The organism is Pseudomonas sp. B21-017, from assembly GCF_024749245.1.
In the GTDB taxonomy this organism is placed as follows: Bacteria; Pseudomonadota; Gammaproteobacteria; order Pseudomonadales; family Pseudomonadaceae; genus Aquipseudomonas.
The window spans coordinates 5,411,765-5,642,450 of sequence record NZ_CP087194.1; the positions used below are offsets into that span (position 1 = coordinate 5,411,765).

A 230,686-nucleotide genomic window follows, 5' to 3' on the forward strand; every position below is an offset into this window, starting at 1 on the left:
GGCTGCGAAGCAGACCCAAACCGACAAATACTTTCTCTGGATAAATCCATGCGCCTGTATTGCGACCGCTTCGCGCTCAAGCGGGAGCAAGCTCCCTCGCCACAGGATCGCCTTCTGCCACAAAACCTGGCGACACCACCGATCACCTATGACACCCATAGCTGGAGTCAACACAGACAACCCCCTAGAATCGCCCCCACGATTAAAGGAGCCGACTTCATGCTGATGGTGATTTCCCCCGCCAAGACCCTCGATTACGAAACACCGCCGGCGACCCAGCGCTTCACTCAGCCGCAATACCTCGACCACTCCCAGGAACTGATCCTGCAACTGCGCGACCTGACACCGGCGCAGATCAGCGAGCTGATGCACGTCTCCGATAAGATTGGCGGCCTCAATGCCGCACGTTTCGGCAGCTGGACCCCGGCCTTCACTCCGGAGAATGCCAAGCAGGCGTTGCTGGCATTCAAGGGCGACGTGTACACCGGCCTGAATGCACAAACCTTCAGCGAAGCCGACTTCGATTACGCCCAGCAGCACTTGCGCATGCTCTCCGGCCTGTACGGCCTGCTTCGCCCTCTGGACCTGATGCAGCCCTATCGGCTGGAGATGGGCACCAAGCTGGCCAATGCCCGTGGCAAGGATCTGTATGCCTTCTGGGGCACGCGGATCAGCGAATGGCTGAACGAAGCGCTGGCCGATCAGGGCGACGATGTACTGCTGAACCTGGCCTCCAACGAATACTTCTCGGCGGTCAAACGCAGCGCCTTGAACGCGCGCATCATCAATACCGAGTTCAAGGATTTGAAGAACGGCCAGTACAAAATCATCAGCTTCTACGCGAAAAAGGCCCGCGGGATGATGAGCCGCTTCGTCATCGAAGAACGCATCAATGACCCGGTCGCCCTCAAGCAGTTCGATGTTCAGGGTTATCGCTACAGCAACGAACAGTCTAAACCGGACAATCTGGTATTCCTGCGCGATCACGCACCGGAGTAACCAGACCCGCACTCAATTCGCGCACGACACCAACAACTTCGTCGTGCGCTACCCCTTCGATCCTCGAACAATCCCCGCCCTTTTCGCCGACTTATTGGCGCCAAAAAACAAGCACTCGATTTTCTAACTTTTGTTTCACTCGACTTTGCTGATTTTTTTCAGTAGTGGCACTGAAAATTTTTGTGAGTAGTGGCAAAAAAGTACCCAAGGCAATAATCACCCTATATATAAAGGGCGAAACGGCAAGTGCTATCAATATGAAAGCAGTGCCATCTTTTTCAATATTTCAAGAAATTCCAGAAATCGCGATGGGTGGACTGGAACTATGTCCAAATGCGTCGCTCATACCACCCGTAACGATTCTCTCGGCGAACGTACGAGATAACTTACACAGAGAAGCGGTCCCGATAGCGAAGTTGTCATATTAACTTGAACTTATGGATCACTTGTTTGGGCAACACATGAAGGACAGGAGATAACGCATCATTAATATCCCCTACAAGGCCACGGCTGCGCCCCTATAAACGTGCTCACCCGAGCACCCAACCGCTTGATTTACGGGCTTCTGGCCTGGCATTGAGCGCGCAAGACCTTTGCACGAACGTCCTCTGATTAGAGGGTCGGCTGCATAACAGGGCACGTCATAACAATAAGGCCTGGTTGCGCACTTCTTGAGTGCACTTATTTAGACACTCGGAACTTAGTATGCCTGCACCCGGCATTGTGACGCCTTTAAGGCCGCACTTGCGAGTGCATTATGACCGCTGAACACCATTAACTCCGGCCATGTAATGGCTTGTTGAACACAGTCTTGATTAACTGAGAGGTAAATGCGATGCGCATCAGCATATTTGGTTTGGGTTACGTCGGTGCAGTCTGTGCCGGTTGCCTGTCTGCACGGGGCCATGACGTCGTTGGCGTCGATGTTGCCAAAGACAAGATCGATATGATCAACGCCGGTCGTTCGCCGATCGTTGAACCCGGTCTGGGCGAACTTCTGAAACAGGGCATCGAGACTGGCCGTCTGCGCGGCACGACCAACTTCGCCGAGGCGATTCGCGACACCGACCTGTCGATGATCTGCGTCGGCACGCCGAGCAAAAAGAACGGCGACCTGGAACTGAACTACATCGAGGCCGTGTGCCGCGAAATCGGTTTTGTTCTGCGTGACAAAACCACCCGCCACACCATCGTCGTGCGCAGCACCGTATTGCCGGGCACCGTGGCAAACGTGGTCATCCCGATTCTCGAAGACTGCTCCGGCAAGAAAGCCGGCGTCGACTTCGGTGTTGCCGTGAACCCTGAGTTCCTGCGCGAAAGCACCGCAATCGCCGACTACGACCAGCCGCCAATGACCGTCATCGGCGAGTTCGACAAGGCTTCGGGCGACGTCCTGCAATCGCTGTACGAAGAACTCGACGCACCGATCATCCGCAAGGACATCGCCGTTGCCGAGATGATCAAGTACACCTGCAACGTGTGGCACGCCACCAAGGTGACCTTCGCCAACGAGATCGGCAACATCGCCAAGGCTGTCGGCGTCGATGGTCGTGAAGTGATGGAAGTGGTCTGCCAGGACAAGACACTGAACCTGTCCCAGTACTACATGCGTCCTGGCTTCGCGTTCGGCGGCTCCTGCCTGCCGAAAGATGTGCGCGCCCTGACCTACCGCGCCGGTTCCCTGGACGTCGAAGCACCGCTGCTCAACTCGCTGATGCGCAGTAACGAGTCCCAGGTACAGAACGCGTTCGACATCGTCTCCAGCCACGACAAACGCAAAGTCGCCCTGCTGGGCCTGAGCTTCAAGGCCGGCACCGACGACCTGCGCGAAAGCCCGCTGGTCGATCTGGCGGAAATGCTGATCGGCAAGGGCTACGACCTGAGCATCTACGACAGCAACGTCGAGTACGCCCGTGTCCACGGTGCGAACAAGGATTACATCGAGTCGAAGATCCCTCACGTCTCCTCCTTGCTCAACTCGAACTTCGAGGACGTGATCAACAACTCCGACGTGATCATCCTCGGTAACCGTGACGAGAAATTCCGCGCCCTGGCGCAGGAAGCACCGCACGGCAAGCAAGTGGTCGACCTGGTCGGCTTCATGTCTCAAGCCACCAGCGTCAGCAAGCGCACCGAAGGTATCTGCTGGTAACACGCCTGTAGGAGCTGTCGAGTGAAACGAGGCTGCGATCTTTCCCAGCTCACTTGAATCCCAAGCGAAAGATCAAAAGATCGCAGGCTTCGCCAGCTCCTACAGGGATTCTGGCGTTATCCAAACCGGGTGGCGCCAGTTTTCACAAGCCTGCCTTAACCCAATCGGGCTCCGCCCGAGATCGAGACGGATGCAGATTATGCACAGGCTAAAGCACGGCCTACTTCAGGCCGCCGGTTGGCTGTTTTACCTAAGTTTATTAATGGGCATCGCCCTGGCGTTGCCTCCGTCCACATTCGACTCCGAGTCGAAGGACTTCATCTTCCTGATCGGTATCGTCGGTATCTGGCGCTACTCGATGGGTGCCACGCACTTTTTGCGCGGCATGCTGTTTCTGTACGTGGTCTACCCGCACCTGCGGCGCAAAGTGCGCAAGCTGGGCAAAGAGGCAGACCCGTCCCACGTGTTCCTGATGGTCACCAGCTTCCGTATCGATGCACTGACCACCGCGCAGGTCTACAGCTCGGTGATCCGCGAGGCCATCGACTGCGGCCTGCCGACTACCGTGGTGTGCTCCATCGTCGAAATGTCCGATGAGCTGCTGGTCAAGAGCCTCTGGAAACGCATGAACCCACCGACACGGGTCAAGCTCGACTTCGTGCGCATTCCCGGCACCGGCAAGCGCGATGGCCTGGCCTATGGTTTCCGCGCCATCTCCCGCCACCTGCCGGACGACCGTGCCGTGGTTGCAGTGATCGATGGCGACACCGTGCTGGCCGAAGGCGTCGTGCTCAAGACCGTGCCGTGGTTCCAGCTGTTCGGCAATGTCGGCGGCCTGACCACCAACGAGTTCTGCGAAGTGCGCGGCGGCTACATCATGAGCGAATGGCACAAACTGCGATTCGCCCAGCGCCACATCAACATGTGCTCCATGGCCCTGTCCAAGCGCGTGCTGACCATGACTGGCCGGATGTCGGTGTTCCGCGCCACCGTGGTCACCAACCCGGACTTCATCGCCGACGTGGAAAGCGACTCGCTGCAACACTGGCGCCTGGGCCGCTTCAAGTTCCTGACCGGTGACGACAAGTCGAGCTGGTTCAGCCTGATGCGCCTGGGTTACGACACGTTCTACGTGCCCGACGCCGCGATCCATACCGTGGAACACCCGCCGGAAAAGAGCTTCATCAAGGCCAGTCGCAAACTGATGTTCCGTTGGTACGGCAACAACCTGCGGCAGAACTCCCGCGCCCTGGGCCTGGGGATGAAACGCCTCGGCCTGTTCACGTCAGTGGTGCTGTTCGATCAGCGCGTGTCGATGTGGACGTCCCTGCTGGGCCTGACGGTGGCGCTCATCGCCACCTTCAAGTACGGCACCGCGTTCATCCTGGTTTACCTGCTGTGGATCGGCATCACCCGCCTGATCCTGACCCTGTTGCTGTCCTGTTCCGGTCACCGGATCGGCCCGGCATACCCGGCCATTCTCTATTACAACCAGATCGTCGGCGCGCTGGTGAAGATCTACGTGTTCTTCCGCCTCGATCAACAATCCTGGACTCGCCAGCCCACTTCTCTGACCCGTGATCTCGCCAGCTTTCAACGTTGGTTCAACACCTGGTCGTCTCGGACCATGACCTTCTCCGCCGGCAGCATCTTTGTCGCCGTGCTGCTGATGATGGTCTGACCGAACTCGCCTGAATTAACTAGGAAATCGCCCATATGAATACCGCCGTCAACAGCAACGTAGTGCACGAATCCGAAGCCCAGCGCCAACACGCCCGTGTGAAAATTCCGGCCAAGCTGCGTTTCTTCGGCCCTGACCGGACCCCGGTCGAAGCCCGGGTCATCGACCTTTCCGCCGGCGGCCTGGCGTTCAACGCCGGTCAGTTGCCGCTGAAGGTCGGCGATGTGCACAAGGCCCGCCTGCAATTCGTCATCGACAACCTCGGTCTGGCCATGGACGTGGAGTTGCAGATCCGCTCCGTCGACCGCCAGACCGGCCGCGTAGGTTGCCAGTTCCAGAACCTGGAACCCCGGGACATTTCCACCCTGCGCCACCTGATTACTTCGCACCTGGCCGGTGACATCGTCAGCGTGGGTGAAATGCTCGCAACCCTGCAACGCGACAACTTCACCAAGGCGCGCAAGGTCAAGGACGGCGGTCATGGCATGACCGCGCTCGGCCGTCTGAAAGCGGTGACCTTCAGCGCCGGTATCTTCGTGGTCGGCCTGGTGGCGTTCGGTTTTATCTTCAAATCGGTGTACGGCATGTACTTCGTCAGCCACGCCCAGGCTGGCCTGGTCAGCGTGCAAGGCATGAACATCACCATGCCGCGCGACGGCACCGTGCAGAGCCTGATCAAGGCTGACGGCGTTGCCGCCAAAGGCGCCCCGCTGGCGACCTTCAGCACCAGCATGCTCGACGTACTCAAAGGCCATCTGGACGAAAACCAACTGCAACCGTCCAAGGTTGAAGAGCTCTTCGGCAAGCAAATGACCGGCACCCTGACCTCTCCGTGCGATTGCACCGTGGCCCAGCAACTGGTGGCTAACGGTCAATACGCCAACAAAGGTGACGTGATCTTCCAACTGGTGCCACGCAATACCGAAGCCAACGTTGAAGCACGCTTCTCCTATCGCCAGTTCGGCGACGTGCGCCCAGGCACCACGGTCAGCTTCCAGATCGCCGGCGAAGACCAGACCCGTACCGGCAAGATCGTCAGCAGCACCAGCCTGAAAAGCGAAGACCTGTCATCCGATATCCGCGTGCAGATCAAACCTGACGAGCCGCTGGACAGCGCACTCGCCGGTCGCCCGGCGGAAGTGAACAGCACCCGTGGCCCGAACCTGAACTGGCTGATCAACAAAGCCATGGCCGCCGGTCTTTAAACAGAGGACATGCCCGTGACGACTCCACAAATCCTCAGAACACCGCGCACCCACATAGGATCACTGTGTGCAGTTGCACTGGCCGTAAGCCTGGCCGGTTGCGCCGGCCTGCCCGACCAGCGCCTGGCCAATGAAGCCCTCAAGCGCGGTGATACCACGCTGGCGGCGCAGAACTATCAGCAACTGGCCGACCTGGGCTACAGCGAAGCCCAGGTTGGGCTGGCCGACATTCAGGTCGACAGCCGCGACCCGGCGCAGATCAAAAAGGCCGAGGCGACTTACCGCGCCGCAGCCAGCGTCTCGCCGCGGGCTCAGGCTCGCCTGGGTCGCCTGCTGGTGGCCAAACCTGGCGCCACCGAAGCCGAACACCACGAAGCCGAGGCACTGTTGAAGAAAGCCGCGACCAATGGCGAAGGCAACACCCTGATCCCGTTGGCGATGCTGTATCTGCAATTCCCGCACAGCTTCCCCAACGTCAACGCACAGCAGCAGATCAGCCAATGGCGCGCCGAAGGCAAACCGGAAGCAGGTCTGGCCCAGGTGCTGCTCTATCGCACCCAGGGCACTTACGACCAACACCTGAATGACGTGGAAAAGATCTGCAAAGCGGCGTTGAACACCACCGACATCTGCTACGTCGAACTGGCCACGGTCTATCAGAAACGTGGCCAGCCCGAGCAACAGGCCGAGCTGATCAAGCAGATGCAGGCCGCTCACAGCCGTGGCACCGTCTCCGCGCAACGGGTCGACAGCGTGGCCCGCGTGCTGGGCGATGCGAGCCTGGGCAAGACCGACGAAAAAACCGCTCAGTCGCTGCTCGAAGGCATCGCCCCGGGCTACCCGGCGTCCTGGGTCAGCCTGGCGCAGTTGCTCTACGACTTCCCTGAACTGGGCGACGTCGACACGATGATGAAGTACCTGGACAACGGCCGCGCCGCCGACCAGCCGCGCGCCGAACTGTTGCTGGGCAAGCTCTACTACGAAGGCAAGATGGTGCCGGCCGACGCCAAGGTCGCCGAAGAGCACTTCAAGAAAGCCCTCGGCCGGGAAGTCGCCGCCGATTACTACCTCGGCCAGATTTACCGTCGCGGTTACCTGGGCAAGGTCTATCCGCAGAAAGCCCTGGATCACCTGCTGACCGCTGCGCGCAACGGCCAGAACAGCGCCGATTTCGCCATCGCCCAACTGTTCTCCCAAGGCAAGGGCACCCGGCCCGACCCGGTCAACGCTTACGTCTTCAGCCAATTGGCCAAGGCTCAAGACACCCCGCAAGCCACTGAGCTTGCGCAAACACTCGAAGCGCAACTGCCGCCTGACCGGCTGGCCGAGGCCCAACGCCTGCTCAAACAAGAGCAAGCCATTCGTAGCACCGTGAGTCCGGACACGCTGGAACTGCACGCTTTGCAAGAAGAAGACGGCGAGGAATCCCTATGAAACTCAATCCATTCGTGCAGGCCGGTATTGGCCTGACATTCGCCCTGCTGTGGTCGTGCCCGACCCTGGCGGCCCTGACCGAAGACAAGAACTTCGGTCTCGAAGTCAAAGTTACCGGCCAGTCCGAGAACGACAGTGACCTGGGCACCGCCGGTGGCGGCGACGTTAACGGCGTCGGCCTCGACCTGCGCCCATGGGTCTATGGCGAAAGCGGCGCGTGGAGCGCCTACGCGATGGGTCAGGCCGTGACGTCCACCGACATCATCGAAACCGACACCCTGCAGCAGTCCGACAACAGCGGCACCCAGACCACCGACAGCGGCGATCGCAAGACCAGGAAAAACTACCTGGCGATGCGCGAGTTCTGGGTCGGTTACCAGGGCCTCACGCCTTACCCTGGCGAGATCCTCAAGTTCGGTCGCCAACGCCTGCGAAACGACGACGGCCAATGGCGCGACACCAACATCGAAGCCCTGAACTGGACCTTCGACACCACCCTGTTGCGCGCCAACGTCGGTATCGCCGAACGCTTCAGCGAATACCGCACCGACCTGAAAGAACTGTCCCCCAAAGACAAGGATCGCCTGCACGCCTACGCCGATGCGGCGTATCAGTGGACACCCGGTAACTGGGTCGGCATTCGCGGTCATCACACCCACGATAACGGCAAGCTCGACTATCCGGAGCCGGGCGTGGCTGGCGATACCCTGGACAAGAAACAGAACGGCGACATCAGCTGGCTCGGCCTCACCGCCGACAGTGATGCCTACAACTGGCGCAACACCAACACCGTCAATTACTGGGGCAGCATCACCGGCATGAACGGCGACCGTGACACGGTCAACCCGTTGAATGCCGACGGCACTCGCCCGGCAGAAGCCAAGCGTGGTGAAGACCTGAACGGCTGGGCTACCGACCTGGGTGTTCGTCTGCGTCTCGATCCGCAGTGGCAAGTCGGTGCAGCCTATGCCCGCGCCAGCGCCGAGTACCAACAGAACGGCCTGGAAAGCAACCGCTCGAACTACACCGGTACTCGCTCGCGGGTTCACCGTTTCGGCGAAGCCTTCCGTGGCGAAATGAACAACATGCAGACCGCTACGCTGTTCGGCTCCTGGATGCTCAACGACGAATACGACGCCAGCCTGATCTACCACAAGTTCTGGCGTGTGGACGGCAACAAGCCGGTGGGCAACAACGGCATCAACGCTGTTGAAAACAACACCGACGACGCGACCGGCGCGATCCTCTCCAGCACCTCCTTGCCGCTGGAAGATGGCAACAAGGACCTCGGTCAGGAAATGGATCTGGTGGTCACCAAGTACTTCAAGCAAGGCCTGTTGCCGGCAGCGTTGAGCCAGTCGATCGATGAGCCTTCGGCCCTGGTGCGGTTCCGTGGCGGTGTGTTCAAGCCCGGCGATGCCTATGGCAAAGAAGTCGACTCGTACATGCACCGTGCGTTTATCGACGTGATCTGGCGCTTCTGATGCAAACCGCGAAGGGAGTGCCCGACATGAACAGCGCCAAGAAAGGCTCGATCAGCCTGCTGGCCGGCGCGCTGCTGCTGGCCAGCGCAGCCGCCTTCGCCACCGTCGAACCGGCCAAGTCTGTGCAACAGGGCAAATCGACGACCATAGCCAAGGGGCTGCAACAGGCCAAGACCTACACCGTCAGCAGCGCGCCAACTGCGCCGCTGGAGCTGGCCAAGCCGAAACTGCCGGACACTTCTGGCTACACCGCCGAAGCCATTGCCGCGAAAATCGTGCGCACCAAGCCCGGCAAGATCAGCATACGCCGGATGATGCAGGAAGACGCCTTGAAGGACTTCATCGGCGGCGACAACAAGATGGCCGAGTGGGTGGTGCGTCAGCACGGCATCCCGCAGGCGATCTTCGTCGACGACGGCTACATGAACCTCAAGGACCTGACCAAGAAGCTGCCCAAGCAGTACCTCAGCGAAACGTCGCCAGGTGTGTTCCTGGCGAAGTTGCCGATCGTGGTGGGCAGACACGGCATTCTGGAAATCGACAAACAGACCCAGGAACTGCGCCTGTCCCAGGAGGCCGGCTCGTTCCTGGTCAACGACGGTCAGCTGTTTGTGCGTGATACCAAGATCACCGGTTGGAGCGAGAAGGCCAACGGCCCGGCGGCCTTCTCGTCGCCCAAGGAATTCCGGCCGTTCCTGTTGTCCTGGGGCGGCACCGAGACCTACATCGCCAACAGCAAGATCGCCAGTTTCGGTTACGCCAACAGTAAGTCCTACGGCGTGAGTATTTCCCAGTACACGCCGAACATGGCCAAGGTGCTCAAGCGCCCTGAACCGACCGGCTGGATCGTCGGCTCCGAGTTCTCGGACATGTGGTACGGCTTCTACTGCTACGAAACCCGCGACTTCGTGGTCAAGGGCAACACCTACAAAGACAACATCGTCTACGGCATCGACCCCCATGACCGTTCCCACGGTCTGATCATCGCCGACAACACGGTGTACGGTACCAAGAAGAAGCACGGGATCATTATTTCCCGTGAGGTCAACGACAGCTTCATCTTCAACAACCGCAGCTACGACAACCACCTGTCAGGCCTGGTGATCGACCGTAACAGCGTGAACAACCTGATCGCCTACAACGAGATCTACAAGAACCACACCGACGGCATCACCCTCTACGAGAGTGCCGACAACCTGTTGTGGGGCAACAAGGTGATCAGCAATAAGCGTCACGGCATCCGGATTCGTAACAGCGTGAACATTCGCCTGTACGAAAACGTCTCGATGGCCAACGGCCTGACCGGTGTCTACGGGCACATCAAAGACCTGAGCGACACCGACCGGGACATCAAGCTCGACCCGTTCGATGCCGAAGTGTCGCTGATCGTGGTCGGTGGTGAACTGGCTGCCAACGGCAGCGGACCGCTGTCGATCGACTCGCCGCTGAGCGTGGAGTTGTATCGCGTGTCGATGCTCGCACCGACCAAAACCAGCGGCATCAGCTTCTCGGGAATTCTCGGCGAGCGTCAGGATGAAATTCTCGACCTGCTGGTGCGCCAGCAGAAAGCCGTGCTGATCGACCCTGTCGAACGCCAGACCGAAATGCGGGACTGAGGATAATTTTATGCACCCACACTTGATCAAATTACTCAGCCTGTCGGCCCTGACCGCGGGTATTCTCGCGGCCAGCACTGGCGTGCGTGCCGAAGACGCCAAGGCACCGAGCTTCAGCGCCGAGCCGTGCTGCAGCCTGTGCCCGGCAGCCCACGACCCGAAGAACTACACCACCCGCTATCAGCAGAACTTCACCACGCTGGTGCAGGCCCAGGGCGACTGGCTGTTCCGTACCCAAGAAGACCTGCGCACCGAATTCGATACCACACCCGCCGGCTACAAACGCCTGAAACAACTGCACGATGCGTTCAAGAGCAAAGGCGTGGAGCTGGTCATCGTTTACCAGCCGACCCGTGGCCTGGTGAACCGCAACAAGCTGAACCCGGAAGAAAAAGCCAAATACGATTTCGACAAGGCCCTGACCAACTACAAGACCATGCTCGGGCGCTTCGCGCAGATGGGCTACGTGGTCCCCGACCTGTCACCACTGACCAACGAATCGCTGCCCGACACCCTGCCCGCCCACGATTTCTACTTCCGCGGCGACCAGCACTGGACCCCGTATGGCGCCCAGCGCACCGCGAAGATCGTCGCCGAGAAGGTCAAGCAGTTGCCGGCCTTCGCCGACATTCCCAAGCGTGAATTCGAGACCCATAAGTCGGGTCGCATGGGCAAGACCGGAACGTTACACAACATGGCGGGTCAACTCTGTGGCACCAGCTACGCGATCCAGTACATGGATCAGTTCACCACCGAGCCCAAGGGCGAAGCAGCGGATGGCGATCTGTTCGGTGAATCCGGCAACCCGGAAATCACCCTGGTCGGCACCAGCCACAGTGGCAAGAACTACAACTTCGCCGGTTTCCTCGAAGAGGCCATCGGCGCCGACATCCTCAACGTGGCATTCCCCGGCGGTGGCCTGGAAGGTTCGATGCTGCAGTACCTGGGCAGCCAGGAGTTCCAGACCAAGCCTCCGAAAATTCTCATCTGGGAATTCTCGCCGCTTTATCGCCTCGACCAGGAAACCATCTACCGCCAGATGATGGCGCTGCTCGACAACGGTTGCGAAGGCAAGGATGCACAGATGAGCAGCAGCGCCATGGTGAAGCCGGGCAAAAACGAACTGTTGGTCAACAGCAAGAACCTGGACCTGCGCAACAGCGACCACCAGGTCGACATCCGCTTCGCCGATACGTCGGTGAAAACCTTGCATGCCACCCTCTGGTACATGAATGGGCGTCATGAGGACATCAAGATCGAGAAACCGGAAACCTCCGAAACCGACGGGCGTTTCGCCTTCGAGTTGCGCACGGACGAAGACTGGGCCTCGCAGAATCTGCTGGCCGTTGAAGTCCAGGGGCCTGAAACACCAGGTGCCGCGCCGCAGAAAGTCGAAGCGAAAATCTGCAAACGTAACGTGTTCTCCGGCACCGGGCAGCGTACTGCTCAAGCCGGGCAATGAGGCTACCTCTTATGAACTGCATGCAAACCCGAGCTTTGAAACAGTTACTCGCGCCTTCCCTGCTGGCTCTGGCGATGTTCGCTGGCGCCACCCAGGCCGCCGCGCCACTGCGCCCGCCTCAGGGGTATTTTGCGCCAGTGGATAAATTCAAGACCGGCGACAAGAGCGAAGGCTGCGACGCAATGCCGACGCCCTACACCGGCGCCCTGCAGTTTCGCAGCAAATACGAAGGCTCCGACAAGGCCCGTTCGACTCTGAACGAGGAGTCGGAAAAGGCCTTCCGCGATACCACCGCCGACATCACCAAGATCGAGCGCGGCACCAGCAAGCGAGTGATGCAGTTCATGCGTGACGGTCGCCCGGAACAACTGGAATGCACCCTCGACTGGTTGACCGCCTGGGCCAAGGCCGATGCATTGATGTCCAAGGACTTCAACCACACCGGCAAGTCCATGCGCAAATGGGCATTGGGCAGCATGGCTTCGTCCTATATCCGCCTGAAATTCTCTGACTCGCATCCCCTGGCCACCCACCAGGAACAAGCGCAGGTGATTGAAGCCTGGTTCAGCAAAATGGCCGATCAGGTGGTCAGCGATTGGGACAACCTGCCGCTTGAACAGACCAACAACCACTCGTATTGGGCCGCCTGGTCGGTGATGGCCACGTCGGTCGCCATCAACCGCCGCGACCTGTTCGACTGGGCCGTGAAGGAATTCAAGGTCGGCGCCAATCAGATCGATGCCCAAGGCTTCCTGCCTAACGAACTCAAGCGCCAGCAACGCGCCCTCGCCTACCACAACTATGCCCTGCCGCCGCTGGCGATGATCGCCAGTTTCGCCCAGGCCAACGGTGTGGATTTGCGTCAGGAAAACAACGGTGCCTTGAAACGCCTGGGTGATCGCGTGCTGGCCGGCGTGGACGACCCGGATCAATTCGAGAAGAAAAACGGTAAAGGCCAGGACATGACCGATCTCAAGATCGACTCGAAATTCGCCTGGCTCGAACCGTTCTGCTCGCTCTACACCTGCGCGCCGAATGTGCTGGAACTCAAGCACAAGATGCAGCCGTTCAAGTCTTTCCGCCTCGGCGGGGACTTGACCAAGGTCTACGACCCGGCCAACGAGAAAGGCAAAGGTTCTTAAAGCTGACTGTATTCCCCTGTGGCGAGGGAGCTTGCTCCCGCTCGGCTGCGAAGCAGTCGTAACCCAGTGAACGCGGATTGATTGAGACACCGCGTCATCAGGTTTCAGGGGCGCTTCGCACCCCAGCGGGAGCAAGCTCCCTCGCCACAGGTAAGCGCACAGCATGCAATACAACCACCCCGGTTTTCAGTGGGGGGTTTGGGGGGGCCGTTGGCCCTTGACTGTTGGTTAAACATGGAGAGATCAGGATGGTATTTTCATCCAACGTGTTCCTGTTTCTGTTCTTGCCGATCTTTCTCGGCTTGTACTACTTGAGCGGGCAACGCTATCGCAACTTGCTGCTGCTGATCGCCAGCTACGTGTTCTACGCCTGGTGGCGTGTGGACTTCCTTGCGTTGTTCGCAGCCGTCACGCTGTGGAACTACTGGATCGGCCTGAAAGTTGGCGCCGCTGGTGTCCGGACCAAACCGGCCCAGCGCTGGCTGCTGCTCGGCGTCGCGGTGGACTTGTGCATCCTGGGCTACTTCAAGTACGCCAACTTCGGCGTGGAGAGCATCAACGCGATGATGACCTCGGTCGGTCTGTCGCCGTTCATCCTGACCCACGTACTGTTGCCGATCGGGATCTCGTTCTACATCTTCGAGTCCATCAGCTACATCATCGACGTTTACCGCGGCGATACCCCGGCCACCCGCAACCTGATCGACTTTGCCGCATTCGTAGCGATCTTCCCGCACTTGATCGCGGGCCCCGTGCTGCGTTTCCGCGACCTGGCCGACCAGTTCAACAACCGCACCCACACCCTCGACAAGTTCTCCGAAGGTGCCACGCGGTTCATGCAGGGTTTCATCAAGAAGGTGTTCATCGCCGACACCCTGGCGGTGGTCGCCGACCATTGCTTCGCCTTGCAGAACCCGACCACGGGCGATGCCTGGCTCGGCGCCCTGGCCTACACCGCACAGCTGTACTTCGACTTCTCCGGCTACAGCGACATGGCGATTGGCCTGGGCTTGATGATGGGTTTCCGCTTCATGGAAAACTTCAAACAGCCGTACGTCAGCCAGTCGATCACCGAGTTCTGGCGGCGCTGGCACATCAGCCTCTCCACCTGGCTGCGTGACTACCTGTACATCACCCTCGGCGGTAACCGTAAAGGCACGCTGATGACCTATCGCAACCTGTTCCTGACCATGCTGCTCGGTGGTCTGTGGCACGGCGCGAACATCACCTACATCGTCTGGGGCGCCTGGCACGGCATGTGGCTGGCAATCGAAAAAGCCATCGGCCTGAACACTTCGCCGCGCAGCTTCAACCCGATCCGCTGGGTCCTGACCTTCCTGCTGGTGGTCATGGGCTGGGTGATCTTCCGCGCAGAGAACCTGCACGTCGCCGGTCGCATGTACGGCGCAATGTTCAGCTTCGGCGAATGGTCGCTGTCGGAACTCAACCAGGCCAGCCTCACCGGTCTGCAAGTGGCAACCCTGGTGGTGGCTTACGTGACCCTGGCGTTCTTCGGCCTGCGTGATTTCTACACCAACCAGCCGCCGGTCAAGACCAAACCTGCGGTGAACATCGAAACCGACGGCCCGGCCGCGGCGACGCCTGGAATGATCAAAGCCGTACCGGGCGACAACCCGGCCAGCATCCACGAGCCGGGTTACACCGTCGGCGTTGAAGCGACTGTGCAACCGGCCTATTGGACCGCCGATTGGTCCCGTTACGTGATGCGCGCCCTGGTACTGCTGCTGTTCATTGCCTCGATTCTCAAACTCTCGGCGCAAAGCTTTTCGCCGTTCCTTTACTTCCAGTTCTGAGGGATCTGACCATGACCCGCTCATTACGCATCTTCTACATCGCGCTGTTCCTGGTGACCTTGCTGGTCCTGGGCGTGTGGTCGGTACGCAGCTTCTTCGGCTTCAGTACCAACGCCGATGCCACCGTGCTCAACGGGCGCTGGACCAAAGCCGTCGAGACGCACTATGACGACGAGTTCCCGATCAAGCGCCTGGGCACCAACCTTTGGGCCGCGCTGGATTTCAAACTGTTCAACGAAGGTCGTCCGGGCGTGGTGCTCGGTCGCGATCAGTGGCTCTACAGCGATGAAGAGTTCCACCCGATCGTCAACGAAGAGTTGAACCTGCAAGGCAACTACGCGCTGGTCGAAGGCGTGCGCCAGGAACTGAAAAAGCGAGGCGTGCAACTGGTGATGGCGATTGTTCCGGCCAAGACGCGTCTGTACCCGGAACACCTGGGTGAAGTGAAGCCAGCGAGTATCCACGCCAATCTGTATAAGGACTTCCACGCTCGCGTGGCGGCCGACAAGATCCTCGCCCCTGACCTGCTCGGCCCGCTGCAACAAGCCAAGCACGACGGTCAGCAAGTGTTCCTGCGCACCGACACCCACTGGACCCCGGAAGGCGCACAAGTCGCTGCCCAGACCCTGGCCAAAACCATTGCCGACAAGGCACCGCTCAGCGGCGAACCGCAAAACTTCGTCACCGAACCGGCGGAGAAGGTGACGCACAAGGGTGACCTGCGGTTGTTCCTGCCGCTGGACCCGTTGTTCGAGAACCTGATGCCGGCGCCAGAACCTTTGCAGAAGCGCAACACCGTGGCGGCCCAGGATCAACCGGCCGGTGATGACGCGCTGTTTGCCAACACGGAAGTGCCGGTGGCCCTGATCGGCACCAGCTACAGCGCCAACCCTAACTGGAACTTCGTCGGTGCGCTGAAAGAAGCGCTGCACAGCGACGTGGTCAATTACGCCGAAGACGGCCACGGCCCGATTCTGCCGATGCTCAGCTACCTGAAAAGCGATGCCTTCAAGAACAGCCCGCCACAAGTGCTGATCTGGGAGTTCCCTGAACGATATCTGCCTGTGAACAACGAAATCGGTGACGCCGACCCACAGTGGGTCGCAGAGCTTAAACAAGCCGGCGCGCGCCAACAAAACGTAGCTGTAAACACCAAATCCGAGACGCCCGACCGGGCGCAAAACTGAAAGAGAGGTACACCCATGACTTTCACTACTACTCCTCGCCGTCTCGCCAAGACCTTTGCTCTCGTTGCCGGCATGAGCGTGCTCTCGATGCAAGCCTTCGCCGGTGGCGACGCTGCCCTCTACGGCCCGACCGCACCGAAAGGCTCCACCTTCGTGCGGGTCTACAACGCCGGTAACGCTGAAGTCAGTGCTACCGTCGGCACCACCAACCTGAACGAAGTCGCGCCACTTTCCAGCACTGACTTCAGCTTCATGCCGGGCGGCGACTACAGCGCCAAGGTCGGTAGCCAGACCCTGCCGGTGAAACTGGCCGGTGATCACTATTACACCCTGGTCAACAACGCCAGCGGCGCACCGCAACTGATCGAAGAACCGCCGTTCAAGAACAAGCAGAAATCCCTGGTACGCGTGCAGAACCTCAGCGACAAGGCCCTGACCCTGAAAACCGCCGACGGCAAGACCGATGTGGTGCCGAACGTGGCCGCCAAGGGCCGTGGCGAGCGTGAAATCAACCCGGTGAAAGTCAGCCTGGCGCTGTACGAAGGCGACAAGAAAGTCGGCGACGTAAAGCCGGTTGCCCTGGAGCGCGGTGAAGCGGCGGTGCTGTACGTCACCGGCAACGGCAGCAGCCTGTCGCCAGTCTGGGTCAAGCGCCCAGTGTCGACGCGCTGATTAATTCATCAGGACGGTGATCACCCTGTAGCAGCTGGCGAAGCCTGCGTCCGACTGCGAAGCAGTCGCAATCCAAGCAACTCGGTCTTTCTGAATGACCGCATTGACGGGATTCACGACGACTACGTCGCCGAACGCAGCCTCGCAGGCTCGGCAGCTGCTACAGAATCGGTGAGCCGATCTGATTACGGAACAAAAACAAGAGTGAAACGACAGAACGTTCGTGGCTCTAACCAATCGATTTTAAAGGAGTAACAACATGATTCCGGTGATCTTGTCAGGTGGTAGCGGTTCACGTCTTTGGCCGCTTTCCCGTAAGCAATTCCCCAAGCAATTCCTCGCCCTGACCGGCGAACACACGCTGTTCCAGCAAACCCTGGAACGCCTGGTGTTCGAAGGCATGGATACCCCGATCGTGGTCTGCAACAAGGATCACCGCTTCATCGTCAACGAGCAGCTGAGCGCCCGTAAACTGGAAACCCAGCGCATCCTGATGGAACCGTTCGGCCGTAACACCGCGCCGGCCGTGGCCCTGACCGCGATGATGCTGGTCAATGAAGGTCGCGACGAGTTGATGCTGGTGCTGCCGGCCGACCACGTCCTGGAAGACCAGAAAGCCCTGCAACGCGCCCTGGCCCTGGCCACTGTGGCGGCCGAGCGTGGCGAAATGGTGCTGTTCGGCGTGCCGGCGACCAAACCGGAAACCGGTTACGGCTACATCAAATCCACCAACGATGCCCTGCTGCCGGAAGGCGTCAGCCGTGTCTCGCACTTCGTCGAAAAACCCGACGTGAAACGCGCCACCGAGTTCGTCCAGTCCGGCGGTTATTTCTGGAACAGCGGCATGTTCCTGTTCCGCGCCAGCCGCTTCCTCGAAGAGCTGAAAAAGCACGATCCGGACATCTACGACACCTGCGTACTGACCCTGGAACGTAGCGTGCAGGATGCCGACACCATCGACATCGACTCCGCCACCTTTGCCTGCTGCCCGGACAATTCCATTGACTATTCGGTGATGGAAAAAACCCAGCGCGCCTGCGTCGTACCGCTGACCGCGGGCTGGAGCGATGTCGGTTGCTGGTCGTCGCTGTGGGAAGTCAATGAAAAGGACGCCAACGGCAACGTCACCAAAGGCGACGTGGTCATCCAGGACAGCAAAAACTGCATGATCCACGGCAACGGCAAACTGGTGTCGGTGATCGGCCTGGAAAACATCGTGGTGGTCGAAACCAAGGACGCCATGATGATCGTCCACAAGGACAAGGTCCAAGGCGTCAAACAGATGGTCAACACCCTCAACGAACAGGGCCGCAGCGAAACCCAGAACCACTGCGAAGTCTATCGTCCGTGGGGTTCCTACGACTCGGTGGATATGGGCGGTCGTTTCCAGGTCAAGCACATCTCGGTCAAGCCGGGCGCGTGCCTGTCGCTGCAGATGCACCATCACCGCGCCGAACACTGGATCGTGGTCAGCGGCACCGCTGAAGTGACCTGCGACGAAAACGTGTTCCTGCTCTGTGAAAACCAGTCGACCTACATCCCGATCGCCTCGGTTCACCGTCTGCGCAACCCGGGCAAGATTCCACTCGAGATCATCGAAGTGCAATCGGGCAGCTACCTGGGCGAAGACGATATCGAGCGGTTTGAAGATATCTACGGTCGCTCCACCCCGATCGAGCGCGGCGTGTCGGTGAAAACCATCGCGCAGTAATCAATCAGCAAATCAAAAAGCCCTCGTCCAGCCCGCTGCGTTCCCTATCCGCAGCGGGTTGGGCGGGGGCTTTTTTACACATTCATGCAGCCTTACGGGTTGTGGCTGGTTTTCTATGCCAGCCACTGACCTTTATTGATCCTGGTATTTTGATCTCAAGTGTTCCATGAAACGCACTATCGATACTGTCAAGTAATGCTCGTGAACTCATTCTTCCCACCTGAACCGGACTGATTCCCGAGTTGCCTAACAGCAGCGCCTTCAATTCTTTCAGTGGGCCTTTAACCATTGGCACCGCGCTCAGGTCCGAAGAGTGTTTGGGATCGAGTACATCGGGAGAAGCAAAAAACTCTACCTTATCGAAATCTTTACCCAAGGCTGCCTCCAGCACCTTGTCATCCTCAAGATCGTATTCGGCAAAGTGTGTCATCGAGCCGAGAAACTTGCGTTCATTCACTTCTCCATTTATCGCCAGAAGAAAGAAGGTGAAGCCCATGTTCCCGGCCTTGGTCCAATCCTTTTCATTGGTATTGCCGCCCTTTCCGCCCAACGTCTTCAAGTTCTGGTGAACCAAAGAAAAGTTAGACGCGATTTCCATAAAGGGAGGTGTTTCGCCGCTGCTCCCGTAGACCGTGTAATGGCGCAAGGTAAAGTTCTGGGGCTTGGTCTTTTCAAGCACCGCAGGTGTTGCCTTTGCTGTTTTGAACTTCAGTTTGCCCTGAGTGATTGTGTTCATCATGTTGTAAGGAGTCACTCTGTCCGTATCGCTGTAATTGTCCTTATACGATTCAAAAATCTCGATCGCGGTACGCACTGCCGAGTTGGATTTTGAGTTTTCACCCTGCTCGTCAAAGAACGTTAACGGGTTGTTTCGAACCATCCGATACAGGTTCAAGCCATCCACAGCGCCTGCCGGATCGGTACTCGCCCATCGCCGCAACCACGGTATGTAGTACCGGAAGCCATAGCAATAAAGCCCCGTGGCATCCTGTTCCTTGCCCGAATAACGAATGGTTTTATAGTCCACTTCAATCGCGTCGTACCACGCGGTCTCGCCAAAGGGATAAAAAATTTCCCGGCTGATGATTTGCGCGTCATCGGCCAGTTCCACGGTGCAGGAGCTCAGGTGATCGACCAGGGTGTAGCGGTACTGATCGTTGACACCGGACGGTGGCTCGCTGTCCCAATGCAACACCCGCACGGTGTTGAGGCCAGCCTGCGCGGTGATGACCTGCAACACCACCCCGGTGCCACTGTCGGTACGAAGTTCCAAACCCTGCAAGTAACGCACTTCAGCTATCACGGTGCGAGCCCTGGTCTGCAACGCGCGGATTTTGCGCACCCGCTGGCCAGCGCCATCGTAAAAATAGCACTCACCGTCATTGCGTCGGGAGGCGCGTTCCACCGGGCTGACCGAGCGCAATTGATTGCGCAGATCCCAGGTCAACAACCGTCCCTGGTCCAACTCCAGCAAATTACCTTTGGCGTCGAATGCGGCGGCGATGTCCTCTTCCGTGGGCGGCACGCCGTTGCGCCAGGGCAGGCAGCGATTGCTGTAGCGGGCAGCTTTCAAATCGCGCCCATGTTTTTGCGCGCCGATGTGGGTCAGCTTCAGCAGATTGCTGCCCTCGTCATAGTGGTAAATCTGCCGATAGTTGCTAACCGCCGCCGGATCGGTGCGACCAACCGACTCGGGTCCTTGATCGGGACCGCCCGCCTCCCAGCCAAAGGCTTCGATCAACTGGTACAGGCTGTTGTAGATGAAGCGACTGATCGGGTCGATGCGCTGGTTGGCGAAGTAGCGCACGGGCAGGGCCTTGTCCTCGATGCTCAAGACATTGCCCATCCGGTCATAGTCGTAGATCAGATGCTGCAACATTCGGGCACTGGCATCCTGTGCCCGACGCTCCATCAACAAACCGTCTTCGGGTCGATAGGCCAGCGTCGTCCGCACCCCGTTACCCGCGACCTCCTCTTCGACTTGCCCTTGGGCGCTGTAGCGGATCTCGCTGACCAACGTTTGCCAAATGGATTGATCCTTCAATTGCAGTCGGCTTTCGCGCAATCGGCCATCGACGGTCAGACCGAAAGTCTGACGATTACCCTTGGCATCGGTCTGTTCCAGCACATCACCCAACGGGCCGAAACGCCACCTGGACGTCGCCCCAGTCCCCGGTTCGAGCAGCCGTCGGCGATCATCAATCGATTCCGGCCAATCGGGGGTTACCGGCTCAAGGGTGAAGTGGCGGGTGTTTTCGATGCCTTCACCGCTGATCGCAAACGAGTCGAACAGTACGCTGCCCGCCGGGTCGTCATGGCGAATCAGTTTGCCGTACTGGTTAAGGTCCTGATGACCCTGGCCCGGGTAGCCATAAGCAAAGCGCTCGACACAGCGACGGGGCTCCACGGCGCCCTGTTCGAACACCGCCACGGGCCGCAGCAAATCGTCATATTCGACCTCGCGACGTGTTTGGCGGCTGTCCCAGTCCGACAACACTTCGTCGGCCAGACCGCGCAGGGTGATCTGCGTTCCGGCATCAACGCTGTCCGTGCGCAACGCGTTCCCGGACAGCGAATACACCGTGATCAGATTGGGAGGGGTCAGGGGATCGTCTTCTTGCAGCGCCCATAACCGCGGATCCCACTGTTTGACTGCACGTCCTGCGCCATTGTGAGCAGTGCGATTGATGCGGACCTCAGCGGGCAGGTTTTCGATGGCGCGCCAGTAATCTACCAAGCGAATCGACAGGCCGCGCGGATCGAAGATCCTCAGTGTGGGCGTCTTGTGGTGCATTTCCATCGCCTCTGTCCATCGAATAACAGCCCCGTCGGCCAATGTCTTCTAACGTTTCAAGAACATGGCTGGCTACTGTCAGAAATTACAGTACCGACCAACGGTACAACCCCTTGCTCACCGAATATCCATTCTCGTGCCCCTTCGGTAGGATGTCGGTTATCCGTTCATGGAGCGTTCAAACATGTTCATCGGCGTCCTGCTGGTCATCACCTGGCTGATCCTGCTGCTGCGCTACCCGGCCAAGGCCGTGCCGGTTTCCGTGGCGGCCGCTGTCGGATTGGGCCTGGTGGCGACGTGGGTGTTCTGGATGGACAACCGCGAAATCAAGCAACTGGCACGCCTTGAGCTGCGCATCACTTACGCACCCGAGCACTGCCCGGCAGATCGGCCATTGAAGCTCACGATGAAAAACGGCAACGACGTGCCACTGATCGAATTGCGCTGGCGCATCGCGGCGTATGCGCCGGGCGATACGGTGAACCTGGCCGACAATCAATACGCCGCGCCACGTTATCGCGGCCCCGGCGAATTGCAGGCCGGCGGCAGTTGGGAAGACTGCTTGCCGCTACCGCCCTTGCGCCCCGGCTACCGCCCGCAAACCCTGGAATTTCGCGCTGAACGGTTGCAGGGTAGTTTCTCCGACTGATCCCCCTTTTTCTTTTGCACAAGGACCGCGCCATGCCTGTTGCGTTGATTACCGGTTGCTCCAGCGGCATTGGCCGCGCACTTGCCGACACCTTCAAAAATGCCGGTTACGAAGTCTGGGCCAGTGCTCGCAAGGCTGAAGACGTCGCGGCTCTGACTGCTGCCGGTTTCACCGCCGTGCAGCTGGACGTTAACGATGGCCCGGCCCTCGAACAGTTGAGCGAGCGGATCAACCAGCAACGCGGCGGCCTCGACGTGCTGATCAACAATGCCGGTTATGGCGCCATGGGGCCGCTGCTCGATGGCGGCGTGCCGGCCATGCAGCGCCAGTTCGAAACTAACGTGTTTGCGATTGTCGGCGTCACTCGCGCGATGTTCCCGGTACTGCGTCGCGCCCGGGGGCTGGTGGTGAACATCGGCAGCGTTTCCGGGGTTCTGGTCACGCCGTTTGCCGGTGCCTACTGCGCCTCGAAAGCCGCCGTGCATGCCTTGAGCGATGCGCTGCGCATGGAGCTGGCGCCGTTCGGCGTGCGGGTCATGGAAGTTCAGCCCGGTGCTATCGCGTCCAGCTTCGCGAAGAATGCCGGCCACGAAGCCGAGCAACTGATCACCGAACAATCACCGTGGTTTCCGCTGCGTGAAGGTATTCGTGCACGGGCCAAGGCCTCTCAAGATAAACCAACGCCGGCCAGTGAATTTGCCGCCGGTTTGCTCAAGGCTGTGCAGCAGAGCAAACCACCGCGTCTGGTGCGTTTGGGTAACGGCAGCCGGGCGTTGCCGTTAATGGCGGGGTTATTGCCAAAAGGGTTGCTGGAGTCGGGGTTGATGAAGCGGTTCGGGTTGCGCGGGCAGCTCTGAGACCGCGAAGGCGTCAAAACACACTTTCAGACTTTCAGGAAACAGCATGACCGACTACACCGAATACTTTGACGAAGTGATCCAGGCCCACGTAGCCATCGAGCAATGGTTGGCCGAGGAACGGGACGAGGCCGAGCTTGAGCAATTGCTGACGCGTTTTTCGCCGCAGTTTTCCATGGTCTCGCCGTTGGGCCGGGTGCTGGATTTCGAGGCGTTGAATGAATTGTTTCTGTTGGCGGGCGGGAAGAAGCTCGGGTTCAGGATCGAGCTCAGCGAGTTGCGAGGTGTCGCGCTGTATGACGGTGGCGCAGTGGTCAGTTACCGCGAGCAACAGACCGATGCGACGGGGCTGCATTCTGATCGGCGGTCCTCGGCGGTGTTTGAGAAACAGGCCGATGGCAAGGTGGTTTGGCGGCATTTGCATGAGACGTTTTGCCAAGGCTGACACGGCCACTTTTTGTGGCGAGGGGGCTTGCCCCCTCGCCACAGGTTATTCGCCAGCCGGGGGGTTCACCACCACCGTACACGTAATCCCCGCCGCCAACAGCACGCCCTCCGGCACTTCATCAATGTGAATCCTTACTGGCACCCGCTGCGCCAGACGCACCCAGTTAAAGGTCGGGTTCACATCAGCGATCAGCTCGCGACTTTCCGGATTATCGCGGTCGTAGATGCCGCGAGAAATACTTTCCACGTGGCCCTTGAGCACTTCGCCACTCATCAATTGCATGTCGGCTTTATCGCCCACGCGAACATGCGGCAGTTTGGTTTCTTCGAAGAAGCCATAAACCCAGAACGAATTCATGTCGACCACCGCCATTTTCGCTTCGCCGATGCGCGCATAGTCACCGCGATGGACGTTGAGGTTGGTGACGTAGCCGTCCACCGCCGCCCGCACTTCGGTGCGTTGGAGGTTCAGTTCGGCGGCTTCCAGTTGCGCTTGTGCGTTCTGGTAATCGGCCAGGGCCGAGTCGGCGATGTTGGTGGCGTCGTCGCGGTTTTCCCTGGAGATCACCAGGTTGTCGAGGTCGGCGCGGCGATGGGCGTTGACCTTGCGCATCTCCCACGTGGCCTTGCGCGAGGCCACCAGGCTCTGCGCCTGTTTCACCGCGAGGCGGTAATGCTCGGGGTCGATGCGCATCAGCAAGTCGCCCTTTTTCACCAACTGGTTGTCGCGTACCGGCACCTCCACCACCTCACCGGTCACGTCGGCGGCGACGTTGATGATGTCGGCGCGCACCCGGCCGTCACGGGTCCAGGGCGTGTTCATGTAATGCACCCACAGGGTCCGGCCGATCCACAGGGCAAGGGCCAGCACCAGCAGGGTCGCGAGCAGGCTGAAAAGCTTTTTCATCAAGGCCTTCTTCAGTGATAGAGAGTCAACGGTAGACAGTCAGCGCCAAGGCGCCGAACAGACAGGTAAACAGGCTCAGGCGCAGCAGCGCCGGGTGCCAGAAGAAACGGTACAGATCGAACCCGGACAAGAATCGGTCAAGGGCCCAGGCCAGCGCCGCCGCAATGAAAAACATCAGGGTCATGGTCGGCATGTACACGCCGTGGAAGGCGATTTCACGAGGCATGTTCAAGTCCTTGGGGCTTGGCAGTGGTGTATGAAGCCAGCGGCGATTGCGGGTCGAGCAACGAGGTGCGGATGAAGTGCAGGTAACTCTTCACCCGGCGTAATGCGGAGGTATCAAAGTGCGGCGCAAAGGGTTCGTCGGTGGCCTGCACGCGACCGATCGCGTGGTCGACGGCGACCAGCGCCCGCTCCAGATTGCTCTGGCCCGGTTGCAGAAACAGCCGTACCAGCGAACGCCCCATTACCCGGATGGACTGGCGCCACGGCTGGGATTCGGCATACGCCGGGTGCACCGGCAGAATCGCTTGTTCCTTACGCAGTTCGATAATCGCGTGGCCGACTTCCAGCACCACCAACATCCAGCGCAACAAGTCCCGCTGCACCTGCGGCTGTCCTGCGGCGAGGCCATAGGCCTGATGCAGCAAGTCCCGCGTACGGCTTTCGAAACTCGACGCCAGCCCTTTGAGTTTGCCGCTGATGGCGTACACCACTTGCCCGCGCAAGTCCTGCTCCAGCCGCCGCCACAGCCAGCGGCTGTTGGGCGGCAGAATGATTGCCCCGGCCGCCGCGCACACCAGCATGCCCATGACCATGGCGATGTAGTCGTTGATAAAGGCGTAAGGGTTGTAGACCGTAAGGTTGTCCGGCACCGAACCGGTGCTGAAGAAGATCAGCAACCCCAGGCCGACACCGGCGTATTGCGGCCGAGAAGTGAGGAACGAGCCGAGCACGATCACCGGCGCGAGCATCACGCAAAGCAATGGAAAACCGTCGATCCAGGGGAAGATGAAAAACATCTCGACGAAGCCGATCAGCGCCCCGAGCAAGGTCCCGCAGGCCATCTGAAACGCCATGCGCTTGGGGTTTGGCGTCGCGGCTGACAGGCCGACGGTGGCGGCGGCGATCAGGGTCATGGTCGCCCCGCTCGGCCACGCGGTGGCCACCCAATAGCTGCCGAGCACCACAAGGATGAACGCGGCGCGAATCCCCGACGCGGCCGAGGCCAGCCAATTGGTTTGCGGGGTGAAGGGTTCGTCCCAACGCTCCCGTTCGTGGCTGTGATCGGCCAGGGACGCGTGGGTCTGTGCATAACTGTGCAAGTCGTCGACGAAGCGATAAAGCAGTTCGTAGGCGGTGTGAAAATCCAACTGCTCGGCGTCGCTCGGATCGTTCTCCTGAAAGCTCGCCCGCAGCTTGCGCACCCGCGCCGGCAAGTTGTCCTTATAGGTCGCCAAGGCGCTGGTCAGGCGAGCGGCATCAGGGCTGGTCAGCGCACGGCCGCTGAAACCGTCGAGCACTTCGGCCAAGTCCTGCAACCCTGGTTTGATCGCCGCGACAACATGATCGGCGCCACTGCCGCGCAGGCGCTCGAGCAACTGATGCAGGGCATTGAAGCGCGTGGTGACGCCCATGAATTCGCTGTTCAAGCGACTGAGCCGCCCATTGCGCCGACGCATGTGCGGGTCTTCGAACACCGTGACACTGCGCAGTCCTTCCAGGCCCACCGCTTCGGCGATGAACCGAACGTTGCTTGCTTCAAACGCTTCGCGCCGACTGCGACCGCGCAAGCCATCAGTGACGAACAACGCAAACACACCGAAGCGCTGATACAACGCATTGCGCATCGCCGCACTGGCGGTTTGCGGCAGGATCGCGGCGCTGACCAGCGTCGAGCAGAGAATCCCCAGAGAGATTTCCAGCACTCGCCAGACCGCAGCCATGAATGCGCCGTCCGGGTGAGCCAGAGCGGGCAGCCCAACCATCGCCGCCGTATAACCGGCGAGCACAAATCCATAGGCGCGAAAGTTGCGACAACGCGCTGCGCCAGCCGTGCACAGGCCGACCCAGATCGCCAGCGAGCCGAGGAACAGTTCGGTGTTCTGCGCGAACAAGGCAATCAGCGCGACCATCACCGCCGACCCGGCCAACGTGCCGAGAAAGCGATAGAAACTCTTGGCGAACACCTGGCCGCTTTGCGGTTGCATGACGATGAACACGGTGATCATCGCGGTGCGTGGTTGCGGCAATTCAAGACGCATGGCCAGCCACAACGTGAGGAATGCGGCGAACAGCACCTTGAAAATGTAGACCCAGGTCACGCCGTCGCTGCGCGCCCAGTCGAAGAACCCCCGGCGCCATTCAAGGGAATACAGCCAGCGCAAAGGTGCGGGCAAGGGAGTCATGAAATCGTGCTCAATGGTCTAGGGCTTGAGGAACTGTGGGTGTGCCTGAAACGTCGTGCTCACTTCAAAAGGCTCGGGGTTTTCGGGGGCAGGGTTTTCTCGGCACTCGGGACGTCGTTGCCAGCGCCAAGGCCTCCGCCCAAAGCAGTCACCAGCTCAGCATGAGCACTCAACCGCGCAGCCTGAACCTGCTGCTGCACTTGCTGTTGCTTGAACAGCAAAGTCTGCGCATTGAGTACGTTGAGGTAATCGGTGAGCCCACGTTGATAGGCGATCATCGCGATGTCGTAGGTCTTCTGCGCCGTGGCCACCGATTCGGCGGCGAACGTTTGCTGCTTGTCCATCGACTCGCGGCGGATCAACTGGTCGGAGATGTTCTTCAGCGCATTGACCAGCGTCTGGTTGTATTTGGCCACGGCGATGTCATAACCGGCCGAGGCTTCACCCAGCTCGGAACGCAAGCGGCCGCCGTCAAAAATCGGCAATGTAATCGCAGGTCCCACGCTGTAGTTGAGCTTCTTGCCGGTCAGGAACTCCAGCGCACCGCCGCCAGTGGCCATGTAACCGAGGCTGCCGACCAGATCGACGTTGGGGTAGAAGCCTGCGTGAGCGACATCGATGCCCCGCGCCTGGGCCGCCACTTGCCAGCGACTGGCAACCACGTCCGGGCGTTGACCGAGCAATTGCGCCGGCAGCGACGACGGTAACTTCAGCGCCGTCCCCAACGACAGCGTCGGCCGTTGCAACTGCGCGCCCTCCCCCGGTCCCTTGCCGGCCAAGGCCGCGAGCTGGTTACGGCTGAGGGCGATTTCTTCATCCAGCGCATCAAGCTGGCGATGGGTTTCCGGTAGCGGCGTTTCGGCCTGGCTGACTTCGAAGTGCGTGCCGATGCCACCGTCCAGGCGTTTTTGCGCCAGGTCGAGGATTTGTTGTTGCTGCTTCAGGGTCGCCGCGACGATGTCCCGTTGCGCGTAATGCAACGAGAGCTCGATGTAGGCGCGCACGATGTTGTTCTGCAATTCAAGCTGGGCCTGCCGTGCTTCGGCAGCGCTCATGTGCGCCATGTCCACCGCTCGCTCGGTGGCGTTGCTTTCGCGCCCCCAGAGGTCGAGGGCATAGCTGAAGCCCAGCGCGGCGTTGTTGTCCCAAGTGGTGGTGTTGGCCAACTCACCGGGCCCGTAGAACTGATCGGTGGGCCAGTTGTGGCGTTTGAGGGTCGACTGGCCATTGATCTGCAGCGACTCGGCGGACTCGGCAATACCCGCCATGGACCGGGCCTGACGCACCCGTGCGGCGGCCATGGCCATGTTCGGACTGTCTTGCAGGGCGAGGGAGATCCAGCGGTTCAGTTGCGGGTCGCCGTAGGCCTGCCACCATTGGGCGGTGGGCCAGTGAGCGTCCCGGGCGGCGCTCTGGATGGCTTCGTCGGTGGCCAGTGAATTGGCCTCCAGTGCCTTGCCTTCTGGGGCAATACCGCCGGTTCCGATGCAGCCGCTGATTGCCAGGGTTAAAGCCAAAACACTGAGCGTCTTGAGCGCTCTGTTGATGCGACGCGGCACTGCTGCAAATTCCTGAAAGGGGGGAGAGTCACGAGATCCTGTAGGAGCCGGCTTGCTGGCGATGGGAACGCCGCGGTCTATCTGAAGACCGCAGTGATGCCATCGCCAGCAAGCCGGCTCCTACAGTCGGCGCAATTCTAGGGGTGGGCCTTGTTGGCGATAAGCCGGGATTCTTGTGAATCTTTGTTACCGTTAACGAGATAATCCCTTGGTCGGGGTCTCAGTCTCTGAAACTTCGTGTCACAATTTGCCATCCGCCAAGAGAGCACCCCATGGACACTTTGCAAAACATGCGCGCCTTCAGTTACGTGGCCGAGGCCGGCAGCTTCACCGCCGCCGCCGTACAACTGGACACCACCACGGCCAACGTCTCGCGCGCGGTCTCCAACCTGGAGGCCCACCTGCAAACCCGCCTGCTCAACCGCACCACCCGGCGCATTGCCTTGACCGAAGCGGGCAAGCGCTATCTGTTGCGCTGCGAGCAGATCCTGGCCTATGTCGAAGAAGCCGAAGCCGAGGCCAGCGACGCCCACGCGCGCCCGGCCGGGCAACTCAAGGTGCACACCATGACCGGCATCGGCCAGCACTTCGTGATCGACGCCATCGCTCGCTACCGCAAGACCCACCCCGACGTGACCTTCGACCTGACCATGGCCAACCGTGTGCCGGACTTGCTCGACGAGGGCTACGACGTGTCCATCGTGCTCGCCAGCGAACTGCCCGACTCGGGCTTCGTCTCCCAGCGTTTGGGCATCACCTACAGCATCGTTTGCGCATCCCCCGCCTATGTAAAAGCCAATGGCTGCGCGCAGAAGCCCAGCGACTTGCTCAATCACATGTGCTTGCGCCTGGTGAGCCCGGTGATCCCGCTGGAAAAGTGGGCTTTCGATGGCCCCGAAGGCCAGGAAATGGTCACCATCAACAGCTCACCGTTCTTGGTGAACTCCGCTGACGCGATGAAGACAGCGATCACCAGCGGCATGGGGGTTGGGGTGTTGCCGGTGTATGCGGCGATTGAAGGGCTGCGCAACGGTACGCTGGTGCGGGTGATGCCAAAGTACCGCTCGCAGGAATTGAATCTGTATGCGATTTACCCGTCGCGGCAGTATCTGGACGCGAAGATCAAGACCTGGGTCGAATACTTGCGTGGATCGTTGCCGGAGATTCTGGCGGCGCATCAGGCGGAATTGGCGGCGTATGAATTGAGCGGCAGCTTGGGCGGGGCTCGGCTGGCGAACTGATTTCACGGTCCTACAGACGCGGTGATTTTGGGGGATGTTTCCGACGAGTTCTGTCGGTTGTTGGGTCGGAAGCGAAGTGGGTAGGCTTTGTGGGTCGCTGCAAAATCAGCGATCAGGTCTGGAAAACCTGGCGAACACTGACCACACCCCATGGCATACTGCGGCGCTTTTTACTGCACGCAATCCTTGTTATGGCGGCTGTGCGCGGGAGACCTTCGGGTCTGCCGGGTTTTGGTGGGTGTTCCGGTTTTTCCAGTCCGCGCACAGCTGCCACCCTTTCGTCTGGAAAACGAAAGATGGCAGTTCCACTTCATCTGCCAATGAGTAACTTCCGCATGATTAAAGAAACACCGAACCCTCCGGAAACCGACGACGTTTCCCCCTACGAATCTCTCGATTCGAAAAAACTCAACGAAGCCGCCGAACGAGCGCTCGATCACTACCTCAAGCCCACTCCGAAAAAACCAGAAGGCCGCAAGCCAAGCAGGATGTTTCAGGTCGCGCCGGACATGGACAACGAGAGCCTGCTGGCCCATGTCTGCGAATCCCTGGCCTCGGCCAGCGTCATGACCAGCGACATTGCAGCCTATGTCGACGCCCCGCAGCGGCATACGATCCTGGCGATCCAGCAGGTCATCATGCTGGCCGAACTGGCGGTGAACCGGGTGCTGGATAACGTCGACGTACCGAAGCCCGCGCCACATAGCTGACGCATTGTAGGAATGACCTGTGGCGAGGGGGCTTGCCCCCGTTTGAGTGCGTAGCACTCACAATATCTTTGGACCACCAGAGATTTTGGGGCTGCTTCGCAGCCCAACGGGGGCAAGCCCCCTCGCCACAGGTCGCTCCTACAGTTTTGGATGGCGTACACCCTCGCATAATGTCCGCGAAGAATGTTAGCTTGCTTGGCAATCTCCACGCCCGACGAGCCCCTCTCCAATGAAAAAAACCGTCCTCGCCTTCAGCCGCATCACTCCGCCCATGATCGAACGCCTGCAACAGGATTTCGACGTGATCGTGCCGAATCCGAAAAACGGCGACATCGCCGCCCAGTTCAACGAAGCCCTGCCCCACGCCCACGGCCTGATCGGCGTTGGTCGCAAACTCGGCCGGGCGCAACTGGAGAACGCCAGCAAACTGGAAGTGGTGTCCAGTGTCTCCGTCGGCTACGACAACTATGACCTCGCCTACTTCAACGAACGCGGGATCATGCTCACCAACACCCCCGACGTGCTCACCGAAAGCACCGCCGACCTGGCCTTCGCCCTGCTCATGAGCAGTGCCCGCCGCGTCGCCGAGCTGGACGCCTGGACCAAGGCAGGCCAATGGCAAGCCACCGTCGGTGCACCGTTGTTCGGCAGCGATGTGCATGGCAAAACCTTAGGCATCGTCGGCATGGGCAACATCGGCGCGGCCATCGCCCGTCGTGGTCGACTGGGCTTCAACATGCCGGTTATCTACAGCGGCAACAGCCGCAAGACCGCACTGGAACAGGAACTCGGCGCACAGTTCCGTAGCCTGGATCAACTGCTGGCCGAAGCCGATTTCGTCTGCCTGGTGGTGCCGCTTAGCGAAAAAACCAGGCACCTGATCAGCCACCGCGAACTGGCGTTGATGAAACCGAGCGCCATTCTGGTGAACATCGCCCGTGGCCCGGTGGTAGACGAGCCGGCGCTGGTCGAAGCGCTGCAAAACAACCGGATTCGTGGCGCCGGGCTGGACGTTTACGAGAAAGAACCACTGGCTGAATCACCGCTGTTCCAACTGAAAAACGCCGTGACCCTGCCGCATATCGGCTCGGCCACGCACGAAACCCGCGAAGCCATGGCCAACCGTGCGTTGGCTAACTTGCGCAGTGCCTTGTTGGGTGAAAGACCGCAGGATCTGGTGAACCCACAAGTGTGGAAAGGCTGATCAAAAAGGGCGGGTGTTTTAAACACCTGCCCGTTCTCGGCATATTGTCGACTTCATATTGCCGTTGCTGATTTATATCGCTATCAGAATCGAGCGCTGAGTTGTTCAGCGCTCGGTCAAAGCATCAGGCCAATTTGCCGCTTCCCTGCACCATCGGTGCCTTGGGCTTACGAAACACCAGTACATTGCCCAACATCACCAGCACCAACCCCACCAATGCCGGCGCCGTCCATTGATAGCCCTCGGCAAACGCCGACACATTCAGCGCCACCACCGGGAATAACACGGTGCAATACGCCGCCCGCTCCGGCCCCATGCGCCCGACCAGCGTCAGGTAGGCAGTGAAGCCGATCACCGAGCCCGGAATCACCAGGTACAGCAACGAGCCGATGTAACGGGCGTTCCATTCCATGTCGAACGGGATGCCTTTGACCAGGCACCACACCGACAACATCGCTGCGCCATAAGCCATGCCCCAGGCATTGGTGGTCAGGGGTTTCAGGCCGGCCCTCTGCTGCAGACTCGACAGCATGTTGCCCGCCGAGAAGCACAAGGTTCCGAGCAACGCCAGAGCCAACCCGAGCAAGGTTTCCGGGCTGGCGGTATGACCGGCCAGCTCCGGCCAGAACAACAGGCCCAAGCCGAGCAAGCCCAACGCGCCGCCCATCAACACGTTGCGGGCGATTTTCTGGCCGAAGAACACCCGCGCATTGAAGGCGTTCCACAACGTGGCGGTGGAAAACACCACGGCGACCAGACCGCTGGGAATCCACTGGCTGGCGGTGAGGAAGCACATGAAATTGATACAGAACAGGCACAGCCCCTGCGCCAGGCAAATCAGATGCCCGCGACGGTTCATCACTTGCAGACGCCGGCTAAGCAACAACATCACGAACAGCACCAGCGCGGCGAGGCCGAAGCGATAGACGATCGACACCGGAATCGCCACCACGCCCAATTGCCATTTCAAGGCAATCCAGGTGGTGCCCCAGATCAATACGGTCAGCAGGTATAGCGAGAGGTTCATGGTGAAGACTCCTGAATAGGCCTTCAGTGTCCGGCGCGCCCCCCTTTTTCACTTGCATAAACTTGCGCTTTTGTCGGCCCGCAGGCTGGCAGGCCAGCGTCTACGGAGTAGGATGCAAGGCGTTGGAGAGAACCGATCATGGCCGCACTGGAAACGTTGCAAGTCTTTCAAGCCCTCAACCGCTCGCCCAATGCTCGCCTGGAGCACAGCGCCGAGCTCGGTGACGGCATGGCTGCGGCTTTGTGGAGCAACCACCATGACGCCCAGGACTACGAAGCGCCGAGCCATCACACTTTGTCGTGCTACATCGCCGGCGGCACCGGCACCTTTCGCCGCGACCAGCCCGGCACCAAGGGCGGCCCGGACAAGCTGTGCATTCTGCCGGCCGACCATCAGTCAGGCTGGGTGATCAACGGCGACATTCGCCTGGCCCACCTGTATTTCAGCCCCGAACAATTTGCCCTTGGTTGCGTCACGTTGCTGGATCGCGAGCCACGGGAATTGCAGTTGCGCGAGCGCACGTTCCTCGAAGACCCGCAGCAAGTACGGCACTTTCGGCAGTTGATCAGCCTCAACTGGGACGAACCCGGCGAACGCCTGCTCACCAGCAGCCTGGCCCACGAGATGCTCAGCCACGCCTTGCTCAGCCAGGTCGGTGTGCGTCAGGGCCTGCGCCTCAAGGGTGGATTGGCGGCGCATCAGCGGCGGCAACTGGTGGAGTTCATCGACAGTCAGTTGGCGGAGGCGATCAGCCTTGGGCAATTGGCGAGCTTGTGCGCGCTGTCGGAATATCACTTTGCGCGGATGTTTCGTGTGAGCTTCGGCTTGCCGCCGCATCAGTATGTGTTGGCGCGGCGTCTGAGCCGCGCGCGGGAGTTGTTGCGCGCATCGTCGCAGCCGTTGGGGGAGATTGCGCTGGCGTGCGGTTTTGCCAGTGCGAGCCATTTCACCAACCGGTTTCGACAGGCATTGGGTGGGACGCCTGGGGAGTATCGGCAGGCGTTTTTACGCTAGAACAAAGAGTAAAAGATCACAGCCTTCGGCAGCTCTCGCGCCAGAAACAAAACGGGCCTGCAATCGCAGGCCCGTTTTAATCAGGAAGGTAAAAGGTGAATCAGGCCTCAGCCATTGAGCGCAGCCTGTTCGTTCTCGAGAAACTCATCCTCAAGCAGCGCATCGGCATGAGCGCCCCTATCGAACGGCACCACAGCGGCGCGTGGTTTGCCGCGTAATTTGCCAAACATATGCTCCAGCGCATGTTCAAGTTTTTCGGCTGCCCCGTCGATCGCCTGTTCCAGGGAGTCAGCTTTATGGGTAACGGAAATTGGTTGGTGGCCTTTTGGCCGCGCTTCCAGCTGGCAGCGCATGTCATGGGGACCAGGCTTGTCGCCGTTCTCGTCCCGCAGATGGACCTCGACGCGGGTCAGGTCCTCTTCATAACGTTCGAGCGTGCTCTCAATGGTAGTACGTACCCACTCCTCCAGTCGTTTACTGCTTTGAATATGGTTATCGCTATTGACTTGGATTTGCATAGTTCTTCCCTTATTTCAGCTAGCTCGCAAGAGGCGCATCGGCTGGCCCTTGGGCGTCATCACCGCAACCTCTTGGTTACACAATCGGTGTGTGCGCGGAACATTTCAACCCCTAAAAAAAGATAAATATTCATACGCAAAAAAAGCCGGACAACGAGCAAAAGCGCTGTTAATGTCGGGAGTTGGGTCGGCCCTGTCTTCAGTCACAAATGGTCACATCTGCCGCTCCCCCCAACGGATGCAGGTCACGAAAAATCCCCGCCTCTTCCACCAGCCAGTCATGCACCGCGCGTACGCCCGGATGGCTCAGCGCACCCGGCGCGTAGAGCAGCACGTAGCGCTTGTGATTAGGCACCGCCAGGCCAAACGGCACGATCAGCGTGCCCCGTTCCAGCTCATCGTTAAGCAGCGTTCGCCGCGCAATCGCCACGCCCATCCCGGCAATCGCCGCTTCGATGGTCAGGTGATTGCGGTTGAAGGTGTGCCCGCGCCGCACGTCCGCGCCTTCGAAACCGATGGCATTGAGGTAAAACTCCCATTCCGCGTATTCGTAACTGCCGCGCCAGGCGGTGATGTCGTGCAACAACGGAAAGTGCATCAAGTCTGCCGGGCCGTGCAGCGGCGGCCGCCCTCGCAACAGGCTCGGGGCGCACACCGGAAATATCTGCTCGTCGAGCAAGGCTGTGGATAACAATCCGGGATAGCTGCCGTCATTCAGATCGATCGCCAGGTCGAAATCTCCCTCGTGCAACGGCACGCTGCTGTCCTCCGCCACCAGGCGCAATTGAATGTCCGGAAAACGCTGCTGCAAACGCGGCAAACGCGGGGTCAGCCATTTGCTCAGGAACGAGGGAATCGAACGCACCCGCAAAATCCCGCTGATCATTCCAGCATCCAGTCGTCGCAATTCTGCGTCGATGCTGCCGTAAGCCTCGTTGACCGTAATGGCCAGGCGCTGGCCTTGCGCACTCAATTCCACGCCACGAGCGCGACGGTGGAACAGGCGAAAACCCAGCCGCTCTTCCAGTTGCCGAATTTGCTGACTGACCGCACCCGGCGTGATGTGCAGTTCTTCGGCACAACGGGTAAACGACAGGTGCCGCGCGGCACAGGAAAACACGTGCAGCCAGACATAAGTCTGGGCGTGCAATTGACGACTCATCGTTTAGTCCTGCTAAAGGCTATCTTAGGAAGTTTCGTTGGTCACGTAGGACCGAGGTAGGCAGTATCGCCGACATTGCGCTTGGCCTACAAAAATGGCGGCGATTTCTCTTCCATTGCTTGTATAGGCTTTAGCATGGCTATCAGTGTTTTCGATCTCTTCAAAGTCGGCATCGGTCCGTCCAGTTCCCACACCGTCGGCCCGATGCGCGCTGCAGCGACCTTTGCCCAAGCACTGATTGAGCAGAATTTGCTGGCCGCCGTCCGTCGGGTCGAAATCCGCCTTTACGGTTCGCTTTCAGCCACCGGCGTCGGCCATGCCACCGACCGCGCCTGTGTCATGGGCCTGATGGGCGAATGGCCGGATAGCATCGACCCGACCACCATCGATTCGCGTATCCAGCACATGCGGGAAACCGGCAAGCTGTCCCTGGCCGGCAAAGCGACCATCGCCTTCAACTGGCAGCACGATCTCCTGCTGCTCGACGAGAGCCTGCCCTACCACCCTAACGCCATGTCCCTGACAGCCTTCGGCGAAACCGGTGAGCTGTTCGAGCAGACGTACTACTCGGTGGGCGGCGGTTTCATCATCGACGCGGCCGAAGCCGAGTCCGGCATTGCGCCGGCCAGCGACGTTGTGCTGCCGTACGATTTCTGCAGCGCCGCCGAATTGCTCAAGCTCTGCAAACAGCACGGTCTACGGGTGTCCGAATTGATGATGGCCAATGAATTGGCCTGGCGCAGCGAAGCCGAAGTCCGTCAGGGCCTGTTGCACATCTGGTCGGTAATGCGCGAGTGCGTCGAGCAAGGCTTGCGTCACGAAGGCATCCTTCCCGGCGGTCTGAATGTTCCCCGCCGCGCCGCGAAATTGCATCGCAGCCTGTTGGAAATCGGCAAACCGAACGTCATCAGCTCCACCCTGTCGGCCATGGAGTGGGTGAACCTGTTCGCCCTCGCCGTGAACGAAGAAAACGCCGCGGGCGGACGGATGGTCACCGCGCCTACAAACGGGGCGGCGGGGATCATTCCGGCCGTGCTGCACTACTACATGAAATTCAACCCGGACGCGTCGGACGATGACGTCGTGGCGTTCTTTTTGGGCGCGGCTGCCGTAGGCATTCTTTGTAAGAAAAACGCCTCGATTTCTGGCGCCGAAGTCGGCTGCCAAGGCGAGGTCGGCTCCGCCTGTGCCATGGCCGCCGCCGGTTTGGCCGACGTGCTCGGCGCCACCCCGGAACAACTGGAAAACGCCGCTGAAATCGGCCTGGAACACAACCTCGGCCTGACCTGCGATCCGGTCGGTGGTCTGGTGCAAGTGCCGTGCATCGAGCGCAACGCGATTGCCGCGGTGAAGGCGATCAACGCCACGCAAATGGCCCTGCGCGGTGACGGCAAACACTTCATTTCCCTGGACCGGGTGATCCGCACCATGCGCGATACCGGCGCCGACATGCACGACAAATACAAAGAAACTTCACGGGGCGGCCTGGCGGTTAGCTGGGTGGAGTGCTGAGGAGCATTTCCTGACCGTTCGCAACACGTGAGCCCGAGTAATAATAATAACGAGGCGAAAACGATGACCGATGTACGTACACCTGCTGCCGATAATCCCGCTGTAGACCTCACACGCAATAACGAAATAACCCACAAAGGCTGGAGTAAACACGACACCACCTGGATGCTTGGTCTCTATGGCACAGCGATTGGCGCCGGCACGCTGTTTTTGCCGATCAACGCCGGCGTGGGTGGTTTCTGGCCGCTGCTGATCCTGGCAGTGCTGGCGTTTCCGATGACATTCTTTGCACACCGCGGTCTGACTCGTTTCGTGTTGTCCGGCCGTTCCGGGGACATCACTGAAGTGGTGGAAGAACACTTCGGCATCGGTGCCGGCAAGCTGATCACGTTGCTGTATTTCTTCGCGATTTTCCCGATTCTGCTGGTGTACAGCGTAGCGCTGACCAATACCCTGAGCAGCCTCATGGAGCACCAGTTGCACATGACGCCACCGCCTCGGGCGATCCTGTCACTGGGGTTGATTCTCGGCCTGATGGCCATCGTCCGTTGTGGTCAGGGCGTCATCGTCAAATGCATGAGTGTGCTGGTTTACCCGTTCGTCGCGGCATTGCTGCTACTGGGCATCAGCCTGATCCCGAACTGGAACGGCGCGTTCTTCGCCACCGCCAGTGAAGGCATGCCGCTGCCGCTGTTCTTCAAGACCTTGTGGCTGGCGATCCCGGTGATGGTGTTCTCGTTCAACCATTCGCCGATCATTTCCGCCTTCGCCGTCGATCAGAAGCAGCGTTACGGCAAGCAAGCCGAACGCAAAAGCAGCGGCATTCTGGCGATTGCTCACGCCATGATGGTCGTCACGGTGATGTTCTTTTGCTTCAGCTGCGTGCTGGCGTTGTCCCCGGCTGATTTGGCCGCAGCGAAGGCGCAGAACATTTCGATCCTGTCGTACCTGGCCAACCACTTCCAGACGCCGGTCATCGCTTACGCCGCGCCGCTGATTGCGCTGGTGGCAATCACCAAATCCTTCCTGGGCCATTACATCGGCGCCAGCGAAGGCTTTCAGGGCCTGATCGTGAAAAGCCTGCGTGGCCGTGGTCGAGTCGTCTCCGCCGGCTGGCTGAACCGCCTCACTGCGCTGTTCATGATCCTCAGTTGCTGGGCCGTGGCGACCTTCAACCCGAGCATCCTGGGCATGATCGAAACCCTCGGCGGGCCGATCATCGCCTGCCTGTTGTTCCTGATGCCGATGTACGCCATCCGCCGTGTACCGGCCTTGCGCCAGTACTCGGGCCAGGCCTCGAACGTGTTCGTGGTGTTGGTCGGTCTGATTGCACTGTCTGCGATCATCTATTCATTTATGCCCTGAAACGGGCAGGCAAAAAGCAGGCGGGCCAGAGTGCCCGCCGTTTTTTTGCCGTAAACATTGTCCGACAGTTTTTCCGGCATGCCCCTTGCTATCTCCCTTGTGCGGCACGGAAGAAAGCGCATGAACATGGAAGGCCGGTGGTCTGGTATTGCGAACTAATCCCGATCACAGCCGTCAACAACTGCACGTTCAATCAGGCGGTGACGCATTATGGACAACCCTTTTCAGCTCATTACCGATGCTTTTGCAGCGGATTATCAAATCAACCTGAGCATCCAGGGCCTGGACGGCAGCATCATGCTGACCCTCTCCAACGCTGGCCGCGTGGTGGCTAAACGGATGATCAGCGCCGAACAACGCAATGACCCCAAGCGCCTCAAACGCCTGGTGCAAAGCATTCAATTCGGCATCGCCATCGAACAGGGTCAATGCGCCGTGGCCATCCTCGAAGCCATGACCGACGGCGACAACCGTAAGCTACCGCCGCCACAGGCCAAAGCCCGGCCCCGACCTGAAATCGGGTATTAAAGTTCGCCCTTCTCCACTTCGGGATGTTCACCGGAACCCGCACCGATCTTGCGTTGCGGGTGTTCGATCTTCACCGAAGGAAATTGCGACGAGGCATAACGCACCACCAGAATCGAAAACGCCAGCAGCAGGATCCCGCCGCACAGGTAGATGATCCCCAGGTCCGGCGGATTGTGGTGCGAGACGTTGGAGATCAGTAGCCGTGTCAGCGCGGTGATCGCCACGTAGATCAGGAACCGCACCGGCATGTGATTGGTTTTGAAGTAAATCCCGACCATCGCCCCCAGTTCCAGGTAGATGAACAGCAACAGGATGTCATCGATCTTGATGTGCCCCTGCTCCAGCATCCCGATGAACTCCATGACCGCCGCCCAGGCAGTCACCGCACCGATGGCGAACAGCGCCAGGTAGTGGAAGGTCTCGACGAACAGGTTGCCCAGGGACTCGGCCAGTTGGTGCACGTTCTGCCGCAGGTTCTCGGCCCAGTTGATTTTCACGATGATTGTTCCTTAGCTCGGTTCGAGCGGATGATGCGGGTTGGACGTGACGGTTGTTCTGCATGCAGAAAAAAGGCCAGGGGTTGCCTGCCACATGATGGCGAGGTGCTTTAAAACACGCTCCGTGGCGTTTGGTCGCAGGTCAACACCAAACCTGTAGCCGCGAATGGAGCGCCATCGTTCACCTGACAAACCCCGAATCCGGTCTACATTAAAAAGCCACTACCCAAAGCTCAGGGATTCGCTTATCCTTTTCGCTGTATATAGATACAGTAGTCGCAAAGACAACTAAATGTGAAGGCATGTGAGGTGGTGAATGGCCGTCGAAGTGGTATACCGCAGCAGCCGAGATCTGGAGCGCTTGTTCATGGATAAAGCCGAAGCTGACCGTCATGACAAAATGCTCGAACTGGCCGAATTGCTGGCTGAAGTGTTGCAAAAAGCCGTTCCGTCCCTGACCGAGCAGCAAGTGGAAGAAGCCGGGATCTACATGGCGAAGAACCGCGACGTGTTCGCCAAGGCGTTCAAGAGCCAGCCGGACGCACTGTCCGAATTGCTCAACGTGCCGGCTGAAGTCGCTAAACCTGTTGAAGTGGCTGCACCTGTTGAAGTGGAGCAAGCTGAGCCGACCAAGCCAGCCAAAGCCGCCAAGACGCCGAAGTAAGCAATGCCCGAATTGAATAGGCCCTGAGTCCAATGGCTCAGGGCCTTTTTCATGCTCGCAGAAAATCAGGCGTCAGGCTGCTCCAGTGCGTCGACCAACGCCTTGAAGAACCGCGCCGCCTCGCCGCCGGTGACCACGCGGTGATCGAAGGTCAGGGACAGCGGCAGGATCGGATGCACCGCCACCGCCCCCTCGACCGCCACCGGTTCATCGCGGATCGCCCCGGCGGCGAGGATCGCCACTTGTGGCGGCACCACCACCGGGTTGGCGTAGCGACCGAACAAGGTGCCGAAATTCGACAGAGTCAGGGTCGCACCCATCATTTCCTTGGGCGGAATCGAACGCGCCTGCACATCGGCGCGCAGGCGCATCACACCTTCTTTCAAATCCGCCGACGTGCGATTGCCGACATCGCGCAGCACCGGCACGAACAAACCGTCCGGTGTATCCACGGCAATGCCCAGGTCGAGCCGTTCGTGTTGTTTGAGCGACAGGGTTTTGCCATCGAAGCCGCTATTGAGCACTGGCTCCACCGCGCAGGCCGCCGCCATGGCTTTGGCCAGACGAATCAGTGGTTCTCGCGCCTGCCCCCAGCGATGCAGATCGGCATCGCCGAAAATCGTCACCGGCACCACTTCGGCATGGGACCTGGCCATGTTCAGCGCCATGCTGCGCCGCACACCGCGCAGCTTCTCACCGCCGAAACGCTCACGCTCCGTCTGGGCCGCATTTTCCACATCGCTGCGGGTGATCTGACCGTCCTGGCCGGAGCCGACCAAGGCGCTCAGTTCAACGCCCAGTTGTCGCGCCAATTGACGCACTGCTGGCGTGGCGCGGTTCGCCAGGTATTCGCGGGTCGAAGGTGCGGTGCCGATAAAAAAGGCATCCTCCTGATTCGTGCCGCCGCCCTCAAGCCGTCCGACCACGGTGCCCGCATCCGCTTCGCCTTCGTAACCGAGCAACGGCTCCCCCACATGCAGGATGTCGCCCTCGCCGCCGAAGGTTTTCGCCACCACGCCGTCGTAAGGCGCGGGAATGTCCACCAGCGCCTTGGCGGTTTCCACCGACACCAGCAATTGGTCAGCCTTGACGGTATCGCCGACCTTGACGTGCCAGCGGACGATTTCCGCCTCCTGCAAGCCTTCGCCCAGATCCGGCAGTTTGAAATATTTCATCGCAATCTCCTCGGCCTCTGGCGTTTCTTCAAGGGCTTCTTCAGGCGTGGCGCAGCACGGTGTCACAGGCGTGAAGAATGTCCTCGACGCCGGGCATGTACAGCGATTCCAGTCGATACAGCGGTGGCGGGATGTCCGGCGCGGTGACTCGCTGGATCGGTGCCTGCAACTGCAGAAACACCCGTTCGTAGAGACTGGCGGCGATTTCCGCGCCGACCCCGCAGGAGCGCGGCGCCTCATGCACGATCACGCAGCGACCGGTCTTGCGCACCGAGGCCTCCATCGTGTCGAGGTCCAACGGTTTGATACTGGCGACATCGATCACTTCCGCCGAGATGCCCTGCTCGGCCAACGCCGTGGCAGCTTGCAGGGTTTCCATCACACTGGCGCCCCAACTGATCAAGGTGATGTCGCTGCCTTCGCGCAGGGTGAAGCAGCTGTCCAGCGGCAAGCGTTTACCGTCATCCAACAACGGTTGCGGGTTCATGCGATAGAGTCGGGTCGGTTCGAGAAAGATCACCGGGTCCGGGTCGTCGATGGCCGCGAGCAACAAACCATAGGCCCGAGCCGGCGAGGACGGGATCACCACCCGCAACCCCGGAATGTGCGCGAACAGTGCTTCGGTGCTTTCGCTGTGATGTTCCGGCGCACGAATCCCTGCGCCCATCGGCGAGCGCAGCACCATCGGGCAGGTGAGCCGCCCGCGCGTGCGGTTGCGCATGCGACTGGCGTGGGACACCAGGTGCTCCATGGTGGCGTAGATAAACCCCATGAACTGGATTTCCACCACCGGTTTCAAGCCTTGGGCCGCCATGCCCACTGCCAGCCCGCCGATCATGGTTTCGGCCAGCGGTGAATCGATTACCCGCTTGAAACCAAAGCTGTCGCGCAGGCCCAGCGTGGCGCGAAACACGCCACCGTTCACCCCGACGTCTTCACCGAGGACGATAACGTTCTCGTCCTCGCGCATGGCCCGATGCAACGCCAGATTCACCGCCTCCAGCAGCGTTACCTTGCCGTTACTCATGGCCCGAACCTCCCGTCCGGCGCGCCACTCGTTCGAGAAAGTCTTCACGCTGCTCGGCCAGGGCTGGCGGCCACTGGGCGTACACATGATCGATCACTGATGCCGGCGCCTGCACGCCCGCCGCTTCGAAGTTATCCACAGCAACCTGCACCAACCCCTGGCATTCGCTGATCAGCGCCTGCTCGCGACTTTCATCCCACACGCCCTGCCCGACCATAAAACGCTGCAGACGTTTGATCGGTTCTTCGAGCCAGGCTTGCTTGACTTCGTCCGCCGACCGGTAGCGTGTGGCATCGTCGGCCGTGGTGTGATCGCCGAGGCGATAACTCAGGCATTCGAGCAACACCGGGCCTTTGCCGTGGCGCGCCCGTTCGAGGGCCGCTTGCACGCGGTCATACACGGCGAGTATGTCGTTGCCGTCGACCTGCTCACCGTGGAACCCGGCGCCAATGGCTTTCTGCGCCAACGTGGGAGCGCCGCACTGAATTCGTCGCGGTACCGAAATCGCCCATTGGTTGTTGTTGACCATGAACACCACCGGCAACTGCCAGGCGCCAGCGACATTGAGGGCCTCGAGAAAATCACCTTTGCTGGTGCCGCCATCGCCGCAGGTGGTGACGGCAACCCGATGCTCGCCACGGATCTTGAATGCGCTGGCGACGCCGCAGGCATGCAGGGCCTGGGTGGCAATCGGCACACAGATCGGGAAATCCTGCGCCACCGCCGGGTCGACAAAGTCGCTGCCACGCTCATCGCCGCCCCAATACAACAGGATTTCTTCCATGCGCACGCCACGCATCAGTTGCACGGCGGTGTCGCGGTAATACGGGATCAGCACGTCTTCGGCGTGCATCAGGCTGCCGACCGCAACGCCAATGGCTTCCTGGCCCAGGGTCGGCGCGTAGGTACCGATGCGCCCGGTGCGTTGCAGGGCGACCGCTTTCTGGTCAAAAAGGCGGGTCAGGACCATCTGCCGATACAAGCGCGTCAACAGATTGAAGTCGTCGGCCCAGGGAGGGAGATCGCAGAGCACCTGGCCGTCAGGGGATAAAAAACGGGTGTAGGGCAGCTCAACCTTGTGAAGCATCACAGGGCTCCTGGCACGCGGGGTCGGCGTGCGATTGTCAGGCCCGACGTTTGTGGCGCAGGGCTTGGGGAGCAAGTTGGCCGGATAGGCACTCACTCCTTTATCGATTCAAACGTTTACCGGTACAGCACTTTCTCTGCCAACTCATCCGCTACCCTGGCCGGAGAACGTTTTTCCGCCTGGGCATGGGCAAAGACTTCGGTCAGCCGTAAACTGATTTTCGACAGGTGCGCGGTGATGGTCGTCAGCTCTTCCCCACGGTGTTTGAGCGACACGTAGATCAGCCCGCCGGCGTTGATCACGTAATCCGGCGCATACAGAATGCCCCGGCGTTCCAGCTGATCGGCGACTTCCAGATGGGTCAGTTGGTTGTTGGCCGAACCTGCGACCGCCGAGCAGCGCAGCTGCGTCACGCTGGTCCTGTTAAGCACACCGCCCAAGCCACAAGGCGCGAGAATGTCGCAAGGGGTGCTGAGCAGCGCTTCGTTGGCGATCGGATGAGCGCCCAACTGCTCCATGGCCAGTTGTACTTTGCCGTGATCGATGTCGCTGACCAGCAGCTCGGCGCCGGCAGCGTGCAGCTGTTCGGCCAAGGCATAACCAACATTGCCCAGGCCTTGAACGGCAATGCGCAGCCCTTCCAGATTATCGCTGCCCAAGCGGGCCATGGCGGTGCTGCGGATGCCGGCGAATACGCCCATGGCGGCATGCGGTGCTGGGTCCCCCGCAGCGGTGGTGCTGGTGACGAATTGCGTATGTTGGGCGATGCAGTCCATGTCCGCCACCGAGGTGCCGGCGTCGATGGCGGTGATGTAGCGACCGTCGAGCTGATTGATCCAGCGCCCGAACGCTTCGAATACTGCGGCGCGGTTTTCCACATGGGCCGGGCGAATAATCACCGCAACGCCACCGCCCTGAGCCAGGCCAGCCAGGGCCGCCTTGTAACTCATGCCTTGGGCGAGGCGCACGGCATCCTCGATCGCGGATTCATCGCTGGGGTAGGCAAGGTAACGACACCCGCCCAAGGCAGGTCCCAGGCGGCTGTTATGGATGGCAATCACCGCCTTCAACCCGGTGACCGGATCGACGCTCAGGTGCAGCGATTCAAGGCGAGTGCTTTGCATGAGAGCGAACATCGTAGGGCTCCCGAATCACTTCTTGTAGTCGCCAGTATAGGCTTGCGCACAAAAATTGCAGAAGCGCACAGGAATAAGCAGCGCGGCTTTAAAGGTTTTCGGACATAACCTGTTACGGCCTGTGTTCAGCACTGGACGAAAGCCTGCGACGGGGCTAAAACGAGGCATTCCCCGGAGATTTTGATGACCCCGCGCCAACGCTTTTTCGACTGTCTGCAACGATCACCGCCCGCGCTGTTCGAGGCGGCGTTGTGGATCGCCGCCGAACACGATAAAGAGCTGAATCCCGAAGCTGTGCTGGCGGACTTCAAGGACCTGCAACAGCGGGTCAGCTACGGATTACCGATGCTGCCGGTAAATGAGTTGGCGCAACCGTTGTTGCGGCGCATGAATGACCTGGGGTTCGCCCAGGACGACTTCACGCCCTTGCGCCCGCAAGTGGCGTTGCTCCATAAAGTGCTGGAACGCCGGCGCGGTCAGCCATTGGCGCTGGGCCTGATTGCCCTGGAGCTGGCCAGAAGACTGGAAATCCCCATGGTCGGGGTCAACTTCCCCGGGCATTTCCTGCTGCGGGTGCAAGGCGCCGATCACCTGCTCGACCCGTGCGGCGGGCGCCGGCTGTACCCCAACGATTGCCGTGAACTGCTGCAACGCCAGTACGGCCCGAACATACCGCTCAGCGCCGAGCATTTGCAGACCGCCGAACCTGCGCAGATGCTGCAACGGCTGTCACGCAACCTGCGCCAGTTGTACCTCACGAACGATGACTACATCGACGCCCTGATCGACGCCGAGCGCGTGCTGGAGCTGGGCAACGCCAACGCCTCCGACTACCTGGCCCGGGCCAGCCTCTATCAACGGCTGGATTGCCCGAATGCCGAGCGTTTTGACCTGGAACATGCGCTACTGCTCTGCGACGACCCGATCCAGCGGATTCGCCTGACCGAACGGTTGGGGCACTTGCCGCCCAACGCCATCGTCCACTGATCCCACAGGGGTCAATGTGAAGCCATCAAGGGGTATCGGGCTGGTTCGCCGGATGCGCCTTGATGAACGCCGGATGTTGCGCCGCCAACGCTGCCACTCGACGAATACGCGGGTAGGCGTCCAGTGAAATATTGAAACGCTCGGCCGCATACAGCTGCGGGATCAGGTAAACGTCCGCCAGCCCCGGTTGATCGCCGAAGCAATAACCGGCGTCACCGATCAACTGCTCCACCGTCGCCAACCCTTGACTGATCCAGTGACCGATCCACTCGACCACTTGCGGCTCATCGTGCCCCAACTGCCGCAGCTTATTGAGCACGCTGACGTTGTGCAGTGGGTGAACGTCGCAGCCGATCACCGCCGCCACTCCACGCTCGTGGGCGCGGGCGGCGAGGTCTTTGGACAGCAGCGGCACCTGTGGATAACGTTCCTCCAGGTACTCGATGATCGCCGGTGACTGGATCAGCAATTCGCCTTCATCGGTGCGCAAGGCCGGCACCCGGCCTTGCGGGTTGATGCCCAGATACGCCGGCTGGCGATGTTCGCCCCCCTGCGGCGCGATCAGGTTGACCGGCAGTGCCTGGTAATCCAGCCCCTTCAACGCCAGCGCAATGCGTACCCGGAAAGACGAGGTCGAACGGTAATAGGTATAGAGTTCCATGGGCCGATCCTCTTAGCGCGCCGGCAGCACTTTGCCGCGGCACTCGCCGAAACCGATGGAAGCAAAACCCTCACGGCTGCAACGTCCCCGCAGGATGATTTCGTCGCCATCCTCGAGGAATTTACGCACCTCACCCGAGGCCAGTTCGATCGGCTTTTTACCGCCCTCGGTGATTTCCAGCAGGCTGCCGAACTGACCGCTTTCAGGGCCGGACAACGTGCCCGAACCGAACAGGTCGCCGGCCTGCAACTGGCAGCCGTTGACGCTGTGATGCGCCACCATCTGCGCCACGGTCCAGTACATGTGTTGGGTGTTGCTGAGGGTCAGGCGATGGGCCGGCAGATTCTGTTCGCGCATCGATTCGGTCAGCAGCAGCACTTCGAGTTCGATGTCGAAGGCACCGGCCGCCTGATCACGTTTGTCGAACAGGTAAGGCAGCGGCTGCGGGTCGCCTTCCGGGCGCGCCGGCTGCGCACGACGGAACGGTTCCAGCGCTTCGGCCGTCACCACCCACGGCGAAATGCTGGTAATGAAACTCTTGGACAGGAACGGCCCCAGCGGCTGGTATTCCCAGGCCTGGATGTCGCGCGCCGACCAGTCGTTGAGCAGGCAGAAACCGGCGATGTGATCGGCGGCGTCACCGATGGCGATCGAGTCACCCATGGCATTGCCCGGACCGATCCAGATACCCAGTTCCAGTTCGTAATCCAGGCGTGCGCACGGGCCAAACGTCGGCTCGATCTGGCCGGCCGGCAGGGTCTGGCCTTTCGGACGCCGCACGTCGGTGCCGGACGGGCGAATGGTCGAGGCGCGGCCGTGATAACCAATCGGCACGTACTTGTAGTTCGGCAGCAACGGGTTATCCGGGCGAAACAGTTTGCCGACATTCTGCGCGTGCTCGATGCCGACGTAGAAGTCGGTGTAGTCGTTGATCTTCGCCGGCAGGTGCATCTGGCAATCCGCCGCCAGCGGCAGCAGTTTTGCGCCTTGGGCTTCGATCTTGCCGTGCAGGGTGCTGCCTTCCTTGAACAACTCGATCAAGCGTTCACGCAGGGCGACGCGAGCCTCGCGACCCAGCTCGAAAAATGCATTCAACTGGCCGCCACGGGTGGCTTCGACGGCGGTCCGCGCGGCACCGTCGTCGAACAGCCCGGCATCGAGTGCCGCTCCCAGATCAAAGATATGGTCGCCGATCGCCACGCCACTGCGCGGCGCTCCGCCCTTCACGCTGAACACACCCAACGGCAGGTTTTGCAGCGGGAAATCCGCGTGGCCGTTGGCGGAGGCAACCCAGCTACGAGTGATGGAAGTCTGAGTCATGGATTATCTCCGTGTCGGGTCGAAAGTGGCGGGCAACGAAGCCCAGCAGGCGTCGTAATCGTTTTGCAGCTGTGGACAATCCAGGGCGAACCGGCTCGGGCGCAGCACCTGGCTGGTCTCGAACATGAAAGCCATGGTGTTGTCGATTTTAGCCGGCGCCAGTTCAGCGTTGATCGCCTTGGTGCAGGTCTCGCCATCGGGGCCGTGAGCACTCATGCAGCTGTGCAATGAGGCGCCGCCCGGCACGAAACCTTCGGCTTTGGCATCGTACTCGCCCTTGATCAGGCCCATGTATTCGTTCATCAGGTTGCGGTGGAACCACGGCGGACGGAAGGTTTTCTCGGCCACCATCCAGCGTGGCGGGAAGATCACGAAGTCGAGGTTGGCCAGACCGTGCACGCTGGTCGGCGAGGTCAGAACGGTGAAAATCGACGGATCCGGGTGATCGAAACTCACCGTGCCAATGGTGTTGAAGCGACGCAGGTCATATTTGTAGGGCACGTTATTGCCGTGCCAGGCGACCACGTTCAGCGGCGAATGATCGAGCTCGCAGCCCCACAACTGGCCGAGGAATTTCTGCACCAGGGTGGTCGGTTGCTTGAGGTTTTCGTAATGCGCCACCGGGGTCAGGAAGTCGCGAGGGTTGGCCAGACCGTTGCTGCCGATCGGCCCCAGGTCCGGCAGCCGCAGTGGCGCGCCGTGGTTTTCGGCCACGTAGCCCCGCGCTTGCGGGTCGAGCAGTTCGATGCGGAATTTCAGCCCGCGAGGCAGCACGGCGATTTCCAGCGGCTCCAGTTCCAGCACGCCCAGTTCGGTGGCGATACGCAGGCGGCCCAGTTCCGGTACCAGCAGCAGTTCGCCGTCGGCGTTGAAGAACACTCGCTCCATGGAACGGTTGGCGCGGTAGTTGTAGATGCTGATCCCGGCCGGTTTATCCGCGCCCGAATTGGCGGCCATGCTCACCAGCCCGTCGATGAAATCGGTGGGCTCGGTCGGAATGTCCAAGGGGTTCCAGCGCAGGCGATTGGGGGTCACTTCACCCAATGGACCACCGGCCAGTTGCCGATCCAGTTTGACGAATGCCGGGTGATTGGCCGACGGCTGAATGCGGTACATCCAGGTCCGGCGTGCTTCGCTGCGGGCCATGGTGAACGCAGTGCCGGAGAACAGCTCGGTGTACAGGCCGTAAGGGGCTTTTTGCGGGGAGTTCTGGCCGATGGGCAGTGCGCCGGGCAACGCTTCGCTGCTGAATTCGTTGCCAAAGCCTGACTGATAAGCCAGCGCTGGCGCCGTTGAATCGAGGTTCATGGAGCCTCCTGAACGGGAAGTTATTTTTATCGTAATTCAATTACGCATAACGTAATTTGATTGGTATTGACCGTCAAGCTATAAAGACGCCCATTCGTCCCGGGATCACACCGCCTCCATGACCAGCGAAAGCAACGGTAAACAGAAAGTCCGCTCGGCCGAAGTCGGCACCGACATCCTCAAGGCCCTCGCCGAGCTGTCGCCCTCGACCTCGCTGTCGCGTCTGGCCGAACACGTGCAGATGCCGGCGAGCAAGGTTCACCGTTATCTACAAGCGCTGATCGCCAGCGGTTTTGCCGAACAGAACCCCGCCACCAACCATTACGGCCTGGGCCGTGAAGCGCTGCGAGTCGGCCTGGCTGCCCTGAACAGTATGGACGTGCTGAAAGTCGCCGCTCTGCCTCTGGCCGAGTTGCGTGATGACTTGAATGAAACCTGTTTTTTAGCGGTGTGGGGCAATCAGGGCGCGACGGTGGTGCACATCGAGCCGGCGGTGCGAGCGGTGACGGTGGTCACGCAATTGGGCTCGGTATTGCCGTTACTCAGTTCATCCACTGGCCTGGTATTTGGCGCTTACCTACCAAAGCGGGAAACCGTGGACTTGCGCGATCAGGAACTTCACAACGCCACTGACCACATCTTGGCGGACGATCAGACCTATGCAGCCTTATGCGAACAGATCCGCGAACGCGGCCTGCATCATGTGCATGGGTTGCTGATGCCGGGAGTGGATGCGTTGTCGGCACCGGTGTTCAACGCTGTCGGCCAGGTGGCGGCGGTGATGACCATCGTCGGCCCGACCTCGTTGTTCCATGCCGACGAAAACGGCCCGGCGGCGCAGCGATTGCTGGCAGCGACGCGGGCCGTGAGTTGGCGGATGGGTTACCAGGTTGAAACGTGACGTAATAAAGCGGAAATATCACCGCCCGCTATTAATCCACTCTTCTCCCTGCTCAGCGAACAGAGGTTGTTACCGAACCGGTTGTATTCGCGAGAGACCGACCCGCCACATAGGTCAGATAATTTACGCCGACCTCAACACCGGTAACGGTTGAAACGATTCCGGCAAAATCGTTGATTCTGGAAAGGAGACTCAGGCCGGCATTTGCACCGCCAATGCCCGCAACGGTACCCACATAGAGAGAAATCAACCCGACCCATGCAGCTGAAAAATGCCCGTTTGCCTGTTTTTCATACCCGTTGTGGTGAGCGATTACCCCTAGCACAATTGATCGCGTTGCCTTCAATAACGTGGCTGCGACCCCGACCGGTGGAATGAAGAGCGAAACAATGTCCACCGCAAATTCGGCAACAATTAGCGTGTCGCGCCAGAATGCTTCGGAAAGACTGGTCGTCTGGTCATCCGTCTCGGCGATGAAAAGCTCGATCATCGGCGCGTAGTCATCCGATAAGCGGATAGGCCGTCCGGGTGTTAGCGTGAAATCATGGTATCCCTTCAGAACCTCGAACAAATAAGCGCGCACAACCTCTTGATCTCTACTTCGGACACTTTTAACAATATCCCATCGCGCGTGCATCTTCAGTTCCGCGGCATAAGATTCCAGTGAAACAAAGTTCTTGCCATCGTAAGCCGCTGGCAGATAAATAATCTTTTCAGTTGTGCCTTTGCGAGCAAAGACGTACCCACCTTCAACGCGCTTGCCGTTGACGACAAACCTGTAGACTTCGCCATTGGCAGTATTTGCAGTTATGTGCAACTCTTCGAGCACCGCATTCAGCCAGGTATATTGCTCCACGCTCAAATTGCCTTGCATTCTCTGAGTCAGAGCATCGAACTGGAGTTTGTTTTGCTTGAGCTTGCCATACACCTCAGGTCTTGTTGACAGATCTCCGACCCCGGGATTGAGGAAAGTGCGCTTCAAATAATCGATGTATTGATCCCCTGGCAACACTCCAATCAAGTCGTTGATCACTGTTGCACTCAGCCTTCCCACCGAGGTGCCGTCTCTTGACCTGAACGTAGCCGTTCTCAATTGATCACGAACATTGACCAGACTTTTGACCACCGTGTCAAACCACGCAAGAGCCTTTACAAAAGAACTGGTGTCGCTGCGCCAGATTTCCCAATTAATAAACAGTTGAGTCAGGGTCATTGGCTGATGACCTGCAATTGTGATCTCAACCTGGTCCGGATCGATTTCCGGGTGTGGCCCCGAGCGACGTAAATAGTCATTAACTCGCTTTTTCACCAATTCCCGAGCAAACACCTGAAACGGCTGTACATTCACCTTATCTTTCGCCAGTTCATAAATGGCGCTTTGTTCAGTAGTCAGTCGAGCCAGGCATTGCCGTTCAGACAGCTTCGCTTGCCTGAACCAACCAGGCGTAACAAATTCGACCTCGTACTGCGCCCATGCCAGTAACTGCCTGACACTGTCTTCGAAGCGTCTTTGGGGAAGAGACAGCCATGTAACAGTATTGATTCTTGACCCTTGACCAGCTATGGCCGCTGCTCCAGATTTATCTATTTCGTCAACCAGCTTGCTGCGATCCTTCAAATGGCATTGATCGATCAAGTAATCCTTACCGCCCGGAACAAGCACCCATTTCGCAACGTGCTCCTTGAGCAACCAAACATTATCGAACTCAAACCAGTCTTTACCTCCCGGCGCGCCTGGCGCATATAACACACAAGGAACAAGCGCACCATTGCTTTTAGACGTATAAACGGTGAGTTCCTTGAATGCCTGATAATCATCACGAAAAGAAAGACCATGAGTGGTCAATGATGTATCGCCGAGATTGCAACGTTTCACCATATCCAGACTTTGCGCCTTCAAATGACCTTGCAGCCCGGCGGCGAATACCGACAAGGCCGTCACTCTTGCCAGGTTTTCATGGATAGCGTCTTGTACTTCTGGCTCTTTATAGGCAGCGTTCCGCAGCGCTGCGTACTTCATCCGCACATCGAGCGTTTCGATGGCCGACTCGATGAATGAAGGGGTCAAATCCCGCGCATGTTCGCCGTTGATCTTGAGCTGATAGCGGGCGGCTTTATCATGCAAACCGTACATAAAAAGTTCGGTTAACGTTTTCGTTTCTTGATGCCTGATTTCCTTCACGCCCATACGGAAATTGTAGTTCAAGGTCACGAGGACAAAATCAGGATCGACATGCAGTGCAGCACGCCGAAAAATAAAGTCTTGAACACTGTTTCGTGTATAGGCTTTCAGCGACGCGACATGACCCACTCGTTGATGCAGATCTACTTCACTTTGAAGCAGGGTGCGCTCCAGATCGACATAAATCTTCTGGTCCCTTTCGCTACTGCGCTTCAACCATTCAGGCCACGCATTTTTACTGATCAACTTGATCAGCGCGGCGGTGCGATGTTTCGCATTTTCAAGCAGCTCCTTCAAGGGCAGGAGGGCGTTAACTTCTCGGATCACATTCTCCTTGTCCGTGCGCGAGCCACTCAACCCCTTGAGTTGACGACTGATGTCAGCACGTTTTTTTGCCAACAGCGCGTCTGTGCCAAAACCGAATATATCCGTATCAATTCGTGGATAACGAATCTCTGGATCAGCCTCGACCTTCTGCGCGTCTTCAACTGCCAAGTCCTTCAGCAATTCGCCACGACTCGCTGGCGTACTCAGGCGTTTCCGGACTTCTTGATGCAGCGCTGCCGACGTAGCGAACTTTTCCACCCCTGCATTTGCCGTATATAAAATCATGGCACTGTCCGCCGCAGGAACAATCGCCCCTGACGACTGACCATCCAGACGCATGACAAAAGCCGAAGCCAATGTTTTGAAGACGCCATCGTGCAGTTGGACAGCAACGCCATAAAATGCGCTGGGAACCAGAGGACCGGTCAACGCGAAAATCTTTTTTTCGTCTTCCGGTGTGACACCGCCCTCTTGCGTTACGCTATTCAATTCCTGCCAGAAGAGTTTGACTGCATAACTTCGCAGAAGGCCTTTACGCATCACGTTGTTGCCCATATTACGTGCCCAGTACTGATCCAGCGCCACGACAAACTTTGCAGGCAACGTCCGGAGCAATTCGGCGATAAATTGACTCACTGTCCCAATATCCAGATCAGCGTGTCGGGCGCTTTCGTCCGTATCGTTCAGCCAATCGTACACACCATATTGGTCTGGATTATAATTCGGTGCACTTCCGCGCAGCAGACACTCCATCAATACATTATTCAGTGAGCCTGTCGGCTCTTGGGCAGTCGCAGCACCGCGATAATTGATAAACACCCTGGAAACATAGAGTTCCGGCACCAACCGCCACATGTCCTCCGCCAGACAATCTTGTAGCAAAGACGCAAATGACGGGATGAGGCTCAATTGCTCGGACAATTGTTCAACGGCCTCGTTTACGCCGATAAATTTATTTGAAACCGATTCGAGTTTATTACCTTCCATAAATACACAATCCTGATTTAGTCAATTGAAAGCGGCGCACTTTGCACACACCAACTTTCAGCGAAACTAAATCAAAAAAAACCAACATCACAGTCGAATTTCTTTTCGACTTATGTTGCAGCGACAACAATGTCGTGCCACAAACAGCCAATCAATTGTTACATCACGCCAACAACCCAAGCAATCGTGCTTGGGCAACTGCGTGAGTTCTGCGCTCAACGCCCAACTTACCGTGAATGCGTCGAGCATGCGTTTTGACCGTATGTAACGAGATGAATAATTGCTCGGCAATCTGTTGATTCGAATTACCCAACGCAATCAACTTTAGTACTTCGACCTCGCGCTGACTAAGCGGATTATTACCTCCTGTATATGCCACGCCTTCAATGTTCGGCTCCGTCATTCCCAGTGCCAACAGCAGGTCAGGCTGGCGTAATTGAAGTTCGCGCAGCGCCTGCCGCAAACCACATCGCTCCACCAGATTTAATCCACTGCGTAAAAACTCGTTGGCACTGACCAGGTCACTATTCAACCAGGCGACTTCGGCCCTGGCGAACAACAGTTCCACCTCCAGCGTCAACTGAGCGGAGCGCTTCGACTGATCAAGCAGGCGAGCGAGGATGTTCAATGGGGCCTCGCTCCGGTGCAAATAGACTTGGGCCAACACCAGTAGGTACTCAATCCGGGCAATCAGCAGCAAAGTTGCCGGAGGTGCTTGCCGCGCCTGGCCCAGATAGTGGCGCAAGACGCGACTCAGCGCCTCACAGGCGAGTTCTGGCCGGCCCTGCTGCAGCCAGAAATGGCTGCTGACTTGCAGCAGTACGCCACGATAAACGGTGTCAGGACTCTGCCGCTGCTGCATCAACCGTTCAGCATCGCGCAGATGAGCAAATGCCAAGTCATAGTCACGTTGATTGGCCGCCAATTGCGCAAGCCCCAGAAAACCGTACAGCACCCGCTTGTCGTGATTGCGCAGGCAGATCCGCAAGCCACTTTCAAACAACTCGCTCGCCTGTGCATCGCGTCCCAGGGACAGATTCAAACGGCCACGCTGCAACGCCAGTCGTCCGAGCAAAGGTTCGGCATCGCGTTGCTGCCTGGTGAACATGGCGTGAACATTGGCAAGCAAGTCCTCGGCACGTTGGAGAGCACCACGCTGCTCCAGCAATTGCGCATGGTCCAGTTCCAGCAGTCCTTCGAAAACCAGTGAACCTTGCGCACGCGCCAGGCACAACGCTTCACGATTCATTGCCTGGGCGACTTCCAGCTCCCCACGCAGCAATGCTTGCTGGGTCAGCCCCGACAAGCACATCACACGTACAGTCCAGAGTTCGGGACCAAGGTCCTTCAGCGCATCGAGAAAATGCGCACGCGAGCCCTCCATCCGCCCCTGCAAATGCAACAGCCAACCCTGCTGGGCCTGCCACCGTGCGATCAGCTGCCGTTGCAGAATCGCCGACGGCTGCGGGACGAATCGCGACAACTGCTCGATACAGGCTCCGGCTTGCTCAAACCGCCCCGCAAACAGCGATGCCGCCGTGATCAGCCCGATCAGTTGCGGCGAGCCGAGCATCAGCTCCTCGCCTTGTTGCTCATGCAGACGCAACAACAGCACCACTGTCTGCTCCTCGAACAGATGCTCGAAACTGAAGTGCTGCAACAGGCTGACCGCCACTTCGTATTCCTCGGCGAGCAATGCCTGTTCGAAGGCTGATTTCCAGTCCTGCTCGGCGCAGAACCACTGGCAGGCCCGCCGATGCCAGGAGCGTCCGGCCGGCCATTGCTCATCGCGCAGCAATTGGGTGAACGGGGTGAAAACCTGCAGCCAGTCGGTGGAGTCGCGCCAGGGTTCGATAAAACAACCCAGTGCTTGCAAGGTCCTCAGGTACTGCGCGCCCTCCCCGGCCCCAAACAGGTGATCGCACAGTCGGGCATTGAAGCGTGGCAAGTGGGCCAGCACGCGCCAGGCCTCGCTCAACTCAGGCGTCAGCGAGCTGAACAACTCGTGCTCCAGATAATCGAGCAAAGTGTCCGCCCGTCCCTGGGGAGTGTCCTGACGCGACCAGTCGCACTTCTGCAACAGTGCGATCCGCACACCGGCACACCAGCCGCCGGTGCGCTGGATGACCCGACTGACCACCTTGTTGGCCTGATCCGGCACCCAGGGACGCAACAGCTGCTCCACTTCACCTGAAGTAAAAGCCAGCGAAGCGCTCTCGCACTCGTACAATTCATCATCAAGCAACAGCCGTGGCCAGTTGCATTGCGGCCGGCGGCGAGTGCCGAGCCACCAGGTCAGCATCGGGCTGCCGATCGCCAACATGCGATCCAGCAACGAGTCCAGCTCCGGGTTCGGCAGACGGCAGTAGTCATCGAGGAACAGCCAGGTCGGCGCCTGCAATCGCGCCAGATTGCTCAGCAATTCGGTTTCACCCGACGAGGCCAACCCCAGCGCCTCAGCCAGACGATGACGAAAATCAGCCGCGCTCGACACCCCGCCAGACAAGGGCAGCCAATGCACCCGGCACTGGGATGGCGCCCGCAACAGGCACTCGGCGAGCAGCGCACTCTTGCCGCTGCCGGCGGGGGCGCAGAGTAATTTCACCCGGGCCGTTGAGGTCAGTAGCGGCTCGGTCAAGCGAGCCCGCGACAGGTGATGAGAGGACAGGCGGGGCAGGAATCCAGAACGGTCCAGACACGGGGTCATGGCGGTCATTGCAGCGTGCCTTTTTATAATTGTCCGACAACCCTAACCCTCTCCAACCCGCTTGTTGAGAGGTATTCAGCGCGCTGATTGGCGCCCATAAAAAAGGCGACCCACCGGTCGCCTTTTGTGATGCCAATGTATCAAAACCCTTACCGAACGCCCTCGGCGCGCAGAGCCGACGGTGTGTAGTCGGCAGCCTTGGCGTCAAAGCCAAATATGAAACTGTGCTTCTCTTCGTTCTTCATTCCCAGGGCAATGTATCGGCCAGCGATGATGTCGTAGAGCGCCTCGAGGGTGTAGGCCGGAGTCTGGTGATCGTAGTAGTACTGGGCGTGACCTTCGGCCACTCGCCACAGTTGGCCGCGACCGTCGTAGTGGTCCACCAGCGCCACTTGCCAGCTGTCTTCGTCGAGGTACATGTGGCGTTTGGCGTAGATGTGCCGCTCACTCGGCTTGACCGTGCCGACCACTTCCCAGACCCGGTGCAACTCGTAGCGGGTCAGGTCCTGGTTGATGTGCCCGGCTTTCACCACGTCATCGTACTTGAGGCTCGGCGAATCGAGTTTGTAGCTGTTGTAGGGAATGTACATTTCCTTTTTGCCGATCAGTTTCCAGTCGTAGCGATCTGGCGCACCGGAGAACATATCGAAGTTATCCGAAGTCCGCAGGCCGTCAGCGGCGGTGCCTGGTCCGTCGTAGGCCACTTGCGGTGCACGGCGCACTCGACGTTGACCGGCGTTGTAGATCCACGCCAGTCGCGGCTCTTTCACCTGGTCGAGGGTTTCATGCACCAGCAATACGTTACCCGCCAGCCGCGCCGGCGCGGTTACCGACTGTTTGAAGAAGGTCAGCACATTGGCGGCTTTGTCCGGGTCCAGGTCCTTCATCAGTTGCGGTACGGCGATCTCTTCCTCGAAGCGAATCGGCGTGTAGCTGCCGTTGGTCTGCGGGGTCACCTGGGTGATGATCCGTCGCAGATTACCGCCGTGGTAACGGGTGATGTGGTTCCACAGCACTTCGACGCCATTCTTCGGAATCGGGAACGCGTAATAGCGATTGCCGGTGAAATTGGCCAGGCCGTTACCGTCGTTGATGCTGGTTACGTTCAGCGCGCTGCGCTTGGCCGACTCGTAGATTTCCGGCGGCACTGCCACGGTGCGATGGGTTGGGTAGACCGGAATCTTGTAGGTTTCCGGGTAGCGCTTGAACATCGCCACCTGACCGTCCGAAAGCTTGTCCTTGTACTTGTCGACCGTTGCGGCGGTGATGGTGAACAGCGGCTTTTCACTGGCGAACGGGTCAGCCAGGAAGCCTTTGTTGTCGACCGCACCAGCGTTTTTCGGGATGCCACCGGTCCAGGCCGGGATCGACCCATCGGCGTTGCCGGCCTTCTCGGCGCCCAGCGGCGTGAGGGTGGTGCCGAGCTTATTGGCCTCTTCCGGCGAGACCGCTGCCATCACGTTGGCGGCCAACAGACTCAGTGCCAGAGCGCCGCATTGCAGAATCATCTTGCGCATTAACATCATCCTTCTCAGCCAGATCAGAAGTTCACGCCGAAGCTCAGCGCCAGGAAGTCGCGGTCGGTCAGGGTGTTGTAATTCCCGCCGAAAAAGTCGGTGTAACTCAAGCTTGCGGTATAGGTGTTGCGGTAGTCGGCATCGACACCGACGCTGATCGCCTTGGCGCCTTCGTTGAACAGCCCGTTGGGGCCGTAGCCGGCGACGTCATGGGACCAGGACAGGTTGGGTTTGAGGTTGATCCCGCCAATCACGTTGGCGTAATCGAGGATCGCCCGGGCGCGATAGCCCCAGGAGGTCGAGGTGACGAAGCCGTCGGTATCGCCACCGAAACCGTACTGGCCGTAGACCGAATCACGGCCGTAACGCAGCTTGCTCCGCGGTTCCAGACCACCGACATGGACCATCGCCGCTTCACCGACCAGGGTCAGCCGCTGGGCGCCCAGCACTTGATCGAAGAAGTGCGTCAGGGTGCTTTGCACCTGGGTCACTTCCTTGCGGCGGTAACCGGTATTGTCGGCGCCAGGCCGGGTCGCAACAGGCGATGCCGCGCCGCCGGCGATCGGGTTGAGCAACGCCAGGGTCAGGTCGTTGGTGTTGACCTGCACCGGAGCGTTAGGCCGGTAGCTGATTTCGCCGGTCCAGGCAGTGCCGGTGGGCAACGTGGTGGAAAAACTCGCACCGTACAGGCGAATGTCTTCCGGGTATTCGAGGTAGTACTGGCCGCGCCCGAGCATTACGCTTTGCGCCAGGCCCGAACCGCTGCCCGGGGCCAGACGGTTGGCAGTGCTGACCATACCCGGCAGGCTGGCCAATGTGGACAGCCCGGCGGTGGTGGTGCCGACGGTCGGTGTGCGACTGTGGTAGTTCATGAAGTAGAGGCCGTATTCGGTGTCGTCACCGAGCCAGCGCAAAGCCGCGCCCCACTGCCCCGAATCCCGTGCATCGCGGTCACCGCCACGGGGCACGATCACGCCCTCACGGGTGACCTGGATAGGTTGGCCAAAGGCTGCCGCCAGTGGTGCAAGCGGTGCAATCGCCGGGCTGCCGACGGTGTAGTTGTTGTTGCAACCGTCCGCCACCACGTCGTTACCGAAGAAGGTGCCGCAGTTGTCTACGACGGTCTGGTCCCACTCCAGTTGGTAGAAACCTTCCACCGTGAGTTGATCGGTCAAGCCCTGGGAAGCGAACAACATGTTGACCGGAATCAGGCCTTCCTTGATCTCAGCGCCGGGACGCCGGAACGCCGAAACGTCGACCGGGTTGATGCTGTTGATCGAGTTACCGATGAAGGTGCTTTCACCCCAGCTGACCACCTGTTTACCGGCACGCACGGTGCCCGGCAGATCGGCGATGGAATAGTTGTGATAAACGAAGGCATCGAGAAGCTCCGCCCCGGAAGACTTGGCGCCTTCCTTGCGACCGCTGTCGCTGATCTGCTTGAACTCGCGGTCTTCGTCTTTGAGCTCGAAGTCGTACCAGTACTTGCCACGGACGAACACGCCCGTGTCGCCGTACTTCAATTCGAGGTCGTGGATGCCCTTGAAGATCTTGGAGAAGGTTTCGCCTTTCTTGAAGTTCAGGCGTCCGTCATCACCGGTCGAAGACTGGCCTGTCCCGCCATTGACGGTACCCACCAGCGACTTGTCGGCATCGCGCATGCCCCAGCTCGCGCCGACGGACAACGAGGAATCGAACTGCCCCTCGATTTCGCCGATGTTGAATGAAACAGCCTGCGCCTGGGCACAGCAGCCCAAGGCCACCGCAGCGGCCAGCGCTTGCGGTTTGAAGATGGCGCGCATTGTTGTTTTTGTCATGCGTCTTCCCCGGTGAGTGACAGAAGACCCCACCCTACTGCCGCTCGCCGGGAGCGATAAGCGCACCAAGGAGGTATTCGCGATGTACCTCCAAAGGATGAAGGCCCGCATGGGGCGGGGTTTTGCGCGGGGTATGGATGGGCTGGATGGAGGGTTATCAGTGCAGTGCATGGGACATGGTTGAAGTTGGATGTGTAACAGCTGGCGCAGCTAGCGGCAGCTGTTACAAAAGGTCAGCCGAAGACTGTTGCCAAGACTGTAACAGTGCATGTCAGAAATCGCTATTTTTCCTTTGTGATCAATACCTTATTCTTGCCTGGCTTTCACGGAAAACGGCCCGAAAGCACAAAGAACGGGGATGATAGACCACCCCGTTGGCGACAGAATCCAGATGATTTGAAGCGTATTTTTTCGACTCATCGCCCTGTGTTCACTGACGTTGATTTGTAGCTCCTGGATCCACGTCTTACTTTGGCCGCTGCGTTTGCAGCGGCCTTTTTTATGGGCGAAAGGTTTTCAGGCAGGGAGTAGTCGGGAGGAGATGACGGGGCTCAGGCAAGCCCCGCCAGATGTCGCGCAATCAGCGTCAGAGGGAATACTTCTGCAAGTTCTCCATCATTTCCTTCAGCGCCTCAATGTTGTCCTTCGGATGCGCCGCGCCTTCGAAATCGCAGATCTGCTGCCAATGCGCCGCCACATCCTCCGGCGAGAAACCGACCCGCGGATCGAACCCGGCGCCCAGGCTGCGCTCCCAGCGCACCTTGCCCATCCAGCCGCCACCGACCTCGAACAGCCCCGACGTTTCCTGGCATTGCTCGCTGCCCAGGTACACCACCAATGGGCTGACCAGTTCCGGTTTGAGTTGCTCGAATACTTGCGGCGGGATCAGGCCTTCGGTCATGCGGGTCCCACCCGTGGGGGCGATGGCATTGACCAGGATATTGTTCTTGCGGCCCTCGATAGCCAGTGTGCGGGTCAGGCCGTAGAGGCCGAGTTTGGCCATGCCATAGTTTGACTGCCCGAAGTTGCCATAGATGCCCGAGGTCGACGCGGTGAAGATCACGCGGCCATAGTTTTGCTCACGCATGTGTGGCCAGGCGGCGCGAGTGACCTTGTAGGCGCCTTCGACGTGAACGCGGTAAACCAGGTCCCAATCGCTGTCGTCCATTTTGTGAAAGGTCTTGTCGCGCAGGATGCCGGCGTTGTTCACCACGACATCGATACGACCGAACGTATCAAGGGCATGCTGGACGATTTTGTCTCCGTCGGTGACAGAGTCATGATTAGCCTCGGCGATGCCACCCGCTTCACGAATTTCCGCCACCACCCGATCGGCCGCCGATGCATTGGCGCCTTCACCCTGAGCCGAGCCGCCGAGATCATTGACCAGCACTCTGGCACCCTGTTTGGCGAACAGCAATGCATGCGCTCGCCCCAAGCCGCCGCCTGCACCGGTGACAATCACGACTTTATCTTCGAAGCGCACAGACTCATTCATGGGGAACTCCAGCAGGCCAGGGACTATTAGTGCGAGTGTCGGGCACGGGGCTGCCGGTCACAATGAACACGGGGGCGGCTGAATGGTGCGCGATAAGGCAGCGGGATAGTCAGGAACACGCCAACTTGAGCGGCGGTGAAATCAACTGATCGCGAAATTCCAGATAGTGCTTGAGCACCTGCGCCGGCGCTTCGATCTGTGGGTAATGGCCGATCTCGGACAGCAGGACAGTGTCCGGGGTGGGAATCAGTTGCCGATAGCGCGCCACCATGTGCGCACCGGAAACCGGATCGACCTCACCATCGATAACGCGCAGCGGCACCTCGCCGCGCTGCATGGCGCTGACCCAACGCTCACGCTGGACCCGCCGCTGCGGGATATAACCGATCAATTTATGCATGATCCGCTGCCCGTGATTGCTATCGACCAGGCTCCAGAAATCATCCAGCTCACTTTCGGTGGGCCGGGTCTGCGGACCGAAAATCTGCTTGAAACTCTTCACCAGAGCGTCACGGGTAAAAGCTAGCCCGATCATCCAGCCCAAGGGGCTTAGCAGGAGTTTTTGCATCAACACCGGGCGATGGGTTTCGGGAAACAACCCGCCATTGAGGAACACGCAACTGGCGATATGAGCGCGTGCTTCGTAGTGCCGGGCCAAGAGCTCCTGGGCCACGCTGTCGCCATAATCGTGTGCCAACACGTGAACGGGTTGCTCGACGTTCAAGTGCGCCAATAACGCTTGTTGCAGATCGGCCTGCTCCAGCAGGCTGTAGTTGTGGTTCACCGGTTTGGCCGAATCGCCGAAGCCAAGCATGTCGCAGGCAATCACCCGATAGCGCTGCGCCAGCGGCTGCCACAGGTAATGCCAGTCCCAACTGGCGGTCGGGAAGCCATGGATCAACAACAGCGGCTCGCCCTGCCCCGCCGCCCAATAGCGGATGGTCTGACCGCGGAAGACGAACGTCTGGCCGCGCTTACGCCAGACACACAGAGGAATTTCGGCGAGTGCCATTTAGAGTTTATAACCCGGGTCTTGTTTATCGAGTTTGCGCAGCAGCGCCGGCCAGGCCAGCGCGCCACCCATCCCTTGAGCACTTTTGGTGACGCCGGCGATCATCGCCTTGGCGCCCGCCAGAATCTGCGGTTCGATGGCGATCAGCTCTGCGCCACCGTTCTGCGCCAGCACCTGAATCTCGCAGGCGCGCTGAAAGGTAAACATCATCAGGAACGTGTCGGCGATGGTGCCGCCACAGGTCAGCAGACCGTGGTTGTGCAGCATCAGAAAGTTGTTTTCACCCAGGTCGGCTTGCAGCCGCGCCTTCTCTTCATGGTTCAGTGCCACGCCTTCGTAGGCGTGATAAGCCAGGCTGGACAGCACGAACAATGACTGCTGACTGATCGGCAAAATGCCCTGTTTCTGCGCCGATACCGCCACCCCCGCCGCCGTGTGGGTATGCAGCACACACACGACGTCATGCCGGACTTCATGCACCGCGCTGTGGATGGTGTAACCCGCCGGGTTGATCTCGTAGGGGCTGTCCATCAATTTGTTGCCGGCCTGATCGACCTTGACCAGGCTCGACGCGGTGATTTCATGGAACATCATCCCGAACGGGTTGATCAGGAAGTCTTCAGTGCCTGGCACCTTGGCTGAAATGTGCGTGAAGATCAGATCGTCCCAGCCGTGGAGGGCGACCAGACGATAACAGGCCGCCAGGTCGACGCGGGTCTGCCACTCGGCGGCACTGACTTTATCCTGGAGACTGTGTGGCGACTGGATGGGGGTTACGCTCACGGCAAGGATCTCTTTTTATTGTTCTGGGTTCTTAATGTTCACTGACGTTACAGCAGTCTAGTCAGCCCCCGGAGATCGGCTAGTTGCATTGGCAGCCAGCTTGGTGGCCGAGCGAGTCAGTGCGCGGGGGAGCCTGGATCCATGTCAGAACACTGCCGCCAATAAAAGCCGGTCAGCCCCGCAGAGCGTTGACCAGGTCCGCCAGCCAAGGCTCGGCGTCGGTTTCCGGCGTTACCGTTTCACTGGCGTCCAGACGCAACATCGGCAGCACTTCATGCACGCCCAGTTCGCCGAACAACTCACGCATTTGCTCACCGCCACCGCAGAACGTATCGCCGTAACTCGAGTCGCCCAACCCGATAACGGCACCCGGCAAGCCACGCCAGGCGGCGGGCAATTGATCGCGGATCATCGAATACAATGGTTGCAGGTTGTCCGGCAACTCACCCATGCCGGTGGTCGAAGTCACCGCCAGAAATGCTTCTGGGCCAAAGGCCTGAACATCGGCAAGTGTCGCGCGCGGGTTGTGCCAGGTTTCGAAACCGGCGGCGTTCAATAGACTTGCGGCGTGGCGGGCGACTTCTTCAGCCGTGCCGTACACCGAGCCGGAAAGGATGGCGACTTTCATCAATCTGATCCTGAAGCTGAGTAAAAGGCCAAGATATTAACAGCACAGCCCTCATTGATCTTTTAGAATGCAGCGTCCCCATCAATACGCAAAGGACTCTGCGATGATCAATGCCTCACTGCTGCAAATGGTGATCGACGCGTCGAACGACGGCATCGTGATTGCCGAAAAGGAAGGCGAACAGGACAATATCCTGATTTACGTAAACCCGGCGTTCGAACGCCTGACGGGCTATACCAGCGAAGAAATCCTCTACCAGGATTGCCGTTTTCTGCAGGCAGGAGACCGGGATCAGCCCGCCCTCGCATTGATTCGCCAGGCGTTGGGCAATGGCGGTTCCTGCCGGGAAATTCTCAGGAATTACCGCAAGGACGGCACCCCGTTCTGGAACGAACTGTCGCTTTCCACGGTAAAAAACCCGCACGACGGACAAACCTATTTTGTCGGTGTGCAGAAAGACGTCACGGTTCAGGTCAGGGCACAGCAGCGAGTTGCACAGCTGGAAGCGCAATTGGCCGAGGTACAGGCAGAACTTGCTGATCTCAAGTCGACGAACGGATCAAACCAATCTGCGAATTAGTGGTCATTTACTACAATCACCGATGACTTTGTAATTATTTCTTTCGAGCAAATCATGCAGCGCGACGCACTCCTGACCCAGGATGAGCTGGACTTTATCCAGACCATGCAACACAACCCGCAACTCAATGTGCGGGATGCGACGTCGAGTTTGCTGGTCAATGGCGGCTCGCAGATCCGTGATTTGCTCACACGCCTGGCCGCTCATGAGCAAGTCACCATCCAGGCCACTTTCGAAAATCAGCAAATGACCTTCCCGCTGCACCTGGTGGAAGATGAGTTTCACGCAATGCATCTACGCCTCGGTGTCCCCAGCATTTATGAAGACGGGCCAATGATTCGGCCATGGCGCCTGGCGCTCGAAGAGCCAGTGGCGCTGGAAAATGCCAAGGGGCAACCCGGCACGATGTGGGTGCACGAAATATCGTTCAAAGGGGTTTTGCTGGAAGTTCGCAACAAGACCAAAGCGCCAAAGCACTTCGCGCTGTGGTTCAGCCCGTCAGGCTATGAGCGGATTGCGTTGCGCGGCACCCTGGAGCGTGAGACCGAGCAAGGTTTCTACGCCTACGAGCTGAGCCAGAGTGACAAGGACGAAACCGAGCGTCTGCGTCAGTACATCCTTCAGCAACATCGCCTGACCCATCCTGCTTTGCATATTTGAATCTCAGGTATCCAGGTTTCCCGCCAGGAACTGTTTCAGACGCTGGCGCATCACCCCTCCCTCGTTTCCAAGGCAACCCACCGACGACCCGGCCAGACTTTCTTGCGCCAGGTCGGACGCATCCCCGGCCAGAAACAGCTGACAATCCAGGCCCATGGCCAGACGGTTCAAACGTCGAGGCAGTTCGGCAGCCGGCGCGTGATTGGAAATCAGCACCAGCGCCCTGGGCTTGATCTTCTCACAAACCAAGATCAACTCATCAAAGGGCTGCCCGATCGCCAACAACTGAATAGCCGAATCGATGCTGCTCAGATAGAGCGCCGTGACCAATACTTCGAGCTCACGACATTGGTCGGCCAAGGCGCAGACAATCACTCGTCGCGGCTGCATGACACGCACCAGCAGCAGGCGTTGCAATACTCGAGACCGCAGAAAGCCATCCAGAAAAAGCCACTCGCTGGTCTGACCGAACGCATCTTGGCGTTGTAGCAATAGCTTCCAGATCGGAACCAGGATGTCCTGAAACACAACTGTCAGCGGATAACTGGAAAAGATCTGACCGTAGACGTGTTCCAGCTGAACTTCGTCAAAAACACTCACTGCCGCCTTGACCTGCTGCTGCCATTGGCTGTAGTCGGCTTGAACGAGCTCGTCGGGAATGATCCGCTCCAGCACCTGGAGCGGTTCGGTCTTGGCCAGTATCTTGCCAACCTTGCTTACCGCGACACCGCGCTCGATCCAGCCGAGGATGCTGCGGACACGCTCGATATCGGTCATCGAATACAAGCGGTGCCCGCTTTCGGTGCGGGTGGGCTGTATCAGCCCGTAGCGTCGCTCCCAGGCTCGGAGCGTGACCGGGTTGACCCCTGTCATCCGCGCGACCTCACGAATCGGGAACAGCTCTTCTCGAATCAGGGAGGTAATGGGGGGCAAGCCAGGCGCAATGTCGGTCAGCACAGGGATTTTGGATCCATATTAATATTTTGATACATTTTTACTCTCATACCCCAGTGATATTCAACACGTCGTTGAACTAATTGGAACGAAAGTTCCAGACACAATCAGGAATAATCCTTGCTTGTCCCAAGACGCAGCCCACTACCCCGGCGCTGTGCCTGGCGAAACTCCTATCCGGAGCGACGCGTTTGCCTTACGGAGATACACAATGTCTACTTCACCCGTCACGCTGATGGTTGCGCGTCGTGTCGCCGATGGGCGTTATCAGGACCTGATGGCCTGGTTGCGCGAAGGCGAGCAACTGGCCACCGACTTCCCCGGCTATCTCGGTTCTGGCGTGCTCGCTCCGCCGCCCGAGGATGACGAATTCCAGATTATTTTCCGCTTCGCCGACGAGCAGACCCTGCACGCCTGGGAGCATTCCGCGTCGCGTACCGCTTGGCTGGGACGCGGCAGCAATCTGTTTGCCCATCCTTCGGAGCATCGGGTCAGTGGCATCGATGGCTGGTTCGGTGCGGTAGGGCAACGCCCGCCACGCTGGAAGCAGGCCGTGGCGATCTGGCTGGCGTTCTTTCCGGTGTCCCTGCTGTTCAACTTTGTGCTGGGACCGTTATTGGCTGAAACGGGATTGCTGGCCCGGGTGTTCGTCAGCACCCTGTGCCTGACACCACTGATGGTTTATTTCTTCATTCCATTGTCGACCCATCTGTTGGCCGGCTGGCTGAACACCGCACCGCAACAACCGTTGGCCGCAACGCCTACTACCCAAAATCAGTAACTCTTGCAGGAGCGTAGGTGCACGACTCCCGTCGCTGGTATAGTTTTGCTCTAACCGCGACGCGAGCCGTTCATGACCTCTTCCGCAGCCCCCATCCTCATCACCGGTGCCGGCCAGCGTGTCGGCCTGCACTGTGCGCAGCGTTTGCTCGAAGACGGCCATCCGGTCATTTTCAGCTACCGCAGCGAACGCCCCGGCGTAAAGACCCTGCGCGATCTGGGAGCAACAGCGGTGTTCGCGGACTTTTCCAGCGAGGCCGGGATTCTCGCGTTCATCGGTGAATTGAAGAACCACACCGACAGCCTGCGGGCGATAGTCCACAACGCCTCCGAATGGCTGGCCGAAAACCCGGGCGCCGAAGCCGATGCCTTCACCCGCATGTTCAGCGTGCACATGCTGGCGCCCTACCTGATCAACCTGCACTGTGCCGATTTACTCAGACGCTCAAGCCCCGCCGACATCGTGCACATCAGCGATGACGTGACCCGCAAGGGCAGCAGCAAGCACATCGGCTACTGCGCCAGCAAAGCCGGGCTCGACAGCCTGACCCTGTCCTTTGCCGCCAAGTACGCGCCAGACATCAAGGTCAACGGTATCGCGCCAGCCCTGCTACTGTTCAATCCCGACGACGACGCGGCGTACCGCGCCAGGGTCCTGGCCAAATCCGCACTGGGCATCGAGCCCGGCAGCGAAGTGATCTACCAGAGCCTGCGCTATTTGCTCGACAACCCTTATGTCACCGGCACGACCCTGACCGTCAATGGCGGACGGCACGTCAAATAAGCCGCCCCCGCGAGGATGTCCCCATGACGTTATCCCTGCCCCACAGCGCCCTGTCCCAGAGCTATCGCGAGATCCTTATCGGCCTGGGTGAAAACCCCGACCGCGAAGGGCTGCAAGACACCCCGTTGCGCGCCGCCAAGGCCATGCAATACCTGTGTCACGGTTACGAACAGAGCGTCGAAGAGATCGTCAACGGCGCACTGTTCGCCTCCGACAACGATGAAATGATCATTGTCGACAACATCGAGTTGTACTCGCTGTGTGAACATCACATGTTGCCCTTCATCGGCAAGGCGCATGTGGCTTATATTCCAACGGGCAAGGTGCTGGGCCTGTCGAAGATTGCACGGCTTGTGGATATGTTCGCCCGCCGCCTGCAAATACAGGAGAACCTCACCCGGCAAATCGCCGAGGCCGTGCAGCAAGTGACCGATGCCGCCGGTGTCGCGGTGGTCATCGAAGCCCAGCACATGTGCATGATGATGCGCGGCGTCGAGAAACAGAATTCGACCATGAACACCTCGGTGATGCTCGGTGCCTTCCGCGAGTCGAGCAACACCCGCCAGGAGTTCCTGCAATTGATTGGACGGAGCAAGTAGCAATGCCACAACTTCAACCAGGAATGGCACGCATCCGGGTCAAGGACCTGTGTTTGCGAACTTTCATCGGGATCAACGAGGACGAAATCCTCAACAAGCAGGATGTGCTGATCAACCTGACCATCCTGTATGCCGCTCAGGACGCCGTGCGTGACAACGACATCGATCACGCGCTGAACTACCGCACCATCACCAAGGCGATCATTGCCCACGTGGAAGGCAATCGCTTTGCCCTGCTCGAGCGCCTGACCCAGGAGCTGCTGGACCTGATCATGGCCAACGAGTCGGTGCTGTATGCCGAAGTCGAAGTCGACAAGCCCCACGCCCTGCGCTTCGCCGAGTCGGTGTCGATTACCCTGGCTGCCAGCCGCTGACCGCGTCTGGCGTATCGCTCGCCAGGCTTTTATCATCCGCGCCACGATTTGATTGCACAGAGCCCATCATGAACGATCAACAACGCCTGGAACTTGAAGCCGCCGCCTTTCGCCGGCTGGTTGCCCACCTGGACAGCCGCAAGGACGTGCAGAACATCGACCTGATGAACCTCTCGGGTTTCTGCCGCAACTGCCTGTCCAAGTGGTACAAGGCCGCCGCTGACGAACGCCAGATCGACGTCAGCCTCGATGAAGCCCGCGAAGTGGTTTACGGCATGCCGTACGCCGAGTGGAAAGCCCAATACCAGAAAGAAGCCAGCGCCGACCAACAAGCGGCGTTCGCCAAAGGAAAACCCAATGAGTGATTTGAACACCCTGCGCGCCAGCCTCAAGAGTGGCGAGCACGTTTTCGCCGACACCCTGGCGTTCATTGCCGCCGGTTATGACTACCAGCCCCAGGCTTTCAACAACGGTGGCGTGGAAAACGCAGCCGGGCAGAACGAAGGCTCGTGCAAGACCCTGGGCCTGGCGCTGCTGGAAGGTCTGAGCGATGAAGAAGCACTGTTGGCGTTTGGCGAGCATTATCGCTCGGTGGTGGCTACGCCCGAAGGCAGCGACCACGGCAATATCCGGGCGTTGATTGCCCATGGCTTGGCGGGTGTGAAGTTCGCTCAGCAGCCACTGACTCGTCGCTAAACCTGTGGCGAGGGAGCTTGCTCCCTCGCCACAGATTATGCGTCGCCATCGATCGGTATCAGGGCACATCCCGACTTTTAAGATTGACCCGGCAACTTTATTTCGTTTGCCGGGCACCTCTGCTCGCGGCTTAGATAAAAAGAAGCATCCCTTCTTCAGAGTCAGCCATCCATGCGCAGCGAAACCATCAGTCAGTCGATTTCCATTGTTCACCCCATCAGTCTCAGCCACGGCAAAAATGCCGAAGTCTGGGACACCGATGGCAAGCGCTACATCGACTTTGTCGGGGGAATCGGCGTACTGAACCTCGGCCATTGCCATCCACGCATCGTCGAGGCCATTCGTGAACAAGCCACCCGCCTGACCCACTACGCGTTCAACGCGGCTCCCCATGTGCCTTACATCGAACTCATGGATCGCCTGGCCGCGTTTATTCCAGTGGATTACCCGGTCAGCGGCATGCTCACCAACAGCGGCGCAGAAGCGGCGGAAAACGCCCTGAAGATCGTCCGTGGCGCCACCGGCCGCACCGCGATCATTGCCTTTGACGGCGCCTTCCACGGCCGCACGCTGGCCACTCTCAACCTCAACGGCAAGGTCGCGCCTTACAAGCAGAAAGTCGGCGTGCTGCCGGGGCCGGTGTACCACCTGCCCTTCCCCAGCAAAGACAATGACGTGACCTGCGCCGAGGCCCTGAAGGCGATGGATCGGCTGTTCAGCGTCGAGATCGACGTGAATGACGTGGCCTGTTTTATCGTCGAACCGGTACAGGGCGAAGGCGGGTTTCTGGCGATGGATGTGGAATTCGCCCAGGCGCTGCGGCGTTTCTGTGATGACAAAGGCATTTTGCTGATTGCCGATGAAATCCAGTCCGGCTTCGGCCGCACCGGCCAGCGGTTTGCGTTTTCGCGACTGGGCATTGAGCCGGACCTGATCCTGCTGGGTAAAAGCATTGCCGGTGGCGTGCCGCTGGGTGCGGTTGTCGGGCGCAAGTCGCTAGTCGACAACTTGCCCAAGGGCGGATTGGGCGGCACCTACTCAGGCAATCCCATCGCCTGCGCCGCCGCGCTGGCGACCCTGGACGAAATGAGTGATGCACATCTGCATGCCTGGGGCACGCAGCAGGAAGAAGCGATTGTCAGCCGCTACGAAGCCTGGCGGGCACGCGGACTGTCACCGTATCTGGGCCGTTTGACCGGCGTGGGTGCGATGCGCGGCATCGAACTGATCAACGCCGACGGCACACCGGCTTCGGCGCAATTGACACAACTGCTGGCGCTGGCCCGAGACTCGGGCTTGCTGCTGATGCCCAGCGGCAAGTCGCGCCACATCATTCGGCTGCTCGCGCCATTGACCACTGAGGCCGCCGTGCTGGAAGAAGGGCTGGATATTCTTGAGGCGTGCCTGGCGAAATTGTCCTGAGGCAGAATCGTCTGCCCACAAAAAAACCGGCCAAGGCCGGTTTTTTTGTTTTCTACGGAATCAGAACGAAACGTTCTGCAGGCCGTCGAGGTAACGCTCGGTGTCCAGTGCCGCCATACAGCCGGCGCCGGCCGAGGTGATGGCTTGACGATAAACGTGGTCGGCCACGTCACCGGCAGCAAAGATACCTTCGACGCTGGTGGCAGTGGCGTTGCCGTCACGGCCGCCCTGTACAACCAGGTAGCCGTCTTTCAACGTCAGCTGACCTTCGAACAACGACGTGTTCGGGGTGTGGCCAATGGCGATGAACACGCCGTCGACTTTGATTTCGTCGAAGCTGCCATCGTTGTTCTTCAGGCGAGCACCGGTCACGCCCATGTTGTCGCCCAACACTTCGTCCAGGGTCGCGTTCAGCTTCAGGATGATCTTGCCTTCGGCAACCCGGGCATTGAGCTTGTCGATCAGGATCTTCTCGGCGCGGAACGTTTCGCGACGGTGAATCAGGGTCACGGTGCTGGCGATGTTGGCCAGGTACAGCGCTTCTTCGACAGCGGTATTACCGCCACCGACCACAGCCACTGGCTTGTTGCGATAGAAGAAACCGTCACAGGTCGCGCAGGCCGAAACGCCTTTGCCCATGAACGTTTCTTCCGACGGCAGGCCCAGGTAACGAGCGCTGGCACCGGTAGCGATGATCAGGGCGTCGCAGGTGTAAGTCGCGCTGTCGCCAATCAGGGTGTACGGCTTGGCAGCGAAGTCCACGGCATTGATGTGATCAAACACGATCTCGGTTTCAAAGCGCTCGGCGTGCTCTTTCATCCGTTCCATCAGCGCCGGGCCGGTCAGGCCGTGGACGTCGCCCGGCCAGTTGTCGACTTCGGTGGTGGTGGTCAGTTGACCGCCGGCTTGCATGCCGGTGATCAGCAGTGGCTTGAGGTTGGCACGGGCCGCATAGACAGCGGCGCTGTAACCGGCAGGGCCGGAACCGAGAATAATCACTCGCGAATGACGAACTTCAGACATGACCTGCTCCTGTTGACCGGCCCGAAACACTGGGCGCGGAACGCCGGATTGCCGGCGGGAATAAAAAAGGACCGTTGAAAGCACTTGGGGAAGGCTTGGGCTCGACAGTCCTGTAAAAGAATGGGTGCAGCGTATCGAGGGGGCGAAGATTAAGGAAATACGGTTTAACAATCCAGCTCATAGGCGGTCTCTATTCCGTTGCAGTGAATGTATAGACGCCTTTGTTACAGTTAATGTCGATGCCGCTACCGCGCTTTCGCACCTCAGGCAAAGCCGGTAAGGTCGGCGCGTTTCCCTCTTGTTCGGAGCACGTTATGCCCGCCCCCGTTCTGTCCGGCCCGCAATACCTGCGCGAAGGCCTCAATCTGGTCCTGAGCCCAAGTCTGCGTCTGTTCGTGTTGCTGCCGCTGGCGATCAACCTGGTGCTGTTCGTCGGATTGATCTATCTGGCCGGTCATCAGTTCAGCCTATGGGTCGATACGCTGATGCCGTCCCTGCCCGATTGGCTGAGCTTCCTCAGCTATATCCTCTGGCCGATATTCGTGGTGTTGGTGGTGTTGATGGTGTTCTTCACCTTCACAATGCTCGCCAACGTTATTGCCGCACCGTTCAACGGCTTCCTCGCGGAGAAAGTCGAAGTGGTGGTGCGCGGCACCGACGATTTCCCGACCTTCAGCTGGGGCGAACTGATCGCCATGATCCCCCGTACCCTGACCCGGGAAATGCGCAAGCTCGGCTACTTCCTGCCAAGGGCCATCGGGCTGTTCATCCTCTCCTTCATCCCGGTGGTGAACATCATTGCCGCACCGCTGTGGCTGCTGTTCGGGGTGTGGATGATGGCGATCCAATACATCGACTACCCGGCGGACAACCACAAGCTGGGCTGGAACGAGATGCTCGCCTGGCTGCGCAAGAAGCGCTGGCAGAGCATGAGTTTTGGCGGGATCGTTTATCTGGTGCTGCTGATTCCGGTGGTGAACATTTTGATGATGCCGGCGGCCGTGGCTGGTGCGACGCTGTTCTGGGTGCGTGAGCGTGGCGCGGAGAATCTGGTGGCGGAACGCAGTTAATCGCGTCATATATCCATCATCCCACCGTCACAATGACGACATGGCCTCAGCCGACACTGAGGTCATGACGACAGCTCTGCATATTACTCTGATCACCGAAACCTTCCCCCCGGAAATCAACGGCGTGGCCAATACCCTTGGCCGCTTGTTCGACGGTTTGCGCGCGCGCGGGCATCAGGTCGAGTTGGTGCGGCCACGTCAGGGCGGCGACCCGCTGACGGGCAGCAATGATGAGTTGCTGCTGTGTCGGGGCTGGCCGCTGCCGGGTTATCCCGGCCTGCAATGGGGCCAGTCGTCGATGCACAAGCTGCTGCGGCGCTGGAAGCGCCATCGCCCGGACGTGTTGTACATCGCCACCGAAGGACCGCTGGGGTTGTCGGCGTTACGCGCGGCACGACGTTTGGGGATTTCGGTGGTCAGCGGCTTTCATACCAATTTTCAGCAGTATTCCAGCCAGTATGGGCTCGGGTTGCTGACGCGCTTGCTGACCCACTACCTGCGCTGGTTTCACAATCGCTCGACCCTGACCCTGGTGCCCAGCGCCAGCCAGCGACTGGAGCTGGAGCGGCGCAGTTTCGAGCGTCTGGCGTTACTCTCTCGAGGCGTCGACAGCCAGTTGTTTCATCCGGTCAAACGACTGAAACCGCTGCGTGAGCAATGGGGACTGGCCGAGGATGACATCGCCTTCATCCACGTAGGACGCCTGGCCCAGGAGAAGAATCTTGGCCTGCTCAAGCGCAGTTTCGACGCGCTGAAAACCACTTATCCACAGCGCAACATGAAATTGATTGTGGTCGGTGACGGTCCGCAACGATCGACGCTGGAAAAGGAATTGCCCGAGGCGATTTTTTGCGGCTCACAACGCGGCGAAGCGCTGGCCAGTCACTATGCCTCGGGGGATGTGTTTCTGTTTCCGAGCCTGACCGAAACCTTCGGCAATGTGGTGCTTGAGGCATTGGCCTCAGGGCTGGGGGTGGTGGCGTACGATCAAGCTGCGGCGGCTCAGCATATTCGCCATGGCTATAACGGCGTATTGGCCATGCCCGGGGATGAACAGGCGTTCTGCGATGCGGCACGTTGGCTGCTGGAGGAGCGCGAAACCTTGCGCTGCATGCGGCTCAATGCCCGCCAGCATGCAAGCCGTCAGGGCTGGGCGGCGATTATCGAGCAGTTCGAGGGGCAGTTGCGGGGGGCTTGTGCGCAGGAACAAGTTCTATCCGATGCAGCGTTGTTACCTTAAAAGCTTCGCGGGCAAGCCTCGCCCTTGTAGGAGCGAGGCTTGCCCGCGAAAAGGCCTTTTCAGTCGCCATTTACACCAGCGTCATCAACGCATCACGGCTGAATGGCAGGATGTCCTGCTCACGACCGTCACGCACTTTCTGCGCCCAGTCCGGGTCCACCAACAACGCACGCCCCACCGCCACCAGGTCGAACTCATCGTTATTCAAACGTTCCAGCAGTTTTTCCAGGCTGGCCGGCTGTGCGATCTTGTCGGTGTTGACCATGAATTGCAGGAACTCGCCATCCAGGCCGACGCTGCCAACGGTGATGGTCGGCTTGCCGGTGAGCTTACGGGTCCAGCCGGCCAGGTTCAGTTCGGAACCGTCGAACTCCGGCTCCCAGAAACGGCGTGTCGAGCAGTGGAAAATATCCACGCCGGCGTCGGACAACGGCTTGAGAAATTCGCCCAACGCCTCTGACGTCTGCACCAGACGCGCGGTGTAGTCCTGCTGCTTCCACTGGGAGAAACGGAAGATGATCGGGAATCCCTCGCCGACTGCTGCGCGCACCGCCTGAATCAATTCGATGGCGAAGCGCGAACGGTTGGCCAGGCTGCCACCGTATTCGTCGGTGCGCTGGTTGCTGCCTTCCCAGAAGAACTGGTCCACCAGATAACCATGGGCACCGTGGATTTCCACGCCGTCCATGCCGATGCTCTGGGCGTCTTTGGCGGCTTGGGCGAACGCAGCGATCACCTCCTGGATATCCTGCTGGGTCATGCCGTGAACCACGACCTGTCCGTCTTTCAGTTTTTCCGACGGACCATAACCTGGCACGCTGGCATCCGGCTCGGTGCCGATACGGCGCACGCTGCCCACATGCCACAGCTGCGGAACGATCTTGCCGCCTTCGGCATGCACTGCATCGACGACTTTTTTCCAGCCGGCCAGTGCGGCTTCACCGTAGAAGTGCGGCACGTTCGGGTAACCGTTGGAGGCCTTGTGACCGACCGTGGTGCCTTCGGTGATGATCAGGCCAACTCCGGCGGCAGCGCGGCGACGGTAGTATTCAATCACTTTGGAGTTGGGCACGCCGCCCGGGGAAAACGAGCGGGTCATCGGTGCCATGACGACGCGGGTCGGCAGTTCGAGAGCGCCGAGGTGAAAAGGCTTGAACAGGGCTTTGACAGGCATTGGACGCTCCACGGGACATAGGCTTTATGACGGCGATAATATGGAGGGCGCCCTGCCTTGAACAGCACTATTGATTTGAGTGATTAAGGATTAGAAACGAAAAGATCGCAGCCTTCGGCAGCTTCTACAGAGGAATGTGAATACCTGTAGCTGCCGAAGGCTGCGATCTTTTGATCTTGATCTGCGCTTTTAACTCAGAGCTTTTTCAATCGCCTGGATAACAGAAGGATCATCCGGCGCCGTACGCGGCGAGAACCGCGCCAATACGCGACCGTCCTTGCCCAACAGGAATTTTTCGAAGTTCCAGGTGATGTCGCCCGGAAACTCCGCACCCTCGCCCGCCAGCAGGCGGTACAGCTGATGACGTTCGTGACCGTTGACTTCCAGCTTGCTGGACAACGGAAAGGTCACGCCATAGTTGAGGCTGCAGAACGCCTGGATTTCCTGCTCTGTGCCCGGTTCCTGCCCGGCAAACTGGTTGCACGGCAAGCCCAGCACGCTGAAACCCTTGCCCTTGTATTGCTGGTAGAGGTTTTCCAGAGCAGCGTACTGTGGGGTCAAGCCACATTTGGAGGCGACGTTGACCACCAGCACGACGTGCCCTTTGAAGGGCGCCAGAGGTAACTCCTGGCCATCCAAAGTTTTCAATGTAAGGTCGTGAAAAGCACTCATGACGGACTCCAAATTTCCCGTGTTCTTCTCGAAACAGCCACTTGGTCATGTCGCCAAGGACAGCCGCGGACTAAAAAGGCGCCCTCGGGCGCCTCTCCAGTTCTCGAAAGCTTAGCGCAGAAAATCAGTGGTGATGGCCACCTTCGCCATGGACGTGACCATGAGCGATTTCTTCCTGGCTGGCATCACGGATGGCAACGATCTTGACCTGGAAATTCAGGCGCTGACCGGCCAGCGGGTGGTTGCCGTCGACGGTGACATCGTCGCCGTCCAGATCGCGAATGGTGACGATCTGCATCTGGCCGTCCGGAGCGGAAGCGTGGAACTGCATGCCCACTTCCAGTTCATCGACGCCTTCGAACATGCTGCGGCTCAGGGTGCTGACCAGTTCGGCTGCGTATTCGCCGTAGGCATCTTCAGGTTCTACGGCAACAGTCAGTTCGTCACCGACTGCTTTGCCTTCCAGTGCCTTTTCCAGGCCCGGGATGATGTTACCTGCGCCTTGCAGGTAGACCAGCGGCGCGCCGCCGGCGGAGCTGTCGATGACCTCACCAGCGTCGTTGGTCAGGGTATAGTCGATGGAGACAGCCTTATTGGCGGCGATCAGCATGGGGCGAGACCTTTTGCATAAGAATGATGAATGTCCAAGTTTAGCGAAGCAATCGCCCGAAAGCGAACACAACCCGGACAAACGGGGCGCGATGAAAGCCTCGACCATTACAGGTTTCCATCAGGACGAGGACGGGCACTGGGTGGCCGAGCTGTCCTGTGGCCATACCCAACACCTGCGGCACCAGCCGCCGTGGCAATCCCGGGCCTGGGTGCTGGACCCTGCGCTGCGCAATGAAAAAATAGGCCAGCCCTTTGATTGCGGTTGGTGCGCACAAGGCTCGGTTAGCGATAACCTTGACCACTGAATATCGGTAGAACGCCAGCCATAGGCGTTCACCATTGCCATGCACCCTTAGAGAATCCGCATGCAAACTTTTTTTATCGCGCCCACCGATTTTGGTGTGGGTCTGACCTCCATCAGCCTCGGGCTGGTGCGTACCCTTGAGCGGGCCGGCCTCAAAGTCGGCTTTTTCAAACCGATTGCCCAACCGCACCCGGGCGACACCGGCCCTGAACGCTCCACCGAACTGGTGGCCCGCACCCACGGTTTGAAACCGCCTCAGCCGCTGGGCCTGGCCCATGTCGAGCGGATGCTCGGCGACGGTCAGCTGGACGAATTGCTCGAAGAAATCATCACCCTTTACCAGCAAGCCGCTATCGGCAAGGACGTGCTGATTGTCGAAGGCATGGTCCCGACCCGCAGCGCCAGCTACGCCGCGCGGGTCAACCTGCACTTGGCCAAGAGCCTCGACGCCGACGTGATTCTGGTTTCGGCGCCGGAAAACGAAGTGCTGACCGAATTGTCCGGCCGGGTGGAATTGCAGGCGCAATTGTTCGGCGGGCCGAAGGATCCGAAAGTGCTGGGCGTGATCCTCAACAAGGTCAAGACCGACGAAAGCATGGACGTCTTCGCCTCGCGCCTGAGAGAGCACTCGCCGTTGCTGCGCAGTGGCGACTTCCGTCTGCTCGGCTGCATCCCGTTTCAACCGGAGCTGAACGCGCCGCGCACCCGTGACGTGGCCGAGTTGATGGGCGCTCAGGTGCTCAATGCCGGTGACTACGAAACCCGGCGCATGACCAAAATCATCATCTGCGCCCGCACCGTGCGCAACACCGTGGAACTGCTCAAGCCCGGCGTGCTGGTGGTGACCCCCGGCGATCGCGACGACATCATCCTCGCGGTCAGCCTCGCAGCGATGAACGGTGTGCCCCTGGCCGGCCTGCTGCTGACCAGCGACACCCTGCCCGACCCGCGCATCATGGAGCTGTGCCGTGGCGCCTTGCAGGCCGGTCTGCCGGTGTTGTCGGTGAGTACCGGTTCCTACGACACCGCCAACCAGTTGAACGGTTTGAACAAGGAAATCCCGATCGACGACCGCGAGCGCGCGGAGATCATCACCGATTTCGTCGCCAGCCACCTCGACGCCAACTGGCTGCACCAACGCTGCGGCACGCCGCGGGAAATGCGCCTGTCGCCTGCAGTGTTCCGCTATCAACTGATCCAGCGTGCCCAGGCCGCCAACAAGCGCATCGTGTTGCCCGAGGGCAGCGAGCCGTTGACCGTCCAGGCCGCCGCGATCTGCCAGGCACGGGGCATCGCCCGTTGCGTGTTGCTGGCCAAGCCGGCAGACGTCGAGGCGGTCGCCCGCGCCCAAGGCATCGAGTTGCCACCGGGGCTGGAAATCCTCGACCCGGACCTGATTCGCGAGCGTTACGTCGAGCCGATGGTTGCGCTGCGCAAGACCAAAAGCCTCAACGCGCCGATGGCCGAGCAGCAACTGGAAGACACCGTGGTGATCGGCACCATGATGCTGGCGCTGGATGAAGTCGACGGGCTGGTGTCCGGGGTCATTCACTCCACCGCCAACACCATCCGCCCGGCCCTGCAACTGATCAAGACCGCGCCGGGTTGCACCCTGGTGTCGTCGGTATTCTTCATGCTGTTTCCCGAAGAAGTGCTGGTCTACGGCGACTGCGTGATGAACCCGCACCCGAGCGCCAGCGAACTGGCCGAGATCGCCTTGCAAAGCGCCGATTCGGCAGCGGCGTTCGGCATCACTCCGCGAGTGGCGATGATCAGCTACTCCAGCGGTGAATCGGCCAGCGGCGAAGAAGTCGAGAAGGTTCGCGAGGCCACCTTGCTCGCCCACGAACAGCAACACTCACTGCTGATCGACGGCCCGTTGCAATACGATGCCGCTGCCAACGAAACCGTGGCCCGGCAACTGGCGCCGAACAGTCAGGTGGCCGGTCGTGCCACGGTGTTCGTGTTCCCCGACCTGAACACCGGCAATACCACCCACAAAGCCGTGCAACGTAGCGCCGACTGCGTCAGCCTCGGGCCAATGCTGCAAGGCCTGCGCAAACCGGTGAACGACCTGCCGCGTGGCGCGCAAGTCGACGACATCGTGTACACCATCGCGTTGACCGCGATTCAAGCGGCCAACCGACCTATGGATATTTAAATGCTGGATTTTCTACCTGCACCCGTGCGCGGCGTGATCGCCTCGCTGCTGTTGGCGCTGAATACGATTCTGCTCTGCTCGTTTCTGTTCTGTGTGGCGCTGTTCAAAGTGTTGCCGTTCGCCCTCACCCAACGTTTCGCGCGCTGGCTGATGAGTCATACCCACGAAGCGTGGATCAGTAACAACAAGGGCTGGATGAATCTGGTTTGCCGCACACGCTGGCACCTCAGCGGCTTGCAAGACCTGGACTATCGGCACTCCTATCTGATCACCAGCAACCATCAGAGCTGGGTCGACATCATGGTGCTGCAGTACGTGCTCAACCGTCGCATCCGCCCGCTGAAGTTCTTCCTCAAACAGGAACTGATCTGGGTACCGGTGATTGGCCTGGCGTGGTGGGCGTTGGGTTTTCCGTTCATGAAGCGTTACTCCAAGGCCTATCTGGAAAAGCATCCGCAGAAGAAAGGCAAAGACCTGGAAACCACCCGCAAGACCTGCGACAAGTTCCGCAATAACCCGGTGGGGATTTTCAACTTCGTCGAAGGCACACGCTTCACCGAGGGCAAGCACACCCAGCAGGGTTCACCGTTCCGCTACCTGCTCAAACCGAAAGCGGGCGGCATTGCATTCGTGCTGGATGCCATGGGCGACCAGCTGGAAGCTATCGTCAACGTGACCATCCACTACCCGGCCGGGCGTCCAGGCTATTGGGATTTGCTCTGCGGCAATGTGAAGGATGTAGTGGTGCACTTTCAGGAGCTGAAGATTCCACCGCAGTTCGTTGGCAAGAACTACGACCAGGACGGGGTGTATCGCCTGGAGTTTCAGGGGTGGATCAATCAGTTGTGGAATGACAAGGATGCGCTGTTGGGACAAATGCACCGGGAGTATCCAGTGAATTCTTGAGGTGCCCGCAAAAGTGTCCTCCCGGACACAAAAAAGTCCGCAGATGATCACTCATCTGCGGGCTTTTTGTTTTCAGCTAATGCTTAGATCGCGCCACGCTTGCGCAGCAGATCCAGCACTTGCTTGACGCTTTCTTCCAGCGACAGCGACTGGGTGTCGATCACCAGATCGGCATCCAGCGGCACGTCGTACGGGAAGGATTCGCCCGGGATGTTGTCGCCACCCGCCGCGTACAGACCTTGCGGATCACGCTCAGCGCAGACCGTCGGCGAGGCCTGGACGTAGACCGTCAGCAGACGCTCCTTGCCGATCAGGTCCTTGGCCTGCTCACGACCTTCGGCACTCGGGGCAACGAACGCCGCCAGTGTCAGCAGGCCGGCTTCGTTGAACTGACGCGCAACGTGCGCCGCACGACGCCAATTCTCGGTGCGCCCGGCGCGATCCTGCGGCAGACCTTTGTTCAGGTCATGACGCAGGTTCTGGCCATCGAGTACAAACACCGCGCGACCCATGTCGAACAGCTTGCGTTCAACCGCATACGCCAGGGTGCTTTTGCCAGCGCCCGACAGGCCGCTGAACAACACGGTGGCCGGTTGCTGACCGAAGCGCTGGGCGCGTTCTTCGGTGGCTACATGGGCCAGTTTGCCGTGGTGGGAGCTGCTGCCATGCGCCAGCGGCTGAGCGATGATCATGCCGGCCGCGACCGTGCCGTTGGTCAAACGGTCGATGACGATGAACGAACCCGTGGTGCGGTTGCTGTCGTAACCGTCCAGCGCAATGGCCGCGTCGAGGCTGATCTTGACCCGACCGATCTCGTTCAGCTGCAACGAGCTGGCAGGGCCTTCGGCCAAGGTGTTCACGTCCACGCGATTGACGATGCTGGTGATCGAGCCCGGCACGTAAGTCGTGGCGCGCTTGATGTCGTACTTCTTGCCCGGCAGCATCGGCTCTTCGGCCATCCACACCAGCATGGCGTCGAAGGCGTCGGTCACTTGCGGCTGGTTATCGGCGTGCACCAGCAAGTCGCCACGGGAAATGTCGATCTCGTCTTCCATGGTCAGCGTCACCGCTTGACCAGGGCCTGCATGCTCCAGCTCACCTTCGAAGGTGACAATGGATTTCACGCGGCTGCTCTTGCCCGACGGCAACACAACGACTTCGTCGCCCTTGTGCACGATGCCGCTGGCCAGGGTGCCGGCGAAACCACGGAAGTTCAGGTTCGGACGGTTGACGTACTGCACCGGGAAACGCAGATCGGTGTAGTTGCGGTCGCTGGCGATTTCGACGGTTTCAAGGATTTCCATCAGCGACTGGCCGGTGTACCACGGCGAGCGCTCGGACTTGTTCACCACGTTGTCGCCCTTGAGCGCGGACATCGGCACGAACGCCATGGTGCTCGGCTTGAACGCGATGCCTTCGGCGAACTTCAGGTAATCGGCCTTGATCGACTCAAATACGCTTTCGTCGAAGCCGTTGAGGTCCATCTTGTTGATGGCGACCACGATGTGCTTGATGCCAAGCAACGAGGCGATAAAGCTGTGGCGACGGGTCTGGGTCTGCACGCCGTAACGGGCGTCGACCAAGATGATCGCCAGGTCACAGGTGGATGCACCGGTGGCCATGTTGCGGGTGTACTGCTCATGGCCGGGGGTATCGGCGATGATGAATTTGCGCTTGGCGGTAGAGAAATAGCGGTAGGCGACATCGATGGTGATGCCCTGCTCACGCTCGGCCTGCAAGCCGTCGACCAGCAACGCCAGGTCGATGTCTTCGCCGGTGGTGCCGACTTTTTTCGAGTCGCGGGTAATGGCTTCCAGATGATCTTCGTAGATCATTTTGGAGTCGTGCAGCAGGCGCCCGATCAGGGTGCTCTTGCCGTCGTCGACGTTGCCACAAGTCAGAAAGCGCAGCATTTCCTTGCGTTCATGCTGGCCCAGGTAGGCGAGGATGTCCTCGCTGATCAAATCAGATGCGTGCGACATGACAACCCCTTAGAAATAACCCTGACGTTTCTTTTCTTCCATGGAACCGGCGCCATCGTGATCGATGACTCGGCCCTGGCGTTCGGAAGTTCGCGTCAGGAGCATTTCCTGAATGATGTCGGTCAGGCTGGTGGCCTCGGACTCGACAGCACCGGTCAACGGGTAGTCGCCCAGTGTACGGAAACGGACCTTCTTCTTGACGATGCGCGCCTTGTCTTCGTCGCTCAGGTGATTGAGCAGGCGTTCGTCGTCGATCATGATCCAGGTGCCGTTCATCTCGATGACATCGCGTTCGGCTGCGAAATACAGCGGCACGATCGGGATGCCTTCCAGGTAGATGTACTGCCAGATGTCCAGTTCGGTCCAGTTCGACAACGGGAATACGCGGATCGATTCACCCTTGTTGACCTTGCCGTTGTAGACGTTCCACAGCTCCGGGCGCTGGTTTTTCGGGTCCCAGCGGTGCTTGCTGTCACGGAACGAATACACGCGCTCTTTGGCACGGGACTTCTCTTCGTCGCGACGGGCGCCACCGAATGCGGCGTCGAAGCCATACTTGTCGAGGGCCTGCTTGAGGCCTTCGGTCTTCATGATGTCGGTGTGCTTGGCACTGCCGTGGGTCAGCGGGTTGATACCCTGCGCAACACCCTCGGGGTTGACGTGTACCAGCAGGTCCAGGCCGAGCTCTTCGACCATGCGGTCGCGGAACGCGTACATTTCCTTGAACTTCCACTGGGTGTCGACGTGCATCACCGGAAACGGAAGTTTGCCCGGGAAGAATGCCTTGCGCGCAAGGTGCAGCATCACGGCGGAGTCTTTACCGACGGAGTACAGCATCACCGGGTTATCGAACTCGGCGGCGACCTCGCGGATGATGTGGATGCTTTCGGCCTCCAGCTGTTTCAGATGCGTCAGTTTGTCGACCATGGCTACTCACGAAAACGATCTTATGGACGGCCTGCGGGCCGTGTTCGAGCGGGGAATCCTAGCACAGCGCCCTCTTCTAATCAGGACAGCGGCTAGATCGAAAGGGTATATGAATATACCCCCTCGTTTGGGCTCCAGCCCTGTAGTCAAATCGGGTTCGGGCAATCGATGAAGATGTGCTCGAGGGCGAAACGTCGTGCCAGGTAATCGCCCAAAGCCTGCACACCGTAACGCTCGGTGGCGTGGTGGCCGGCGGCGATGAAACTGATGTCGTTTTCCCGGGCGCTGTGGAACGTCTGTTCGGAGGCTTCGCCGCTGAGGTACAGATCGACGCCGGCCAACACCGCCTGGTCAATGTAACCCTGGCCGCCACCGGTGCACCAGCCGACCCGACGAATCATCTCGCTGCCTTCGATCAGTAACGGCTCGCGCCCCATGACTTCCTGCACGCGGCGGGCAAAATCGCGGGGAGTCATCGGTTCGCTCAACGAGCCGACCAACCCGACGATTTTCAGGTTGTCCGGATCCAGCGGGCCTTCGACGGTAATGTCCAATTGCCGGGCAAGCTGCACGTTGTTGCCGACTTCCGGGTGCAGGTCCAGCGGCAAGTGATAAGACAGCAGGCTGATGTCGTGCTTGAGCAGGGTTTTCAACCGGCGCTGCTTCATGCCGGTGATGCACGGGTTCTCGCCTTTCCAGAAATAGCCGTGATGCACCAGCACCAGATCCGCCTGGGCCTCCACCGCGGCGTCCAGCAGTGCCTGGCTGGCGGTGACACCGCTGACGATGCGCATCACTTGCGGCCGGCCTTCGACCTGCAAGCCGTTGGGGCAGTAATCGGCGATCTTCGAACTTGCCAGGTAACGGTCGGCTTCTTCGACCAGGGTGCTCAGGGCGACGGCCATAAAAGACTCCTAAATATCCCGTTCAGAGGCGCGCGCGGCCTCGTATAATGCGCGACATTATGGGCGGTCTCATACCGCCTGCAACCTCTCAGGACGTGCTTAATGCTCAAGGCGCTGCGTTTTTCCGGCTGGCCGCTGTTGGCCGGCGTGCTTGTCGCTCTACTGATTATTCAGCGTTACCCGCAGTGGGTCGGGCTGCCAAGCCTCGACGTCAATCTGCAACAAGCCCCGCAAACCCTTGGTGTGCAGCAGGGCCCGGTGTCCTATGCCGATGCGGTGACCACGGCTGCGCCGTCGGTGGTCAACCTTTACACCACCAAAGTGGTCAACAAACCCAGCCATCCGCTGTTTGAAGACCCGCAGTTCCGCCGCTTCTTCGGCGACAACTCGCCCAAGCAGAAGCGCATGGAGTCGAGCCTCGGTTCGGGCGTGATCATGAGCCCGGAAGGTTACCTGCTGACCAATAACCACGTGACCAGCGGTGCCGACCAGATCGTGGTGGCCCTCAAGGATGGTCGTGAAACCCTGGCCCGGGTCATCGGCAGCGACCCGGAAACCGACCTCGCGGTATTGAAGATAGACCTGAAAAACCTGCCGTCGATCACCGTCGGCCGTTCTGACAACCTGCGCATCGGTGACGTGGCCCTGGCCATCGGCAACCCGTTCGGCGTCGGCCAGACCGTGACCATGGGGATCATCAGTGCCACCGGGCGCAATCAGTTGGGCCTGAACAACTACGAAGACTTCATCCAGACCGACGCCGCGATCAACCCCGGCAACTCCGGCGGTGCACTGGTGGACGCCAACGGCAACCTGACCGGCATCAACACGGCAATCTTCTCCAAGTCCGGTGGCTCGCAAGGCATCGGCTTCGCGATCCCGGTCAAACTGGCGATGGAAGTGATGAAGTCGATCATCGAACACGGCCAGGTGATTCGCGGCTGGCTCGGCATCGAAGTGCAACCGTTGAGTCAGGAACTGGCGGAATCGTTTGGCCTGTCGGGACGCCCGGGAATTGTGGTCGCGGGGATTTTCCGTGACGGCCCGGCGCAAAAGGCCGGCCTGCAATTGGGCGACGTGATCCTCAGCATCGACGGTGAACCGGCTGGCGATGGTCGCAAGTCAATGAACCAGGTGGCGCGCATCAAACCGACCGACAAGGTCACGATTCAGGTGATGCGCAACGGTAAAGAACTCAAGCTCACCGCAGAAATCGGTCTGCGTCCGCCGCCGGCGCCGATCCAGGAAAAAGAAGAAGAGTAAGCGGGACCCTGTGGGAACGAGCCGCACCGCTCGCTCCCACAGGAACAGTTTTGGTCTAGAGGTCGCCGAGGCCGTCGATCAGTGCCTGATTCTGCTCCGGCGTGCCGATGGAAATCCGCAGGAACTGGGCAATCCGCTCTTGCTTGAAGTGCCGAACAATCACGCCCTGTTCACGCAACTTCGCCGCCAGCCCCGCAGCATCGTGCTTCGGATGACGGGCGAAAATGAAGTTCGCCGCCGACGGCAACACTTCAAACCCTTTCGCTTCCAGTTGCGCGACCACTTGCTCCCGACTCTCGATGACCAACCGGCAAGTCTTGTCGAAATACTCGCGATCTTCGAACGCCGCCGCAGCCCCCACAATCGCCAGACGATCCAGCGGGTAGGAGTTGAAGCTGTTCTTGATCCTCTCCAGTGCCTCGATCAGATCCGGGTGCCCCACGGCCAGGCCAACCCGCAGGCCGGCCAGGGAACGGGACTTGGACAGGGTCTGCGTCACCAACAGGTTCGGATAACGGTCCACCAGCGTGATCGCCGTTTCACCGCCGAAGTCGATGTAAGCCTCATCCACCACGACCACCGAATCCGGGCTGGCCTTGAGGATTTGCTCAACAGCGTCCAGTGCCAACAGGCAACCGGTCGGCGCATTCGGGTTCGGGAAGATGATCCCGCCGTTCGGCTTGGCATAGTCCGCCGGGTTGATCTGGAACTGTTCGTCCAGCGCAACCGCATCGAACTTGATGCCATACAACCCGCAGTAAACCGGGTAGAAGCTGTAGCTGATGTCCGGGAACAGCAGCGGTTTATCGTGCTGCAGCAAACCGTGAAAGATGTGCGCCAGGACTTCATCGGAACCGTTACCGAGGAACACCTGATTGCCCTGCACGCCGTAGTACTTGGCAACGGCTTGCTTGAGCAGGTCGCTGTTCGGGTCCGGGTACAGACGCAGGTTGTCGTTCAGTTCGGTTTGCATCGCCGCCAGGGCTTTTGGCGATGGACCGTACGGGTTTTCGTTGGTGTTGAGCTTCACCAGTTTTGCCAGTTTCGGCTGCTCGCCCGGCACATAAGGCACCAGATTCTTGACGAACGGGCTCCAGAATTTACTCATGTTCAGTTCCCCTGCTTGTCATCAAGAATGCGGTATTCAGCACTGCGGGCGTGAGCGCTCAGCGATTCGCCACGGGCCAGTACGGAGGCGGTCTTGCCCAGTTCGGAGGCACCCTGCTCGGAGCAGAAGATGATCGACGAACGTTTCTGGAAGTCGTAAACACCCAGCGGCGAGGAGAAGCGCGCAGTGCCGGAGGTCGGCAATACGTGGTTCGGACCTGCGCAGTAGTCGCCCAGGGCTTCGGAAGTGTGGCGGCCCATGAAGATCGCGCCGGCGTGACGGATCTGCGGCAGCCAGGCCTGTGGATCCGCGACCGACAGCTCCAGGTGCTCTGGGGCAATGCGGTTGGCCACTTCGATGGCCTGTTCCATGTCGCGAACCTTGATCAGCGCACCACGGCCATTGATCGAGGTTTCGATGATCTCGGCGCGCTCCATGGTTGGCAGCAGTTTGGCGATGCTTGCCGCGACCTTGTCGAGGAACTCGGCGTCCGGGCTGACCAGAATCGCCTGGGCGTCTTCGTCGTGCTCGGCCTGGGAGAACAGGTCCATGGCGATCCAGTCCGGATCGGTCTGGCCGTCGCACACCACCAGAATCTCCGACGGACCGGCGATCATGTCGATGCCGACCTGGCCGAACACGTGGCGCTTGGCGGTGGCGACATAGATGTTGCCCGGGCCAACCACTTTGTCGACCTTCGGCACGCTTTCGGTGCCGTAAGCCAGCGCCGCAACTGCCTGGGCGCCGCCGATGGTGAACACCCGGTCGACGCCGGCGATGCAGGCTGCGGCCAGCACCAGTTCGTTGACTTCACCGCGCGGGGTCGGCACGACCATGACCACTTCGGTCACGCCCGCCACCTTGGCCGGAATCGCGTTCATCAGCACCGAGGACGGGTAGGACGCCTTGCCGCCCGGCACATACAGGCCGGCGCGATCCAGTGGCGTGACCTTCTGGCCCAGCACCGTGCCATCGGCTTCGGTGTAGCTCCAGGAGTCCTGTTTCTGCTTTTCGTGGTAGCTGCGCACACGGGTCGCGGCTTTTTCCAAGGCTTCGCGCTGAGGCACGGTGATGCGGGTCAATGCCAGTTCCAGGCGTTCGCGCGGCAGGATCAAGTCCGCCATGGACGCCACTTGCAGGCCATCGAACTTCTGGGTGAACTCGACCACCGCCGCATCGCCACGCTCGCGCACGGCCTTGATGATGTCCAGCACCCGCTGATTGACCGAGTCGTCAGACACACTTTCCCAGCTCAGCAGATGATCCAGATGATGTGCGAAATCCGGGTCAGCAGCGTTGAGTCGGCGAATTGCAGTCGGTGCGGTCATAGCGAGAGCCTCATAGGATTGGCAAAAACTCGGGCGCCCTAAGCTAGCCGTTGATCCGCTTGGGCACCCGAGAATTCTGGCTATGAGGCGGATAGACGGGCGCGACTCAAGGTCGCGCAGGTGAATCAGCCGCGGTGTCGAGACTCCACTGCCTTGCGCAGGGTGTCGATCAACGCCTGGATACGGGCATGCTGCATTTTCATCGACGCCTTGTTGACGATCAGACGGGAGCTGATGGCAGCGATGAAATCCTGTGGCTCCAGGCCATTGGCCCGCAGCGTGTTACCGGTGTCGACCACGTCGATGATCTTGTCCGCCAGGCCGATCAGCGGCGCCAGTTCCATCGAGCCGTAGAGCTTGATGATGTCGACCTGACGACCCTGTTCGGCATAGTAGCGCTTGGCGACATTGACGAACTTGGTGGCAATGCGCAGACGGCCCTTGGGCTCGACTGCGCCGACTTTACCGGCCGTCATCAGTTTGCACTGGGCGATTTGCAGGTCCAGCGGTTCGTACAGACCCTGGCCGCCGTATTCCATCAGCACGTCTTTACCGGCGACGCCCAGATCGGCGGCACCATGCTCGACATAGGTCGGCACATCGGTGGCACGCACGATCAGCAAGCGCACATCGGCCTGGGTCGTGGGGATGATCAGCTTGCGGCTCTTGTCCGGATTCTCGGTCGGCACGATGCCCGCTTCAGCCAGAAGCGGCAGGGTGTCGTCAAGGATGCGGCCCTTGGACAGTGCGATAGTCAACATGGGAAACGTCAGTCCTTATCAAGGTACTCATGCCCGGTCGCAAACGGCGCCGGACACACATCGAGCCGGAAACCGGCTCGACTTCAACAAATCAACGGACGCGTCCCTGCGCCCATGCAGCAGAAACTAGCCCGGTACGCGGCGGATCTTGGCGCCGAGCATCTGCAGCTTCTCTTCGATGCACTCATAACCACGGTCGATGTGGTAGATGCGATCGATCAGGGTATCGCCTTCGGCGATCAGCGCCGAGATCACCAGGCTGGCCGAAGCACGCAGGTCGGTGGCCATGACTGGCGCGCCCTTGAGCTTTTCGATGCCGGTGACGATGGCGGTGTTGCCTTCAACCTGAATGTGCGCGCCCATGCGGTGCAGTTCGTAAACGTGCATGAAACGGTTTTCGAAGATCGTCTCGATCACAGCACCAGTGCCTTCGGCAATGGCGTTGAGGGAGATGAACTGCGCTTGCATGTCGGTCGGGAACGCCGGGTATGGAGCGGTCCGCACGTTGACGGCTTTCGGCCGCTTGCCGTGCATGTTCAGCTCGATCCAGTCTTCACCGGTGGTGATTTCGGCGCCCGACTCACGAAGTTTTTCCAGAACGGCTTCGAGGATGGTCGGATCGGTGTCCTTGACCTTCACACGCCCGCCGGTGACCGCTGCCGCCACCAGATAGGTGCCGGTCTCGATACGGTCAGGCATCACTTTGTAAGTGGTCGTGTGCAGACGCTCGACGCCATCGATGGTGATGGTGTCGGTGCCGGCGCCGGAAACCTTCGCGCCCATGGCGTTCAGGAAGTTCGCCAGGTCGACGACTTCAGGCTCGCGAGCGGCGTTGGCCAGAACGCTGCGGCCCTTGGCCAGAGCGGCCGCCATCATGATGTTCTCGGTACCGGTCACGCTGACGGTGTCGAAGAAGAAGTGCGCACCGCGCAGGCCGCCTTCAGGGGCCTTGGCCTTGATGTAGCCGCCTTCGACATCGATGACCGCGCCCATGGCTTCAAGACCACGGATGTGCAGGTCAACCGGACGCGAACCGATGGCGCAACCGCCAGGCAGTGCAACTTCGGCTTCACCGAAACGGGCAACCATCGGGCCCAGCACCAGGATCGAGGCGCGCATGGTTTTAACCAGTTCGTACGGCGCGATCAGGGTCTTGATGGTGCGTGGGTCGATTTCGACGCTGAGTTTCTCGTCGATCACAGGCTCGATGCCCATGCGACCGAACAGCTCGATCATGGTGGTGATGTCGTGCAGGTGCGGCAGGTTGGCCACGGTCACGGGGCCATCGCACAGCAAGGTGGCAGCCAGGATCGGCAAGGCAGAGTTCTTTGCCCCGGAGATGCGGATCTCGCCGTCAAGACGAGCGCCACCAGTAATAATCAATTTATCCATAAGAATCTCGACGCCCTTGGGCTCAGGTGCGCTCGGCCCAGGCCGCGCTGCTGAAAAATTTCATAGTGACCGCATGGATGCTGCCATCGACAATCCACGGGTTCAAATGGGCATAGACCTGCTGCTGGCGCTTCACCGGGCTCAACGCCGCCAGTTCATCGCTAATCACGTTAAGCTGGAAATTGCAGCCTTCGCCTTCAACTTCCACCTTCGTGTTTGGCAGCTTTCCTTCAAGGAAGCTCTTCACTTCTACGGCCTGCATGCTCAACCTCAATCGGCGCCCTGTGCGCGCGGGTCGGACATCATACAAAAAAGCCCCGCGCCTGCGAACCCCGCGAAGCAGGACTCTGACGGGGGGCTTCTTTATAGATGCGGTTCAGGGGTGCGCCAACAGCTCGGTCAATTCGCTGACCTGAGCGATTTTGCGCATGTCTTCGGGCATCGCGCGAATGCTCACGGCCTTGCCGGCCACCTGGGCATCGCGCATGAAGCACAGCAGCAGCGACAAGCCGACACTGCTGGACTTCTCCACTGCGGAGCAATCGACCACCAGCGCAGGCGCCTTGCTGGACTTGATCAGCACCTGCCCCTGCTTGCGCAAGTTCGGGCCGGTCCGGTAATCCAGCACACCGCTGAGCAGCAGCTCGCCGGTTTCGCTCATGCGAATGGCCGACTCACTCATTGGGCTTTCTTCTCGACAGCTTTTTCGGTGTTTTCCTTGGCTTTGGCGACTTCCCCGGCCCAACCATTGATGGTCTTGTCCAGGTCGTTGCCATTGCGCTGCATCGCATCAGCGAACTGATCGCGGAATAGCTTGCCGATATTGATGCCGTTGATGATGACGTTACGCAGCTTCCATTCGCCGTTGATCTTTTCGAGTGTGTAAGACACGGGATAGATCGCGCCGCTGCTGCCTTTGACCGTCATGCCAACGCTGGTACGGTCTCCCGATTCATCCTTGGCAGGCTCAACAGTAATGCCCTGGTTGTTGTATTCGAGCAATGCGTTGCCATAAAACTGGAACAGACCTTTTTTGAAGTTTTCTTCAAACGTCTTCATTTGCTCGGGCGTTGCTTTGCGCGAGTATTTGACGGTCATGATGCTTTTGGAAATGCCCTCGGCATCCACCACAGGACCGACGATGGTGTTCAACGCCGTATAAAAGTCTTGTGGATCCTGCTTGTACTTCTCTTTATTGGCCGACAGGTCGGCGAGCATCCGGGTCGTGGTGTCCTGAACCAGATCGTGCGCCGACTGCGCCGCCATGGCGTTAGCCATCAACGGCAAGGCTGCGAGCAATATCAACAGGCCACGTCGCAAGATAGAGATCATTGAAAAGCTCCTCATTTGGCGTCTTTGCTAACGGTATTGAGCAGAAATTTACCGATCAGGTCCTCGAGCACCAGCGACGACTGCGTGTCGTGGATGGTTCCACCATCCTTGAGCAGGGCCTGTTCCCCACCCACACTGATACCGATGTATTTCTCACCCAACAGGCCAGCGGTCAGGATAGATGCAGTGGAGTCAGTCGGCAGGTTATCTACGCGCTTTTCCAGTTGCATGGTCACCCGACCGGTGAAGCTGTCGCGATCCAGATCGATCGCAGTGACCTTGCCAATGGTCACACCGGCCATGGTCACTTTAGCTCTGACAGTCAAACCGGCGATATTATCGAAATATGCATAAAGTTTATAAGTATCGGTGCTCGGGCTCGGGGACAGGCCACTGACCCGCAACGCAAGCAACAGCAAAGCCAGGATGCCAGCCAGCAAGAAAAGGCCGACACCGATTTCCAGGGTGCGGTTTTGCATCAGAAATCTCCAAACATCAAGGCGGTCAGAATAAAGTCCAGGCCGAGTACCGCCAAAGAGGCGTACACCACGGTCTTGGTAGTGGCACGACTGATCCCCTCGGAAGTGGGCTCGCAGTCATAGCCTTGGAATACGGCGATCCAGGTCACGACGAAGGCAAAAACGATGCTTTTGATAATGCCGTTGAGCACATCGTCGACAAACGTCACGCTGTTTTGCATGTTCGACCAGTAGGAGCCTTCATAGACACCCAGCCAGTCGACGGCCACCCACGAACCGCCCCAGATACCCACCACGCTGAAAATCATTGCCAGCACCGGCAGGGAAATGAAGCCGGCCCACAGGCGCGGAGCAATAATGTACTTGAGCGGGTCAACCCCGATCATTTCCAGACTGGACAGTTGCTCGGTGGATTTCATGTTGCCGATTTCGGCGGTCAGCGCCGAACCCGCACGCCCGGCGAACAGCAAGGCCGTGACGACCGGCCCCAGTTCACGCAGCAGTGTCAGCGCAACCATCTGCCCGACAGCCTGCTCCGAGCCATAGCTGGACAGGATATTGAAGCCCTGCAGCGCCAGCACCATACCGATGAACACCCCGGAGACCACGATGATCACCAGGGACATCACGCCAACCGAATGCAGTTGCTTGACCAGCAGGCCAAAACTGCCGCCGATGCCACCGCGACCGAGCAAGGCATGAAACAGGAACAGCGCCGAACGCCCGAATACCGCCAGCACATCGATGCCGGCGTGGCCGAAACGGCGCACTCTTTCTATTAATGAAATCTTGCGCATCAGCGCTTCCCCAGAAGATCTGCGCGGTAATCCGTCGCTGGAAAGTGGTATGCGACCGGGCCGTCGGGTTCGCCAGTCATGAACTGGCGAATCCGTGGTTCCTGCGAAGTCATCAATTCCTTGGGTGTGCCCTGCCCCAACACTTGCCCGTCACCCACAACAATGATGTAGTCGGCGATGCTCGCGGTCTCGGCCAGATCGTGGGAGACCACGATGCTGGTGATGCCCAGCGCATCGTTGAGCAGGCGGATCAGGCGCACCAGCACGCCCATGGCGATCGGGTCCTGGCCGACAAAAGGCTCGTCGTACATGAGAATTTGCGGATCGAGGGCAATCGCCCGGGCCAGCGCGACTCGACGTTTCATGCCGCCGGACAATTCGTCAGGCATCAGGTCAATGGCGCCACGCAAGCCCACGGCCTGCAATTTGAGCAGGACAATATCGCGAATCATCTCTTCCGGCAGTGTGGTATGAACACGCAGCGGAAAGGCGACGTTCTCGAATACATCGAGATCGGTAAACAGCGCGCCGCTCTGAAACAGCACGCCCATGTGCTTGCGCGCATCGAACAAATCGCTGCGCGACAACGTCGGCAGGTTCTGGCCATTGACCCAGACTTCGCCGCTGGTGGGGCGCAATTGGGCCCCCATCAACCGCAACAGCGTGGTCTTGCCACACCCGGAAGGCCCCATGATGCCGGTGACTTTGCCGCGTGGTATGCGGATATCGATGTTATTGAAAATGCTGCGCGCACCGCGCTTGAAGGTCAGTCCCTTCAGCTCGACCGCGTAGGCGTTATCGGCACTCATCTAAACTCCTTGCGATGCAGCCTCTCACTCGGACGCCTGGCTTTCTAACGAAAGCACATACCTCCCCGGGCAGGCCGAACTGGCGGCGAACTATATCACTGCAAAGGCCAAGCGCCCAAGGCCCAAGCCGGGCACGTTCAGCAACATGACCACCTGAAATCATCTATTTAGAGGGTTTCGGTAACAAGGAATGACAAACCGCGACGAACTTGCGTGAGGGTTTTGATCATTACCGTTATAATCGCCGCCTTTTCATCAGGCTATACGATTTCTGACATGAGCCAATCCAGCGACCTGATTCAATCTGCACAACGCACCATCCGTCTCGAACTGGAAGCCGTGCAAGGCTTGTTACCCCATATCGACGCAGATTTCGTACGCGCTTGCGAGATGATTCTGGCCAGCAAAGGCCGCGTAGTCGTGGTCGGCATGGGCAAATCGGGGCACATCGGCAACAAGATTGCCGCCACCCTGGCCAGCACCGGCACCACGGCGTTCTTCGTGCATCCAGCCGAAGCCAGCCACGGCGACATGGGCATGATCACGCGTGACGACATCATCCTGGCGCTGTCGAACTCCGGCTCCACCAATGAAATCGTAACCCTGCTGCCACTGATCAAGCGCCTGGGCATCAAATTGATCAGCGTCACTGGCAATCCCGACTCAGCGCTGGCCAAGGCTGCCGAGGTCAACCTCAACGTTCACGTCGAGCACGAAGCCTGCCCGCTGAACCTGGCGCCAACCTCATCGACCACCGCCGCTCTGGTGATGGGCGATGCCCTGGCGGTGGCGCTGCTGGAAGCCCGCGGTTTTACCGCTGAAGATTTCGCCTTTTCCCACCCAGGCGGTGCACTTGGCCGACGCCTGCTGCTGAAAGTGGAAAACGTCATGCACGCCGGGCAAGAGCTGCCGCAGGTTCAGCGCGGCACCCTGCTCAAGGACGCATTGATGGAAATGACCCGCAAGGGCCTGGGCATGACCGTGGTTCTGGAGGCCGACGGTAAACTTGCCGGGATCTTCACCGACGGCGATCTGCGTCGCACCCTGGACCGCAGCATCGACATCCACAGCGCCACCATCGAGCAGGTCATGACCGCCCACGGCAAGACCGCACGTGCCGAGATGCTGGCTGCCGAGGCGTTGAAAATCATGGAAGACCACAAGATCAACGCACTGGTCGTGGTCGACAGCGAGGACCGCCCGGTCGGCGCCTTGAACATGCACGATTTGCTGCGCGCTGGAGTAATGTAATGAGCACGGACCTGCTGCAACGCGGCAAACAGATCAAACTGGCGGTATTCGACGTCGACGGCGTGCTGACCGACGGGCGCCTGTACTTCCTCGAAGACGGCAGCGAATTCAAGACCTTCAACACCCTCGACGGCCAAGGCATCAAGATGCTGATGGCAGCGGGCGTGCAGACCGCTATCATCAGCGGACGCAAGACCCCGGTGGTCGAACGACGGGCCAAGAACCTCGGCATTCCACACCTGTACCAGGGTCGCGAAGACAAACTGGTGGTGCTCGACGAGCTCCTTGCCCAACTCAACCTGAACTATGAACAAGTGGCCTACCTCGGCGACGACCTGCCGGACCTGCCGGTGATTCGCCGCGTCGGCCTGGGCATGGCCGTGGCCAACGCCGCCGGTTTCGTGCGCGAACACGCCCACGGCATTACCCAGGCCCGTGGCGGCGAGGGTGCCGCGCGCGAGTTCTGCGAATTGATCCTGCGCGCCCAGGGCCGCCTCGATGCGGCCAACGCCGCGTACCTGTGAGCCCATCATGCTGAGCAAAAAGATTCGCAACATCCTGATATTCGGTTGCATCGCGGCGCTATTCGCTGCGGTCGGCTACTGGAACATCAGCCCGGAACGCTTCCTCGACAAGCCAGTGGCGCATGTCGATGAAGCCATGATCGACTATTACGCCACCAATGCCCACAGCGTGCAGTACCTGCCGGACGGCAAATTGCAGTACGAAATGACGTCCGACAAGGTCGAACACCTGAAAGCGACCGAAGTGACGTTGCTGTCCAATCCTGACCTGAACATGTTTCGCGGCACCGAATTCCCCTGGCACGTCCAGAGCGATCGCGGCGAAGTCAACCCGGACGGCACCCAGGTCGAGTTGATCGACTCGGTACGTATCACGCGTTTCGACGAAAAAAACCGTAAAACCCTGATTACCACCACCCGTATGACAGTGTTCCCGCAGCAGCAATATGCGCAGACCGATCAACCCGTTAGAATCGACGGCGCCGGCGGTGTATCGACAGGCAACGGAATGAAAGCGTACTTGAAAGAAAGCAGGATACACCTGCTATCGAACGTAAGAGGACAGTATGAGGCTCGTTAAAACCCTCCCTATTTTGCTCAGTCTGAGCGCAGCACTGGGAAGCGTGAGCGCCTGGGCTCTGCCGACCGATCAAGCGCAGCCTATCCGCATTCAGGCCGACGACGCCCAACTGGACGATAAGAACGGTGTTGCCACCTATAAAGGTGATGTGATCATCACTCAGGGCTCGATGAAGGTCACCGGCAACACCGTGACCATCACTCGCACCCCGACTGGCGACATCGACGTGGTGACCTCGGTGGGCAACCTGGCGTACTTCGAGCAATTGCAAACAGCTGGCGACACCAAGCCTGTTCAGGGCTGGGGCGTGACCATCCAATATCACGCCGCGCAAAACCGCGTCGTACTGATCGACAAGGCCAAAGTTGTCGACAAGGACAACAACGTCACCCAGGGCGAAAAAATCGTCTATGACACGGTGAAAAAACTCGCCAGCGCCGGTCGCGCCACAGGCAGCAAGGTCACCGAGGCACGTCCGCGTATCGACATGGTGATCCAGCCGAAGAAGAAAACCGACGAGAAAACCCAGTAATGGCAACTCTGAAAGCTCAGCATCTGGCCAAGAGCTACAAGAGCCGCCAGGTCGTGCGTGACGTCAGCCTGTCCATCGACAGCGGCCAGATCGTCGGCCTGCTTGGCCCCAACGGCGCCGGTAAAACCACCTGTTTCTACATGATCGTGGGCCTGGTACAGGCCGATCAGGGTCGCGTACTGATCGATGACCTGGACGTCAGCCACCAGCCGATGCATGGTCGCGCGAAGGCCGGTATCGGCTATCTTCCGCAAGAAGCGTCGATCTTCCGCAAGCTGTCGGTGACCGACAACATCATGGCCATCCTCGAGACCCGCAAGGAGCTCGACAAGGCCGGTCGCCGCAAAGAGCTGGAAAGCCTGCTGCAGGAATTTCACATTCACCACATCCGCGACAGCCTTGGCATGAGCCTGTCCGGTGGTGAACGCCGTCGGGTGGAAATCGCCCGGGCACTGGCCACCAACCCGAAATTCATCCTCCTCGACGAACCCTTCGCCGGCGTGGACCCGATCTCGGTGGGCGACATCAAGCAGATCATCCATCACCTCAAGGCCAAAGGCATTGGCGTGCTGATCACTGACCACAACGTCCGTGAAACCCTGGACATCTGCGAAACCGCCTACATCGTCAACGATGGCCAGCTGATCGCTGAAGGCGACTCCGCCACCATCCTGGCCAACGAACTGGTCAAGGAAGTGTATCTGGGCCATGAGTTCCGCCTGTAAGCGCTGAGGTGCCTGGCCAGTCGCCTTGATGCTCATATCAATAAAAAATCAATAGTTTTTTATTGTTACAGCGCTCTAGGCAAACACTTCAGTTTCAGGCATATAATTTGCTTATGTTTGGCGCTTCGGCGCCCTGTAGTGGATGGCGCATGTGCGCCGGCGAATAAGGTGTTAAGCCCCTGCCATGAAACCATCGCTAGTCTTGAGAATGGGCCAGCAGCTGACGATGACACCGCAGCTGCAACAGGCCATCCGCCTGCTCCAATTGTCGACCCTGGACCTGCAACAGGAAATCCAGGAGGCCCTGGAGTCCAATCCGATGCTCGAACGCCAGGAAGAAGGCGACGACTTCGATAACGCAGACCCCTTGGCCGACAAAGCCGAACAGCAACCCAACACCGACATTCAGGAACCCTCCTACCAGGAAACCGCCCCGACGGTGGATAACCTTGAGGAAGGCGACTGGAACGAGCGCATTCCCAACGAATTGCCTGTCGATACCGCCTGGGAAGACGTCTACCAGACCAGCGCCAGCAGCCTGCCGAGCAACGATGACGACGAGTGGGATTTCACCACCCGTACTTCGGCCGGTGAAAGCCTGCAAAGCCATTTGCTCTGGCAACTGAACCTGGCACCGATGTCCGACACCGATCGCCTGATCGCCGTGACCCTGATCGACTGCATCAACAATCAGGGCTATCTGGACGAAACCCTCGAGGAAATCCTCGAGGCCTTCGATCCGGAACTGGACATCGAACTGGACGAAATCGAAGCCGTCCTGCACCGCATCCAGCAATTCGAGCCCGCCGGTATCGGCGCCCGCAACCTCGGTGAATGCCTGCTGCTGCAACTGCGCCAACTGCCCGCCAAGACCCCTTGGCTGACCGAGGCCAAGCGCTTGGTCACCGATTACATCGACTTGCTCGGCAGCCGCGACTACAGCCAGCTGATGCGCCGCATGAAGCTCAAGGAAGATGAACTGCGCCAGGTGATCGAACTGGTCCAGAGCCTCAACCCGCGCCCGGGTTCGCAAATCGAGTCCACCGAAGCCGAATACGTCGTTCCCGACGTGATCGTGCGCAAGGACAACGAGCGCTGGCTGGTGGAACTGAACCAGGAGTCGGTGCCGCGCCTGCGGGTCAACGCCCAATACGCCGGCTTCGTACGCCGCGCCGATACCAGCGCTGACAACACCTTCATGCGTAATCAGTTGCAGGAGGCTCGCTGGTTCATCAAGAGCCTGCAAAGCCGCAACGAAACCCTGATGAAAGTGGCCACCCAGATCGTCGAGCATCAACGCGGCTTCCTGGAGTACGGCGACGAGGCCATGAAACCGCTGGTGCTGCATGACATCGCTGAAGCGGTGGGCATGCACGAATCGACGATTTCACGGGTGACCACGCAAAAATTCATGCATACCCCACGGGGCATCTATGAACTGAAATACTTTTTTTCCAGCCACGTCAGTACCTCCGAAGGCGGTGAATGCTCGTCTACGGCGATCCGCGCGATCATCAAAAAACTGGTTGCCGCGGAAAATCAGAAAAAGCCGTTGAGTGACAGCAAGATCGCTGGTTTACTGGAGGCACAAGGCATTCAGGTGGCTCGCCGCACCGTCGCCAAGTACCGCGAATCCCTAGGAATCGCGCCTTCGAGCGAACGCAAGCGGTTGATGTAGAGCCACGCCACAGCGTTCCAGTGGTAGATCATCGGATCTACCGCTTTATGCACTGGCAACGAAGGAGAAGCTGTATGCAAGTCAACATCAGTGGACACCAACTGGAAGTGACCGAACCTCTTCGCACCTACATCGGCGAAAAACTCGAACGATTAGAGAGGCATTTCGACAAGATCACCAACGTGCAGGTCACGATGACGGTCGAGAAGCTCAAGCAGAAAATCGAAGCCACGCTGCATATTCCCGGCAATGAGGTGGTCGCTAACGCGGAACATACCGATATGTACGCAGCGATCGACGCACTGACCGACAAGCTGGATAAACAACTCAAAAAGCATAAGGAAAAGACCCAGAGCCTCCTCCAGGGCGCGACCGGTCGTTAACACTCCCAACCCATGATCCGACTTGAAAGCATCCTGACCCCCGGCCGTTCCCTGGTGAACGTGCCGGGCGGCAGTAAAAAGAAAGCCCTCGAGCAAATTGCCAACCTCATCCATCGCGAAGTGCCGGATCTGGCCATGCAGGATGTCTTCGAGAGTCTGGTCGCCCGTGAAAAACTCGGTTCCACCGGCTTTGGCAACGGTATCGCCATCCCCCACTGCCGTCTCAAGGGCTGCGGATCGCCCATCAGTGCCTTGATGCACCTGGATGCACCCATCGATTTCGACGCCATCGACGGTGCCCCGGTTGACCTGCTGTTTGTACTGCTGGTCCCCGAAGCCGCCACCGATGCGCACCTGGAGTTGCTGCGCCAGATCGCCAGCATGCTTGATCGCAAGGAAGTGCGTGAAAAACTGCGCAGCGCCCCGAGCAACGAAGCCTTGTATCAGGTTGTCCTGGACGAGCAAAACGGTCACTAATCATGCGCCTGATCATCGTCAGCGGCCGCTCCGGCTCAGGTAAAAGCACTGCCCTCGATGTTCTCGAGGACAACGGCTACTACTGCATCGACAACCTGCCGGCCGGTCTGTTGCCGGAACTGGCCGAACGCGCACTGATTCACACCGAACTGGCACAACCTCTGGTGGCCGTGTCCATCGATGCACGCAACTTGCCGAGCCACCTGTCACGGTTTCCCGAATTGCTGGAAGAAGTCCGCAGCCGGCATATCCAGTGCGATGTGCTGTATCTGGACGCCGATGAAGAGACCCTGCTCAAACGATTTTCGGAAACCCGCCGTCGTCACCCGCTGAGCAGTGCCAATCGCTCGCTGGCGGAGGCGATAGAGGACGAAACCAATCTGCTGGGGCCGATCGCCGACCTGGCCGACCTCAAGGTCAACACCACCAATCTGAACCTGTATCAGCTGCGCGATACCATCAAGCTGCGCCTGCTGAATCAGCCGGAGCCCGGTACTGCGTTTCTGGTGGAGTCTTTCGGGTTCAAGCGTGGCATGCCGGTGGACGCCGATCTGGTGTTCGACGTGCGCTGCCTGCCTAACCCTTACTGGAAACCGGAGCTGCGGGCACAGTCCGGGCTCGATCAACCGGTGGCCGACTACCTGGCGGCGCAGCCGGATGTCGAGGAAATGTTCCAGGACATTTCCTCCTACCTGCTCAAGTGGCTGCCCCGCTTTGCCGCCAGCAACCGCGCCTATGTCACCATTGCCATTGGCTGCACCGGCGGGCATCACCGCTCTGTCTACCTGACCGAACGTCTGGGCCAGGTCCTGCAACAATCCCTGAAGAACGTCCAGGTTCGCCACCGCGACCTCAGCTAAAGGATTCACATCGCGATGCCTGCTCTGGAAATCGAAATCATCAACAAGCTGGGCCTGCATGCCCGCGCGTCTGCAAAATTCGTTGGCGTCGCCGGGCAGTTCCCTTGCCAGATCAGGGCTGGCCGTACACCGGAAACGATGGTCGATGGCAAAAGCATCATGGCCATGATGATGCTCGCGGCCGGCAAGGGCACCAAAATCCACCTGAAAACCGAAGGTGAACAAGAGCAGGAAGCTATGGATGCACTGGTGGCGCTGATCAACAACTTCTTCGACGAAGGCGAATAAAGATCAATGAATTACGGCTTTCGATTGCGCCCACGGATGCGTAGGCGCTGACGAAACTGCGATATTTTGATCCAAAAAAAAAAGCGCCACCCGATCGGGTGGCGCATTTTTTTGTGCAGCAACCGCAGCTTAACTACCCGCCACCGTCATCCGCTCGATCAACACCGAACCTGTGCGAATGTTGCTGCGCAATTCCAGGTCATTACCGACCGCAATGATCTGCTTGAACATGTCGCGCATGTTGCCGGCAATAGTCACTTCCTGGACCGCGAACTGGATTTCGCCGTTCTCGACCCAAAAACCCGCTGCGCCACGGGAGTAATCGCCAGTGACCATGTTCAGGCCCTGCCCCATCAATTCAGTGACCAGCAGACCACGACCCATGCGGCGCAACAGGGCCGCCTGATCTTCATCGCCATGGGTGACGAACAGGTTGTGCACGCCGCCCGCATTCGCGGTGCTCGGCATGCCCAGCTTACGGCCGGAATAGGTGCCAAGCACATAGGACACCAGCTCGCCGTTTTCCACGAACGGCTTGGCGTAGGTCGCCAGGCCATCGCCGTCGAAGGCAGAGCTGCCCAAAGCGCGCATCAAGTGCGGACGTTCATCGATGGTCAGCCATTGCGGGAACAGTTTCTGCCCCAGCGTGCCTTCGAGGAACGAAGACTTGCGATACAGACTGCCGCCGGAAATCGCCGAGAGGAAACTGCCGAACAAACCGCCGGCCAGTTCCGCAGAAAACAGCACCGGCACTTCGCAGGTCGGTACCGGGCGTGCGCCCAAGCGGCTCGCCGCCCGTTGCGCGGCACGCTGGCCGATGCTCTCCGGGCTGGCCAACAAATTGCCCTGCCGGTTCACGTCGTACCAGTAATCACGCTGCATCTGGCCATCGGCTTCGGCGATCATCACGCAGCTGAGGCTGTGACGGGTCGAGGCGTAACCGCCGATAAAACCGTGGCTGTTGCCGTACACACGGCAACCCTGATGAGTGCTGAGGGTGGTGCCGTCGGCGTTTTTGATCCGACTGTCGGCGGCAAACGCCGCCGCTTCACAGGCCAGGGCCTGCTCGATGGCTCGCTCCGGTGTGATACTCCATTGGTGGAACAGGTCGAAATCCTGCAGTTCCTTGGCCATCAGCGCGGCATCCGCCAAGCCTGCGGCTTCGTCTTCGGACGTGTGCTTGGCAATCGCCAGCGCAGCAGCGACGGTTTCGCGAATCGCTTCCGAACCGCTGGCCGAGGTGCTGGCCGAGCCTTTGCGCTGCCCTACGTACAAGGTGATGCCAAAGCCCTGGTCGCGGTTGAACTCAACGGTTTCGACTTCCCGCTGACGCACCGTGGTCGACAGGCCCTGCTCCAGCGACACCGCCACTTCACAGGCACTGGCGCCTTGGCGCTTGGCTTCAGCAATGATCTGCTCGACTTGCTCTTGCAGTGCCGGCAACGCTTGTGGGCCGACGCTTTCAACTGCACTCATGCTGTTCTCCACTCAAATTCTGCTTTCGGTAACGGTCATCGAGCGACCGGGCCGGACAAGCGGCCCCCGACTGGTTATCATGGCGGCGTTTCTTTGCGGACGGCCACCATGGTTGATTCTTACGACGACTCCCTCGATACGGGAGAAAAAAGCAAATCCCAGGTCAAACGCGAGCTGCATGCTCTGGTTGACCTCGGCGAGCGCCTTACAACACTCAAGCCTGACCTGCTGGCAAAACTGCCGTTGACCGACGCTTTGCGCCGGGCTCTGGCCGATGCGCCCAAGCACACCGCGAACATCGCGCGTAAACGGCACCTTCAGTTTATCGGCAAGCTGATGCGCGATCAGGACACTGGCGCCATTCTCACCCTGCTCGATCAACTCGATGCCTCCACCCGGCAGTACAACGAACGTTTCCACGGCCTGGAACGCTGGCGCGATCGCTTGATCGCAGGCGACGACGCCGTCCTGGAGAAGTTCGTCGTCGATTACCCGGAGGCCGATCGTCAACAATTGCGCTCCCTGATCCGTCAGGCCCAGCACGAACTGGCGACCAACAAGCCACCGGCTTCGAGCCGTAAAATCTTCAAGTACATCCGTGAGCTGGACGAGACTCAACGCGGTTTGCGTTAAGTCCCGAATCGGGTGAGTTGCCTCGCAACTCACCCGAAGCTTCACGCTTTCAAGAGCCCCTTACGATCCTGTGCCACCCACGGTGATCGCATCGATTTTCAGCGTTGGCTGGCCGACACCCACCGGCACCGACTGCCCATCCTTGCCACACGTTCCCACACCGCTGTCCAGCGCCAGATCATTACCAACCATCGACACCCGGCTCATGGCTTCCGGCCCGTTGCCGATCAACGTCGCGCCTTTGACCGGTGCAGTAATCTTGCCGTCTTCGATCAGGTACGCCTCGCTGGTGGAGAACACGAACTTGCCACTGGTGATGTCCACCTGACCGCCGCCGAGGTTGGCGCAGTAGATGCCTTTTTTCACCGAGGCGATGATTTCCGCCGGGTCGCTTTCGCCACCGAGCATGTAAGTGTTGGTCATGCGCGGCATCGGCAGGTGCGCGTAGGATTCACGACGACCGTTGCCGGTGCGGGCCACGCCCATCAGGCGCGCGTTGAGCTTGTCCTGCATGTAACCTTTGAGCACGCCGTTTTCGATCAGCGTGGTGCACTCGGTCGGCGTGCCTTCGTCGTCGACGCTCAGTGAACCTCGGCGGCCGGCGAGGGTGCCGTCATCGACGATGGTGCAAAGCTTCGATGCAACCATCTCGCCCATGCGCCCGCTGTAGGCCGAACTGCCCTTGCGGTTGAAATCCCCTTCCAGACCGTGACCGACGGCTTCGTGCAGCAACACGCCGGACCAACCCGAACCCAACACCACCGGCAACGTACCGGCCGGCGCCGGGATGGCTTCCAGATTCACCAGTGCCTGACGCAGCGCTTCACGGGCATAGCCCATGGCGCGGTCTTCGCTGAGGAAATAGCGGTAGTCGGTACGACCGCCACCGCCATGGCCGCCGCGCTCACGACGACCGTTCTGCTCGACGATCACGCTGACGTTGAAACGCACCAGCGGCCGCACATCCGCCGCCAGGCCACCATCGGTGGAGGCGATCAGAATCCGCTCCCAGACTCCGGCCATGCTCACGGTGACTTGCTGGATACGCGGGTCGAGGGCCCGGGTCGCCACGTCGATACGCTTGAGCAGCTCGACTTTCTCGGCGCGGGTCATCACTTCCAGCGGGTTGTCCGGCCCGTACAACTGAGCGACATCCTGGGTAGTGAACGCCTGCACGGTGCCATTCTGCCCGGCCCGGGAGATCGAACGGGCCGCACGGGCCGCCGCGCCCAGCGCTTCGAGGGTGATCGCATTGCTGTAGGCGAAACCGGTTTTTTCACCCGATTGCGCACGCACGCCGACACCCTGGTCGAGGTTGAAACTGCCTTCCTTGACGATCCCGTCTTCCAGCGCCCAGGACTCGGAAATCTGCCCTTGGAAATACAGGTCGGCGGCATCGATGCCCGGGCCGGCCAGATCGCCGAGCACACCCTGTAGGCTCTCGATCGTTACGCCGCCGGGCGCCAGGAGGTGTTCACTGACAGAGGACAACAACTCGCTCATATGCTTTACGCCTTAAATTCGTCGTTCTGATGCAGGTCGCTGAGCGCCCTGCGAGAAAAAGCGCCGGTGAGTGGACACCGGCATCCGCGCCCTGATGGCCGCCTGTTCGCTTCTGTCGCGTTCGGCCAGCAGCACGGCCTCGCCCTGATCCTGTTGTGCCAGCACGCGCCCCCATGGATCGATTATCGCGGCATGACCAAAGGTTTCTCGCGGTCCCGGATGAGTGCCACCCTGGGCGGCCGCGAGCACGTAACATTGAGTCTCGATGGCCCGCGCGCGAATCAGCACGTCCCAATGGGCCGCGCCGGTCACCGCGGTAAAGGCCGACGGGGCGGTAATCAATTCCGCGCCGGCAGCACGCAATTCGCTGTACAGCTCCGGGAAGCGCAAGTCGTAACACACCGTCAGGCCGACTCGACCGACCGGCGTATCGGCAACCACCACGCCACTGCCATAAGCATAGTCATCGGATTCGCGATAACGCCCGCGATTGTCCGCCACGTCCACGTCGAACAGGTGCAGCTTGTCGTACCGCGCCACGGTCTCGCCCTGGTCATCCACCAGCAACGAGCACGCATGCGCTTTGGCCATCGGTTGATCCGCCGGCGGCAACGGCAACGTGCCGGCCACTATCCATAACTTGAGGTCGCGGGCGGTCTGTTTCAACCACGGCAGGATCGGGCCTTCGCCCAGCGCTTCGGCGCGACCAATGTCGCCAATGTCGCGACGCCCCATGGCTGCGAAGTTTTCCGGCAGCACGGCAAGCCGCGCGCCACCGGACGCTGCCTGCTCAAGCAGACGACGGGCCTGGGCCAGATTGGCCAGCACGTCGCTCTGGCTGACCATTTGAATGACTGCTACAGACATGGCCATTTCCTTATCTGGAATCAACACATACCTGTAGGAGCCGCCTGCGGCAGCTCCTGCAGGGGACTTACGGCCATGCTACTCCATAGGCTTGGAAAGTGGCTTTTCAAAAAGGCTTGTCGTAGGTGATTTTCGGCTCTTTCCACGGACCTTTGACCGTGTATCTGACGCTGGCAAAGCGCGCCACGCGGTCACCGATCAGCTTATCGATCAGGAACAGCGCCCCACCGACGGCTGGCGCACCGACGATCAGCGCGGCAATCGGCAGATTGTTGGTCACCGGCAAGGTCACCAGCAACTTGGCATCGACCTGATCAGCCACCAGGTCCAGGGTGCCGTTGAGTTCCAGGTTGCTCGACGGGCCGGTCAGCCGGATCGGCTCACGGGTCACGTAGACCCCGTTGCTCGCGACCAACAGCCCTTTGACCCGGTCATAGCTCAAGCCTTTGCCGAACAGGTCGGAAAAGTCCAGGCGCAAGCGGCGGCCAATGGAGTTGAAGTTGAGCAGGCCAAATACCCGTAGAGCCTGGGCGCTGCCCTCGACTTCAACAAACTGACCTTTATTGAGCGACGCATCAAGGCTGCCGGAGAAGCGCTTGGTGGCCAGCCACGCCGGTGAGCCAGGCCAGCGACCGTCGACATCCATGTGAAACTCTTCACTGGTGACGCTCGGCGCAAAGCCCCAGCCCTTGAGCACGTCGGCGAGGTTCTTGCCACTGACCCGGCCCTTGTACCAACTGCTGGAATTGCCGGGTGTGCCTTCCCAACCGCCGTTGCCCTGCAGGAAGATGCCCTTGAGGCCCATATCCAGGGAGTTGAGGGCGATGCCCTTGCCGGTCGGGCGAACTTTCAATAGCCAGGCGCCCACCAGGTCCTGCCCCTGGAACAGTTGATTGATGGTGATATCCAGCGCCGGGATTTTCGTCGGGTCCACAGTGGCCAGCGGATCCGGAGAATTCTCGTCGGCCAGCACCGTCGGGTCTGGGGCCGGCAAACGTACGTATTGCAGATTGACCGCAATCGGTGTGGCTTTGGCATCGGGAATACCGACGGTGCCCTTGGCCTGCTGACTGTCGAGTTGCAGCGCCCAGGCGGCCGGCTTGCGCGTCAACTGCACCGACGCCTGATCAAGGGTGGTGCCGAAACCGCTGAGCTTGCCAACCTTGAAATCCGCGCCGCTGAGCAATTGCTTGGCGCTGCCGCCTGGATCCTGGCCAGCATACTTGCTGACAAGATCCTGCCAGGGAGACACATCCAGCTCGGACAGTACACCGCGCACGCGCAGGCCTTTGTTGCCGGGCAGCACAGCATCACCACCGCCGAGAAACAACTCACCGCGACCGTCGACGAAATTGCCGGTCGGAGCCGCAAACGTGAAGTTCGCCAGCTCACCGTAGTTGACCCAGTAACGCCGCTCCGGTCCTTGCAGGGTCATGCGGAACACGGTGTCGCGACCGACATCCGCCGCCATGCCGAACGGCGCCGGCAAATCCACCGCCACGCCTTTGAGATTGGAGCTGACGATCAATTGGCTGTCGGCGCCATCAAGGTTCAGTTGCAGCTGATAAGGGACTACACCAGACACCGGCAGCGGCTGAGTGACGTTCAGCCACTCGGTGAGTTTCTTGACTTCGACCTGACCCGCCGCAGTGACCCGAGTGTTGAGCTTGCCCGCGCTACCATCGGCAAAAATCTGCGCGGTCACGGGCTTGTCAAACGCTCGCGCGGTGATCTTCTGCCCACTCAACCCCTTGGCGCTGTCGAAGCGGAAGTCGCCCTTGAGCTGTGTCAGTTCCAGGACGGGCTCGCGAAGTTTCAAGCGAGCCTTGTCGGTCTTGAAGTCGACGAGGATTTTCGGTTGTTCACCTTTGACCAGCGGGATATCCAGGTTGAGCTTGCCTTGCAGATCGCCCTCGCCCTCCCAGCCGGCGAACGTGTCGGCGGTGCCGATCGGTGCTTCCTGCAGAATCTTCAGGCCATCGCCCAATCCGCCAGCGAACCCTCCATCGAGGAACAGGTGGGGACTCTGTCCGGCAGGCACATGGGGAATATTGACGTAGACGTCGTTGACCTGGGTGTCGAGCAATTGGCCCTTGTCCGCGAGAATCCGCACGCCGCTGTCTTCGATGAACACATCGCCACTGACCTTGCTGACATGCGGCCAACCCGGTTGAAACGCCAGCTCGGCATCGTGAACCTTGAAAAACAGGCTGATGCTGCGAGCTGTTTCCGGGGCGCCATGGTTCAGCGATCCCTGATACTGGAAGAAACCTTCATCCACCGCGCCTTTGAGAATCGCCGTACGCAGCCATTCGTCCAGCGCCGGGCTCAACACGGCCGGCAGGTACTTGGCGGTATAGCGACCGTCGCCGTCGACCAGGCCGACCCGCAGGTCCATGTAGTCTTCCTGGGTGTGATCGAAATGCAGGCGAATCAGGAAGTCGCCGGCAATCTTGCCCTCTTCGCCCAGCACCTTCAGGTACGGCGCGATCAGGGTGAACCCTTCTTTATCGAGCTTCCAGTTCAACCGCGCATTGGCCTGAATGTACTGCCATGGCTTGGCGAAAATCGGGTCCAGGTGCAGGGAGAAATCCTTGCTGTCCATGCGCAACTCACCCTGCCCGAGATCGCCGCTGATGCTGCCACTGACGTTTCGCGCCGCCGGTGCACCGTGATAGGCGTCGAAGCCGACCCGCTCCAGATTGGCGGCAAAGCTGAATTTGCTGTCATCGGTAGCCGCAGGGCGCAAGTCGATCAGCACGTTGCGCAATACCCCGGTGACCTTGAGCCGCTCGACGGCCGTAGCGACACCTTCCGGAAGCGGCCCCAATGCGTTCAGCAACGGGGTGAGCGGCGTGAGGTCGATGCGATCGGCTTGCAGATGCAAAAGCTCTGGCGTCTCGTCGGTCGCCGCGGTTTGTTGAAATTGCAGTTTCGATTCCCAGCGGGTTTCACCCAGGCTCATCGCCAGGGAATCCAGGGTTACCAGGACGCCTGTGGAGCTGCGCTGGAAATAGCCGTTAAGCGCCAGATTGTTGATCTGGATCGGCTTGCGCTCGGCGTAGGCGCCGTTGAGTTGCGGCGCGTTCAAACGGATCGCCGCACTTTGCAGGGCGCCCTCGCGCCAGTTCACCCAGAGCTCGCCACCGGCCTTGATCTCGGAGAAATTCCATTGTTGGGTCAGGCGCTCAGGCAACCATTTCGACCAATCGCTTTGCGGCAGGCTCAAGTAAGCCTCAACCTCGCCATCCTGCCACTGGCTGGCGCGGATACGGGTGCGCAGGCTCATCGCAACCGGCTGACCGTCGGGCAGGGTCAAGCGGGCGTCGAGGCGCTGACGCGACACACCGGTTCTCAGATTGAGGCCGACGTAGGTCAGGGTCAGCGGCGGCTGATCCAGTGGCTGCAAGGTCACCTGACTGTCGAGCACCGACAATTGCTGGACCATCTGCATACTATTGAACAACTGCTCCGGGTCCAGCGGCTGATCCTGCCGCACCGGCAACCCTTCCAGCGCCCAATGACCGTCCTCGCCTTCCTTGAGGCTGATCTTCAGGCCGTTGAGCTCCAGATGTGCGATGCGTATTTCGCGCGCCAGCAGGCTGGCCCACAGATCCGGCACCGCGCGCACCTTGTCCAGGCGTAAGGTATTGGAGCCCTCGCCGACCATCACGTCATGGGCCAGCAGCACCGGGGCGAGGCCGCTCCAGTTGCCCTCCAGTTCGCCGATGTGCAGCGGCATGCCCACGGCGGCGCTGGCTTTGGCTTCGACGTCGGCACGGTATTCGGCCACCAGCGGTGTCAGCTCCCGGCCGAGACTGACGAACAGCGCCATCAACACCAAAACCAACGCGCACAGGCCCAGACCCCAGCGGGTCAATGCGGCCAAAATGCGTGTCAGACCGTCCACGTCAGTTGGCTCCCATGGCAAAAATACTGCAAAAAGCTGAGGCCAGCCGTTCTAGTGGAATTGAAATACAACGCTTCAGAGCAGCACCACGTCGTATTGTTCCTGGGAATACATGGTTTCTACCTGAAACCGAATGGTGCGCCCGATAAACCCTTCGAGCTCGGCGACGTTGCCCGACTCTTCATCGAGCAAGCGGTCGACCACTTTCTGGTTCGCCAGCACGCGATAGCCTTCGGCCTGATAGGCACGGGCCTCACGCAGGATTTCGCGGAAGATCTCGTAGCAGACGGTTTCCGGGGTCTTGAGCTTGCCGCGCCCCTGGCAGCTGCTGCACGGTTCGCACAGCACTTGCTCGAGACTTTCGCGGGTGCGCTTGCGGGTCATCTGCACCAGGCCCAGCTCGGTGATGCCGATGATGTTGGTCTTGGCGTGATCGCGCTCCAGTTGCTTCTCGAGGGTGCGCAACACCTGACGCTGATGCTCTTCATCTTCCATGTCGATGAAGTCGATGATGATGATCCCGCCCAGGTTGCGCAGACGCAGTTGACGGGCAATGGCGGTGGCGGCTTCGAGGTTGGTCTTGAAGATGGTTTCTTCGAGATTGCGATGACCGACGAAGGCTCCGGTGTTGACGTCGATGGTGCTCATGGCTTCCGCCGGGTCGACCACCAGATAGCCGCCGGACTTGAGCGGCACTTTGCGCTCCAGGGCTTTCTGGATTTCGTCTTCGACGCCATACAGGTCGAAAATCGGCCGCTCGCCCGGATAATGCTCCAGACGGTCAGCGATTTCCGGCATCAGTTCGGCGACGAACTGTGTGGTTTTCTGGAAGGTTTCCCGGGAGTCGATGCGGATCTTTTCGATCTTCGGGCTCACCAGGTCACGCAAGGTACGCAATGCCAGACCAAGATCTTCGTAGATCACGCTCGGCGCGCTGATGGTTTTGATCTGGGCGTTGATCTGGTCCCAAAGCCTGCGCAGGTAGCGGATATCCATGAGGATTTCATCGGCTCCGGCCCCTTCGGCAGCGGTACGCAGAATGAAACCGCCGGCTTCCTTGATACCTTCTTTCTCCACGCAGTCGGTGACCACTTGCTTGAGGCGTTCGCGCTCGGCTTCGTCTTCGATCTTCAGGGAAATACCGACGTGGGCAGTGCGCGGCATGTACACCAGATAGCGCGACGGGATCGACAGTTGCGTGGTCAGGCGTGCGCCTTTGGAGCCGATCGGGTCCTTGGTGACTTGCACCACCAGGCTTTGGCCTTCGTGAACCAGCGAGCTGATGCTCTCCACCGCCGGGCCTTCGCGCAGGGAAATTTCCGAGGCGTGAATGAATGCGGCGCGGTCCAGCCCGATATCGACGAAGGCGGCCTGCATGCCCGGCAATACCCGAACGACCTTGCCTTTGTAGATATTGCCGACGATCCCGCGTTTTTGCGTGCGTTCGACATGGACCTCTTGCAGAACACCGTTTTCGACCACCGCCACGCGTGATTCCATCGGCGTGATGTTGATCAGGATCTCTTCACTCATGGCAGGGTCTCGTTCAGGCATGTTCACGATAATGGCCGCATCTTGTCAGTACGACGCTCAGTGCGCGTTAAGGGTTTGCCAACAGGGTATGCCGAAATGGCCGAGTAGTTCTGCGGTTTCGCACAGCGGCAAACCGACCACCGCCGAGTAGCTGCCATTAAGCCCGGCGACGAACACCGCGCCCAGCCCTTGAATCCCGTAGCCGCCTGCCTTGTCCCGGGGTTCGCCGCTGGCCCAATAGGCCGCCGCTTCATCGCGGCCGATGGTGCGAAAACGCACCAGACTGCGCACCACCAGAGACTCGCAACGTTCACCATCGTGCACCGCAATCGCCGTCAGCACTTCATGCTCACACCCGGACAACAGCATAAGCATGGCGCACGCTTCGGCTTCATCCACTGGTTTGCCGAGAATTTTCCCGTCCAGCACCACGGCAGTGTCGGCGCCCAGCACGCAGAAATCCGCGTCGGACACGATCGCCCCGCGCCCGACCTCGGCCTTGCCGCGCGCCAAACGCTCGACATAGGCCGATGGGGATTCTTCAGGGAAAGGGGTTTCGTCGATGTCCGCGCTGATGGCGGTGAACGGCACGCCGATCTGCGTGAGCAGTTCACGCCGACGCGGCGAGCCTGAGGCGAGGTACAGCTGTTTCATCAAGACATCTCCCTGTCTAGTGCCCTGTCTCACGAATACTGTTCCTTTTTGGCGAGACAGGACACCGGGTGCGAGCACATGCCTGACCGAATTAATTAATTTTGTAGCGTCGACGCAAACCGCGCAAACCGAAGCTGATCCAAGGCCAGAGCAACGCACTGACCAGTGCCGGCAACACCAGAGCCAGGGTCGGCTGACGATTACCGGTCAGGGCGCTCAGCCACAACTGAACCAGTTGGGCGAGGCCGAAGATCACCAGGATCACCAGGCTCTGTTGCCACATCGGGAACATGCGCAGGCGCTGTTGCAGCGACAGCACCAGGAACGTAATGAGCGTGAGGATCAATGCGTTCTGGCCCAGCAACGTGCCATACAGCACGTCTTCGGCCAACCCCAGGCACCAGGCGGTGACCATGCCGACTTTATGCGGCAGGGCCAACGCCCAGAAGGCCAACAGCAAGGCCAGCCACAAAGGACGCAGGATCTCCATGAATTGCGGCAGCGGTGAAACGCTGAGCAACATGCCGATGGCGAACGTCAGCCAGACCATCCAGCCGTTTCGGGAGGAAGTTGCACCGCCCATTATTCTGTTCCCCCAGTGGTGGCCGGCGCAGCGACAGGCGGTTTGGCAGCAGGCTTCACGGCCGCAGGTTTGGGTTTGGCGGCCGTCGCCGTCGCGGGTGGCTTGGCGGCAGCAGGATGGGACGCGGCAGGTTTGACTGGGGTCGCGGCGGCAGGTGCGGCAGGTGCGGCAGCCGGAGTTGCAGCGGCAGCCGGTACCACCGACGCGGCCGGTTTCGGCACGGTTGCAGGAATGATCGGCCCGCCACCTTGCCGGTCCAGAGCCTCTTGAGCCTGAGCGGCTTCATTGGCGCGCTCCTCGGCTGTGCGACCATCACTGAACACCAACAGCAAATAACGACTGCGGTTCAGCGCGGCAGTCGGCACCGCACGCACAATGGCAAACGGTTGACCGGAATCGTGGATCACTTCCTTGACCGTCGCTACCGGGTAACCCGCCGGGAAACGCTGACCGAGGCCGGAGCTGACCAGCAGATCGCCTTCCTTAATATCGGCGGTATCGGCCACATGACGCAGCTCAAGGCGTTCCGGGTTGCCGGTGCCGCTGGCAATCGCACGCAGACCGTTACGGTTCACCTGCACCGGAATGCTGTGGGTGGTGTCGGTCAGCAACAGTACCCGAGAGGTGTACGGCATCAACTCGACCACCTGCCCCATCAGGCCACGGGCATCGAGCACCGGCTGACCGAGGATCACACCGTCGCGCTCACCTTTATTGATGATGATGCGATGGGTAAAGGGGTTGGGGTCCATGCCGATCAACTCGGCCACTTCGACCTTCTCGTTGACCAGCGCGGAAGAGTTGAGCAACTCGCGCAGCCGAACGTTCTGCTCGGTGAGGGCGGCAAGCTTTTGCATGCGGCCCTGCAACAGCAGGTTTTCGGTTTTGAGTTTTTCGTTTTCGGCGACCAGCTCGGTCCGGCTGCCGAATTGGCTGGCCACACCTTGCCATAGCCGCTGTGGCAGGTCGGTGATCCAGTAAGACTGCATCAGCACCAGCGACATTTGGCTACGCACTGGCTTGAGCAGTGTGAAGCGGGCATCGACCACCATCAGCGCGACCGATAGCACGACCAGCACCAACAAGCGCACGCCCAGTGAGGGGCCTTTGGTGAAAAGCGGTTTAATAAGCCGCTCCTCCCAGGCAAATGTTCTCTTTATTCATACGGCATCAAACCGGCCTGGATGCAGACTGACAGAAGATAAACGCCAACAGGCAGCACTGCAAAGTGCTGCCTGCGGGCTCACCAGCATAGATGCATCGGGCGAGATCACTCGCTCGACAGCAGGTCCATGGTGTGTTTATCCATCATTTCCAATGCACGGCCACCGCCGCGAGCAACGCAGGTCAGCGGGTCTTCGGCGACGATCACCGGCAGACCGGTTTCCTGGGCCAGCAACTTGTCGAGGTCGCGCAGCAAAGCGCCACCACCGGTCAGTACCAGACCACGCTCGGCGATATCGGAAGCCAGTTCCGGAGGCGATTGCTCCAGCGCACTTTTCACTGCCTGAACGATAGTGGCCAGCGACTCTTGCAGAGCTTCCAGCACTTCGTTGGAGTTCAGGGTGAATGCGCGTGGAACGCCTTCGGCCAGGTTACGGCCACGAACGTCGACTTCACGAACTTCGCCGCCCGGGTAGGCCGTACCAATTTCCTGCTTGATGCGCTCGGCGGTGGATTCGCCGATCAGGCTGCCGTAGTTGCGACGCACGTAGGTGATGATCGCTTCGTCGAAGCGGTCGCCGCCAACCCGTACGGATTCGGCATAGACCACACCGTTGAGGGAGATCAGCGCGATTTCAGTGGTACCGCCACCGATATCGACAACCATCGAACCGCGAGCTTCTTCAACCGGCAGGCCGGCACCGATCGCAGCAGCCATTGGCTCTTCAATCAGGAACACTTCACGGGCGCCGGCACCGAGGGCCGACTCACGGATGGCACGACGCTCAACCTGGGTGGATTTGCATGGAACGCAGATCAGCACACGAGGGCTAGGCTGCAAAAAGCTGTTTTCGTGAACCTTGTTGATAAAGTACTGCAGCATTTTTTCGCAAACGCTGAAGTCGGCGATCACGCCGTCCTTCATCGGACGAATGGCTGCAATATTGCCCGGCGTACGACCGAGCATGCGCTTGGCCTCGGTGCCGACAGCAACGACACTTTTCTGGTTACCGTGTGTCCGAATAGCCACAACCGATGGCTCATTCAGGACGATACCGCGCTCGCGCACGTAAATAAGGGTGTTGGCAGTGCCCAGGTCAATGGAAAGATCGCTGGAAAACATGCCACGCAGTTTCTTGAACATGGGAAAGGGACCCTAGGCAACGCGTGGGTAAAAAAGTGCGGCAAACTCTAACAACGACAGGGATTTTGGGCAAGGCGCCAATATGTTAAATTGGCTGCTTTTCTGTGCACCAAGCACCACAATCGCGGCCTTGAGACCGTAGATATGCGGTAGTGTTCCGACAATCTAACACACGGACGCGGTCCGTTTTGTTTTCCACTGGAGATTCCCATGGCGCTTGAACGCTCCGACGTGGAAAAAATCGCTCATCTGGCCTGCCTTGGCCTCAATGATGCCGATCTTCCACACATCACTTCGGCCCTGAACAGCATTCTCGGGCTGGTCGACGAAATGCAAGCGGTCAATACCGACGGTATCGAGCCGCTGGCCCACCCACTGGAAGCCAGCCAGCGCCTGCGTGCAGACGTCGTGACCGAGACCAATCATCGCGAGGCCTATCAGTCCATCGCACCAGCGGTCGAAAACGGCCTGTACCTGGTTCCGAAAGTCATCGACTAAAGGGAAAGAGCCTGCAATGCATCAATTGACTCTGGCCGAGATCGCCCGCGGACTCGCCGATAAAAAGTTTTCCTCCGAAGAGCTGACCAAAGTCCTGCTGGCGCGCATCGCCCAGCTCGACCCGCAGCTCAACAGTTTCATCAGCCTCACCGAAGACCTGGCACTGCAGCAGGCGAAAGCCGCTGACGCACGTCGGGCCAACGGTGAGAGCGGCGCCCTGCTCGGCGCGCCGATCGCCCACAAAGACCTGTTCTGCACCCAGGGCATCCGCACCAGCTGCGGCTCGAAGATGCTCGACAACTTCAAGGCGCCGTACGACGCCACCGTGGTCGCCAAACTGGCCGCTGCCGGGGCCGTGACTCTGGGCAAGACCAACATGGACGAATTCGCCATGGGGTCGGCCAACGAGTCGAGCTACTACGGCGCGGTGAAAAACCCGTGGAACCTGGAATATGTTCCGGGCGGTTCGTCCGGCGGTTCCGCGGCGGCGGTGGCCGCTCGTCTGTTGCCGGCGGCAACGGGCACCGACACCGGCGGCTCCATTCGTCAGCCCGCTGCGCTGACCAACCTAACCGGCCTGAAACCGACGTACGGTCGTGTTTCGCGCTGGGGCATGATCGCCTACGCATCCAGCCTCGATCAGGGCGGCCCGCTGGCCCGTACCGCCGAAGACTGCGCGATCCTGCTGCAAGGCATGGCCGGTTTCGACCCGCAGGACTCCACCAGCATCGACGAGCCCGTGCCTGATTACAGCGCCGGCCTCAACGGTTCGCTGCAAGGCCTGCGCATCGGCGTGCCGAAGGAATACTTCAGCGCAGGCCTGGACCCGCGCATCGCCGACCTGATCATGGCCAGCGTTGAAGAGCTGAAAAAGCTCGGCGCCGTGATCAAGGAAATCAGCCTGCCGAACATGCAGCACGCGATTCCTGCGTACTACGTGATCGCCCCGGCGGAAGCGTCCTCCAACCTGTCGCGCTTCGATGGCGTACGTTTCGGCTATCGCTGCGAAGACCCGAAAAACCTGGAAGACCTGTACAAGCGTTCCCGTGGCGAAGGTTTCGGCCCGGAAGTACAGCGCCGGATCATGGTCGGTGCCTATGCACTGTCGGCCGGTTACTACGACGCCTACTACCTCAAGGCGCAGAAGATCCGTCGCTTGATCAAGAACGACTTCATGGCCGCCTTCAATGAGGTCGACATCATCCTCGGCCCAACCACGCCGAACCCGGCCTGGAAGCTCGGCGCCAAGAACAACGACCCGGTCGCCGCGTACCTGGAAGACGTTTACACCATCACCGCCAACCTCGCCGGTCTGCCGGGCTTGTCCATGCCTGCAGGTTTTGTCGATGGCCTGCCGGTCGGCGTGCAACTGCTCGCCCCGTATTTCCAGGAAGGTCGCCTGTTGAACGTTGCCCATCAGTATCAGCAAAACACTGACTGGCACACCCGCACCCCAACCGGCTTCTGAGGAGAAACACATGCAATGGGAAGTCGTGATCGGGCTGGAGATTCATACCCAGCTCACCACCCGGTCGAAAATCTTTTCCGGTAGTTCCACCACCTTCGGTTCCGAGCCGAACACCCAGGCCAGCCTGGTTGACCTCGGCATGCCCGGCGTATTGCCGGTGCTGAACCAGGAAGCGGTGCGCATGGCGGTGATGTTCGGCCTGGCCATCGATGCCGAGATCGGTCAGCACAACGTGTTCGCCCGCAAAAACTACTTCTACCCGGACCTGCCCAAGGGCTATCAGATCAGCCAGATGGAATTGCCGATCGTCGGCAAGGGCCACCTGGACATCGCCCTCGAAGACGGCACGGTCAAACGCGTCGGCATCACTCGCGCGCACCTGGAAGAAGACGCCGGTAAAAGCCTGCACGAAGAATTCAGCGGCGCCACCGGCATCGACCTGAACCGTGCCGGCACGCCGTTGCTGGAAATCGTTTCCGAGCCGGACATGCGCAGCGCCAAGGAAGCCGTGGCTTACGTCAAGGCGATCCACGCGCTGGTACGCTACCTGGGCATCTGCGACGGCAACATGGCCGAAGGCTCGCTGCGTTGCGACTGCAACGTGTCGATCCGTCCGAAAGGCCAGGCCGAGTTCGGTACTCGCTGCGAGATCAAGAACGTCAACTCGTTCCGCTTCATCGAGAAGGCGATCAACAGCGAAGTGCAACGCCAGATCGAACTGATCGAAGACGGCGGCAAGGTGATCCAGCAGACCCGCCTGTACGATCCGAACAAGGACGAAACCCGTCCGATGCGCAGCAAAGAGGAAGCCAACGACTACCGTTACTTCCCCGACCCTGACCTGCTGCCGGTAGTCATCGAGGACTCGTTCCTCAACGAGGTGCGCGCCACCCTGCCGGAACTGCCGCCGCAGAAACGCGAGCGTTTCCAGCAGCAGTTCGGTTTGTCGGTGTATGACGCCAGCGTCCTGGCCACCAGCCGCGAACAAGCCGATTACTTCGAGAAAGTCGTGAGCATCAGCGGCGACGCCAAACTGGCGGCCAACTGGGTCATGGTTGAACTGGGCAGCCTGTTGAACAAGCAAGGCCTGGACATCGACCAGTCGCCGGTTTCGGCCGAGCAACTGGGCGGCATGCTGCTGCGCATCAAGGACAACACTATCTCCGGCAAGATCGCCAAAGTGGTGTTTGAAGCCATGGCCAACGGCGAAGGCAGCGCGGACGAAATCATCGACAAGCGCGGCCTCAAGCAAGTGACCGACACCGGCGCGATCTCGGCGGTACTGGACGAAATGCTCGCAGCCAACGCTGAACAGGTCGAACAATACCGCGCGGCAGACGAAGCCAAACGCGGCAAGATGTTCGGCTTCTTCGTCGGCCAGGCCATGAAAGCCTCCAAAGGCAAAGCCAACCCGCAACAGGTCAACGAACTGCTTAAAAGCAAGCTCGAAGGCTGATGAGAATGGAGCCAGCTCTCAATATTGGCTCCATTCCTTGTGGCGAGGGAGCTTGCTCCCGCTGGTCTGCGAAGCAGGCCCAAATCAGCAACCGCACTCTTTCAGCGAGAATGCATCAGCCGATTTTGCGACCGCTTCTCGGTCGAGCGGGAGCAAGCTCCCTCGCCACATTTATTTTGGGAGCCGTCCAAATGAAACATCTGCTCAGCGCTTGCGCCTTGCTCTCTCTACTGGCCGGTTGTGCCAGTACCGACACCATCGATCCACACGGCTACGACAAGACCGGCCTGGCCTCGTATTACGGTGCCAAGCACCATGGCAAACGCACCGCCAGCGGTGAGCGTTTCAACCAGCATGGCCTGACCGCTGCCCATCGCCAGTTGCCATTCGGCACCCGGGTGAAGATTACCAATCTGAATAACGACAGATCCTGCGTGGTACGCATCAACGACCGCGGGCCGTATTCTCGCGGGCGCCTGATCGACGTGTCCCGTGAAGCGGCCGACCAGTTGGGCATGCTGCGCAGTGGCACCGCGAAGGTTCGCGTGCAAGCCCTCGACGACTGATAGACGGAGCGCTGACTATTTTCGGACTGGCCGATTTACCCCTGATCAGCGTCATTGAATTGTTCGCCGGCCTGTTTTTACTGATCGCCGGCGCCGAACTGATGGTGCGCGCCGCCGTACGCCTGGCCGCGCGCCTGCATGTGCGGCCGCTGATCATCGGCCTGACCATCGTGGCCCTCGGCAGCAGCGCACCGCAGATGGCGGTCAGCTTGCAAGCCACCCTGGCGCAAAACGCCGACATCGCCGTCGGTAGCGTGATTGGTAGCAGCATCTTCAACATCCTCGTCACCCTCGGGCTCTCGGCGCTGATTACTCCATTGCGGGTTTCGCGACAATTGGTGCGTCTGGATATTCCACTGATGATCGGCGCCAGCCTGCTGGTGTTCGTACTGGCGTGGAACAAAGAACTGAATCGAGTCGACGGCATGATGCTGCTGGCCGCGCTGGTGCTGTACCTGGGCTTGCTGCTGCGCCAGTCGCGGCACTCGGCCCGTCCGCCATCAGGGGCTCATGAAGCGTCGCAGGCACCGTGGTTCAGCAGCCTGCTGATGATTGTCGCCGGGCTGGCGATGCTGGTGTTCGCCGGGCACTTGTTGCTCGGCGCCGCGGTGGCGGTCGCGACCGACCTGGGTTTGTCGGAGCGGATCATCGGCCTGACCATCGTCGCCGTCAGCACCTCCCTGCCGGAACTGGCCACTTCGTTGATCGCCGCGTTGCGCGGTCAGCGGGACATCGCGGTGGGCAACGTGATCGGCAGCAACCTGTTCAACCTCTTGGGCGTGCTCGGGCTGACCGCATTGATCGCGCCATCACCATTGTCGGTCTCGCCCAACGCGCTGGATTTCGATTTGCCGGTGATGCTCGGAGTCGCGGTGCTGTGCCTGCCTGTGTTCTATTCCGGCTACCGGGTGACCCGCGCCGAAGGCCTGCTGTTTTTGGGCTTGTACCTGGCCTATGGGCTGCACGTGGTGTCGTTCACCACGGGCATGCCGCTGGCTGGCAAGCTTGAACACCTTATGCTCTTTTTCGTCCTGCCGGCGCTGGTGGCGTTTTTGCTGTTCACCTCTCTTCGCGCCTGGCGTCGCCAACACCACAAGAGGGAATTGCCATGAGCACTGATAAGAAGCCTGGGGTTGAAATCCGCCGCCAAGTGATGGGCGACGCGTTCGTCGACCGCGCCCTGGGCAACGCCACCGAATTCACCCAGCCGCTGCAGGACTTCGTCAATGAGCACGCCTGGGGCGGCGTGTGGAACCGCGAAGGTTTGCCGCTGAAAACCCGCAGCCTGATCACTCTCGCTGCGCTGACCGCGTTGAAGTGCCCGCAAGAATTGAAAGGCCATGTGCGCGGTGCGTTGAACAACGGTTGCACGGTGGAAGAGATTCGCGAAGCGCTGCTGCATTGCGCGGTGTATGCCGGTGTGCCGGCGGCGATCGATGCATTTCGGGCGGCGCAGGAAGTGATCGATACCTATCAGAAGCCGGAGTAGACGACCTGAAGAACGCCGCAAATCCCGAGGTTAGATCCACCCACCCCACTGCAACAAAAAGATCCCGATATTGGTGGTGACCGCCGCCATCAGTGTAGTAATCACGATGATCGCCGCCGCCAGTTCATGATTGCCATTGGCCTGCCGGGCCATGACGAAACTGGCCGCGGCGGTCGGGCTGCCGAAGTACAGAAACAGAATCCCCAACTCCGCCCCACGAAAGCCCCAGAGCCAGGCGCCGAGTGTCGCCAGCACCGGCAGGCCGATCATCTTCACCAGACTTGAACTCAGCGCCATCGTGCCGCTTTTGCGCATTGCCGCCAGCGACAACGTGCCACCGATGCAGATCAATGCCAATGGCAAGGTGGTTTGCGCCAAATATTGACCGGACCTCTCCAGCCACCCCGGCAAGCCGATCTGGAACCAGGCAAATGGTGCGGCCGCTATCACACTGATGACCAGCGGATTGGCCATCACACTTTTGCAGATACTCCACGGATCAGACTTGATCACCGGGCTATAGACCGCCAGCACAATGGTTGAGAGCGTGTTGTAAAACAGGATCACCAGCGCCGCGAGAATCGCCCCAAGGGAAATGCCATAGTCGCCGTACATGCTCGCCGCCAGGGCCAGGCCGATTACCCCGTTATTGCCGCGAAACGCGCCTTGGGTGTAGATGCCCCGATCTTCCCGCGGGCATTTCCAGATCGCCCAACCCCAGGCAATTGCAAAGCACATCAGGGTCGCGACCGAGAAGTAGATCAGCAGCGCTGGTTGCAACGCAGCGTGCAGGTCGGCATGCAAGATGCCCAGAAACAGCAACGCCGGCATGGTGACATTGAACACCAGGGCCGACGCAGTATGGATGAAGTTGTCGTTGATCCAGTCGATGCGCTTGAGCAGCACACCCAGAAACAGCATGGCAAACACCGGCGCAGTGATGTTCAGGGTTTCGAGGAAAATAGCCAGCATGCCGGGGGAACCTTGGGTGGGCGTCGTTAGGGGGCTAATGATAAGCCACCGGAGACGTCGGCGTCTGGTAGACCGTCTTCGCGGGCTTGCCCGCGAAGACGTCCTGATAAGCGCCAAATTAACCTCGGGTTACTTACCGATAGAAATCTTCGGCGCCCAAGTCAGCCATTCATCTTCAAACTTGTCGAACAGCGGAAACGTTTGTTCAGGCCGCGCCGGGACACCCATGCGGTCGCCATCCGGTGTGGCAAAGGCGATACCGCCCTGGATCAGCGTCTCCAGCGATTCGGTGCGTATGGTTGCGCCTTTGAACAAGCCGTAGTCAAAACCAAAACCACTGGTGTTCCAGAACCGCGTGCCACTGCGTACCAATGGCGCGTACTTCGGCTCGATCAGGATGTGTACCAACACTCGATCCGCCGTCTGCCCCAGTTCATAGCCAGTCACCTTGCCCACCGTGATTTCGCGATAGGTGACGGGTACACCGGTCTTCAGCGAACCTCGACGAGCAGCACTCAATACCAGGCTCAAACCGGCCTCTTCCTTGGCGGTTTCCGGAGGATTGGTCAGCGCTACGAAGTCCTTTTGCGGACCGAGATTCTTCGGCGCCGGTTGCACTTCGATGTACTGCCCGGTCACCAGCGTCTCAAGGTTGGACGTCTTGATCAGACCCAATTCAGGTTTGACCACCCAGAACTGACTGCCCACCCGAGCGATACGCTCCGGCACTTCCGTGATTCGCGCAGTCAGCAGTACCGATTGCAGGTCGTCACTGAGGTCGACGTCTTCGATCTTGCCGACGTCGAGGCCTTTGAACCGGATCGGCGTGCCCGTGCGCAGACCATCGGCGCGATCGACCTTGATGGTCACCACGGCGCCTTTCTGGTTTGCCTCTTCATGACTGGCGAACAGACGGAAACGTGGAATGCGCTTCCGCAACGGCGCTTTGGCTTCTGGGGTTTCGAAAGCAATGCCGCCAGCCATCAGGCTTTGCAACGACTCACTTTTGACCTGGATGCCACCGGTCAGCCCACCTGACAGCGTAATACCGCTGGCATTCCAGAAGCGCGTCGAGGCGTTGACCAGCCCCTCGTATTCCTTCTCGATGTGCACACCGATCACCAGCTGCTTTTTAGTGCGAGAGAACTGGTAGCTCTGCACCGAACCCACCTTGACCTGCTTGTAGAGAATCGGACTGCCGACTTCCAGTGAGCCGAGGTTTTCGGTGAACAGCACCAGATGCAGGCCCGGCGAACGCAGATCCAGCGGCGGCGCCTTGGCCCGTGCTTCGAACTCGCGCTGCGGTGCGCCCCCCTTGTCGCCAGGGCGCACGGCGATGTAGTTACCTTTGACCAATGCTTCCAGACCGGTGATACCAGCCAGCGAAATCGATGGTTTGACCACCCAGAACTGCGTGCCGGTGACCAGGTAATCCTCAGCCAATGGGTCGAGCGTCAGCTCGGCGGTTGCACTGGAGAGGTCCGGGTCAATCTTGAGCGCCTTCAGATTGCCGACCTGAATGCCTTTGTACATCACCGGTGTACGACCGGCCTGCAGGCCTTCGAAATCGCTGAGTTTGACCTTGACCCGAATACCGGCGGCGGCTGCATCGAAGTCTTCATAGAGGCGGAACGGCAGGCTTGGATCGGTGGGTGGGCTGTCCTTACGGTTTTCCGGTGTAGCAAACGCAATACCACCAGCAACGATGCTGGCGAGGGACTCGCTACGCACTTTCACACCGGACAGGTTGGCATCGATGCTGATGCCGCTGGCATTCCAGAAACGCGTGTGTTTGCGTACCAGGCTGGCGTAGGTCGGCTCGATGAAGACTTTGAGTTCAACGGTGTTCTGGTCCGCGGACAGCAAATAGCTTTTGATCTGACCGACCTGGATCTGCTTGTAGAACACCGGACTGCCGCGATTCAGCGAACCGAGACGATCAGCCTTGATGGTCAGGTGCAGACCAGGCTTGGCGTCCGACAGAGGCGGCTCTTCGGCCAGGGCCTTGAACTTGCGGGTCGGCTCGCCCTCTCCCGGGCTGACAGCCACATAGTTACCCGAGACCAGCGTCTCCAGGCCCGTGATACCGGCCAGGGTTACGCTCGGCTTGACCAGCCAGAAACGCGTGCTGGTTCTGAGGTATTGCTCCACGTCCTTATTCATCTCGATGGTGGCGATCACGCCTTTGGCGCTGCCTTCGTCATCGAGTGTGAGGGCTTTCACCTTACCGACCGACATACCTTTGTAAACGACTTCGGTCTTGTTGGCCTGAATACCTTCGCCGCTTTCGAAGCGCACATGGATCTCAATGCCTGTCTCGCTATAGGCACGCCAGGCGAGCCAACCGCCAATGAGCAAGGCGATCAGGGGCAATACCCAAATGGCAGACCAGTTAGAGGCCGGTCGGGTTTTCGCTGTAGGCAAATCAGTCATGGTCGTCGTCCGACTCCGTGTTATCCCAAATCAGTCGGGGATCGAAAGTTACTGCGGCAAGCATCGTCAGAATCACCACACTGGCGAAGGCGATGGCGCCAAGATTGGCTTCGACGCTGGCAAGCCGTCCGAAATTCACAACCGCCACCAGGATGGCGATCACAAAAATATCGAGCATCGACCAGCGGCCGATGAACTCGATAAAGCGGTACATCCATATACGTTGGCGTGCGGAGAGTGGCTGGCGCCGCTGCACCGAAAACAGCAGCAACCCGATGCCCACCAGTTTGAACGTAGGAACCAGAATACTGGCGATAAAAACCACAGCCGCGATTGGAATCATGCCGTGCTGAACCAGTTGGATCACGCCGGACATGATGGTGCTCGGATCGCCCTGCCCCAGGGAACTGACGGTCATGATCGGCAGCACATTGGCCGGGATATAAATAATCGCAGCAGTGACCAGCAGCGCCCAGGTACGCATCAGGCTGTTCGGTCGGCGCGCATGAACCAACGCACCACAGCGGGTGCAGACCTGCTCGTCAGTGCCGGCTTCCTGCTTGTTCAACTCGTGGCATTCGGCACAAATCAGAATGCCCGCATCAATCGCCCGCATGGGCATCTTCTCCTGATAATGCCTGCCAGATCTGGTGCGGCGACATCACCACTTCCAGCCAGACCTGGACCAACAACAAACTGATAAAGCACGCCAGACCAAGACCTACGGTAATCGCCGCCATATCGGCCAATTTGACGATCGCGACCAGCACGCCCATGAGGTAAACCTCAAGCATCCCCCAATCCCGAAGATGGTGATAAATGCGGTAGAGCAGCAAACCGTAGCTGCGTCCGATATTGAATCGGATACTCAGCAGCACCACCAATTGGCAGAGCAGCTTGAGCAGCGGAATCCCCATGCTGCAGAGAAATACGACTGCTGCTACGCCCTGCATACCGGTATCGAACAAACCGAGAACACCGCTCCAGACAGTGTCATTCGATGACTGCCCGAGTAGATGGAGCTGCATGATGGGTAAAAAGTTCGCGGGGATATACAACAACAGGGCGGCAATGACCAAGGCGAGACTGCGCTGCACGACATTGTGCCGATGGGCATACAGCTCATAACCGCAGCGTGGACAAATGGCCTTCTCACCATGGGCGAGTTCAGGCTTGCGCATCAGCAAGTCGCACTCATGACACGCCACCAAACCGTCCAGTGGTAAATCTGACAGCCCAGGGGCGTCAACCGGATCTGGCATAAAGGCTCTGGCTCCAAAAAAGTTGGACCTATTCTAGTGCCCTGACTCGAAAATAACTGTGCAATTTTGTGTTACCAGCGAAGTAGACTTTTTCTGCGGGCAAAACAAAACCCCTACCTGCGGCGTACGCAGATAGGGGTTTCGGAATTTAATCTTGACGATGACCTACTCTCACATGGGGAAACCCCACACTACCATCGGCGATGCATCGTTTCACTTCTGAGTTCGGGATGGGATCAGGTGGTTCCAATGCTCTATGGTCGTCAAGAAATTCGGGTACCGAACCGTCTTTCGACGCTTCAGCAAATTGGGTATGCGATAGTTTGTGCGGTTTTTGTGAATGCTTGCGAACTTTCGGTTCATTGCGTCTTCACACACCGCAATCTGGTGCCCTTTCGCTTTTCAGCTCGAAGCATACAAATTGCTTGGGTGTTATATGGTCAAGCCTCACGGGCAATTAGTATTGGTTAGCTCAACGCCTCACAGCGCTTACACACCCAACCTATCAACGTCGTAGTCTTCGACGGCCCTTCAGGGAGCTCAAGGCTCCAGTGAGATCTCATCTTGAGGCTAGTTTCCCGCTTAGATGCTTTCAGCGGTTATCTATTCCGAACATAGCTACCCGGCAATGCCACTGGCGTGACAACCGGAACACCAGAGGTTCGTCCACTCCGGTCCTCTCGTACTAGGAGCAGCCCCTCTCAAATCTCAAACGTCCACGGCAGATAGGGACCGAACTGTCTCACGACGTTCTAAACCCAGCTCGCGTACCACTTTAAATGGCGAACAGCCATACCCTTGGGACCGGCTTCAGCCCCAGGATGTGATGAGCCGACATCGAGGTGCCAAACACAGCCGTCGATATGAACTCTTGGGCGGTATCAGCCTGTTATCCCCGGAGTACCTTTTATCCGTTGAGCGATGGCCCTTCCATACAGAACCACCGGATCACTAAGACCTACTTTCGTACCTGCTCGACGTGTCTGTCTCGCAGTCAAGCGCGCTTTTGCCTTTATACTCTACGACCGATTTCCGACCGGTCTGAGCGCACCTTCGTACTCCTCCGTTACTCTTTAGGAGGAGACCGCCCCAGTCAAACTACCCACCATACACTGTCCTCGATCCGGATAACGGACCTGAGTTAGAACCTCAAAGTTGCCAGGGTGGTATTTCAAGGATGGCTCCACGCGAACTGGCGTCCACGCTTCAAAGCCTCCCACCTATCCTACACAAGCAAATTCAAAGTCCAGTGCAAAGCTATAGTAAAGGTTCACGGGGTCTTTCCGTCTAGCCGCGGATACACTGCATCTTCACAGCGATTTCAATTTCACTGAGTCTCGGGTGGAGACAGCGCCGCCATCGTTACGCCATTCGTGCAGGTCGGAACTTACCCGACAAGGAATTTCGCTACCTTAGGACCGTTATAGTTACGGCCGCCGTTTACCGGGGCTTCGATCAAGAGCTTCGCGTTAGCTAACCCCATCAATTAACCTTCCGGCACCGGGCAGGCGTCACACCCTATACGTCCACTTTCGTGTTTGCAGAGTGCTGTGTTTTTAATAAACAGTCGCAGCGGCCTGGTATCTTCGACCGGCGTGGGCTTACGCAGCAAGTGCTTCACCCTCACCGGCGCACCTTCTCCCGAAGTTACGGTGCCATTTTGCCTAGTTCCTTCACCCGAGTTCTCTCAAGCGCCTTGGTATTCTCTACCCAACCACCTGTGTCGGTTTGGGGTACGGTTCCTGGTTACCTGAAGCTTAGAAGCTTTTCTTGGAAGCATGGCATCAACCACTTCGTGTTCTAAAAGAACACTCGTCATCAGCTCTCGGCCTTAGAATCCCGGATTTACCTAAGATTCCAGCCTACCACCTTAAACTTGGACAACCAACGCCAAGCTGGCCTAGCCTTCTCCGTCCCTCCATCGCAATAACCAGAAGTACAGGAATATTAACCTGTTTTCCATCGACTACGCTTTTCAGCCTCGCCTTAGGGACCGACTAACCCTGCGTCGATTAACGTTGCGCAGGAAACCTTGGTCTTTCGGCGTGGGTGTTTTTCACACCCATTGTCGTTACTCATGTCAGCATTCGCACTTCTGATACCTCCAGCAAGCTTCTCAACTCACCTTCACAGGCTTACAGAACGCTCCTCTACCGCATCACCTAAGTGATACCCGTAGCTTCGGTGTATGGTTTGAGCCCCGTTACATCTTCCGCGCAGGCCGACTCGACTAGTGAGCTATTACGCTTTCTTTAAAGGGTGGCTGCTTCTAAGCCAACCTCCTAGCTGTCTAAGCCTTCCCACATCGTTTCCCACTTAACCATAACTTTGGGACCTTAGCTGACGGTCTGGGTTGTTTCCCTTTTCACGACGGACGTTAGCACCCGCCGTGTGTCTCCCATGCTCGGCACTTGTAGGTATTCGGAGTTTGCATCGGTTTGGTAAGTCGGGATGACCCCCTAGCCGAAACAGTGCTCTACCCCCTACAGTGATACATGAGGCGCTACCTAAATAGCTTTCGAGGAGAACCAGCTATCTCCGAGCTTGATTAGCCTTTCACTCCGATCCACAGGTCATCCGCTAACTTTTCAACGGTAGTCGGTTCGGTCCTCCAGTCAGTGTTACCTAACCTTCAACCTGCCCATGGATAGATCGCCCGGTTTCGGGTCTATTCCCAGCGACTAGACGCCCTATTAAGACTCGCTTTCGCTACGCCTCCCCTATTCGGTTAAGCTCGCCACTGAAAATAAGTCGCTGACCCATTATACAAAAGGTACGCAGTCACCCAACAAAGTGGGCTCCCACTGCTTGTACGCATACGGTTTCAGGATCTATTTCACTCCCCTCTCCGGGGTTCTTTTCGCCTTTCCCTCACGGTACTAGTTCACTATCGGTCAGTCAGTAGTATTTAGCCTTGGAGGATGGTCCCCCCATATTCAGACAAAGTTTCTCGTGCTCCGTCCTACTCGATTTCATGACTAAGAGATTTTCGCGTACAGGGCTATCACCCACTATGGCCGCACTTTCCAGAGCGTTCCGCTAATCTCAAAGCCACTTAAGGGCTAGTCCCCGTTCGCTCGCCACTACTAAGGGAATCTCGGTTGATTTCTTTTCCTCAGGGTACTTAGATGTTTCAGTTCCCCTGGTTCGCCTCTTGCACCTATGTATTCAGTACAAGATAACCATCTTATGATGGCTGGGTTCCCCCATTCAGACATCTCCGGATCAAAGTCTGTTTGCCGACTCCCCGAAGCTTTTCGCAGGCTACCACGTCTTTCATCGCCTCTGACTGCCAAGGCATCCACCGTATGCGCTTCTTCACTTGACCATATAACCCCAAGCAATCTGGTTATACTGTGAAGACGACATTCGCCGAAAATTCGCATGCTCAATTAAGAGCAACTCACAAATTTTACCTTAGCCTGATCCGTTACCAGTGAAAGTAACGTTCAGTCTATCTTTCTATCACATACCCAAATTTTTAAAGAACGATCTAGCCAAAGACTAGAAATCAACATTCACCATCATCACAATGGAATGCTCATTTCTAAGCTTTCAACAACAGAAGCAGTAGTGGTGGAGCCAAACGGGATCGAACCGTTGACCTCCTGCGTGCAAGGCAGGCGCTCTCCCAGCTGAGCTATGGCCCCGTATTTCTACAGGTATTCCCACACAAAATTGGTGGGTCTGGGCAGATTCGAACTGCCGACCTCACCCTTATCAGGGGTGCGCTCTAACCAACTGAGCTACAGACCCAATTTCGGGCTGCTTCGTATCGTCTTCTTCAATGAATCAAGCAATTCGTGTGGGAACTTATGGAGCAGCTGATGTCGTCGATTAAGGAGGTGATCCAGCCGCAGGTTCCCCTACGGCTACCTTGTTACGACTTCACCCCAGTCATGAATCACACCGTGGTAACCGTCCCCCCGAAGGTTAGACTAGCTACTTCTGGTGCAACCCACTCCCATGGTGTGACGGGCGGTGTGTACAAGGCCCGGGAACGTATTCACCGCGACATTCTGATTCGCGATTACTAGCGATTCCGACTTCACGCAGTCGAGTTGCAGACTGCGATCCGGACTACGATCGGTTTTATGGGATTAGCTCCACCTCGCGGCTTGGCAACCCTCTGTACCGACCATTGTAGCACGTGTGTAGCCCAGGCCGTAAGGGCCATGATGACTTGACGTCATCCCCACCTTCCTCCGGTTTGTCACCGGCAGTCTCCTTAGAGTGCCCACCATTACGTGCTGGTAACTAAGGACAAGGGTTGCGCTCGTTACGGGACTTAACCCAACATCTCACGACACGAGCTGACGACAGCCATGCAGCACCTGTCTCAATGCTCCCGAAGGCACCAATCCATCTCTGGAAAGTTCATTGGATGTCAAGGCCTGGTAAGGTTCTTCGCGTTGCTTCGAATTAAACCACATGCTCCACCGCTTGTGCGGGCCCCCGTCAATTCATTTGAGTTTTAACCTTGCGGCCGTACTCCCCAGGCGGTCAACTTAATGCGTTAGCTGCGCCACTAAGAGCTCAAGGCTCCCAACGGCTAGTTGACATCGTTTACGGCGTGGACTACCAGGGTATCTAATCCTGTTTGCTCCCCACGCTTTCGCACCTCAGTGTCAGTATCAGTCCAGGTGGTCGCCTTCGCCACTGGTGTTCCTTCCTATATCTACGCATTTCACCGCTACACAGGAAATTCCACCACCCTCTACCATACTCTAGCTCGACAGTTTTGAATGCAGTTCCCAGGTTGAGCCCGGGGATTTCACATCCAACTTAACGAACCACCTACGCGCGCTTTACGCCCAGTAATTCCGATTAACGCTTGCACCCTCTGTATTACCGCGGCTGCTGGCACAGAGTTAGCCGGTGCTTATTCTGTCGGTAACGTCAAAACAATCACGTATTAGGTAACTGCCCTTCCTCCCAACTTAAAGTGCTTTACAATCCGAAGACCTTCTTCACACACGCGGCATGGCTGGATCAGGCTTTCGCCCATTGTCCAATATTCCCCACTGCTGCCTCCCGTAGGAGTCTGGACCGTGTCTCAGTTCCAGTGTGACTGATCATCCTCTCAGACCAGTTACGGATCGTCGCCTTGGTGAGCCATTACCTCACCAACTAGCTAATCCGACCTAGGCTCATCTGATAGCGCAAGGCCCGAAGGTCCCCTGCTTTCTCCCGTAGGACGTATGCGGTATTAGCGTTCGTTTCCGAACGTTATCCCCCACTACCAGGCAGATTCCTAGGCATTACTCACCCGTCCGCCGCTCGCCACCAGGTACAAGTACCCGTGCTGCCGCTCGACTTGCATGTGTTAGGCCTGCCGCCAGCGTTCAATCTGAGCCATGATCAAACTCTTCAGTTCAAACATCTTTGGGTTTTTAAGAAACCCTAAACTTGGCTCAGCAATCGTTGGTTACATCTTTGATTTCTCGCGGAGTAACTTGTGATGCTGATAATCTTGTTGACTATCAGTCTGACCCCACAAGCACCCACACGAATTGCTTGATTCAGTTGTTAAAGAGCGGTTGGTTAAGAGCTTTCATCTCAACCGAGGCGCGCATTCTACAGCAGCCTCTGTTGCTGTCAAGCGGTTATTTTCAGAAGTTTTCAAAGTTTCCTTTGCAACTTCAACCACTTGCGCTTCCGATCTCTCGTTAGCGGGAGGCGAATTCTACAGCGTTAGCCGCTGCTGTCAACACCTCTTTTTCTCCGCTTTCGACCGAGAAGATCGAACCGTCAATAAGGCGACAATACCCTGCCTTACCAACTCCTTCTGGCTTCGATGAACTGAAGCATAACCGCTGTCGAAAACTGCGTAACTCGTTGTTTACCAAGGAGTTTTCCGTTTCGACTGCGCCGGAAGTGGGGCGAATTATAGACGTCCAGGATCTGCCGTCAACCTCTAATTACGCCTTTCTTGCAGAAGGTGCCTTTTTAACGATTAAACGTGGAATTCGGCGGGTTACAGGCGGCAATCTCAATACTAATAACAACGCACCTATAGAAGCGTAGATCGCCCACTCCCTCAGATCGGCGCGAACGATCCACAACATATGCAGTAACCCAAGCCCGAGAATCACATAGACCAACCGATGCAGTCTTTTCCAGCGAACGCCCAAATGCCGCTGACTGTAACGATTGGAGGTAACCGCCAGCGCCAACAAACCGAGAAAACCCAGCACCCCGACGATAATGTACGGCCGCTTGCGCAACTCGATACCCAGTTGTGACCAATCAAAGCCGAGGATGAACGCCGCATAACCGCTCAAATGCAAAACCACATAGGCGAAACACCACAACCCCAACTGCCGTCGGACAGCTATCCACCCCGACCAACCGGTGAGCTTCTGCAATGGCGTCATGCTTAACGTAATGAGCAGCAGGACAAGCGTCCCCAACCCTAGACGATCAACCAGCACCTTTCCTGGATCAGGTCCCAGCACATCCGCCCAGGCTTGATACAACCAAAGCAGCGGCCAAACAGCTGCGGCGATAAAGACACCAATACGCCAGAACAGATATCGCATCAGTAATTCTTCCGCAGATCGAGCCCTGCATATAAAGAAGCGACTTCATCCGAGTAGCCGTTGAACATTTGCGTGTCCCGCACATTGGGCTTGAACAGACCGCTCGGCAAACGCCTTTCCCGTGCCTGCGTCCAACGCGGGTGGTCGACTGTCGGGTTCACGTTCGCATAAAAGCCATACTCATTCGAGGCAATGCTCTGCCAGGTGGTTTTCGGCTGCTCACTGACCAGGCTGATTCGCACGATGGACTTGATGCTCTTGAAGCCGTATTTCCACGGCACCACCAGACGTAGCGGCGCACCGTTCTGATTGGGCAACTCACGTCCATACATGCCTACAGCGAGAATCGCCAACGGATTCATCGCCTCATCCAGACGCAGCCCTTCTACATATGGCCAGTCGATCAAGGCGAAGCCAGAACGTTGTCCAGGCATACTCTTGGGATCTTGCAGGGTTTCAAAGCGAATAAATTTGGCCTTGGACGTCGGTTCTACTTCCTTCAGCAAAGCCGAAATTGGAAAACCTATCCACGGAATGACCATCGACCAGGCCTCCACACAGCGAAGACGATAAATACGCTCTTCCAGCTGATAAGGCTTCATGAAGTCTTCCAGCGCATACCGCCCCGGCTTACCCACCTCCCCGTCTACCACCACGCTCCACGGTTCGGTTTTTAGCGCACCGGCGTTGGCCGCAGGATCGCCTTTGTCGGTACCGAACTCATAGAAGTTGTTGTAGTGGGTCGCATCCTTGAAAGGCGTGATTGCTTCATCCTTGACGTTGACCGCCCCCCATTTAGTGGAAGGCAGTTTTTCGGCAAACCAGGACGGCGCCTTGCCAGGCTCGACATCGGCATAACGCGCAGCATCGTCGGCACTCGCCCACCGCGGCAGCGTACTCACAGCCAAACCGGCAACGGCCGCGCCTAATACATTGCGACGAGAAAGGTAGAGAGATTCAGGCGTGACGTCTGACTCATGACAGTCAGACGCTTTGGGGACTTTGATCAGCATGGCAACTCCGCAGCATTGGAGGACAGATGCACCCATAGACTGCGGAGTATGAGGGAAATTACATCACTCGGCTTTTTTGTGCCGACGAAGACGCAGCAGGTACTGCACCGGCCCGGAAGCCGCATAGGCAAGGAAAACCAGCAGCAGGATGCGCGGCGGATCACTGAATACAACGGCAAATACCAGCACCACTGCCAGGATCGCGACAAAGGGAACGCGCCCCTTCAAGTCCAGCTCCTTGAAGCTGTTGTACTTGATGTTACTGACCATCAGCATGCCTGCGGCGGCAACCATCAGTGCAACCAGGAACGACATTTTGGAACCCTGAATGCCGTAATCGCTGAACGCCCAGACAATTCCCGCGACCACACCGGCCGCGGCCGGGCTGGCCAGACCGATGAAGTAGCGCTTGTCGGCGGTGCCGACCTGCGTGTTGAAGCGTGCCAGGCGCAACGCCGCACCCGCCACATAGATGAAGGCGACCATCCAGCCGACTTTGCCCATATCGCCCAAGGCCCAGCCGAATGCCAGCAAAGCCGGCGCGACGCCAAAGGCAACCATATCCGACAGCGAGTCGTACTCCGCACCGAAGGCGCTTTGGGTGTTGGTCATGCGAGCGACGCGACCGTCGAGGCCGTCGAGCACCATGGCAACGAAAATCGCGATCGCGGCAAACGCAAAATACTTGCTCGCGCCGATTGCATCACCGGCACTCAAGGCGCTCTGGGCGCTCATCGAGTTGATGATGGAATAGAACCCTGCGAACAGGTTCGCAGTGGTGAACAGATTCGGCAGAAGATAGATACCACGATGCCGGACTTTACGGCCTTCAGCGTCATGCCCTTCTTCGATGTGCTCATCGATGGGCAGAAGGCTTTCGGCGTCAGAAGCCTGCTTTGGCTCTTCGGGACGTTCGCTCATGGACATTACCTTGCAACGGGGTGGAAAGTTTCGACAGGTGTCTGGGACGACGGTTCGACCGCAAACGATGCAGCTTTATACCAGAACCGGCGGGTCCAAACGAAAAAACGCGGCCTAGGCCGCGTTTTCCGTACAAGCTCGTGACTTAGTTCTTGGCTTTGTCGACGATCTTGTTGGCACCGATCCACGGCATCATGGAGCGCAGTTGCTCACCGATGATTTCGATACCGTGAGCGGCGTTGTTACGACGCTTGGCGGTCATCGAAGGATAGCCAGTGGCGCCTTCGCTGATGAACATCTTGGCGTATTCGCCGTCCTGAATACGTTTCAGGGCGTTGCGCATGGCCTGACGGGATTCGGCGTTGATTACTTCCGGACCTGTCACGTACTCGCCGTACTCAGCGTTGTTGGAGATCGAGTAGTTCATGTTGGCGATACCGCCTTCGTACATGAGGTCAACGATCAGCTTCAATTCGTGCAGGCATTCGAAGTAGGCCATTTCCGGCGCGTAGCCAGCTTCAACCAGGGTTTCGAAACCGGCTTTTACCAGCTCAACGGTACCCCCGCACAGAACGGCTTGTTCGCCGAACAGGTCGGTTTCGGTCTCGTCCTTGAAGGTGGTTTCGATGATGCCGGTACGACCGCCACCAACGCCGGCAGCGTATGACAGTGCAACGTTTTTGGCGTTGCCCGAAGCATCCTGGTAGATAGCGATCAGGTCAGGGATACCGCCGCCTTTGACGAACTCGGAACGCACGGTGTGGCCCGGAGCTTTCGGCGCGATCATGATCACGTCGAGGTCAGCGCGCGGAACAACCTGGTTGTAGTGGATCGCGAAACCGTGGGAGAAGGCCAGGGTGGCGCCTTTCTTGATGTTCGGCTCGATTTCGTTCTTGTACAGCGAGGACTGGAACTCGTCCGGGGTCAGGATCATGACCAGGTCGGCAGCTGCTACGGCGGAAGCAACGTCAGTCACTTTCAGGCCGTGGGCTTCAGCTTTGGCAACGGTGGCCGAACCTTTACGCAGGCCAACGGTAACGTCAACGCCGGAGTCTTTCAGGTTGCACGCTTGAGCGTGGCCTTGGGAGCCGTAACCAATGATGGCAACTTTCTTGCCCTGGATGATCGACAGGTCGCAGTCTTTATCGTAGAAAACTTTCATGAATTTCCCCTTTATATCTGGCCCTCAGGCCATTCGCTAATTTGGTTTAGATGCTCAGTACTTTGTCGCCGCGGGCAATCCCGGTGACGCCACTGCGTACGGTTTCCAGAATCGAGGCAGTGCCGATCGATTGAATGAAGCTGTCGAGCTTGTCGCTGGTACCGGTCAATTGAACGGTATACACGCTGGCGCTGACATCAACGATCTGCCCACGATAAATATCGGTGGTGCGCTTGATCTCGGCGCGCTGGGCGCCGGTGGCCTTGACCTTGACCAGCATCAGTTCGCGCTCGATGTGAGCACTCTCCGACAAGTCGACCAGTTTGACCACTTCAATCAGCTTGTTCAGGTTCTTGGTGATCTGCTCGATGATTTCATCATGGCCGACAGTGGTCAGCGTCAGACGCGACAAAGTCGGGTCTTCGGTTGGCGCCACGGTCAGGCTTTCGATGTTGTAGTTGCGCTGCGAAAACAGGCCGACTACACGAGACAGAGCGCCCGGTTCGTTTTCCAGAAGCAGGGAAATAATGTGCCGCATGATTAAGTACGCTCCGTCTTGCTCAACCACATATCACGCATGGAGCCGTCTTTGATCTGCATCGGGTAGACGTGCTCGCTGGTGTCAACCGAGATATCGATAACCACCAGGCGATCTTTCATGGCGAACGCCTCCTCCATCTTCGACTTCAAATCTTTCGAGTCGGTGATGCGCACGCCAACGTGACCATAGGCCTCTGCCAGTTTGACGAAGTCAGGCAGCGATTCCATGTAGGAGTGCGAGTGACGGCTGCCATAACTCATGTCCTGCCACTGGCGAACCATACCCAGCACGCCATTGTTCAGGATGACGATTTTTACCGGCAAACCGTATTGCAGGCAGGTCGACAGTTCCTGAATGTTCATCTGGATGCTGCCCTCGCCTGTTACGCAGGCGACATCGTCATCCGGGAAGCTCAGCTTGATGCCCATGGCCGCCGGAAAACCGAAGCCCATGGTGCCCAGGCCACCGGAGTTGATCCAACGGTTCGGCTTGTTGAACTTGTAGTACTGCGCCGCGAACATCTGATGCTGACCCACGTCGGAGGTCACAAAGGCGTCGCCCTTGGTCACTTCGCACAGGGTTTCGATCACGGTCTGCGGCTTGATCACGCTGCCGTCGCCCTTGTCGTAAGGGAACAGACCGCGGTCACCGCGCCACTCATCAACTTGCTTCCACCAGCTGGCAACGGACTCCTTGTTCGGGGTCTCGCCGATTTCCTTGAGGATCGCGACCATTTCGGTCAGGACGCTCTCGACCGGGCCAACGATAGGCACGTCTGCCTTGATGGTCTTGGAAATCGAAGCCGGGTCGATGTCGATGTGAATGATCTTGGCATTCGGGCAGAACTTGGCCGGGCCGTTGATCACGCGGTCATCGAAACGCGCGCCGACCGCAAGGATCACATCGGCATGGTGCATCGCCAGGTTGGCGGTGTAGCTGCCGTGCATGCCGAGCATGCCGATGAACTGACGGTCGGTGCCAGGGTAGGCACCCAGGCCCATCAGGGTATTGGTCACTGGCAGGTTGAGCATCTTCGCCAGCTCGGTCAGCGGCGCAGAGCCACCACCGAGGATCACGCCGCCGCCCGAATACAACACAGGGCGCTTGGCCGCCAGAAGCATTTCGGCTGCCTTGCGGATTTGCCCGGAGTGACCGCGAACGGCCGGGCTGTAGGAACGCAGCTTGGCTTTTTTCGGGAAGATGTATTCGAACTTTTCGGCCGGGTTGGTCATGTCTTTCGGGATATCGACAACGACCGGACCAGGACGACCGGATTGCGCCAGGTAGAACGCCTTCTTCATGACTTCCGGGATTTCCGAGGCGTGCTTGATCATGAAGCTGTGCTTCACGATCGGCCGGGAGATACCGATCATGTCGGTTTCCTGGAACGCATCGGTGCCTACCATGGTGCTAGGCACCTGGCCGGAAATGACCACCATCGGAATGGAGTCCATGTAGGCCGTGGCAATACCGGTGATGGCGTTGGTTGCGCCCGGGCCGGACGTCACCAGTACCACGCCGGCTTTACCGGTGGCACGGGCATAGCCGTCAGCCATATGGGTCGCAGCCTGCTCGTGACGAACCAGGATGTGGGTCACTTCCGGTTCTTTGAACAGGGCATCATAGACATGAAGAAGAGCACCACCCGGGTACCCGTAGATATATTTGACGCCTTCGTCACGCAAAAAGCGGACGAGCATCTCACCGCCAGATAAAAGCTCCACGTTGTTCACCTCTAAAACGCCAGAATACCGCCCACATACAAGAGGACGGGTCTTAATAGGTTTACTTCTCGGCAGAGCATGAGCGACGGTGGTCGCCGACTACGTCAGCACTGACTGAGCAAGTATTGGGATCGTCCCAAGTGTTGCGGGCCTTTCCCACCCAGCGCGAGGTAACGCGTTGCGGGTGTAACAGGTCGGCGCGGATGTGCGCCTCATGATCTGCCGAGTGGGTCTGCTTCTGGCAGTCCCTCTACAGCGGACTTTGGATTCTTCTGTTTCGCCCATCGCAAGTCAAGCCGTCAATGTGCTTTATTGAACTAAGCGCATGAGAACGCAAGAAAAAACCTTTAAACCGCAACTGTGTTAGCTTCAATTGCGCACCCCCGATAAGGAAATGGCATGCGAACGCTCATCTTCACCGCCAGCTTGCTGATCAGCCTGAGCCCTTTGTGCATGGCGGGTCAGATCTATAAATGGGTCGATGCCCAGGGCGTCACCCATTTCGATGCACAGCCGCCCCAAGGCCGGGAGGCCACCGTCATGGTCACGCCCTCCCCGCCCGTCGGCAAGCCGGGCGCGCTACCGCGCGGCAACGTCATCGGCGATCAAAAGGCCATCGATCACAAAGTGAAAAAGCAGGTCGCCGAGCAGCAGGCCCAGCTAAGAGTGTTCTGTGAACAAGCTCGGACGAACCTGGCTCAACTGCAGAACAATCCGCGATTGCGGGAGGAAGTCGACGGCGAGACGCGCCGCCTGACCGACCAACAACGTCAGGAGCGCCTCACCGAAGCACAGAAACAGATTGCGAAAAACTGCCAGTAAGCACTGGCAGTTTCCGATTCAGCGGGAGACGGTGATCAACGCGTCGAACTCTTTGAGCAAGACCTGAAGCTGCCGATCCTTGCCCTGGACATTGCGGGAGGCGAAGACCATTTCGGCCATCTCCTGAATCCCTGATGCGTTGGGCAATGGCAGATCCTGCTCCAGGATCGACTTCATCCTTGGCAAGAAGACCCATTGCAGCCATTGCTCGAAATCCAGCGTATCCACCGAAAACGGTTCAACGCTGGAGAGCGCCTCAGCAGACGGCGGCACTTCATCCCACCAGCCCTGAACGCGCAGCTCGCGCTCGATCAACAGCAACTGTTCGGCAATCTTCGGAAAGCGCATATCCATCACAGCGAAACCTTGGCCTTCTGACGAGCCAACGCAGCACCGGCCGGGTCACCCTGCTTCTCTCGGGCCTGGGCGATCAATTCCCACAGGCTGGCCTGAAGATCCGGACGCCCATTGGCGAACGTCAGGCCACGGCGGGCAAACTGCTCGGCCTGAGCCGCATCACCTTGAGCCATACGCACCTGGGCCAGGCGATAAAGTACTTGCGGCTCGCGCGGTGCAACGCGCTGGGCACGCTCGAGACTGGAAGATGCACCATTAAGGTCGCCACTGGCCTGTTGCTGCTGGGCGGTGGTCAACAATGCCAGGACCGGACCGTCCAGTTGTTCATCGGCGGACAGTCCGCCGGAGTTCGCCGAAGGAATCCCGCTGGGCGTCGACGGCATGCTGTAGCTACCCTGATTGATCGGCGCCGACTGAACCGGCGAGGTATCAATCGGCCCCGGAGTAATCGGGCCTGGGGTAATCGGCGAAGTGCTGATCGGTGCCGAGGAGACGGCGCCACCACCCGGGACCATCACCACGACCCCGGTGTCACCTTGCGGAATCGCCTGAGTCTGAGCTTGTACAGGACGTTTCACCGTCGATTGACGGAAACCGCCATTCGCCGAAATCCGCTCACTGTTGGAGACGGCAGTGCCGGCATCCTCAACCGGGATCGAACCACGCTGCACAGTGGAGCAGCCGCTGAGCAAAGCCACGGCAGTCACCGCTGGAATCAACCACTTGTTCACTTCAAATCCTCTTTGCTTAATTCATCCAGCCCTTGACCCAATCCATCACCGATTCTGCAGGGCTTTCACCACCGCAAGCAGCACCGGGAGGCGGTTCACTGCCGCGAATATACGGCATCTGCACCGCACCTGGGCAGTTGGCTTCGGAACCTTGACCAGTGCGCGAATCGACCCAGGCCTGAACAATGTTGTCCGGTTGCGGCATGTCCAGCGGCAGCGGATCGGCCTTGCGCATGAAACTGGTCCAGACCTGCAACGCGCCGGTGGCACCGGTGAACGGTGTCTTGCCATTATCATCGCGCCCCAGCCAGACCACGGCCAGCAGATCCTGACTGAAACCGGCGAACCAGCTGTCCCGCGAATCGTTACTGGTACCGGTCTTACCGGCCAGGGTCAGGGTTTTCGGCAACACGTTATAAACCGAACTACCGGTACCTTCGCGCATGACGCGCTGCATGGCGTTCTGGATCAGGTAAATGGACGCCGGATCAAATTGCTGCTGAATCTGGAACGGATAACGCTTGAGCGGCTCGCCCTCGGCAGTCAGTACGCTGCGAATCCCGCGCATCGGCGTATTGAACCCGCCATTGGCCAGCGTCTGGTACATCGTCGCCACTTCGATCGGGGTCATACCGCCGGCACCGAGCAACATCGACGGGAACGCCGGGAATTCGCGACTTACGCCCAGGCGTGCCAGGGTCTTCAAGACATTCGGCACGCCCACCGCCAACCCGAGACGCGCGGTCGACAGGTTGTAGGAATGCGCCAACCCTTGGTACAGGAACACCGTGCCGTGGGAACGGCGATCATAGTTCTGTGGTTTCCAGATCTGACCGTCCGCGCCTTTGACCGAGAAGTAGTCGTCCGATAGCCAACTGGTGAGCGTGTACTGGCTCGGCTTTTCAAGAGCGGTCAGATAAACCGCCGGCTTGATCAAAGAGCCGATCGGTCGCACCGCGTCCAACGCACGGTTAAAACCGGCAAAACTCGCCTGACGGCTGCCGATCATGGCCTGGACCTCACCGGTTTCCGGGTTAGTCACGACCATCGCCGCTTCCACGTCATCGGAACCCTTGCGCCCGGCCAGGCGCTTGAACGTGTCGTTGACCGAGGCTTCGGCTTTCATCTGCAGGATCGGGTCGAAACTGGTGAAGATTCGCAGCCCTTCTTCGGTCAAGTCTTCGTCGCGGTAGTCTTCGCGCAACTGACGTTTAACCAGATCAAGGAAGCCCGGGAACGAGCTGTCGGCCAACTTGCCGCGAGTGGTCACACCCAGTGGCATTTTCTTCGCCGCCTCAACCTGTTCGGCGCTGGCAACGCCTTGCTCCTTCAGAACATCGAGCACCAGATTGCGCCGCTCCAGAGCCCGCTCAGGGTTGCGGCGCGGGTTGTAATAGGACGGCCCCTTGACCATGCCCACCAACAAAGCGACTTGATGCAGTTTCAGCTCGGACAATGGCTGCCCGAAGAAAAACTGGCTGGCCAGGCCGAAGCCGTGCACCGCGCGCTGACCATCCTGGCCGACGAATACTTCATTGAGGTAAGCCTCAAGAATTTCGCTCTTGTCGTAATGCAGCTCAAGCAACATCGCCATCATGGCTTCGGTGAGCTTACGGGTCAGGCTGCGTTCACTGGTGAGGTAGAAGTTCTTGACCAACTGTTGCGTCAGCGTACTACCGCCCTGGGTCATCTTGCCGCCCGAGGTGTTGACATAGATAGCTCGGGCAATCGACTTCGGCGACACGCCCCAGTGGCTGTAGAAATCCCGGTCTTCTACAGCAACCAGGGTTTCGAGCAGATACGGCGGAACCTGATCGATCTTGATCAGGATGCGGTCTTCAAGGTTTTTCGGGTAAATCCCGCCGATCAGCAGCGGCTCCAGTCGCACCACGGAAAGCTTCGAACCGTTGGTCGCCGAGAGCTCGGCCACGTAATCGCCGGAGAACCGCACGCGCACGGGCTGCGCCTGCTCCATGCCTTCATAGAACTGGAAGCCTCGGGTGTTCAAGTCGACGGTATTGCCATTGACAGCCGCCGCGCCGGGGCCGTTGCTGACAGCTTCGCGTCGGTAGCCCAAGGCATCGAGTTCGGTGAGGAAGTCGTCCTTGCTGAGCTTTTGTCCGACGAACAGCTCGAGCGGGCGCGCGTACACCTTGGCCGGGATGGTCCAGCGCTTGCCGGAGAACTTCTCCTGGACCACGGCGTCGAGGTAAACCGCGAACCCGGCGAGCACCACAAGGCCGACCAGGCTGAGTTTAAGGGCCCAACCCAGCCAGGGGCGCATGCCCTTGGAAGGTGGTTTTTTAGGGGTGCGGGGGGATCGAGTTCGAGTCATGGCGGCGGATTATACGCACTTTATTCATCCTCAACAGGAGCCCTCTGAGGTTTGCGTCGGACGGACTTGCAGCCATAATGACGACCTTGAATTTTCCCCCAGACTCTGAAGGATCGCCTGTGAGCCAGTCCCTGATCGCTGCCCTGCAAAACCCGGCCCTCTACCCGCATCCCGTAGAAGGGTTCCAGGTCATCGAGACCCATATTTCCTGGGTGATACTCACCGGTCCCTATGCTTATAAAGTGAAGAAGCCGGTGAATTTCGGCTTCCTCGATTTCACCAGTCTCGAAGCTCGCAAGCATTTTTGCGGCGAAGAGCTGCGCCTGAACCAGCGCCTGACCCATGACTTGTATCTTGAAGTGCTACCGATCACCGGCAGCGCCGAGGCGCCACAACTGGGCGGCGATGGTCCGGTTGTCGATTACGCCCTGAAAATGCGTCAGTTCCCACAAAGCCAACTGCTCAGCACCCTGCAAGCCAACGGCGAATTGACCACCACGCACATCGACGCGATGGCCGCGCAGATCGCTCAATTCCACCTCAGTGCGCCGAAAGTGCCTGCCGAACACGAAGCCGGCACGCCGGACAGCGTCATGGCGCCGGTACGGCAGAACTTCGAACAGATCCTTCCGTTCCTCAGCGACAAGGCCGATCTGTTGCAACTCGAGGCACTGCAAGCCTGGGCCGAAAGCAGCTTCGAGCGCCTCAAGCCACTGTTCGCCCAGCGCAAGGCCGACGGCTTCATTCGTGAATGCCATGGTGACATTCACCTGGGCAACGCTACCGTGATCGACGGCAAAGTGGTGATCTTCGACTGCATCGAGTTCAACGAACCGTTCCGCTTCACCGACGTTTACGCCGACACCGGCTTCCTGGCAATGGACCTGGAAGACCGCGGCCTGAAGAGCCTGGCGCGCCGTTTCATCAGCCAATACCTGGAACTGACCGGCGACTACCAGGGTCTTGAGCTGCTGAACTTCTATAAAGCCTACCGCGCCCTGGTTCGCGCCAAGGTCAGCCTGTTCAGCATGCCGGCCGAGGCCGACCCGGTGCAGCGCGCTACCACTCTGCGTCAGTACCGCAACTACGCCAACCTGGCGGAAAGCTACAGCACCATTCCTTCGCGTTTCCTGGCGATCACCCACGGTGTTTCCGCCGTCGGCAAAAGCCATGTGGCCATGCGCCTGGTGGAAGCATTGGGTGCCATTCGCCTGCGTTCGGATGTCGAGCGCAAGCGCATGTTCGGCGAACAGACCGTACCGAACGACCCGCAGGCCGGCATCTATAGCGCCGACGCCAGCGTCGCCACCTATGCCCGCCTGCATGAGGTTGCCAATGTAATTCTGCGTGCCGGCTTCCCGGTGGTGATCGATGCCACTTATCTCAAGCGCGACCAACGCGACAGCGCGGCAAAAATCGCCGAGGCCACCGGCGCGCCGTTCCTGATCCTCGATTGCGACGCTCCACAAGCGGTGATCGAGAGCTGGTTGAAGCAACGCCAGGCGGACAACAACGATCCGTCCGACGCCAACCTGGCTGTTATCGCCGCCCAGCAAGCCAGCCGCGAGGCACTGACGCCAGCAGAAATCCTCTGCAGCAAGCGCGTCCAGACCAATGAAAGTGGCACCCTCGATACGGTCGTTGCGCAGATTCGCCAGCGCCTGCCTGGTCTGTAAGAAACTATTTCAACCGTGAAGCCCTCACCGGCTTCACGGCTGTCAAATAGTGGCACTATACTGGCGTCATAAAACCATCAGGTGATGTGACATGAGCCAGCCAAAACTTCTCGACACCCCGCTTTATGCCTTGCTGCACAAAGACGACATCACAAGCTTCAACAATGAACGCCCGAAAGATGGACCTATCGACATGGTCGGTGGTGACTTCCGCGGGCTCGATCTGCGTGAACTGAACGCCGACGGCATCGACTTCACCGATGCCTACTTTCGCTCTGCCGACTTGCGCGGCGTCGACTTTCGCAACTCATCCCTGGAAGGCGCGAGCCTGGCCCACGCGCAGATCTCCGGCGCCTACTTCCCGCCGGAGCTGAGTGCCGATGAGATCCTGATGTCGATGAATTTCGGTACACGCCTGCGTTATCGCACCCGCTAAAAGCGACGTCTCACCCAGTCCAGCGCCCCCGCCTTGCGCTGGACGTTGTACTTTTTTTGCTCGAAAACTCAATTTCCCACACGCCCTCGGACTACATGCTCCGCCTTTTCACGCCGCTTCTTGAGTTTTCCTCTTAGAAGCTTTTGCGTCGAAACCGACCAAACAATCACGCTTTTCCTACTGATGGCTACACTGCTGAGAGGCTCGCCCACGCACCATTCGGCTGTCGCAAGGAGGCTTGATGAATGATGAACTGCAACACCTGAAGAATCTTGGCAAGACGTCGGCGCAATGGCTGCATGCCGTGGGCATCCACAGTGCCTCGGACTTGCGTCGGCTGGGAGCTGTGGACGCTTATCGGGCCGTGCGCACTCGCGGTTTTCGGGCGTCCAAGGTGTTGTTGTATGCGATTGAAGGCGCGTTGATGGATGTCCACTGGAACGACATTCCCGCCGAGCGCAAGGAAGCCTTGAACAAACAGCTGGATGCTATTTCGTCTCGCCACAAGAATTGAACGGATAATTTCACTCGAACGCACAGCCTGAAACCCAATGATTACGAGGCTTTCCAGCGAAGGAATGACGTGTTTCACGAATACGAGAAATCAGCGGTTGACTTGGTAATGAGAATCGCTATGATTATCACAACTGGTCGCGAGACTGGTCGATATTCTGAAAAGCCCTTGGTTCGGACTCTCAGATTATCTCCTCATCAGGCTAATCACGGTTATTTGACCCGGCTCTTGCCGGGTCTTTTTTTGCCTGTGGAAAACTCGCGTGATCTTATTGGCCTGACGGCTTGCCGAACTGCTTGCGCATTTGCGCGCAGTAATCCTGCGGTGGCGTGGTGGGCGTATACCAGACGTAATCGGCCATGGCCGACGTGACCTCAGCGCCCTGCTCCGCCAGCATCAATACCGTTGGTGCCTTGGGCTCCCCCAGGTCCAGCACATGGATCGGCACCCCGACATCCTTGCGGGCGTGGAACGCGCCGGTAAACAACAGTGAAGGCATCGGTGCCGCCCGTAATCGCTCGGCTATCCGCCGGTCACGCTGCTGCTGCACGGCCAGCATCGCGGGCATCTGTGATTCAGGCAGCAAGCCGCAGTGGGAATCGCTGATCTGTGCCAGCAACTCGTTCCTGACCGTCGGAGCGTTGGAACGCGCACCGCTCAATGTTGGCGGTTTGGCATAGACAGTACGGACTTCAGGCGTGTCCAGATTGGCCGCCAGTAACGGGTACGGCTGAGTCAGGGCAAAACGAACGATCGGCCCGTAAAGATTCCAGTCCCATCCCGGCTGCCAGGCCAATGCCCCGGACAAATCGGTCGGCAGCGGTGAGGTATGCCGAACGTCATCGACGCGCTGTTGCTGAGCCGGCGTCAACATTTCCAGCAGCAGACTGCCTTGAGGCCGTCGCTCACCCAGTGCCTGCAATAACCACAATTGCAGTTGATGGTGATCACGATTGTCATGCTGCTCGCCGACGATCAACCGCGAAGGTTCCGCCAACCGTGCAAGCAGTTCTTGCGCGGTCAGGGTCTGACCGCTGCGCAAATCCCGGATTTCGCCGCTGACCGGCGGCACCGCTACATGCTGGCAAGCACTCAGTAACAGCGCGGCCAGAAAAACCATCACGCGTGTTTTCATCCCTAAAACACCTCAGCGGGCGATGATCAGCGGATGCCCACGCTCCGGGTGCGTTTGCACCAATACTTCCAGCCCGAACACTGCCTTGAGCGGTTCCGGGCGCAATACCTGTTCCGGCGTGTCCAGCATCACAGGACACCCACCTTCAAGCAGTAACAGGCGATCACAATAACGCGCCGCCAGATTCAGATCATGCAGGATCACCAGCACCGCCGCACCGCGATCGGCGAATTCACGCACCGCTTGCAGAGTGGTGTGCTGATGCAGCGGGTCGAGCATCGACGTCGGCTCATCGAGCAACAACGTCTGCCCCGCCTCGCCCGGCCAAAGCTGCGCCAACACCCGCGCCAAATGCACCCGCTGACGTTCGCCACCGGACAACGCCAGGTAACTGCGACCGCTCAAGTGCCCCGCATCGGCCGCCTGCAACGCGGCGGCGACAATCTCCTCATCCCGGACCCGACCGCTTTGATAAGGCAGACGGCCCATGCCGACCACTTCTTCGACGCGAAAGGCAAAGTCCAGGGTCGACACTTGCGGCAACACTGCCAAACGCTGGGCTCGCTGCGCTCCGCTCCAATGACTCAACTCACGCTCATCGAGCCAGACGCTGCCATGGTCCGCCGGCAATTCTCCGCACAGGGCGCCGAGCAACGTGCTTTTGCCGGCGCCATTAGGCCCCAACACGCCGAGCACTTCGCCCGGTTTAAGCTCAAGGGTGATGTCCGTCAGGACAACTTTTCGACCGCGACGGATTTGCAGGTTCTGCGCTCGCAACATCAGGCACGCCCTCTGAGCAATAAATACAGAAAGAACGGCGCGCCGATGAGGGCCGTGACAATCCCGATCGGCAACTCAGCCGGCGCCAGCGCCAGCCGCGCCACCAGATCAGCAAACAACAGGAGACTGGCCCCCGCCAACACCGACGCCGGCAACAACACCCGATGATCGGGGCCGACCAGCAGCCGCACCAGATGCGGCACCACCAGGCCGACAAACCCGATCATCCCCGCCGCAGCTACCGCCGCGCCGACACCCAACGCCGTGCAGAACACCAATTCGCGCTTGAGTCCTTCGACGTCGATACCCAGGTGGCCGGCCTCCGACTCCCCCAGCAATAATGCGTTCAAGGCCTTGGCCCGACGCGGCAACCACAGTGCCACACCGGTACTCACCAGCAATAACGGCCAGAGTCGCGCATAACTGGCGCCGTTAAGGCTGCCCAGGTTCCAGAACGTCAGGGTGCGCAGGGTCGCGTCATCCGCCAGATAAGTGAAGAGCCCGACCGCCGAACCAGCCAGGGCAGTCAATGCAATCCCGGCCAGCAGCATGGTCGCGACGTTGGTCTGGCCATTGCGTCGCCCCAGTCGATAGACCAGCGCCGTCACCCCCAACCCGCCGAGAAACGCGCACACCGACAACAGATATGGCCCGAAGGATTCAGGCAGTCCACCGAATACCGAGCCGCCGACAATCGCGATAGCCGCGCCCAATGCCGCGCCGCTCGACACCCCTATCAGGCCCGGATCGGCCAGAGGATTGCGAAACAACCCCTGCATTGCCACACCAGACAGCGCCAGAACCCCGCCCACCGCCAAACCGAGCAAGGTTCGCGGCAGGCGGATTTGCCCGAGGATCAGTTCGGCCTGCTCCAACCCGTCGGCGGCAATCGGCAGGCCGACCAAGCGCAGCGCCGCACGCAAGGTGTCGAACAACGGCAAACTCACCGGCCCCAACGCCAGCGACAACCAGATCGCCAGCAAACACAACAGGCTTAAGCCAATGAACAACGCACGAGGTTTAATCAGAAGGGTCATTGGCCAGTCGTACCGGGATCGAACAGGTGCATAAACAGCCTCCTTCAAAGGTTTCCCGGGCATAGTTATGACAGGCCAAGTATTCTCGGCATCCGGTAATCGCCCTGCGGGCGAGCCGTCATTTGATAATTGCTTGCATTTGAACGTCAAGCTCGGACATACCGGGTCACGAGCCGCAGGACTTGAGGATAGACATGAAGCTTCTTTGCACAGGCGCCGAATTGGCTGACGCCAGCAGTCGCGGTTTCGACGTCAACGGCCAGAAGCTCCTGGCCGTACGCCGGGGCGGTCGGGTGTATGTGTATGAAAATCGCTGCCCGCACCGGGGCGTCGGGCTGGAATGGCAGCCCGACCAGTTTCTCGACCCCAGCAACAGCTTGATCCAGTGCGCGACCCACGGCGCACTGTTTCTGATCGAGGACGGTGAATGCGTCGCCGGCCCCTGCACCGGACAATCCCTGACCAGCATCCCCTGCCACGAAGATGAGCAAGGAATCTGGGTCACGCTCTAACCGTTCAACAGCACATCCAGTCGCCGATCGACCACCATCTCTTCGTGAGTCAAGCGCACGCCATACGCCAGCACTTCGACTCCACACGCCACCGCCTCACGCAACGCAGCTGCGTAGGCCGAATCGATTTCTTCGGCAGGACGCACCGCGTCGATCCCTGTCAGGTTCACGCAATACAACTGCACTGCCCGAATCCCGTCCCTGGCCAAATGCGCCAGTTCGCGCAAATGCTTGGCCCCACGCTGGGTCACCGCGTCAGGAAATGCCGCCACCGCCGAGCCATCAAAGCCCAGGGTGACGCTTTTGACTTCCACATAAGCCGGCCCGCCCGGGTAATCGAGACGAAAATCGATGCGGCTATTTTCCTGACCATAGGCCACTTCGCGCTTCAGTTCGGTAAAGCCGTTCAACTCGGTGATGACGCCGGCCTGCAACGCCTCCTCGATCAAGCCGTTGGCGCGCCCGGTGTTCACGCAGAACAGCCGCCCCTGTGGGGTTTCGCCAACTTCCCAAGTGCCGGGCAACTTGCGCTTGGGGTCAGTGGAGCGGCTGAACCAGACTTGCCCGCCCTCGACCTGGCAATTAAGCATCGAGCCGGTGTTCGGGCAGTGAATGGTCAGCAACTCGCCGCCAACGGTTTCGATATCGGCAAGAAAACGCTTGTAACGACGAATCAAGCGCCCCTCTTCAAGGGGAGGATGAAAACGCATCAGCCTTGCCAGCTCTTCAAACCGCGGGCGATCCGCTCGACTGCTTCTTGCAAGCGCGGAAGGCTTTGGGTGTACGCAAACCGCACATGATGCCCGGCCTGATGACGACCGAAGTCCAGGCCCGGAGTAATTGCAACATGCTCGGTTTCGAGGAAGTGCCGGCAGAACGCGAAGGCATCGCCGCCGAACTTGCTGATATCGGCGTACAAATAGAACGCGCCTTCCGGCTCTACGGCGATACCGAAACCCAATTCCCGCAGGGCTGGCAGGAGGAAGTCGCGACGTCGACCGAACTCGGCGCGGCGCTCCTCGAAAATGCTGATGGTGGCGGGCTCGAAGCAGGCCAATGCCGCGTGCTGGGCCATGCTCGGTGCGCTGATGTAGAGGTTCTGGGCGAGCTTCTCCAGTTCACCGACCGCTGCTTCAGGTGCGACCAGCCAACCAAGGCGCCAGCCGGTCATGCCGAAATACTTGGAAAAGCTATTGAGGACGAAAGTGCCGTCATCGACTTCCAGCACGCTGGCCGCGTCCGTGCCGTAAGTCAGGCCGTGGTAAATCTCGTCGACCACCAAATGACCGTGGCGGGCCTTGATCGCCGCGGATAGCCCGGCCAGTTCATCACGGGTCAGGATGGTCCCGGTGGGGTTGGCCGGCGATGCGACCAGGGCGCCGACGCTGTCGTGATCCCAGTGACGCGCGACCAGGTCCGGGGTCAGTTGATAACGCACGTCCGGGCCGACCGGCACCAGTTGCGCCGCACCTTCCACCAGGCGCAGGAAGTGCCGGTTGCACGGGTAACCCGGGTCGGCCAGCAGCCAGTGCTTGCCTGGGTCCACCAGCAAGGCACTGGCCAACAGCAATGCGCCTGAACCGCCAGGCGTGATCAGGATGCGTTGCGGATCGATGTTCAGCCCATAACGCTGCTGATAAAAACCCGAAATGGCCTCACGCAGCTCAGGAATGCCGCGAGCGGCGGTGTAACGGGTCTTCCCCGCCGTCAGCGCGGCCTGGCCGGCCTGGATGATCGGTTCGGCGGTGGTGAAGTCCGGCTCGCCGATTTCCAGGTGAATCACGTCGTGGCCAGCCGCTTGCAGCTCGTTGGCCCGCGCCAGCAGGGCCATAACGTGGAACGGTTCGATAGCGCGACTGCGCGCACTGTAGGACAGAGCCATTAGCCTTCCTTACAACGGGGAAAAGAATTGATTCTACCCAAGCGCAGGAACGAGCGAGAGTCTAAAGCGGTCAGAGCCCATATAATGCTGGTCTCAATCGATTCAAGCGTATGTCTCAGGTTTGGCTAAAATCAATAATTGATCAGGTCTCCCTAGCCACCAGACGAAGCTTTGCAATCTTTTGCAAGCACCACGGGCCGCGGGCTCGACATCCGGGAGTAGCGCGGTCCGATTTGATCTGGTAAGTTCGCCCGCTTGCAGCCGCAGGGCCGGCAGGTGTCGGTGATGGAGCAATCCTGCGCAATGGATTACAAGAGTAGAGGCGGTCCATTTCATGCCCACCCAAGCAAAGCAGCAAAATCAGTCGATCAGCGGCTTCGAACCCTACAAAGAAGTGAAGGGCGAAGAGTACATGGGTAAACCCATGCGTGCTCACTTCACCAAGATCCTGAACAAGTGGAAACAGGACTTGATGCAGGAAGTCGACCGTACCGTTGATCACATGAAAGACGAAGCGGCCAACTTCCCTGACCCGGCAGACCGTGCCAGCCAGGAAGAGGAATTCAGCCTCGAATTGCGCGCCCGCGACCGTGAGCGCAAGCTGATCAAGAAAATCGACAAGACCCTGCAACTGATCGAAGACGAAGAATACGGTTGGTGCGAGTCCTGCGGCGTCGAAATCGGCGTCAAGCGACTGGAAGCCCGTCCTACCGCCGACATGTGCGTTGACTGCAAGACCCTGGCGGAAATCAAGGAAAAGCAAGTCGGCAAGTAATCTCGACTTGAACGAAAGACGGAGCGTGCGAACGCTCCGTTTTTGTTTCTGATATTTGCTGATATTTGCTGCGACTTCGAAATCGCCTTCGTCGGATCGCCGCCCGGAACAATCTTCGCTCCTACAAAGGCTGGCGCAATCTCCTGTAGGAGCTGAGCTTGCTCGTGAAGGCGGCTTCAAGCCGTGCTCAATACGATTGGACAGCCTGACATCACCCTTATGACCGCCATCGCCTCTTCCGCCTACATCGGGCGCTTCGCCCCCACGCCCAGCGGGCATCTGCACTTCGGCTCACTGGTTGCAGCGCTGGCCTCGTACCTCGACGCCCGTTCGGTCGGCGGGCGCTGGCTGGTGCGCATGGAGGATCTAGATCCGCCACGCGAGGAGCCCGGTGCTCAGGCGGCGATTCTCAAGGCGCTGGAAAGCTATGGTTTCGAATGGGATGGCGAGATGGTCCGACAGAGTGACCGGCACGCGGCCTACGCCGAAGTCCTCAATCGCCTGTTCAGCCAGGGCCTGGCCTACGCATGCACCTGCTCGCGCAAGCAACTGGAGCCGTATCACGGCATCTATCCCGGGTTCTGCCGCAACGCGGGGCACGGCACCGAGAATACTGCGATCCGCGTGCGTGTACCGGAGCTCGAATACCACTTCATCGACCGGGTACAGGGCGAATTCCGTCAACATCTGGGCCGTGAGGTCGGCGACTTCGTGATTCGTCGCCGTGACGGGCTCTACGCCTATCAATTGGCGGTGGTGCTGGACGATGCCTGGCAAGGCATCACTGATATCGTGCGCGGCGCCGACCTGCTTGACTCCACGCCACGCCAGCTCTATCTGCAAGAACTGCTCGGCCTGCCGCAACCACGCTACCTGCACATCCCGTTGATTACCCAGCCGGACGGCCACAAACTCGGAAAGTCCTATCGCTCGCCGCCACTCACCGAAGATCAGGCCACGCCGCTGTTGCTGCGCGCATTGCGGGCGCTGGGGCACACTCCCGTTATCGAACTCAATGACGCCACGCCACGGGAAGTGCTGAATTGGGGCATTGCCCACTGGGATGCGTCGCTGATCCCGCGCACACTGACGTTGCCTGAAGCGCAACTGCAGTGATGCCACTTGCAGTGGCGCACCCATCCGTTACCATCGCCGCACGTTTTCGGGCACGCGCATAAAAGAGAGAGGCCGGGATGTACATCTATCGCTTGGTCCTGCTCCTGGTAGTGGGGATTTATCTGTTCTCCCCGGCCATCATGGATTGGTGGATCGACGCCACTGGCGCCTGGTATCGCCCTTATTTGCTCTGGCTGATTCTGATCGTCGTGACCTTCATCCTGCAGAGCCAAAAAGATGCCGATGAGCTTTAGCCTGACCCAGATGATCCTGATCAGCGCCGCGTACCTGGCGGTGCTGTTCGGCGTAGCCTGGATCAGTGAACGGGGCATGATCCCCCGGGCGATCATTCGCCATCCGCTGACCTACACCCTGTCGCTGGGCGTTTATGCCAGTGCCTGGGCGTTTTACGGCACGGTGGGCCTGGCTTATCAGTACGGCTACGGTTTTCTGTCCAGCTACCTCGGGGTTTCCGGGGCGTTTCTGCTGGCGCCGGTGCTTTTGTACCCGATCCTGAAAATCACCCGCACTTACCAACTCTCATCGCTGGCCGACCTGTTCGCGTTCCGTTTCCGCAGCACCTGGGCCGGTGCGCTGACGACGATTTTCATGCTGGTCGGCGTGCTGCCGTTGCTGGCGTTGCAGATTCAGGCGGTGGCCGACTCCATCGGCATCCTCACCCGCGAGCCGGTGCAGCATCGCGTGGCCCTGAGTTTCTGCGCGCTGATTACGCTGTTCACGATTTTCTTCGGCTCGCGCCACATCGCCACCCGCGAGAAACATGAAGGCCTGGTGTTCGCAATCGCCTTCGAGTCGGTGATCAAGCTGATCGCGATTGGTGGCGTCGGCCTGTATGCGCTGTATGGCGTGTTCGACGGCCCGCAACAGCTGGAACTGTGGCTGCTGCAAAACCAGACCGCCCTCGCCGCCCTGCACACGCCACTGCAGGAAGGCCCATGGCGCACGCTGCTGCTGGTGTTCTTCGCCTCGGCGATCGTCATGCCGCACATGTACCACATGACCTTTACCGAAAACCTCAACCCGCGCTCGCTGGTCAGCGCGAGCTGGGGCTTGCCGCTGTTCCTGCTGCTGATGAGCCTGGCAGTGCCGTTGATTCTCTGGGCCGGGTTGAAACTCGGTGCCACCACCAATCCGGAATATTTCACCCTGGGCATCGGCATCGCCGCCAATAGCAAAGCCCTGGCACTGTTGGCGTATGTCGGTGGATTGTCGGCAGCCAGCGGGCTGATCATCGTTACTACGCTGGCGCTGTCCGGGATGGCGCTGAACCACTTGGTGCTGCCGCTCTATCAGCCGCCGGCCGAGGGCAATATCTACCGCTGGCTGAAATGGACCCGCCGGGCACTGATCGTCGCGATCATCATGGCCGGCTACGGTTTCTACCTGATGCTGGGCGCGGAACAGGACCTGGCCAACCTCGGCATCGTCGCCTTCGTCGCCACGTTGCAGTTCCTGCCGGGCGTGTTGTCGGTGCTGTACTGGCCGACCGCCAACCGTCGCGGCTTCATCGCCGGCCTCCTGGCGGGGATTCTGGTGTGGCTGGTGACCATGCTGTTGCCACTGGTCGGCAATCTGCAAGGCTTCTACATTCCGTTGCTGAACATGATTTACGTGCTGGACGACACCAGCTGGCACATGGCGGCGATTGCCTCGCTGGCCGCCAACGTGCTGATGTTCACTCTGATCTCACTGTTCACCAACGCCAGCCCCGAAGAGGCCAGCGCCGCCGAAGCCTGCGCGGTGGACAATGTTCGCCGCCCGCAACGCCGCGAACTGCATGCCGCCTCGCCTCAGGAATTCGCCACGCAACTGGCCAAACCGCTGGGTGCCAAGGCCGCGCAGAAAGAAGTCGAACAAGCGCTGCGTGACCTTTATCTGCCGTTCGACGAACGCCGGCCTTACGCCTTGCGTCGTTTGCGTGACCGTATCGAAGCCAACCTCTCCGGCCTGATGGGCCCGAGCGTGGCGCAGGACATGGTCGAAACCTTCCTGCCCTATAAGGCCGGCGGCGAAAACTACGTCACCGAAGACATCCACTTCATCGAAAGTCGCCTCGAGGATTACCACTCGCGCCTCACCGGCCTTGCCGCCGAACTCGATGCCCTGCGTCGCTACCACCGCCAAACCCTGCAGGAATTGCCGATGGGCGTGTGCTCGCTGGCCAAGGATCAGGAAATCCTCATGTGGAACAAAGCCATGGAGGAGCTGACCGGGATTGCCGCGCAGCGTGTGGTCGGTTCACGCCTGAGCACCATTGCCGACCCGTGGAAAGAGCTGCTGCAAGGCTTCATCAATCTGCCGGACGAGCACTTGCACAAGCAGCACCTGGCCCTCGATGGCCAGACCCGCTGGCTGAACCTGCACAAAGCGGCGATCGACGAACCGCTGGCACCGGGTAACAGCGGCCTGGTGCTGCTGGTGGAAGACCTGACCGAAACCCAGATGCTCGAAGACAAACTGGTGCACTCCGAGCGCCTGGCCAGCATTGGCCGACTGGCGGCCGGCGTGGCCCATGAAATCGGCAACCCGATCACCGGCATTGCCTGTCTCGCGCAGAACCTGCGCGAAGAACGTGAAGAAGACGCCGAACTCACGGAAATCAGCGGGCAGATCCTCGAGCAGACCAAACGCGTGTCACGCATCGTTCAGTCGCTGATGAGCTTCGCCCACGCGGGCGCTCATCAGCACAGCGACGAGCCCGTTTGTCTGGCGGAAGTGGCCCAGGATGCCATCGGCCTGCTGGCCTTGAACCGGCGCAATTTCGAAGTACAGTTCTACAACCTGTGCGACCCCGATCACTGGGTCGAAGGCGACCCGCAGCGGCTCGCCCAGGTATTGATCAATCTGCTCTCAAACGCCCGTGACGCCTCGCCTCCGGGCAGTGCAGTGCGCGTCAAGAGCGAAGCCGGCGAACACACGGTCGATCTGATCGTCGAAGACGAAGGCAGCGGTATTCCCTCGAGCATCATGGACCGACTGTTCGAACCCTTCTTCACCACCAAGGATCCTGGCGAAGGCACCGGTCTGGGCCTTGCACTGGTCTATTCCATCGTTGAAGAGCATTATGGACAAATCACCATCGACAGCCCGGCTGATGTTCAAAGCCAACGCGGCACCCGTATCCGGGTGACCTTACCGCGTCATGTCGAAGCGACGTCCGCTGTGAACTGAGACCGTCGAGAGTATCGAATCAATGCCGCACATTTTGATCGTCGAAGACGAAACAATTATCCGCTCCGCCTTGCGCCGTCTGCTGGAACGTAACCAGTACCAGGTCAGCGAAGCCGGATCCGTGCAGGAAGCACAAGAGCGTTTCAGCATTCCCACGTTTGACCTGATCGTCAGTGACCTGCGCCTGCCGGGCGCGCCGGGTACCGAGTTGATCAAACTCGGCCAGGGCACTCCGGTGCTGATCATGACCAGTTACGCCAGCCTGCGTTCGGCCGTCGACTCCATGAAAATGGGCGCGGTGGACTACATCGCCAAGCCTTTCGATCACGACGAGATGCTCCAGGCCGTCGCGCGAATCCTGCGTGACCGGCAATCGGCGCAAGCCAGCGGTGAGCCGGTCGTCGGCAAAGCGTCCAATGGCGCCGCAGCAAAAAGCGGTGTCGACAACAGCAACGGCGAAATCGGCATCATCGGCTCTTGCCCGCCGATGCAGGACCTGTACAGCAAAATCCGTAAAGTCGCCCCGACCGATTCCAATGTCCTGATCCAGGGCGAATCCGGTACCGGTAAAGAACTGGTAGCACGTGCCCTGCACAACCTGTCCAAACGCGCCAAGGCACCGATGATTTCGGTGAACTGCGCGGCCATTCCGGAAAGCCTGATCGAGTCCGAACTGTTCGGCCACGAAAAAGGCGCGTTCACCGGCGCCAGCGCCGGGCGTGCCGGGTTGGTGGAAGCGGCGGACGGTGGCACCTTGTTCCTCGATGAAATCGGTGAACTGCCACTGGAAGCCCAGGCCCGCCTGTTGCGCGTATTGCAGGAAGGTGAAATCCGCCGGGTTGGCTCGGTCCAGTCGCAGAAGGTCGATGTACGCCTGATCGCCGCGACCCACCGGGACCTCAAGAGCCTGGCGAAGATCGGCCAGTTCCGTGAAGACTTGTATTACCGCCTCCACGTGATCGCCCTGAAACTGCCGGCCCTGCGCGAGCGCGGTGCGGACGTCAATGAAATTGCCAATGCCTTCCTGGCGCGGCAGAGCGCGCGGGTCAACCGCACCGATCTGAAATTCGCCCTGGATGCCGAGCAAGCAATTCGGCATTACTCCTGGCCGGGTAACGTTCGCGAACTGGAAAACGCGGTCGAGCGCGCGGTGATTCTGTGCGAGAGCCCGGAGATTTCCGCCGAGCTGCTGGGCATCGACATCGAACTCAGCGATCTGGAAGACGACGATTTCATCGGCCTCGCGCCCCAGCAGGGCAACAGCGCCGGTAACACCAGCCACGAACCGACCGAAGATCTGTCCCTGGAAGACTACTTCCAGCACTTCGTGCTCGAGCATCAGGATCACATGACCGAAACCGAACTGGCCCGCAAGCTCGGGGTCAGTCGCAAATGCTTGTGGGAACGCCGTCAGCGCCTGGGCATCCCGCGGCGCAAAACCGGGGTGGCCAGCGAGAGCTGAACCGCGCCTGTCAGATGCGCGGGTAACACGTGACATTGTGGAAAAACTGTTACCTCAGCTTTTTCACGTAACAGAAGCCGGGGCTTACGGTAACGAAGCCCCGGTTTTTTTTGGCCTCGAAAAACACCATTAGCCCGCCTAACCCCTTGTTTTACTGGGCCTCACAAAAGTTGGCACGCACCCTGCTATATGTTCAGTACAAGAACAATAACAAGTAATGCACAAGACAATAAAAATAAGACGAATCGACTCACGCACAATAAAAACAAGACGGCGAGAGGCGTAGCTAACTGATTCTTTTGGAGAGGCGTTGCATTTGGGGCTTGCCCCGCAACCAGGCCGAGAATAATAAAAAACTGTCCCTAGGCAGTGCCTGAACTGGTTGGATCACACGATCATAGCAACACAGCGACCAAAGCAATCCGTTTGCTCTTGGCTCCCGATTGGGAGGGTCATGAAGGAAAACTTCATGGCGAGGGCGCTCAACAAAAACAAGAAGCCCGAAACCAATAATAAAAATAGAGCACGCAACTACTTCTGGGGGAGCTTCGGCTCCCCTTGTGGTTTCTGGCGTTTGGCATTCTCTGCCTTGTAGCAGCTGCCGAGCAGTGCGAGGTTGCGTTCGACTGCGCAGCAGTCGCTAATACGGGCAACCGGTTCCTACTGACACACCGCAATTTCTGGTTTTACGACGGCTTCGCCGCCGAACGCAGGCTCGGCAGCTGCTACAAAACCGCCCCTCAAGACATCTCCCTTCAAGCGCTTGCGCAGCTTCCTACACCATCCCCCGACTAAATGCTAGAATCCCGGCCCATCATGCGGTCATTCTTCGTTATGGCCGAACATTCCTTCAAACAGTGCATCCCATGCTGAAGAAGCTGTTCCAGTCATTCCGTTCTCCCCTGCGTCGTACGCAACACATCCGCAGCACGCCTGAAGTGCTCAATAGCGGCCAACATTCGCTGCAAAAGGCGCAATTCAGCCGTTACGCGGTCAACATCGTCGAACGCTTGCAGAACGCCGGTTACCAGGCTTACCTGGTCGGCGGCTGTGTGCGTGACATGCTGCTCGGCATCACGCCGAAAGATTTCGACGTCGCCACCAGTGCCACCCCTGAACAGGTACGGGCCGAATTCCGCAACGCGCGGATCATCGGTCGTCGCTTCAAACTGGTGCATATCCACTTTGGCCGCGAAATCATCGAAGTCGCGACCTTCCGCGCCAATCACCCGCAAAACGACGAGGACGAAGACAGCAACCAGTCTTCCCGCAACGAAAGCGGGCGCATCCTGCGCGATAACGTCTACGGCACCCTGGAAGAAGACGCGCAACGCCGCGACTTCACCATCAACGCCTTGTATTACGATCCGGTCAGCGAGCGCATTCTCGACTACGCCAATGGCGTACACGACATCCGCAATCACCTGATCCGCCTGATCGGCGATCCGAAGCAGCGCTACCAGGAGGACCCGGTTCGGATGCTGCGGGCCGTGCGTTTCGCCGCCAAGCTGAATTTCGGTATCGAGAAGCACAGCGCCCTGCCGATCCGCGATCTGGCACCGATGCTGCGCGAGATTCCATCAGCCCGTCTGTTCGAAGAAGTGCTCAAGCTGTTCCTCTCCGGCCACGCCGCGGACACCTTCGAGATGCTGGTCGACCTGCAGTTGTTCGATCCGCTGTTCCCGGCCAGTGCCGAGGCGCTGGAATACAACCCGACGTACACCCACACGCTGATCAGTGAAGCACTGATCAACACGGACTTGCGGATCAAGCAGAACAAACCGGTCACCCCGGCGTTCCTGTTCGCCGCCCTGCTCTGGCCTGCCCTGCCGGCCCGCGTGCTGCGCTTGCAAGAACGTGGCATGCCGCCGATTCCGGCGATGCAGGAAGCAGCGCACGAGTTGATTGCCGAACAGTGCCAGCGTATTGCGATTCCGAAACGCTTCACCATGCCGATCCGCGAGATCTGGGACATGCAGGAGCGTCTGCCGCGCCGCAGCGGCAAGCGGGCCGACCTGTTGCTGGACAACCCGCGGTTCCGTGCCGGTTACGACTTCCTGCTGCTGCGCGAAAGCGCTGGCGAACAGACTGATGGCCTGGGCGAATGGTGGACCGACTATCAGGACGCCAACGACAGCGAACGTCGGGACATGATCCGCGAACTCAGCGGCAAGGACGACGGCAGCGGTGCTCCGCGCAAACGTCGCCGCAGTGGCGGAGCCAAACGCAAACGCGCTGCCGGCGCTTCGAGCACGACAGGCGAATAAGCCATGGAACGCATCTACATCGGCATGGGTAGCAATCTGGCTGACCCTGCCGAACAGTTGCGCAGCGCTGTCGAGGCCTTGGCACGCTTGCCGCAGACCGAACTGGTCGGTGTTTCCGGGTTTTATCAAAGCGACTCGCTGCTGCCCGGCCAACCGCGTTATACCAACGCGGTCGCCGCTCTCGACAGCCGCCTCGCGCCGCTGGAGCTGCTCGATGCCCTGCAAGCCATCGAGAATGGACAAGGCCGCCAGCGCCTTGAACGCTGGGGCCCGCGCACGCTGGATCTGGACATCGTGTTGTTCGGCGATCGACTGATCGACGAACCGCGCCTCAAAGTCCCTCACTATCACCTGCAGGAACGAGCCTTTGTGCTCTATCCGCTGGCCGAACTGGCACCAGCGGACTTGCGCCTGGCTGATGGCCGCACCCTCGCAGATTTACTCGCCGCCTGCCCGTTCGTCGGCCTGGAACGCCTCCCGGCAGCCTGAGTTGCCGCTTTTGACGATACAAGCCCATCGCAAATCTGCTGAATCGCATCAGTAACGTCGGTAACACCCCCCACGTAACAATGCGGTAACACATGCAATTGACTTCCCGGGTTCTCCTCACGACTATAGGCGTCCCGCTGCCGCCAACGCGGCGCTAAAGGGCGCAGTCCAGGCCTTACAAGCACCACGAAAGAGGGTGCGCCTGTATAAATGACGAATCACGCGCGTTACTCGCAGTAGTTTTCATAGCGCCTGTAATGAGGATTTTTTTCATGCCAGCCATCACCCTGACCACGCTCCAGAGCCTCAAGCAGACAGGTGAAAAGATCACCATGCTGACCTGCTATGACGCGACCTTCGCCCACGCCTGCAATGAGGCCGGGGTTGAAGTGCTGCTGGTGGGCGACTCCCTCGGCATGGTCTTGCAAGGTCACGACAGCACCCTGCCGGTGACCACTGCTGAAATGGCCTACCACGTGGCAGCCGTCAAACGCGGCAACACCGATGCCCTGATCCTCGCCGACCTGCCCTTCATGGCCTACGCCACCATTGAACAAACCATGACCAACAGCGCCCTGTTGATGCAGGCCGGTGCGCACATGGTCAAGGTTGAAGGGGCATTGTGGCTCGCGGACTCGATCCGTCTGCTGGCCGAACGCGGCATCCCGGTGTGCGCGCACATGGGGCTGACACCGCAATCGGTCAACATCCTCGGCGGCTATAAAGTCCAGGGCCGCAACGAGAACCAGGCGCGGCAGATGCGTGCCGACGCAATTTCCCTGGAACAGGCCGGCGCGGCCATGCTGCTGCTCGAATGCGTGCCGAGCGAATTGGCCGAAGAAATCAGCCAGGCGGTGAAGATCCCGGTGATTGGCATCGGCGCCGGCAGTGGCACCGACGGTCAGGTACTGGTTCTGCACGACATGCTGGGCTTGTCCATGACCGGCCGCGTGCCAAAGTTCGTGAAGAACTTCATGACCGACCAAACCAGCATTCAAGCAGCCTTGAGCGCTTACGTCACTGAAGTCAAAGCGGCGACTTTCCCTGGCATCGAACACGGATTCTCTGCATGAACACCGTAAAAACCGTACGCGAACTGCGGGCCGCGGTGGCCCGCGCCCGTAGCGAAGGCAAGCGCATCGGCTTTGTGCCGACCATGGGCAACCTGCACAGCGGGCATATCGCGCTGATTACCAAAGCCACCCAACGGGTGGATTTCGTGGTCGCGAGCATTTTCGTCAACCCGCTGCAATTCGGCGCCGGCGAAGACCTCGACAAATACCCGCGGACCCTGGCCGCCGATCAGGAGAAACTGCTCCAGGCCGGTTGCCATCTGCTGTTTGCCCCAACCGTCGAAGAAATGTACCCCGACGGCATGGCCGGCCAGACCCGCGTCAGCGTTCCGCAACTGTCTGAAGGCCTGTGCGGCGCCAGCCGTCCGGGGCATTTCGAAGGGGTGGCGACGGTAGTCAGCAAACTGTTCAACATGGTCCAGCCGGACCTGGCGATCTTTGGCCAGAAAGACTTCCAGCAACTGGCGGTGATTCGCGCCCTGGTGCACGACCTGAACATGCCGATCCAGATCATCGGCGAACCGACCGTACGGGCCGCCGACGGTCTGGCGTTGTCGTCACGCAATGGTTTCCTCAGCGAAGAACAGCGGGCCATCGCACCAGAGGTCTATCGCACCCTGACCCGGATCAGCGACGCGATCAAACAGGGCGAGCGCGATTACCCGACGCTGATCAACGAGCAGATCAAGCAACTGGAAGCCGCTGGCCTGCGTCCGGATTACCTGGAAATTCGCCATGCGCTGACCTTGCGTCCGGCGACAGCGCAAGATCGAGATCTGGTGATTCTGGTGGCGGCGTTCCTCGGCACGACGCGGTTGATCGACAACCTGCATCTGAACCTCGACACACCCGCATAAACACTGCAAAACCCTGTGGGAGCGAACCTGTGGCGAGGGGGCTTGCCCCCGTTTGAGTGCATAGCACTCACAAGATCTTTGGTACATCAGAGATTTTGGGGCTGCTTCGCAGCCCAACGGGGCGGTGCGGCGTTCCGACAAGCCCCCTCGCCACAGGCCCGCTCCCACATTAGATCTGCGTCGTTTCCAGACTGTATTGCCGCCCACAAAGCCTTCGGGCAAACTGCCCCCCGTTCGATTCCGACCCGGGGAAACACTCATGCACGCCATCATGCTCAAGGCCAAGCTGCATCGCGCCGAAGTCACCCATGCTGTACTCGATTACGAAGGCTCTTGCGCCATCGACGGCGAATGGCTGGACCTGTCCGGCATCCGTGAGTACGAACAGATCCAGATCTACAACATCGACAACGGCGAACGCTTCACCACCTACGCGATTCGTGGCGAAGAAGGTTCGCGCATGATCTCGGTCAACGGTGCCGCGGCCCACAAGGCCAAGGTCGGCGACCGCGTGATCATCTGCGCTTACGCCCACTACAGCGAAGCCGAACTGCTCAACTTCAAGCCGCGCATGCTCTACATGGCGCCGGGCAACGAACTGAGCCACACCAGCAATGCCATTCCGGTTCAGGTCGCCTGACCGGACCGCCCCCCCTGCCAGCTTTCCGTTTGTCGGACCGCTCCTGGTTAAATGTTAAAAAAGTACCGGGAGCAGGTCAGACAAAGTCAAGACAGATTGCAGCGCGAGGTTTACTGTATTCGCCCTGCGCCAGAAATCGTGTCGACGCAGTTGACCGGACGCCCACCCACAGCGCTCCGGGATTTTTAGTGTTCAAAAGGCCGTTCAAGTAAAAGGAAAACCGCAGCGATGGCGTATTACCGCACTCCTCACGACGTTACCGCTCTGCCCGCTTGGCAAGCGCTGAATGACCACCGCCAAGCCATGCAGGATTTCAGCATGCGCGAAGCCTTTAATGCCGATCCGCAGCGTTTTAATCAATTCACCCTCAGCAGCTGCGGCCTGTTTCTCGACTACTCGAAGAACCTGATCAACGCCGAGACCCGCAATCTGCTGGTGGGCCTGGCCAACGAAGTCGACCTCAAGGGCGCGATCAAAGCGCTGTTCTCGGGCGAAATCGTCAACGCTTCCGAAGGACGCCCGGCCCTGCACACCGCACTGCGCCGTCCGGTGGGCGACAAGCTGTCGGTCAACGGCGTCAACGTGATGCCCGACGTGCACAAAGTGCTGAACCAGATCACCGATCTCGTGGGCCGTATCCACGACGGTCTGTGGCGCGGTTACACCGAGAAGCCGATCACCGACGTTGTGAACATTGGCATCGGTGGCTCGTTCCTCGGCCCCGAGCTGGTGTCCGAAGCGCTGCTGTCCTACGCCCAGAAAGGCGTGCGTTGCCATTACCTGGCGAACATCGACGGCAGTGAATTCCACGAACTGACCATGAAGCTGCGCGCCGAGACCACGCTGTTCATCGTCTCGTCGAAATCCTTCAACACCCTCGAAACCCTGAAAAACGCCCAGGCCGCCCGCGCCTGGTACCTGGCTCAGGGCGGTTCGGAAGCCGAGCTGTACCGTCACTTCATCGCCGTCTCCAGCAACAACGCGGCGGCCGTGGCATTCGGTATTCGTGAAGAGAACATCTTCCCGATGTGGGACTGGGTCGGCGGCCGTTACTCGCTGTGGTCGGCCATCGGTTTGCCAATTGCCCTGGCCATCGGCATGTCGAACTTCAAGGAACTGCTGTCCGGTGCATACACCATGGACCAGCATTTCCAGAGCGCGCCATTCGAACAGAACATGCCGGTACTGCTGGCGTTGCTCGGCGTCTGGTACGGCAACTTCTGGGGCGCGCAGAGCCACGCGATCCTGCCGTACGACCACTACCTGCGCAACATCACCAAGCACTTGCAACAGCTGGACATGGAATCCAACGGCAAGAGCGTGCGCCAGGACGGCACGCCAGTGTCCACCGATACCGGCCCGGTAATCTGGGGCGGCGTTGGCTGCAACGGTCAGCATGCTTACCACCAGTTGCTGCACCAGGGCACCCAACTGATCCCTGCCGACTTCATCGTGCCGATCGTCAGTTTCAACCCGGTGTCCGACCACCACCAGTGGCTGTACGCCAACTGCCTGTCGCAAAGCCAGGCATTGATGCTCGGCAAGACTCGCACCGAGGCTGAAGCCGAACTGCGTGACAAGGGTATGGCCGAGGATGAAGTGCAAAAACTGGCCGCACACAAGGTGATCCCGGGCAACCGTCCGAGCAACACCCTGGTGCTCGAACGCATCAGCCCGCGGCGTCTTGGCGCACTGGTAGCGTTGTACGAACACAAAGTCTTCGTGCAAAGCGTGGTCTGGGGCATCAATGCCTTCGACCAGTGGGGTGTGGAGTTGGGTAAAGAGCTGGGCAAAGGCGTCTACAACCGCCTGGTCGGCAGCGAAGAAACCCCGGCCGACGATGCTTCCACCCAAGGCCTGATCAACTACTTCCGCGGTCGTCACCGCGGGTGATAGGCTGAAGGGGCGGTTTACCCGCCCCTTCAACTTGCAGCACTGACAGTTCCACGGCACCGGGTTTACTGCAAAATCGGTGGCGTGCGCTCCTACACGGGGTCGCGCAGCTCCCCTCTTGTCGCAAAACAAGAATAAGGAACCGTCATGTTCGATATCAGCACGTTCCCCAAAGCCGATGCCGTCCGCCGGGCTGCACAGTTGAGTCAGGACGACTATAAGCGCCTGTACCGTGAATCCATTGAGCACCCCAGCACCTTCTGGGCCGAACAGGCCACACGGTTCCTCGACTGGAGCACGCCGTGGCAGACCGTTCAGCGGTACGACCTGAAAACCGGTGACGCAAGCTGGTTTGCCGGCGGAAAGTTAAACGTCAGTTACAACTGCATCGACCGTCACCTGGAAAAGCGTGGCGATCAAACCGCGATCATCTGGGAAGGCGATGACCCCGCCGAATCCATCCAGATCACCTACAAAAAACTCCATCACAACGTCTGTCGACTGGCCAACGTGCTCAAAAGTCGTGGCGTGAAGAAAGGCGACCGCGTGTGCATCTACATGCCGATGATCCCCGAAGCTGCCTACGCCATGCTCGCCTGTGCGCGGATCGGCGCGATTCATTCGGTGGTGTTCGGCGGATTCTCCCCGGACTCACTGCGTGACCGGATCCTCGACGCCGACTGCCGCACCGTAATCACCGCCGATGAAGGCGTGCGCGGCGGTAAATTCGTGCCGCTCAAACAGAACGTCGACAAGGCCCTGCAAAGTTGCCCGCACGTCAGCAGTGTGATCGTGGTCGAGCACACCCAAAACCAGGTGAATTGGGTTGAAGACCGCGACCTCTGGTATCACCAGGCCCTGCGCGATGTCGGTGACGATTGCCCGCCAGAGCCGATGGACGCCGAGGACCCGCTGTTCATCCTCTACACCTCCGGCAGCACCGGTAAACCCAAAGGCGTGCTGCACACCACTGGCGGCTACCTGCTGCAAGCGGCAATGACCTTCAAGTACGTGCTCGACTATCGCGACGGTGAAGTCTTCTGGTGCACCGCCGATGTCGGCTGGGTCACCGGCCACAGCTACATCGTCTATGGGCCGCTGGCCAATGGGGCGACTACGCTGATCTTCGAAGGCGTCCCAAGCTACCCCAGCACCTCGCGCTTCTGGCAGGTGATCGACAAGCACCACGTGAACATCTTCTACACCGCCCCGACCGCCTTGCGTGCGTTGATGCGTGAAGGCCCCGGACCGTTGAAGGAAACGTCCCGCGAGAGCCTGCGATTACTCGGCACTGTCGGCGAGCCGATAAACCCGGAAGCCTGGGAGTGGTACTTCAATACGGTCGGCGAGCAGCGCTGCCCAATTGTCGATACCTGGTGGCAGACCGAAACCGGCGGCATCATGCTCAGCCCGCTGGTCAGCACCCAACGGGTCAAACCCGGTTGCGCCACCCAACCGATGTTCGGCGTACAACCGGTGTTACTCGATGAACAAGGCAAGGAAATCAAAGGCGCCGGCAGTGGCGTGCTGGCCATCAAGTCCAGCTGGCCGGGGCAGATCCGCAGCGTCTACGGCGATCCGAAACGGATGGTCGAAACCTACTTCAAACCCTACCCCGGCTACTACTTCACCGGCGATGGCGCGCGCCGCGACGAGGACGGCGATTACTGGATCACCGGGCGCATCGACGACGTGATCAACGTCTCCGGGCACCGCATCGGCACCGCCGAAGTGGAGAGCGCGCTGGTGCTGCACGACAGCATTGCCGAGGCCGCCGTGGTCGGTTACCCCCATGACATCAAAGGCCAGGGGATCTACGCCTTCGTTACACCCATGAACGGCGTCGACCCCAACGACGATCTGAAGAAAGAACTGCTGGCCCATGTCAGCCAGGAAATCGGCAGCTTCGCCAAACCGGACTTGATCCAGTGGGCCCCGGCCCTGCCGAAAACCCGTTCGGGCAAGATCATGCGACGGATCCTGCGCAAGATCGCCTGCAACGAACTGGACAGCCTCGGCGACACCTCGACCCTCGCCGACCCGAGCGTGGTGCAGGGCTTGATCGACAAACGCCTGAACTCGTAGATCGCTCGCGCAACCGCCGTTTGGCCGAGCCATTCGGCGGGTTGCGCAAGCAAGCCCGCTCCGATAGGTGATCTTCAGTGAACACGAAAATTGTGCCTCACCTAAATCCGCTGTGGGAGCGGGCTTGCTCGCGAAGACGGCGGCACAGTCACCACATCCCTCGCATTTGCCACCCAAACTCAAAGCCCAGAGCTGTTAAACTCCCGCGCCCCCAATTCCCTCCAGCAAGGCGCCCAGCATGTCTTCCTTGAATCAGGCGCTGTGCGCCGCCCTTGATCGTCGCCAGGACCTGCTCGCCGAGCTGCATCATCAAGGCACCGATTGCTATCGCCTGTTCCACGGCAGCCAGGAAGGTGCCGGCGGCTTGACCATCGACCGCTATGGCCCGCAACTGCTGGTGCAAAGCTTTCATCAGTCACTGGAGCGTGACGCCCTGCTGCAATTGCACGAAATCGTCAATCAACAGCTGGGCCTCGATAGCCTGCTGGTCTACAACGACCGCTCCCGCGGCAACTCGCGCATCGACCGCGAAGACACCGTCTACCGCGCCGACGAGGCCGCCCTGCAAGACTTGATTGGCCACGAATGGGGGCTGAACTACCGGGTTCGCGGGCGCCATGCCGGCCAGGATCCGTTGCTGTTTCTCGACCTGCGCAACGCCCGCGGCTGGGTCAAGGCGCACAGCAAAAACAAAAGTGTGCTGAACCTGTTTGCCTACACCTGTGGCGTCGGTCTCTGCGCTGCGGCCGGTGGTGCCAGCGAGGTGTGCAACCTGGACTTTGCCGAAGGTAACCTGGCGGTCGGCCGCGAGAACGGTCTGCTTAACCCGCAATTGCCGACCATGGAGTTCATCCAGTCCGACTACTTCCCGGCGATTCGTCAATTGGCCGGCCTGCCGATCAGCCAGCGTCGTGGGCAAAAACTGCCGAGCTATCAGCGCCTGGAGCCGCGTCAATACGATCTGGTGCTGCTCGATCCACCGGCCTGGGCCAAGAGTGCTTTCGGCACGGTCGACCTGTTGCGCGACTACCAGAGCCTGCTCAAACCGGCGCTGCTGACCACCGCCGACAACGGCGTACTGATCTGCTGCAACAACCTGGCGAAGGTCAGCATGGACGATTGGCGTGAACAGGTTTTGCGCTGCGCAGAGAAGGCTGGTCGTCCGGTTCGCGAATGGACAGTGATGAAACCGGGCGGCGATTTCCCGTCAATGGATCAACAGCCACCGCTGAAAACGCTGATCCTGCAGCTCTGACAATCCACACCCGTTATCAGACAAATCCTATAAAGCGTGATTGCTTCGGAACCGCAAACGCATGCCATACTCCAAGGCACTCCGATTCCGACAGATGAAGCCACACATGCCCAAAGGATTGATCCGCGCTATCGGCGCCTTGTTAACAGCCCTGGCCCTTTACAGCCTGCTGGGGTTTCTGATTTTGCCGGGCATCGCGTTGCGGGTTGCCAACCAGCAATTGGCCAACTACGCCACGACGCCCGCGACGATTTCGCGGATCGAACTCAACCCGTTCAGCCTTGAAGTAACCCTTTGGGGCCTGATCATCGGCGAGCCGGGCAAGGAACAAGTGGGCTTCGAACGCCTGTACGCCAACCTGCAGATCGACAGCCTGTGGACCAAGGCGCTGCATCTGTCGGATATCGAACTGGACAAACCCAAGACCGAAATACTCTTCGGCAAGGACGGCCAGCTCAATCTTCTCGGGCTGTTCAAAATCCCCGCCAGCGAACCGACCCCGGTCGACCCGAACGCCAAACCCTTCCCGCTGCGCGTGGAGCGGATCAAACTGGCCGGCGGCTACCTGCATTTCGTAGATGCCCGGCCCAGCGAGCCCATCGAGTTCCTCTACGACAAACTCGATTTCGAGCTGAAGAACCTCAGCACCCTGCCCGACGACAACGCCGACATGACCCTGGTCGCGGTCGGCCCGGCCGGCGGGCAGATCGACTGGACCGGCAATTTCAGCCTGAGCCCGATCGCCTCTGAAGGTAAGCTGAGAATCACCGATGGCAAGATGAAATCCTTCTGGCCCTATGTGCGCGATGCTGTGCCACTGGTCCTGGAAAACGGCGTCCTGAACCTGAGCACCGACTACAAACTCAATCTGAACAAAGGCACCGAACTGCTGCTGGACAACGTCGCCGTCAGCGTCGCGCCTTTCGCCATCAAGGCGCCGGACGGCCGACCGCTGGCGAAGCTCGAACGTCTGGACATCAGCGACACCACCGTGGACCTGGCCAAGCAGCAAGTGGTGGTCGGCAAGATCCGCAGCCAGAAACTGGAAACCTGGGCAGCCCTCGAAGCCGATGGGCAACTCGATTGGCAAAAACTGTTCGCCAGCCAGCCATCCAAACAGGCGGCCAAAGCCAACGCCGAACCCACCAGCACACCCGCGGCAGCCGATTCACCGAAGCCCGAACCGACTGCGCCGAGCAAGCCCTGGCAGGTGCTGCTCAAAGACGTGCAACTGCGTAATTATCAGGTGCACCTGGCCGACCGCAAGGCACAACCCGCCGTAGCGCTGGAGCTCGGCCCGCTGAACCTGGATCTGCAGAATTTCGACAGCCTCAACGGCTCCCCTTTCAATCTCAAGCTCGACACGGGCGTGGGCAAGCAAGGCAAGATCATGGCGGACGGCACGGTCAATCTGGCCCCGATCAGCGCCAAACTGAACGTGCAGACCAGGGATATCGACCTGCGCGTCGCCCAGTCCTACATCAATCCGTTCATTCGCCTCGAACTGCGTAGCGGCATGCTGGGCAGTGATCTGGCGGTCGACTTGAAAAGCACCGAGCCGCTGGCGTTCAGCGTCACAGGCAAAGCCCAGATCGACCAGTTGCATACCCTCGACACTCTGAAAACCCGAGACTTCCTCAAGTGGCAACAGTTGGCGCTCGAAGGCCTGAACTATCAGCACGGCGACAGCCTGTCGATCGACAAGGTCAATCTGTTCCAGCCCTATGCGCGTTTCATGATCAACGATGACCGCACCACCAACATCGATGACCTGCTGATCCCGCAACCGGCCGACTCCGGCGCCAAGACCGCCGCGGCCAAACCGGCAGCCGGAAAAGAAAAACCGCTGGGCATCCACATCGGCGGCATTGCCATCAATGACGGTTCGGCAAACTTCGCCGACTTCAGCCTGACGCCGAACTTCGCCACGGCCGTCCAACAACTGAACGGGAACATCGGCACCATCGACAGCCGCCATGTAAAACCGGCCAACGTCGACGTCAAAGGCAAGGTCGACCGCTATGCGCCGGTGACCATCAAGGGCTCGGTCAACCCGTTCGACCCAATGGCCAGCCTGGACATCGCTACCAGTTTCAGACGGGTGGAACTGACGACCCTGACGCCCTATTCCGGCAAGTTCGCCGGTTACCGCATCCGCAAGGGCCGGCTCAATCTGGATCTGCATTACAAGATCACCAACGGTCAGCTCCTGGCCGAAAACAAAGTGGTGGTCGAGCAGCTGCAACTGGGTGAAAAAGTCGACAGTCCGGATGCAGTAAGCCTGCCGCTGAAACTGGCGATTGCCTTGCTCAAGGATGTCGACGGCAAGATTTCCATCGAACTGCCGGTGAGCGGCGACCTGAACAACCCGCAGTTCAGCATCATGCCGATCATCTGGCAGACCCTGCGCAATCTGATCGTGAAGGCGGCCGCGGCACCGTTCAAAATGATTGGCGGGCTGGTCAGCGGCGGTGGTTCAGAGGACTTGGGCACCGTGGCGTTTGCACCAGGTTCAAGTGACTTGAGCAAGGAAGCCGAAGCGACACTGATCAAATTGTCCCAGGCACTCAAGGAGCGTCCGGCCCTGCGTCTTGAAATCGAAGGCACTGCCGCCAAGAGCAGCGACGGCCCGCTGCTCGCCGAGCAACGCCTGGAACGGGAATACCAGTACAACTACTACAAAATGCTCCAGCGCCGCGGTGACAAGGTGCCGGCCCAGGCCACCATGCTGGAAGTGCCGGACAGCGAGAAAGGCCCGCTGCTCGAAGGAATCTACCGCACACGCCTCAAGATCCAGCCGCCCGCGGAATGGAAGGATCTGGGCAAGGAAGAACGCAACAAAAAAATGCGTGAAAGCGTGATCGGTTTCTGGAGCTCCAGCGAGGTTCTGTTGCGTCAGCTGGGCCAGGAACGGGCCAGCAGCATCAAGGACTACCTGGTGGACAAAGGGCAGCTGGCCGATGACCGCGTGTACTTCATCGACGCCAACCTCGGTGAGGCCGAAAGTGATGGCCGCGTGGTGACGGCCTTGCATCTGGATGCCGAGTGATGGGCGCGCAATGGCTTATAAGCCTGGCCCTGGTATTGGCTGCCGGCCAAGCCGCGGCCGCCGATACCCTGCGCTGCGGCAGTCAATTGATCAGCGTCGGGGACAGGTCCAGCGAAGTGCTGCAAAAATGCGGAGAGCCCGTCGCCCGCGACCTGCTTGGCTACAAGCGCAGCGCCAATCGACGGGAAGAGTTTCAGGTCGAAGAATGGACCTACGGGCCCAACAGCGGGATGTACCAGTACCTGCGCTTTGAAGGAAACCGATTGGTTCAAATCACCAGCAAACGCGGTAACTGAACTCGCGCCCACAGTTTTTTGCGTTGCTCCCAATAGAACAGGCCCCGACACGAATGTCGGGGCCTGTAACGGCCACGTCCATATGGCCTTTCGCATGAGCTCTCAAAAAGCGACAGACGTATGACCTGGCCCGCCTGCCGCATCTTCTCCCGGTCCAGGCGAGAAGCCTTGCCTTACTCGGTTTTCAGGCCGTCAGCGGACACCGCTTTGACGCCTTTGATTTTCTTGGCGATGGCCACGGCGGTGGTTTTCTGAGCTTCAGTCAGCGCAACTGTGGACGACAGCGACACTACGCCTTTGTTGGTTTCAACTTTGATGTCGGTACCCGGGATGCCTTTTTCGGTCACCAGGTCTGCTTTGACTTTGGTCGTGATCCAGGTATCGGAAGTAGCTTCCTTGGCTTTGGTCACTTCACCGGCGGCCAGCGTCATGGGAGCCTGGGTGGTATGGCTGGTCTGGGCGAATGCAGCGTTGGCCATCGTCAGGGTCAGCGCGGTAGCAGTAGCGGCAGCGATAGCGAACTTTTTCATACGAGTAACTCCTGTTCTTCTGGAAAATCTGCTGCGTGTCGTCTTGTCAGCAGGGTTACCAGAGACATTGCGAACGCTATGCCAACTGCTCGATAAAAAATAAATACACATAAATCAATAGCTTAATAACAATGACAATTTTCGAAATCATGCAAAATGCATGAGTGCGACATTATCTACATGCAAGTTGCGGGTTTTAACGCAGGTCTAAGGGCATGAATTGTCGGGGGTTTTCTGAATTATCGGATCGCCCCCAAATGACGAGCAAAAAAATGCCCCGTGTCGTGAGAACGGGGCACTGGGTATGCCTGGCAAAGTGAATCAGGTACCGCTGGCGGTGCAGCCTTTTGGACTGTACTCCGGCGCAACCGTGGTGCCACATGTCCAGCCACCGGCAAGGGTACGCGAAAGCGTAATGGTCTTGCTGAGCACAGGCCCTGGAGCATTGAGGATCGTGCAGGCAATAGTGCCCACACCGGTAGCGGTGGTACCCGATGCCGTAATCGTGCAGTTACCTGTAGTCGCCGTACCGCCGATCAAAGCGAGGGTAGGATCTGTGCCCTGATTCATAATGTCTTCGAAAGGCACCTTCAGTGCCGAGATTTCCGCAAGCGCAGCGGTGACCTTCGCCCGTGATTGGTACTTCGAATACTGCGGCAACGCAAACGTCGCCAGAATCCCGATGATCGCCACCACGATCAGCAGTTCGATCAGGGTAAAACCATTTTGATTTTTCATAGACAGGCTCCATGCATGAGTCGAAATCTCATGATCTGTACAGGGTGCAGCACAGGTCATGCCAAGTCGTATGCGCCCCTGCAGACTGGGCTCGGGATCACGACAAAGACCTTTCGTACCCCCAGGATCCGCACTTTCTGACATTTTTTGTCACCTCACCTCGGCTGGTTTGGTTCCACTGTTTGACTAGGCTATAAGTCATTAACCGCCTGCGTCCGGAATCCCAATGAATGACATTGCCCTTAGCGGTCTGGCCAAGCAATTGGTGCTGGCCGAGCTGATCACTGATCAAAGTGCGCAACAGGCATATCAGCAAGCCCAACGCGATCGAGTCTCACTGGTCAGTTATCTGGTGCAAAACAAACTGCTGAAAAGCTGGCAGGTCGCCGAGGTGGCTTCGGAGCATTTCGGCATGGCCCTGCTGGACCTCAACTGCCTGGAAAAAGACACCCAGCCCAAGGGGCTGGTCAGCGAAAAACTGATCCGCCAGCACCACGCCCTACCCCTCTGGCGACGCGGCAACAAACTGTTCGTGGGGGTTTCCGATCCGAGCAATCAACAGGTCATCAACGACATCCAGTTCAGTACCGGGCTGAACACCGAAGCCATCCTGGTCGAAGAAGACAAGCTCAGCGACGCCATCGAAAAATTCTTCGACAGCCACGCCACCGGCCTGGAAGAGATGGCCGATGTCGACCTCGACGGTCTGGACATCGAGTCGGTCGACGACCAGAAACAGGACGCCATCGCCGGGCAGGACACCGATGACGCGCCCGTGGTGCGCTTCGTCCACAAGATGTTGCTCGATGCGATCAAGAGCGGGTCTTCCGACCTGCATTTCGAACCCTACGAAAAAACCTACCGCGTGCGGATGCGCACCGATGGCATCCTGCATGAAGTCGCCAAGCCACCAACGCAGCTGGCCAACCGCATTGCTTCGCGACTCAAAATCATGGCCAGTCTCGACATCTCCGAGCGGCGCAAACCCCAGGACGGGCGGATCAAGATGCGCCTGTCCAAGAGCAAGTCCATCGACTTCCGGGTCAACACCCTGCCGACCCTGTGGGGCGAAAAAGTGGTGATCCGGATCCTCGATCCGTCCAGCGCGCAAATGGGCATCGATGCCCTCGGCTATGAGCCGGAGCAGAAAGACCTGTACATGGCCGCCCTCAAGCAACCACAGGGGATGATCCTGGTGACCGGGCCCACCGGTTCAGGCAAGACCGTGTCGCTCTATACCGGGCTGAACATACTCAACACCGTCGACATCAACATCTCCACTGCCGAAGACCCGGTGGAAATCAACATGGAGGGCATCAACCAGGTCAACGTCAATCCCAGGCAGGGAATGGATTTCGCCCAAGCGTTGCGCTCGTTTCTGCGCCAGGACCCGGACGTGATCATGGTCGGCGAAATCCGCGACCTCGAAACTGCCGAAATTGCCATCAAGGCCGCCCAGACCGGGCACATGGTGCTTTCCACCCTGCACACCAACAGCGCCGCGCAAACCCTGACCCGCCTGCACAACATGGGGATTCAGGGCTTCAACATTGCGACCTCGGTCAGCCTGATCATTGCCCAGCGCCTGGCGCGCAAGTTGTGCAGCCATTGCAAGAAACCCATCGAGATTCCCCGCGAGACGCTGCTCAAGGAAGGCTTCCCCGAGGAACGCATCGGCTCGTTCACGATCTATGAACCGGTCGGCTGCAATCAATGCAACGCCGGCTACAAAGGGCGAGTGGGGATTTATGAAGTGGTAAAGAACACCCCTGACCTGCAACGGCTGATCATGGCCGAAGGCAATTCACTGGAGATCGACCTCCAGATGCGTAAGGACGGCTTCAACGACCTGCGCACCTCGGGCTTGCTCAAGGCCATGCAAGGCATCACCAGCCTTGAAGAAATCAACCGGGTCACGAAGGACTGAATATGGCGGTCAAAGCAGCGAAAATCAGCGTGTATGCCTGGGAGGGCACAGATCGCAAAGGCGCGAGAATGACCGGCGAGTTGACCGGTCAAAATCCCGCGCTGATCAAGGCCCAGTTGCGCAAGCAGGGCATCAACCCGGGCAAGGTGCGGAAAATGTCCACGTCCATTTTCAGTGCCGGTAAGCGCATCAAACCCTTGGACATTGCCCTGTTTACCCGGCAGATGGCGACCATGATGAAAGCCGGCGTACCGCTGCTGCAATCGTTCGAGATCATCGGCGAAGGCTTCGATAACCCGAACATGCGCAAGTTGGTGGACGAGGTGAAACAGGAAGTCGCGGCCGGTAACAGCTTCGCTGCGGCCCTGCGCAAAAAGCCCCAGTATTTCGACGAGCTGTACTGCAACCTGGTGGATGCCGGCGAGCAGGCCGGTGCCCTGGATACCCTGCTGGAACGGGTGGCGACCTACAAGGAAAAGAGCGAAAGCCTCAAGGCCAAGATCAAGAAAGCCATGACCTACCCGCTGGCCGTGGTGTTCGTCGCAATCATTGTGACCAGCATTCTGCTGGTCAAGGTTGTGCCGCAGTTCCAGTCGGTATTCTCGGGGTTCGGCGCCGAACTGCCGGCGTTCACCGTGATGGTCATCGGTTTGTCGGAGTTCATGCAGGACTGGTGGTGGATGATACTCGGCGTGTTGGCTGGGGGGATCTTCGGCCTGCGCCATGCCTTCAAGAATTCCCCGGGCTTTCGCGACCGGACGGACACCTGGCTGCTGAAACTGCCGTTGGTTGGCGCGCTCATGTACAAGTCCGCCGTGGCCCGTTACGCCCGCACCCTGTCGACGACGTTTGCCGCCGGCGTGCCACTGGTCGAAGCCCTTGAGTCAGTGGCGGGCGCGACCGGCAATATCGTGTTCAAGCGAGCGGTGTTGCGCATCAAGCAGGACGTTTCGACCGGCATGCAGCTGAATTTTTCCATGCGTACCTCCGGCATCTTTCCGACCATGGCGATCCAGATGACGGCCATTGGCGAAGAGTCCGGCGCGCTGGACGACATGCTCGACAAGGTCGCGGGTTTCTATGAGGCCGAGGTGGACAACATGGTCGATAACCTGACCAGCCTGATGGAGCCGTTCATCATGGTGGTGCTGGGTGTTATCGTCGGCGGGCTGGTGGTTGCAATGTACCTGCCCATCTTCCAACTCGGCTCAGCGGTCTGATATGTCCTTGAACGAATTTCTGAGCCTCAACCCGCTGGCCTTCGTGATGACCGCAGGGCTGATCGGCCTGCTGATCGGCAGTTTTCTCAACGTGGTGGTCTGGCGCCTGCCGAAAATGCTCGAGCGTGAATGGCGCCTGCAGGCCCATGACGTACTGGACTTGCCAGCCGAAGCCCCCGGCCCGACCTACAACCTGATATTGCCCCACTCCGAGTGTCCCCACTGCGGCCATCGGATTCGAGTGTGGGAGAACATTCCAATACTCAGTTATCTGTTTTTACGTGGGCGATGCTCGAGCTGTGCAGCGCCGATCAGTAAACGTTACCCGCTGACCGAACTGGCCTGCGGCCTGCTGTCGGCGTTCGTCGCCTGGCATTTCGGTTTCGGCTGGCAGGCCTGCATGGTGCTGGTCCTGAGTTGGGGCCTGCTGGCGATGAGCCTGATCGATGCCGAACATCAACTGTTGCCGGACGTACTGGTGATGCCATTGATGTGGTTGGGACTGGTCCTCAACAGCTTCGGGCTCTTCGTATCACTGCATGACGCGTTCTGGGGCGCGGTGGCCGGCTACATGGCGCTGTGGACGGTGTTCTGGCTGTTCAAGCTGGTCACCGGCAAGGACGGCATCGGTTACGGTGACTTCAAGCTCCTGGCGATGCTCGGCGCCTGGGGCGGCTGGCAGATCCTGCCCATGACCATTCTGCTGTCATCGCTGGTAGGGGCCATTCTCGGGGTGATTTTGCTGCGCCTGCGGGATGCGAAAACCTCGACGCCGCTACCCTTTGGACCCTATCTGGCCATTGCCGGCTGGATTGCCTTGCTCTGGGGTGGTCAAATAACCGGCTTCTATTGGCAGTTTGTCGGTTTGAAATGAATACCCCTGTGGAAAAACCCTGGATTCTCGGCCTGACCGGCGGCATCGGCAGCGGCAAAAGCGCGGCCGCGCAGCACTTCATCGACCTCGGCGTGCACGTGGTCGACGCCGATCATGCGGCTCGCTGGGTGGTCGAACCCGGTCGCCCGGCACTGGCAAAAATCGCCGAGCACTTTGGCCCCGGCGTGTTGCAAGCCGATGGCCAGCTGGATCGTGCAGCCCTGCGCAAGCTGATCTTCGAGGTGCCGGAAGAACGCCGCTGGCTCGAAGCGCTACTGCATCCGTTGATCGCCGAGGAAATCGCCCATCATCTGGCCAAGGCACAATCGCCTTACGCGATTCTGGTTTCGCCGCTGCTGATCGAGTCCGGGCAGTACGCCATGACCCAACGGGTCCTGGTGATCGATGCCCCGGAACAGTTACAGATCGAACGCACCCTGCAGCGTGACCAGACCAGCGAACAGCAAGTCCAGGCGATCCTCAAGGCTCAGTCCAGCCGACAGGACCGCTTGAGCCATGCCGACGATGTGGTGGTCAACGACCGCGACCTCGCCTGGCTGCACAGCGAGGTCGAACGCCTGCATCACTTTTACCTTACTTTGCGTGGAGGCCAGTCATGAGCCAAACCCCGACCGTCGAATGCCCAACCTGTGGCGCCCCTGTCGAATGGAGCCCCGAGAGCAAGTTCCGGCCGTTCTGTTCGGACCGTTGCAAACTGATCGACTTGGGCGCCTGGGCGTCGGAAGAACACAAGATCCCGGTGCCCCCTGATGCCGAGGACGAGATGTTCAGCGGCGACTTCGACCCGCGTCACTGATCCCGGCCATCAGGGCCGCATAAAGCCATAGTCCTGGCCCTCGTCGAGGTTCTCGGCGAGAAACCGCAACTCATCGGCCAGGTCTTCGATATTGCGCACTGCCTTGCTCTGCTGCACCACTGCACTGAGCAAGGCGCGCAGGCTCAATCCCGGATCGAAGCCCACCTCTTGCGCCACATCCAGACTCTGACGCAACTCCTGCCTGGCCCACTCGTAGACACTCATTTCGATGCTCCTGAAGGTTTTCCGAAGCATGGATTCGTCAACGTTTTTTGGATTTGATGTGGATCAAGATTTGGGATCGTCATCTTTCCAGGGCGCCGATAGATAGCGCGTGCGATTGAACGTCTCCAGCCATTCTGGGCAAAACACCACCAACGCGCTGACCACCATGCCGTTGATGAACGCTTCCGGAAAAATCAGCAGCCAAAGGTAACCGACAAAGTCTTCCAGCCAGTACGGCATGACGAATCGCTCGTCGTACCACAGCAGCGTGAGCGTCAGGATCAGGCACAACAAGGCCGACAGCGCAGCGGCAAAAAAACCGGAACAGAAGATGTACACGAAGGGATTACGTGGCTGCGCGCGCTCCACCAGGATGGCGCAGCACTCGGTGACCAGCACCGGCAGCAGGATCAGCAGAGCGCCATTGACCCCGACAGCGGCCAGGTCCTGACGCCCGAGCAACACCAAGCCCACCTGCGCGACCAACCCGCCGACAATCGCCAACGGCCAATCCAGCAGTAAGGTCACGGCGGTCATGCCGATGAAGTGATAGGACACGCCGGTATCGAAGTCCCGTCGCACCAGCCACAGCATAAACAACGCGAACACCGTACCGAACAGCAGATGCTGGCGGCGGCTGTCGCTGAACAGTTCGACCCATGGCGCTCGTGCAATTGCCCAGATCAGCGCCGGTATATAGATCAGCCAACCCACCGTCAGGGTTTGGGATGACAGTAACTCGGCACCGATCATGGCTGGGCACACTCCTTTGTCTTACCAGAAGAGAACAGGTCATCAGTCTACACCGGCCTTTACTCCCTTCGACTTCGGGTTGGTATACACATTTGTACCGGCCCCGGGGGTGCTCCACGATTGGGTACATATCCATTTCTGCGGTAACGACCACCTAGGGTTCCGCCCTTACGGCGGGTCACTTTCGAAAAGCGCGAAAGTAACCAAAGCGCTTTGCCCCGCCATTCGGTGCCTCGCTTAGGCTCGGCATACCCTCACTCCGGCATTGCTCCGGGGGCCCGCCGCCATCGGCCATCCATGGCCGGGGGCGGCTACCGCGGCATCCCTGCCGCGGTGCCCCCTGCGCAATACCTGCGTTCGGCCTCTGGGAAAGGGGCGGATAGATCAAGATCAAAAACCAAAGCAACGGCAAGATCAAAAGATCGCAGCCTTCGGCAGCTCCTACAGGGGAATGCGTTCACTTGAAGTCAGGCCGGCCGGTAGGCCGCCTCGCTTTTGCTTTGGCGGTGCACGCCCCCTCGAGAGGCCGAGTGGAGGTTCTGCGCAGTGGGCAACCCGGCATGGATGCCGGGTTAGCCGCCCCCGGCCATGGATGGCCGATGGCGGCGGGCCCACGGAGCAGGACCGGAGCGAGGGCATGCCGAGCCTAAGCGAGGCACCGAACGAAAGGGGCAAGAGCCTTTGGTTACTTTGGGCTTTTCAAAGTGACTCGCTGTAAGAGCGAAACCGCCAGCCGGCACTACCGCAGAAACGGATATGCACACAATCAACAGCGATTGTTACATTTCTCGCAAGACTGAATCAGACCCAGCCCCCTTTATCGCCCACAGGCAAAGACTAAAATTCAGACACTGGAACCCACACAGAGCACAGAAAAATGAAAACCCTGACCAGCCTGTTCCTGACCCTCGCCGCCACCTCGGCCCTGGCCGCCAACGAGCCAGCCGCTGCCACCCCGTACAACCCGGCACAACCACTGGACATCGCCAAGGTCGTTTCAGTGACAGACACCGCAACCGCCTGCGGAGTCGTGCCAGCGACCATGGAATATATCGACCATCAGGGCCAGACCCATCGCGTGACGTACGAAGTCATGGGCAACTGCACCACCGATCTGTGATCGCTCCGGTCATAACAACTTCCATGTGTAGCTGAGAATCAGGCGGTTCTCGTCGATATCACTGCGGTAGTTGGAGCGCGCCATGGCGTTGCGCACGCGGATCCCGAGGCCTTTGAGGCTGCCGCTTTGCAACACATAGCCGATGTCCAGATCGCGCTCGCGGTCCTTACCTTCAAACCCCTTGCCGGTGTCGACGTTATTGCCGGTGATGTAACGCACGGTGCTGGTCAGCCCCGGCACACCGAGGGCGGCGAAGTCGTAGTCGTAACGCGCCTGCCAGGAACGCTCGTCGGCGTAGGCAAACTCGTAGGTCGGCACCTCGTTGCCCAACGGAGTGATGTTGGCAAACACTCGCGGGAAGGCGCTGTCGCCGAACATACCCTGATAGCCGACATAAAACGTGTGACCGCCGCGCTTGGCCGACAGCAAAGAGAAGAACGCCTGGTTGTCGATGTTGCCCAGTAATTTTTTGCCGTCCTCACGCGAATCGTAATAGCCAAGGTTGGCGCCCAGGGTCCAGTCCCCCAACGGCTCGCTGTGCTTGAAGCCGAGAAAGCGCTGGTTGTAGATATCCTCCAATTGCCCGAACCAGGCGCTGACCGAGCTGCGTTTATCATTGAACGCGTAGTCGGCGCCGGCAAAGTTGAAACCATCGCTGCTGACCTGACGCTGGGGTACATGACCGAGCATGGCTTGCATCTTTTCATCTCCAGCCTCGTTGCGCAGGCTGGTCGAACTCAAATGACCGCCCTGTAAGGTCAGGCCATCGATCTCATTGGAGCTGATGCTTGCGCCCTGATAACTGGGCGGCAACAGACGGATATCGCTGAAGGCCAGCACCGGCAGGTTGGGTTGCAGCTCCCCCATCTTCAATTCGGTCTTGGAGTAACGCGCCTTCAGCGCGCCCTCCAGACGACTGTATTCATTCGCCGCGCGTCCATCATTGCGCACCGGCAGCAAACCGGTATTGACCCGGTCCGGGCTGCTGTCGAGTTTGAGGCCGAGCAGGCCAATGACATCCACACCAAAACCGACAGGCCCCTGGGTATAACCGGATTTGACGTTGAGAATGAAGCCCTGTGCCCACTCTTCGGCCTTCGACTGTTTATTGGCCCCGACGATGTCGGAGAAGTCCCGGCTGAAGTAGTAATTGCGCGCTTGCAAGGTGGCGGTGGTGTCTTCGATGAAGCCGCCCTCGGCGGCCACCGCACCGGTGGAGAAACTCGAGACGACAGCGATGGACAACACTGACCCGGTTGTTGGAAAAATCTGTTTCATCGTTTTTTCTCTTATTTTTATTGATCGACAGGTTGAAGTGCTTCAGTCGCAGCATTTGCGCTGCGAGCGATGGGACGCCGGGCGTTTAACAACCAGTGGGTGACCATGCCGAAAATCAGTCCCCAGAAAGCGGCAGACAACCCAAACAGCGACATACCCGAGGCGGTGGAGAGAAAGGTCACCAATGCGGCTTCATGATCACTCGGCACCGCCATTGCGCCAGCCAGTGCCCCGGCGATCGCGGAGAACAGCGCCAGCCCGGCCAGGGCCGCGATCAACTCCTTGGGAAACGCCGAAAACAACGAAACCAGCGTGGCGCCGAAGATCCCCAGCACCAAATAACAGAGACCGCCCACCACCCCGGCCACATAGCGTTTGTCCGGGTTTTCATGGGCCTCGCGACCGGTACAGATGGCGGCGGTAATCGCCGCCAGATTCAGCCCGTGACAACCGAACGGCGCCAACAGCGCAGTGCCCAACGCACTGCTGGCGATGATCGGGCCGGCGGGCGTTGCGTAGCCGCTGGCGCGCAGCACCGCCATGCCGGGGACAAACTGGCCGGTCAGCGCCACCATCACCAGCGGCAAGGCGATATTCAGCGTCGCGCTCAAACTGAACGCAGGCGTGACCCACACTGGCGTGGCCAAACCGATCACCAGCGCTTCGCGGTGCAAATCACCGGCGAGAAACGCGATGGAACAGCCCACCAGCAGCACCATCAACACCGCATAACGCGGCATCACCCGTTTGCAGATCAGGTACGTGGCAAACATCGCCAGCACCAGCTGCGGCTTGCCTTGCAACGAGACGAACAACCCGGTGCCGAAACTGAACAAAATCCCCGCCAGCATCGCCGCCGCAATCGCCGCGGGCAGTTTGCCGATGATCCGGTCAAATGCCCCCGACACCCCGACCAGAAAGATAATCAGGCTGCTGACCAGGTACGCGCCCACCGCTTCGGGCATGGATATTCCAGGCAACAACGCCACCAGCAACGCCGAACCCGGCGCCGACCACGCAATGATCACCGGCACCCGGTAACGCAGGCTCAAACCGATACCGAGCACGGCGCTGCCGATGGAAATCGCCCAGACCCACGACGACAGCACTTCTCGCGAGAGGTGCGCGGTTTCGGCGGCTTGAAAGATGATCACCAAGGGGCCCGCGTAGGAAATCACCGTCGCGATAAATCCGGCGACGGCAGCCGACAAGGAAAAATCCCGGAATAACGCTTTCATGAAACGTCGCCGACAGACCCGTCACACGAACCATGGCGCAGGCCCGACAGCGCTTGTTTGACACTGCGCTGACTGCTGATCGCGAACACGGTCATGGCAATGGCGGCCACTGCACCGGGCAAGGCAAACGCCATGAAGTTCAGTTGCAGCGGCAGGCTGATCCCCAGCAAGGCACCGCCCAGCAGCGGGCCGACGATGGCGCCGTTGCGGCCGATGCCCGACGCCCAGCCCAAACCGGTGGAGCGAATGGCCATGGAGTAGAACTGCGCGGCGCAGGCGTACAGCAGAATCTGCGAGCCGATGGTGGTGGCGCCAGCGATGGCGATCAGCAGGTACAACACCGGCATCGGACTGTTGAAGCCAAGCAAGGTGATCGATACGGCTGCACCGGCGAAGAACATCGCCAACACGCGCGGCAGGTTGTGTTTGTCACCCAGCACACCGCCGCCGACCGCGCCGAAAATGGCGCCGAAGTTGAGCACCAGTAGGAACGACAGGCTCGAGCCCAGGCTGTAACCGGCGTTGGCCATCAGTTTCGGCAGCCAGGAACTCAAGGCGTAGACCATCAGCAAGCAGCAGAAAAATGCCAGCCACAGCATCAGCGTGCGCAGCGCCCGCCCCTCACGAAACAACTGCAACACCGGGGTGCCGCTGCCCTTCACTTCGCTCATGTGCAGCTGATCGCCGGTTTGCGCGATGTACGCCGGATCGACTCGCTGGAGAATGTTGCGCGCCTCTTCATTGCGCCCCTGACGCAGCATGAAGCCCACCGATTCAGGCAGGAAGTACATGATCAACGGCAACAGCAGCAACGGCAGCACTGCCACGTAAAACACCGACTGCCAGCCGAAACTTGGGATCAGCACGATGCCGAGCCCCGCCGAGAGCATGCCGCCCACGGAGTAGCCACTGAACATGATCGCCACCAGCGTGCTGCGGATTTTCTTCGGCGCATATTCGTTCATCAGCGCCACGACGTTGGGCATCACCCCGCCAATACCCAGCCCGGCAATGAACCGACAGAGGCCAAACTCGGTGGGGTTACTGGCAAAACCGTTGAGCACGGTAAAACCGCTGAACAGCATCACGCACAGGGTGATGGCTTTTTTACGACCGATCTTGTCTGACAGCGGGCCGAAAAACAGCGCGCCGAACATCATTCCAAACAGTGCATAACTTCCCAGTGCGCCGGCTTGCAGAGGACTGAGCCCCCACTCTTTCATCAGCATCGGCAACACCACGCCGTAGATCACCAAATCGTAACCGTCGAAAATGATGATCAGGGCGCACCAGAACAGCACCATCCAGTGAAAGCGGTTGAATCGTGCCTTGTCGATAACCTCATGTACGTCAATCTTGCGCATGGCATCTATCTCTTGTTGTTGTTTTTTTAAGAGTCGGTAACGCGGCTAACGTCCGTACAGCCGAGGGTAAAGTCGCCAGGCACGGGGCAATATCCGCTTTGCGCAGATCGCTATCCGTTTTGTGCACCGCCCGGAACCGGGCGTTGGGCGGGGAAAGAGGGTCTTGAATCAGAGAAACCTGTGGCGAGGAGCACGTCTATGCTGGATTTACCCGGCTCATGCCTTTGCTCCTATAGGAGGAAAAATCGATGGTTCCCACGCCCATTTCCGAAAAGGCTTTTTCCCGAGGTCTGCTCGATGTACTGATTCGTGCCGGGTTGATCGCCGTTCTGGTGGTTTTCTGCTTCCAGATATTCAGTCCATTCCTCGATCTGATGCTGTGGTCGATAATTCTGGCAATCACCCTCTACCCGTCACAAGTCAGGTTCAAAGGCGCGCTGGGAAACAAGGATGGGCTCAGCGCGACGCTGATTGTGCTGATCGCCATCTGCATCCTTATGGTGCCTGCCTATTTGTTGGGAACCTCGATTGCAGACTCCGTGGAACGGGCGATAAGCATGGTCAAAAGTGACAGTTTCCATATCCCCCCTCCGTCCGACGCGGTGGCCGGCTGGCCACTTGTGGGCAAACCCCTTCATGGCTTATGGACACAAGCTGTCACCAACCTGCCCGACCTGCTACAGAAGTTCATACCGCAAATCAAAGATGTCAGCCTCTCCCTGCTGAGCAAGCTGGCGGGGGCCGGCATGGGGCTCCTTTTATTTATCTTTGCCCTGATTATTGCCGGTATTTTTTTAGCCTATGGTGAAAGTGGCCACCGCAGCGCAGTGCAAATCGCTTCGCGCTTCTGCGGCCCGGTCAAGGGACCGAAAATCACCGAGCTGTGCACCGCGACCATCCGGGCAGTGGCGTTGGGCGTGGTCGGCATCGCCTTCATCCAGATGCTGTTGATCGGCATCGGCTTTGTGTCCATGGGCATCCCCGGCGCAGGTCTTCTCGCCTTGGCGGTGCTGCTTATTGGCATCATGCAATTACCGGCCACCCTGATTACCCTTCCGGTCATCGTCTACGTCTTCGCGAACGAAGGTGCCAGTACGGCGACCATTGTGTTTGCCATCTATGTCTTCGTTGCGGGCCTGGTCGATAACGTCCTCAAGCCGTTGCTGCTAGGTCGAGGTGTCGATGTGCCAATGCCGGTGGTGCTGATCGGTGCCTTGGGCGGCATGGTCACGAGCGGTATCCTCGGCCTGTTTATCGGCCCTGTGATATTGGCGGTCGGTTATCGGCTGTTCTGGCAATGGGTGGATGATCAAGCGCAAGAACCCGGGACAGACCGCCAGGGACCGACCTGACACGTCTGCCGAGGATATCGCCATGCTGTTGAATCTACTCGCCGGTCTCCCTGTGATGCTGTTCTGCCTGCTGATGCAAGCCGTTTTCATAACTATCTGTTTGCGCCATTACGTGCATTTCAGGCATACCCATCCAAATCGTGAATCGCAATGGCTGAATATCCTGTTGCTGTCGATGGTCATGGTGCTGATGTTGCTCGGCAATTTCGTGCAGATCGCCATCTGGGCCACCCTGTTCATGTTGCTCGACGAATTCGACGAATTCGCCACTGCGCTCTATCACTCGGCAGTCAACTTCGCCACGCTGGGCTATGGCGATATCATCATGTCCCCACGCTGGCGTCTGCTTGGCCCACTGGAAGCAGCCAACGGCATCCTGATGTTTGGTGTCTCTACCTCAGTCATGACCGCTGCGGTGATGGATGTCATCAAACACAGCATGGAAAGGCTACAACAGCGCGAACACCTATAGGTACGTCAGAAAAAGCAGGTAAGGTTCTATCTGAAGAAATCGCGACAGCCTTTTTTCTTTTGCGACAGACTTTATTATTCAGATCACATTTGAACGCTAAGCTTGGGCCTATGGATGACTCAGATTATTTACGCCTGCTGACCATTGCGGCCGAGCAAGCCAACACGTTCCTTTCCAATGCCCGCAAATGGGAGCGTGAGCGTTGGGTTTGCCAGCGCCTGCTGCAAGGTCTGAACATTCCCTATCGCGCCGACGAGTTTGCCCCCGCCGGAGAGCCGCCGGACGTGCTGTTTCGCGACGCGAATTTCGAGGTGTTCTTCGTGCTCGACGAGGGCCGGCGCCTCAATGATGAATGGCGTGATGAGCTGCAACGTCGGCGCAGCGCGTTCTCCCTGAGCCAGCTGGTGCGCCGCGAGGCCAAGCCCCGGCGCATCCCGGCTAATGAATTTCTGCTGAGACTGGCGCCAACCTTGCGCAAAAAAGCCCACAACTACAAAGAGCGCGGCATGGACCTGGGGGATCTGGACATCATCGCCTTCGCCAGCCTCAAGCGCGAAGTGCTGGACCTCAACAGCCACTTCCCGCCGCCCACCGAATACCTGCGCCAGGGCTGGCGCTCGTTGTCGCTGGTCGGCCCGACCTTCGCCCGCGTACTCTTCGCCCACCCGGATGCCCCGGATTTCCTGCGCAGCAACCTGGGGCGCAGCATCGTCTTCGATGTCGGGATCAGCTTGTGAGTCCCGCCACATATAGCGGCAACCCTGCACAGGATGGCGCAATCACTGGCCGAATGTTACAAAGCGCAATCGTTCACCCGAACCACATGCACCGTTCAACGCTTGCAGACAATCTGCTGTAACGTCTGCACATTCAGCAACGTCTACCCGACGAGGCCTTTATGACCAGCCGCCTGAACCCCGACGACCAGAAGCATGTCGAAGAGTACCTGCACCTGTCCCAGCACCAAGTCGAGCGCCGGCCTTTCCGGCCGTGGATGCTCCTGGTGGTGGTGTTGGCAGTGACCATTGGCCTGGGCCTGTTGAGCCGCTTGATCAGTTACCTGACGCTATGAGCTGCCTTGCGCTCGCTCGGGTAACGGTACCGATTTCTTTTAGCCTTGCGAGATATCCCCATGACTCATCGTATTGTCATCGTTGGCGGCGGCGCCGGCGGTCTGGAGTTGGCTACCCGTCTGGGTAAGACTCTGGGCAAGCGCGGCACGGCCAGTGTGATGCTGGTCGACGCGAACCTGACCCACATCTGGAAACCGCTGTTGCACGAAGTGGCCGCTGGATCGCTCAACTCTTCCGAAGACGAACTCAACTATGTTGCCCAGGCAAAATGGAACCATTTCGAGTTCCAGCTGGGGCGCATGAGCGGGCTCGATCGCACACAGAAGAAAATCCAGCTGGCCGCCACCTACGACGACGCTGGCCTTGAACTGGTACCCGCGCGCGAAGTGCCTTACGACTCGCTGGTGATCGCGGTCGGCAGTACCACCAACGACTTCGGCACTCAAGGCGCGGCGCAACACTGCCTGTTCCTCGACACCCGCAAACAGGCCGAGCGCTTCCATCAGCAATTGCTCAATCACTACCTGCGCGCGCACGCCGGACAGACCGACACCGTGCAACAGATCAGCGTGGCCATCGTCGGCGCCGGTGCCACCGGGGTCGAACTGGCAGCGGAACTGCACAACGCCGCCCATGAACTGGCGGCTTATGGCCTGGACCGGATCAAGCCGGAAAACATGCACATCACCCTGATCGAAGCCGGGCCACGGGTTCTCCCGGCGCTGCCGGAGCGGATCGGCGGGCCTGTGCATAAAACCCTGGAGAAACTCGGGGTCAACGTCATGACCAATGCCGCGGTCAGCGAAGTGACCGCCGACAGCCTGATTACCGCCGACGGCCAGGTAATCAACGCCAGCCTCAAAGTCTGGGCCGCCGGGATTCGTGCGCCGGGTTTCCTCAAGGACATCGATGGCCTGGAAACCAACCGCATCAACCAGCTGCAAGTGCTGCCGACCCTGCAAACCAGCCGCGACGAGAACATCTTCGCCTTCGGTGACTGCGCGGCCTGCCCGCAACCGGGCAGCGACCGCAATGTGCCGCCGCGCGCCCAGGCGGCCCACCAACAGGCTTCGTTACTGGCCAAATCGCTGAAACTACGGATCGAAGGCAAGGCCCTGCCGGAATACAAATACACCGACTATGGCTCGCTGATTTCGCTGTCGCGTTTTTCGGCTGTGGGTAACTTGATGGGCAACCTGACCGGCAGCGTGATGCTCGAGGGCTGGCTGGCGCGGATGTTTTACGTGTCGCTGTACCGCATGCACCAGATGGCGCTGTATGGCGCGTTCCGTACGGCGATGTTGATGCTGGGTAGCAAGATTGGGCGTGGGACCGAGCCGCGGCTCAAGTTGCATTAAGAGCTTCGGCGTCACTTAGGGCCTCTTCACGGGCAAGCCTCGCTCCTACAGTTCGGAGTCAAATCGAAAGATGCGATCGACTCCCCCGTAGGAGAGAGGCTTGCCCGCGAATCATGCGTCCCGGTCCAACTTCCTGACACCTATGTGTCTCACTGTATCTGCCCCACGATTTCACCCCTTCGCTTACAAACTCCCTCCTTGCACGACACAGTAGCGATACACCGCGCCCGCTAAATGGCCACACCCGAGCAAGGCACCGCCTGCTTCGGTCATCGCCGCACTTGCGTGGCGTCCTCTATCGAACGGTTGTGTCGTGCAACCCAGGAGATTAGTAATGTCCCGTACCACTACTCTCAGCAAAAACACCGTTGGCCTGCTCGGAGCCGTCCTGGCCGGCGGCCTGATGTTGTCCGGTTCCGTATTCGCCGCGCAGCCACTGACCCAGGGCTACATGGTCGCCTCCGCCGAAACTTCGGTAAAAACCCCAGAAGGCAAATGTGGCGAAGGCAAGTGCGGCGATGCCTCGATGGCCAAGACCGACACCGATGGCGATGGTCAGGTGTCCCGTGCGGAGTTCCTGAAAGTGGCGCCCAAGGGCGACTTCGACAAGATCGACACTAACCACGATGGTCAAATCTCGGAACAAGAGGCTTTCGACAATGTGAAAGCCAGCTACGAAGCCAATGGCAAAAAAATGCCAAAAGGCTTGTTCGAGCACCTGAAAGACAACAGCTAAGCCAATGAAGACCAGGCCCTGCTTCTCCATCGAGGAGCGGGGCTTTTTTTCGTCCGGCGGATTTACAACTGAAACCGCTGCACCATAGTCCGTAACGAATTGGCCAACTGCGACAGCTCATGGCTGGAGGCGCTAGTCTGATCGGCGCCAGCAGCGGAGCGTACCGACAAATCGCGAATGTTCACCAGGTTGCGATCAACTTCACGCGCCACTTGCGCCTGCTCCTCGGCGGCGCTGGCGATCACCAGGTTGCGTTCGTGGATCTGGTGAACCGAAGCGGTGATGGTCTGCAGCGCTTCGCCCGCATGCTCCGCCAACGCCAGGGTGCTGGCTGCCCGCGAGGAGCTGGCTTGCATGGAGTCCAGCGCCCGGGTTGAGCCAGTACGCATGCCCTGAACCATTTGTTCGATTTCCTGAGTCGACTGTTGCGTGCGGTACGCCAAGGCACGCACTTCGTCGGCAACCACCGCGAAACCTCGACCACTTTCGCCCGCACGCGCCGCTTCGATGGCCGCGTTGAGGGCGAGCAAATTGGTCTGTTCGGCAATGGCACGAATCACATCCAGCACCTTGCCGATGTCCTGAGACTGGCTGGCCAGCGACTGCACCAAGCCGCCCGTCGTCTGCACGTCGCTGGCAAGGGCGCTGATGGCACTCACGGTTTCGCTCACTCGCTGATGGCCGACGTGTGCCGACTCACTGGATTGGCGCGTGGCGTCAGAGGTAGAAACCGCGTTGCGTGCGACCTCCTCCACCGCGGTGGTCATTTCGGTGACGGCTGTCGCCGCTTGTTCAATCTCGTTGTTCTGCTGTTGCAGATTCTGGGTGCTGTCGAGGGTGACCGCGTTCAATTCATCGGCTGCCGTCGCCAATTGCGCCGCCGAACCGCTGATGCCCTGCAAGGTGTCACGCAGGTTGTGTTGCATGGTCGCCAGCGCCTTGAGCAAGCGGCTCACTTCGTCGTTGCCATGGGTCTCGATGGGGCGGGTCAGATCGCCTCGTGCCACGTTTTCCGCAGCGTTCAACGCCTCTGCCAAGGGTTTGACGATGCTACGGGTCAACAGCATCGCAAGGCCGACCGTGGCCAGCGCCGCGAGGGCAATAAACAGGCTGACGATCATCCGGGAGGTGGCATAGTGCTCTTGGGATTTCCGGCTCTCGGCGGCCACTAGCCGGGTGAACAGTTCCGCCAGATCGTTGAGCTGTTTGCCCGAACCGTCGACAACAGTCTTCATGTCGACCAGAAGTAGTTTGGTCAGCTCGTCACGCCTCCCTTGCTCAGCGAGGGTGAAGGATTGGGCGATGCCGCTGCCGTAGGCGGCGAAGGTTTTTTTGAACTGGTCATACAACTCCTGGCCCTCAGGGGAGGTGACCAATTTGTCATAAGCGGCAATTTTCTCGCTCAATTCCTTGTCGCGCGTGTCCATTTGGCTGCGGTAAGTGGCGATGTTCTTCGGATCTTGATCCAAGGCCATGCGCAGGGAAATGGTACGGATGCGCAGCATGAGCTCGCGGATCTCGTCACCGCCGCGAATGCTCGGCAACCATTGGGCCTCCACCGCCACCTCGCTGTCGCGAATGCTCGACATCTGCCCCAGTGCAAATACCCCGAGCAATGCCACCAGTACCGCGATCAAGGCAAAACCCAGCGCGGCGCGAGGGGCAATATTCAGCTGACGAAGAAACATAACGAGCGCCTTTGTTTTTATTGGCTGGAGTCGAGGCCCTGTCCGTGCCCCGTTAGCTCGTTATCGGCAAGTTGTACGATGACTTGAAGCGATCTGCTTTTTCGCAGACAAAAAAAATCCCCGTATCTTTCGATACGAGGATTTTTAATATGGTCGGGGTAAGGGGATTCGAACTCCTGACATCCTGCTCCCAAAGCAGGCGCGCTACCGGACTGCGCTATACCCCGGTAAAAAAAAGGCACCTTTGAAAGGCGCCTTCTGCGAACAGAGCTTTTGGCGTCTGATCTTAAGATTCGATCCCAGCGTTAACTGGTTTCAAAAATGGTGGGTCGTGTGGGATTCGAACCTACGACCAATTGGTTAAAAGCCAACTGCTCTACCAACTGAGCTAACGACCCAAAAATGGTCGGGGTAAGGGGATTCGAACTCCTGACATCCTGCTCCCAAAGCAGGCGCGCTACCGGACTGCGCTATACCCCGGTTTGAAATTGGCTCCGTGACCAGGACTCGAACCTGGGACCCAATGATTAACAGTCATTTGCTCTACCGACTGAGCTATCACGGAACTACATATTTCAATTTACAACTGTGAAGCTTGCTTCACCTCTTCGACCCGTTCGCATCGCTGCGTTCGTGTGTCTGAGGCGCGCTATTCTACAATCTTAAGCACCTCTGTCAACCCCCTAAATTGCTTTCAAGTTAATGATTTGCAACTTATTTCAGATTCCTGCTTGGGGAGCAGAAACCCTCTCGGGGTGACTTACTGCGGGGCGCACTTTACAAGCATTTTCCTTTGAGTTCAACAGCCTATCGAAAAAAAGGCCTCGCAATGCGAGGCCTCTTTCATTTTGTTGCCACTGGGGATCAGACAAAGACGATTTCGTCGTGCTCCACCACACCTTTGGCGGTCTCTCCGGGCATGAAACGACCCGATAGAATCAGCTGTGCCAGCGGGTTCTCGATCCAACGCTGGATCGCCCGTTTGAGCGGCCGTGCGCCATAGACTGGGTCGTAACCGACGGCGATCAGCTTATCCATCGCTTCCGGACTCAGCTCAAGCTTCAGCTCGCGCTCGGTCAGACGGCTACGCAGGCGACCCAACTGGATCTCGGTAATGCCCGCGATCTGATCCCGAGCCAGTGGCTCGAAGATCACCACTTCGTCGACCCGGTTGATGAACTCCGGCCGGAAGTGCGTGGAAATCGCATCCATCACCGCTGCACGCTGCGCTTCGCGATCCCCTATCAGTTCCTGGATCTGTACCGAGCCCAGGTTGGAGGTCATGACGATCACGGTATTTTTGAAATCCACCGTGCGGCCATGGCTGTCGGTCAAACGGCCATCTTCGAGCACTTGCAGCAAGATGTTGAACACATCCGGGTGGGCCTTCTCGACCTCATCCAGCAGGATCACTGAATAAGGCTTGCGACGCACCGCCTCGGTCAGGTAACCGCCCTCCTCATAGCCCACGTAGCCCGGTGGCGCGCCGATCAGACGAGCCACGGAATGCTTCTCCATGAACTCGGACATGTCGATCCGTACCATCGCCTCTTCAGTATCAAAGAGGAACTCGGCCAGCGCCTTGCACAACTCGGTTTTACCGACACCGGTCGGGCCGAGGAACATGAACGAACCGCTCGGGCGATTCGGATCGGACAACCCGGCACGGGAACGCCGCACTGCGTTGGAGACGGCGATCACTGCTTCGTCCTGACCGATCACACGTTGGTGCAACAGGCTTTCCATCTTCATCAGTTTTTCGCGCTCGCCCTCGAGCATTTTCGCCACGGGGATGCCGGTCCATTTCGACACGACTTCAGCGATCTCTTCTTCAGTCACCTTGCTGCGCAACAACTGGTTTTCGCTTTTACCGTGCTGGTCGACCATTTGCAGGCTGCGCTCCAGATCCGGGATTACCCCGTATTGCAGCTCGGCCATGCGGTTCAGGTCGCCTTTACGGCGCGCGGCTTCCAGTTCCTGACGGGACTGTTCGATTTTCTGCTGGATCTGTGCCGAACCCTGGACCTCGGCTTTTTCCGAGTTCCAGATCTCTTCGAGATCCGAATACTCACGCTCGTGACGGGCGATTTCTTCCTGCAATTTTTCCAGACGTTTCTTCGCCGCGTCGTCGCTTTCTTTCTTCAGCGCCTGGGATTCCACCTTCAGCTGAATCAGGCGACGCTCCAGACGGTCCAGCACTTCCGGCTTGGAATCGATTTCCATGCGGATGCGGCTGGCGGCTTCGTCGATCAGGTCGATGGCCTTGTCCGGCAACTGGCGGTCCGTGATGTAGCGATGACTGAGCTTGGCCGCGGCGATGATTGCACCGTCGGTGATTGCCACCTTGTGGTGAACTTCGTAGCGCTCTTTCAGACCACGCAGGATGGCGATGGTGTCTTCTTCGCTCGGCTCGTCCACCAAGACCTTCTGGAAGCGCCGCTCGAGGGCCGCATCCTTCTCTATATATTGACGGTACTCGTTGAGCGTGGTCGCACCGACGCAATGCAGCTCACCGCGAGCCAATGCCGGTTTGAGCATGTTGCCCGCGTCCATCGAGCCTTCGCCCTTGCCCGCGCCGACCATGGTGTGCAATTCGTCGATGAACAGAATGATCTGCCCTTCCTGCTTCGACAGTTCATTGAGCAGGGACTTGAGGCGCTCTTCGAACTCACCGCGGTATTTGGCACCGGCAATCAATGCCCCCATGTCCAGGGACAAAAGGCGCCTGCCTTTGAGACCGTCCGGCACTTCACCGTTGATGATGCGCTGAGCCAGGCCTTCGGCGATGGCGGTTTTACCCACGCCAGGTTCACCGATCAGCACCGGGTTGTTCTTGGTGCGGCGTTGCAGTACCTGAATGGTGCGGCGAATTTCATCGTCACGGCCGATCACCGGATCGAGCTTGCCCTCTTCGGCGCGCTTGGTCAGGTCGATGGTGTATTTATCCAGCGCCTGCCGAGACTCCTCCTGGTTGGCGTCATTAACCGCCTCACCGCCGCGCAGATTGTTGATCGCGTTTTCCAGCGCCTTTTTGCTCACGCCCTGGCCGAGCAGCAATTTGCCGAGCTTGCTGTTCTCGTCCATCGCGGCGAGCAGCACCAGTTCGCTGGAGATGAATTGGTCACCCTTCTGCTGGGCCAGGCGATCGGCCTGGTTGAGCAGGCGTGCCAGATCCTGCGACATGTTCACGTCGCCGGTCGGGTTCTGGATTTTCGGCAGCTGATCGAGCGCTTTGGTCAGTTCTTTACGCAGGCTGTTGACGTCGAAACCCACCTGCATCAGCAGGGGTTTGATCGAACCGCCCTGCTGTTCAAGCATGGCCTGCATCAAATGCGCCGGTTCAATGGCCGGATGATCGAGGCCGACAGCCAGGGACTGGGCGTCGGACAAGGCTAACTGCAGCTTGCTGGTTAAACGGTCTATACGCATGGGTTCACCTTCCTTTTGAGCAGGCCGGACCTATAAACATCCCGAATAAAGAAACCTGCCAGATACCGCTATAGATGTGGTCGATTCTGGGAGATTCAAGCGTCGTGCAGTTGATGTAGATCAGAGAAGTCTAGCGTTCGAGCCAGATCAGAGAGGCAAACCGGCCGGTGCGTGGACTGCGGCGGTAAGAAAAGAAGCGAGGATCAGTCACGGTACAGAATCCGCCGCCATAAACAGCGGTAACCCCGCGAGCGGCCAGACGTAAACGCGCCAGTTCATAGATGTCGGCCATGAACTTGCCGGCATTCTGGCTCGGCACGAAGGCTTTGGCTGCTTCAGGCAATTGCTGGACGAAGGTTTCGCGCACTTCCGGGCCGACTTCAAAGGCTTGAGGGCCAATGGCCGGGCCGAGCCAGACCAGTACGTCTTCGGGCGGTACAGCCAGACTGTCGAGGGTCGCCTCCAGCACACCCGCCGCCAGCCCGCGCCAACCGGCATGGGCGGCAGCGACGCGGGTGCCGGCACGGTCGCAAAACAGCGCAGGAAGGCAGTCGGCGGTCATCGCTGTGCAAGCGATACCGGGTGTTGCCGTCCAGCTGGCGTCGGCAGTGGCTACCAGGTTCGGGTCCGCTTGGGCCACGACAATGCCGTGAACCTGTTGCAACCAGGCCGGCTGAATCGAGAAACGATCGGTGAGACGACGGCGGTTTTCGGCGACGGCTTCAGGGCTGTCGTCGACGTGATCGCCGAGGTTGAGGCTGTCGAACGGCGCCAGACTGACGCCGCCCGCACGGGTGGTAACGCAGGCTTTGACGCTGGCCGGCGCGGGCCAGTCAGGCGTCAGCCAGGTCATCCGATGAACGCCTCGCGGTCTTGCTTGAGCAGCGACAGCAACCAGACGAAGTCATCCGGCAGTGGCGATTCCCAGCTCATGCGTTTACCGGTGGTCGGATGATCCAGCTCCAGGAACCGCGCATGCAGCGCCTGACGCGGGAAATTCTTCAGGGATTCGACCATGGTCACGCTGGCGGCCGGTGGAATACGGAAACGACCGCCATAGGCCGGATCTCCGACCAACGGGTAGTTGATGTGCGCCATGTGCACGCGAATCTGGTGCGTACGACCGGTTTCCAGCTTCACTCGCACATGAGTGTGGGAGCGGAAACGCTCGAGCACGCGGTAGTGACTGACGGCTTGCTTGCCACCTTCCATCACCGCCATGCGCTGGCGTTGCTGGCCGTGACGACCGATCGGCGCGTTGATCTTGCCGCCTGCGGTCACTACACCAATCACGATGCACTCGTAGATCCGGCTGACGCTGCGGCTCTGCAATTGCGTGACCAGCTGTGTCTGCGCCTGAATGGTCTTGGCCACCACCATCAGACCGGTGGTGTCCTTGTCCAGGCGATGCACGATACCGGCGCGGGGCACATTGATGATGTCCGGCACGTGGTGCAGCAAGGCGTTGAGCAAGGTGCCGTCGGCGTGACCGGCGGCCGGATGCACCACCAGGCCCGCAGGCTTGTTGATCACCAGGATGTCGTCGTCTTCATAGACGATGTCCAGCTCGATGTCTTGAGCGATCCATTCGCCCTGAGCTTCCTGCTCGGCAGTCAGTTCAAGAATGGCGCCACCGTGAACGATGTCTCGCGGGCGGATAACCGCCCCATCCACAGTCAGGCGGCCGTCTTTGATCCAGGCGGAAAGGCGCGAGCGCGAGTGCTCAGCGAATAATTGTGCGGCGACTTGATCGAGGCGTTGGCCGCCCAATTCGGACGGCACCTCTGCGCGAAGTTCAATTTTATCGGACATGCTCAGACTAGGCGTCGGCACAGCCTTTGGTTTCGGCTGCGCGCTTGTGGTTAAATACGGCGTCTTTTGCCCCGAGGCTTTTCAACGGGGCACTCATCATAACAGGACGGCCCCGCCCAAGACAGCGGCCGTCATAGGGACGCAAGCCGCCATGCAAGTGAAACACCTGCTGCTGATCGCCATCCTCGCATTGACCGCTGCTTGCTCATCGAAGGAAGTCGTAGACGAAAACCTGAGCGAAGTCGAGCTGTACCAGCAGGCTCAGCACGATCTGGACAACAATAGCTACACCGCCGCCACAGCCAAGCTGAAGGCCCTGGAGTCGCGTTATCCGTTCGGTCGCTATGCCGATCAGGCTCAACTCGAGCTCATCTACGCCAACTACAAGAACTCCGAGCCTGAGGCTGCGAAGTCCGCTGCCGAGCGATTCATTCGCCTGCACCCGCAGCACCCGAACGTCGATTACGCCTACTACCTCAAGGGTCTGACCTCTTTTGACCAAGACGTCGGCATGCTGGCGCGCTTCCTGCCACTGGACATGACCAAGCGTGACCCGGGCGCTGCCCGCGACTCCTACAACGAGTTCGCCCAGCTGACCAGCCGCTACCCGAACAGCCGCTACGCGCCGGACGCCAAGCAGCGCATGATTTACCTGCGCAACCTGCTGGCGGCCTATGAAATCCACGTTGCCGACTACTACCTGACCCGTCAGGCCTACGTTGCCGCCGCCAACCGTGGCCGTTATGTAGTGGAAAACTTCCAGGAAACCCCATCGGTCGGTGACGGCCTGGCGGTGATGACCGAAGCCTACCAGCGCCTGCACCTGGACGAACTGGCTGCGACCAGCCTCGAAACCCTGAAACTCAACTACCCGAACCACCCGAGCCTGGTGGACGGTCAGTTCGTGCCATCGGTAGCCGAAGCCGACAACCGTTCGTGGCTGAGCAAGGCCACCCTGGGCCTGATCGAATCCCGTCCGCCACTGCCGCCGGGCGAAACCCGCGCCAACCAGGACGTGCAGAAGCAGTTCCAGGATGCCAAGGACGCGATTCCGAACGAGCTCAAGCCTAAAGATGAAAACGGCGATGTGATCGAAGAACCGGAACCCGAGTCCAGCAACACCGACCGTTCCTGGTTCAGTCACATGACCTTCGGCCTGTTCGACTGACGCGGGGATGTTGTACCGGGAAGGCGCCTTTCGAGGCGCCTTTTTTATTGCCGGACTTTAGGGTGAGCGTATTGCGCTGTGCGCTTGACCCGTCCTTGGCTAAACTGCCAATTCATTAATCAAAAAGCAGCTCACCATGCTTCGTCTATTGTTCTGGATCGCCCTGATTGCCGCTGCCGTATGGTTCTGGCGCAAGTTCAAGGGCCCGACGTCGGTCGCCAATATGCCGCGCGAGCAAGATGCTCCACCCATGGTTCGCTGTGCTCATTGCGGCGTACACCTGCCCCGCGACCGCGCGTTGAAACTCGAACAACAGTGGTATTGCAGCCAGGCTCACCTTGAGCAAGGCCCGGGCTCAAGTGATCGCTGAGACGCCCAGCCCAGGCAACAAACAGGCCCAGCGACTGCTGCGCCTCTATCACCTCTACCGCTTAAGCGTCGGCATCACCCTGGTGCTGTTGATCTCCAGCAACATGGACAACCAGTTGCTGAAGTTCGCCAATGACGACCTGCTGCGCAACGGCAGCTGGTTGTACCTGGTGCTGAATATCCTGCTGGTGGTCTTTTTGGGGAACACCCGACGCCCCGCGCAGCTGTTCGGCCTGGCGCTGGTCGATGTCCTGCTGCTGTGCGGCCTGTTCTATGCCGCGGGCGGCATGGCCAGTGCCATCGGCAATTTGCTGATCGTCTCAGTAGCCATCAGCAATACCTTGCTGCGCGGGCGTGTCGGTCTGCTGATCGCAGCGGTCGGTGCCCTTGGCATCGTGGGTTTGAGCTTCATCCTGAGCTTCAACCACCCCGCCAGCCCCAGTGATTACCTGCAAATCGGCACCCTCGGCGCCCTGTGTTTTGCCGCGGCGCTGCTGGTGCAGGGATTGACCCGACGATTGGAGGTCAGCGAAACCCTGGCCGAACAGCGGGCCAGTGAAGTGCTCGGTCTCGAAGCCCTCAACGCACTGATCCTGCAACGCATGCGCACAGGCATTCTGGTGCTCGACAACCAGCGGCGGGTGCAACTGGCCAATCACAGCGCCTTGACCTTGCTGGGGCAGGAAAAACTGGACGGCCAGTTGATCGACGATTACTCGATACCGTTGGTCGAGCGGCTCCAACTGTGGCTCAACAATCCAACGTTGCGCCCGCAAAGCCTGCAGATCGCCAGCAACGGCCTCGAGCTGCAACCAAGCTTCATTGCCCTGGACCAAAGCCCGCACCACCAGACGCTGGTTTTTCTCGAAGACCTCGCCCAAATCGCCCAACAGGCCCAACAACTGAAACTCGCCGCCCTCGGTCGCCTGACCGCCGGGATTGCCCATGAGATCCGCAATCCACTGGGCGCCATTAGTCATGCCGCGCAGTTACTGCAGGAATCCGAGGAACTGAACGGTGCGGACCGGCGTCTGACGCAGATTATTCAAGACCAATCTCAGCGCATGAATCGGGTAATCGAAAACGTCCTGCAATTGTCCCGTCGCCAGCAAACCGTGCCGCAACGGCTCGATTTGAAGCCGTGGCTGGAGCATTTCGTCGCCGAAACCCGCGAAGGCTCGAAAGAACATCAGCAGATTCACCTGCGCATCGGCTTGGGAGACTTCAAAACCCTGATGGATCCGGATCAGCTGACCCAGATTCTCGATAACCTGTTGCGCAATGCCTGGCGCCATAGCGCCCTCAAGCATGATCGGGCGCAGGCCTGGCTTGAGTTGTTTATCGACCCGGACAGCCAGTTGCCGACCCTGGAAGTCCTGGACGATGGCCCTGGCGTTGCACCGGACCAACGTACTCACTTGTTCGAACCGTTCTTCACCACCAGCAGCCAGGGTACTGGCCTGGGGCTTTATCTGTCCCGTGAGCTGTGCGAAAGCAATCAAGCCCGCCTAGACTTCAAATCACGCCAAGGCGGCGGCTGCTTTCGCATCACCTTTGCTCACGGACGGAAACAAAGTTGAACACGAGCCCACGGCAAAAAATCCTCATCGTCGACGACGAGCCGGATATCCGCGAACTCCTGGAAATCACCCTGGGACGGATGAAACTCGACACCTCCAGCGCACGCAACCTCGCAGAAGCGCAGGCGCTACTGGCACGGGATACGTTCGACCTGTGCCTGACCGACATGCGCCTGCCTGACGGCACCGGTCTGGCGCTGGTGCAGCACATCCAGCAGCGCTATGCGCAAGTGCCGGTGGCGATGATCACCGCCTACGGCAGCCTGGAGACAGCAATAAATGCCCTCAAGGCCGGCGCCTTCGACTTCCTGACCAAACCGGTCGACCTCACCCGCCTGCGCGAACTGGTCATCAGCGCCCTGAGCTTGCCAGCGCCAGGCGGCACCAGCAGCGGCATCGACCGTCGGCTGCTGGGCGACTCGCTGCCCATGCGCAACCTGCGCAAACAAATCGACAAACTGGCCCGCAGCCAAGCCCCGGTCTACATCAGTGGCGAATCCGGCAGCGGCAAGGAACTGGTCGCCCGACTTATCCACGACCAAGGCCCACGCGCCAGCCGACCGTTCGTCCCGGTGAACTGTGGGGCAATCCCGTCGGAATTGATGGAAAGCGAGTTTTTCGGCCATCGCAAAGGCAGTTTCAGCGGCGCCATCGAAGACAAGCCCGGGCTGTTCCAGGCAGCCCAGGGCGGTACTTTGTTCCTCGACGAAGTGGCTGACCTACCGCTGGCAATGCAGGTCAAACTGCTGCGGGCCATACAGGAGAAAGCCGTTCGCAGCATCGGTGGCCAGCAGGAAACCGTGGTCGATGTGCGCATCCTCTGCGCCACTCACAAAGACCTCGATGCCGAAGTCGCCGCCGAACGCTTTCGCCAGGACTTGTACTACCGCCTGAACGTGATCGAGCTGCGAGTACCGTCCTTGCGCGAACGCCGCGACGACATTGAGCTTCTGGCCAACAATATGCTCAAGCGACTGGCGGCCAGCACTGGCCAGCCCCCCGCAAAACTCCACCCACAAGCCCTCGAAGCGCTGAAAAACTATCGCTTTCCTGGAAACGTGCGGGAATTGGAGAACATGCTCGAACGGGCTCACACCTTGTGCGAGAACAAACAGATCGAAGCCAGCGACCTGCGCCTGGCAGAAGGCAACTGCAACCCGGACGGCGGCGTGCCAGACCTGACACAGATCGATAATCTGGAAGCCTATCTGGAAAACGTCGAACGCAAACTCATCCTCCAGGCCCTGGAAGAAACCCGCTGGAACCGCACGGCGGCGGCCCAGCGATTGAATCTGTCATTTCGGTCGATGCGTTACAGGCTGAAGAAATTGGGGCTGGATTGAACCGTTAACAGCTCTTCTGTCAGATTCGTCCGGCTGGCGCATACGGCGCAGGGTCGATAATCGGCGCCCGCCCCAGCATCACATCGGCAAACAACTGACATGACGCCGGCGCCAGCACCAGCCCGTTACGGTAATGCCCGCAGTTGAGCCAGAGCCCGTCATATCCCGGCACCCGACCGATATAGGGGATTCCTTCAGGCGACCCGGGCCGCAACCCCGCCCAATGCCCCACCACCTCGGCATCCGCCAATGCCGGAATCAATTCCACCGCCGATGCCTTCAGGCTTTCCAGCGCCGTGTCGGTTGGCGTCTTGTCGAAGCCCTCATGCTCCAGCGTACTGCCGATCAGGATGTGCCCGTCGCGCCGGGGAATGGCATAACGCCCCTTGGCCAGGACCATGCTCGGCAGGAAGTCCGCTGCGCACTTGTAGAGAATCATCTGTCCCTTGACCGGTTCGACCGGCAGCTCCAGGCCCAGCTTTTTCAGCAAGTCACCGCTCCAGGCCCCCGCTGTCAAAACCACCTCATCACCCCGAATGGCCCCCGTCGAGGTCTGTACCCCGACCACCGCAGAACCTTCCCGGATAAATTCGCTGACCTCGCATTGTTCATGGATCGTCACGTTCGGCAACGCCAGCAAGGCGGCCTTGAGGGACTTCACCAGCCGTGGATTACGCACATTGGCCACATCGGCCATGTAGATCGCCCGCGAAAAACCGGCGCCCAATACCGGCACTGCATCGTGGGCCGCAGAGATATCCACAGCCCGCAGCGGACGGTTCTCCCGTTTGGCCCAGGCGAGTGCTTCGGCCTCGTCATCCAGGTCCAGCCAATACAACCCGGTGGTGTGCACTTCAGGATCGACACCGGTAGCAGCGAACAAACGCTGGGCCAGTTGTGGATAAAAATCCTGGGACCAATGAGCCAGTGCAGTGACCGCCGGGCTGTAGCGCCATGGGTAGAGCGGCGAAACGATCCCGCCACCGGCCCAGGAAGACTCCTGACCGACGTTCGAGCGGTCCAGCAGCACCACGCTCTGCACTTCGGACGCGAGATTGAACGCCGTCAGCAGGCCAATCACCCCGCCACCGACAATCACCACTTGCTGTTGACTGCTCATGTTCTGATCCAACCGTTCAATAGACAGAGGGCGCAAAAGGCGCCCGAAAAAGGAACTCAGCGCCCCCAGCAATCCTTGGTGGCCAGGCCGGACGCGGCATTGACCATACTCCTGACACCGGTATTGGTGAGAGTGAAATCACCGCACTTGTCGCTGGCCATGGTCGAACCGGCCTTGCGTGTTGCCGTCAGCAGGAAGGTCTGATCGGTCAGGGTCGGGGTGATGGTGTAGAAATCATTGCCGGCGCTGAGGCCGGTGGCATTGGTGTAGACATTATTCTTCGAATAGAAACGCTCGAGGATCTGCGCCTGCTCGGAAAGCAACCCGGCGACTTCAGTACGGCGGCCCTTTTTTATGTACTCGGTGAGGCTCGGATAGCCAATGGTGATGACGATCCCGATGATCGCAATCACGATCATGATTTCGATCAGGGTAAAACCTCGGTTGGATCTGCGCATGCCTCACTCTCACTTACTGTATTTGTCGCCACATGATGCGACGGCCGCTGCCGCCACCGGATTTTTCCACCAGAGTGGTCACGCCACCACCGGAGTCGTTCACAATCTTGCGGGTTGCGTCATTGACGACCGCGTTCAGGGTCGGGATACCACCGGTGAAGATCACCCCACTGGAAATCGTGTCGTTGCCATCGACCACCCCGTCGGCATTGGTGTCGAGTACCGCGTAATTGAGCATCTTACCGCTGAACGCATCGAGTTCGACCAGTTTGCCGCTACCGAAGCTGGCACAGGGGTCCACGGTATCCACACTGAGCGTGGTAAAAACAATTCGCCCCGATACCAGACTGGCCTGATAGATCACCCGCTCCCCCGTCAGCACGTTGTTGTATACCAGGGGCAGGTACCAGCCTTTCTTGGCCGGGTAGGTCACCTCGTTCTGGCTGGTGGTGATGAATTGCCCGGTACTGCCCGAAAACACGCCGGTCACCGCCTGCGCCTGCAAACTGGAAACGGTGATTTGTCCTGCGCCCCCCTCGGCATCCCATACCGCGTAGAACGCCTGCAGATCCTTGTTGGTCTTGTCGGCAACCTCATTGAATTTGCCGGTGCCGAAAAACACCTCCTTGCCGCCCAACACGTGATCCGCCAGCAACGGTTGCGCGGTAATCGGCTGGGTCGCGCCACCTGCAGTGGTGAACAACGGCTTGCCGGAAAACGCCACGCCCCAGGTGTCAGGGGTGGTGCCACTCAAATCGAACTTCCACAACCGCCCTTTCAGATCGCCCCCGTAGGCAGCCTGCACCACATTCTGCGAGTTGACTCTGAGCTTCACCGACGACAGGCCGTTGGTGGTTTCGGTACTGTCGACCACGATTTTCTTGATCAGCGAGCCGTCGCGAATATCCACCACATACAACGCTGCCACCCCGGAGTTGCTGCCATAGCCGTTGGAGATAAACGCGGCCCAGCGACCATCGGCCAAGCGTGCCACTTCGGGGCGCGCATAGGCATAACCCAGATCATTGAAAACGTTCGCTGTATTGGCCGTGGCCGGCGCACTGACTTCCCACAGTGCTTTAGTTTCATTACCAGCCGATGCGTCGAACAATTGCAGCGCATAGAAGGTTTTGCCGCCCGCCCCCGTTCCGCCAATCGCCAGGGTTTTCCAGGCGCTGTTGAGCTGGGCATCGAACACGCCGACCTGGCCATCGACCAGAAACTTGTGGCTCACACCGTTGATGTAAGTGGGATCAGCGATGTCGTTCAGCGATGGCAGCACGCTGGAGGGCATGTAGGCATAACGCCTGACACCATTGGCCGAGTTGATGATGTTTACAAAACCGTCGTTGGCATTCACCACCAGGCTGGCATTCATGTTGGCGGCTTTGGTGGTCAGGTAAGTGCTGTAGCTGGTGTCTGCCACCAGATCGGACGCGGTTTTGTCCGTGGGTGAAGCCAGCACGAGTGGCGAATTGATGATGTCGCCGAGCAATACACTGCGAACTTTCAGCCCGGTTTTGTTGATGCCCTTGCTCCACTCCACCAGATCGTTGCCGTTGATGCCAGTGGGCAGCCCCTGGTTGAGGGCGGTCTGCTGCGCCGCAGAGAAATTGCTGTAAGCCAGGGTGACCGCGGCGTTGGTCTGCGTGTTCCAGGACTGGTAGGTCGGCGCAGTGGCACCGGGCACGATGGTGGTGTCGGTCGTCCATAGCACAGCGGCGGTGTTAACCGCGCCCGCCGACGTGAAGCCAAAGGACTTGATCGTACCCCGCCAGTCCTTGGGATCGTAGCTGGTCTGGAAATAGCTCGAGTCGCTGGTCAGGGTCGTGCCGCTGGCCACGCCACTGCCACCTGAGCCGGCCTTGGAAGTGATGTCGCTCAAGGCTGCAGACAATGCATTGTTAAGTCCCGCACTGTCGCTCGCCTGGTAGTACTTGCCCTGCCCGTAGGTCGCGGCATCCGCCAACATCTGGTTTGCAGCGGTGAAACCCACGGTATAGGTGTTCATGTTCTGCTTGGGAAAATCCAGGGCGTTCCAGCTTTTGCCCGTGGCATCGGTTCCCGTGGAACGCATGTCGATATCGAAGGCGAACTTGGCAATGTCATCCAGGTACAGGGTGTCGCCCTCATCGTCGCCTGAGGGATCGGTACCATCGTTACTGCTGATCCCGTCCCAGTTCGGTAACTGGCTGCCACCCAGCGGATCATCGGTCGGAAAGGTTCGGTCGTAGGTCGGCAGACCATCGGTGATCACCACCCCGTAGTTTTTCTGGCAACGGTACTGAATCGGACTGGTATAGGTGTCGGGCGTCGAGTTGTTGTACGGCGCCATGCCACGGAAATAACGAGTGATCTCGTAATAGGCTTCCGCCAGCGGCGTATTGGCTTGCGCGCTCAGCTCGTCGATCCCGGCGATCAGTGAGGTGTAATTGGTATCGGCCTGAGCCTGGGTCACAGTGCCACTGACCGCCGACAAATCGCTGATCGAGCGGGCGATGTAACCGCCGTCATTCTTATGGTTGCCGACCGCCAGGTTGAACGTCGACAGGCCGATGCGCAGCGAACGGTTATTGGCCACCAACGTCTTGGAAACGTTGCGCGCCACGTTCATCCGGTAATCGTTGGGGATCGAGCCGTCGGTGAAGTCCCGGTCAGTGTTGTTGGCCAGGCTGATCAGGTAGGACAAATAATTCGCCGTATACCGCGTGTCCTCGCTTCCCACCGGATCGGGAAGCTTCAGGCAAAGCGAATCCAGACCGAGAAGGCTGTTTTTATAAAAACCGTACCATCCGGCCTTCGAGCATGTTCCATGATTCAAACTCGACAAGGCGATATTGTTATCGGTCATGTCCAGGTCGCGGCCTTTGTTGCACGAACCATTGGAGAGGCAAATCGTCACCGGGGTGCGTGCGACCGTCGGGTCGAAGCCGGCCGCCCAGATAATGTTGTTCATACTCCCCGAGTCATCGAGCAGCAGCATCACATTGGCAGGCACGGCGGCGGCGCTCAACAGCGGAGAATCCGAGGGCGTGAAGGCGTAGGTCGGCGCGGCCAGGTAAAGGCTCAAGACCGCGCCGCAGAGCAGCTGCAGTAACCAATGGCGCCAGCCTGTGCGGGTCTCAGTACTTCGCATAAATACTCTCCACCACACTGCGCGAGCTGCCCGCGATGCCCACGGCGGTCACCCGATAAAGGGTTGCCGACGTGTTGCTCGGCACATTCACGGCAGTCAGGGTAGTGCCAATGTTCTGCACTCCGTAAAAGCCGCTACCGGAGGCGATCCAGTTCACCCCCGAGGTGGAGTTGAACCCGGCGGCGGTAATGACCGACGCCTCGGCCGGCGGTGCGCACTGGCTGGTGCCACTGCAGACCGGCAATGAGTAGGAGTTCAGTTGCACCGCGCTTTCACCGACCCGCAACGCCGCTTCCGCGCCCTGGAACGACTGGTTGCGCAGGATCACGCTGCTGGTCATTTTCTCCTGCAACGTGGCGCTCTGCATCGACGAGAGACCGATCAATGTCAGCACCAGGAGAAACACCAGGCTGACCAACAGCGCCATGCCGCGCTGGACGTGAGATGTCATGGACGCACGACTCATCGGCCCTCCCCTCATTGCAACCGGTTGCGCAAGGCGGCAACTACGTTGAAGGTTTGATTGCGGACCCGGTTGTTCGGGTCGGTGAGGGTCAGCGTCAGCCGCACACTGCGGATTCGCGCCGGATCGGACGGATTACTGCTGTAACTGGAGGCGGCTGTATCCGTGGCCGAACTGGCGATGCCGAAGCTCACGCCAAAGGCACTGACGTTGTTTACCAGCACCGCCTGAGTCGGCGTGCCAGTGCCGGAGCCCATCAGCAGTTGGTTGTTGCTGAAGCTGTAGACCAGCCGCCGGATCGGAAACGCCAACTGCCCCGATGCCGGCGTGCGTAACCCGGTGTAGGCCGTCGCAGTATTTCGGCAGTCGGAAACCACCGTCCAGGTCGGCACTCCGCCACTGCCGCCGACATCTGCGGTGACCAGAGTCAATTTGAGGTTGGCATTGTCCCAACTGATCGGTGTGAGCAGGCTGGCATTGAAATCCCCCGCCGAGCTGGCGTCGGTAATCGTACCCAGGCAACCAAACATGCCGACCATGCGAATTTCCTGAATCATCTTGCTCAGGACGAACCGCGCATCTTCCTGCATGCCGGCAGCGGTGTTCTGGCTGACGTAGGTGTTTTTGGCGGCGATGAAAATCTGCGCCACGCCCAGGACCACGATCAGGCTCAACGCCAGGGCGATCAGCAATTCGATCAGGCCGAAACCTCTGCTGGTTCTGTTCATGGTGTCGTCACCGGATCAACGGTGGCACGGCTGGTGAGGACAAAACTGCGGCGCGAATCGGCGATATTGGCGGCCCGGGAGTCGTCCCAGGTAATGGTGATGGTGTATACCCGCTGGTTGCGGACGATGCTGCCGGTGGCCGTGGCGCCGCCGAAATTGACGATATTGGTGGTGAAGTCGTAGAGGTCCTGATCCCGGGCCACGCTCAAGTTGCCCGAGGTCGGCGGCGTGACGGTGTAATCGGCGCCGGAATTGGCGCGAATGCGGTCCATCATGTCGTAGGCGATAAAACTCGCCTGGCTGGTCATCCGTGAGCTGTCGGTGTACTTCAGCGCATTGAGCTGAATCGCCGCCGCGCCCAACAGACCCACAGCCAGCACCAACAACGCGACCAATACCTCGATCAGCGTCATGCCCTCCTGTGCACGCTTGCTCCAACCCCTCATCCGCAACTTCCACCCAATAGAATTCGTCCGTTCAAACACACATTCAGCGTCCTGCTTTGCGCCCCCAGCACATAACTGATCACCACCGCCGTGGACGGCGCTGCCAAGCCGCCGAGATTGTTGAAATCAATCGCGGTCACTCCTGAGGTTAGCGTTAGAGTTGCTCCGCTGCTCATCGCTGGAACAACCCGCAATACATTGGCCGGATTGCCAGTACCGTCATAAACGCTCAGCTCGCCGGTCCAGACACTGCCGCCGGCCGTCGGGCGAACCCGAGTGGTGAAGCCCCGATCAATCGCCTCAAGCCGTGCGTAATTGAGTGCCCGTTGCAAGTCGCCGACCTCGGTGTCGGCCTTGTTGCTTTGCACCGAGCGGGTGAACGCCGGAACGGCCAGTGTAATCAGGATCAGAAACACCGCGAGCGTGACCAGCAGCTCGATCAGCGTGAAACCTTTTGTACGATGATCCATCAGTGCCCTCCGTTGCCGTCGGCTATACCTGCTTCTACACGCTAGAACATTCGACCGACAGATGTACGGTTGTTTTGCCATTACTCGCGCAAGGATCGCGCGGGCCGCAGCACTCCATGGAGGGAGATGACATGCATCAGCAAGGTTTCAGCTTGATCGGACTGCTCATGGGACTGACGATTGTCGGGATTGTTCTGCACTTGGTCAGTCCGGCGTTCGCTGCACTGACGGAATCGAATCATCGGGAGCAGGCGGCCGAGTCGCTGATCAGCGGGATCCGGCAGGCCAGAACCCTGGCCATAACCCGCAACCAGAACGTGGTCATTCATGGCATCAATGGCGATTGGAGCCAGGGCTGGCGGATCATTCTGGACATCAGCGGCAAAGGGCCAGAGGACAGCAGCAATCCGCTACTGGTCGAGCGCGCAGGTGATGCGCGGACGCCGATTGTCGGCAATTGGTGGGTCAGGCGTTTCGTGCGGTTCAGCAGTCTGGGCCAACCGCTGATGCCCGGGCGGGCATTTCAGGCAGGGACGCTACATATTTGCTCGGCTCGCGAGCCGGTCAGCCAGCTCCAGGTGGTGCTGGCGGCGAGCGGTCGAGTGCGCCTGGCCAACCGTAAGGCTGAGCAGGCGCTGTGTCGAAAGGCGAAAAGTATTACAGCAGCGAACGCACGCGCAGCTCTTTAGGCATGGAGAAGGTGATGTTCTCCTCGCGACCAGCCAGTTCATCGGCACCGGTGGCACCCCAGGCCTGCAGTTGCTGGATCACGCCACGCACCAGCACTTCCGGAGCGGAGGCACCAGCCGTGATGCCAATACGCTCGACACCGTCGAACCAGCTCTTTTGCAGGTCTTCGGCACCGTCGATCAGATAGGCCGGGGTGGCCATGCGTTCGGCCAGTTCACGCAGACGATTGGAGTTGGAGCTGTTCGGGCTGCCGACCACCAGCACCACGTCGCATTCGTCCGCCAGTTGCTTGACGGCGTCCTGACGGTTTTGCGTGGCGTAGCAGATATCGTCCTTGCGCGGACCGCCGATCGCCGGAAAACGTGTACGCAGGGCGTCGATCACGCGACTGGTGTCGTCCATGGACAGGGTGGTCTGGGTAACGAAAGCCAGCTTTTCAGGGTTGTTTACCTGCAATTCGGCGACATCTTTCTCGTCTTCGACCAGATAGATCGCGCCACCATTGCTGCCATCGTACTGGCCCATGGTGCCTTCGACTTCCGGATGGCCGGCATGACCGATAAGGATGCATTCACGGCCGTCACGGCTGTAACGCGCGACTTCGATGTGCACCTTGGTCACCAGCGGGCAGGTCGCGTCGAACACCTTCAGGCCACGACCTGTGGCTTCGGTACGCACGGCCTGGGAAACGCCGTGGGCGCTGAAGATCACGATCACGTCGTCCGGCACCTGATCCAGTTCCTCGACGAAGATCGCCCCACGGGCACGCAGGTCTTCGACGACGAATTTGTTGTGGACCACTTCGTGGCGCACATAGATCGGCGGCCCGAAGACTTCCAGGGCGCGGTTGACGATTTCGATCGCCCGGTCCACACCGGCGCAGAAGCCACGGGGGTTGGCGAGTTTGATTTGCATGCTGTGCCTCGTGTCTTGCGCGCAAGAAGTTAGATCATTGTAGGAGCAGAGCTTGCTCGCGAAAGCGGTGTGTCAGTCAACATTGATGCTGAATGTGATGACGCCTTCGCGAGCAAGCTCTGCTCCTACAGGTGACCGTATTCGGTCAGTTACAACGCTTTGACGTTGATGATCTCGACGTCAAAGGTCAAGGTCTTACCGGCGAGCGGGTGGTTGAAGTCGATGGTCACTTGCGCGTCATCGAATTCCTTCACCACGCCTGGCAGCTCGGTATTGGCCGCATCATTGAAGATCACCAGCAATCCTGGCGACAGTTCCATGTCCTGGAACTGCGAGCGCGGGATGATCTGCACGTTTTGCGGGTTAGGCTGGCCAAAGGCGTTTTCCGGCTCGATGGACAGGCTGCGCTTGTCGCCGGCCTTGAAGCCGAACAGCGCGGCCTCGAAGCCTGGCAACAGGTTGCCGTCACCGACCTTGAAGGTCGCCGGGGCTTTGTCGAAAGTGCTGTCGACGGTGTCGCCGTTCTCCAGGCGCAATGCAAAGTGCAAGGTGACTTCCGTGTTCTGGCCGATACGTTGTTCAGCCAATACCTGTTCAGTCATGAACGGTTTCTCCGGTCTTCTTACTTTTGAACATATCCAGCGCAAGCATCACGGCACCGACAGAAATAGCACTGTCAGCAAAGTTGAACGCCGGGAAATACCAGCGGTTCTGCCAATGCACCAGAATGAAATCGATCACATGCCCCAGGGCAATGCGGTCGTAAAGATTACCCAGCGCGCCACCCAGCACCAGGGCCAGCGCAATCGCCAGCCAGGTGTCGTTGCGCCCCAGACGCTTGAGCCAGATCACCAGCACCGCGCTAACCACCACCGCGATCAAGGCAAACAACCAGCGCTGCCAGCCTGAGCCGTCAGCCAGGAAGCTGAACGCCGCCCCGGTGTTGTAGGCCAGGGTCCAGCTGAACAAATCGGGGATCACCACGATTTGCTGGTACATCTCGAGCTTGCCTTCGAAGTAGAACTTGCTGGCCTGGTCAATGACCAGGACCAGCAAACTCAACCAGAGCAAGCTCAGCCGTCCGAAACGGCCAGCCGCATTAGGCATAGTGACGAACCTCGCCCGCGCCGCTGATGTTGTCGACACAACGACCGCAGATTTCCGGATGTTCCGGGTTCACACCGACGTCTTCACGGCAGTGCCAGCAGCGGGCGCACTTGACGTGAGCCGACTTGACGATCTTGAGCTTCAGGCCGCTGACTTCGGTGACCACGGCATCGGCCGGTGCCTGCACCAATGGCGCAACACTGGCGGTCGAAGTGATCAGCACGAAACGCAGTTCGTTGCTCAGCTTGGCCAGGTCGGCGCTCAGCGCGTCTTCGGCGAACAGCGTCACTTCGGCTTGCAGGTTGCCACCGACGGCCTTGGCTGCACGCTGGATTTCCATTTCCTTGTTGACCGCAACCTTGACCGCCATGATCCGGTCCCAGTAAGCGCGATCCAGCTCGAAGCCTTCCGGCAGTTCGCTCAGGCCTTCGTACCAGGTGTTGAGCATCACAGACTCGTTACGCTCGCCCGGCAGGTATTGCCACAGCTCGTCGGCGGTGAACGCCAGGATCGGCGCGATCCAGCGCACCAGCGCTTCGGAGATGTGGAACAGCGCAGTCTGGCACGAACGACGGGCCTTGCTGTCGGCGCCAGTGGTGTACTGGCGGTCCTTGATGATGTCCAGGTAGAAACCGCCCAACTCCTGCACGCAGAAGTTGTGGATCTTGGAGTAAACGTTCCAGAAACGGTATTCGCCGTAGTGTTCCTGCAGCTCGCGTTGCAGCAACAGCGTGCGATCCACGGCCCAACGGTCCAGGGCGAGCATTTCTTCGGCCGGCAGGAGGTCGGTGGCCGGGTTGAAACCGGTCAGGTTGGAAAGCAGGAAGCGCGCGGTGTTACGGATGCGCCGGTAGGCGTCCGCACTGCGTTGCAGGATCTGCTCGGAAACCGCCATCTCACCCGAGTAGTCGGTAGACGCTACCCACAGACGCATGATGTCGGCGCCCAGGGTGTCGTTGACCTTCTGCGGCGCGATCACGTTGCCCAGGGACTTGGACATTTTGCGACCGGATTCGTCGACGGTGAAACCGTGGGTCAGCAGCTCGCGGTACGGTGCGTGGTCGTCGATGGCGCAACCGGTCAGCAACGACGAGTGGAACCAGCCGCGGTGCTGGTCCGAGCCTTCCAGGTACAGGTCGGCGCGAGGGCCGGTCTCGTGGCCCATCGGGTGCGAACCGCGCAGGACGTGCCAGTGCGTGGTGCCCGAGTCGAACCAGACGTCCAGGGTGTCGCTGATCTTGTCGTACAGCGGCGCTTCGTCACCGAGCAACTCAGCGGCGTCCATCTTGAACCAGGCTTCGATGCCTTCGACTTCGACGCGCTGGGCGACGATTTCCATCAGTTCGACGGTGCGTGGGTGCAGTTCGCCGCTTTCCTTGTTCAGGAAGAACGGGATCGGCACGCCCCAGTTGCGCTGACGGGAGATGCACCAGTCCGGACGGTTGGCGATCATCGAGTGCAGGCGCGCCTGGCCCCAGGCCGGGACGAATTTGGTGTCTTCGATGGCTTTGATCGCGCGTTTGCGCAGGGTGTCGCCCGCTGCAGGCTCTTTGTCCATGCCGATGAACCACTGCGCGGTGGCGCGGTAGATCAGCGGGGTCTTGTGACGCCAGCAATGCATGTAGCTGTGTTCGATGGTGGTGGTGTGCAGCAGCGCGCCGACTTCGGTCAGTTTGTCGACGATGGCCGGGTTGGCCTTCCAGATGAACTGGCCGCCGAAGAACTCCAGCGATGGCACATACACGCCGTTGCTTTGCACCGGATTGATGATGTCGTCGTTGACCATGCCGTACTTCTTGCAGGTCACGAAGTCGTCTACGCCGTAGGCTGGCGAGGAGTGAACCACGCCGGTGCCCGCGCCCAGCTCAACGTAGTCGGCCAGGTAAACCGGCGACAGGCGATCGTAGAACGGGTGACGGAAGTTGATCAGTTCCAGCGCTTTACCGGTGGTGGTGGCGATCACCGAACCTTCCAGGCTGTAGCGGGCCAGGCAGGACTCGACCAATTCTTCAGCCAGTACCAGCAGCTTGTCGCCGACGTCGACCAGGGCGTAGTTGAACTCCGGGTGAACGTTCAGCGCCTGGTTGGCCGGGATAGTCCACGGAGTGGTGGTCCAGATCACGATCGAAGCAGGTTTGCCCAACGACGGCAGACCGAACGCGGCAGCCAGCTTGGCTTCGTCGGCGATCGGGAAGGCCACGTCGATGGTCGCGGACTTTTTGTTCTCGTACTCGACTTCCGCTTCAGCCAGGGCCGAACCGCAGTCAAAGCACCAGTTCACAGGCTTCAGGCCCTTGAACACGAAGCCACCCTTGACGATTTCCGCCAGGGCGCGGATTTCACCGGCCTCGTTTTTGAAGTCCATGGTCTTGTACGGGTTGGCGAAGTCGCCCAACACGCCCAAACGGATGAATTCGGACTTCTGGCCTTCGATCTGCTCGGTGGCGTAGGCACGGCACAGTTCGCGGGTCTTGTCGGCGCCCAGGTTCTTGCCATGGGTCACTTCGACTTTGTGCTCGATCGGCAGGCCGTGGCAGTCCCAGCCCGGAACATAAGGTGCGTCGAAACCCGACAGGGTTTTCGAGCGGATGATCATGTCCTTGAGAATCTTGTTCAGCGCATGACCGATGTGAATCGTGCCGTTGGCGTACGGAGGACCGTCGTGCAGTACGAACTTCGGACGATCCTTGCCAATCTCGCGCAACTTACCGTACAGGCCAATGCTGTCCCAGCGCTGCAGAATCTGCGGTTCGCGCTGAGGCAGGCCGGCCTTCATTGGGAAGGCGGTGTCCGGAAGGTTTAGCGTGGCTTTATAGTCGGTCATTTAAGGCTCTTCATTAGCGATTGGCGCTAGGTGCGACAGGGCACGGGCGGCGGCGATATCCGCATTGATCGCCGTCTTAAGCGCCTCCAGAGAGGCGAAACGCTGCTCTTCACGCAGCTTGTGGTGGAAAACCACCGTCAAACGCCGGTCATACAGATCGCCGGCAAAATCTAAAAGGTGCACTTCGAGGTGAGCTTTGCCATCCCCTTCGACCGTTGGCCGCACACCAATATTGGCGACGCCTGGCCAGGTCTTGCCATCGATGTCGACGCTGACCAGGTAAACCCCGCTCAACGGCACACGACGACGCTTGAGTTGTACGTTGGCCGTGGGCGTACCCAACTGGCGCGCCAGCTTCTGGCCATGCAGGACCCGACCGGCAATCCGGTACGGGCGACCGAGCAGTTGCTCGGCCAAGGCGAAATCGGCAGCGGCCAGGGCATTGCGGACCTGAGTGCTGCTGACACGAATGCCGTCCAGCTCGACGGTCTGCGCCGCTTCGACGGTAAAGCCCTGAAGGACGCCGGCCTGTTGCAAGTAGTCGAAATCCCCCAACCGGTCGCAGCCAAATCGGAAATCGTCACCGACTTCCAGATGCTGCACCCCGAGGCCGTCCACCAGAATGGTATCGACGAACTCTCTGGCGCTGAGTTTGCTCAGGCGATGGTTGAAAGCCAGGCACAACACCCGGTCGACACCTTCTTCGGCCAGCAGCTGCAGTTTGTCCCGCAAGCGGGCCAGACGGGCCGGGGCGGTGTCCGGAGCGAAGAACTCCCGCGGCTGCGGCTCGAAAATCACCACGCAGCTGGGCACGCCCAACTCGAGCGCACGCTCTCGCAGCCGGACCAGGATAGCCTGGTGGCCACGGTGAACACCGTCAAAGTTGCCAATAGTGGCGACACAGCCCCGATGCTGGGGGCGCAGGTTGTGGAGACCTCGAACCAGCTGCATAACGCGCTTCTTGCTCATAAAGTGGTCGATTATAACCACACCCGGCGGCCGACGACAGGCAACACCGTAACCCAAAGTAATCGAGCCGACAAAACTGCCGGTTCGCCCATGATTATCGAGATAACGTCTTCAGCTCAAGGCCTTGCGATTGAAGTCGCGCAAACGGAAGCCCATCAACAGCAACATGCCGAAATACGCCACGACGCCTGCGATCACCAATGCACCCAGACGCAGCAGCCGCTCAAGCATAGGCCCCTGCCCCCAGGCCGGCATAAAGTGCATCGCACCCAGCAATACTGCAGACATCACCGCTACCGCCACCAGCAATTTGAGCCCGAACTTCGCCCAACCCGGTTGCGGCTGATACATCTGCTGCTTGCGCAATTGATAAAACAGCAAACCGGCGTTGATGCAGGCACCCGCGCTGATGGCCAGGGCCAGGCCGGCGTGCGCCAGCGGACCGATCAGCACCAGGTTGAACAGCTGAGTGACGATCAGGGTGAAAATCGCGATTTTCACCGGCGTGCGGATGTTTTGTTGCGCATAGAAGCCCGGCGCCAGCACTTTGATCACGATAATCCCCAGCAAGCCGACGGAATAAGCGATCAACGCGCGCTGAGTCATGGCCGCATCGAAAGCACTGAACTGGCCATACTGGAACAGTGAAGCCGTCAGTGGTTCAGACAGAATCCCCAACGCCAGGGCGCACGGCAACACCAGCATGAAGCACAGGCGCAGCCCCCAATCGAGGATTCGCGAGTATTCGTGGCGATCCTGGCTGGCATAGGTCTTGGCCAGCGTCGGCAACAAAATCGTGCCCAGCGCCACACCCAGCACGCCGGATGGCAATTCCATCAGGCGGTCGGCGTAATACATCCAGGACACGGAGCCGGCCACCAGAAACGAGGCAAATATAGTATTGATGATCAGCGAAATCTGACTCACCGAAACGCCGATGATCGCGGGCAGCATCTGTTTCATGACCCGCCAGACACCGCTATCGCGCAGATTCAAACGCGGCAGTACCAGCATGCCGATCTTTTTCAGGTGCGGCAGTTGATAGAGCAGCTGCGCCAGCCCACCCACCAGAACGGCCCAGCCCAGCGCCATCACCGGCGGATCGAAATACGGCGTCAGGAATACTGCAAAGATGATCATGCTGACATTGAGCAGGGTCGGCACGAAAGCTGGCACCGAGAAGCGGTTCCAGGTGTTGAGGATCGCCCCGGCCAGCGACGACAGGGAGATCAGCAATATATAAGGGAAAGTGACCCGCAGCAGATCGGTTGTCAGCCGGAATTTTTCAGGAGAATCGACGAAACCCGGTGCCGTGGCCCAGATAACCCAGGGGGCGGCGAGCATGCCCAACGCAGTGACCAGCGCCAGTACCAGTGTCAGCAGGCCTGAGACGTAGGCAATGAAGGTTCGCGCCGCCTCCTCGCCCTTTTGGCTTTTGTATTCGGCAAGAATCGGCACAAATGCCTGGGAAAATGCCCCTTCGGCGAAGATCCGCCGCAGCAGATTGGGCAGCTTGAAGGCGATAAAGAAGGCGTCAGTCGCCATTCCGGCACCAAATGCACGGGCGATTAGAGTGTCACGAACAAACCCCAACACCCGGGAAAGCATCGTGATAGAGCTGACAGCGGCCAACGATTTGAGCAGATTCATTGAAAGAGTTTGTGCCTGTCGATAAACAGCAGGCGAACAACGCGCCCACTTATGCGATACTCCGCGCCGCAACAGCACAGAGCCAAAGCTCGCGAGTTTACAGGTCGCGCGCCGGAAAGAAATATCCAGCGCACCGTCCCCTTGAAAACGTAGCGAGCAAAGGCAAGACAAGGCGAAAGCAGGCGAGAAAGCGGAGTTGACTTTAGTCAATGAGCATTTCGAGTCTGCTTTCAACGCTGTATTGCCGAGCGCAGTAGTTTTCATGGGGCCGGAACCGGCCACTTAGCGGAACGTCTCTTCCGCCCTTGACAAGACATCAACTCATCGGCATGATTCGCGGCCTATTTTGTTTGCTATTTCCTAAAAAGTCTTTCGAGGAGCTCGACGGTGGCCAACACACCTTCCGCCAAAAAACGTGCAAAACAGGCTGAGAAGCGTCGCAGCCACAACGCCAGCCTGCGTTCCATGGTTCGTACCTACATCAAGAATGTAGTTAAAGCCATCGACGCAAAAGACGCTGCTAAAGCTCAAGCTGCTTACGTTCTGGCCGTGCCAGTTATCGACCGTATGGCCGATAAAGGCATCATCCACAAGAACAAAGCTGCTCGCCATAAGAGCCGTCTGAATGGCCACGTCAAGGCCCTGAACGTTGCCGCTGCTGCCTAAGCGACGCGCTCGTTAAAAAACCGACCTCAGGGTCGGTTTTTTATTGCCTGCGATTTATTAAATACAATGCAAAAAAAATGTGGGAGCAAGCAGACTCACCCCCACACCTGGACCTTCGCTATCTTACTGAGCGTGCGTCCACGGCAGAATCGGAATTGCCGTCACTGCATTCTGCGGACTGCCCTCGATCAAGCGATCGCTGTAGACCAGATACACCAGGGTATTGCGCTTCTTGTCGAGGAATCGCACTACCTGCATAGTCTTGAATACCAGCGAGGTGCGCTCCTTGAACACCTCCTCGCCATCCTTGAGCTCACCCTTGAAGCTGATCGGCCCGACCTGGCGACATGCAATAGACGCCTCAGCGCGATCCTCGGCCAATCCCAGACCACCTTTCACGCCACCCGTCTTGGCACGCGACAGGTAACAGGTCACGCCCTCCACTTTCGGATCATCAAACGCCTCGACAACAATACGGTCGTTCGGGCCGACGAATTTGAACACCGTCGACACCTGGCCAATTTCCTCGGCCGAGGCCAGCAACGGCATCGCCAACAACAAGCCCAATAATCCTTTTGCCACACGCATTCAGGTATTCCTTCAGACCAGAATCAGGTTATCCCGGTGAACCAGCTCCGGCTCCGCCATGTAACCCAACAGACCGATAATCGCCTCAGACGACTGACCGATGATTTTTTGTGCTTCCAGAGCACTGTAGTTAGCCAGGCCACGAGCGATTTCACGACCGTCCGGCGCCACACAGACCACCATTTCGCCGCGACGGAAGCTGCCCTGGACCAGCTTTACACCTACCGGCAGCAAACTTTTGTTGCCCTGAGACAGCGCAGTCACCGCCCCCGCGTCCAGCACCAGCGTGCCGCGAGTCTGCAGATGCCCGGCCAGCCACTGCTTGCGGGCCGCCAGCATGCCGCGCTCAGGCGACAGCAAAGTGCCGATGCGCTCGCCAGCCTTGAGGCGATCCAGCACTCGCTCAATACGCCCACCAACGATGATGGTGTGCGCACCAGAGCGCGCCGCCAGACGCGCAGCGCGCAGCTTGGTCTGCATGCCGCCACGCCCCAGCGCACCACCAGTACCACCGGCTACCGCATCGAGCGCCGGATCGTCGGCCCGCGCCTCATAAATCAGCTTGGCGTCGGGATTGTTGCGCGGATCAGCATCGAACATGCCATCGCGATCGGTGAGGATCACCAGCAAATCGGCTTCGACCAGATTCGCCACCAGCGCCGCCAACGTGTCGTTGTCGCCGAAACGGATTTCGTCAGTGACCACGGTGTCGTTTTCGTTGATCACCGGGATCACCTTCAACTCGACCAGCGCACGCAGGGTGCTACGAGCATTCAGGTAGCGCTTGCGGTCGGACAAATCGTCGTGAGTCAGGAGAATCTGTGCGGTATGCCGACCATGTTCGGCGAAGCTCGACTCCCAGGCCTGCACCAACCCCATCTGACCGATGGCGGCAGCCGCCTGCAACTCGTGCATCGCACTGGGTCGTGAGGTCCAGCCCAGACGGCTCATGCCCGCCGCCACTGCCCCGGAGGACACCAGCACCAGTTCAACGCCCGCCTCATGCAGGGCAACCATCTGCTCGACCCAGACACCCATTGCTGCGCGATCCAGGCCTTTGCCGTCCGCCGTCAGCAAAGCGCTGCCGATCTTCACGACCCAACGCTGCGCACCTGTCACCTTGCTCCGCATCATCTTCAACCTTAGCTTGAGGGCAGCGCGACCTGGCACTGCCCGTGACGTTATTCGTGGTTCTTCGTGACCAACAGTCGATTTCCAGATACTAAAACGCCGCTCCAGTGAGCGGCGCTTAAGTTTATCGCAACGAATCAGTCACGCACGTAAATGATTTCCGGACCGTCTTCGTCATCCACATCTTCTTCGTCCCAATCGTCGTCACCGATATCATGGACCGACTTCACGCCGCTGCGGCGCAGAGCACGCTGATCGTCCAGCGCCTGCAACTGGGCGCGCGCTTCATCTTCGATGCGCTGATCGAGCTCAGCCAGCTCTTCCTTGTAGGCCGGGTCGTTAGCCAGGCGATCGGCGCGATCTTCCAGGTAACGCATGATGTCGTGGCACAGACGCTCGGTGCCTTGCTTGGCGATCGCCGAGATCACATAGACCGGACCAGTCCATTCCAGACGATCAACGATCTCCTTGACGCGAGCATCGTGCTCTTCCTCAAGGATCTGGTCACACTTGTTCAGCACCAGCCAGCGATCACGCTCGGCCAGGGACGGGCTGAACTTGGTCAGCTCGCTGACGATCACTTCAGCGGCATCCGGCGCACTGGTGTCATCCAGCGGCGCCATGTCGACGAGGTGCAGCAGCAGACGCGTACGCGACAAGTGCTTGAGGAAGCGAATCCCCAGGCCCGCGCCGTCGGAAGCACCTTCGATCAGGCCCGGAATATCCGCGACCACGAAGCTCTTCCAGCGATCGACACTGACCACACCCAGGTTCGGCACCAATGTGGTGAACGGGTAGTCGGCGACTTTCGGCTTGGCAGCCGATACCGAGCGAATGAAGGTACTTTTGCCGGCGTTCGGCAAACCGAGCAGACCGACGTCCGCCAACACCTTCATTTCCAATTTCAGGTCGCGCTGCTCACCCGGCTTGCCCGGCGTAGTCTGGCGCGGCGCACGGTTGGTACTGGATTTGAAACGAGTGTTACCCAGACCGTGCCAGCCTCCCTGAACCACCATCAGCTTCTGGCCGGCCTTGGTCAGGTCGCCGATGACTTCCTGGGTGGCAGAGTCGATCACTGTGGTACCGACCGGCACCCGCAGGATCAGATCCTCACCTTTTTTGCCGGTGCAGTCGGTGCTGCCACCGTTGGAACCGCGCTCGGCATCGAAGTGGCGGGTGTAACGGTAGTCGACCAGGGTGTTCAGGTTTTCGTCGGCCATCATGTAGATGGAACCACCATCACCACCGTCGCCGCCGTTCGGGCCGCCGTTTTCGATGAATTTTTCTCGACGGAAACTCATGCAACCGTTGCCACCGTCGCCGGCCTTTACTCGAATCGATACTTCATCAACAAACTTCATAACAAAACGCCTCTCGCCATACGGACGAGCCGAAAAACAACCAAGACATAAGACTCTTGCAAAAATGAGCGCAGCGACCTCAATCAACGACCGCCAATACAGCGCTGGAGCCCATCACAAACAGCTTTGCAAGAGACTCACCCCACAAACGAAAAAGCCCCGTCGCAAGACAGGGCTTTTCCAGCGATCGCGCAATTAAGCTGCGACGACGCTCACGTAACGACGACCGAAGGCGCCTTTTACTTCAAACTTGATCACGCCTTCGATTTTCGCGAAGAGGGTGTGATCCTTACCCATGCCAACGCCGTAGCCAGCGTGGAATTGGGTGCCGCGCTGACGCACGATGATGTTACCGGCCTTGATGACCTGGCCGCCATACATCTTCACGCCAAGGCGTTTGGCTTCTGAGTCGCGACCGTTACGGGTACTACCACCAGCTTTTTTGTGTGCCATGAGTTCAATTCTCCTAGTGAGGAATTAGGCTGATTAAGCCTGAATACCGGTGATTTTGATCTCGGTGTACCACTGGCGGTGGCCCATACGCTTCATGTGGTGCTTACGTCGACGGAACTTGATGATGCGGACTTTATCGTGACGACCTTGGGAGATCACTTCAGCCACAACGGTAGCGCCAGGAACAACTGGAGCGCCGATATTCACGTCGTCGCCATTGGCAACCAACAGAACGCGATCAAAAGTTACGGATTCGCCGGTAGCGATTTCCAGTTTTTCGATCTTCAGGTATTCACCTGGAGCAACTTTGTACTGCTTGCCACCAGTAACGATTACTGCATAAGACATGGTATTTCTCCGATAATCCTGCTCACCCAGCTCTTTATAAGAAGAGGTATTGGCTGGCATGGCTGCATAAGGCTGGAAGGCCTGTTTGCAATTGCGTAAGGCAGGTGCTGCCCAGGAAGTTCAGGGTGCGCGATTGTACGCAAGCTACTCTGGCGTTGCAAGTGGCCGTCCATCGCGCCTTGACAGGCCCGGACGTGGGTCCTAGCATGCCGCGCAACCCTTCTGGAGCAACTGTCGCTGATGCAACCCCAAGCTTTCTACCGCGCGGTGGCGGACGATTTTAGCGCCGTCGACGGCATCATCAAGAAGCAGCTGACTTCCCGAGTGCCGCTGGTATCGAAAATCGGCGACTACATTACCTCGGCTGGCGGCAAACGCCTGCGTCCCTTGCTCGTGCTGCTGTGCGGCAAGGCACTGGGCCGCGAGGGCGATGACCTGCGCCTGCTGGCCGCGACCATCGAGTTTCTGCACACCGCCACCCTGCTGCACGACGACGTCGTCGACATGTCCGGCATGCGCCGTGGCCGTTCGACCGCCAATGCCATGTGGGGCAACGCGCCGAGCGTGCTGGTGGGCGACTTCCTGTATTCGCGTTCTTTCGAAATGATGGTCGAACTGGGCTCCATGCCGGTAATGAAGATCCTTTCGCAAGCCACGCGCATCATCGCTGAAGGCGAGGTGCTACAGCTGTCGAAGGTCCGCGACGCCAGCACCACCGAAGAAACCTACATGGAAGTCATTCGCGGCAAAACCGCGATGCTCTTCGAGGCTTCGACCCACAGTGCCGCGGCCCTGGCCGGTGCCTCGCTGGAACAGAGCGAAGCGCTGCGCACCTTCGGCGATCACCTGGGCGTAGCCTTCCAACTGGTCGATGACCTGCTGGACTACCGTGGCGATGCCGAGACCCTGGGCAAGAACGTCGGTGACGATCTGGCCGAGGGCAAGCCGACGCTGCCGCTGATCTACACCATGCGCGAAGGTACTCCGGAGCAGGCCGCACTGGTTCGTCAGGCGATCCAGAAAGGTGGCATCGAAGACCTGGAAAGCATTCGCGAAGCGGTCGAAGCTTCCGGCTCACTGGATTACACCGCGCAACTGGCCCGCGACTACGTGGCCCGTGCGATCAAGTGCCTCGGCGCCCTGCCCGCCAGCGAATACCGCGATGCGCTGGTGGAATTGAGTGAATTTGCGGTCGCTCGCACGCACTGATATTCACAGCAAATTCAAAAGATCGCAGCCCTCGGCAGCTCCACATGGGTACACCAAGGAGCTGCCGAAGGCTGCGATCTTTTGCTGTTCGCTCCCTCCTGCGATAAATCCCTATATAATGTGCGCTTTTTAGCCATCCTGAATCCAAGGAGCTTTAGTGAGCACGTTGCCACCCTGCCCGAAATGCAATTCCGAATACACCTACGAAGACGGCGCACAGCTGATCTGCCCGGAGTGCGCCCATGAGTGGTCCGCCACTGGCGAAGCCGAAGTAGCGTCCGACGATACCGTGAAAAAGGACTCGGTCGGCAACGTCCTGCAGGACGGCGATACCATCACCGTGATCAAGGACCTCAAGGTCAAAGGCACTTCCCTGGTGGTCAAGGTCGGCACCAAGGTCAAGAACATCCGCCTGTGCGATGGCGACCACGACATCGACTGCAAGATCGACGGCATCGGCCCGATGAAACTCAAATCCGAGTTCGTCAGAAAAGTCTGAGCCCGCTGTATTCCATCCCGCGCCCTGCGTGGGATGGTGCTTTGCCCTTCCCGCCTCACCCAGCACTCCTCGCAATAGCCAAACGCCAGCCGTTTTGACCTTACGCAATCCTTACCCGATAAAAAACGCAAACCGCCAATAGGCCCTTGCTATTTAATGAATAGGAATTATTCTCATTGAACCCAATCAATGGAGATGAGACCCATGACTTATTTGATCGATGCCTGGCTGGACCGCCCACATCCCTACCTCAGAATCCTGCATCGGGAAACCGGGGAAGTCTGTGCGGTGCTTGAAGAAGAAGCCTTGAACGAGCTGCAGGATCAGGGTGATCTGGACGTCAACGGCCTGAGTTCCAGTGAGCCGGTGGTACTCAAGGAGCTGGTGCGCAATCTGTTTCTGTTTTGCTATGCCCGGGCGTTGCGCCCGAGTCATGATCTGAATACCAAGTTCGAGGTATGAAGATCATTTGTAAAAATGCCGGAGCTGGCCCTGCAGGAGCGGGCCAGCTCCAACACCGGGATTACAGAACGTCGAGCAGTTCGACGTCGAATACCAGTACGCTGTGCGGCGGAATGCTGCCAACGCCTTGAGCGCCGTAAGCCAGTTCGCTCGGCACGTACAGACGCCATTTGCTGCCCGCGTTCATCAGTTGCAGGGCTTCGGTCCAGCCAGCGATAACGCCGCCTACCGGGAATTCTGCAGGCTGGCCGCGCTCGTAGGAGCTGTCGAACACAGTGCCGTCGATCAGAGTGCCGTGGTAGTGCGTGCGCACTTGATCTTCACGGGTTGGCTTGGCGCCTTCACCTTGAGTCAGCACTTCAAATTGCAGGCCCGAAGCCAGAGTAGTGATGCCTTCACGCTTGGCGTTTTCAGCCAGGAAAGCCAGGCCTTCGCCAGCAGCAGCTTCAGCCTTGGCAGCCGCTTCAGCTTGCATGATCTCGCGGATCACTTTGAAGCTGGCGGACATTTCTTCCTGACCCACACGGCTTGGCTTGCCGGCGAACGCGTCGGTCAGACCCGCCAGGATTGCGTCCAGGCTCACGCCCGGTGGCGGATTGTCACGCAGCTGGTCGCCCAACTGACGGCCAATGCCGTAGCTGACGCGGGTTTCATCGGTGGACAGATTTACTTCGGACATGACACTGCTCCGCTGTGCGGACGGCCCTGGAACTTGCCGTGCGTGCACAGCGCATCCCGGAGCGCCCGGAATCAAAAGGGCGAGCAGACTAGCACAGATGCCGCCACGTTGATGAGCGGCGTCAGCCCTGTTACGCAGAACGGAAGGTGCTCGGTAATTTCGGACTTTCCTCGGCGCTGGTACCGCACATTTCATCATGGGCCGAGGTACATACAACGTTGAATGGCTTGGGACAGTCGTGAAGCACTTCACGCGCATGCTCGACCGACCGCAGCTGCAATGTCTCGCCATGAGCATCGAGCACTGGATGCGCCGCACCATGCATCCGAGCCTCCAGCACGTAGAACACGCCTTCCATCGAGATCAGGTTCAACTCATCGATCTTTCCGGCGATGGCAAACGCATTCAACTCTTGCAGGTTCATGAGCGCACCTCACGCAGTGGAGAGCCAGGGTTCTTACAGGGATATGCCTCGACGCGCCAAAGTACAAGCCACAAACGACACCGCCCGTCTGTTTCGCAACAGACGGGCGGTGCGGTGGACCGAGTAAGGGCGGATCAGTGCTTGGTCAGCTTGTCCAGATAACCCATGGCAAACGCCGACACCACGAAGGTCATGTGGATGATCACGTACCACTGCAAATGCTCCGGATCGACGTTCTTGGCGTCCATGAAAATCCGCAGCAAGTGGATCGACGAAATTGCCACGATGGAAGCCGCGACCTTCATCTTCAACGAAGACGAATCCATGGTGCCCAACCAGTTGAGCTTCTCCTTGCTGTCGTCGATATCCAGTTCGGAAACGAAGTTCTCGTAACCGGAGATCATCACCATCACCAGCAAGCCGCCTACCAGCGCCATGTCGATCAGCGACAACAACACCAGAATCAGATCCGACTCGGCCATCGAGAACACGTTAGGGATGACGTGGATGACTTCCTGGAAGAATTTCAGTGCCAACGCCAGCAAGCCCAGCGACAAACCGAAATAGATCGGCGCCAGCAACCAGCGGGAGGCGTACATTGTATTTTCGATAAAGCGTTCCATTGAATCTCACACAAGGGGCTGGAAATGGCGGCGAGTATAACAGCCGCCTGTTACACCCAGAAACCGCCGGAAAATCCGCAACCTGCGTGTGTGTGACAAAGTTTTTCTGCTAGTGTCCAGATCAATGACAGGTCAGCGACATCGGACAGGAAAACTGGAAATGGATGTGCGATTGCCCTTAACGAGTGCAGGACTTTGCCTCGCATTGCTGCTCGGTGGTTGTTCACCCAGCGATGAGAAACGCCAAGTCAGCCTCGAAGAAAAGACCGCGCAGTTCGAAAAGTCTCTGGAGGCGATCAAGGATCCGAAACTCAAGGACGTCGTGACCGAACTCGGCGGTTCACTGTTGCTGCTCGAGCGTGCGCAACTCAAGCTCGACAGTAAACCGGTGGTCACCGAATACGGCGAAGATGCCCTCGCCGTATTCAAGCACTACCCCACGCCCCAGGCGCTGGTCGACACTTACATCAACGGGCTGTTCGTGCTGCACAAGGAGTCCAGCTCGGATTACCTGACCGATCTGCAACCAGTATTCCCCCTCCACTTCAACGCCCCTGGCGCATTCCTTTTCCCTCATGACCTGGAATGGCAATCGGTGACCCTCAGCAACAAGCGCGTCATCGCGTTTCAGCCGGAATGGTCGGAAACCGATCCCGGCATTCAGCTGAGCCCGTCGAGCTCCAACCTGACCAACCCCGATGACTTGACGGTGACCTACCCCTTCATCGAAGGCCTGGGTGTGGACAAAAAGCACCTGCCACAACCAGTGAGCCTGCAAGGCAAGGTGGAGGTCATCGCCCCACGCCGAATCTACAGCTTCGACCTGACAAAAAAGGACGTCGGCCAGACGCGCACCAATGACAACCTCAGTGTCACGCTGCTGAAACTTGAAAAAAACCATGCCGAAATCGAATTCAGTAACAGCGCACCACCGGCCCCCGAGGTTCGCGATACACCGCCCAACTCGCTGATCGTTCAGGCCAGGGACAGCACCGGGCAATTCCTCTCGCGCTCGGGCGCAATCAATGAAACCGCCACGCAAATTGCGTTCTATCAAAAACAACTGGCGCAAATGCAACAGCAGAAAGCCTGGAGCGAAGCGTTCGAAAAACAGCTCGAGGACGACCAGCGTGCCTTTGAAAAACAACAAACCCGACAGTATGCCAAGGTGTACTTCAATGGACCGATCGACACGCTCGAAGTCAGCCTGCTGGATTTCTCGGCGGTCACGGTGACCCGCAAGAACCTGGACCTGCCAGTACGCCGCTTCGACCCGCACACGACGGAAAAAACCATCCAGCCACTGGCTTTGCCCGTGGTGGTATACGACGACCAGGCTGCGACCTGGCTCAAGGGTGCGACGCTGGACGAGAACCAACTGAAAAAAAGCATCAGTATCAGCCAGTCGATCGATGACCCGAGCGCCGCGCGCATCGATTTCGATCACCCCAGAAGTTTCAATGATGAACTGCTCGGCACCTCGTTCAATCCCGGCGAAAGTCCCGTGACGTTCTTTACCCAAGACAGCAATGGCCGGCGCGATGGGCCGATCGAGCTGCCACCGGAGGCGTATCAGGTCGACCCGCTACGCGGCAGCATCACCTACGATCTGAATCTGTTTGCAGAAACTCCGGCCTACGCGGTGGGCTCCATGCCGCTGTTCCTGGCGACTGTCGACAAGCAAACCTACGACTCCCCCCAACTGCCCAAGGGCCTGGCGCTCAAAGGGAATGAGTTGGTGGTTGATCTGAAGCTGTTCCCCGACCAGGATTGGCGCTTTTTCGCCAAGGACGACAGTGGCAACTATCTGAAGGAGATTCTTTCGGTCAGTCACGACGCGAACGCGCAAGGTCCGGGGTTATTCGCAGTGCATTACTTCTACGGCCAGCCCACACGTCTGGAAACTTATCAGCGAACCAACCTCACCACCGTGCAATACGGTTTCGAGGTCAAACTCGACAAGACCGAGCCAGGTAACCTGGATCAATAGCCTGGATCAGCCTTCAGGTCGAAACCCGGGACCGGCAAGGTTGTGGAAACGGCCACCGTTGATCTCTCGCAACTGGGCTTGCAGGTGCAGGCACCAGATTTGCGGGTCATCGGCCAGCTCGTAGCCATGCAGGGTCAGACTTTCGACGATGGTGTCGAGGATCGATTCAGCCACGACCGGCCCACGGAACGGGCCTTGAGCCTTGATGGCTGAAGGTTGCTCGCCGGCCATTCCGGCGGCAAAAAGCAAGGTCCACATGCCCGTATCTCCCGCCAGCGGGCGGATAGCACATTCGATACGGGTCACAAGGCCCAGGCATTGACGGGTGAGGCAGAGGTTGCGCGACATGGCGGCGACCCTCGGTAGATCCGGTATTCAGCCTCCACGGGAAGGCTGTCTCGATCCAGTGATAACTGTCGATATCCTTGAGCAGAGAATAGAAGAAAAGTTCAGCTCGCACGCGGCCCGCAGCCAGAAGGCGCCGAGTGGTCGCCGTGCAAATATTGACGCCAGAGATGTGACGAGGGGGCTTGCCCCGTTGGGCTGCGAAGCAGCCCCGAAATTTATCAGACAGACCTCATCGCCGATTTGACGACTGCTACGCAGCCGAACGGGGCGGTGCGGCGGTTCGACAAGCTCCCTCGCCACAGGGAGCCTCCTCAGTTCCGAGATTGACTCAGGCCGGTTTGACTTCCAGCAAGGCTTCCTGCGCCAACTCTTTTTCGGCCTCCTTGAGGTCTTCGTCGCTGACCATTTCCGCGATCACCCGCAAGCGTTCCACCACCCGCGCGTTGACGCTGCCCTCGGGAAAGTCGCCATTCTCATCCGGCGTACCGGCCGGCTCGCCGACCAGCAGGCTCAGTGCTTCGTCGGCCTGGCGCACCGCGTAGACATGGAACTGCCCCGCGCGCACCGCCGCCAGCACCTTCTCGTCAAGCATCAGCGTGGCGACGTTAGCCTGAGGAATGATCGCTCCCTGCTCGCCCGTCAGGCCGCGAGCCTCGCAGAGCCGGAAGAAGCCTTCGATCTTCTCGTTGACCCCGCCTACCGCCTGCACTTCACCGAATTGGTTGATCGAACCGGTAATCGCAAAGCACTGCTTGAGTGGAGTTTTCGACAAGGCCGAGATCAGCGTGCAGGCCTCGCCCAACGATGCGCTGTCGCCGTCGACGTAACCGTAGGACTGCTCCAGGGCGATGCTTGCGGAAATCGCCAACGGGAATTCCTGGGCATAGCGGCTGCCCAGGTACCCGGTGAGGATCATCACGCCTTTGGAGTGAATCGGCTGGCCGAGGTTGACCTCGCGCTCGATGTCGACGATGCCGCTGCCGCCCGGATACACCGTGGCGGAAATCCGCGCCGGTATCCCGAAGGCCGAATCGCCGACTTCCAGTACCGTCAGCCCGTTGCACTTGCCGACCGCCGCGCCATCGGTGTCGATCAGAATGATCCCGGCCAGCATGTCATCGAGAATCCGCGCCGAAACTCGTCCGGTACGGGTAGCCTTGGCCTTGAGCGCACGCTCGATGTGCCCGGCGTCAGTCATCTCGTCACCCGCCAGGTCACGAATGAAATCTGCCTCGCTGACCAGTTGGAACAGATCGCCGATCCGGGCCGACAAACGTCCCTGGTGCTCGGCCAGACGTGCGCTGTAAGTCGCCAGACGCGCCACCGCATCCGCGGTCAGCGGCGCCATGCCTTCTTCCGAGGTACGGGTTTTGAGCAACTGGGCGAACTGCTCCAGGCTTTCGTCGACCATCGGAATGTCTTCGTCGAAATCCACCAGGACGCGGAACATCTCCTGGAAGTCCGGATCGAGGTCTTGCAGCGTGTAGTAGAGCTGCCGGGCGCCGATGATCACGACTTTGACCTGCAACGGAATGTGTTGCGGCGTCAGCGTCACGGTGGCCAGACGGCCCAGCTCACCCAGCGGGGATTCCATTTTCAGCTTGCGCGATTGCAAGGCACGCTTGAGCGCATCCCACACGAATGGCTCGCTGAGCATTTTTTCCGCTTCGAGGATCAGGAAACCGCCGTTGGCCCGGTGCAATGCACCCGGTCGCAACTGCCGATAGGTGGTGTAGAGCGCGCCCTGATCGGTGCTGTATTCGATGCGGCCGAACAGGTTGTCGTAGGTCGGGTGCGGCTCGAACACCACCGGCGCACCGCCGCTGTGCGGATGCCCGACCACCAGGCTCGGGGCGTATTGCTCTTCAAGCAATTTGCGGGCGATGGCGTCGGTCTTGCTGTCATCCACCAGTTGCTCGACCACCGTTTTGAGCAGGTACACCTGCATCGCTTGCAAGTAACCGCAAACGCCTGCGTTTTCCGCGTACTTTTCCGACAGCGGCGCCAGCAAGGGCTGCAAGGCCAGGGTGATGGTTTCTTCGTTGAGCTGGCGCAGCTGATTGCTCGACTCGCGCTTCCATTGCGGCAGGCTGGCGAGCTCTTCGTTCAACCGCTCTTCGAGCCCGGAAATGTCATCATGAAAGCGCTCGCGCTCGGCTTCCGGCAACTGTGCGAATTCCGCCTCATCCAGGGCCTTGCCTTCGCTCATCGGGGTGAAGGCAATGTTGCTGCTGTCGCGGTAGAGCGCGACGTCTTTCTCCAGCGCCAGACGCTCGATCACATCCAGCGCACGGTCATAACGCTGGTTGAACGCACGGTCGATGGCGCTTTTCTTCTGCTGGTAGGACGGGTGCTCGAATACTGCCGGAAAGGTCGCCAGCAGGTTGTCGATCAAGCCGTTGATGTCACCGATAAAAGCCCCGGCGGTGCCCGACGGCAATTCCAGGGCGCGAGGCTCACGAGGCTCATCGAAATTATTGACGTAGACCCAGTCGGCCGGGGTCTGCAGGCGTTTGCCTTCGGCCTTGAGGTAGCGTTTGACGAACGAAAACCGGCCGGTGCCGGGCTCGCCCATGACGAACACGTTGTAACCGGGGCGCGGCATGGCCACACCGAACTGCAAGGCTTCGACCGCACGTTCCTGGCCAAGCACACCGCGGAAGGGCTCCAGATCATTGGTGGTAGAGAAGCTGAACTGTTCAGCGGAAAACGGACGGGTCAGCGCTTCAGGCGCTAGACGCAAGCTGGCAGCAACAGGATCAGGCATCGGGCTTCCTTACATCAGGCGGGGCAGATAACGGCATTCTGGCGCTGCCCGTACCCACTGGCAAGGCGCACCTCAAGCCAAAGCTTAGACAAGCCCCCATCCTCGGGCCGCGCGGGTCAAAATCAAGGTTTTCAGGGAATGTTTCGCAAAAAATCACGGAACCCCTGGAACCTGCCTAAACTCCAAACTGCGCGGCTGGAACGAATAACCGGCCCACTGGCACCATTAGGGGCCAGCACCCTGTCCATTGGTATGCACACAAAGAGAACATAGCTATGAAACGGATTCTTCTTGGTACTCTCTTCACCGTTGTATCCATCAACGCCATGGCTCAGGCGCCAGGCGGTCCGGACTGCGGTTGGGGCAACATGCTGTTCGAAGGTCAGCGTGGCACCCCGGCACACTTCCTGGCATCCACCACCAACGGCACCTCCGGTAATGCAACTTTCGGTATGACCTCCGGCACCAACGGTTGCTCGACCAATGCGGCGCTGACCTATGGCGGCAAATCCTGGATTGCCATGAATGGCATGATGAACGAGCTGTCCGAAGACATGGCTAAAGGTCAGGGCGAAGCGCTGACTACTTACGCCGTGGTACTGGGCGTGGCGCCGGAAGACCGTGCGCACTTCGCCGCCGTGACTCATCAACACTTCCAGCAAATTTTCAGCAAGGCTGACGTGACCGCTGAAGACGTGCATACCAATACCCTGGCCGTATTGAAGAACGATCCTCGTCTGGCCAAGTACGCCACTCAAGCTTAAGCTCGACCCGTCCCGCTCTCTTTGGGGAGCGGGTTTTATTTTTTTGACCCCGGCCCTTTTGGCCTGCCTCTTTGGGTCTTTGTTTCTTTCGACTTAAGTTGCTCACTATGCTCAAACGCCTTGCCTGGCTGGCGCTCTGTGTCTGCGCCCCGCTGTCCGCCGCGCCCCACATCGACAATCAACGTTTGCAGCAACTGGCCAACGACCCCTTCTGGATTTCCCTGGGTCATTACGAAACCGCCAAGCTCGGTGGCTGGCGCAGCTATGTCAGCGACAAGAAATTCTTTCTCGCCTCCGATGGCAACGAACACCCCGACCGCGAACTGGCGGCGACCGTACAGGCGCTGTATGCCCCGGCCAGTGCCGGCGAGCAGCATGCGCAATGCGTCTATCCGGCCCGTACTCGCTGGCTCAAGGCGCAACTTGACCTGACGGATCTGCCGTCGCTGGACTGTGCTGAATTCAAGCAATGGTTCAAGGACGTTTCGCCCCACAGTGCGGTGATGATTTTCCCGGCCGCCTACCTGAACAGCCCGTCGTCGATGTTCGGCCATACCTTGCTGCGCATCGATCAGGCCGATGTGCAGCGCGACAAGACCTCGCTGCTCAGTTACGCGATCAACTTCGGCGCCTACATCGAAGGGTCAGACAACAGCATTTTGTACGCGTGGAAAGGCCTGATGGGTGGTTATCCCGGGCTGTTTGCACTGGTGCCCTATCAGGAAAAACTCTCGGAATACCGTAGCCTCGAAAACCGCGACCTGTGGGAATACCGCCTGAACCTGACCCAGCAGGAAACCGAGCGCATGGTCGAGCATGTCTGGGAGCTCAAGCAGATCCAGTTCGACTACTTCTTCTTCGATGAAAACTGCTCCTATCGCCTGCTAGAGCTGCTGCAGGTGGCGCGGCCGGGCCTGAAGCTGACCGATCAGTTCCCGTTGACCGCCATTCCCACCGACACCGTCAAAGCGGTGAAACAGGCCGGGCTGGTGGAGTCGATCGAATATCGCCCGTCCCGCGAGCGTGAACTGCTGAGCCGCGCGCAGCCGTTGACCGATGAAGAGCAGCAGTGGGTGCTGAAAATCAGCGCCGATCAGAAGCAATTGCAGGAACCGGCGTTCAAGGCGCAACCGCGCGAGCGTCAGGCGTTGATCATCGACGCGGCCTATCGTCTGGAGCGTTATCGCGCCAACGGCCAGGAACGTGACCCGCAACGAGCTCAGCGCAGTTTCGAATTACTGCGCGCGATCAATCAGAACCCGCCTCCTGAACTGGACATTGCGCGACCTGGCTTGCCCGAGGATGGCCACGAGTCCCGCACCTGGCAGGCCGGCATCGGCACCCGGGGTGACCAAGCCTTCGGCGAATATGGCCTGCGCATGGCCTACCACGACCTTAACGACAACGCCGAAAGCTTTCCCCTTGGCGCGCAGATCGAAATCCTGCAGATGAAGCTGCGCCAATACGAAGGCAATCACTGGCAGCTGCAGCAACTGGACCTGGCGACCATCCGCTCCCTGACCCCGCGCAACGCGCTGTTGCAGCCGCTGTCGTGGCAAGTCACCGGCGGCCTGGAGCGTGTGCCGGGCAAGCACGATGACGAAACCCTGGTCAGTCATGTCAACGGTGGTGGTGGCGGGACCTGGCAACTGAGCGACGACATGCTCGGGTTCGCCTTGGGCACCGTGCGCGTGGAGCACAACAACGACTTCGCAGGCTTCATTGCCCCGGCAGCGGGCTTCAACAGCGGTTTGCTGTGGAAAAACCCGCTGGGGAATTTCAGCCTGGAAGCCAAGGGCGATTACTTCACCAACGGCGAAGTGCGCCGGAGCATGAGCCTGAATCAGCAGTGGGAGTTGTCGCGCAACCTCGGGCTGCGCCTGAGTGCCCAACGCGAATTCAGCCACCTGGCATCACCTGAAAACGAAGTGATGCTTGAAGTGAAGTGGTATCACTATTGATCTTTTGACCCTTCTTTCACTCCCATCCGACAAATCCGCTTCTAGACTTCCCCTATAGGCCGTTGAACGGCCCTGGAGTCCGAGATGTGGCGTTGCGTGGGTGTGTTGGGGTTGTTGCTATTGGTTACAGGGTGCCAGTCGACTCACGAGGATCTGATCGCCAAAGGGTATCCGCCGGCGTTCGCCGATGGCTTCGATGACGGTTGCAGCAGTGGCCGGCAAGCCGCCGGGGCAATCACCGGTGAATTTCGCAAAAATGTCCCACGCTACCTCAAGGACAAGCAATACGCAGAAGGCTGGACCGATGGCTTGCGTCAATGCCAGGCCATGCGGGAAAGCGAGGATCGCAACGAGTACAGGGAACGCCATTGGGATGAGCGCGAAAGGGCCTGGCAACGAGAGAAAGACCGGGACGCCGCGCGAGCCTATCGCTCGCAATAAGTCGTTTACAGACATTCGTCGAAACTTAAAGCACGCGACCATGGCCCAAACCCTATAACGGGAGAACAACATGAGTCGCGCCTTCGTCAATGAAGATAACGCTGCCGCGCAAGCCGACCTGCCAGTCGAACGACAGGTCAGCGCGCAGCCCAATTACGTCACACCCGCCGGGCTTATGCAGCTTCAGGCGAAAGTCGCCGTGCTGCAAAGCCTGCTCGACGAGGAAAGCGCCAAAGGTGACCTGGCCGACAAGCAGCGCCAGGCCGACCTCGATCGCGACTGGCGCTACTTCAAGCAGCGCCTGCAAAGCGCACAGGTGGTCGCACAAGCCTCCTCGACCGACAAAGTGCAGATTGGCAATTGGGTGACCTTTGCCGACGAGCACGATCATGAACAGCGCGTGCAATTGGTCGGAGAAGACCAGGCGGATGCCGCCCATGGACTGATCAATTGGAGTTCACCGCTGGGACGGGCATTACTGGGTGCGCACGTAGGCGATGAAGTGTCGTGGAAGCGGCCGGTGGGGGATATGGTGATTGAGGTGCTGGCTATAGAGATCGGGTGAGTCCGATGGCGCCTTCGCTGTAGGAGCGAGGCTTGCTCGCGAAGGCCACACCGCGGTGCCACTGAAAACCCATAAAAAAACGGAGCCCCCGAACGAAGGCTCCGTTTTTTTATGCAGCCAACCTGAAATCAGGCCAGTTTCTTGTGCCGTACCCGGTGTGGCTGGGAGGCCGCTTCGCCGAGGCGCTTCTTGCGATCGGCTTCGTACTCGGTGTAGTTGCCTTCGAAGAACACCGCTTGCGAGTCGTCTTCGTACGCCAGGATGTGAGTCGCGACGCGGTCAAGGAACCACCGATCGTGAGAGATCACAATGGCGGCGCCCGGGAAGTCCAGCAAGGCTTCTTCCAGGGAACGCAGGGTTTCAACGTCGAGGTCGTTGGACGGTTCGTCGAGCAGCAGGACGTTGCCGCCCTCTTTCAGGGTCAGGGCCAGGTGCAAGCGACCACGCTCACCACCGGACAGGTCCTTGACGAACTTCTGCTGATCGCCACCCTTGAAGTTGAAACGACCGACGTAGGTACGCGACGGGATCTCGTAGTTGCCGATGCGAATCTGGTCGGAACCGTCGGAGATCTGCTGGAACACAGTCTTGCTGCCATCCAGGTCTTCACGGCTCTGGTCGACGCACGCCAGTTGCACGGTTTCGCCGACTTCGATGCTGCCCGAATCCGGCGTTTCCTTGCCCATCAGCATGCGGAACAGGGTCGATTTACCGGCACCGTTACCACCGATCACGCCAACGATGGCGCCTTTAGGCATGGAGAACGACAGGTTGTCGATCAGCACGCGATCGCCGTAGCCCTTGGTGACGTTCTTGAACTCGATGACCTTGTCGCCCAGGCGTGGACCGGCCGGGATGTAGATCTCGTTGGTTTCGCTGCGCTTCTGGAATTCCTGCGATTGCATTTCTTCGAAGCGTTGCAGACGAGCCTTGGACTTGGACTGGCGGGCCTTGGCGCCTTTGCGCACCCACTCCAGCTCTTCTTTCATGGCCTTTTCGTGAGCCGATTGCTGCTTGGATTCGGCAGCCAGACGATCGGACTTGGCTTCGAGCCAACCCGAATAGTTGCCCTCGTACGGGATACCGGCGCCGCGGTCGAGTTCGAGGATCCAGCCGGCAACGTTGTCCAGGAAGTAACGGTCGTGCGTGATCGCAACCACGGTGCCCGGGAAATCGTGCAGGAAGTGCTCCAGCCAGGCGACGGAGTCGGCGTCCAGGTGGTTGGTTGGTTCGTCGAGCAGCAGCATGTCCGGGGCGGACAGCAGCAGGCGGCACAGGGCCACACGACGCTTTTCACCACCGGAAAGATGTTCAACCCTGGCATCCCAGGCCGGCAGACGCAGCGCATCGGCAGCGACTTCCAGTTGGCGATCCAGGTTGTGGCCATCGCTGGCCTGCAGGATGGCTTCAAGTTTGGCTTGCTCTGCAGCCAGCTTGTCGAAGTCAGCATCCGGATCGGCGTAGGCCGCGTAGACCTCGTCCAGACGCGCCTGGGCGTCCTTGATCACGCTGACCGCTTCCTCGACCACTTCACGCACGGTCTTGGTCGGGTCCAGGATCGGTTCTTGCGGCAGGTAGCCGATGTTCAGGTCCGGCATCGGACGGGCTTCACCGTCGAACTCGGTGTCGACGCCTGCCATGATTTTCAGCAGCGTGGACTTACCCGAACCGTTGAGACCGAGGACGCCGATTTTGGCGCCGGGGAAGAACGACAGCGAAATGTTTTTCAGGATTTCCCGCTTCGGCGGAACAACTTTGCCCAGCCGATGCATGGTGAAGACGTATTGAGCCATGGAGAACCTAGGGTCAGTGACTGATGAATGATTGGAGCGCAGGCGATGCCCGGCCAGGCCATGCGCGTCGTTCGTTTGATGGGTATCAAGGCGTGCGCGCTGAAAAAAACCTGAGTCTAGGAGCTGGAACGCTCCCGCGTAACCGGCAAAGCTACCTCATTGACAGAAGGCAGTCCAGCCGAGCGGGGCTGGCACTTCGCCACAACTCAAGGCATGCTAGCCGCCCTTCGGGCGTCCGGCTTATAGTGCACGCCGCGCCAGTCCAGCCAAACCGCAGGATTACAGTTTGTCCAATGTCACTCCGCCACCGTCCGCGAGCGTGCTCAACCCTGGGCTCGGCTCGCCCCTGCGCGGAAGCTTGAAGGGCGCGCTGGCGACTCTCGTGCTGTTGCTGCTCGCACTGCTGTTCTGGCAGTTGCTGGATCAACTGCGCGAAACCCAGAAAAACCAGCGCCAGTACACCATCAACTACACCGCCGACCTGGCTTCGCAAGTCAGCCTCAACATGGCGCTCAACGCCCAGATCGCCCTTAATCTGCTACCGATCGTCGAACAACCGCAAAGCGCCGACGAACAGCAGGCATTGCTGCGCAAACTGCAACAGTCGCTGCCCGACCTGCGCAGCCTGGCGCTGCTCAGCCCCTCCGGGAAAGTCCTGAGTGACAGCGCCGTCGACAGCCAGGACGCCAACTACCTGAGCGAACTGGTCCAGCGCAGCCGCGCCCAGGCCCACTATTTCAGCAATGCCGATGACGGCTCGGTGGTGCACCTGCTCCTGCATCAGGCCAGCGGCAGCACTCGCGGCTACTGGGCCCTGCGCCTGACACCGACATTTTTTTCTTCATTGACCAAACAGGGCGACGCCGGCCTTCGCCCCCTGTGGCTGGTGGAAAACCGCATCAATCATCAGATCATCAGTC

The 230,686-nt window shown here is 59.3% G+C and carries 208 protein-coding genes, 6 tRNA genes, 3 rRNA genes and 2 pseudogenes (1 of these 219 only partly in view); 105 read left to right on the top strand and 114 right to left on the bottom strand.

What is annotated here, in order from left to right:
* Positions 1-219: 219 nt before the first annotated feature.
* The 13 genes from yaaA to LOY28_RS24615 all read left to right on the top strand — a co-directional run bounded on the left by yaaA (position 220) and on the right by LOY28_RS24615 (position 18,559).
* A complete protein-coding gene (yaaA, locus tag LOY28_RS24555) occupies positions 220-999 on the top strand; it encodes a peroxide stress protein YaaA (protein ID WP_258612665.1) in 780 nt (259 codons plus the stop codon).
* Positions 1,000-1,834: 835 nt separating this feature from the next.
* Complete coding sequence (locus LOY28_RS24560; RefSeq protein WP_018927123.1) at positions 1,835-3,151, top strand: nucleotide sugar dehydrogenase; 1,317 nt, start codon at positions 1,835-1,837, stop codon at positions 3,149-3,151.
* A gap of 199 nt (positions 3,152-3,350) precedes the next feature.
* On the top strand, positions 3,351-4,832 hold the full coding sequence (gene alg8, locus LOY28_RS24565; protein WP_370741111.1) for a mannuronan synthase: 1,482 nt from the start codon (positions 3,351-3,353) through the stop codon (positions 4,830-4,832).
* Between the two features lie 35 nt (positions 4,833-4,867).
* Positions 4,868-6,037: an alginate biosynthesis protein Alg44 gene (locus tag LOY28_RS24570; RefSeq protein ID WP_018927125.1), complete on the top strand. Its 1,170-nt coding sequence runs from the start codon at positions 4,868-4,870 to the stop codon at positions 6,035-6,037.
* Between the two features lie 9 nt (positions 6,038-6,046).
* Positions 6,047-7,471 carry an alginate biosynthesis TPR repeat lipoprotein AlgK gene (algK, locus tag LOY28_RS24575; protein WP_018927126.1) on the top strand — a complete coding sequence of 475 codons (1,425 nt, stop codon included), beginning with the start codon at positions 6,047-6,049 and terminating at the stop codon, positions 7,469-7,471.
* Positions 7,468-8,955: an alginate export family protein gene (locus LOY28_RS24580; protein WP_018927127.1), complete on the top strand. Its 1,488-nt coding sequence runs from the start codon at positions 7,468-7,470 to the stop codon at positions 8,953-8,955. The genes algK and LOY28_RS24580 overlap by 4 nt, the downstream gene beginning before the upstream one ends.
* 26 nt (positions 8,956-8,981) lie before the next feature.
* Positions 8,982-10,571 carry a mannuronan 5-epimerase AlgG gene (gene algG, locus LOY28_RS24585; protein ID WP_258612666.1) on the top strand — a complete coding sequence of 530 codons (1,590 nt, stop codon included), beginning with the start codon at positions 8,982-8,984 and terminating at the stop codon, positions 10,569-10,571.
* A 10-nt stretch (positions 10,572-10,581) separates the two neighbouring features.
* Positions 10,582-12,033 (top strand): alginate O-acetyltransferase, encoded by a 1,452-nt coding sequence (locus LOY28_RS24590; RefSeq protein ID WP_018927129.1) that lies wholly within the window; start codon positions 10,582-10,584, stop codon positions 12,031-12,033.
* Between the two features lie 11 nt (positions 12,034-12,044).
* Complete coding sequence (locus LOY28_RS24595) at positions 12,045-13,175, top strand: mannuronate-specific alginate lyase (RefSeq protein WP_305887970.1); 1,131 nt, start codon at positions 12,045-12,047, stop codon at positions 13,173-13,175.
* A gap of 248 nt (positions 13,176-13,423) precedes the next feature.
* On the top strand, positions 13,424-14,989 hold the full coding sequence (locus LOY28_RS24600) for an MBOAT family protein (protein ID WP_018927131.1): 1,566 nt from the start codon (positions 13,424-13,426) through the stop codon (positions 14,987-14,989).
* A gap of 11 nt (positions 14,990-15,000) precedes the next feature.
* Complete coding sequence (locus LOY28_RS24605; protein ID WP_096479571.1) at positions 15,001-16,176, top strand: alginate O-acetyltransferase; 1,176 nt, start codon at positions 15,001-15,003, stop codon at positions 16,174-16,176.
* A 15-nt stretch (positions 16,177-16,191) separates the two neighbouring features.
* Entirely contained in the window at positions 16,192-16,848 is a 657-nt protein-coding gene (locus LOY28_RS24610) for an alginate O-acetyltransferase AlgF (RefSeq protein ID WP_019581115.1), read from the top strand.
* Positions 16,849-17,107: 259 nt separating this feature from the next.
* A complete protein-coding gene (locus LOY28_RS24615; protein ID WP_064620199.1) occupies positions 17,108-18,559 on the top strand; it encodes a mannose-1-phosphate guanylyltransferase/mannose-6-phosphate isomerase in 1,452 nt (483 codons plus the stop codon).
* 82 nt (positions 18,560-18,641) lie between these two features.
* Here the strand turns inward: LOY28_RS24615 and LOY28_RS24620 are convergent, their stop codons facing one another.
* Positions 18,642-21,359 carry an RHS repeat domain-containing protein gene (locus LOY28_RS24620; protein WP_258612667.1) on the bottom strand — a complete coding sequence of 906 codons (2,718 nt, stop codon included), beginning with the start codon at positions 21,357-21,359 and terminating at the stop codon, positions 18,642-18,644.
* A gap of 178 nt (positions 21,360-21,537) precedes the next feature.
* Here LOY28_RS24620 and LOY28_RS24625 point away from each other — a divergent pair, with 178 nt between their 5' ends.
* From LOY28_RS24625 to LOY28_RS24635, 3 genes are read left to right on the top strand one after another with little or no spacing between them, the layout of a single operon-like run.
* Positions 21,538-22,002 carry a hypothetical protein gene (locus tag LOY28_RS24625; protein WP_018927136.1) on the top strand — a complete coding sequence of 155 codons (465 nt, stop codon included), beginning with the start codon at positions 21,538-21,540 and terminating at the stop codon, positions 22,000-22,002.
* Positions 22,003-22,034: 32 nt separating this feature from the next.
* Positions 22,035-22,859, top strand: coding sequence for an SDR family oxidoreductase (locus tag LOY28_RS24630; RefSeq protein ID WP_064620202.1), 825 nt, complete (start codon positions 22,035-22,037; stop codon positions 22,857-22,859).
* Between the two features lie 46 nt (positions 22,860-22,905).
* Complete coding sequence (locus LOY28_RS24635) at positions 22,906-23,304, top strand: DUF4440 domain-containing protein (protein WP_018927138.1); 399 nt, start codon at positions 22,906-22,908, stop codon at positions 23,302-23,304.
* Between the two features lie 45 nt (positions 23,305-23,349).
* Here LOY28_RS24635 and LOY28_RS24640 read toward each other — a convergent pair whose 3' ends face one another.
* Genes LOY28_RS24640 through LOY28_RS24655 form a run of 4 tightly spaced genes read right to left on the bottom strand, consistent with a single transcriptional unit; the run spans position 23,350 to position 28,180 of the window.
* Positions 23,350-24,213: an HlyD family secretion protein gene (locus LOY28_RS24640; RefSeq protein WP_018927139.1), complete on the bottom strand. Its 864-nt coding sequence runs from the start codon at positions 24,211-24,213 to the stop codon at positions 23,350-23,352.
* A 25-nt stretch (positions 24,214-24,238) separates the two neighbouring features.
* Positions 24,239-24,439: a DUF1656 domain-containing protein gene (locus LOY28_RS24645; RefSeq protein ID WP_007896379.1), complete on the bottom strand. Its 201-nt coding sequence runs from the start codon at positions 24,437-24,439 to the stop codon at positions 24,239-24,241.
* Entirely contained in the window at positions 24,429-26,621 is a 2,193-nt protein-coding gene (locus LOY28_RS24650; RefSeq protein ID WP_258612668.1) for an FUSC family protein, read from the bottom strand. The genes LOY28_RS24645 and LOY28_RS24650 overlap by 11 nt, the downstream gene beginning before the upstream one ends.
* A 59-nt stretch (positions 26,622-26,680) precedes the next feature.
* Positions 26,681-28,180, bottom strand: a complete 1,500-nt coding sequence (locus LOY28_RS24655) for an efflux transporter outer membrane subunit (protein ID WP_258612669.1) — start codon at positions 28,178-28,180, stop codon at positions 26,681-26,683.
* Between the two features lie 272 nt (positions 28,181-28,452).
* Here LOY28_RS24655 and LOY28_RS24660 point away from each other — a divergent pair, with 272 nt between their 5' ends.
* From LOY28_RS24660 to LOY28_RS24670, 3 genes are all read left to right on the top strand, one after another.
* Complete coding sequence (locus tag LOY28_RS24660; RefSeq protein ID WP_018927142.1) at positions 28,453-29,421, top strand: LysR family transcriptional regulator; 969 nt, start codon at positions 28,453-28,455, stop codon at positions 29,419-29,421.
* A gap of 335 nt (positions 29,422-29,756) precedes the next feature.
* The gene (locus LOY28_RS24665; protein ID WP_258614504.1) at positions 29,757-30,131 is read left to right on the top strand and encodes a DUF6124 family protein; all 375 of its coding nucleotides are present in this window, start codon (positions 29,757-29,759) and stop codon (positions 30,129-30,131) included.
* A 229-nt stretch (positions 30,132-30,360) separates the two neighbouring features.
* Positions 30,361-31,335: a D-glycerate dehydrogenase gene (locus tag LOY28_RS24670; RefSeq protein WP_018927144.1), complete on the top strand. Its 975-nt coding sequence runs from the start codon at positions 30,361-30,363 to the stop codon at positions 31,333-31,335.
* Positions 31,336-31,459: 124 nt separating this feature from the next.
* Here LOY28_RS24670 and LOY28_RS24675 read toward each other — a convergent pair whose 3' ends face one another.
* Positions 31,460-32,362, bottom strand: a complete 903-nt coding sequence (locus tag LOY28_RS24675; protein ID WP_018927145.1) for a DMT family transporter — start codon at positions 32,360-32,362, stop codon at positions 31,460-31,462.
* Between the two features lie 138 nt (positions 32,363-32,500).
* On the opposite strand from LOY28_RS24675, the gene LOY28_RS24680 reads away from it, so the two are divergent.
* Positions 32,501-33,376 (top strand): helix-turn-helix domain-containing protein, encoded by an 876-nt coding sequence (locus LOY28_RS24680; RefSeq protein WP_111454323.1) that lies wholly within the window; start codon positions 32,501-32,503, stop codon positions 33,374-33,376.
* A 107-nt stretch (positions 33,377-33,483) separates the two neighbouring features.
* On the opposite strand, the gene LOY28_RS24685 is transcribed toward LOY28_RS24680, so the two are convergent.
* Positions 33,484-33,894, bottom strand: a complete 411-nt coding sequence (locus LOY28_RS24685) for an HPF/RaiA family ribosome-associated protein (protein ID WP_018927147.1) — start codon at positions 33,892-33,894, stop codon at positions 33,484-33,486.
* A gap of 199 nt (positions 33,895-34,093) precedes the next feature.
* Complete coding sequence (locus tag LOY28_RS24690) at positions 34,094-35,056, bottom strand: LysR substrate-binding domain-containing protein (protein WP_018927148.1); 963 nt, start codon at positions 35,054-35,056, stop codon at positions 34,094-34,096.
* A gap of 135 nt (positions 35,057-35,191) precedes the next feature.
* On the opposite strand from LOY28_RS24690, the gene LOY28_RS24695 reads away from it, so the two are divergent.
* From LOY28_RS24695 to LOY28_RS24705, 3 genes are all read left to right on the top strand, one after another.
* The gene (locus tag LOY28_RS24695; protein WP_258612670.1) at positions 35,192-36,568 is read left to right on the top strand and encodes an L-serine ammonia-lyase; all 1,377 of its coding nucleotides are present in this window, start codon (positions 35,192-35,194) and stop codon (positions 36,566-36,568) included.
* A gap of 63 nt (positions 36,569-36,631) precedes the next feature.
* Complete coding sequence (locus LOY28_RS24700; RefSeq protein ID WP_086944720.1) at positions 36,632-37,933, top strand: serine/threonine transporter; 1,302 nt, start codon at positions 36,632-36,634, stop codon at positions 37,931-37,933.
* A gap of 210 nt (positions 37,934-38,143) precedes the next feature.
* The gene (locus tag LOY28_RS24705) at positions 38,144-38,461 is read left to right on the top strand and encodes a DUF3509 domain-containing protein (protein ID WP_018927151.1); all 318 of its coding nucleotides are present in this window, start codon (positions 38,144-38,146) and stop codon (positions 38,459-38,461) included.
* Here the strand turns inward: LOY28_RS24705 and LOY28_RS24710 are convergent.
* The gene (locus LOY28_RS24710) at positions 38,458-38,958 is read right to left on the bottom strand and encodes a phosphate-starvation-inducible protein PsiE (RefSeq protein WP_018927152.1); all 501 of its coding nucleotides are present in this window, start codon (positions 38,956-38,958) and stop codon (positions 38,458-38,460) included. The two genes, LOY28_RS24705 and LOY28_RS24710, sit on opposite strands and share 4 nt — an antisense overlap.
* A gap of 316 nt (positions 38,959-39,274) precedes the next feature.
* Here LOY28_RS24710 and LOY28_RS24715 point away from each other — a divergent pair.
* Positions 39,275-39,514: pseudogene (locus tag LOY28_RS24715) on the top strand (YebG family protein); the annotation flags it as partial.
* A 173-nt stretch (positions 39,515-39,687) separates the two neighbouring features.
* On the opposite strand, the gene LOY28_RS24720 reads toward LOY28_RS24715, so the two are convergent.
* The 4 genes from LOY28_RS24720 to LOY28_RS24735 all read right to left on the bottom strand — a co-directional run bounded on the left by LOY28_RS24720 (position 39,688) and on the right by LOY28_RS24735 (position 44,047).
* The gene (locus LOY28_RS24720; protein WP_018927154.1) at positions 39,688-40,797 is read right to left on the bottom strand and encodes a dihydrolipoamide acetyltransferase family protein; all 1,110 of its coding nucleotides are present in this window, start codon (positions 40,795-40,797) and stop codon (positions 39,688-39,690) included.
* Between the two features lie 40 nt (positions 40,798-40,837).
* Positions 40,838-41,824, bottom strand: a complete 987-nt coding sequence (locus LOY28_RS24725) for an alpha-ketoacid dehydrogenase subunit beta (protein ID WP_086944719.1) — start codon at positions 41,822-41,824, stop codon at positions 40,838-40,840.
* Positions 41,817-42,911, bottom strand: coding sequence for a pyruvate dehydrogenase (acetyl-transferring) E1 component subunit alpha (pdhA, locus tag LOY28_RS24730; RefSeq protein WP_258612671.1), 1,095 nt, complete (start codon positions 42,909-42,911; stop codon positions 41,817-41,819). The genes LOY28_RS24725 and pdhA overlap by 8 nt, the downstream gene beginning before the upstream one ends.
* A gap of 116 nt (positions 42,912-43,027) precedes the next feature.
* Complete coding sequence (locus LOY28_RS24735) at positions 43,028-44,047, bottom strand: Glu/Leu/Phe/Val dehydrogenase dimerization domain-containing protein (RefSeq protein WP_258612672.1); 1,020 nt, start codon at positions 44,045-44,047, stop codon at positions 43,028-43,030.
* Positions 44,048-44,230: 183 nt separating this feature from the next.
* On the opposite strand from LOY28_RS24735, the gene LOY28_RS24740 reads away from it, so the two are divergent.
* Positions 44,231-45,034, top strand: a complete 804-nt coding sequence (locus LOY28_RS24740) for a SirB1 family protein (protein WP_258612673.1) — start codon at positions 44,231-44,233, stop codon at positions 45,032-45,034.
* Positions 45,035-45,059: 25 nt separating this feature from the next.
* On the opposite strand, the gene maiA is transcribed toward LOY28_RS24740, so the two are convergent.
* Genes maiA through hmgA form a run of 3 tightly spaced genes read right to left on the bottom strand, consistent with a single transcriptional unit; the run spans position 45,060 to position 48,323 of the window.
* Positions 45,060-45,695 (bottom strand): maleylacetoacetate isomerase, encoded by a 636-nt coding sequence (maiA, locus tag LOY28_RS24745; protein WP_018927159.1) that lies wholly within the window; start codon positions 45,693-45,695, stop codon positions 45,060-45,062.
* A 12-nt stretch (positions 45,696-45,707) separates the two neighbouring features.
* Positions 45,708-47,015, bottom strand: a complete 1,308-nt coding sequence (gene fahA, locus LOY28_RS24750; RefSeq protein ID WP_204125448.1) for a fumarylacetoacetase — start codon at positions 47,013-47,015, stop codon at positions 45,708-45,710.
* Between the two features lie 3 nt (positions 47,016-47,018).
* Entirely contained in the window at positions 47,019-48,323 is a 1,305-nt protein-coding gene (gene hmgA, locus LOY28_RS24755) for a homogentisate 1,2-dioxygenase (protein ID WP_064620233.1), read from the bottom strand.
* 118 nt (positions 48,324-48,441) lie between these two features.
* On the opposite strand from hmgA, the gene LOY28_RS24760 reads away from it, so the two are divergent.
* Entirely contained in the window at positions 48,442-49,224 is a 783-nt protein-coding gene (locus LOY28_RS24760; protein ID WP_258612674.1) for an IclR family transcriptional regulator, read from the top strand.
* A gap of 52 nt (positions 49,225-49,276) precedes the next feature.
* On the opposite strand, the gene LOY28_RS24765 is transcribed toward LOY28_RS24760, so the two are convergent.
* From LOY28_RS24765 to LOY28_RS24800, 8 genes are all read right to left on the bottom strand, one after another.
* Positions 49,277-52,720, bottom strand: a complete 3,444-nt coding sequence (locus LOY28_RS24765) for a dermonecrotic toxin domain-containing protein (protein ID WP_258612675.1) — start codon at positions 52,718-52,720, stop codon at positions 49,277-49,279.
* A gap of 163 nt (positions 52,721-52,883) precedes the next feature.
* Positions 52,884-55,436 (bottom strand): LuxR C-terminal-related transcriptional regulator, encoded by a 2,553-nt coding sequence (locus LOY28_RS24770; protein ID WP_258612676.1) that lies wholly within the window; start codon positions 55,434-55,436, stop codon positions 52,884-52,886.
* Between the two features lie 140 nt (positions 55,437-55,576).
* Positions 55,577-56,944 (bottom strand): DUF1329 domain-containing protein, encoded by a 1,368-nt coding sequence (locus LOY28_RS24775; RefSeq protein ID WP_258612677.1) that lies wholly within the window; start codon positions 56,942-56,944, stop codon positions 55,577-55,579.
* Positions 56,945-56,967: 23 nt separating this feature from the next.
* Positions 56,968-58,761 (bottom strand): DUF1302 domain-containing protein, encoded by a 1,794-nt coding sequence (locus tag LOY28_RS24780; RefSeq protein WP_026286500.1) that lies wholly within the window; start codon positions 58,759-58,761, stop codon positions 56,968-56,970.
* Positions 58,762-59,347: 586 nt separating this feature from the next.
* Positions 59,348-60,259: an SDR family oxidoreductase gene (locus LOY28_RS24785; RefSeq protein WP_018927168.1), complete on the bottom strand. Its 912-nt coding sequence runs from the start codon at positions 60,257-60,259 to the stop codon at positions 59,348-59,350.
* 109 nt (positions 60,260-60,368) lie between these two features.
* Positions 60,369-61,271 (bottom strand): alpha/beta fold hydrolase, encoded by a 903-nt coding sequence (locus tag LOY28_RS24790; protein WP_018927169.1) that lies wholly within the window; start codon positions 61,269-61,271, stop codon positions 60,369-60,371.
* On the bottom strand, positions 61,272-62,054 hold the full coding sequence (locus LOY28_RS24795; protein WP_018927170.1) for a class II aldolase/adducin family protein: 783 nt from the start codon (positions 62,052-62,054) through the stop codon (positions 61,272-61,274). It abuts the gene before it with no gap.
* 172 nt (positions 62,055-62,226) lie between these two features.
* Positions 62,227-62,682 (bottom strand): flavodoxin, encoded by a 456-nt coding sequence (locus tag LOY28_RS24800; protein ID WP_018927171.1) that lies wholly within the window; start codon positions 62,680-62,682, stop codon positions 62,227-62,229.
* A 103-nt stretch (positions 62,683-62,785) separates the two neighbouring features.
* Between LOY28_RS24800 and LOY28_RS24805 the strand changes: the two genes are divergently transcribed.
* Positions 62,786-63,262 (top strand): PAS domain-containing protein, encoded by a 477-nt coding sequence (locus LOY28_RS24805; RefSeq protein ID WP_018927172.1) that lies wholly within the window; start codon positions 62,786-62,788, stop codon positions 63,260-63,262.
* Between the two features lie 54 nt (positions 63,263-63,316).
* The gene (locus tag LOY28_RS24810; RefSeq protein ID WP_018927173.1) at positions 63,317-63,922 is read left to right on the top strand and encodes a hypothetical protein; all 606 of its coding nucleotides are present in this window, start codon (positions 63,317-63,319) and stop codon (positions 63,920-63,922) included.
* 3 nt (positions 63,923-63,925) lie between these two features.
* Here the strand turns inward: LOY28_RS24810 and LOY28_RS24815 are convergent, their stop codons facing one another.
* Positions 63,926-64,885, bottom strand: coding sequence for a MerR family transcriptional regulator (locus LOY28_RS24815; protein ID WP_258614505.1), 960 nt, complete (start codon positions 64,883-64,885; stop codon positions 63,926-63,928).
* 202 nt (positions 64,886-65,087) lie between these two features.
* Here LOY28_RS24815 and LOY28_RS24820 point away from each other — a divergent pair, with 202 nt between their 5' ends.
* The 7 genes from LOY28_RS24820 to LOY28_RS24850 all read left to right on the top strand — a co-directional run bounded on the left by LOY28_RS24820 (position 65,088) and on the right by LOY28_RS24850 (position 69,531).
* Positions 65,088-65,657, top strand: coding sequence for an antibiotic biosynthesis monooxygenase (locus LOY28_RS24820; RefSeq protein WP_258612678.1), 570 nt, complete (start codon positions 65,088-65,090; stop codon positions 65,655-65,657).
* 72 nt (positions 65,658-65,729) lie between these two features.
* On the top strand, positions 65,730-66,440 hold the full coding sequence (gene folM, locus LOY28_RS24825) for a dihydromonapterin reductase (protein ID WP_258612679.1): 711 nt from the start codon (positions 65,730-65,732) through the stop codon (positions 66,438-66,440).
* A 23-nt stretch (positions 66,441-66,463) separates the two neighbouring features.
* Positions 66,464-67,039 carry a GTP cyclohydrolase I FolE gene (gene folE, locus LOY28_RS24830; protein ID WP_018927177.1) on the top strand — a complete coding sequence of 192 codons (576 nt, stop codon included), beginning with the start codon at positions 66,464-66,466 and terminating at the stop codon, positions 67,037-67,039.
* A 2-nt stretch (positions 67,040-67,041) separates the two neighbouring features.
* The gene (gene folX, locus LOY28_RS24835) at positions 67,042-67,413 is read left to right on the top strand and encodes a dihydroneopterin triphosphate 2'-epimerase (RefSeq protein WP_007942179.1); all 372 of its coding nucleotides are present in this window, start codon (positions 67,042-67,044) and stop codon (positions 67,411-67,413) included.
* Between the two features lie 68 nt (positions 67,414-67,481).
* Positions 67,482-67,778: a DUF1244 domain-containing protein gene (locus LOY28_RS24840; RefSeq protein ID WP_018927179.1), complete on the top strand. Its 297-nt coding sequence runs from the start codon at positions 67,482-67,484 to the stop codon at positions 67,776-67,778.
* Positions 67,771-68,109 carry a HopJ type III effector protein gene (locus LOY28_RS24845; protein ID WP_018927180.1) on the top strand — a complete coding sequence of 113 codons (339 nt, stop codon included), beginning with the start codon at positions 67,771-67,773 and terminating at the stop codon, positions 68,107-68,109. The genes LOY28_RS24840 and LOY28_RS24845 overlap by 8 nt, the downstream gene beginning before the upstream one ends.
* A gap of 171 nt (positions 68,110-68,280) precedes the next feature.
* On the top strand, positions 68,281-69,531 hold the full coding sequence (locus tag LOY28_RS24850) for an aspartate aminotransferase family protein (RefSeq protein ID WP_018927181.1): 1,251 nt from the start codon (positions 68,281-68,283) through the stop codon (positions 69,529-69,531).
* Between the two features lie 60 nt (positions 69,532-69,591).
* Here the strand turns inward: LOY28_RS24850 and trxB are convergent, their stop codons facing one another.
* Positions 69,592-70,554 carry a thioredoxin-disulfide reductase gene (gene trxB, locus LOY28_RS24855; protein ID WP_018927182.1) on the bottom strand — a complete coding sequence of 321 codons (963 nt, stop codon included), beginning with the start codon at positions 70,552-70,554 and terminating at the stop codon, positions 69,592-69,594.
* Positions 70,555-70,868: 314 nt separating this feature from the next.
* On the opposite strand from trxB, the gene cysZ reads away from it, so the two are divergent.
* A complete protein-coding gene (gene cysZ / locus LOY28_RS24860; RefSeq protein ID WP_018927183.1) occupies positions 70,869-71,624 on the top strand; it encodes a sulfate transporter CysZ in 756 nt (251 codons plus the stop codon).
* Positions 71,625-71,664: 40 nt separating this feature from the next.
* Entirely contained in the window at positions 71,665-72,864 is a 1,200-nt protein-coding gene (locus LOY28_RS24865) for a glycosyltransferase family 1 protein (RefSeq protein ID WP_018927184.1), read from the top strand.
* A 70-nt stretch (positions 72,865-72,934) separates the two neighbouring features.
* On the opposite strand, the gene LOY28_RS24870 is transcribed toward LOY28_RS24865, so the two are convergent.
* From LOY28_RS24870 to LOY28_RS24880, 3 genes are all read right to left on the bottom strand, one after another.
* Entirely contained in the window at positions 72,935-74,038 is a 1,104-nt protein-coding gene (locus LOY28_RS24870) for an NADH:flavin oxidoreductase (protein ID WP_018927185.1), read from the bottom strand.
* 189 nt (positions 74,039-74,227) lie between these two features.
* A complete protein-coding gene (locus LOY28_RS24875; protein ID WP_018927186.1) occupies positions 74,228-74,710 on the bottom strand; it encodes a glutathione peroxidase in 483 nt (160 codons plus the stop codon).
* Between the two features lie 124 nt (positions 74,711-74,834).
* Positions 74,835-75,320: a peptidylprolyl isomerase gene (locus LOY28_RS24880; protein WP_007942189.1), complete on the bottom strand. Its 486-nt coding sequence runs from the start codon at positions 75,318-75,320 to the stop codon at positions 74,835-74,837.
* Between LOY28_RS24880 and LOY28_RS24885 the strand changes: the two genes are divergently transcribed.
* Genes LOY28_RS24885 through LOY28_RS24895 form a run of 3 tightly spaced genes read left to right on the top strand, consistent with a single transcriptional unit; the run spans position 75,289 to position 78,693 of the window.
* Positions 75,289-75,627, top strand: a complete 339-nt coding sequence (locus LOY28_RS24885; RefSeq protein WP_026286504.1) for a DUF3565 domain-containing protein — start codon at positions 75,289-75,291, stop codon at positions 75,625-75,627. The two genes, LOY28_RS24880 and LOY28_RS24885, sit on opposite strands and share 32 nt — an antisense overlap.
* Positions 75,628-75,687: 60 nt before the next feature.
* Complete coding sequence (gene pta / locus LOY28_RS24890) at positions 75,688-77,787, top strand: phosphate acetyltransferase (protein WP_018927188.1); 2,100 nt, start codon at positions 75,688-75,690, stop codon at positions 77,785-77,787.
* Positions 77,788-78,693, top strand: coding sequence for an acyltransferase (locus LOY28_RS24895; protein WP_018927189.1), 906 nt, complete (start codon positions 77,788-77,790; stop codon positions 78,691-78,693).
* An 83-nt stretch (positions 78,694-78,776) separates the two neighbouring features.
* Here LOY28_RS24895 and cysN read toward each other — a convergent pair whose 3' ends face one another.
* From cysN to LOY28_RS24910, 3 genes are all read right to left on the bottom strand, one after another.
* Positions 78,777-80,675: a sulfate adenylyltransferase subunit CysN gene (gene cysN, locus LOY28_RS24900; protein WP_018927190.1), complete on the bottom strand. Its 1,899-nt coding sequence runs from the start codon at positions 80,673-80,675 to the stop codon at positions 78,777-78,779.
* A 9-nt stretch (positions 80,676-80,684) separates the two neighbouring features.
* Positions 80,685-81,602, bottom strand: coding sequence for a sulfate adenylyltransferase subunit CysD (gene cysD / locus LOY28_RS24905; RefSeq protein ID WP_007941268.1), 918 nt, complete (start codon positions 81,600-81,602; stop codon positions 80,685-80,687).
* A 146-nt stretch (positions 81,603-81,748) separates the two neighbouring features.
* Entirely contained in the window at positions 81,749-82,507 is a 759-nt protein-coding gene (locus tag LOY28_RS24910; RefSeq protein WP_007941267.1) for a Nif3-like dinuclear metal center hexameric protein, read from the bottom strand.
* Positions 82,508-82,609: 102 nt separating this feature from the next.
* On the opposite strand from LOY28_RS24910, the gene algW reads away from it, so the two are divergent.
* Positions 82,610-83,770, top strand: coding sequence for a Do family serine endopeptidase AlgW (algW, locus tag LOY28_RS24915; protein ID WP_018927192.1), 1,161 nt, complete (start codon positions 82,610-82,612; stop codon positions 83,768-83,770).
* A 55-nt stretch (positions 83,771-83,825) separates the two neighbouring features.
* Here algW and hisC read toward each other — a convergent pair whose 3' ends face one another.
* The 10 genes from hisC to LOY28_RS24965 all read right to left on the bottom strand — a co-directional run bounded on the left by hisC (position 83,826) and on the right by LOY28_RS24965 (position 91,776).
* Positions 83,826-84,878: a histidinol-phosphate transaminase gene (gene hisC, locus LOY28_RS24920; RefSeq protein ID WP_096479549.1), complete on the bottom strand. Its 1,053-nt coding sequence runs from the start codon at positions 84,876-84,878 to the stop codon at positions 83,826-83,828.
* A gap of 2 nt (positions 84,879-84,880) precedes the next feature.
* The gene (hisD, locus tag LOY28_RS24925) at positions 84,881-86,206 is read right to left on the bottom strand and encodes a histidinol dehydrogenase (protein ID WP_018927194.1); all 1,326 of its coding nucleotides are present in this window, start codon (positions 86,204-86,206) and stop codon (positions 84,881-84,883) included.
* 125 nt (positions 86,207-86,331) lie between these two features.
* Positions 86,332-86,967: an ATP phosphoribosyltransferase gene (gene hisG / locus LOY28_RS24930; protein WP_007941260.1), complete on the bottom strand. Its 636-nt coding sequence runs from the start codon at positions 86,965-86,967 to the stop codon at positions 86,332-86,334.
* 126 nt (positions 86,968-87,093) lie between these two features.
* Positions 87,094-88,359, bottom strand: a complete 1,266-nt coding sequence (murA, locus tag LOY28_RS24935; protein ID WP_018927195.1) for a UDP-N-acetylglucosamine 1-carboxyvinyltransferase — start codon at positions 88,357-88,359, stop codon at positions 87,094-87,096.
* Between the two features lie 22 nt (positions 88,360-88,381).
* Complete coding sequence (locus LOY28_RS24940; protein ID WP_018927196.1) at positions 88,382-88,621, bottom strand: BolA family protein; 240 nt, start codon at positions 88,619-88,621, stop codon at positions 88,382-88,384.
* Positions 88,622-88,735: 114 nt separating this feature from the next.
* Positions 88,736-89,041, bottom strand: coding sequence for a lipid asymmetry maintenance protein MlaB (locus LOY28_RS24945; RefSeq protein ID WP_018927197.1), 306 nt, complete (start codon positions 89,039-89,041; stop codon positions 88,736-88,738).
* The gene (locus LOY28_RS24950; RefSeq protein ID WP_018927198.1) at positions 89,038-89,691 is read right to left on the bottom strand and encodes a phospholipid-binding protein MlaC; all 654 of its coding nucleotides are present in this window, start codon (positions 89,689-89,691) and stop codon (positions 89,038-89,040) included. The genes LOY28_RS24945 and LOY28_RS24950 overlap by 4 nt, the downstream gene beginning before the upstream one ends.
* Before the next feature lie 11 nt (positions 89,692-89,702).
* Entirely contained in the window at positions 89,703-90,170 is a 468-nt protein-coding gene (mlaD, locus tag LOY28_RS24955) for an outer membrane lipid asymmetry maintenance protein MlaD (protein ID WP_007941252.1), read from the bottom strand.
* Positions 90,170-90,967 (bottom strand): lipid asymmetry maintenance ABC transporter permease subunit MlaE, encoded by a 798-nt coding sequence (gene mlaE / locus LOY28_RS24960; protein WP_026286502.1) that lies wholly within the window; start codon positions 90,965-90,967, stop codon positions 90,170-90,172. The genes mlaD and mlaE overlap by 1 nt, the downstream gene beginning before the upstream one ends.
* Positions 90,967-91,776, bottom strand: coding sequence for an ATP-binding cassette domain-containing protein (locus LOY28_RS24965; protein ID WP_018927201.1), 810 nt, complete (start codon positions 91,774-91,776; stop codon positions 90,967-90,969). The genes mlaE and LOY28_RS24965 overlap by 1 nt, the downstream gene beginning before the upstream one ends.
* Before the next feature lie 276 nt (positions 91,777-92,052).
* Here LOY28_RS24965 and LOY28_RS24970 point away from each other — a divergent pair, with 276 nt between their 5' ends.
* The 10 genes from LOY28_RS24970 to LOY28_RS25015 all read left to right on the top strand — a co-directional run bounded on the left by LOY28_RS24970 (position 92,053) and on the right by LOY28_RS25015 (position 99,074).
* Positions 92,053-93,027: a KpsF/GutQ family sugar-phosphate isomerase gene (locus tag LOY28_RS24970; RefSeq protein WP_018927202.1), complete on the top strand. Its 975-nt coding sequence runs from the start codon at positions 92,053-92,055 to the stop codon at positions 93,025-93,027.
* Complete coding sequence (locus tag LOY28_RS24975) at positions 93,027-93,551, top strand: HAD family hydrolase (RefSeq protein WP_018927203.1); 525 nt, start codon at positions 93,027-93,029, stop codon at positions 93,549-93,551. Before LOY28_RS24970 ends, LOY28_RS24975 begins: the two co-directional genes overlap by 1 nt.
* 7 nt (positions 93,552-93,558) lie before the next feature.
* Complete coding sequence (gene lptC / locus LOY28_RS24980; protein WP_018927204.1) at positions 93,559-94,131, top strand: LPS export ABC transporter periplasmic protein LptC; 573 nt, start codon at positions 93,559-93,561, stop codon at positions 94,129-94,131.
* Positions 94,118-94,663 carry a lipopolysaccharide transport periplasmic protein LptA gene (lptA, locus tag LOY28_RS24985; RefSeq protein ID WP_019581168.1) on the top strand — a complete coding sequence of 182 codons (546 nt, stop codon included), beginning with the start codon at positions 94,118-94,120 and terminating at the stop codon, positions 94,661-94,663. The genes lptC and lptA overlap by 14 nt, the downstream gene beginning before the upstream one ends.
* Entirely contained in the window at positions 94,663-95,388 is a 726-nt protein-coding gene (gene lptB, locus LOY28_RS24990; protein WP_018927206.1) for an LPS export ABC transporter ATP-binding protein, read from the top strand. Before lptA ends, lptB begins: the two co-directional genes overlap by 1 nt.
* A gap of 184 nt (positions 95,389-95,572) precedes the next feature.
* On the top strand, positions 95,573-97,066 hold the full coding sequence (locus LOY28_RS24995) for an RNA polymerase factor sigma-54 (RefSeq protein WP_064620307.1): 1,494 nt from the start codon (positions 95,573-95,575) through the stop codon (positions 97,064-97,066).
* 74 nt (positions 97,067-97,140) lie between these two features.
* A complete protein-coding gene (hpf, locus tag LOY28_RS25000; protein WP_007941242.1) occupies positions 97,141-97,449 on the top strand; it encodes a ribosome hibernation-promoting factor, HPF/YfiA family in 309 nt (102 codons plus the stop codon).
* A 12-nt stretch (positions 97,450-97,461) separates the two neighbouring features.
* Positions 97,462-97,926 carry a PTS IIA-like nitrogen regulatory protein PtsN gene (ptsN, locus tag LOY28_RS25005; RefSeq protein WP_018927208.1) on the top strand — a complete coding sequence of 155 codons (465 nt, stop codon included), beginning with the start codon at positions 97,462-97,464 and terminating at the stop codon, positions 97,924-97,926.
* 2 nt (positions 97,927-97,928) lie between these two features.
* Positions 97,929-98,786, top strand: coding sequence for an RNase adapter RapZ (gene rapZ, locus LOY28_RS25010; RefSeq protein WP_018927209.1), 858 nt, complete (start codon positions 97,929-97,931; stop codon positions 98,784-98,786).
* Positions 98,787-98,801: 15 nt separating this feature from the next.
* Complete coding sequence (locus tag LOY28_RS25015; protein ID WP_018927210.1) at positions 98,802-99,074, top strand: HPr family phosphocarrier protein; 273 nt, start codon at positions 98,802-98,804, stop codon at positions 99,072-99,074.
* Positions 99,075-99,203: 129 nt separating this feature from the next.
* On the opposite strand, the gene pmbA is transcribed toward LOY28_RS25015, so the two are convergent.
* Complete coding sequence (pmbA, locus tag LOY28_RS25020) at positions 99,204-100,550, bottom strand: metalloprotease PmbA (protein ID WP_018927211.1); 1,347 nt, start codon at positions 100,548-100,550, stop codon at positions 99,204-99,206.
* Positions 100,551-100,658: 108 nt separating this feature from the next.
* Here pmbA and yjgA point away from each other — a divergent pair, with 108 nt between their 5' ends.
* Entirely contained in the window at positions 100,659-101,183 is a 525-nt protein-coding gene (yjgA, locus tag LOY28_RS25025; RefSeq protein WP_007941230.1) for a ribosome biogenesis factor YjgA, read from the top strand.
* A 60-nt stretch (positions 101,184-101,243) separates the two neighbouring features.
* Here the strand turns inward: yjgA and tldD are convergent, their stop codons facing one another.
* The 8 genes from tldD to mreB form a co-directional block, all read right to left on the bottom strand.
* Entirely contained in the window at positions 101,244-102,686 is a 1,443-nt protein-coding gene (gene tldD, locus LOY28_RS25030; RefSeq protein WP_018927212.1) for a metalloprotease TldD, read from the bottom strand.
* Between the two features lie 12 nt (positions 102,687-102,698).
* A complete protein-coding gene (locus tag LOY28_RS25035) occupies positions 102,699-103,553 on the bottom strand; it encodes a carbon-nitrogen hydrolase family protein (RefSeq protein ID WP_018927213.1) in 855 nt (284 codons plus the stop codon).
* Positions 103,554-103,659: 106 nt separating this feature from the next.
* Entirely contained in the window at positions 103,660-107,463 is a 3,804-nt protein-coding gene (locus tag LOY28_RS25040; protein ID WP_018927214.1) for a YhdP family protein, read from the bottom strand.
* 75 nt (positions 107,464-107,538) lie between these two features.
* Positions 107,539-108,996 (bottom strand): ribonuclease G, encoded by a 1,458-nt coding sequence (gene rng / locus LOY28_RS25045; protein ID WP_007941226.1) that lies wholly within the window; start codon positions 108,994-108,996, stop codon positions 107,539-107,541.
* A gap of 57 nt (positions 108,997-109,053) precedes the next feature.
* Positions 109,054-109,650 carry a nucleoside triphosphate pyrophosphatase gene (locus LOY28_RS25050; RefSeq protein WP_019581173.1) on the bottom strand — a complete coding sequence of 199 codons (597 nt, stop codon included), beginning with the start codon at positions 109,648-109,650 and terminating at the stop codon, positions 109,054-109,056.
* Positions 109,651-109,741: 91 nt separating this feature from the next.
* Complete coding sequence (mreD, locus tag LOY28_RS25055) at positions 109,742-110,233, bottom strand: rod shape-determining protein MreD (protein WP_018927216.1); 492 nt, start codon at positions 110,231-110,233, stop codon at positions 109,742-109,744.
* Positions 110,233-111,360 (bottom strand): rod shape-determining protein MreC, encoded by a 1,128-nt coding sequence (gene mreC / locus LOY28_RS25060; protein WP_081626525.1) that lies wholly within the window; start codon positions 111,358-111,360, stop codon positions 110,233-110,235. The genes mreD and mreC overlap by 1 nt, the downstream gene beginning before the upstream one ends.
* 143 nt (positions 111,361-111,503) lie before the next feature.
* Positions 111,504-112,541, bottom strand: coding sequence for a rod shape-determining protein MreB (gene mreB / locus LOY28_RS25065; RefSeq protein ID WP_002555108.1), 1,038 nt, complete (start codon positions 112,539-112,541; stop codon positions 111,504-111,506).
* Positions 112,542-112,751: 210 nt separating this feature from the next.
* Here mreB and gatC point away from each other — a divergent pair, with 210 nt between their 5' ends.
* The 6 genes from gatC to LOY28_RS25095 all read left to right on the top strand — a co-directional run bounded on the left by gatC (position 112,752) and on the right by LOY28_RS25095 (position 118,018).
* Positions 112,752-113,039 (top strand): Asp-tRNA(Asn)/Glu-tRNA(Gln) amidotransferase subunit GatC, encoded by a 288-nt coding sequence (gene gatC / locus LOY28_RS25070; RefSeq protein WP_007901429.1) that lies wholly within the window; start codon positions 112,752-112,754, stop codon positions 113,037-113,039.
* 16 nt (positions 113,040-113,055) lie between these two features.
* Positions 113,056-114,507, top strand: a complete 1,452-nt coding sequence (gene gatA, locus LOY28_RS25075; RefSeq protein ID WP_018927218.1) for an Asp-tRNA(Asn)/Glu-tRNA(Gln) amidotransferase subunit GatA — start codon at positions 113,056-113,058, stop codon at positions 114,505-114,507.
* Between the two features lie 10 nt (positions 114,508-114,517).
* The gene (gene gatB, locus LOY28_RS25080) at positions 114,518-115,963 is read left to right on the top strand and encodes an Asp-tRNA(Asn)/Glu-tRNA(Gln) amidotransferase subunit GatB (protein ID WP_018927219.1); all 1,446 of its coding nucleotides are present in this window, start codon (positions 114,518-114,520) and stop codon (positions 115,961-115,963) included.
* Between the two features lie 191 nt (positions 115,964-116,154).
* Positions 116,155-116,529 (top strand): septal ring lytic transglycosylase RlpA family protein, encoded by a 375-nt coding sequence (locus tag LOY28_RS25085; RefSeq protein WP_258612680.1) that lies wholly within the window; start codon positions 116,155-116,157, stop codon positions 116,527-116,529.
* Between the two features lie 44 nt (positions 116,530-116,573).
* Positions 116,574-117,641, top strand: coding sequence for a calcium/sodium antiporter (locus tag LOY28_RS25090; protein ID WP_258614506.1), 1,068 nt, complete (start codon positions 116,574-116,576; stop codon positions 117,639-117,641).
* A complete protein-coding gene (locus tag LOY28_RS25095; protein ID WP_007941215.1) occupies positions 117,638-118,018 on the top strand; it encodes a carboxymuconolactone decarboxylase family protein in 381 nt (126 codons plus the stop codon). The genes LOY28_RS25090 and LOY28_RS25095 overlap by 4 nt, the downstream gene beginning before the upstream one ends.
* 30 nt (positions 118,019-118,048) lie before the next feature.
* Here LOY28_RS25095 and LOY28_RS25100 read toward each other — a convergent pair whose 3' ends face one another.
* From LOY28_RS25100 to LOY28_RS25170, 15 genes are all read right to left on the bottom strand, one after another.
* On the bottom strand, positions 118,049-118,990 hold the full coding sequence (locus LOY28_RS25100) for an AEC family transporter (protein ID WP_018927222.1): 942 nt from the start codon (positions 118,988-118,990) through the stop codon (positions 118,049-118,051).
* A gap of 129 nt (positions 118,991-119,119) precedes the next feature.
* On the bottom strand, positions 119,120-121,423 hold the full coding sequence (locus LOY28_RS25105) for an intermembrane transport protein PqiB (RefSeq protein WP_258612681.1): 2,304 nt from the start codon (positions 121,421-121,423) through the stop codon (positions 119,120-119,122).
* Positions 121,416-122,039, bottom strand: a complete 624-nt coding sequence (locus tag LOY28_RS25110; RefSeq protein ID WP_007941211.1) for a paraquat-inducible protein A — start codon at positions 122,037-122,039, stop codon at positions 121,416-121,418. Before LOY28_RS25110 ends, LOY28_RS25105 begins: the two co-directional genes overlap by 8 nt.
* Positions 122,026-122,685: a paraquat-inducible protein A gene (locus LOY28_RS25115; RefSeq protein ID WP_019581179.1), complete on the bottom strand. Its 660-nt coding sequence runs from the start codon at positions 122,683-122,685 to the stop codon at positions 122,026-122,028. The genes LOY28_RS25110 and LOY28_RS25115 overlap by 14 nt, the downstream gene beginning before the upstream one ends.
* A 152-nt stretch (positions 122,686-122,837) precedes the next feature.
* A 5S ribosomal RNA gene (rrf, locus tag LOY28_RS25120) occupies positions 122,838-122,953 on the bottom strand.
* A gap of 168 nt (positions 122,954-123,121) precedes the next feature.
* A 23S ribosomal RNA gene (locus tag LOY28_RS25125) occupies positions 123,122-126,013 on the bottom strand.
* Positions 126,014-126,259: 246 nt separating this feature from the next.
* Positions 126,260-126,335 (bottom strand) — tRNA-Ala (locus LOY28_RS25130).
* A 29-nt stretch (positions 126,336-126,364) separates the two neighbouring features.
* Positions 126,365-126,441 (bottom strand) — tRNA-Ile (locus tag LOY28_RS25135).
* 82 nt (positions 126,442-126,523) lie between these two features.
* Positions 126,524-128,062: ribosomal RNA gene (locus LOY28_RS25140) — 16S ribosomal RNA — on the bottom strand.
* Together the 16S, 23S and 5S rRNA genes with 2 tRNA genes alongside form the textbook arrangement of a ribosomal RNA operon.
* A gap of 544 nt (positions 128,063-128,606) precedes the next feature.
* On the bottom strand, positions 128,607-129,227 hold the full coding sequence (gene msrQ, locus LOY28_RS25145; protein ID WP_258612682.1) for a protein-methionine-sulfoxide reductase heme-binding subunit MsrQ: 621 nt from the start codon (positions 129,225-129,227) through the stop codon (positions 128,607-128,609).
* Complete coding sequence (gene msrP, locus LOY28_RS25150; RefSeq protein ID WP_018930219.1) at positions 129,227-130,240, bottom strand: protein-methionine-sulfoxide reductase catalytic subunit MsrP; 1,014 nt, start codon at positions 130,238-130,240, stop codon at positions 129,227-129,229. The genes msrQ and msrP overlap by 1 nt, the downstream gene beginning before the upstream one ends.
* 63 nt (positions 130,241-130,303) lie before the next feature.
* Positions 130,304-131,161, bottom strand: coding sequence for a CDP-diacylglycerol--serine O-phosphatidyltransferase (pssA, locus tag LOY28_RS25155; RefSeq protein ID WP_008006914.1), 858 nt, complete (start codon positions 131,159-131,161; stop codon positions 130,304-130,306).
* A gap of 145 nt (positions 131,162-131,306) precedes the next feature.
* Entirely contained in the window at positions 131,307-132,323 is a 1,017-nt protein-coding gene (gene ilvC, locus LOY28_RS25160; RefSeq protein ID WP_003228216.1) for a ketol-acid reductoisomerase, read from the bottom strand.
* Between the two features lie 46 nt (positions 132,324-132,369).
* Complete coding sequence (gene ilvN / locus LOY28_RS25165; protein WP_003205610.1) at positions 132,370-132,861, bottom strand: acetolactate synthase small subunit; 492 nt, start codon at positions 132,859-132,861, stop codon at positions 132,370-132,372.
* 2 nt (positions 132,862-132,863) lie between these two features.
* A complete protein-coding gene (locus LOY28_RS25170) occupies positions 132,864-134,588 on the bottom strand; it encodes an acetolactate synthase 3 large subunit (protein WP_026286735.1) in 1,725 nt (574 codons plus the stop codon).
* Between the two features lie 399 nt (positions 134,589-134,987).
* Here LOY28_RS25170 and LOY28_RS25175 point away from each other — a divergent pair, with 399 nt between their 5' ends.
* On the top strand, positions 134,988-135,410 hold the full coding sequence (locus LOY28_RS25175; protein WP_064620345.1) for a DUF4124 domain-containing protein: 423 nt from the start codon (positions 134,988-134,990) through the stop codon (positions 135,408-135,410).
* Positions 135,411-135,428: 18 nt separating this feature from the next.
* Here LOY28_RS25175 and LOY28_RS25180 read toward each other — a convergent pair whose 3' ends face one another.
* From LOY28_RS25180 to mrcB, 3 genes are read right to left on the bottom strand one after another with little or no spacing between them, the layout of a single operon-like run.
* Entirely contained in the window at positions 135,429-135,764 is a 336-nt protein-coding gene (locus LOY28_RS25180; protein WP_018930215.1) for a YqcC family protein, read from the bottom strand.
* Positions 135,764-136,498, bottom strand: coding sequence for a tetratricopeptide repeat protein (locus LOY28_RS25185; protein WP_018930214.1), 735 nt, complete (start codon positions 136,496-136,498; stop codon positions 135,764-135,766). The genes LOY28_RS25180 and LOY28_RS25185 overlap by 1 nt, the downstream gene beginning before the upstream one ends.
* 16 nt (positions 136,499-136,514) lie before the next feature.
* Entirely contained in the window at positions 136,515-138,833 is a 2,319-nt protein-coding gene (mrcB, locus tag LOY28_RS25190) for a penicillin-binding protein 1B (protein ID WP_258612683.1), read from the bottom strand.
* 119 nt (positions 138,834-138,952) lie between these two features.
* Here mrcB and LOY28_RS25195 point away from each other — a divergent pair, with 119 nt between their 5' ends.
* The 3 genes from LOY28_RS25195 (at position 138,953) to LOY28_RS25205 (ending at position 141,459) form a co-directional block, all read left to right on the top strand.
* Positions 138,953-140,509 (top strand): bifunctional aminoglycoside phosphotransferase/ATP-binding protein, encoded by a 1,557-nt coding sequence (locus LOY28_RS25195; protein ID WP_064620349.1) that lies wholly within the window; start codon positions 138,953-138,955, stop codon positions 140,507-140,509.
* A 91-nt stretch (positions 140,510-140,600) separates the two neighbouring features.
* Entirely contained in the window at positions 140,601-140,945 is a 345-nt protein-coding gene (locus tag LOY28_RS25200; protein ID WP_018930211.1) for a pentapeptide repeat-containing protein, read from the top strand.
* 241 nt (positions 140,946-141,186) lie between these two features.
* Positions 141,187-141,459: a TfoX/Sxy family protein gene (locus LOY28_RS25205; RefSeq protein ID WP_009050884.1), complete on the top strand. Its 273-nt coding sequence runs from the start codon at positions 141,187-141,189 to the stop codon at positions 141,457-141,459.
* 268 nt (positions 141,460-141,727) lie between these two features.
* Here LOY28_RS25205 and LOY28_RS25210 read toward each other — a convergent pair whose 3' ends face one another.
* The 3 genes from LOY28_RS25210 to LOY28_RS25220 are packed head-to-tail and all read right to left on the bottom strand — an operon-like array spanning position 141,728 to position 144,357.
* Positions 141,728-142,594 (bottom strand): ChaN family lipoprotein, encoded by an 867-nt coding sequence (locus LOY28_RS25210; protein WP_064620352.1) that lies wholly within the window; start codon positions 142,592-142,594, stop codon positions 141,728-141,730.
* 12 nt (positions 142,595-142,606) lie between these two features.
* Positions 142,607-143,374, bottom strand: coding sequence for a heme ABC transporter ATP-binding protein (locus tag LOY28_RS25215; protein WP_258612684.1), 768 nt, complete (start codon positions 143,372-143,374; stop codon positions 142,607-142,609).
* The gene (locus LOY28_RS25220; RefSeq protein ID WP_167331204.1) at positions 143,374-144,357 is read right to left on the bottom strand and encodes an iron ABC transporter permease; all 984 of its coding nucleotides are present in this window, start codon (positions 144,355-144,357) and stop codon (positions 143,374-143,376) included. Before LOY28_RS25220 ends, LOY28_RS25215 begins: the two co-directional genes overlap by 1 nt.
* Before the next feature lie 248 nt (positions 144,358-144,605).
* Here LOY28_RS25220 and LOY28_RS25225 point away from each other — a divergent pair, with 248 nt between their 5' ends.
* A complete protein-coding gene (locus tag LOY28_RS25225; protein ID WP_018930207.1) occupies positions 144,606-144,923 on the top strand; it encodes a Rieske (2Fe-2S) protein in 318 nt (105 codons plus the stop codon).
* On the opposite strand, the gene sfsA is transcribed toward LOY28_RS25225, so the two are convergent.
* Together sfsA and LOY28_RS25235 are read right to left on the bottom strand one after the other, a co-directional pair.
* On the bottom strand, positions 144,920-145,633 hold the full coding sequence (sfsA, locus tag LOY28_RS25230) for a DNA/RNA nuclease SfsA (protein ID WP_018930206.1): 714 nt from the start codon (positions 145,631-145,633) through the stop codon (positions 144,920-144,922). The two genes, LOY28_RS25225 and sfsA, sit on opposite strands and share 4 nt — an antisense overlap.
* A complete protein-coding gene (locus LOY28_RS25235; RefSeq protein ID WP_258612685.1) occupies positions 145,633-146,805 on the bottom strand; it encodes a pyridoxal phosphate-dependent aminotransferase in 1,173 nt (390 codons plus the stop codon). The genes sfsA and LOY28_RS25235 overlap by 1 nt, the downstream gene beginning before the upstream one ends.
* 334 nt (positions 146,806-147,139) lie before the next feature.
* Here LOY28_RS25235 and dksA point away from each other — a divergent pair, with 334 nt between their 5' ends.
* The 15 genes from dksA to LOY28_RS25310 all read left to right on the top strand — a co-directional run bounded on the left by dksA (position 147,140) and on the right by LOY28_RS25310 (position 167,254).
* Positions 147,140-147,580 carry an RNA polymerase-binding protein DksA gene (dksA, locus tag LOY28_RS25240; protein ID WP_007902025.1) on the top strand — a complete coding sequence of 147 codons (441 nt, stop codon included), beginning with the start codon at positions 147,140-147,142 and terminating at the stop codon, positions 147,578-147,580.
* Positions 147,581-147,799: 219 nt separating this feature from the next.
* The gene (gene gluQRS, locus LOY28_RS25245) at positions 147,800-148,696 is read left to right on the top strand and encodes a tRNA glutamyl-Q(34) synthetase GluQRS (protein WP_258614507.1); all 897 of its coding nucleotides are present in this window, start codon (positions 147,800-147,802) and stop codon (positions 148,694-148,696) included.
* Between the two features lie 77 nt (positions 148,697-148,773).
* On the top strand, positions 148,774-148,950 hold the full coding sequence (locus LOY28_RS25250) for a hypothetical protein (protein WP_003176118.1): 177 nt from the start codon (positions 148,774-148,776) through the stop codon (positions 148,948-148,950).
* The gene (locus tag LOY28_RS25255) at positions 148,934-151,888 is read left to right on the top strand and encodes a sensor histidine kinase (protein WP_026286733.1); all 2,955 of its coding nucleotides are present in this window, start codon (positions 148,934-148,936) and stop codon (positions 151,886-151,888) included. Before LOY28_RS25250 ends, LOY28_RS25255 begins: the two co-directional genes overlap by 17 nt.
* 22 nt (positions 151,889-151,910) lie before the next feature.
* Complete coding sequence (locus LOY28_RS25260) at positions 151,911-153,350, top strand: sigma-54 dependent transcriptional regulator (RefSeq protein ID WP_019582860.1); 1,440 nt, start codon at positions 151,911-151,913, stop codon at positions 153,348-153,350.
* An 866-nt stretch (positions 153,351-154,216) separates the two neighbouring features.
* On the top strand, positions 154,217-155,617 hold the full coding sequence (locus tag LOY28_RS25265; RefSeq protein ID WP_018930200.1) for a polynucleotide adenylyltransferase PcnB: 1,401 nt from the start codon (positions 154,217-154,219) through the stop codon (positions 155,615-155,617).
* A 3-nt stretch (positions 155,618-155,620) separates the two neighbouring features.
* Positions 155,621-156,106: a 2-amino-4-hydroxy-6-hydroxymethyldihydropteridine diphosphokinase gene (gene folK, locus LOY28_RS25270; RefSeq protein ID WP_018930199.1), complete on the top strand. Its 486-nt coding sequence runs from the start codon at positions 155,621-155,623 to the stop codon at positions 156,104-156,106.
* A 272-nt stretch (positions 156,107-156,378) separates the two neighbouring features.
* A complete protein-coding gene (gene panB, locus LOY28_RS25275) occupies positions 156,379-157,179 on the top strand; it encodes a 3-methyl-2-oxobutanoate hydroxymethyltransferase (protein ID WP_018930198.1) in 801 nt (266 codons plus the stop codon).
* Positions 157,176-158,036: a pantoate--beta-alanine ligase gene (gene panC / locus LOY28_RS25280; protein WP_258612686.1), complete on the top strand. Its 861-nt coding sequence runs from the start codon at positions 157,176-157,178 to the stop codon at positions 158,034-158,036. Before panB ends, panC begins: the two co-directional genes overlap by 4 nt.
* Positions 158,037-158,295: 259 nt before the next feature.
* Positions 158,296-158,676, top strand: a complete 381-nt coding sequence (panD, locus tag LOY28_RS25285; protein WP_008153310.1) for an aspartate 1-decarboxylase — start codon at positions 158,296-158,298, stop codon at positions 158,674-158,676.
* A 228-nt stretch (positions 158,677-158,904) separates the two neighbouring features.
* Positions 158,905-160,569 carry a glucose-6-phosphate isomerase gene (pgi, locus tag LOY28_RS25290; protein ID WP_018930196.1) on the top strand — a complete coding sequence of 555 codons (1,665 nt, stop codon included), beginning with the start codon at positions 158,905-158,907 and terminating at the stop codon, positions 160,567-160,569.
* A 147-nt stretch (positions 160,570-160,716) separates the two neighbouring features.
* A complete protein-coding gene (gene acs, locus LOY28_RS25295) occupies positions 160,717-162,654 on the top strand; it encodes an acetate--CoA ligase (protein WP_258612687.1) in 1,938 nt (645 codons plus the stop codon).
* 238 nt (positions 162,655-162,892) lie between these two features.
* Entirely contained in the window at positions 162,893-163,909 is a 1,017-nt protein-coding gene (locus tag LOY28_RS25300; RefSeq protein ID WP_018930194.1) for a class I SAM-dependent rRNA methyltransferase, read from the top strand.
* A gap of 61 nt (positions 163,910-163,970) precedes the next feature.
* On the top strand, positions 163,971-166,958 hold the full coding sequence (locus LOY28_RS25305; RefSeq protein WP_258612688.1) for a DUF748 domain-containing protein: 2,988 nt from the start codon (positions 163,971-163,973) through the stop codon (positions 166,956-166,958).
* Positions 166,958-167,254 (top strand): DUF2845 domain-containing protein, encoded by a 297-nt coding sequence (locus LOY28_RS25310; RefSeq protein ID WP_258612689.1) that lies wholly within the window; start codon positions 166,958-166,960, stop codon positions 167,252-167,254. The genes LOY28_RS25305 and LOY28_RS25310 overlap by 1 nt, the downstream gene beginning before the upstream one ends.
* 173 nt (positions 167,255-167,427) lie before the next feature.
* On the opposite strand, the gene LOY28_RS25315 is transcribed toward LOY28_RS25310, so the two are convergent.
* Both LOY28_RS25315 and LOY28_RS25320 read right to left on the bottom strand, forming a co-directional pair.
* Positions 167,428-167,784, bottom strand: a complete 357-nt coding sequence (locus LOY28_RS25315) for a BON domain-containing protein (protein WP_018930191.1) — start codon at positions 167,782-167,784, stop codon at positions 167,428-167,430.
* 321 nt (positions 167,785-168,105) lie between these two features.
* Positions 168,106-168,522, bottom strand: coding sequence for a pilin (locus LOY28_RS25320; protein WP_018930190.1), 417 nt, complete (start codon positions 168,520-168,522; stop codon positions 168,106-168,108).
* Between the two features lie 226 nt (positions 168,523-168,748).
* Here LOY28_RS25320 and pilB point away from each other — a divergent pair, with 226 nt between their 5' ends.
* The 5 genes from pilB to yacG are packed head-to-tail and all read left to right on the top strand — an operon-like array spanning position 168,749 to position 173,360.
* Positions 168,749-170,449 carry a type IV-A pilus assembly ATPase PilB gene (pilB, locus tag LOY28_RS25325; RefSeq protein ID WP_258612690.1) on the top strand — a complete coding sequence of 567 codons (1,701 nt, stop codon included), beginning with the start codon at positions 168,749-168,751 and terminating at the stop codon, positions 170,447-170,449.
* Positions 170,450-170,451: 2 nt separating this feature from the next.
* Positions 170,452-171,669: a type II secretion system F family protein gene (locus tag LOY28_RS25330; RefSeq protein ID WP_258612691.1), complete on the top strand. Its 1,218-nt coding sequence runs from the start codon at positions 170,452-170,454 to the stop codon at positions 171,667-171,669.
* A gap of 1 nt (position 171,670) precedes the next feature.
* Positions 171,671-172,543, top strand: coding sequence for an A24 family peptidase (locus tag LOY28_RS25335; protein WP_018930187.1), 873 nt, complete (start codon positions 171,671-171,673; stop codon positions 172,541-172,543).
* On the top strand, positions 172,540-173,163 hold the full coding sequence (gene coaE / locus LOY28_RS25340; protein ID WP_026286732.1) for a dephospho-CoA kinase: 624 nt from the start codon (positions 172,540-172,542) through the stop codon (positions 173,161-173,163). The genes LOY28_RS25335 and coaE overlap by 4 nt, the downstream gene beginning before the upstream one ends.
* Entirely contained in the window at positions 173,160-173,360 is a 201-nt protein-coding gene (gene yacG / locus LOY28_RS25345) for a DNA gyrase inhibitor YacG (RefSeq protein WP_018930185.1), read from the top strand. The genes coaE and yacG overlap by 4 nt, the downstream gene beginning before the upstream one ends.
* A gap of 9 nt (positions 173,361-173,369) precedes the next feature.
* On the opposite strand, the gene LOY28_RS25350 is transcribed toward yacG, so the two are convergent.
* Both LOY28_RS25350 and LOY28_RS25355 read right to left on the bottom strand, forming a co-directional pair.
* Complete coding sequence (locus tag LOY28_RS25350) at positions 173,370-173,585, bottom strand: hypothetical protein (RefSeq protein WP_007938959.1); 216 nt, start codon at positions 173,583-173,585, stop codon at positions 173,370-173,372.
* A gap of 63 nt (positions 173,586-173,648) precedes the next feature.
* The gene (locus LOY28_RS25355; RefSeq protein WP_028940362.1) at positions 173,649-174,338 is read right to left on the bottom strand and encodes an energy-coupling factor ABC transporter permease; all 690 of its coding nucleotides are present in this window, start codon (positions 174,336-174,338) and stop codon (positions 173,649-173,651) included.
* A gap of 877 nt (positions 174,339-175,215) precedes the next feature.
* On the opposite strand from LOY28_RS25355, the gene LOY28_RS25360 reads away from it, so the two are divergent.
* Positions 175,216-175,458 carry a DUF2790 domain-containing protein gene (locus LOY28_RS25360; protein WP_018930181.1) on the top strand — a complete coding sequence of 81 codons (243 nt, stop codon included), beginning with the start codon at positions 175,216-175,218 and terminating at the stop codon, positions 175,456-175,458.
* Positions 175,459-175,467: 9 nt separating this feature from the next.
* On the opposite strand, the gene LOY28_RS25365 is transcribed toward LOY28_RS25360, so the two are convergent.
* Genes LOY28_RS25365 through LOY28_RS25375 form a run of 3 tightly spaced genes read right to left on the bottom strand, consistent with a single transcriptional unit; the run spans position 175,468 to position 179,338 of the window.
* Positions 175,468-176,736, bottom strand: coding sequence for an OprD family porin (locus LOY28_RS25365; RefSeq protein WP_258612692.1), 1,269 nt, complete (start codon positions 176,734-176,736; stop codon positions 175,468-175,470).
* A 17-nt stretch (positions 176,737-176,753) separates the two neighbouring features.
* A complete protein-coding gene (locus tag LOY28_RS25370) occupies positions 176,754-177,974 on the bottom strand; it encodes a benzoate/H(+) symporter BenE family transporter (RefSeq protein ID WP_258612693.1) in 1,221 nt (406 codons plus the stop codon).
* Positions 177,971-179,338, bottom strand: a complete 1,368-nt coding sequence (locus LOY28_RS25375; protein WP_258612694.1) for an aromatic acid/H+ symport family MFS transporter — start codon at positions 179,336-179,338, stop codon at positions 177,971-177,973. The genes LOY28_RS25370 and LOY28_RS25375 overlap by 4 nt, the downstream gene beginning before the upstream one ends.
* A gap of 248 nt (positions 179,339-179,586) precedes the next feature.
* On the opposite strand from LOY28_RS25375, the gene LOY28_RS25380 reads away from it, so the two are divergent.
* The 6 genes from LOY28_RS25380 (at position 179,587) to LOY28_RS25405 (ending at position 184,329) form a co-directional block, all read left to right on the top strand.
* On the top strand, positions 179,587-180,690 hold the full coding sequence (locus LOY28_RS25380) for an AI-2E family transporter (RefSeq protein ID WP_064620406.1): 1,104 nt from the start codon (positions 179,587-179,589) through the stop codon (positions 180,688-180,690).
* A 22-nt stretch (positions 180,691-180,712) separates the two neighbouring features.
* On the top strand, positions 180,713-181,162 hold the full coding sequence (locus tag LOY28_RS25385; RefSeq protein WP_018930176.1) for a potassium channel family protein: 450 nt from the start codon (positions 180,713-180,715) through the stop codon (positions 181,160-181,162).
* 110 nt (positions 181,163-181,272) lie between these two features.
* The gene (locus LOY28_RS25390) at positions 181,273-181,899 is read left to right on the top strand and encodes a DUF1780 domain-containing protein (RefSeq protein ID WP_007938395.1); all 627 of its coding nucleotides are present in this window, start codon (positions 181,273-181,275) and stop codon (positions 181,897-181,899) included.
* Between the two features lie 161 nt (positions 181,900-182,060).
* A complete protein-coding gene (locus LOY28_RS25395; RefSeq protein WP_007938396.1) occupies positions 182,061-182,234 on the top strand; it encodes a DUF3094 domain-containing protein in 174 nt (57 codons plus the stop codon).
* 60 nt (positions 182,235-182,294) lie between these two features.
* Entirely contained in the window at positions 182,295-183,593 is a 1,299-nt protein-coding gene (locus LOY28_RS25400; protein ID WP_086945898.1) for an NAD(P)/FAD-dependent oxidoreductase, read from the top strand.
* Between the two features lie 334 nt (positions 183,594-183,927).
* Positions 183,928-184,329 carry an EF-hand domain-containing protein gene (locus LOY28_RS25405; RefSeq protein ID WP_086945899.1) on the top strand — a complete coding sequence of 134 codons (402 nt, stop codon included), beginning with the start codon at positions 183,928-183,930 and terminating at the stop codon, positions 184,327-184,329.
* 62 nt (positions 184,330-184,391) lie between these two features.
* On the opposite strand, the gene LOY28_RS30195 is transcribed toward LOY28_RS25405, so the two are convergent.
* The 9 genes and pseudogenes from LOY28_RS30195 to rluD form a co-directional block, all read right to left on the bottom strand.
* Positions 184,392-185,255, bottom strand: a complete 864-nt coding sequence (locus LOY28_RS30195; RefSeq protein ID WP_408981052.1) for a methyl-accepting chemotaxis protein — start codon at positions 185,253-185,255, stop codon at positions 184,392-184,394.
* Positions 185,247-186,017, bottom strand: a pseudogene (locus LOY28_RS30200) (MCP four helix bundle domain-containing protein); the annotation flags it as partial. The gene LOY28_RS30195 and the pseudogene LOY28_RS30200, both read right to left, overlap by 9 nt.
* A gap of 150 nt (positions 186,018-186,167) precedes the next feature.
* Positions 186,168-186,244, bottom strand: a tRNA-Pro gene (locus tag LOY28_RS25415).
* Between the two features lie 95 nt (positions 186,245-186,339).
* Positions 186,340-186,415, bottom strand: a tRNA-Lys gene (locus LOY28_RS25420).
* A 5-nt stretch (positions 186,416-186,420) separates the two neighbouring features.
* Positions 186,421-186,497, bottom strand: a tRNA-Pro gene (locus LOY28_RS25425).
* Positions 186,498-186,506: 9 nt separating this feature from the next.
* Positions 186,507-186,582, bottom strand: a tRNA-Asn gene (locus LOY28_RS25430).
* Between the two features lie 299 nt (positions 186,583-186,881).
* Positions 186,882-189,446, bottom strand: coding sequence for an ATP-dependent chaperone ClpB (gene clpB, locus LOY28_RS25435; RefSeq protein ID WP_018925901.1), 2,565 nt, complete (start codon positions 189,444-189,446; stop codon positions 186,882-186,884).
* Between the two features lie 130 nt (positions 189,447-189,576).
* Entirely contained in the window at positions 189,577-190,299 is a 723-nt protein-coding gene (gene pgeF, locus LOY28_RS25440; RefSeq protein WP_111454246.1) for a peptidoglycan editing factor PgeF, read from the bottom strand.
* Entirely contained in the window at positions 190,296-191,258 is a 963-nt protein-coding gene (gene rluD / locus LOY28_RS25445) for a 23S rRNA pseudouridine(1911/1915/1917) synthase RluD (protein ID WP_007901932.1), read from the bottom strand. Before rluD ends, pgeF begins: the two co-directional genes overlap by 4 nt.
* A gap of 151 nt (positions 191,259-191,409) precedes the next feature.
* Between rluD and LOY28_RS25450 the strand changes: the two genes are divergently transcribed.
* From LOY28_RS25450 to LOY28_RS25465, 4 genes are all read left to right on the top strand, one after another.
* Positions 191,410-192,426, top strand: a complete 1,017-nt coding sequence (locus tag LOY28_RS25450; RefSeq protein WP_064620430.1) for an outer membrane protein assembly factor BamD — start codon at positions 191,410-191,412, stop codon at positions 192,424-192,426.
* Between the two features lie 136 nt (positions 192,427-192,562).
* Positions 192,563-192,796 carry a PP0621 family protein gene (locus LOY28_RS25455; RefSeq protein ID WP_007938406.1) on the top strand — a complete coding sequence of 78 codons (234 nt, stop codon included), beginning with the start codon at positions 192,563-192,565 and terminating at the stop codon, positions 192,794-192,796.
* Positions 192,786-194,375, top strand: a complete 1,590-nt coding sequence (locus LOY28_RS25460; RefSeq protein WP_064620435.1) for a PAS domain-containing sensor histidine kinase — start codon at positions 192,786-192,788, stop codon at positions 194,373-194,375. The genes LOY28_RS25455 and LOY28_RS25460 overlap by 11 nt, the downstream gene beginning before the upstream one ends.
* Positions 194,372-195,718: a sigma-54 dependent transcriptional regulator gene (locus tag LOY28_RS25465; RefSeq protein ID WP_064620439.1), complete on the top strand. Its 1,347-nt coding sequence runs from the start codon at positions 194,372-194,374 to the stop codon at positions 195,716-195,718. The genes LOY28_RS25460 and LOY28_RS25465 overlap by 4 nt, the downstream gene beginning before the upstream one ends.
* A 19-nt stretch (positions 195,719-195,737) precedes the next feature.
* Here the strand turns inward: LOY28_RS25465 and thiO are convergent, their stop codons facing one another.
* From thiO to LOY28_RS25500, 7 genes are read right to left on the bottom strand one after another with little or no spacing between them, the layout of a single operon-like run.
* Positions 195,738-196,838, bottom strand: coding sequence for a glycine oxidase ThiO (thiO, locus tag LOY28_RS25470; protein WP_258612696.1), 1,101 nt, complete (start codon positions 196,836-196,838; stop codon positions 195,738-195,740).
* A 56-nt stretch (positions 196,839-196,894) separates the two neighbouring features.
* Positions 196,895-197,296 (bottom strand): type IV pilin protein, encoded by a 402-nt coding sequence (locus LOY28_RS25475; RefSeq protein WP_018925895.1) that lies wholly within the window; start codon positions 197,294-197,296, stop codon positions 196,895-196,897.
* Positions 197,297-197,309: 13 nt separating this feature from the next.
* Positions 197,310-200,432, bottom strand: coding sequence for a pilus assembly protein (locus tag LOY28_RS25480; RefSeq protein WP_258612697.1), 3,123 nt, complete (start codon positions 200,430-200,432; stop codon positions 197,310-197,312).
* Complete coding sequence (locus LOY28_RS25485; RefSeq protein WP_018925893.1) at positions 200,419-200,898, bottom strand: PilX N-terminal domain-containing pilus assembly protein; 480 nt, start codon at positions 200,896-200,898, stop codon at positions 200,419-200,421. The genes LOY28_RS25480 and LOY28_RS25485 overlap by 14 nt, the downstream gene beginning before the upstream one ends.
* Before the next feature lie 11 nt (positions 200,899-200,909).
* Positions 200,910-201,623, bottom strand: a complete 714-nt coding sequence (locus tag LOY28_RS25490; protein WP_018925892.1) for a PilW family protein — start codon at positions 201,621-201,623, stop codon at positions 200,910-200,912.
* On the bottom strand, positions 201,620-202,069 hold the full coding sequence (gene pilV / locus LOY28_RS25495; protein WP_026286393.1) for a type IV pilus modification protein PilV: 450 nt from the start codon (positions 202,067-202,069) through the stop codon (positions 201,620-201,622). The genes LOY28_RS25490 and pilV overlap by 4 nt, the downstream gene beginning before the upstream one ends.
* The gene (locus tag LOY28_RS25500; RefSeq protein ID WP_018925890.1) at positions 202,066-202,539 is read right to left on the bottom strand and encodes a GspH/FimT family pseudopilin; all 474 of its coding nucleotides are present in this window, start codon (positions 202,537-202,539) and stop codon (positions 202,066-202,068) included. Before LOY28_RS25500 ends, pilV begins: the two co-directional genes overlap by 4 nt.
* Before the next feature lie 131 nt (positions 202,540-202,670).
* On the opposite strand from LOY28_RS25500, the gene LOY28_RS25505 reads away from it, so the two are divergent.
* Positions 202,671-203,228 carry a GspH/FimT family protein gene (locus LOY28_RS25505; RefSeq protein WP_064620453.1) on the top strand — a complete coding sequence of 186 codons (558 nt, stop codon included), beginning with the start codon at positions 202,671-202,673 and terminating at the stop codon, positions 203,226-203,228.
* On the opposite strand, the gene ispH is transcribed toward LOY28_RS25505, so the two are convergent.
* From ispH to murJ, 6 genes are all read right to left on the bottom strand, one after another.
* Positions 203,197-204,144 carry a 4-hydroxy-3-methylbut-2-enyl diphosphate reductase gene (gene ispH / locus LOY28_RS25510; RefSeq protein WP_018925888.1) on the bottom strand — a complete coding sequence of 316 codons (948 nt, stop codon included), beginning with the start codon at positions 204,142-204,144 and terminating at the stop codon, positions 203,197-203,199. The two genes, LOY28_RS25505 and ispH, sit on opposite strands and share 32 nt — an antisense overlap.
* Before the next feature lie 149 nt (positions 204,145-204,293).
* Positions 204,294-204,731 (bottom strand): FKBP-type peptidyl-prolyl cis-trans isomerase, encoded by a 438-nt coding sequence (gene fkpB / locus LOY28_RS25515; RefSeq protein ID WP_177318289.1) that lies wholly within the window; start codon positions 204,729-204,731, stop codon positions 204,294-204,296.
* 7 nt (positions 204,732-204,738) lie between these two features.
* Positions 204,739-205,251: a signal peptidase II gene (gene lspA / locus LOY28_RS25520; protein WP_018925887.1), complete on the bottom strand. Its 513-nt coding sequence runs from the start codon at positions 205,249-205,251 to the stop codon at positions 204,739-204,741.
* Positions 205,244-208,075, bottom strand: a complete 2,832-nt coding sequence (gene ileS, locus LOY28_RS25525) for an isoleucine--tRNA ligase (protein WP_064620459.1) — start codon at positions 208,073-208,075, stop codon at positions 205,244-205,246. The genes lspA and ileS overlap by 8 nt, the downstream gene beginning before the upstream one ends.
* Positions 208,076-209,026 carry a bifunctional riboflavin kinase/FAD synthetase gene (gene ribF, locus LOY28_RS25530; RefSeq protein ID WP_018925885.1) on the bottom strand — a complete coding sequence of 317 codons (951 nt, stop codon included), beginning with the start codon at positions 209,024-209,026 and terminating at the stop codon, positions 208,076-208,078. It abuts the gene before it with no gap.
* Positions 209,027-209,155: 129 nt separating this feature from the next.
* Positions 209,156-210,694 (bottom strand): murein biosynthesis integral membrane protein MurJ, encoded by a 1,539-nt coding sequence (gene murJ / locus LOY28_RS25535; RefSeq protein WP_258612698.1) that lies wholly within the window; start codon positions 210,692-210,694, stop codon positions 209,156-209,158.
* A 387-nt stretch (positions 210,695-211,081) separates the two neighbouring features.
* Between murJ and rpsT the strand changes: the two genes are divergently transcribed.
* Complete coding sequence (rpsT, locus tag LOY28_RS25540; protein WP_007901883.1) at positions 211,082-211,360, top strand: 30S ribosomal protein S20; 279 nt, start codon at positions 211,082-211,084, stop codon at positions 211,358-211,360.
* 123 nt (positions 211,361-211,483) lie between these two features.
* Here rpsT and LOY28_RS25545 read toward each other — a convergent pair whose 3' ends face one another.
* The 5 genes from LOY28_RS25545 to rplU form a co-directional block, all read right to left on the bottom strand.
* Complete coding sequence (locus LOY28_RS25545; RefSeq protein ID WP_018925883.1) at positions 211,484-211,948, bottom strand: CreA family protein; 465 nt, start codon at positions 211,946-211,948, stop codon at positions 211,484-211,486.
* Between the two features lie 12 nt (positions 211,949-211,960).
* Positions 211,961-213,079: a glutamate 5-kinase gene (proB, locus tag LOY28_RS25550; RefSeq protein ID WP_007938428.1), complete on the bottom strand. Its 1,119-nt coding sequence runs from the start codon at positions 213,077-213,079 to the stop codon at positions 211,961-211,963.
* Between the two features lie 137 nt (positions 213,080-213,216).
* Positions 213,217-214,440 (bottom strand): Obg family GTPase CgtA, encoded by a 1,224-nt coding sequence (gene cgtA / locus LOY28_RS25555; RefSeq protein WP_018925882.1) that lies wholly within the window; start codon positions 214,438-214,440, stop codon positions 213,217-213,219.
* Between the two features lie 195 nt (positions 214,441-214,635).
* Positions 214,636-214,893, bottom strand: a complete 258-nt coding sequence (gene rpmA / locus LOY28_RS25560; RefSeq protein ID WP_003228360.1) for a 50S ribosomal protein L27 — start codon at positions 214,891-214,893, stop codon at positions 214,636-214,638.
* 33 nt (positions 214,894-214,926) lie between these two features.
* Positions 214,927-215,241 (bottom strand): 50S ribosomal protein L21, encoded by a 315-nt coding sequence (rplU, locus tag LOY28_RS25565; protein ID WP_007901869.1) that lies wholly within the window; start codon positions 215,239-215,241, stop codon positions 214,927-214,929.
* 240 nt (positions 215,242-215,481) lie between these two features.
* Between rplU and LOY28_RS25570 the strand changes: the two genes are divergently transcribed.
* The 3 genes from LOY28_RS25570 (at position 215,482) to LOY28_RS25580 (ending at position 217,411) form a co-directional block, all read left to right on the top strand.
* Positions 215,482-216,450, top strand: coding sequence for a polyprenyl synthetase family protein (locus LOY28_RS25570; RefSeq protein ID WP_018925881.1), 969 nt, complete (start codon positions 215,482-215,484; stop codon positions 216,448-216,450).
* Between the two features lie 157 nt (positions 216,451-216,607).
* Positions 216,608-216,949, top strand: a complete 342-nt coding sequence (locus LOY28_RS25575) for a zinc ribbon domain-containing protein YjdM (RefSeq protein ID WP_018925880.1) — start codon at positions 216,608-216,610, stop codon at positions 216,947-216,949.
* A 204-nt stretch (positions 216,950-217,153) separates the two neighbouring features.
* On the top strand, positions 217,154-217,411 hold the full coding sequence (locus LOY28_RS25580) for a hypothetical protein (protein ID WP_018925879.1): 258 nt from the start codon (positions 217,154-217,156) through the stop codon (positions 217,409-217,411).
* A gap of 61 nt (positions 217,412-217,472) precedes the next feature.
* Here the strand turns inward: LOY28_RS25580 and LOY28_RS25585 are convergent, their stop codons facing one another.
* The 3 genes from LOY28_RS25585 to LOY28_RS25595 all read right to left on the bottom strand — a co-directional run bounded on the left by LOY28_RS25585 (position 217,473) and on the right by LOY28_RS25595 (position 219,137).
* Positions 217,473-218,090 carry an FKBP-type peptidyl-prolyl cis-trans isomerase gene (locus LOY28_RS25585; protein ID WP_007938433.1) on the bottom strand — a complete coding sequence of 206 codons (618 nt, stop codon included), beginning with the start codon at positions 218,088-218,090 and terminating at the stop codon, positions 217,473-217,475.
* Positions 218,091-218,220: 130 nt separating this feature from the next.
* The gene (locus tag LOY28_RS25590; protein WP_018925878.1) at positions 218,221-218,514 is read right to left on the bottom strand and encodes a DUF6482 family protein; all 294 of its coding nucleotides are present in this window, start codon (positions 218,512-218,514) and stop codon (positions 218,221-218,223) included.
* A 134-nt stretch (positions 218,515-218,648) separates the two neighbouring features.
* A complete protein-coding gene (locus tag LOY28_RS25595) occupies positions 218,649-219,137 on the bottom strand; it encodes a TIGR00645 family protein (RefSeq protein ID WP_007938436.1) in 489 nt (162 codons plus the stop codon).
* 160 nt (positions 219,138-219,297) lie between these two features.
* Between LOY28_RS25595 and LOY28_RS25600 the strand changes: the two genes are divergently transcribed.
* Complete coding sequence (locus LOY28_RS25600) at positions 219,298-221,127, top strand: hypothetical protein (protein WP_258612699.1); 1,830 nt, start codon at positions 219,298-219,300, stop codon at positions 221,125-221,127.
* A gap of 6 nt (positions 221,128-221,133) precedes the next feature.
* Here the strand turns inward: LOY28_RS25600 and LOY28_RS25605 are convergent, their stop codons facing one another.
* Positions 221,134-221,475 carry a hypothetical protein gene (locus LOY28_RS25605; RefSeq protein ID WP_019581273.1) on the bottom strand — a complete coding sequence of 114 codons (342 nt, stop codon included), beginning with the start codon at positions 221,473-221,475 and terminating at the stop codon, positions 221,134-221,136.
* A gap of 328 nt (positions 221,476-221,803) precedes the next feature.
* A complete protein-coding gene (locus LOY28_RS25610; protein ID WP_018925874.1) occupies positions 221,804-224,242 on the bottom strand; it encodes a Lon protease family protein in 2,439 nt (812 codons plus the stop codon).
* 275 nt (positions 224,243-224,517) lie between these two features.
* On the opposite strand from LOY28_RS25610, the gene LOY28_RS25615 reads away from it, so the two are divergent.
* From LOY28_RS25615 to LOY28_RS25630, 4 genes are all read left to right on the top strand, one after another.
* On the top strand, positions 224,518-225,006 hold the full coding sequence (locus tag LOY28_RS25615; protein ID WP_018925873.1) for a DUF3015 domain-containing protein: 489 nt from the start codon (positions 224,518-224,520) through the stop codon (positions 225,004-225,006).
* Positions 225,007-225,113: 107 nt separating this feature from the next.
* The gene (locus tag LOY28_RS25620; RefSeq protein WP_258612700.1) at positions 225,114-226,967 is read left to right on the top strand and encodes a DUF4105 domain-containing protein; all 1,854 of its coding nucleotides are present in this window, start codon (positions 225,114-225,116) and stop codon (positions 226,965-226,967) included.
* An 84-nt stretch (positions 226,968-227,051) separates the two neighbouring features.
* Positions 227,052-227,408, top strand: coding sequence for a hypothetical protein (locus LOY28_RS25625; protein WP_018925871.1), 357 nt, complete (start codon positions 227,052-227,054; stop codon positions 227,406-227,408).
* A 70-nt stretch (positions 227,409-227,478) separates the two neighbouring features.
* Positions 227,479-227,973: a GreA/GreB family elongation factor gene (locus LOY28_RS25630; protein WP_018925870.1), complete on the top strand. Its 495-nt coding sequence runs from the start codon at positions 227,479-227,481 to the stop codon at positions 227,971-227,973.
* A 128-nt stretch (positions 227,974-228,101) separates the two neighbouring features.
* On the opposite strand, the gene ettA is transcribed toward LOY28_RS25630, so the two are convergent.
* Complete coding sequence (ettA, locus tag LOY28_RS25635) at positions 228,102-229,766, bottom strand: energy-dependent translational throttle protein EttA (RefSeq protein WP_018925869.1); 1,665 nt, start codon at positions 229,764-229,766, stop codon at positions 228,102-228,104.
* A gap of 286 nt (positions 229,767-230,052) precedes the next feature.
* Here ettA and LOY28_RS25640 point away from each other — a divergent pair, with 286 nt between their 5' ends.
* A protein-coding gene (locus LOY28_RS25640) for a bifunctional diguanylate cyclase/phosphodiesterase (RefSeq protein ID WP_018925868.1) crosses the window boundary here: on the top strand, positions 230,053-230,686 show its 5' portion. 3,215 nt of this gene lie beyond the right edge of the window; the window shows 634 of its 3,849 coding nt (coding positions 1-634); the start codon lies at positions 230,053-230,055; its stop codon lies off the right edge, out of view.

Bases quoted from the DNA above. Each gene is read 5' to 3' on its own strand.
- LOY28_RS24800 (WP_018927171.1), bottom strand. From the start codon at position 62,682: ATGAAAGTCGCCATCCTTTCCGGCTCGGTGTACGGCACGGCTGAAGAA.
- mlaD (WP_007941252.1), bottom strand. From the start codon at position 90,170: ATGCAAAACCGCACCCTGGAAATCGGTGTCGGCCTTTTCTTGCTGGCT.
- LOY28_RS24880 (WP_007942189.1), bottom strand. From the start codon at position 75,320: ATGCTGATCGCCGCCAATAAGGCTGTCTCCATCGACTATACCCTGACC.
- pta (WP_018927188.1), top strand. From the start codon at position 75,688: ATGCAAACTTTTTTTATCGCGCCCACCGATTTTGGTGTGGGTCTGACC.
- coaE (WP_026286732.1), top strand. From the start codon at position 172,540: ATGAATACCCCTGTGGAAAAACCCTGGATTCTCGGCCTGACCGGCGGC.
- lptB (WP_018927206.1), top strand. From the start codon at position 94,663: ATGGCAACTCTGAAAGCTCAGCATCTGGCCAAGAGCTACAAGAGCCGC.
- LOY28_RS24995 (WP_064620307.1), top strand. From the start codon at position 95,573: ATGAAACCATCGCTAGTCTTGAGAATGGGCCAGCAGCTGACGATGACA.
- pssA (WP_008006914.1), bottom strand. From the start codon at position 131,161: ATGAGCGAACGTCCCGAAGAGCCAAAGCAGGCTTCTGACGCCGAAAGC.
- cysD (WP_007941268.1), bottom strand. From the start codon at position 81,602: ATGGTCGACAAACTGACGCATCTGAAACAGCTGGAGGCCGAAAGCATC.
- LOY28_RS25595 (WP_007938436.1), bottom strand. From the start codon at position 219,137: ATGGAACGCTTTATCGAAAATACAATGTACGCCTCCCGCTGGTTGCTG.
- LOY28_RS24630 (WP_064620202.1), top strand. From the start codon at position 22,035: ATGCCTGTTGCGTTGATTACCGGTTGCTCCAGCGGCATTGGCCGCGCA.
- LOY28_RS24595 (WP_305887970.1), top strand. From the start codon at position 12,045: ATGAACTGCATGCAAACCCGAGCTTTGAAACAGTTACTCGCGCCTTCC.
- LOY28_RS25110 (WP_007941211.1), bottom strand. From the start codon at position 122,039: ATGCGGGCGATTGATGCGGGCATTCTGATTTGTGCCGAATGCCACGAG.
- LOY28_RS25630 (WP_018925870.1), top strand. From the start codon at position 227,479: ATGAGTCGCGCCTTCGTCAATGAAGATAACGCTGCCGCGCAAGCCGAC.
- LOY28_RS25210 (WP_064620352.1), bottom strand. From the start codon at position 142,594: ATGAAAACACGCGTGATGGTTTTTCTGGCCGCGCTGTTACTGAGTGCT.
- LOY28_RS24670 (WP_018927144.1), top strand. From the start codon at position 30,361: ATGAAAAAAACCGTCCTCGCCTTCAGCCGCATCACTCCGCCCATGATC.
- folE (WP_018927177.1), top strand. From the start codon at position 66,464: ATGACGTTATCCCTGCCCCACAGCGCCCTGTCCCAGAGCTATCGCGAG.
- acs (WP_258612687.1), top strand. From the start codon at position 160,717: ATGTTCGATATCAGCACGTTCCCCAAAGCCGATGCCGTCCGCCGGGCT.
- LOY28_RS24765 (WP_258612675.1), bottom strand. From the start codon at position 52,720: ATGGAAGGTAATAAACTCGAATCGGTTTCAAATAAATTTATCGGCGTA.
- LOY28_RS25450 (WP_064620430.1), top strand. From the start codon at position 191,410: ATGCAAGTGAAACACCTGCTGCTGATCGCCATCCTCGCATTGACCGCT.
- LOY28_RS25400 (WP_086945898.1), top strand. From the start codon at position 182,295: ATGACTCATCGTATTGTCATCGTTGGCGGCGGCGCCGGCGGTCTGGAG.
- LOY28_RS24785 (WP_018927168.1), bottom strand. From the start codon at position 60,259: ATGAATGAGTCTGTGCGCTTCGAAGATAAAGTCGTGATTGTCACCGGT.
- LOY28_RS25265 (WP_018930200.1), top strand. From the start codon at position 154,217: ATGCTGAAGAAGCTGTTCCAGTCATTCCGTTCTCCCCTGCGTCGTACG.
- panC (WP_258612686.1), top strand. From the start codon at position 157,176: ATGAACACCGTAAAAACCGTACGCGAACTGCGGGCCGCGGTGGCCCGC.
- clpB (WP_018925901.1), bottom strand. From the start codon at position 189,446: ATGCGTATAGACCGTTTAACCAGCAAGCTGCAGTTAGCCTTGTCCGAC.
- LOY28_RS25355 (WP_028940362.1), bottom strand. From the start codon at position 174,338: ATGATCGGTGCCGAGTTACTGTCATCCCAAACCCTGACGGTGGGTTGG.
- maiA (WP_018927159.1), bottom strand. From the start codon at position 45,695: ATGGAACTCTATACCTATTACCGTTCGACCTCGTCTTTCCGGGTACGC.
- folX (WP_007942179.1), top strand. From the start codon at position 67,042: ATGCCACAACTTCAACCAGGAATGGCACGCATCCGGGTCAAGGACCTG.
- LOY28_RS24645 (WP_007896379.1), bottom strand. From the start codon at position 24,439: ATGCCTCGTGAAATCGCCTTCCACGGCGTGTACATGCCGACCATGACC.
- ilvN (WP_003205610.1), bottom strand. From the start codon at position 132,861: ATGCGGCACATTATTTCCCTGCTTCTGGAAAACGAACCGGGCGCTCTG.
- gatB (WP_018927219.1), top strand. From the start codon at position 114,518: ATGCAATGGGAAGTCGTGATCGGGCTGGAGATTCATACCCAGCTCACC.
- ettA (WP_018925869.1), bottom strand. From the start codon at position 229,766: ATGGCTCAATACGTCTTCACCATGCATCGGCTGGGCAAAGTTGTTCCG.
- LOY28_RS24840 (WP_018927179.1), top strand. From the start codon at position 67,482: ATGAACGATCAACAACGCCTGGAACTTGAAGCCGCCGCCTTTCGCCGG.
- LOY28_RS24780 (WP_026286500.1), bottom strand. From the start codon at position 58,761: ATGACAAAAACAACAATGCGCGCCATCTTCAAACCGCAAGCGCTGGCC.
- folK (WP_018930199.1), top strand. From the start codon at position 155,621: ATGGAACGCATCTACATCGGCATGGGTAGCAATCTGGCTGACCCTGCC.
- gatC (WP_007901429.1), top strand. From the start codon at position 112,752: ATGGCGCTTGAACGCTCCGACGTGGAAAAAATCGCTCATCTGGCCTGC.
- LOY28_RS25095 (WP_007941215.1), top strand. From the start codon at position 117,638: ATGAGCACTGATAAGAAGCCTGGGGTTGAAATCCGCCGCCAAGTGATG.
- LOY28_RS24775 (WP_258612677.1), bottom strand. From the start codon at position 56,944: ATGCGCAAGATGATTCTGCAATGCGGCGCTCTGGCACTGAGTCTGTTG.
- LOY28_RS25015 (WP_018927210.1), top strand. From the start codon at position 98,802: ATGCCTGCTCTGGAAATCGAAATCATCAACAAGCTGGGCCTGCATGCC.
- LOY28_RS25475 (WP_018925895.1), bottom strand. From the start codon at position 197,296: ATGCGCAGATCCAACCGAGGTTTTACCCTGATCGAAATCATGATCGTG.
- proB (WP_007938428.1), bottom strand. From the start codon at position 213,079: ATGCGGAGCAAGGTGACAGGTGCGCAGCGTTGGGTCGTGAAGATCGGC.
- murA (WP_018927195.1), bottom strand. From the start codon at position 88,359: ATGGATAAATTGATTATTACTGGTGGCGCTCGTCTTGACGGCGAGATC.
- LOY28_RS25620 (WP_258612700.1), top strand. From the start codon at position 225,114: ATGCTCAAACGCCTTGCCTGGCTGGCGCTCTGTGTCTGCGCCCCGCTG.
- LOY28_RS25225 (WP_018930207.1), top strand. From the start codon at position 144,606: ATGAAGCTTCTTTGCACAGGCGCCGAATTGGCTGACGCCAGCAGTCGC.
- LOY28_RS25100 (WP_018927222.1), bottom strand. From the start codon at position 118,990: ATGCTGGCTATTTTCCTCGAAACCCTGAACATCACTGCGCCGGTGTTT.
- hmgA (WP_064620233.1), bottom strand. From the start codon at position 48,323: ATGAACCTCGATTCAACGGCGCCAGCGCTGGCTTATCAGTCAGGCTTT.
- LOY28_RS25580 (WP_018925879.1), top strand. From the start codon at position 217,154: ATGACTTATTTGATCGATGCCTGGCTGGACCGCCCACATCCCTACCTC.
- LOY28_RS24895 (WP_018927189.1), top strand. From the start codon at position 77,788: ATGCTGGATTTTCTACCTGCACCCGTGCGCGGCGTGATCGCCTCGCTG.
- LOY28_RS24720 (WP_018927154.1), bottom strand. From the start codon at position 40,797: ATGAAATATTTCAAACTGCCGGATCTGGGCGAAGGCTTGCAGGAGGCG.
- LOY28_RS24805 (WP_018927172.1), top strand. From the start codon at position 62,786: ATGATCAATGCCTCACTGCTGCAAATGGTGATCGACGCGTCGAACGAC.
- LOY28_RS25385 (WP_018930176.1), top strand. From the start codon at position 180,713: ATGCTGTTGAATCTACTCGCCGGTCTCCCTGTGATGCTGTTCTGCCTG.
- LOY28_RS24820 (WP_258612678.1), top strand. From the start codon at position 65,088: ATGTCTACTTCACCCGTCACGCTGATGGTTGCGCGTCGTGTCGCCGAT.
- mlaE (WP_026286502.1), bottom strand. From the start codon at position 90,967: ATGCGCAAGATTTCATTAATAGAAAGAGTGCGCCGTTTCGGCCACGCC.
- LOY28_RS25615 (WP_018925873.1), top strand. From the start codon at position 224,518: ATGAAACGGATTCTTCTTGGTACTCTCTTCACCGTTGTATCCATCAAC.
- LOY28_RS25320 (WP_018930190.1), bottom strand. From the start codon at position 168,522: ATGAAAAATCAAAATGGTTTTACCCTGATCGAACTGCTGATCGTGGTG.
- LOY28_RS24965 (WP_018927201.1), bottom strand. From the start codon at position 91,776: ATGAGTGCCGATAACGCCTACGCGGTCGAGCTGAAGGGACTGACCTTC.
- LOY28_RS24695 (WP_258612670.1), top strand. From the start codon at position 35,192: ATGGCTATCAGTGTTTTCGATCTCTTCAAAGTCGGCATCGGTCCGTCC.
- LOY28_RS24610 (WP_019581115.1), top strand. From the start codon at position 16,192: ATGACTTTCACTACTACTCCTCGCCGTCTCGCCAAGACCTTTGCTCTC.
- LOY28_RS24580 (WP_018927127.1), top strand. From the start codon at position 7,468: ATGAAACTCAATCCATTCGTGCAGGCCGGTATTGGCCTGACATTCGCC.
- hisG (WP_007941260.1), bottom strand. From the start codon at position 86,967: ATGTTGACTATCGCACTGTCCAAGGGCCGCATCCTTGACGACACCCTG.
- rplU (WP_007901869.1), bottom strand. From the start codon at position 215,241: ATGTCTTATGCAGTAATCGTTACTGGTGGCAAGCAGTACAAAGTTGCT.
- LOY28_RS25350 (WP_007938959.1), bottom strand. From the start codon at position 173,585: ATGAGTGTCTACGAGTGGGCCAGGCAGGAGTTGCGTCAGAGTCTGGAT.
- rluD (WP_007901932.1), bottom strand. From the start codon at position 191,258: ATGTCCGATAAAATTGAACTTCGCGCAGAGGTGCCGTCCGAATTGGGC.
- algK (WP_018927126.1), top strand. From the start codon at position 6,047: ATGCCCGTGACGACTCCACAAATCCTCAGAACACCGCGCACCCACATA.
- LOY28_RS24615 (WP_064620199.1), top strand. From the start codon at position 17,108: ATGATTCCGGTGATCTTGTCAGGTGGTAGCGGTTCACGTCTTTGGCCG.
- LOY28_RS25625 (WP_018925871.1), top strand. From the start codon at position 227,052: ATGTGGCGTTGCGTGGGTGTGTTGGGGTTGTTGCTATTGGTTACAGGG.
- LOY28_RS24945 (WP_018927197.1), bottom strand. From the start codon at position 89,041: ATGAGTGAGTCGGCCATTCGCATGAGCGAAACCGGCGAGCTGCTGCTC.
- LOY28_RS24770 (WP_258612676.1), bottom strand. From the start codon at position 55,436: ATGACCGCCATGACCCCGTGTCTGGACCGTTCTGGATTCCTGCCCCGC.
- lptC (WP_018927204.1), top strand. From the start codon at position 93,559: ATGCTGAGCAAAAAGATTCGCAACATCCTGATATTCGGTTGCATCGCG.
- LOY28_RS30195 (WP_408981052.1), bottom strand. From the start codon at position 185,255: ATGCAACACAACCTGCGTGACACCTTGCAGGGCATCAGCGGTTCGGCG.
- mreB (WP_002555108.1), bottom strand. From the start codon at position 112,541: ATGTTCAAGAAACTGCGTGGCATGTTTTCCAGCGATCTTTCCATTGAC.
- LOY28_RS25610 (WP_018925874.1), bottom strand. From the start codon at position 224,242: ATGCCTGATCCTGTTGCTGCCAGCTTGCGTCTAGCGCCTGAAGCGCTG.
- LOY28_RS25570 (WP_018925881.1), top strand. From the start codon at position 215,482: ATGCAACCCCAAGCTTTCTACCGCGCGGTGGCGGACGATTTTAGCGCC.
- LOY28_RS25500 (WP_018925890.1), bottom strand. From the start codon at position 202,539: ATGGATCATCGTACAAAAGGTTTCACGCTGATCGAGCTGCTGGTCACG.
- pilB (WP_258612690.1), top strand. From the start codon at position 168,749: ATGAATGACATTGCCCTTAGCGGTCTGGCCAAGCAATTGGTGCTGGCC.
- gluQRS (WP_258614507.1), top strand. From the start codon at position 147,800: ATGACCGCCATCGCCTCTTCCGCCTACATCGGGCGCTTCGCCCCCACG.
- LOY28_RS24685 (WP_018927147.1), bottom strand. From the start codon at position 33,894: ATGCAAATCCAAGTCAATAGCGATAACCATATTCAAAGCAGTAAACGA.
- panB (WP_018930198.1), top strand. From the start codon at position 156,379: ATGCCAGCCATCACCCTGACCACGCTCCAGAGCCTCAAGCAGACAGGT.
- pgeF (WP_111454246.1), bottom strand. From the start codon at position 190,299: ATGACCTGGCTGACGCCTGACTGGCCCGCGCCGGCCAGCGTCAAAGCC.
- LOY28_RS24865 (WP_018927184.1), top strand. From the start codon at position 71,665: ATGGCCTCAGCCGACACTGAGGTCATGACGACAGCTCTGCATATTACT.
- ribF (WP_018925885.1), bottom strand. From the start codon at position 209,026: ATGCAGCTGGTTCGAGGTCTCCACAACCTGCGCCCCCAGCATCGGGGC.
- cysZ (WP_018927183.1), top strand. From the start codon at position 70,869: ATGCCCGCCCCCGTTCTGTCCGGCCCGCAATACCTGCGCGAAGGCCTC.
- LOY28_RS24790 (WP_018927169.1), bottom strand. From the start codon at position 61,271: ATGGCACTCGCCGAAATTCCTCTGTGTGTCTGGCGTAAGCGCGGCCAG.
- thiO (WP_258612696.1), bottom strand. From the start codon at position 196,838: ATGAGCAGTCAACAGCAAGTGGTGATTGTCGGTGGCGGGGTGATTGGC.
- LOY28_RS25390 (WP_007938395.1), top strand. From the start codon at position 181,273: ATGGATGACTCAGATTATTTACGCCTGCTGACCATTGCGGCCGAGCAA.
- ispH (WP_018925888.1), bottom strand. From the start codon at position 204,144: ATGCAAATCAAACTCGCCAACCCCCGTGGCTTCTGCGCCGGTGTGGAC.
- LOY28_RS25485 (WP_018925893.1), bottom strand. From the start codon at position 200,898: ATGAGTCGTGCGTCCATGACATCTCACGTCCAGCGCGGCATGGCGCTG.
- LOY28_RS25590 (WP_018925878.1), bottom strand. From the start codon at position 218,514: ATGAACCTGCAAGAGTTGAATGCGTTTGCCATCGCCGGAAAGATCGAT.
- LOY28_RS24665 (WP_258614504.1), top strand. From the start codon at position 29,757: ATGATTAAAGAAACACCGAACCCTCCGGAAACCGACGACGTTTCCCCC.
- LOY28_RS24810 (WP_018927173.1), top strand. From the start codon at position 63,317: ATGCAGCGCGACGCACTCCTGACCCAGGATGAGCTGGACTTTATCCAG.
- LOY28_RS24940 (WP_018927196.1), bottom strand. From the start codon at position 88,621: ATGCAGGCCGTAGAAGTGAAGAGCTTCCTTGAAGGAAAGCTGCCAAAC.
- algW (WP_018927192.1), top strand. From the start codon at position 82,610: ATGCTCAAGGCGCTGCGTTTTTCCGGCTGGCCGCTGTTGGCCGGCGTG.
- rpmA (WP_003228360.1), bottom strand. From the start codon at position 214,893: ATGGCACACAAAAAAGCTGGTGGTAGTACCCGTAACGGTCGCGACTCA.
- murJ (WP_258612698.1), bottom strand. From the start codon at position 210,694: ATGAATCTGCTCAAATCGTTGGCCGCTGTCAGCTCTATCACGATGCTT.
- LOY28_RS24660 (WP_018927142.1), top strand. From the start codon at position 28,453: ATGGACACTTTGCAAAACATGCGCGCCTTCAGTTACGTGGCCGAGGCC.
- LOY28_RS25205 (WP_009050884.1), top strand. From the start codon at position 141,187: ATGAATGATGAACTGCAACACCTGAAGAATCTTGGCAAGACGTCGGCG.
- LOY28_RS25455 (WP_007938406.1), top strand. From the start codon at position 192,563: ATGCTTCGTCTATTGTTCTGGATCGCCCTGATTGCCGCTGCCGTATGG.
- LOY28_RS25370 (WP_258612693.1), bottom strand. From the start codon at position 177,974: ATGAAAGCGTTATTCCGGGATTTTTCCTTGTCGGCTGCCGTCGCCGGA.
- LOY28_RS24735 (WP_258612672.1), bottom strand. From the start codon at position 44,047: ATGTTCGCTCTCATGCAAAGCACTCGCCTTGAATCGCTGCACCTGAGC.
- LOY28_RS24725 (WP_086944719.1), bottom strand. From the start codon at position 41,824: ATGAGTAACGGCAAGGTAACGCTGCTGGAGGCGGTGAATCTGGCGTTG.
- yjgA (WP_007941230.1), top strand. From the start codon at position 100,659: ATGGTTGATTCTTACGACGACTCCCTCGATACGGGAGAAAAAAGCAAA.
- LOY28_RS25085 (WP_258612680.1), top strand. From the start codon at position 116,155: ATGAAACATCTGCTCAGCGCTTGCGCCTTGCTCTCTCTACTGGCCGGT.
- fahA (WP_204125448.1), bottom strand. From the start codon at position 47,015: ATGACTCAGACTTCCATCACTCGTAGCTGGGTTGCCTCCGCCAACGGC.
- LOY28_RS24625 (WP_018927136.1), top strand. From the start codon at position 21,538: ATGTTCATCGGCGTCCTGCTGGTCATCACCTGGCTGATCCTGCTGCTG.
- LOY28_RS24760 (WP_258612674.1), top strand. From the start codon at position 48,442: ATGACCAGCGAAAGCAACGGTAAACAGAAAGTCCGCTCGGCCGAAGTC.
- LOY28_RS25105 (WP_258612681.1), bottom strand. From the start codon at position 121,423: ATGACTGATTTGCCTACAGCGAAAACCCGACCGGCCTCTAACTGGTCT.
- LOY28_RS24675 (WP_018927145.1), bottom strand. From the start codon at position 32,362: ATGAACCTCTCGCTATACCTGCTGACCGTATTGATCTGGGGCACCACC.
- LOY28_RS25255 (WP_026286733.1), top strand. From the start codon at position 148,934: ATGCCGATGAGCTTTAGCCTGACCCAGATGATCCTGATCAGCGCCGCG.
- sfsA (WP_018930206.1), bottom strand. From the start codon at position 145,633: ATGCGTTTTCATCCTCCCCTTGAAGAGGGGCGCTTGATTCGTCGTTAC.
- LOY28_RS24620 (WP_258612667.1), bottom strand. From the start codon at position 21,359: ATGGAAATGCACCACAAGACGCCCACACTGAGGATCTTCGATCCGCGC.
- dksA (WP_007902025.1), top strand. From the start codon at position 147,140: ATGCCCACCCAAGCAAAGCAGCAAAATCAGTCGATCAGCGGCTTCGAA.
- LOY28_RS25260 (WP_019582860.1), top strand. From the start codon at position 151,911: ATGCCGCACATTTTGATCGTCGAAGACGAAACAATTATCCGCTCCGCC.
- LOY28_RS24605 (WP_096479571.1), top strand. From the start codon at position 15,001: ATGACCCGCTCATTACGCATCTTCTACATCGCGCTGTTCCTGGTGACC.
- LOY28_RS24590 (WP_018927129.1), top strand. From the start codon at position 10,582: ATGCACCCACACTTGATCAAATTACTCAGCCTGTCGGCCCTGACCGCG.
- LOY28_RS25330 (WP_258612691.1), top strand. From the start codon at position 170,452: ATGGCGGTCAAAGCAGCGAAAATCAGCGTGTATGCCTGGGAGGGCACA.
- pdhA (WP_258612671.1), bottom strand. From the start codon at position 42,911: ATGCTTCACAAGGTTGAGCTGCCCTACACCCGTTTTTTATCCCCTGAC.
- trxB (WP_018927182.1), bottom strand. From the start codon at position 70,554: ATGTCTGAAGTTCGTCATTCGCGAGTGATTATTCTCGGTTCCGGCCCT.
- LOY28_RS25490 (WP_018925892.1), bottom strand. From the start codon at position 201,623: ATGAACAGAACCAGCAGAGGTTTCGGCCTGATCGAATTGCTGATCGCC.
- hisD (WP_018927194.1), bottom strand. From the start codon at position 86,206: ATGACCGCACCGACTGCAATTCGCCGACTCAACGCTGCTGACCCGGAT.
- LOY28_RS25505 (WP_064620453.1), top strand. From the start codon at position 202,671: ATGCATCAGCAAGGTTTCAGCTTGATCGGACTGCTCATGGGACTGACG.
- LOY28_RS24885 (WP_026286504.1), top strand. From the start codon at position 75,289: ATGGAGACAGCCTTATTGGCGGCGATCAGCATGGGGCGAGACCTTTTG.
- LOY28_RS25335 (WP_018930187.1), top strand. From the start codon at position 171,671: ATGTCCTTGAACGAATTTCTGAGCCTCAACCCGCTGGCCTTCGTGATG.
- LOY28_RS24875 (WP_018927186.1), bottom strand. From the start codon at position 74,710: ATGAGTGCTTTTCACGACCTTACATTGAAAACTTTGGATGGCCAGGAG.
- LOY28_RS24650 (WP_258612668.1), bottom strand. From the start codon at position 26,621: ATGACTCCCTTGCCCGCACCTTTGCGCTGGCTGTATTCCCTTGAATGG.
- LOY28_RS24705 (WP_018927151.1), top strand. From the start codon at position 38,144: ATGGACAACCCTTTTCAGCTCATTACCGATGCTTTTGCAGCGGATTAT.
- LOY28_RS25305 (WP_258612688.1), top strand. From the start codon at position 163,971: ATGCCATACTCCAAGGCACTCCGATTCCGACAGATGAAGCCACACATG.
- LOY28_RS25235 (WP_258612685.1), bottom strand. From the start codon at position 146,805: ATGGCTCTGTCCTACAGTGCGCGCAGTCGCGCTATCGAACCGTTCCAC.
- LOY28_RS24635 (WP_018927138.1), top strand. From the start codon at position 22,906: ATGACCGACTACACCGAATACTTTGACGAAGTGATCCAGGCCCACGTA.
- pmbA (WP_018927211.1), bottom strand. From the start codon at position 100,550: ATGAGTGCAGTTGAAAGCGTCGGCCCACAAGCGTTGCCGGCACTGCAA.
- LOY28_RS24700 (WP_086944720.1), top strand. From the start codon at position 36,632: ATGACCGATGTACGTACACCTGCTGCCGATAATCCCGCTGTAGACCTC.
- LOY28_RS25215 (WP_258612684.1), bottom strand. From the start codon at position 143,374: ATGTTGCGAGCGCAGAACCTGCAAATCCGTCGCGGTCGAAAAGTTGTC.
- yacG (WP_018930185.1), top strand. From the start codon at position 173,160: ATGAGCCAAACCCCGACCGTCGAATGCCCAACCTGTGGCGCCCCTGTC.
- LOY28_RS24640 (WP_018927139.1), bottom strand. From the start codon at position 24,213: ATGAAAAAGCTTTTCAGCCTGCTCGCGACCCTGCTGGTGCTGGCCCTT.
- hpf (WP_007941242.1), top strand. From the start codon at position 97,141: ATGCAAGTCAACATCAGTGGACACCAACTGGAAGTGACCGAACCTCTT.
- LOY28_RS24680 (WP_111454323.1), top strand. From the start codon at position 32,501: ATGGCCGCACTGGAAACGTTGCAAGTCTTTCAAGCCCTCAACCGCTCG.
- folM (WP_258612679.1), top strand. From the start codon at position 65,730: ATGACCTCTTCCGCAGCCCCCATCCTCATCACCGGTGCCGGCCAGCGT.
- gatA (WP_018927218.1), top strand. From the start codon at position 113,056: ATGCATCAATTGACTCTGGCCGAGATCGCCCGCGGACTCGCCGATAAA.
- LOY28_RS25180 (WP_018930215.1), bottom strand. From the start codon at position 135,764: ATGGATATGCGCTTTCCGAAGATTGCCGAACAGTTGCTGTTGATCGAG.
- ileS (WP_064620459.1), bottom strand. From the start codon at position 208,075: ATGACCGACTATAAAGCCACGCTAAACCTTCCGGACACCGCCTTCCCA.
- LOY28_RS24570 (WP_018927125.1), top strand. From the start codon at position 4,868: ATGAATACCGCCGTCAACAGCAACGTAGTGCACGAATCCGAAGCCCAG.
- panD (WP_008153310.1), top strand. From the start codon at position 158,296: ATGCACGCCATCATGCTCAAGGCCAAGCTGCATCGCGCCGAAGTCACC.
- LOY28_RS25405 (WP_086945899.1), top strand. From the start codon at position 183,928: ATGTCCCGTACCACTACTCTCAGCAAAAACACCGTTGGCCTGCTCGGA.
- LOY28_RS25365 (WP_258612692.1), bottom strand. From the start codon at position 176,736: ATGAAACAGATTTTTCCAACAACCGGGTCAGTGTTGTCCATCGCTGTC.
- pgi (WP_018930196.1), top strand. From the start codon at position 158,905: ATGGCGTATTACCGCACTCCTCACGACGTTACCGCTCTGCCCGCTTGG.
- LOY28_RS25480 (WP_258612697.1), bottom strand. From the start codon at position 200,432: ATGCGAAGTACTGAGACCCGCACAGGCTGGCGCCATTGGTTACTGCAG.
- ilvC (WP_003228216.1), bottom strand. From the start codon at position 132,323: ATGAAAGTTTTCTACGATAAAGACTGCGACCTGTCGATCATCCAGGGC.
- LOY28_RS24975 (WP_018927203.1), top strand. From the start codon at position 93,027: ATGAGCACGGACCTGCTGCAACGCGGCAAACAGATCAAACTGGCGGTA.
- LOY28_RS24690 (WP_018927148.1), bottom strand. From the start codon at position 35,056: ATGAGTCGTCAATTGCACGCCCAGACTTATGTCTGGCTGCACGTGTTT.
- ptsN (WP_018927208.1), top strand. From the start codon at position 97,462: ATGATCCGACTTGAAAGCATCCTGACCCCCGGCCGTTCCCTGGTGAAC.
- LOY28_RS25050 (WP_019581173.1), bottom strand. From the start codon at position 109,650: ATGAAACAGCTGTACCTCGCCTCAGGCTCGCCGCGTCGGCGTGAACTG.
- rng (WP_007941226.1), bottom strand. From the start codon at position 108,996: ATGAGTGAAGAGATCCTGATCAACATCACGCCGATGGAATCACGCGTG.
- pilV (WP_026286393.1), bottom strand. From the start codon at position 202,069: ATGAGGGGTTGGAGCAAGCGTGCACAGGAGGGCATGACGCTGATCGAG.
- LOY28_RS25395 (WP_007938396.1), top strand. From the start codon at position 182,061: ATGACCAGCCGCCTGAACCCCGACGACCAGAAGCATGTCGAAGAGTAC.
- LOY28_RS25600 (WP_258612699.1), top strand. From the start codon at position 219,298: ATGGATGTGCGATTGCCCTTAACGAGTGCAGGACTTTGCCTCGCATTG.
- lptA (WP_019581168.1), top strand. From the start codon at position 94,118: ATGAGGCTCGTTAAAACCCTCCCTATTTTGCTCAGTCTGAGCGCAGCA.
- LOY28_RS25035 (WP_018927213.1), bottom strand. From the start codon at position 103,553: ATGTCTGTAGCAGTCATTCAAATGGTCAGCCAGAGCGACGTGCTGGCC.
- lspA (WP_018925887.1), bottom strand. From the start codon at position 205,251: ATGCCTAATGCGGCTGGCCGTTTCGGACGGCTGAGCTTGCTCTGGTTG.
- LOY28_RS25315 (WP_018930191.1), bottom strand. From the start codon at position 167,784: ATGAAAAAGTTCGCTATCGCTGCCGCTACTGCTACCGCGCTGACCCTG.
- LOY28_RS24950 (WP_018927198.1), bottom strand. From the start codon at position 89,691: ATGATCTCTATCTTGCGACGTGGCCTGTTGATATTGCTCGCAGCCTTG.
- LOY28_RS25250 (WP_003176118.1), top strand. From the start codon at position 148,774: ATGTACATCTATCGCTTGGTCCTGCTCCTGGTAGTGGGGATTTATCTG.
- LOY28_RS24970 (WP_018927202.1), top strand. From the start codon at position 92,053: ATGAGCCAATCCAGCGACCTGATTCAATCTGCACAACGCACCATCCGT.
- LOY28_RS25545 (WP_018925883.1), bottom strand. From the start codon at position 211,948: ATGCGTGTGGCAAAAGGATTATTGGGCTTGTTGTTGGCGATGCCGTTG.
- hisC (WP_096479549.1), bottom strand. From the start codon at position 84,878: ATGAGTAAATTCTGGAGCCCGTTCGTCAAGAATCTGGTGCCTTATGTG.
- msrQ (WP_258612682.1), bottom strand. From the start codon at position 129,227: ATGCGATATCTGTTCTGGCGTATTGGTGTCTTTATCGCCGCAGCTGTT.
- rapZ (WP_018927209.1), top strand. From the start codon at position 97,929: ATGCGCCTGATCATCGTCAGCGGCCGCTCCGGCTCAGGTAAAAGCACT.
- LOY28_RS25605 (WP_019581273.1), bottom strand. From the start codon at position 221,475: ATGTCGCGCAACCTCTGCCTCACCCGTCAATGCCTGGGCCTTGTGACC.
- LOY28_RS25375 (WP_258612694.1), bottom strand. From the start codon at position 179,338: ATGCGCAAGATTGACGTACATGAGGTTATCGACAAGGCACGATTCAAC.
- LOY28_RS24600 (WP_018927131.1), top strand. From the start codon at position 13,424: ATGGTATTTTCATCCAACGTGTTCCTGTTTCTGTTCTTGCCGATCTTT.
- LOY28_RS24870 (WP_018927185.1), bottom strand. From the start codon at position 74,038: ATGCCTGTCAAAGCCCTGTTCAAGCCTTTTCACCTCGGCGCTCTCGAA.
- LOY28_RS24845 (WP_018927180.1), top strand. From the start codon at position 67,771: ATGAGTGATTTGAACACCCTGCGCGCCAGCCTCAAGAGTGGCGAGCAC.
- LOY28_RS25175 (WP_064620345.1), top strand. From the start codon at position 134,988: ATGCGAACGCTCATCTTCACCGCCAGCTTGCTGATCAGCCTGAGCCCT.
- cgtA (WP_018925882.1), bottom strand. From the start codon at position 214,440: ATGAAGTTTGTTGATGAAGTATCGATTCGAGTAAAGGCCGGCGACGGT.
- cysN (WP_018927190.1), bottom strand. From the start codon at position 80,675: ATGTCGCACGCATCTGATTTGATCAGCGAGGACATCCTCGCCTACCTG.
- LOY28_RS25360 (WP_018930181.1), top strand. From the start codon at position 175,216: ATGAAAACCCTGACCAGCCTGTTCCTGACCCTCGCCGCCACCTCGGCC.
- LOY28_RS25585 (WP_007938433.1), bottom strand. From the start codon at position 218,090: ATGTCCGAAGTAAATCTGTCCACCGATGAAACCCGCGTCAGCTACGGC.
- mrcB (WP_258612683.1), bottom strand. From the start codon at position 138,833: ATGACTCGAACTCGATCCCCCCGCACCCCTAAAAAACCACCTTCCAAG.
- LOY28_RS25300 (WP_018930194.1), top strand. From the start codon at position 162,893: ATGTCTTCCTTGAATCAGGCGCTGTGCGCCGCCCTTGATCGTCGCCAG.
- LOY28_RS24560 (WP_018927123.1), top strand. From the start codon at position 1,835: ATGCGCATCAGCATATTTGGTTTGGGTTACGTCGGTGCAGTCTGTGCC.
- LOY28_RS25115 (WP_019581179.1), bottom strand. From the start codon at position 122,685: ATGCCAGATCCGGTTGACGCCCCTGGGCTGTCAGATTTACCACTGGAC.
- LOY28_RS25200 (WP_018930211.1), top strand. From the start codon at position 140,601: ATGAGCCAGCCAAAACTTCTCGACACCCCGCTTTATGCCTTGCTGCAC.
- LOY28_RS25310 (WP_258612689.1), top strand. From the start codon at position 166,958: ATGGGCGCGCAATGGCTTATAAGCCTGGCCCTGGTATTGGCTGCCGGC.
- yaaA (WP_258612665.1), top strand. From the start codon at position 220: ATGCTGATGGTGATTTCCCCCGCCAAGACCCTCGATTACGAAACACCG.
- LOY28_RS24910 (WP_007941267.1), bottom strand. From the start codon at position 82,507: ATGGCCGTCGCCCTGAGCACCCTGGTCGAAGAAGCCGACCGTTACCTG.
- algG (WP_258612666.1), top strand. From the start codon at position 8,982: ATGAACAGCGCCAAGAAAGGCTCGATCAGCCTGCTGGCCGGCGCGCTG.
- LOY28_RS24740 (WP_258612673.1), top strand. From the start codon at position 44,231: ATGACCCCGCGCCAACGCTTTTTCGACTGTCTGCAACGATCACCGCCC.
- LOY28_RS24850 (WP_018927181.1), top strand. From the start codon at position 68,281: ATGCGCAGCGAAACCATCAGTCAGTCGATTTCCATTGTTCACCCCATC.
- LOY28_RS25380 (WP_064620406.1), top strand. From the start codon at position 179,587: ATGGTTCCCACGCCCATTTCCGAAAAGGCTTTTTCCCGAGGTCTGCTC.
- tldD (WP_018927212.1), bottom strand. From the start codon at position 102,686: ATGAGCGAGTTGTTGTCCTCTGTCAGTGAACACCTCCTGGCGCCCGGC.
- alg8 (WP_370741111.1), top strand. From the start codon at position 3,351: ATGCACAGGCTAAAGCACGGCCTACTTCAGGCCGCCGGTTGGCTGTTT.
- mreD (WP_018927216.1), bottom strand. From the start codon at position 110,233: ATGGGCGGTGCAACTTCCTCCCGAAACGGCTGGATGGTCTGGCTGACG.
- msrP (WP_018930219.1), bottom strand. From the start codon at position 130,240: ATGCTGATCAAAGTCCCCAAAGCGTCTGACTGTCATGAGTCAGACGTC.